Raw genomic sequence first — 227226 nt, forward strand, 5'->3', positions numbered from 1 at the left:
ATCACGATCGAGGCCGACCGCTACTTCCACATCACAGGCCTATCCCCGACAGAAATCGAAGACAGTATCAACACGGCTGTAGAGATGGCCCGCGACCACTCGATGACAGAAGGATGGCAGGGCATTCTCGTCACCCGCCACGGACCTGATATGTACACAGTGAACCTCAGCGCTGATGTTCCCTACGGAGTAACTGTGGAACGGGACCTGCCGCAAGAARTCCCGAGCAGGTGCCGGACGGCTGAGAGCTCACCGCAGCCGTGCCGGCAGTAGACTGAAAATCAGCGAGCGGACTGCCGTGATACCAGGTCGCCGGCCGGTACGCTCCGGCAGCGCGCGTCGTCCGACGGAGAGGACCTCAGCGATGGAACCGACCTATGTGATGGCCGAGAGCGCCCCGGCGCCCGTGGGCCCCTACTCCCAAGCGTGCGGTATACCGAATGGTCTGCTGTTCCTTTCGGGGCAGACGCCCATCGATCCGGCGACCGGGCAGCTGGTCGGCGGTGGCATCGAGGAGCATACCGCACGCGTCTTCGACAACCTTGGCCTCGTCCTCGAGGCGGCCGGCAGCAGCTGGCGCGATGTCGTCAAAGTCAACGTCTTCCTCGTCGACATGGACGACTTCGCAGCGATGAACGCCGTGTACGCGAGGTACTTCGACGGCCAGTACCCCGCGCGCACGACGGTCGCCGTCGCCGGGCTCCCGCTCAGGGCGCGCGTCGAGATCGAACTGCAGGCGATGCGCCGCGTGGGGTGATCCAAACGCACGACCACCTCGATTCGCTCACTCCCGAGATCATCGACACAGCCAGAGAAGCCCTACTCATCGGCAACTAAGGCCTGCGAATTTACTGCCAAATAGCGCTGCGATCCACAAAATAACCGTGTGAATCGCGGAGCTATTTGGCGTTGTTTTGGCKGCGTTTTTGGCGTGCCTCTGGTGCACTCGCCGCGGCGTGCTGCCGGTCCGCGCGAGGGTGTTGTKGAATTCAGGCGGGCTAGTGCTTGGACAAGCGTGGACGGGAGCGCTCGATGATGCTGGTGGTCGCGGCAATTGCTGTGAGGGCTGTCGCCAGCAGAAGYGGTGCCCAGACCGTTTGTGCGATGGTTGCACCCGCGACGGCTGTYCCGGCTGATCCTGCWGCGATCTTGAGTGCGCCTACCCAGATGAAGAYTTGGCCGCGGGCCTCGATGGGTGCGTATTCGCTTCGCGCGGCGAGTGTTGCCGCGAAGAACGTCGCGTTGGCGATCCCTGCCAGGCCGAAGGCAATGAGGGATGTGGGRAGYGTCGGAGTRAGCATCACSAGTATCAGCGTTGCCGCGACGAGTGCGGCGAGGGAGCTCATGAGAGGGTCTGCGTCGCGGCGAAGGGGCCGGAGCATGAGCGCTGCTGATCCGAGGAGATTCCCTATCCCRTAKGCYGCGACCAGTGTTCCGGCGGCYGMGGCSCCGCCGAACGCGGGAGCWGTKGCAACGGCGTAGATCGGTAGCGCGGCGACAGAGAATGCGACGGTCACGGTGAGTCCGAGTGTGCGGCGCAGCGGACCACGTGCCCAGATGAGGCGCAGTGTTCGWCCGGGKGAYGGCACCTCAACGGCCTTGTCGGGCGGCTCTTGCTTGGGGAGTGCGAGGACGGCTCCAGCACCAACGACGGCGGCTCCGGCCAGGACCAGTGTCGCGGTGAGTGCGTCGGATGCGGCCGCGATCCATGCCACTGCTGCCGGGCCGAGGGTGCCGCTGATCCCGTAGCTTGCGACGTCCCAGCTTTGTGCTCTGCGTTGGCTGCGCTGCCCGGGGCCGGCGATAGAGGGCAGGCGGCTGCTGATCCCGCCGGTGAGCATCGGCCCGAAGATGCCCGAGGCAAAGAGCAGCATGGCTGGCCAGATCGCCCAGGCGACGGGCAGGAGCAGTGCAGCAGCACCGAGCAGCACCCCGTGGATGACGGCGGAGCACGCGATCACTTTGCGTCCGTCACGTGCTGTATCGAGGCGTCGTGCGATGAACGGGCCGAGCAGGTGGGGTGCGGTGATTGATGCTCCCAGGAGCCCGGCCAGCCAGCCCGGCATCCCGCAGGCGTGGGCGAGCAGCACAATGGCGACCACTGCGCCCCCGTCTGCGCTGCGAACCAGGGTTGCGGCGAAGACGTAGCGGGCCAGCGCACCGATCCGGCGGTCCTCCCTGCAGGGAACGCCGAGGCCAGCGCTACGGGTTAAGCCCGAGCTCATCGACAATCCTGCCAACACGGGCACGCTGCTTCGCGGTCAATCCTTGGAGGGGAAGAGGCAGGCACGATTGCGATGCCAGTCCCAGCTGTTCCGCTATTGCCGCAACAACCCGGATACTCCCGCCAAACTCGGCAAATAACTGCCACAACGGTGCCAGCCGTTCGGACTCCGCGAACGCATTGGAGGCCCGCCCTTCCAGGGCGGCCTGGGTGATCCGCATCGCCGGGGCGGGCAAAGTGCCGCCAATGACGGAGTACCAGGCATCGCACCCGGCAGCCAGTCCGGCGGCGGCCTTGGCGTCACCGGAAACTCCGATGGTCACGTGCGCAGGGACGGCCGCCCGGATTTCCTGCACCCGCGCGTGCGCCTGCTCCGGATCGGCCGGCACGCCGGGGATTTTGATGGAAGCGATTCCGGTCAGTTCCGCGATGCGTCCGTACAGTTCGGTCGTGAAGGTGAAGTGGGTGGTGCCCGGATTGTCATAGACGATGACGGGCAGCGACGAGTTCGCGGTGACGGTTTGGAAGAGTTCGAACACGTCATCGTCGGTGAGGGGTTGATAGGTCATGGGAGCCAGCAGGAGCCCGGAAGCTCCCGCCTGTTCTGCCCTTTCAGCGTTCGCGAGGACGTGGGAGGTCCGCAAGGCCCCGACACCAATGAACACGGGTGTTTCGTCGGCGTGCTCGACAGCAAGACGGGCCACACGGCTTCGTTCCTCACTGCTCAGATACGCGTAGGAGCCGGTGGATCCGAGCGCGGTAATGGAGTCAACCTTCGCCTCCGAGAGCCGTTCGATCAGACGAACGAAGGCATGCTCGTCAACAGCATCATCTGCCAGAGGGGTCAGGGGGAAGGCACTCAAGCCGGTGAACATGGGTATAACTCCTTTGTTTGAATAACGGGGAAGCAAAGTCTGAGCCACCTGCCGCGGCTGGGCGGGCTGAGCTGCGGGTCACCTGTCAGCAGGTATTTCCCGCGCAGCGACAGTTCTGGCGGACGCGCCTAGTTGGAGGACTGCGGCCTACTTCGGTCCTTGGCTGATGAGGTCAGGGTCGGTGCGGGCGGCGGCGGGCTCGCGGGTGTGCGGTTGCCGTCGGCCACCGCGTTGCGCGGCGGCCCCGGCGAGGACGACGAGCGTGATGCCCCCGAATTGGGTGAGCGAGGGCTGCTGGTGCAGCACGAGCAGCCCGAGGAGCACCCCGATTGCCGGTTCGAGGGCCATCAGGGTACCGAACGCGGTGGGCGTCATCCGGCGCAGGGCGAGCATCTCAAGCGCCATTGGCAGCACCGGCATCAGGACGGCCAGTCCGAAAGCGACAGAGAGGACACCGAGGTTGAGATGTCCGGCGGACTGTGGGATGCCGACGACCGCTGCCGTGGCAGCTGCGACGGGAACGGTGAGTGAAAGCGCACCGATGCCCGTGAAGCGGTCGCCGATCCGTTGTGTAAGCACGATGTAGACGGCCCACCCGACGGCCGCGAGCCCTGCCAACCCGATACCGGCGAGGTTGATCTCACCAGCCCAAGGTTCGGTCAGAAGGACGACGCCCAGCAGCGCCAGGGCTGGCCAGATAAGCGCCCGTGCGCTGTGGCTGCGCACCGCGGCGACAGTCAGTGGACCGAGGAACTCGATCGCGACGGCGGTGCCGAGCGGGATACGTTCGATGGAGGCGAGAAACGCGATGGTCATCAGTCCGGTGGCGACACCCAGCCCCAGAAGCACGGGGACGTCGGGGCGGCGTAGCGCGCGCAATGGAGGGCGGGCAACGGCCAGGAAGACGAGCGCCCCCACACTGAGTCTGAGCCAGGCAGTTCCGGCCGGCCCCACCGCCGCGATCAGATCCACTGACAGTGCCGAACTCAGCTGGACTGAGAGCATGGCCGCCACGGCCAGCCCCCACGGCGGAACGGGGATATTCTTGGGGACGCGCCGGCTCACGGCTGGCCCCTTCGGGCCTGCCGGTCACCGATCGCTCGTATCCGGGAGTGGACGAGCATGTCAGTCTCCTTCGTTGGCTGGCGTGCCCGCGGCTATCAGGCGGCGGGCAACGCCGACGTCTGGACCCAGTAGGGTCAGCCGGGCGATCAGGTCCTCGGCTGCGGCGTGGAGCGCCTCATCGGTCATGGGTTCGAGCGCGTCGAGGATGAACAGCGCGGAGGTGGTCTCCTCGCCGAGCTGAGTGCGGCGTGCCTGGCGCCAGTTCCAGCGCCGGCAGGTCACTCCGCCGTCGTCGCACCACACCACCTCGCCGGGTTCCGGGTGCTCGATCACCGCGGCGCCGTCGGCGGCGGTATCAAAGGCTTCCGTGCCGGTGGCGCGAACCAGCCGCGGCGCACCGCTGTAGCGGGTCAGATCCTCCCCACCCAGCGGGACCTGGTGGAGCACCGAAACGGCGTTATAGAGGTCAGTGAGACGGTTCACCCGGGGCAACCCGAACATCGCCCGGCGCAGGAGCGCCTCCAGGCTGTTGCGCGTGCGGTTCGGTTTGGCGCCGAAGCCCTGATAAGCCTCGCGCCACGCAGCCACGTGCGGGAGCTGCTCAACCGGCCGGCCGTTGAGCAACTCGCGGGCTGCGGATTCCGCCGCCTGGAGCATCTCCTCACCGGCCTGGTCACTCGGGCCAGGGACGAGTCCGTCAACGGCCAGCAACAAGGCCCGGTAGTCGGGCCGCAGCGCGAACACGGCGGCGTCAACCCGGCCGCCGTCAAGGAATTCCTGAAGCATGCCCGACTCAAGCATCGGACGCCTCCGGCCGGTGACCTGTCCCCACTCCCGGCTCGAAGACAGCCAGGGAGAACCTCGCCGGCTCCGTGCCCGGATTGGCGTAAGAGTGTGCCACGTCGCCCGGGAACGTCACCGCATCGCCCTCATCGAGGGTGAGTAATTGACCTGCGACCTCCACCGTGACCGTGCCCTGCTGGACCTGCAAAAGCTCCTTGGTGCCCGACGTGTGGGCCTCGCTCACATGACGGTCGCCGGGACCCAGCGTCCAATCCCACAGTTCAACCACGTCCGGCGGTTCGGTGCCGGCCACCAACACCCCGTGGCCGCCGGACTCACCGCTCCACAAAGCAGCGCCCTCACCACTGCGCGTGACCTTCACCGGCTTCGGGCGAGGTGGCTCGACCATCGCCGGCAGCCCCACACCCAGCGCGTCGCTGATCCTCAGCAGAGTTCCCACGCTGGGATTCGCGGCACCCTGCTCCACATTGACGACCATCCTGCGGCTTACCCCTGCAGACTCCGCCAGCTGATCAAGCGTCCAGCCCCGCGACTGCCTCTCCTGCTTAACTCGGGCGCCGATTGCCAGCGCCAAGCTCGTTGTACTTTCATCCATAAGTGCATCATACTGCACTTTCAGTGCACTGAATGACTGCCCGTCGTTAGGCCGCCGTCAACGAGTGGCCAAAAGACCCTCTTGAGCTTCGACGGCGCACCTCATGCCGCCAATCAGGACCAAGCCGTGCAGGACTCTCGTAGACGATCTCCAGTGAGAAACACGACAATGACCGCATCCGCTGCTGTCTTGGAAAACAACAGTTTTTCGAGACTAGGCGCCGATGCCCCCAGCGCTAAGCCGGGTCGGCTGATTCCTAATCTCCTCATGGGGAGTGGGTCCGCAACGCTCTGAACTGGCCAATTTGCGGTGTGAACAAAATTACACACTTTGGGCTTCGGATCGGGTCGTACCGGTTCCGGACTGGGCCGGATTGGCGATGTTTGCGGGGGAGTGGCGGAAATTCAAGGGCTGGAAGCCGGTTCGAGTCCCACCTCGGGCACGTGTTTTCCCTGTTCAGGGGCTTGTGGTCCTCTGAATGTGTACCAATCTCCTTTTATGGGCCCCTGCGGGGGCCCATTTTTGTTGGTGGCGGCTGGTCTGGCGGTTCCTTCTCTTGGCTTGGACAGCGGTGTGGCTGCGTACTCCTTCATGGCCGGGAGCGCTTGGAACTGCATGACCTGCTGCGTCTTGGGGCCATTCGGGCCTCCCTTCTTGCTGTTTGTGTCGGGCGTGGTTGGCCTTGTACCTGTTCATCTCCTGGAGTTGTGGTGACGGCATGACCTGAGGGAAGTTTCTGGGAGATTTTCTGGTCCTCGATTCGTTCCTTTTCTTGGCCGGAGAGAGGTGGGCGGGCGTTTGTCCGGCAAAGGTTGTGTGGACCGTGTCCACGCCAATGTAACGTGATGCCGTAGAACACCGGTCAACCTCCTGCCCTGGTCCAGGCGAGAGCCGGAAAGGAGAAGCGATGAACACCCCTCCATACCTGCGCTGGGACGAATCAGGCCAGCAGCAGCTCCTCGCCCGGGCTGAAGCGCTGCTCCAGCGGCGACGACGGTGCCTGCTCGGAATAGCCGGGGCGCCCGGTGCCGGAAAATCCACCATCTCCGTATGGCTGCTGGAGCACCTGCTCACCAACCATCCCGGGCAGGTCGCCCTGGTCCCCATGGACGGATATCACCTGGCGCAGTCGCTGCTCGAGTCCCGCGGGCTGGAGCACCGCAAGGGCGCTCCGGACACCTTCGACGGTGCCGGGTACGTCGCGTTGCTCCGCCGGCTAGGCTCAGAGACCTCGCGGGAGATCTTCGCACCGGTGTTCCGCCGTGAAGTCAACGACGCGATCGCCGGGGCCCTCGCCGTCCCGCCGGAAACACGCCTGATCATCACCGAGGGCAACTACCTGCTTCTTGACGAGGCCCCATGGAACGAGGTCGCAGCCCTCCTGGATGAAACCTGGTTCGTGGAACTCGAACAGGGCGAACGCCTGCGCCGGCTCACCGCCCGGCACCTGAAGTTCGACAAGGACGCCGCCGTCGCGGAATGGCGCGCAACCGGGAATGACGAACGCAATGCCCGCCTGGTAGCACCAGGAAGCCAACGCAGCACACTCGTCATCGAACACACACCCGCGACCGTCTCGGCGCCCGGCCGCGAGTAAGCGGCCAGAAACCCAGCCGCGGCTTCAGCGGGACTGCGGCGTTACTCACTGCCTGGAACACAAAATGCCCCCGAGTTTCTTTGATGAGTGCCCACCCTAACGTGCCTTCGTAGCCCCTTCTGAGCGGCGGCTTGTCATTGTCACGGCTATCGGCGGCGTAGGCAGACTCACAGACTGCGGTAGTGACAGACTTCCGGTGTTGTGAACGCATTCCTCCCGTCTTGCGAAATGCAGGCAAGCCCCAGTTCTGTGCACGGGGTTGGTGCTGGTGTTTTGGGTTTTGCTGTCAGGGCCGACGGGGGATTGGACGGTTTATTGAATACGCAACATCTGCCACGGACGCGGCTGTCCCGTCCTCGTCTGATTAGGAGGCCGTCGCGTTGGCCGGTGGTGAATTATCCAGGCCCAGCCAGGCCAGGGCTGCGGCGACGAGGGCTTCGGTCCCGGTCTGCAGGGTCGGCTGGAGGACGGGTAGGAACATCGGCGAGTGGTTGGCCGGAACGTCCTCCAGCACCCGGCCGTCCCGTACGGCAGCCCTGTAGGTCTTCGGGTCCGTTCCGCCGATGCCCCAGTAGGTGTAGGGGATGTTGCCGGTCCGCGGAATATCGCTAAAGTCCTCGCTGGCGGTCTGGAGCTCGAGGCTGCCGGCCCGGTCGCCGAAGTAGGTGCTGAAGGCCCCGGCTACCCGAGCGGTTGTTGCCTCGTCGTTGACGGTGAGCGGAAAACTGTCGAAGGTTTCGAAGTCCGGTTCTTTGGGGGAGCCGCTGGCGGCGCACTCGGCTTGGACGGCACGTCGGACAGAGTCGAGAATCCGCTGCCGGGTGGCGTCGGTGTAGGTGCGCAGGTTCAGTTCCATGACCGCCTGGTCGGGGATGATGTTGCTCTTGGTTCCGGCGTGAAGGCTCCCGACGGTGAGGACGGCAGGTTCGGTGGGCGGGGTTTCGCGGGAAATGATTGCCTGCAGGCGAAGGACGATCATGGCGGCCAGCACGACAGGATCAATAGTGTTCTGCGGCATTGAGCCGTGGCCGCCGCGGCCGTGGACTGTAATGCGGAGGCTGTCGGCGCTGGATAAGACCGGACCGGACCGGGTGGCGACGTGGCCCGAGACTCCGGGCAGCACGTGCTGGGCGAGTGCGACGTCGGGCGGGGGGATGCGATCAAGGAGAGCGTCGGCGAGCATGCCGCGGGCGCCGTCGCCGGTTTCCTCGGCTGGCTGGAACATGGCAACGAGCGTGCCTCGCCACTTGTCCTGGTGCTCGGCGAGCAGTCTGGAGGCGCCCAGCAGGCATGCGACGTGAACGTCGTGTCCGCAGGCGTGCATGACGGGCACACGGTCCCCGCCCTGGTCCTGGGCTGTGATGGTGCTTGCGTAGTCTGCGCCGGTCCGTTCCTGCAGGGGCAGCGCGTCCATGTCGGCCCGGAGTAAAACTGTTGGCCCGTTGCCGTTTTGCAGCACCGCAGTGACTCCTGTTCCCCCGATACCGGTCTCCGTTTGGAAGCCGTAGGAACTCATGCTCCGCGCCACGTTGGCGGCGGTGCGGTGTTCTTGGTGTGAGAGCTCAGGGTTTTGGTGGAGGTCCTTGTAGAAGTCCTCCTGTTCCGGGCGGATTGACTCGTAGTGTTGCAATATCTGTTCGGTCGCGGCCACAAGGTCTCCTTTCGTCCGGCTCGAGCGTCCTGCCCTGCCCCCAACCTACGCCGGGCCGGTCCCACCTGCTAGGTCTTGCCCGGTCGCGCGCCGTGCCGGGACCGGGCAGCGTGTGGAACCCGCCACCGCAAGTGCAGGGAGAGCACCCGCAGGGTGAGACCACGGCCGCGACGCAGAGTTCCGTCACGGCGTTGAACAGGCTCAGCTGCCACAGGGCTGTGATCAGGGCAACTCCCAGTAGGGCCGGGACGGCGTAGACGTCCCGGGGGTTGAAGAGCTGCGGGTCCCGGTTGGCGACGACGTCACGCAGCAACCCCCCGCCGACCCCGGTGGTGACGCCCAGCAGGGCGGCCGAAACGGGGTTCATGCCCGCGTCCAGGGCCGTGACTGCTCCGGTGGTACAGAACAGTGCCAGGCCGCCGGCGTCAAAGACCAGCAGTGTCCGCGGGAACCGCTGGACACGGCGTGCGAAAAAGTAGACCAGCAGTGCAGCGGCCACCGGCGGAACCAGGTACACCGGCTGGGTGAAAGGCGTCGGGGTAACGCCGATGATCAGGTCCCGCACCACGCCGCCGCCGAGCCCGGTCAGCGACCCCAGCAAGAGCGAGCCCACTATGTCAAAGGCCCGCCGCGCGGCCAGCAGGCCCACCGGCGCTTTCTTAGGGAGCGCTTTCGCGCCCTGAGCGGCGGCTCCGTCTTTGGCCATCAGTCTCCTCGCTCCCGAAGTTGACCTAAAGCGGTTGGAATTTCGTATGCCCGAGTACAGACCAAATTGGTGGAAGCTTACATAAGATCCGCTATCAGCTCCCGCCCTGCAGAGTGGCCCATGGCCGATAGCGGAGGTGCCATCCAGGCGCCGTGATGCTGGACTCCTTGGCTGCTTCGGGGGAATAGCGGGGGCTGCGGCGGTCTTGTTCTAACCGGGGCATCGACAACCGGCTGCCTCGTGAAAGGACCTCATTGCCCACTCCCTTTATCCCGTTCACCATGCGCGCTACTGTCCGCGACGACCACAAGCGCTCATTCCGTACGGACATAGAACGTCTTACCGGCGGTCATCGCGGGTGGGCGCCGCTGGATGTCGTCAAATCCACCGACACCCAGGCGCTGCTGCGAGGAGCGATCGCTCAAAGCGTTCACACCGCTACGGACGCGAGCCTCGCCCGCTACCTCCAGGATCGCTTTGTCGCTGATAACGATATTTATTTGGATCTCACCGTCTGCATCGGACGCTAGCAGACGCCCACGCAAGCCCCGGACCACGCTGGTCCGGGGCGTTTCCATGTGATCGAAGGGCAGCCGGGCACGTACCGTCGCGCCCCTTGAAGGCATCGTGGCCAATTAGTGCAACGCTCTGGACCATGCAGCGGCAGCGCTGAATGACGTGGCGTCCCCGGCTGTGATGCGGGTGTGAGGCAGGGAAGGTGTTCCAACCAGTGAAAGTCCAGGTGGGACTGCAAGGTGGGACATCCTAGGGTTGAAATTCCTCTACTCCCGCAGACCGGGTAGTCAATGCCAGCAACGGACGGAGCCCCATTGGTTGACATTGCAGTCGAGCAGGTTCGGCAAGTAACATCTCCCGCAGCCATCACACCGGTTATTCCGGGTTTCCACCCTGACCCCACAATCTGTCGGGTCGGCTTCGACTATTTCCTGGCAACGTCGAGCTTTGAGTACTTCCCCGGAGCGCCGATCTTCCACAGCCGGGACCTCGTAACTTGGGATCAGATCGGGAACATCCTCACCCGGCGGAGCCAGTTCGCTGTTGGGGACGGGCGTCCTTCAGGCGGGATCTTCGGCTCAACGCTCAGGCATCACAACGGTGAATTCTGGTTCGTCACCACGAACATGAGCGACTTCGGTGGCGGTCATTTGCTGTTGCGGTCCAAGGACGCTGCCGGCCCGTGGAGCGACCCAGTACAGATACCGGGAACGCTGGGCATCGACCCGGATATCGCGTGGGACAGCGACGGAAGTTGTTACCTCACCTGGGTGGGGTTCGGCCCCGGCGAGAATGAGTCCGGTATCGTCCAGGCGCGGCTGGATCCCGACGCTGGCCGCCTCTTGGAATCTCCCAGGAAGGTGTGGCAGGGAACAGGGTTGGCCTACCCGGAGGGGCCGCACCTGTATGAGGCGGGCGGCTGCTGGTATCTGGTTTTGGCCGAAGGCGGCACGGAACGCGGTCATGCCGTCTCTGTCAGCCGTGGCAGCAGGCCCGCAGGTCCTTTCGAACCGCATCCGAACAACCCCATCCTCAGTCATCGCAGCATGGCGGCGCCCGTCCAGAGTGTCGGCCACGCGGACCTGGTCGAAACGGTCGATGGTGATTGGGCCGCGGTCTACCTCGGTGTTCGTCCCCGAGGCGTTGTTCCTGGCTTTCACGTCCTGGGTCGAGAAACTTATGTTGCGGGTATCTCCTGGGACCAGGGTTGGCCGCGGTTCGATGAGGACCGTTATCAGGTTCCCGTCGTCGGGTCTTCGTTTATTGACGATTTCTCTTCAGACAGCCTTCACCCGCGGTGGATTTCACCCGGCCAGGACCCGGCTTCGTTTACGGCCGAAACCCCCGAAGGTCTCCTTATCAGGCAGAGCCAGACTGGCAACGTTCCCATCTTGGCAACCAGGGTCCTCGGACACGTTTGGGATGCACGCGCGTCAGTTCTACTCTCGGGTGACGAGGCGGTCAGGTTCCTCCTGAGGATGGACGACTTCCATTGGTATGGCATCGAAGCCTCCGGACGCCAAATCCGGGTCGTGGCCCAGATCGGACCCCTTCAACAGGTGGTAGCGACAGCGGAAATCGACCCAGCCCCTGGACCATTTCAGCTGGAAATCGCATGCAACGACTCACCCTTGGCGGGCCAACCGGGCATAAATACTGGGCCGGACGAAGTCACATTGGGCTTTCGAGAGCACGGCGAGCTGACGACGCTCGCGCGGATGGATGGCCGGTATCTGTCCACAGAGGTCGCCGGCGGGTTCACCGGCCGCGTTGTCGGACTGGCGGCAACCAGCGGCAGCATTATCATCGAACGGTTCGAATACAACCATCACGATTAGCGCCGCTCGAGTTCGTCCATCCCTGAGAGTCTCCGGCCCCATTTAAGGCACGATTGCGCTCTCCCAGCCAGTGCGACCGCCGGCGGTTCTCCAGGATCAGTGGCAGAAGGGCCGCAGGGGAAGCGGCAACGGCGGCGGCCTGCGAGGCTTCCTCGGCCTCCCCGTATCCCCAGAGTGCGAATATTGTGGGGATTCCGTGTATAGCTGCTCCCGCGACGTCGTAGCTTCGGTCTCCGACCATTGCGGGACTGGAGATGTCTACGCCTTTGGAATGGAGCCGAAGCAGCAATTCGGTGATGACGTCTGCCTTGCTCGCTCTTCCCTCGCTATCTGACGCTCCGCATACGGTGATGAAGTGGCAATCAATTCCGAACATTCGTGCCAGTCTTATTGCTTGATCTTCAACCTTGGATGTGGCTACGGCCATCGGAATGCCGGCCGAATGTAGGCATTCGAGTAGATCGATGATCCCTTCGTAGGGGCTGGACTGTTCGGCGCCATGATCGGCGTACGCTTTGCGATAATGTTGGAGGGCCTTTTGGGCCGTCTTTTCGTCCAGTTGTGAGACTGATCTGAAGGACTCGATCATGGGCGGACCAACGAATCGGCGCAGTATGTCCATGCTGGGGACCGGCGCGCCCACAGCTGCCAATGCCTGTGCAGCACTTGTTGTAACGCCCGGTGCTGAATCCAGGAGCGTGCCGTCCATGTCGAACAAGATGCAGCTAATGCCAGTGAGAGACGGCCGGGCTTGATGAAGTGTCATTTTTTCGAGGCTTTCGGTCTTGAAGTTGTTTCCGTTCCGGTTGAGTCCGGGGGATTATTGCTGTGAAGGGCAGGCATGGATCGAGTGAGTCTTGATCAGATTGATCAGAGGATTCTTGCGGAGCTTACGAAGAACGCTCGCATGAGCCATGCAGAGCTGGCGACCAAAGTCCTCCTTTCGAGGAACGCTGTGCGCCAGCGGATCGAGCGGATGGAACGGCAAGGGTATATCCAGGGGTACACGATTGTTGCCGGCCCTCCGGGCCAGGGCCCGGTGTCCGCCTTCCTGATGGTTTACAGGAAGGACCGGGTGCGGGGGGCGGACGTCATCTCCGTGTTGCGGTCGATTCCCGAGGTGGTTCTGTGCGATGTCGTGAGCGGTGACTTTGATCTTCTGGTGAGGGTCGAGGCCCGGTCGCTGGAGAGGGTTCAGGAGATCTGGGAGCAGATCGCTGCTATTCCCGGAGTCACGGACACGGTGACGGCCATGACGCTTTCCAGTTTCATCAGGCGGGGCGCCGGAGGTGCCCGCGCCACGGAGTGAAAGTGATCAGACTCCGGTCATGTTTGGATTTCTGACAGGCAGCACGGCGGAGTCCAGCAGTGACCGAGCTGCGTCCCGATCCAAAGGTTCTTTCTGGTGACGATGTCCAGAATGGTTGATCCGTCCTGGAAGGCTTTCTTGGTGCGCAGTTTTGTGCCGGCTGCTCGGAGGAACTGGAGGGGCGCAGGCCCTCGGCGGCGCCCCTCCAGTTCGATCAGTTCTTGATGCAGATGACTTTGGGCTGGGTCATCTCCTCATACGCGAAATGGACGCCCTCCCTGCCCATGCTCCCGTACTTAGCCCCGCCGAATGGCATGCCGTCGAACCGGTAATCAGAGGAATCATTGATCATGACGCCGCCTGCTTCGAGCTGGCGGGCCGCATCCATGGCCCTGGCCAGGGAGTCGGTGAATATGCCCGCATGAAGACTGAACTCGATGGCATTGGCGACGTCGATGGCCTCTTCGAAGGTGTTGAATTTACGAAGCATGACCACAGGGCCGAAAACCTCTTCCCTCCAAAGGCTGCTGTCCGCCGGGACGGCTTCCAGGACGGTCGGCTGAAGCACATTGCCGTCCGTGACGTTGCCTGAGAGCAGGACGGCGCCGGCGCCGAGGGCCAGGTCCAGTTTGGACTGGAGCTCCTGCAATGCTGTGGGGCTGATCATGGGTCCGACATCCGTCTGTTCATCCGATGGATCTCCGGCAACCAACCGCGCCGTTGCCTCCAGGAAGCGCTGGCGGAACGCGCCGTACACGGGGGCGGCCACGAGGATCCGCTGCACCCCCACGCAGTTCTGGCCGGCGGCCCAAAACGCTCCGGAGACGCAGGATTCCACGGCTTTCTCGATGTGGGCATCGTCCAGGACGATCACGGGTGCGTTTCCGCCGAGATCCATGGAAAGCTTCTTCAGGCCTGCCGTGCGGGCGATACTCTCCCCAGTGGAGAACCCCCCGGTGAAGGACACCATTCGTACGTCCCGGGACCGAATGATTTTTTCGGCCACTTCCCGGTCGCCGTGAACAATCGTGAGGGCTTCCGGCGGGAGGCCGGAGCTCACGAGGGCGTCCGTGAGCAGCTGGGCTGACAGGGGAGTCAGCGCAGAGGGTTTGAGGATCACGGCGTTTCCTCCGGCGATTGCCGGGCCGATCTTGTGTGCCACCAGGTTGAGGGGGTCGTTGAAAGGAGTGATCGCGGCAATGATGCCCAGTGGTTCGCGGGAGTACCATCCTGTGCGGTCCTCTGAGCCCTCGTAGGAGTCAAAGGGTATGACTTCACCGGCGTTCCGGCGTGCTTCGGCAGCCGAGAGGCGGAGCGTGTTGACCGCGCGCAGTACTTCCTTCCGCGCCTGGCGGATCGTTTTACCGGCCTCGGACACAATTGTTTGCGCGAACTCCTCGTTGCGCTGCTCGATCTCCGTTGCGGCGCCGTCCAGTATCTTCCCGCGTGCGTTGCGGGACAGAGCCCGTGCCTTCCGGGCGCCGACGCGGGCCGTTTCGATCACGGCATTGCCGGCGGTGGCTTCGGTCAGCGAAACCGCGCCGACCACTCTGCCGTCGTAGGGGCTCATCACGTCGCGGAACTGCGGCAGCGCCGTTTCCGTCGAGCACAGCGTTGATTCAGACATTTGCGGCTACTTCCTTGCTGGCTGCGTGCATTGCGATGATGTCAGAGAGCAGGGCGTAGGCGGTCTCCACACGGCCGGCTCCCGGTCCGGAGACGGTTACGGGGCCCAGAAGGTCGGTGTCGAAGGACACGGCATTGGTTGCGCCGGAAACTCCGGCCAGCCCATGGCCGAGGGGGAGCGCTACGGGGGAGACGCCTGCGGTCACTGACCCGTCCGGGTTCCGCCGCGCTGAACCCACGAGCTTCCAGCGGCGTCCCTCGCGGGTTGCTTTCTGCATATTCTCCGGCGTCACTGTCGAAATCCCCTCCCGCTGAACGTCCTTTAGTTCGATGCCTGCGTCGAGCAGCTCGTTGGCGAGGATCAGTACCTTGAGCTGAACGTCGTATCCCTCGATGTCGGCTGCGGGATTGGCTTCGGCGTAGCCGAGTTCCTTTGCCTCGCTGATGGCCTCTTCGAAGTCCAGTCCGGATTCCATCCGCCCGAGCACATAGTTGCTGGTGCCGTTGAGGATGCCTTCGAACCCGTTCAGCTTCAGCCCCGCGAACATTTTCTTGGCCAGGCGGATGACTGGAGTGCCGCTCATGACGGCACCCTCGAATTCGAAGTGCACGCCGTTCTGTTCGGCCAGGGCGGTCAGTTCGGCGCCGCGGAGGGCAACCGGGCCCTTGTTCGTCGTGCAAACGCTCTTGCCGGATTCGAGGGCCCAGCGTACGTGCGAAACTGCTGGCTCGCCGTCGTCGGGATTCGTGAACGTGGCCTCGCAGATGATGTCGGCGGTGCAGTCACGGATAACTAATTCGTTATTGGTGTCCGCGGACCCGCCATGGGCGGCGAAAGTTTCGCTTCCACCGTCCAAATTGAGTGCGATGCCGAGGTCGATCCCCTCGGGCTGGACCAGCGAGCCGAGACGCAGGTCGGTGATGGCCACGACACGCAGGCCGAAGCCCAGCTCGGAACGAAGTGTGTCACCGCGTGTTGCGACCAGTTCGGCCAGCGTCCTGTTGACGCCCCCGAAGCCGATCAGCGCAATGTCATAGGTGGTCATGGTGCTCCTTAAGTCAGATACATCGGTCCTCCAATGCTCACCGCATTCCATGTCCGTCAGTGCATGTCATTGTGACCGAACAGCCGGGCGAACTGACCATCTGTGTGCCGATTCGGCAGCAGCGCCGCGAGGTAACTTAGGTGCAACATAAGCATGTTGAAATGTTTTTAATGACCCAAAAGCCGTTTTCGTGTTACTTTCATCACTACCGCCACTGCACAGCCCGAGGCGCCCTGCCCCCAAGCCGGGGCGATGTGCGCATCTTTCGCATCAGACCTATCCACTCACCTGGGAGAAACCATGGAACCGTCATCACCTGTCCAGCTAGACACACAGCCCACGTTTCCCCCGTCGACCGACACTGGGCTCCGGCGGTCCATGGGGGCACGCCATCTGGTCATGATCGCCATGGGCGGGGTGATCGGCTCAGGGCTGTTCCTGAGCTCGGGCTACACCATTTCCCAGGCCGGACCGCTCGGCGCGGTCATCGCCTATCTGGTCGGCGCCTTCGTTGTGTACCTGGTTATGGCCTGCCTCGGCGAGCTTGCCATCGCGTATCCGGTCTCAGGCGCCTTCCACATTTACGCGGCGAGGTCGATCGGGCCGGCCACAGGGTTCGCCACGGCCTGGCTGTACTGGCTCTGCTGGGCAGTGGCCATCGGATCGGAGTTCACTGCCTCCGGTCTCCTCATGCAGCGCTGGTTCCCGGATGTTGACGTCTGGGTCTGGTGCGTCATCTTCGCCTCGATCCTCTTCGGATTCAATGCAGTTTCCTCGAAGTTTTTCGGCGAGTCCGAGTTCTGGTTTGCCATCGTCAAAGTCGGCGCCATCGTGGTCCTCATCGTTCTTGGTGGCGCGGCGTTGTTCGGCATCCACCCGCTCAGTGAGGGAGGCAGCCACCCGTTCATGTTTGAGAATTTCAACACCTCCAGCGGTCTCTTCCCCAACGGTTTCAGCGGCGTCCTAGTCACTGCACTTGCAGTGTTCTACGCCTTCTCCGGCTCTGAACTCATCGGTGTGGCAGCGGGGGAAACAGCTGACCCCGCCACCAGCATCCCCAAAGCGATGCGCAGCACAGTCATCCGCCTGCTGATCTTCTTCGTCGGGGCAATCGCTGTCATCGCAGCTACCATCCCTTTTGATCAGGTAGGCCTGGATGAAAGCCCGTTCGTGACTGTCTTCTCATCCATAGGCATTCCTTTTGCCGCCGACATCATGAACTTCGTCATCATCACCGCCCTCCTCTCCGCTGGAAACAGCGGCCTCTTCTCCTGCGCACGGATGCTCTACTCCCTTGCCGATGAGGGGCACGCCCCCCGGGCGCTGAAGAAACTGACCCGGGGCGGTATCCCCCTAATCGCGCTTTCAGTCAGCATGCTCGGAGGCCTTGCGTCGCTCATCAGCAGCGTCGTTGCGCCCGAAACGGTCTACCTGGCTCTCGTTTCAGTGGCAGGTTTCGCCGTCGTCGGGGTCTGGATGTCCATCACCGCCTCGCACTTTTTCCACCGGAGGTCCTTCGTCAGGAACGGCGGCGATGTCGCCGCCCTTGCCTACAAGGCCCCGCTGTTCCCGCTGGTGCCCATCCTGGCCTTTTCGCTCTGCGTAATTTCGCTCATCGGCATCGCTTATGACCCCAACCAAGTAGCAGCCCTCTATTTCGGAGTTACCTTTGTTGGCGCCTGCTACGCCTTCTTCTACTTCAAATACGGACGCAAGGCGCGCGCAAACCAACTGTCCTAATGCCGCCATCAACCATCGCCTACCCAGCTTCTCGGCCGGGGACTTTCGTCCCCGGCTTTCGAGTCAAACGTCCGGAACCTCCTGTCTATGATCGATAACCGGGCGCTCCTGTGCGCAGTGGTCAAGTCCCATGCATACGGACATGGAGCCGAAGAACTTGTTGCCGACCCGCAGAGCGCCTGGGAGATGCACAAGATCGCTGCCGAGGCCGGGACGGCGATCCGCATTCACCTCGATATCAACGCTTCCGGGATCAGCAGGCACAGCCTCGACGTCTCGTCCACGCTTGGGCGGGCATCTGCGGTAGGGATCGTGAGCCACCCTGGGCTCATACTGGCCGGGATCATGACTCATTTTCCCAAGGACGATACCGGCCATATCGAAACGGCTCTACTTCGTTTCCGCAGTCAGGCGTTGACGCTGCTCCAACTGACCGGAACGCGCCGGGAGGACGTGCTGCTCCACTGTGCCAACTCCTACGCCGCGCTGCACGTCCGCGGCTCGTGGCTGGACATGGTCCGTGCCGGGGCAGTCCTCTACGGCGATTCGGAACCTACAACAGGGCACTTCCAACGGTGTTTGGCCTTCAAAGCCCGGATCGCTTCCATTAATAGCTATGCAGCAGGTACCAAGGTCGGCTACGGGCTAACCCACACCTTGGACCGGGACTCAAGGCTGGCATCAGTGACAGCGGGTTACGGAGATGGTTACCGGCGGCCACTGGCCAGCCAAGGCAGCGTGCTTGTCCGCGGCCGACGCGCTGCCATAGTCGACATCGTTTCGATGAATTCCATGGTTGTCGACGTCACCGACGTGGCGGGAGTTTCCCCTGGAGACGAAGTCGTGCTGTTCGGGCGGCAGGGACGCGCAGAAATCGCTCCCGCAGAACTGGAAGCAGCGAATTCAGCGATACTCGCTGACTTCTACACTGTGTGGGCGCAAGGAAACCGCGTCCTGGTCAACAATGAAGACATGTGAGAATAGGCGTAGTCATCGGGCGGAAGGAGCACGGAGCATGGATTCTTCCTCGGAAGCGTCGTCCATGGCCCAAGGACTTCGAATAGTTCGGTTGGTCGCAGACCGGGAGAAGCGGGGCAGGCGGCTTCTCGGCGTTTCCCAGCTCGCATCCGAGCTGGATATGGAACAAAGCCGCGTCTCACGGCTGACGCAGGAATTGTGTGAGCTGGGACTGCTGGAGCGAGTCGAACGCGGTCCCTTCCGAACCGGTCCACGTTTTTTCAGCCTGGCCGCAGCGCTGAATACCGGCTGGGTCCGCGAATCAAAAACCGAACTTGAGGCCTTAGTGGCTTCTTTCGGCCTTAGATCCAGGGTTTCCGTCCGTGATGGCTTCCGGGTCGTTCTCCTGCGGACCTCCAGTAACGATGCGGTACCCGGCAGCTTCGTGAAACCCGGCATGGTGACGCCCGTGTGGTGTACCGGCTCCGGACGGGCCTTGCTGTGGGACGACCAACAGCCAGCCGTGGAAGTCCTTCTCCAGGATGTCAACTTTATCGGCGTAGGCGGTCCGGGGGCGGCCCATTCGCCGCAAGAAGTCACCGAACTGATGGACCGGGACAGGGCGCGGGGCTTCATTGTCGCGGAGGAAGAATTCGAGCACGGAATCTACGAACTGGCCGTTCCGGTCCGCAACGCTGAAGGATCGATTCTTGCCGCGCTCAGCGTCCTCGGCAGCCGGGCCGAGATCAAACCCAGCACCAATGACATTGCAATGGCCCTTACGGCAGCAGCCGAGCGGCTGGGGTCCTTTGAGGGCCGTCCCCGGGGCAACGCGGTCCGGAAGGGCCTTGCCAGCTAGAGCCGGTTCTGCGGCGCCGCGTGACCCAACGTTGACTCAAGCCACTTTCCCCAGGACACGAGAGCCGTGGCGCATAGCTCCAGGCGCGGCTCCAAGCGTGTCTTGGCGCCGACGACCTGAAGCGCTGCCACCACATCGCCCTTGAAGTCGCGAATCGGAACGGCCAGGGAGTAAAGTCCTGGTTCGGCTTCCTCGTCGACAATGGAGTACCCCCGTGCCCGCGCCCCGCGCAGTCGTGACAGGAAGTCCTCGACGTCAAGCGGTGTATTGGGGCCATGGCGCACGAAGGGAACGCCGGAGAAAATGGTTCGGACCTCGGCGTCCGAGGCTTCCCACAGCAGGGCCTGGCCGGCATCACTACAAAACGCCGGGTAGGGCCGGCCCAGCCACGAACCGACCATGTTGCTACTTGCCGGAACACGCTCACCGATGGTGACAGTACTGTTTCCGCTCATAACTCCAAGGAAGCATCCTTCGTTAGTTTCACCGGCCAAGCCTTCCAGGGCGGTTACGCCGTCGGTCTGCAGCCGTTGCTCTGTCAACAGCTGTGCGTCTGTCAGGAGCGACCAGTTCATCGTGTAGGACCGGTGGTCTCCGCGTGCCAGAAACCCCTCCTGCTCGGCGGTCCGCAGGCTGCGCGAAACCTGGCTGCGGTCCCTGCCCAGATCGGCTGCTATATCCGCGACCGTTCCGCCAGACAGGCCTTCTGCGTTGCGGGAGCCCACCGCGAGGACAGCCATGATTCCCCGGCCCATGCTGGACGTCTTAGACATGGACCCGATTCTAGTCACTGCACCAACGTGTCTTAGTGGATGGCGAAGACACGGGCTGGAAAGCCGCTGCCGTGCAAGGGTTTCGGCCAGCTTGCAATGAGGATCGCGCCGGCTTCTGGAAGTCCGTCCAGGTTCGCCATCAGCTCGATCTGCCACCGGTTCCGCGCCAGGACATAGGTCTCCAAGCTGAAATCCTGGCGGGACGTAGCCAGTCCCGGGTCTGTGTCTGTCTGCTCATGGCCGACTGCAGTTACCGACCGCTCCTCGATCAGGAAGGAGAGGACTTCCTGGGACCAGCCAGGCGTGTGGCTGGCCCCCTTATCGTCCCTGTTTGCCATGGCGTCGGTGTCGGGCCAACGATGGCTCCACCCTGTCCGCAACGCCACAAAGGCCCCGGGGGCGATGGCACCGTTGCGGCGCTCCCAGGCCTGGACGTCCTCCATCGTGGGAGTGGCGTCCGCATTTGCGGTGACCCGTGCGGTGATGTCGAGGATGGCCAGTGGAAGGACCATGTCCTCCACGGGAATCTGGTCCAAGGTCCGTCCCCCGCGGATGAAATGCGAGGGAGGGTCAACGTGCGTACCCCATTGGCCGATGATCGAATAGCGGTGAGCGGTGAAACCGTCGCCTTTCTCCAGGTCGAAGACCGCCTCCCTGATTTCGTCGGGGAAGGCCGGGAAATGCGGCTGGCCGGGGTGGAAGGCGTGCGTCAGATCGGTGAATGACCTGCCCGCCAGCAACGCCTGCAGACCGTCCCAAAGTCCGGCCGTGGTGGCTTCAATCATGATGTGGCCTCGCTCTCAAAGAGTGCGGGAAGGGCTGTGCTGGAGACGCTGACCGGGCCCGTCAGTTCGATGACCGGTACCTCCCAGGGATGGATATCCACGATGTGCTGCAGGAAGCGTTCCACGGCGGCGTCAGGGAGCGCCGCATCGAAATACGTCGTGAAGACCAAGGTAGGCGAAATTGTCCGCTGCCCCACCTGCCCCAACGTAGGGTTAGCGCCTTCAGTGCAGGTGAAACCCTCGAAGCCCAGGCCGGATTCAAATACATGCCTGTAGTTGCCAAAATCCCCTAAGTCAGGGGATTCCGACGAAGCCTGGAGCAGGGCCGCGATGCCGGCCTCATCTTTGAATGCTTCTGCGTCGCCCCTGGCGAGCCGCGAGAAAGTTTCCGAAGCTATGGGCCAATGCACGCGCAGCTTGCGGACTGATTTCATTGCAATTTTCAAGGGAGGCCTCTTCCTGGGCAGTTCGCAGATGGTGTCTGAAGGCTATGGTGGCATAGAGTGATGTGCATTACAAGCATGAACAAATGCTTATTACGCACACCATTGGAGGGGGGCGCGTTCTCTCGGCACATCCGCCAGACTCTGGGCGTGACTGAGCCGCGGAACACCGGTCAGCGCTAGCGGCTGCTGACCGTCATCTGCAAGCCACGGGCTGCACTGCGCCTTTTGGCACTGCACGCTGTGCTACCTTGCATTGCCGGGCCGCGAGGCGCCGCAACTGCCCGGCAGGAAAGAACAAACCGAAATGCTTGGAGCCGTGAACGATGCCCAGTAACACCTTGCTTTCCCGCACACTCGACGCCGGAGCGAACCTGACCGTGGACGGTGCACTCGCCACCGAGCTTGAAGCGCACGGCTGCGATCTGGAAGACCCTTTGTGGTCGGCTAAAGTCCTTCTGGAGCAACCGGAACTGGTCAAGCGCGTACACCACGATTACTTCCGCGCCGGAGCCGCTGTCGCCATCACGGCTAGCTATCAAGCCACACCCCTGGGATTTGCGCGCCGCGGCATCGGCGAGGAAGCGGCCTTGGAGCGGGTGGCATTGAGTGTGCGCCTGGCCGACGAGGCACGCCGCGAGTACCTGACGGAAAAACCGGATGCGGGCCCCCTGCTGGTTGCAGGATCGGTCGGGCCCTACGGCGCGTACCTTGCCGATGGATCGGAATACCGAGGCGACTATGTCCTCAGCCAAAACGAGTTTTTGGAGTTCCACCGGCCTCGAATCGCAGCGCTGGTGGCGGCCGGAGCGGACTTTCTTGCCTGTGAAACGCTGCCTTCATTGCCGGAGGCCGAGGCCCTGCTGGCACTCATGAAAGAGTTTGACGTCGAAGCCTGGCTCTCCTTCACGTTACGGGATGGCGGCCACCTCAGCGACGGTACGCCGCTGGCTCAGGCGGCAAAGCTCTTTTCGGCGGAGCCGCTCGTGGCGGCTATCGGCGTGAACTGCGTGCCGCTGGAGCTGGTCTCCCCATCGCTGGAGGCCCTGGGCAGAGCCACTGATACGCCCCTGATCGCATATCCGAATTCGGGCGAAAGCTATGACGCAGTCACCAAAACGTGGGGTCCGGCCGCGGCGAGAACTTCAGGCCCCGATACCAAACAGCCCGCAAGCCTTGCGGAGGGAACGCCAATCTGGCGTGAACTTGGTGCACGGCTCGTGGGTGGGTGCTGTCGAACGACCCCACAGGATATTGCCGCCGTGACGGCGCTGTCAGAAACTCACAAACCTGGATATCGACCGGTTGGTGCTGCTGGCGCAAAAAACCTCTGACGCGTCACGGACTTGGCCTATACGCAGTTAACCTAAGTGGCAATGTCCCCTATTGAGTAGCGATATATCGGGATCTGCGCAGCAGCACCGCCGTTCGCGGACACGGATCACGAAACGCGGCGCGCCGCCTCAGATAGGCGGCAACCATCTTATTTGGTGAACGGTCTTGTGTGACAACCGTCATTTGATTAGGTGGTTCAGGAACCCCCGTATTGGGCACCGGAATGAGCTTCGATTGCGATGTTGAGTTCTTCCAGGGTTGGGGGGTTTGCTCCCGGGCGCTGCACGGTGATGGCCGCTGCTGCAGCTGCGGTGTGTCCAAGCTGCTCCAAGACAGCTGGGGCGAAGCCTTCGGTTCCTCGGGTGAGAAAGCCCAGGATCAGGGCGGACATGTAGGAGTCCCCGGCGCCGATGGTGTCGGCAACTTTGGACTTCACGGCGGGAATGCTGATGTTAGCGGCGGGGGTGGTGAATTGTGAGCCGTCGGCGCCTTTGGTGATGACGGTAAGTCCGGCGCCCAGACCGAGGATGTGTGCTGCGGTTTCGTCCAGGCTTTTTTGGGGGTACAGCCAGCGGGCGTCTTCGTCGCTGAGTTTGACGACGTCGGTTAGGGGCACGAGCTCTTCGAAGGTGGCCAAAGCTTCCCTGTGGCTGCCGAGCAGCGCTGGACGGATATTCGGGTCATAGGTGACCATGCAGTGTGTGCGGGCTTGTTCGAGCAGGGATTTCACGGCGCCCGCGCCGGGATTAAGGAAAGTGGCGATGGATCCGGTGTGCAGGATTTTTGGGAAGAAGGCGGGGGCTGTCGGGGCAAGATCCCAGGAGATGTCGAAGTCGTACTTGGCGGAGCCGTCGGGTTCAAGGGTTGCTGTGGCCGATGCCGTTTTGGTGAGGGATTTTGATCCGGGCAGAAGTATGACGCCTGCGCTGCTGAGGTGGTTTTCGATGGAAATCCCACGCGCGTCCGAGGCGATGGCTGTGAGCAGACCTGTGGTGACGGCGAGGCGGCCAAGTCCGTAGGCGACGTTGGCCGGTGAGCCGCCGGGGTGTTCCACCGTGTCGTGCGACGTGGTGACCACGTCGATCAGCGCTTCGCCTATGACCATGACGTCGAGCATCTGGTGAGCGTCGTTCCGGGCTGTTGTGAGGTAATCCATGGTCTGTCTCTCGTGGGATGGTGATGATGGGAACTCCCGGTATGGATCCGCCCGCGGACCKGGGGGAGGTCCGCGGACGGAGAAGGGGCTCCGGTAGAGCGGGCGGGTACTAGCCGGACCTCAGGCGGTGGCTGCGCCGGTCATGATCGCCACTGCGTCGGTCATGGTGTGTGATTGCGGAGTGATGGTGGCAGCGCACTTGCCCAGGCGCTGGATGTGGATCCTATCCGCTACGTCAAAGACGTGGGGCATGTTGTGGCTGATCAAGATGACCGGCAGGCCGCGGTCGCGAAGGTCCCGGACCAGCTGGAGCACCTGGTTCGATTCCCGGACGCCAAGTGCCGCCGTCGGTTCATCCAGCACAACCACCTTTGAACCGAACGCTGCGGCGCGGGCCACGGCGACAGCCTGGCGCTGGCCGCCCGAGAGGTTCTCCACCGGCACTGTCACGTCCTGCAGGGTGGAGATGCCCAACCGGGTCAGCTCTTCCTTGGCCTTGGTGCGCATGCCTTTGGTGTCGAGCATCCGGAACACGCTTCCGAGGAGCCCCGCGCGCCTTTCCTCACGGCCCAGGAACAGGTTGGAGGCGACGTCCAGCGCCGGTGAGACCGCCAGGTTCTGGTACACGGTTTCGATGCCGTGGACCCTGGCGTCCTGCGGCCGCTTGAAGTGCACCTGCTGTCCCGATACAAAGAGTTCTCCTGTGTCGGGAACTTCGGCGCCGGTGAGGCACTTGATCAGGGTTGATTTGCCTGCACCGTTGTCGCCAATGATCGCCAGGACTTCGCCCGGGTACAGGTCCAGGCTGACGCCGTCCAGTCCCACGACACGGCCGAAAGTCTTGACGAGGTTCCGGGCCTGCAGGATGGGCTCGCGCGTGGCGACGTGGGAGGCTTCAAATTCAGTCATGGTCATGACTTGACCTTTCGGATCCACTGATCGACGGACACAGCAACAATGATGAGGACGCCCACGGCGAGCGTCTGGTAGAGCACGTCCAGCCCGGCGAGCGAGAGGCCGTTGCGGAAGACTCCGACGATCAGGGCGCCGAGGAGGGTTCCCCAGACGGAGCCGCGGCCGCCGAAGAGGCTGGTTCCGCCGATGACGACGGCTGTGATGGAGTCCAGGTTCAGGTCCACGCCGCCGTTGGGGCTGGCTGCGTTGGTGCGTCCGATCTGGATCCAGGCGCCGACGGCCAGGACGGCGCCGGCTGCGAGGTAGACGCTCATGAGGACACGGTTTACCGGGATGCCGGCCAGGCGGGCGGCTTCCTTGTCATCTCCGACGGCGTAGACGTGCCGGCCCCAGGCCGTCTTGCCCAGGATGAAGGCGACCGCGATGTAGAGCAGGAGCATCATGACGACGCCCGTGGAGATCCTGACCGGGCCCACCGGGAAGGTGGTTCCTGTCCAGGTCAGCAGGGGCGGCATGGCCGAGCCGCGCACTGTCGCTCCGTTGGAGTAGAGCAGTGTCAGGGCGATGAAGATGTTGAGCGTGCCCAGGGTGACGATGAACGGCGGGAGCCGGAACCTGGTGACCAGGAATCCGTTCAGGGCTCCGGCGGCGAGTCCGACCACCAGGCCTGCGAGCAGGGCGAGAGGCGCGGGTATTCCGTTGTTGACGGCGAGCTGGGCCATGACCATGGACGACAGGATCATCACGGCCCCGACGGAAAGGTCGATGCCTGCCGTAAGGATGATGAGGGTCTGGGCGATGGCCAGGGTGCCGACGACGGAGACCTGCTGGGTAATCAGGGAGAGGTTTTCAACCCGCAGGAACCTCTCATTGAGGAGGCTGAACACCACCACCGCGATGAGAAGCACGAGGGCGGGGCTGACGGCGGGGTAACGGTGGAGGATATTGCGTATCCGGCTAAGCGGTGTCTGGCGGTCGAGGAATTCCTCGGCCAGGTCGGCCTGCCCGGCGCTGGGCGGTCCGGCGGTCTGTTGCTGGGTCACGATTGGTCCTGATCTTCGGTGATGGTTGCTAGGGCGGAGCTAGCTCGGTAGATGAAGTGCGGGGAGGCCGATAGCGGACTCCGGCCTCCCCGTCCCCTTAGTGAAGCTGGGTGGGTTACTTTCCCCAGCAGATGTCGGAGGCCTCGGTGGTGGTGATGCTCTTGACGCCGTCGACCGGCTTGTCCGTGACAAGCTCGACGCCGGTGTTGTAGAAGTCAAGCCCCGGTGAGTTGGCCGGCTTCTGGCCGGTCTTGGCGAGGTCAACGATGGCCTTCACTCCCAGTTCGGCCATCTTGACCGGGTACTGCTGGGCCGTGGCACCGATGACTCCGGACTTGACGTTGTTGACGCCGGGGCATCCACCGTCCACCGAAACGACCAGAACGTCCTTTTCCTTGCCGGCAGACTTCAGGGCCTCGAAAGCGCCGGCCGCGGCGGGTTCGTTGATCGTGTAGACGACGTTGATGTTCGGGTTCTTGGACAGGAGGGTTTCCATGGCGGTGCGGCCGCCATCTTCGGCGCCCTGCGAGGCCTGGCTGCCGACGATCTCGTATTCGCCGCCCTTGCCGCCGGTGTACTTTCCGGTCTTGGCCTCGTCACCGTTCTTCTTCTTGTCCGCGGTGTCGATGCCGAGTCCCGTGAGGAAGCCCTGGTCCCGGTTGTAGTCCACGGAGACAACCTTGTCGTCAAAAAGATCGACGAGGGCAATGGTCGCTTTCTTCCCCTCCAGCTGGGCTGCGGTCCACTTGCCGATCAGCTCACCCGCGGCGAAGTTGTCGGTCGCGAACGTGATGTCGGCGGCGTCGGCCGGGTCCGGAGGTGTGTCCAGGGCGATGACGAACAGGCCGGCATCCTTGGCCTTCTTCAGGGCATCCACTACAGACGGGCCGTTGGGGGTGATCAGGATGCCCTTGTCGCCCTTGGAGATCGCGTTCTCGATGGCCTGGATCTGGGTGTCCTCGTCGCCGTCAGCCTTGCCGGCAGCCAGCTTCAGGTCCACGCCCTCGGCCGCGGCGGCCTTCTTCGCCCCGTCTTCCATGGCGACGAAGAACGGGTTGGTCGTGGTCTTAACGATCAGCGAGACGCCGACCTTTTCACCGGACGCGGTTCCCGTTGATGAGGCGGACGGGGAACTTCCACCACAGGCTGAAAGACTGAGCGCTCCCAGAGTCAGGACTGCTCCTGCAGCGAAGAGGCGGGTGGCCGTTGAACGGGGTGCTTTGGAACTCAACATTGAATCTCCTGATGTTTGAGGCCCTCACTGGCCTCGACAACGATGTCATGTACGATGTAATCAGCATCACACCAGAGAGTCAATAGATGCAACTTAGAAGGAGCGATATATTTGACAACGATGTCCGATCGTAGCCAGCCGACCCTTTCCGCCAGTCGTCCGACAATGCGCCACGTGGCTGCCCTTGCCGGCGTCGGAATAAAGACCGTCTCCCGCGTGATCAACGACGAACCTGGCGTGTCGTACGCCACCAGGGAAAAGGTGCTCAGCGCTTCACGGCAACTCAACTACCAGCTGGACATGGCCGCCGGCAGCCTGCGCCGCGCGGGCAGAAGGACGCTCTCGGTCGGGCTGTTGCTGCCGAGTGTTTCCAACCCGTTCAGCGGCGAGATCAACCGGGCCATAGAAGATGCTCTTGGGGCCAGGGGAATCGCGGTCTTTGCGGCGAGCCTGGATGATGACCCCCAGCGGGAGCAGGACATCGTGGCGGCATTTCTTGGGCGGCGTGTCGACGGGCTCATCCTCACGCCCATCGCCAGGAGCCAGGCGTATGTGATCCCGGAGCATTCCCGTGACCTGCCTTTGGTCTTCATTGACCGTGAACCGGTAGGAGTGGAAGCAGATGCCGTCGTGACCGACAACGCCGCAGGCTCCGCGAGGGCAGCTGCTCACCTGATCAGCCGCGGCCACACCAGGCTCGCCTATCTGGGGGACCGCACCGACATCCAGACCGCCCGGGAACGCCGGCGGGGGTTCATTGAGGAGATCGGCCGGCAGGGAATTCCCACTTCCACGATTCCCGTCCGTGAAAACCTGCACGATGAGGAATCGGCCAGATTGGCCGTGTTGGAACTTCTCACCGCTGCCGAACCACCGACGGCGATTTTCTCCAGCCAGAACCTCATCACTTTCGGCGCCATGCGCGCTCTGAGAGAGCTCGGGCTGAGCAAACGCGTGGCCTTAATCGGATTCGATGACTTCACGCTTGCCGACATGATGGATCCCGGCGTGACAGTCATCGCCCAGCACCCCGAGCGAATCGGGAAGCTGGCAGCAGAGCGGCTCCTGGCCAGGATCGATGGCGACCAGCAGCCCCCGCATACCTATGTTGTCCCGTCTGAGCTCATACAACGAGGTTCCGGTGAGCTGCGCCCTCCGGCCTGACAGGGGTGGCCTCCTGAACTATATTTCGAACCCATCGACCTGAAAGGGATCATGATGACCAAGACCCTGTATGCCGAGTTCACCGTCAAGCCCGGCAGCGAAGCCCGCGTTGCTGAAATGATGCTCGAACTGACCCGGCATGTGCGCCGTGAACCGGGCAACGAGCTGTTCCTTCCCTGCACCCGGGAAGAGAACCCCCGGGAGTACTTTGTCTTTGAGGTCTACCGCGATGAAGCCGCGTTCCAGGAACACATCGGCGCCGATTACGGCGCCAGATTCAACGAGGAACTGGCCCGCCATATCGAAGGCGACGCCTCGGAACTGACCTGGCTTCTGCCGCTGGAATAGCCCTCAGCCAAATCCAGCCGGTCCACGGTCGGTGGGAGCTGCTGCGTCCAGGACCCACGGAGACGGCTGAACGGAGCCGCCTGCCGGAAATAACCCTTCCAGCCCTACCGCTGGGAGGGAATTTTCTGCTGCCCGCCCATCGCCTCGCCCGGCTCAGCCGCGCGGCGGGCGGCCTCATTCCCGCGCCGCCAAAACCGTTGACTTGTCTGACGGACATCACTTAGTGTCCTTCGCACTGACAACGTTGTCTACCGACGACGCGCGCAACGAAGGGCGAATCGAACGAATGAAGAACACGACCACCCGCAGGACGCATGCCGTTTCTGCACTGACGCTCGCGGGACTGACGCTGGCCGCGGCACTGGCAGGTTCCCTGCCGGCGTCGGCCGCGACGGGCCCCGGGGACGAACCCTACCGGCCGGCCATTCACTACACGCCGGCAAAGAACTGGATGAACGACCCCAACGGGCTCGTCTTCTACAAGGGCGTCTACCACATGTACTACCAGCACAACCCCTCCGGTAACACCTGGGGGAACATGTCCTGGGGCCACGCCACATCGAAGGACCTTGTTCACTGGCAGGAGCAGCCGCTGGCGATCTCCACCGATGCAGAGCAGGACATCTTCTCCGGCAGCGTCGTTGTGGACAAGGACAACACGACCGGTTTCGGTACGAAAGAGAACCCACCGCTGATCGCGATCTTCACCAGCGCCTACAAGGACGCCTCGCCCCACCGCGGCCTGCAGGCGCAGTCCCTGGCCTACAGCCTCGATGACGGACAGACCTGGACCAAGTACTCCGGCAATCCTGTACTGAACCGAAACTCCGCCAACTTCCGTGACCCGAAGGTCTCCTGGTACAACAAACCCGGCGGCGGAGGCTACTGGCTCATGACCGCGGTCGAAGCCCAGGATCACAAGGTCGTCCTCTACAAGTCCGCCAATCTCAAGGACTGGACCGCCCTGAGTGAATTCGGACCAGCCAATGCCACCGGCGGGCAGTGGGAATGCCCCGACCTGTTTCCCCTCGCCGTGGACGGCGACCCGAAGAACGTCAAGTGGGTCATGGTGGTCAACATCAATCCCGGCGGCGTGGCCGGCGGCTCCGCCGGCCAGTACTTCGTGGGGAACTTCGACGGCACCACCTTCACCTCCGAAACCACCAAACCCGTGGCCACGCCCCCTCCCGGCGCGGTCCTGGCCGGATTCAACGACGGAACTTACAACGGCTGGACCGTCAACAACGAGCCAGGAAACTGGAAGAACGGCCCATTCGGCAGCACTCCGGCAAACGGAGCCGCTGGCCGACGCCGGCTGGACCGGGACCGGCGACCTCACCCCCAACTTCCAGCCCTCCACCAGCGGCGGGGACTTCTACCTCGGGGCCAAACGGATCAACACCTTCGAGACCGGCACCGCACCGGGCGATGACCGGCAGGGCACCCTGACATCACCGGAATTCCCCATCACCAAGAATTTCATGAGCATGCTGGTCGGCGGCGGCAACCGCTCCGCGGACTCCGGACAGATCCTGGCCGCCCAGTTGCTCGTCAACGGCAAGGTGGTCCGCTCCCTCGCAGGAGACAATTCCGGAATCCTGAACTGGAAAGGCTGGGATGTCGCCGAGTTCGCGGGACAGAATGCACAGTTGCGTGTAGTTGACCAGGCCACCGGCGGGTGGGGACACCTGACCCTTGACCACGTCATGCTGACTGACGGCCCGGCCGTTCCCCGGTCTGACGAGGAATCGGTAAACCTCGTGGTCAACGGACAAGTGGTCCGCACGGCCACCGGAAACGACAGTGAAAAGCTCGACTGGGCATCATGGAATGTCAAAGAATTCGTTGGCCAACAAGCACATATCAAAGTGGTCGACAATAACCGATTCGGTTGGGGCCACATTCTCGCGGACGAGTTCATGCTCTCCTCGAAACCGGCACAGTCGGCCCTGGAGACCTATGACTGGCTGGACTACGGACGCGACTACTACGCCTCCGTGTCCTTCGCCAACATGCCCGAAAACAAACGGGTCATGCTGGGCTGGATGAACAACTGGGACTACGCCAACAACATCCCCACCAACCCGTGGCGCAGCGCCATGGCCCTGCCGCGCGAAGTGAAATTGACCCAGACCCCGGAAGGGCCCCGGCTCACCCAAAGCGCCGTCAAGCAGGTCGACAAGCTGGCCCAAGAGCCAAGCTACTCAACCCCGAAGGGCATCCCGATCGAGGAGGGAACAACCCCGCTGCCCGCGGCCGCCTCCGGTCAGGTCCAACGAGTCGACATCACCTTCGCGCCGGGCACGGCCAAGAAATCCGGCATCACCGTGCTGGGCGATGGAGCCGCATCCACCGTCATCGGCTACGACGCCACGACCGGGAAGCTCTTCGTTGACCGCACTAACTCCGGCAACACCGCGTTCCACCCGGCCTTCGCTTCCATCGAGGACGCCCCCGTCACCCTGGACAAGAAGGGCTACGTCACCCTTCGGGTCTTCCTCGACCGCTCCTCAGTTGAGGTGTTCGCCCAGGATGGTCTGCGGACCATCACCGACCAGGTATTCCCCAACGCCGGAGCCGACAAGATGGCCCTCTTCGCAGAAGGCGGTACCGCCCAGCTCAAATCACTCACCGTGACACCGCTTGAAAAGGCAATGTTCCTGGCTGAAAAGAAGTGACCCAACCCGCCGCCTGACGGGCTCCCAAGGAGCCGGAACTGAAGGGATTGCGCCCCATATTGCACCGGGCTCAATCCCTTCAGTTCGTCCATACCCCGGCGGCCGAAACATCTCAGTGCTGACCTGGCTCCAGCCGGTCAGCTGACACAACAGAAGGCTGGGGGGCGCCAGTCCTCCCCGTAGGAGACCAATCTCCGAAGAATCTACGCGTGGTTTCTGGTAGCACGGCTACCGAAAGATTGCCGAGCGCCGCTGCAGCGCGCTGCTCACGCAGTTCGCGGACCAGATCACGGCGTTCGGCGAAGACGTGGTTGCGTGGCTGAACTCGCTCGGCGTCACGTCCAGAGAGCTCAACTCCATTGCCTCTGACTTCGACCCATCCAGGCTGGCCGACTTCGTGGGTGGCCTGATGGGCGGACTGGCCTGCATCAGCGCGGCTCTGGTCATCCTCCTCACGGTCGCGCTTCTGATGGGCATGGATGCCGGCTACATACCCGCGGTGCTGGCCCAGACCAGCAAGACCCACCCGCTGCTGGTCACCGGCCTGTCCGGCTACGCCGCCAACGTTCGTCGCTACATGGTCTGGACCACCTTGCTCGGCCTCCTGCAGGGCTTCATCGACTTCGTTGCACTGAACGTGCTCGGCGTGCCCGGTGCGTTCATCTGGGGGGTGCTGGCGTTCCTGTGCAGCTTCATTCCAAACGTCGGCTACTTCCTCGCGATCATCCCGCCGATCGTTTTCGGTGCGCTCGTCGGCGGGTTGCCCACGGTGATCGCGGTGATCGTCGTCTACGGGATCATCAATGCGGTCGTGCAATCGGTCATCCAGCCGAGGGTGGTCGGCGATGTCGTGTCACTCAGCCAGACCATCACCTTCTTCTCCGTACTCTTATGGGCCGTCATCCTCGGCCCGATCGGCGCCATCCTGGCGATCCCGCTTACGCTTCTCGTGCGTATGATGCTCGTCGACACGTACCCGCCGGCCGGCTGGGTGCGTCCGCTGCTCGGCGACCTCAGCGGGACCAAGAAACTCATCGCCGAGGAGGACGCCCAGATCAAGGGGGTAAAGAAGACTCGCTCCATTTCCGGTGACGCAGGCAGTACGGCTCCAACCTCAGGAACGACCTGATGACCGCAAGCATCGCCATGTCACCGGGGCTGTGCTACTCGCTTGATACGTTCGCCCAGGTAGGAGACGATCGTTGCACTCGCCGTGCCGATGATCGCGATTCCCCCGCCCATCAACACCACGGCCAGGATCCGGCCAGGCACTGCGGCCGGAGAGCAATCGCCCTAGCCGACGTGGCCACGGTCACACACGCCCACCAGATCGGACCTCCTAAGCTCCTGATCGTCGCATAAGGCGCGGTGCGTACTGCCGCCAGAACGCCGGAGACGACGCGCTCGCGAACAACAGCGACGGTTCGCTCGATGTGTACTTTGGCCCCGAACGATAGGAGATTCCACGAGGAACTGGATCGAGACAGTGCCGGGCCGGGGCTTCGATCCGATATCCCGCTGCTACAGCCCCCACCGCTCCGTTTTTCGACGGCACCTGGATCCTGCCAGACGTAGAGCCAGTCCGACAGGACGCCCCGGCAACCTTAGAGCGCCAGCTGGCGCGGCTAGCCGCCCCAGTGCAGTCTTCTCGGTGGGGTTGGAGCTGCCGCGGTCTCGCCTGAGCGGCTCCACAGCTGCCCGATCACGGTGAGGTGGGTGACGCGGCCGATGGTCACTGCGACGAGGAGCACGGACATCTGCACGAACAGCCACCCGATGTACGAGAAGGCGAGCCCGAGGACGCCGAATTGATCGGCGGAGGAGGCGAACACCCCCGGGAGAAACACGCGCCCCACCACCGTCGCCGCGGCGAATCCGAGTCCGGCGAGCACTGATCCCGGGAGGAGTGCCCGCAGGCTGACGCTCCGGTTGATCACGATCCAAGACGCGACCCACCACAGCGCGGACCAGATCGCCACCTCGATGATGAACTCGAGCACCGATAAGGCACCCGTGCCGCGCACGACGTAGCGGGTCATGACCACGAGGGCGAACCCGATGAGGATCGCAACAATCGTGACGACCCAGCGCCACGCGAAGCGGATGGGGGCCTTCGGTGTCTTCCAGATCCTGCGGAAGCACCGCTCGAGCGCGCGGGCGAAGGCGGACGCGGCGATGATGAGGAGCAGCGCGCCGATGACTTGCGTGAACGTCACCCCTTCGATCGTTTGGGGAATCGACTGCTTCACAAGTTCCGCGGTGTGATCATCGAGGCTGAGGTTCTCAGCGAAAAGCGCGTCCGCCTCGGGGTTCAGGCTCCCTCGCAACGAACTGGCGACGATGAGGACCGGCAGGATCGAGGTGAACGCCTGTGCGGCGAGCGTCATCGCTCGATCGAACAGCTCGAGGTCACGAATGTCACGGAGAGCACGCAGCACAAAACGTCCGGCCACCGAGCGCACGGTGGCCCGTATCAATCGGTTCACCGGCGGCTGAACCATCGGAATCACACATGCCCAGCGTCGACAGGCCGGAATGGTCCAGACACCCGATCCAGGCCGTCGCTGTGCGCGGCGATCTCGACGGTGGCGGTGCCGGCTCTCAGGACGACGATGATGGGATCAGAGCCGAGTCCCTTTACATCGCCGGGCGCGGCGGGCCGATGTTCGCCGATGCTGTCACTGGCGATGAGCTCGTTCCTGAAGAGGAATGGGGCCTTGGTCCAGACGAGGACGTCGCACACCCAACGACCATAGCCGCGCGCCCACTTCGGCCGGAACCCGTCGACCACGCAATTGGTGACGCGAATCGCACCGAGGAACACGCCCGGCTTGCGGTTGACCCACCGCCTCCGCCCCAACACGAAAGCGAGGAAAACCACGAGGACGATAAGGTCGACGCCGAAGATGACCAACAGCGCAATGACCATCAAGCACCTCCGAATTCGGGTTGATACACTTCACTCGCACCGTTCGCCGTTCGCAGCGGGCAACGCCGGACCCCACAGTCTCTGCCCCCAAGCATCCCGGACCACCCGACGCCGTCGCATCATGCGAACCGCGGGATGTTCGCCGCCGACACCTCGAGGGAGGCGGCCATTTCCCTCATACGCCGCTTCAAACCGGGCCGCCCTTCGAAACCTGGCAGTCCGGGCCCGGAATCGTGAGGCGGTTCAGGGAGGACTCGGGCATGTTTCCGTGGCATTGGACGGCTGCGGTGTTTGAAGAGTGGTGGAGGACCTGGGGTCCGTGCGCCGGAGGGCCAGTGCGAAGCGGATCTGTAGGCGTCAATGAACACCCGTGCCCTCACTGCGGCATCGGCGCGTGTTCGCAACTGCCCTGCGCTCTCGCTCACCATGTGATCAACGGTTCCGGAGCCTCGATTAATGCTGGCCTTTCTCGGCTAAAACGGGCTTTCGGTTCGGCCGAGGGCAGACTGGGCATCCGTCAAGGGCGCAAGTTTCGTGAGGACATCCGGGGAGCAAAGTCCTACGATTCAGCCATGACGCAACAAACCTGGCAAAAGCGTTCCGAGAGGCCCCTGGTCGGTGCGGCCTTCCTGTTCCTGGCGGCCTACTCCATCCTGATCATTGTCGAACCGCCCTCTCCCTATGCAGAGGCCCTGACACTCGTCATCTGGTTAACGTGGGCCGCTTTTGGTATCGACTACCTCATCAAGCTGCTCCTGGCGCCGCAGCCGGGCCCGTGGTTCGTCCGGCACCCCATGGACCTGCTCATGGTGATACTTCCGGTAGCGCGGCCGTTGCGGCTCCTGCGCCCCTTCTCGCTGCGTCAAGTCATGGACCGTGCCCCGGGCACTGCCATCAGAACGCGCGTCATGGCCTACGTCATTGCGTCCGCTCTCCTGCTGATCTACACGGTGGCTTTGAGCGTCCTCAGTTTCGAAAGGGGTGCCCCGAACGCGAATATCACCACTATGGGTGACGCTTTGTGGTGGGCTGTTGTCACCATCGCAACGGTTGGTTATGGCGACTATTACCCCGTCACAGTGGCTGGCCGGTGGGCGGCGGCGGCTTTGATGGTCGGCGGCATTGCAGCCCTGGGCATGGTCACCGCGGCGGTGTCGTCCTGGCTGGTTGAAAGTGTGACTGCAGCAACCGCTGCGCGGACCAAGGCGGGCGAACCCTCCAGGAGCGAGGAGTTTGCCCTCCTCACCGCCCAGATCAAGGCGCTTCAGGACCAGCTGGCCCTGCGCCTGGACGAACCCGGCAGCGGCCCGGTCGAAGGCAAAGCACCCAGGGATCCAAGATAATCGACCAACGCGGGCGATAAATGCAGCATCTTGCCGCCCCCAATCTCTGTAGCGGCAGGTGTCCACGCCGAGGCCGCCGGCGGCAAGATGGCGTTGACGGGCTGGCCCACGGAACGACCGGCCCGCTCCGGTCTCCTGACGCTCGGCGACTTCGCCGACGACCTTGAGCGGGGCACTGCTGCGGTATGACCGGGTGGGGTTGCCGGGGAATTACTTGTCGGTCACGTTCGGTAGTGCTCGAATGCTCCCGATAAGGGAACCTGCCTTTTAAGTCATCGGCACGGCGGGAACTCCCTGGTCCCAGAGAGTTCCCGCCGTGCGGATGGTGTTTATGGTGCGGGTTCGTCCCTGTCAGTCCTGGCGGACCTTGCTGGGGTCGACGTTCCGGGCGGCGAAGATGAGCAGGCCGGAAGCCAGGATGGGGAGGACGCCCCACCACAGGGTGGCGTTGATCCAGCCGGCGCCGGCGGCGAGGGTGGCGGTGATCAGCAGGCCGCCGATGATCGCTCCGACCTGGCCGGAGGCGTTGATGATGGAGCTTCCCGTTGCCCGGGTGTGGACGGGGAAGCTTTCGCCGGTGAAGAACAGCAGGGCGGAGAAGGGGCCGATGAGGAAGAACAGCCCGGCGCTGTACAGCCCGATGATGAGTGGGAAGTTCCCGTTCGGTGCCTGAAGCATGGTGAAGAAGGAGACGGCACACAGGATCCAGCCGATCCCGATCGCGTTGCGGCGCCCGATCCGGTCGCCGAGCCAGCCGTGGAACAGGTAGCCGGCGAAGGCCGTGGCATTGGAGATGATGAGTACCAGCAGCGCGTTGTCGAACTCGATGTTCTTGCCGTCCGGTGCGGTAAGCAGCGACGTGCCGAGGATCGCGAATGCAAGGACGCCGAGCCAGTTCAGGAGGAAGGCTCCGCCGATCGTCAGGGTGGACCGCAGCGACTCCCCACGGAAGACCGAGACGAGCGGACTGGCCTTCTCCGAGACGTCGATTCCGTATTTCTCCCCGAGCTGCTGCGCCTCTTCCATCCTGCCGTCCTTGATCATCTTGTCGATCTGGTGACGGTGGGCGAATTGGGGGCTCTCCTTGAGCCAGCGTCCGGCGATGACGATGAAGACGGCGGGGATGGCGGCCACGGCGAAGCAGAGCGCCCACCCGCCGATGGGGAACAGCAGGTAGACGGACCCGGCAGCCAGGACGGAGCCGACCGGCCAGCCGGACTGGACGAGTGAGTAGATGAGACCGCGGCGGCGGGCCTTGGCGGGATCGCTGTTGTGGGCAAACATCTCGTTGAGGTAGGCCGCGTTGATGGCCTGTTCGGCGTAGCCGAGGCCGGCCAGTGAACGCACGAGGACTAAGAAGACGAGTCCCAGGCCGGCCGCGATGCCCACAACCCAGCCGACAGTGGCGGTCAGCAGTGAGGCGACGGCGGCACCGACGACGGCGATCAGGATGCCCTTGCGGCGGCCGATCCGGTCGACGATCGGGCCGATCCCGAAGGCCACGAGTGCAGTGCCAGCGGTCACCCAGGTATTGATCCCCGTGGACTGGGCCGCGCTCAAGCCGAGGTCTGCGGCCAGCACCGGCAGCAGGTTGCCGAACAGGACGAAGTCATAGACGGCGAAGGTCCAGGCGAAGAAGCAAATCCAGGTGGCCAGCCGGACGTCCTTGGGCGTGACATCAGACTCGACAAATTGAAAGGTTGGGGCAGTGGTCATAACGGTTCCTAATTCACGGGGATGGTGGGATGTGATCAGTAGGGAACGAAGGGGGCGGCCTGGAGACCAGCGTCAATAACTGGCTCCAGGCCGCCCCTTTTACTGCGTTTACAGGCTTAGGTTGCGGAACTGAGCTCGGCGACCAAAACCTCGCGGCGTTCGGCGGTTGACCTCAGATCGACCGTGAGTTGGCCGTTGACCTCCTTGATGACCACACCGTAGTCACGGGCGGCTGCCTCGGCGGTCGTGAAGCCGTCCAGCACGTCCTCGAGGACCTTCAGCGGGTCCCGCTTGTGCGGGTCGCCGAAGCCACCACCGCTGGGCACGGTGATCTGCAGGGAGTCACCGGCCAGCAGTTGACGTCCGGTGACCTTGGACGGCCAGGACTCCTCGCCTGCCCGGCCGACGTTCTTCACGAGCGAGCCGTTGAGGCCGTCATGGCCGCCGAAGGCTCCCCATGGAACGTCCGACTCGTGGCGTTCACCCTCGCAGGTGATCGCGGTGTCGGTCAGGAAGGTGTTCTCCCGGACGATGCCGATGCCGCCGCGGAATTCACCGGCGGCCGCCGGCTCGGAGCGCAGTTCGTAGCGGTCGGTGCGCATCGGGAACCGCCACTCGAGCTCCTCGATCGGGTTGTTGCGGGTGTTGGCGATGAGGTTGTCTACGGAGTCCGGCCCGTCGCTGGTTGCGCGGGCGCCGTAGGAGCCCTCGTTGACCTCGAGGTAGACCCAGTACTCGCCCTGTTTCTCGTCCCATCCTGAGTAGGAGATGAAGTGGATGTGGGCGGAGTTGCCGGCGGTGACGCGCTCGGGGATGACGGGGGCGAGGGCCCGCAGGGCCAGGTCGACGGCCCGCTGTACCTGGGAGAACCGCGAGAAGGTTGCGGCCGGGTACGTGGGGTTGAAGATGGTGCCCTCCGGGGCGATGACCTTCAGCGGCTTGAGCATGCCCTCGTTTTGGGGCACGAACACGGGAAAGGCGACCTCGTCCAGGAATATCATCCGGGTGATGAACGTGAATGCCGAGACGGTGGTGCCCTCGAAAGCGCAGTTATAAGCGGTGGGCACCTGTTCGGAGGATCCGGTGAGGTCGTAGGTGATCTCGTCACCCTCGATGATCACCTTCACGACGATCGGTAGCTTCTTGCCGTAGTTGCGGCCGTCGTCGTCCAGGTAGCCGACCTCGGTCTCGTAGACGCCGTCGGGGATCTTGGCGATCTCCTGGCGCAGCATCCGCTCCGAGTAGTCGATCCAGCTCTGGCCGGCTTCGCGGACCGCGCCGAAGCCGTACCGCTCGATGAGGGCGATGTAGCGGGACTTGGCCAGCTCGCAGGCGGCGATCATCGCCTGGAAGTCGCCCTCGTTGGAGGTGGGTGTCCGGGTGTTGTTGAGGATGTGCCGGATCAGCGATTCCTGGCGGACGCCCTTCTCGGAAATCTTCACCGCCCGGAAGATGGTGCCTTCGGACTGGATGTCCTGGATGTCCACCATCAGTCCGGAGTACGCACCGCCGTTGTCGATCAGCTGGCCCGAGGCGCCGGCGAAGCCGACGAGTTCCCCGTCGTGGAAGATCGGTTCGATGATCGCGACGTCGGGGGAGTGCGTGGCGCCGAGGTACGGATCGTTGTGCAGGATGATGTCACCGTCGTGGATGTCGTCGCCGAGGACCGAGATCACACCCTTGACGATCTTGGGCATCGAGCCCATGAACATTGGCGTGGAGTCGGACTCGGCCAGCACGTTGCCGTCCTTGTCGAAGAGCCCTGCACCGAGGTCCTCGGACTCACGGATGATCGAGGAGTAGGCCATGCGGAAGAGCACCGATGCCATTTCCTTGGCTGCGGAGTTCAGGGCGCCGCCGATCACGCGCATCAGGATCGGGGTGGCCAGTTTCTCGGCGCTCTGGGTGGCGGCCGGGCAGTCGATGACGAGGTTGCCGGCTGCATCCACCGCTCCGGAGAATCCCGGAGGAATAACTGTGGTGGAGTCGTACTGCTCGATGATGGCGGGGCCGGTGAAGGTGATTCCCACGCCCATCCTGTCGCGGTCGTAGAAGCCGGTGTCCAGGGTGACCGGCTTGCCATCCTGTTCGAAGGTCACCGGGCGGGTTTCCACCAGGGCGTCATCGAGGGAACCGGACTTGATCGCTTCCGGCGTGGGCAGGTCATCCATCAGGGCGCTGGCCTCCACGCGGATGTTGATGACTTCCACGGTGCCGTTCTTGAAGCGGTGCCCGTACTCCTCGAAGTGGGCGTCGTGGAAGGCTGCCTCGGCCTTTTCCAGCCAGGCCTGGTTAACCGGTCCGGCGGGCGCAGTGAAGCGGATCTCGTACCCCTGGCCCTCGTAGCGCGCGTCGGCGAGCCATTCGAGCTTGCGGCGTCCGGCTGGCACATCCTCGGCATCGAGTTGGGCGTTGGCCTCGCGCTCCAGTTGCTCATAGGAGCCCTGGATGGCGGCGGGGTCTGCGCTGGCGAACGTGAATCGCCTGGTGGCGACGAACTCATACTTCTCGTCGGTAGCCAGCAGGCCGGTCGCAGCCATGATGCCCGGGTGGGCCGGGATCAGCACCTTCGGGACCTCCAGCTCCGCGGCGATCTCGCAGGCGAACAGTGCGCCGGCGCCGCCTGCCGCGACGAGGGTGAAGTCACGCGGATCGTAGCCGCGGCGGACGGAGTTCTGCTCGATCGCCTGGGTCATGCCGAACTTCTGGATCTGCAGCGCGCCGAGGGCGGCCTGGTCCACGGACATGTTGAGTTTTTCCGCCAGACCTTCCATGGCCTTTCGGGCGCCATCGAGATCCAGATCCATGCCTGAGCCTGCCAGGACGCGGTCAGGGCGCATGCGCCCCAGCAGCATCTGGGCGTCAGTTGATGTCGGCTCCGTCCCGCCGCGGCCGTAGCAGACCGGGCCCGGGACGGCGCCGGCAGACTGCGGACCGACGCGGAAGACCCCGCCGGCGTCGACGTAGGCGATGGAGCCGCCGCCTGCGCCGATGGTGTCGATGTCCACCATCGGGACCATGGCCTGGTGGTCGCCGATCTTGGTGTCCAGCAGGTGGCGCATGCGCAGTTCACCCTGGTAGGCCACACCGATGTCCGCTGAGGTCCCCCCAATGTCCAGAGTGACCACGTTCTCGAAGCCGGACTGACGGCCGGCCCACATGCCGCCGATCAGGCCGCCGACCGGTCCGGACATCATCAGTGTGACGGGCCGCTTCGCGGCCTCCTTGATCGGGACCATACCGCCGGAGGACTGCATCAGCAGGATCTCCCGCTTGTAACCCAATCCTTCTGCCTGCTCCTGCAGGCGGTAGAGGTAACGGGAGACCCGGGGCCCGACATAGGCATTCAGCGCCGTGGTGGAAAACCGCTCATACTCCCGGTACAGGGGCACGATGTCACTGGAAAGGGACAGGTAGGCTTCGGGGAACTCCTCCACGACAATCTCCCCGATCCGCTGCTCATGGGCGGGATTCAGATAGGAGTGCAGCAGGCAGACGGCGATGGCCTCGACGCCGGCCGCCTTCAGCTCGCGTACGCGCTCACGGACCTCGTCCTCGTCCAGGGGAACCAAAACGTCGCCGTTCGGTGCGGTGATGCGCTCCTTGACGGTGAGCCGGTGACGGCGCTTGATCAGAGGCTTTGTCTGCCAGGGCAGATCCTGCTGAAGGGAGAAGTTATGCGGCTTCTTGTGCCGGGCGATGTGCAGGATGTCCCGGAAACCCTCGGTGGTGATCATCCCGACCTCCGCACCGGTGTGCGTCAGCGCGGTATTCGTGGCGACCGTGGTGCCGTGCACCAGCTGGTCGATCTCCGAAAGCGAGACCCCGGCCTTTTCGCAGAGCTTTATGATGCCGTTGATCACGGCCTCAGACGGGTCGTGCGGGGTGGAGGGAACCTTTTCCACAACGGCGATGCGCTGGTCGTCGTCCGAGAAATACAAGTCGGTGAATGTACCGCCGACGTCTACTCCGATGCGCTTCATAAGGGGGTCCTTTCGAAAGTTTGGTTCAGGACTGGGTTGAAGGGAAAGACGGGGGGCCTCTCGGCCGGGCCCGAATTCACCCGGGATTGGAGCTAGTCCGCTGGGCCGGGGGTCCGGTCCCGCAATCCGATGTGCCGTAGCTCACATCGTTGCTTAGAAAGCAATTTAGTTCCTTTGCGAACAACACGCAATGTTTTTGACGTTCATTTCTTGGGACTTCCCCTTTTGCGTCAGGGGACGTGCGCCTCCCTAAGAGTTGGAGAGCAGCTTGCGGAAGGATTCGGCAAGGCTCTGCCAAGCAGGGTGGGGAGCGGGCGCGGTCGGCTTTTGGACTGCTGAGAAAAAAGGGTTACATGTTGCAGAACTAGCGGCTACGGCACCCGGCCGGCCGTCATCCACATCGACATGGCCAACGCCTGGACCCGCCCGGGCCACCAGTTCTCCTCCTCGATGTGAACCTGCCGTCCGACATGGGCCTGGGGTCCCAAAAGATCCCGGTTGAGACCCTGGGCGATCGCCAAGGGCTTCCGCCCGATCATCGTCAAGGAGGCCGTGGGCGACCGCGTGCCAGGAGTCGTGGCGTGGAACCTGTTCGATATGGACTCCAAGTTCGGCGACGTGGAGCCGCTGGAGACTTGTCCTCCGACGAGAGGTTGGATGGGCACGCCGTACGATGGCTACGGTGACTGCGCGTAGCGCCTGGAGAGGGAGAACCCATGCTTGACCCACAAACAACCACTGACAAACCGCAAGGGGCGGCAGCATCGCTGCTCAACGGTCTTACCGTGCTCGAAGCCTTCTCCGTCGCCAAGCGTTCCCTCTTGGGCGTCACGGAGATCTCCGAGCTCGTTGGCCTGCACAAGAGCACGGTCTCCCGGATGCTTAGCGGCCTGGACGAAGCCGGCTACGTGCAGCGCGACGAGGAAACAGGGCGATACCGCCTCGGGCTCGGGATGATCGGCCTGGCCGGACCACTGCTGGCCGAGCTTAGCGTCCGCCGTGCCGCCCTGCCCCACCTCGAAGAACTCACACAGGCCACCGGCGAGACGGCCGCGATCGCCGTTTGGAACGGCAGCAACGCGATTGTCGTGGAACAAACGGCTTCCACCCACCAGGTCAAGCACAGCGCGGCGATCGGCACGCGCTACAACAAGTTCGCCAGTTCCTCAGTCCGCGTGTTCCTCGCCGAACTGCCGCCCGAGGAGACCGACCGCCTGCTTGCCGACCGTACGGTCCTGCGGGAGGGCTACCTCGGTCTCGAAGACCCGGCCCACGAACAGCTCGTCGGCGTACGTGACGACGGCTTCGCCGTCAACGACGGCGAGACCACTTACGAGGAATACGGCGTGTCCGCTCCTGTGCGGGACTACCGGGGCGAAGTCGTCGGCTGCATCACAGCCAGCGCGCCCCGATCCCGAGTGCAGTACATGCAGAGTCAGTCGATCCTGCGCGAAGCCGTGCTAGAGGCCGCGGCGCGGGTGTCTACACGGTTGGGCCACCTGCCGGGGAAACAGATCCAGGTCGCTGACGGCGCTGTTGGCTGATCCGAGCAGGAGCCGATGAGCCTGCGAGCCGTGATCCTCGGTGGTTTGCCAGAGCAGGGACCGACGGAGCCTCAAGCAGGGCCACCCCCTCGAAGTTGGCAGCTGCTCCCTCTCGGATGACCCTTTCCGAGTGCGACAGCGCGGTCAAGCGTCTCGATCTGAATGCGGTCGAAGACACGATGTTGCTGACGTTTCGCCTAGCCGCGTGGATGAATCACCCCGGAAGCGGGGCCGCCCAGCCCAAGCGGGTGGATACTTCCGAAGCAGCCTGTTGTACGGCTTGAACCAGAGCATCCTTGGTGGCGTGCTTTTGCACGCGGGAACGGGGGGCGGATGCAGTGATGCACCCAACCACCTTGCCCCGGTAATCCCGAACCGGAGCAGAGACCCCAAACTCCTCCTCCGTAGTCGAACCGTCGTTAATGGCGTATGCCTGACGGGCGACTTCCTGCAGGTGGGCGGTGTGGTCCAACGGCAAACCATCTCCGGCCGTGCGTAGTATCTGCCCGGATCCGATCAGTTCCGTCGCGAGAGCCGGCGCCAGGTCCGCCAGGAAAACCCGCACTGAAGAGCTCTCGAATTTGTTGTACCGGGTTCCGATGGTGGCAGTGTGTTTGACCAGATTCGGGCTGGCAACCTGCTCCACGACGATGGCCTCGTGACCATTCCAGACCGAGATAGCGCTGGTCTCTTGGGTGCTTTCGGTTAACTTCTCCAAATACGGAACCGCAGCACGGCGGACATCCAGATCCGCCAGCAAAGGGGCGGACAACGCGAGGAGGCCCAGCCCGAGCCGATACCGTCCCGTCTCCTCATCCCGCTGGACATATCCAGCTTCTGTTAGACCGCTAAGAATGCGTGAGACCGTGCTCTTGTGGAGGCCAACACGCTGAGCAACCTCAGTCACGCCAAGAACCGGACTTTGAACGGAAAAGGCTTCCAGGACAGCAAGACCGTTCAACAGTGACGCCGCAGCTCCTTGGACCTGCCCGTTGTCATGCCTCGGCCTGCCTGCCACCTTCATCCTTTCGCGCTACGTGACTATCCCGCCACTCTTTGGGGCCATCATATGCCGCAATCTGTACCCGCCTCACTTAGGTTGTCAGTTCCACACTGCGGACGTGAGATTAACGAACAGTAGGCCCGCCTTGGCGGGCGTTCAAAGTGTTCCGCTCAAACTACATCCGAGCTTCGGCAGGCTTCCCTGCTTTTGCCTTGTCCCGAAGGGATCGGCTGCTTTGCTAGCAACATAGTCACAACAGGAGCAACGCACGTAGGCCTACTTTGCGCTCTATCCACCCGGCATACCTGACCTGGCGGGCCGACGATGTTGCTCGTGGAGCAATGCGAGCCTCAATAGAGAAACCGGCGGATAGTGTCATCGCGTGGCACGAATGTTTCCGCCGGGAAAACTGCGGACGCCTCAGCCCGTGTTGCTGGGGTGGGCGGGCCGCGAACCGGACCCTCGCCGGGCTGCCGGAGTGACGCACTCGCCGATGCTCGCCCTATCGAGAAGTTGGTCCGCTGGAGATGCAGACTCCGGGCACCTCTGGTGGTGCGCCGGTTCGTGCGCTACAGTATCCAGTACAGCAACCACGTTGCTAGCTTAGAAACACAAAAGCCGAGAGAGTGGAGAGAACCATGACAACAGAGACAGCGACGTCCAACGACATCGAAGCCCGTCTTGCAGCAGTGCTGGAGGAGGCGTTCGAAGCAGGCACGGGCATCTACAACGAGCGAGGCTTCAAGCGTCGGATCGGCTACGGCAACCGCCCCGCCGTCATCCACATCGACCTCGCGAACGCTTGGACCCGTCCGGGTCACCCGTTCAGCTGCCCGGGCATGGAGGAGATCATCCCGAACGTCCAGCGGATCAACGAGGCCGCGCGCGCCAAGGGCGTCCCGGTCTTCTACACCACGAACGTGTATCGCAACCGCGATGCCACCTCCGGGACGAACGACATGGGTCTGTGGTACTCGAAGATCCCCACGGAGACCCTTCCGGCGGGTTCCTACTGGGCGCAGATCGACGACCGCATTGCGCCCGCGCCCGGCGAGGTCGTGATCGAGAAGAATCGCGCCTCGGCGTTCCCGGGGACGAACCTCGAGCTCTTCCTGACCTCCAACCGCATCGACACCCTGATCGTGACCGGTGCGACCGCGGCCGGGTGCGTGCGCCACACCGTCGAGGACGCGATCGCCAAGGGCTTCCGCCCGATCATCCCCCGGGAGACCATCGGCGACCGCGTCCCGGGCGTCGTGCAGTGGAACCTCTACGACATCGACAACAAGTTCGGTGACGTGGAGTCCACGGATTCGGTGGTGGATTACCTGAACCGCCTCCCGCAGTTCGAGGACACGGTCCCGAAGACCCTCTCGGATCCCCAGCCCGAGGTGGCGACCCCCGCGGATCCGGCCTGAGCCGCACCGCACTCTCGGAGCCCCGCGGCCCGGCATCCCCGGGCCGACCCGACGACAGCCGGCACCCCTCAGCGGGGCTGAAGGCGGGTCAGCCGATCCGCTGGGCCAGGGGCACGATAATCCCACCGGACCGCGCACATGGGTGATACGCCATCGGTGATACCGAGATAATCGCAACGTCGTAGATGCGGCGTGAGGTCATTCTCCGGTGTTCATCGTCTCGATCCATCCGGACGGATGGAGCCGACGCGGATTCTCAACACAATCACCTGGACCGCTTGGGCAAGTCCGGCCTCCACGAACCTTAAACCGTCAGCGCGTGCCGGCCGCATGGACGGCCGCGGCTGGCTGGCCCTGCCGTGACTGGCTCCACGCCATCCAGCCACCCGATGCAGCCATGAGCAAGGCACCGGCCGGTTGCGTCGGAAGGCTGCTGCCCGTGGTCGCCTGCCCCAGCACGACGCCGAGGAGGTAGAACAGTACGGCGCCGGCAATCCATAGGGCCCCGGCCCAGCGGGGGAGCGTGCGGGACTGCCAGACCGCGACTCCAAGCAAGACGTTGCCAAGGAACGCGAGCACGATCCCGAGCAGGAACGAGACCGTCATGGCGGATGGAAACTCCAGAAGCATGACGTCCCGGTTCCTTTCCAGATACGCCTTCCCGATCGCGGGAGTGGCGAAAGTGGAGAGGACGGCGGGGACCATTAGCAAGGCAGTTCCCGCGACGGTGATGACTGTTGCTGCCAGTGCCAGGCGGCCGACGCGGCTGTTGGCCAGGCAGCAGCCCAGCGCGAACACCCCGAAGATCGCGAGGATGGTGCCTCCGTAGCTGCCGAGCAAGTGGCTTGACTGATACGAGCCCGAGCTGACGAACCGCGCCCAGGCGTCTGGATCCTTTTGCTGGTCCGGCTGAGGCTCAAGCGTGGCCCAGGCGGTGATCAGGCCGTAAAGAGGTAACGTCCACAACCCCGCCCGGATCCAGTGGGTGATGTTCTGTGCGTTCATGGACCGCTTCCTTCCTCGACCATGAGCCCGCCGCCTGCCCGGAAACGGGGCGACGCCTGCCCCAGCGTAGTTCCGGGGCCGCGTCCCGGGCTAGGGTGCGTTGATTCACGGGAAGGTCCGCGGAACTGCAAAGCTGCGGTGCATCCCGGTCTGGGCGCGCACTGAGCCGAGAGCAGATGGCCGACTGGCGGGGACTCTACCCACTCCTTCGAATCGGGCAGCGAATCGTGCCTGCACGGTATCTTCGCGCGCTCCGTTGACCGTAGGCTCCATCCGTGTAGATCGCGCCCCGACTTCCTAGTCGTTTAGATCGAAGTCGAGGTCAAGGTCCCGTGGTGTTCTAAGTCGCCGCCAGATTGAAGCGACTCGGGCGGTGGGCAGGGTTGATGCAATGGGCATCCGTTCCACGGCGGTCAGTTGTTTCAGGGCGAGCCCGGTCAGCACCGCGATGTCTCTGATGGGTACCTGGAATGTTCGGAACGGACCCAGTGGGGGAGCCTGTCGAGTGCACCGGGCGGGGTACATCCGGGAGGTCCGCCAGCTGGGGTGTCTGGTCCACGACTTCCCATAAGCGCCTTTCGCTGTCAGGTTCACTTCGTTGGACCCCGGACGTAATCGATGATCTCCCGGAACAGCGGTCCAACTGTCGCGATTGTCCAACCTGTACGGGGCAGTTTTTCGGACGGGGTATGCGCGATTCCAGGGTTCCCGTATCTGTATTGGATTTCTCGCAGCGCCAGTGCGGGCGGATGTTGCCGCGGCGGGAGACCGGCTGATGCGTCGCAGTGCGTCACATTGTGGCGCTACGGCGGATACCATCGGAGGGTGAAGGCATACCGCCGGCGCAAGAGACGAGCCTTTCTGCATCGGCGTGCGTCCCCGGCAGCCAAACGCCGGAAGGCCGCCGCCAGGCGCCAGCCGGCCGCCAAGGGGCTGTCGCAGGGGGAGGTGGCTACGCGGGTCGAGCGCGGGCTTACCAACCGCGTGCCGGACACCACTAGCCGGAGCCTGTGGCAGATATTCCGGGCCAACGTCTTCACGCTCTTCAACGCAATCGTCGGCACGAGCTTCCTGCTGCTGTTGTTCCTGGGGCAATGGCGGGATGCCCTGTTCGGCCTCGCCGCTGTCAGCAATGCCGTGATCGGCGTCGTCGAGGAATACAGGGCGAAAAAGTCCTTGGACCGGCTGGCTGTCCTCAACGCCCCGCTCGCGCGGGTCTTGCGCGAGGGTCAGATCCACGACATCGCCACGGCCGACGTCGTAAAAGATGACCTCCTGGTGTTGCGGGCCGGGGATCAGGTCACTGCCGACGCTGCCGTACTGGAGTCGTCCGGCCTCGAGGTGGACGAATCGCTTCTCACGGGCGAAGCAGACCCGGTGGGTAAGGATGCTGGGACGGAAGTACTCTCCGGATCGATCGTCGTGGCCGGCCACGGCAACGCCCAGGTTGTCCGGGTCGGAGCGGCGTCGTTCGCGAGCCGGCTGACGGCAGATGCGCGACGCTTCTCACTGGTGAACTCCGAGATCCGCAACAGCCTCAACCGTGTAATGCGCTGGATCGCCTGGATCCTGCTGCCCGTTGCCCTCATCGTGCTCAGCGGCGAGATCCAGGCGCGCGGCGGCTGGCAGACCGCCATTTCCACCGGTGCCTGGACCCCCGCTCTCGTGGGACTTATTGCCAGCATGATCGCGATCGTCCCGCTGGGACTAGTGCTGCTGACGAGCGTGGCCTTCGCCGTGGGCGGACTCCGGCTGGCTAAACACAACGTACTGATCCAGGAACTCGCCGCTGTCGAGGGACTGGCACGCGTAGACGTACTGTGCATGGACAAGACCGGAACCCTCACAGAAGGAGGACTGGTCTTCGACGCGGTTCACCCGCTGGCGCCGCAACCGGGATGGGAACAGGCCCTCGCATGGTTTGGCGCCGAACCCGAGGCAAACGCCACGGCACGCTGCCTGAGCACGGCCTTTGAGGATGATGGCGGCCTTCAACCCGTCCGGACCGTGCCGTTCTCCTCCGCCCGGAAGTGGAGCGGAGTCAGCTTCAACGGGAGCGCCCGCGGTGCGCGCACCTGGATTCTCGGAGCACCGGAAATGATGCTTGTGCAGGGCGACGACGCAGCCGCACGTCTGAAGCCGTCGATCTCGGCGCCCGACGGCGTAGTACCGCGCCAGAGCGACGTCTTGCGCCAGGCTGGCGAACTGGCCGCATCAGGGCTGCGGACCCTGCTCCTGGCCGGCGCGGATCAGTTGCCAGCCAATGGGAAGGTGGAGCAGTTGCCGGGGTCGCTCCACCCTGTGGCGCTGCTGACCTTCCGGGAACAGCCGCGCTCCGATGCCCGGGAGACCCTCAAGTTCTTCCGGACCGAAGGGGTCGGGTTGAAGATCATTTCCGGCGACGATCCCCGCACCGTTGCCGCCATTGCCCGCAGGGTTGGCCTGGAGGTCACGGAGGGCTTCGACGCACGCTCACTGCCGGAGGACCCGCTGCATCTGGAGGAGGTGATGGAATCAAACATGGTGTTTGGCCGAGTGACGCCGGCCCAGAAGAGGGCAATGGTCGAGGCGCTCCAGCGCCGGGGACATACTGTGGCCATGACCGGCGACGGCGTCAACGACGCCCTCGCGCTCAAGACGGCCGACCTTGGGATCGCGATGGACTCCGCGGCGCCCGCCACCAAGGCAGTCGCGCGCCTGGTATTGCTCGACGGCCGCTTCGACCGGCTTCCCGGAGTCCTCGCTGAGGGCCGGCAGGTCATCGCCAATATTGAGCGGGTCTCCAGCCTCTTCCTGAGCAAAACGGTCTATGCGACCGCCATCGCGGTGACCTTCGGGCTCCTGCAGTGGACGTTTCCGTTTCTTCCCCGCCAGCTATCCTTCACGGACGGCCTGACGATCGGAATCCCGGCCTTCTTCTTGGCGCTCATGCCGAACCCGCGCCGCTATCAGCCCGGATTCCTGCGCCGGTCCCTATGGTTCTCCGTCCCTGCCGGACTGATCGTCACGGCTTCCCTGCTCACACTGAACGCATTCGCGCCGCTGGCCGTCACGGCCACGTCCGAACAAGTCAGCAGCGCCTCTGTGCTGACGCTGTCCATGGTCGGACTGTGGATACTATCGGCTGTGTCGCGCCCCCTCAACGCAGCGCGCCTGGCCGTGGTGTTGGCCATGAGCGCCTCCCTGCTGGTCTCGCTCAACCTCCCGCTCGTGCAGGAATTCTTCCTGCTTTCCCGGCCACCCGGCGGGTTGTTGCTCGCGGCCGTGGCGTGCGGGGCCGCCGGGGGCCTCGGAGTCGAGGTCCTGGCGCGGGTCCACGCCCGGGCCTTCCCGCAACAAGGTCCGGTGGTGAAGAGCGGTTAAATGGGCTCATCAATTATTAGCGTTTTGTCCTCAACCGAAGGGGCTGGAAGCCCTGCAAACGTAGGTGTGGTCCAGACATCTTTTGCTGGGGAACCATGGGAGCCCCAGCGACCCAGACTGGCCTGTTCAATCCGGGCACTTGGAGGGCCTATATTTCCAGGGTTAAGGGGGAATTGGGCGCCGCGTTCACAGGCGGGGGCGGTGGTGCAGGAGGGTTGCACACAGCACCGATGAGAGGAATATCTCAGGAGGCATTCCTCGGCCAGGGCTTCGGGGTGATCTCTGAAATCGATGTCCGCTCAACCTTCGAGACCAAGCTCGGGGAGGAGAACGGACAGGCCTTGGGCGGCTACCTCATCCTGGGCGTCTGCAATCCCGCCCTGGCCCAACGCGCGCTTGGGGAGGGCTCGTTCCCGTTTGTCCGGCCAAGAGGGGTGTGCACGTTGTCCACACCGGAGTGCGTTTCCTGCCGTTGCTGCCTTGTGGCTCGCACCTTGCCTGCTTCCCACGAGACGGGCAGGAAGACCCCTCCGGAAACCCGGGGATCTTCCTGCCTCAAGTCACGCAACTTCAGGTTAGGGGTTTGCTGGGTGCAGCGGGCCCATCCGCGGCGTCAATGTTGGTGAAATTGGCCCCTTTTGATGATTGAGAAATTGAGCGGTCGCAAGACCGCGGCAACTGACCCGCGGTCTTCCCGATGCTCAGTCGATCAACCACTTCTCACGCAGGCAGTGGTGTCACACCGTGGGGGCGATGTTCTGGTTCAACCGGAATAGATTGGTGGGGTCGTATTCGTTTTTCAGTTCCACGAGCCGCCGGTATGTATCCGCCGGGTACGACGCCCGGACGAGCGCCGTATTCGCTTCACCTGTGAAATTCACGTAGGCCGTCACATCCGGACCGAACGCGGACGTCACGCCCCGGGCCCATTCGACGACATCCGCGAAGCCTTCCGCCGTCGGCGTGCGCGCAACAACATTGACAATGAATTCCTGGTCGCGGAGTGCGAAGGCCGTTGCTTCGGCAGGAACCCGGCCGACCGCGCCGCCAAGGTGGTGCAGGTGAATCTGCGTCATGGCGCTGGGCAATGCCGCAAACGAGTCCAGCAGCACGCGTACGGACGCGTCGTCCGCGGCGCGCAGAAATGCCGAGCGGAAATAGTTGTGCACGCCCCGCGGGTACAGCGGATCGAGCGCCTGCTGCCACCCCGCGTACGGGTTGGCCGCGAACACATCGGCGATGACCGTGCCCAATGACCGGAAGGGCGCGGTGGCGGCCTCGCCGGCATCGAGATCGCCGGACCAGCACCCTCCCACAGCGATGACCGGCTTGCCGTGCACTGATTCTGGCAGGAACGGGACCGGTGGCGCCATGGTCATGTTGACCAGCGTGGTCAGCTCATCGGGGGCCGCCGCGCAGGCCGCCCGATAGCCGCGCAACACCTGCTCCGCCTCTTCTGCGGGGTAGAAAACCAGGCCGGAAAGGACGATGGGCCCCACTTCGTGCAATTGATACTCGAAGGACGTCACCACACCGAAATTGCCGCCGCCGCCGCGCAGCCCCCAGAACAAATCGGGGTGCTCATCGGCACTGGCGTGAATAAACTGCCCGTCAGCAGTGACGACGTCGGCGCCGACCAGGTTGTCGCTGGCCAGCCCGTGCTTGCGCACGAGCCAGCCGATGCCGCCGCCGGTGGTGAAGCCGGCTATGCCGGTCGAGGACACCAGGCCACCGGTCACGGCTAGCCCGAATTGCTGGGTCTCTGCATCCAAGTCCTTCCAGGTACACCCTGCCTGTGCCGCCACGCGGCGGCGGGCAGGGTCCACCTGGACCCCCTTCATCAGCGAAAGGTCCAGCACGATACCGTCGTCGACGGTGGAAAACCCGGGGATCGAATGGCCACCGCCGCGAACCGACAACGGCAACCCCTCGCTGCGCGCGAGATCGACCGTGCGGATCACATCTGCCACACCCGCACAGCGTGCGATGAGCGTCGGGCGCCGGTCGTGGGCCCCGTTCCAGATGCGTCGTTCGTGGTCGTAGTCAGCGTCCCCTGGCCGGACGACCGTGCCGCGCAGCCCGGCGGCGAACTCGGCGATGGTGGCCTCGCCGATGCGGGTCGGCCTAGTCTGCGTCGTTGTCACGATGCGTTCCTCCTGATTGCTGTTTGTTTGTCAGATCCATTTGTCAGATCCAGGAATCACGCTAGTGAACCGTACTCAACGAGCACTCAACGCCGTCTCAACATCATCATCCGAGTCCCGCCTACGCAGTGCGGCCAGCCGCTGACCGGCGATGAGGCATCTCGTCCGGTCGAAAATCGCCCCAGCCCTGTCAATTTCGCGGGCCGCCCGATGCGGGTCGCCGAGCTCGTTGGAAAGCTCTGCCACCATCAACCGTTGCCAGCCCGTGTGTCGCCGCCATGGGGCGACCTTTTCCGCTGCCTGCCTGTACATTTCCCGCGCTGCCCGGACCTCCCCGGAGATCAGTTCGGCGGCACCGAGAATGGTCAGCGTGGCGCCCATCCCCACCTGATCTCCCGCTGACTCGAACCCTGAAAGGCAACGCCGAGCGTCCGTCAGGCCGCGGTCGATATCACCACCCATGGCGCGGAGCAGGGCGATATTAATCTCGGTCAGCAGCTCGCCGCGTCGGTCGCCCAAGCCGAGCCGAAGCTCCCGCGCCAAGGAAAGAGCCTCATCGGCCGCGCTGTGGTCGCCACAGTCGCGCAGAATGCAGCCAAGTTGGTGAAGTGTTTGCGCCCTCGCCAGGTCATCTCCTAACTCGGCGAAATGTTCGGCTGCATCCGTGATGACGGATATCGCAGACGGCGTGTCTCGCGAAAGCCTGGCCGCGTAGCCGATCGCGGACAGGACGTAGCCTTTGGCTTGGATAACGCCAACCCGCCGGCCCAACAGCAGGGTCTCCTCGACGCAGGGGACCAACCGACCGGCGACCGGGACCAGTTGCAGGCTGGGAGTGATCACCGGCAGGAAGGGTGGGGTGCTGGTCTCAGACTGTGCGAGTTCGCTCAGGCAGGTGTTTAGGTGACGGGCGGCGAGTGGTCCGTCCTCCCGGGACAACGCGCACTGGCCGAGCAGCCAACTGCTGGCAGCGCAATGTTCGGGTCTGCCACCCTCGAATGCCTCGGTGTGCACGTCGGCTGCCAGCTGTTCGGCCTCCTCCAAGTCGAAAGTGCTCCAGGCGAGCGAGGTCTCAATGAGCCGGGCCATCGCCACCTCGTCGGGGTTGCCGATCTCCCGCATGATTGCCAGGGCCTCCGCGCCGAGCGCCCGATGCCGGTCGCCGCGGCCCTGCCGGCTGTCCAGCCCGGTCAGGCCGATCAGAGCAGCCGCGCGAGGCCGGGTCGAGTCGGGGGCCACCGCCAAGGCACGCTCCACCCAACGTGCTCCCTCGACCGCGTGACCGCGGAGGAACCAGAACCGCCACAGGCTGGCCGCGAGCCGGAGCGCGGTCTCGGGCTCGTGGGCGCATGACCAGCGCAACGCAGCGCGCAGGTTGTCGTGCTCGCGGTCGAGCAACTTCGGCTGTTCGATGACCACCCCGGTGGCCCGTTCGGGATTGTGGGATTCGGCGACGGCAAGGAAGTAGGCGCAATGCGCAGCCGCCAGTTGAGCCGCCTCACCTGCATGATGGAGATTCTCTTGGCCAAACTGGCGGACCGTCTCCAATTGCCGGTATCGGGTCCCGGCGCCCCTCCTTTCGGTGACCACCAAAGACTTGTCCACCAGCTTGGCCAACAGGTCGAGCAGTTCGATCTGCTGGAGGGGCGCGTCAGCGCAGACTGCTACCACAGCGTCGAGGGTGAAACCACCCGCGAACACAGACAGCCGGCGCAGCAGAACCTGTTCCGGTTTGGTGAGCAGTTCGTGGCTCCATTCCAAGGTGCCACGCAGCGTCTGGTGCCGCGTGACGCCGCTGGTTCCGCCGCCGAGCATGGACAAAGCATCGCCCAATCCCTGGACGATCTCGGAGGGTTCGAGTACGGCGGTTCTGGCCGCGGCCAATTCCAGGGCCAGCGGCATCCCGTCGAGCCGTCGGCACAACTCTGTCACCCCCTGCGCGTTGTCGGCGTCGAGCGCGAAACCCGGCCGGACCTGCGCTGCACGCTCAACGAAAAGCCGGACAGAGGGCAGACGGCCCAGCACGGCCAGGTCGGGAGCTTCGGTCCGCAGGGGCGAGGGCAGGGGCAATGACGGCACCCGGTAGGTGTACTCCCCGTCGGCATGGAGTGGCTCCCGGCTGGTTGCGAGCACTCTAACCCCAGGGGATCCGTCCAGTAGCGCGACGACGAGATGCGCACATGCCGCGAGCAGGTGTTCGCAGTTGTCCAGCACGAGGAGCAGCGAGCGTCGCCGCAGTTGGTCGACCAGCGCTTGCACGCGGCTTGGTGCCGCGCCGGAATCCAACCCGAGGACCTCGGCTACGGCATCGGCCACCAGCAGCGACTCCCCAACGGCCGCGAGGTCGACGAACCAGACTCCGTCCACGTACTCAGGACGAACTCTCTTCGCGGCCTCCAATGCCAGTCTGGTTTTGCCGCTGCCGCCAGCCCCGGTGAGGGTGAGCAGGCGAGCATGGCCCATCAGCCGCTGGACGTCAACGAGCTCACGCTCGCGCCCGATGAAGCTTGTCAACGGGGATGGCAGATAACCGATGGCATCGTCTTTGCCGGTCACGCCGGCGGGCCGGTGGAGGCGTTCCTCGGGCGGCGAGCCGGTCAACAGCTCGCGAAACAGTCCCACCGTCCGGGTGTCCGGGTCGGTCCCGAACGCGTCGAGGAGTTCGTCGACCAGCCGCTCATATCGTGCCAATGCTTCCGACCGCCGGCCCATCCCAGCCAGCACCACCATCTGCGCGCGCACGGCTCCCTCGTGGACGGGATCGGATTCGAGCGCATGGGTGAGGATGACCAACGCTTCCTCCGGTGCGCGCTGCGCCACCGTGGACGCCAGTTTCACCAGTACCTCGAGATGGATTTCCTGGAGCTCATCGCGGCGTGTCGTCAGCCAATCCGCATCCGGCAGCTCCGGCACAAGATCACCACTGTACAAGTCGGCCGCATCGCGCAGGCTTGCCTCGACGCCTGCAGCCAACGCTGCCACGGCCGAACGCTTGAACTGCAGGACATCGACATCGACCGGGCCAGTGTCATCCAGCACGACCACTTCACCGCGGATGACGAGGAGCCCGTCGCTGCCGGCTCCAGCGCTAGCGAGTGCACGGCGAGCGACGTACAGGGTCTGATGCAGATTCCGTGCGGCGGCCACCGGCTCCATGTCAGGCCACAGACGGTCCAGTACCTGCTCGCGACGGCCACGCTGACCACGCGCCAGCGCCAGCATTGCCACCACGGCCTTTGCCTTCTGCAGCCGCCAGTGGTTGTTCTCGACGGCGTTCCCGTTGACGTACACGATGAACGAGCCGAGAAGCTGGATGCGCAACCCGCTTTGGGTAGGCTTCATGGTTCTTCAGTATCCGCTCGCCAACCGGCGTTGTCGAACAACGAAATTTCCCACACGCGCCCTGCCTTGGCTCACTCTGTGAGCGGCCCATCAGTAGCAAGCAAACCACCAGAACCACAGCAGCCAATCGCCCCCGTCCGGCTCGATTCCGACAACCACCGCCGCCGGCACACTGCCGTGGGAAGTCGCCAAAAACCTCGGCGTCTCTGTACCTACCCTCTACCGGTGCATCCCGGCAACGGATGCGGGCAAGGTTCTGAGTTGCTGAAGTTCGCGGAGAATCTCCAACTGCTGGCAGTTAATGTCCATCAGGAGATCGATCTCTTCCTTGGACTTCAGGTTCGTAGTGTAGTCATGCTGGGCCATGGCCCCGGCGATGGCATCCTGGCGTTTGGCGGCGATGAGCAGAATTGCTCCTTGCAGACCGGCCAGCATGGACAGAAAGAGGTTAAGAAGTATGTAGGGGTACGGATCCCAGGCATGGGTCGCCAGCGCCCAGGTGTTTATGGCGGCCCAGACCAGCATGAAGGCGATGAAACCTCCCACGAAAGGCCAGCTCCCCATCCCGTTTCGCATGAGGTCCGCGGCCTGCTGCCCGCGGGTGAGGGAAGCCTTGTGCTTGTCGTGCCAGGTGTTCGGTTCTCCGGTCATCCTCCACCCTAACCAGACCTGGCGGCTGGGACGTGCTTCTCCGTTGGTCTGCGCCATGAGTCCTAACCCTCCGGTGCCTTCGGATCTCCCGGCACCTGCCTGGCGCCGCGATTGCGGCACCGTGATCTAAGCCCGGCATGCTGCACGATCTTTCGGTCCTGAAACTGCGAGCTTGGTTAGGGGAGAGGACATGAGATTCCGGCCTTAAAGACACGGCGGACGACGGCGGGAGGTCCCGCCGTCGTCAGCGCTGTCCGGCCAGGAGGCGGGGTCCGTTTTTCCAGGGGCGAGACCGTAGAAGGGCGTGAAACGACCCCTGGCTCCGGGGGAAATGTTGGAACGGACGATCGAAGCGCTCTCCAGCGCTGCCAAATGGTATCTGACTGCGCCTCGCGAGGACGCGATACCGTCGCTGATGTCAGCTACTTTGCTTGCCCCATGGTTTGCCAGGTAGTCGATGATTTGTGATTTGATCGGTGCGTTTCTCGCTCTTTTCGTCCGCTCAATGCGGTGCGCGTCCATCGGGCTCTGGACTTCAAAGTCGGCTGTCATTGGCGATGGCCTTTCATCCGGTGTGAGGGTAGGTTCGCTGGTTGAAAATTGGTTAGCCGAGCGGGATCCGGTCAGTGCCTCGAAACGAGCTCAGGCTCCCTGCTGTCTTCAGTGACTTCCGCGTCTTGGGAGGCTTCCGCGCGTGACGCTTCGAGGAGGGACGTGGACTTGTCGTGGTTCCGGCCGATCACCGCCGTGGCGATGGCATTTCCCAGGATGTTGGTGGCGGTGCGCCCCATGTCCAGGAGCTGGTCGATCACCAGCAGGACACCAATTCCGGCGGCGGGGATGCCGAAGGCAGGGACCACGGCGGCTACGACGACGAGTGACCCGCGTGGCACGCCGGCCATGCCCTTGCTGCTGAGCAGGAGCATTGCGGTCATCGCGATCTGCTGGCCAAGGTCCATGTCGATGCCGTAGGCGTTGATCAGGAAGACCGACGCGAAGGTCATGTACATCATGGAACCGTCCACGTTGAACGAGTAACCCAGGGGCAGCACGAAACCGGTGGTGCGCTTTTCGATGCCGAACTTGGTCAGGCCTTCAATGAGCTTGGGCAGGGCGGCTTCACTGCTGGAGGTGGCGAACGCGATGACCATGGGTTCGCGCACTATCCGGACCAGGCGGAAGGCGGCCCGTCCGAGGAAGGCGACGGCGACGCCGACCATGATGACCCACAGGGCCGAGAGAGACACATAGAACCCGCCGATGAACGACGCGTAGGTGGCAAACGCATCGAGACCTTGGGAGGTGAAGGCCGCTGCGATGCCGGCGAAAACGCCGACGGGCGCCGCCAGCATCACATACCCGGTGACCTTCAGCATGACGCCCATCAGTTCGTCGATGGCATCGGCGATGGAGGAGCGGCCCTTCTTCCGAAGGTTCAGCAGGGCGATGCCGAAGAGGGCGCCGAATACGAGGATCTGAAGGGGGTTGTTTTCGGTCAGTGCGGCGAAGACGCTCGTGGGGATGATGTGGGTGATGAACGCCTGGTAATCGAGGGGCTTCGTTTCCATCCCCGCGTCGCCTCCTGGCATCAGGTGGAGCCCGTTACCGACGTTGAGTACATGGGCCGTGATGAAGCCAAACGCGCCCACCAGGACGGAGGCGGACAGGAACCAGATCATTGAGCGGCCAAAGAGCTTGCCCACGCCGGCGGATTTGGCCGCTCCTGCGATGCCGGAGACGAGGGTGGCGAAGATCAGCGGGGCAATGATCATTTTGATGAGGTTCAGGAACATGTGCGTCACGGTGTCGAGGACCGCCACGACGGATTCGCGTGTGTCCACCGGCAGCAGCCCGTGGAAGAGCAGACCGCTGAGGATTCCGAACAGGAGCGCTGCCAGGATCCACATCGTTGATTTGTTTTTCATAGTCAGTCCTTGGGTAGAGGCCGGGTTGGTGGCCCGGTGCTGGAACGGTCCTCGTCATCGAGTTCCGTTTTCTCTGTAGTCGATCGGGTTTTTGGGCACGACGGCGTGCCCCTTGCTCCCTGGTCGGGCGGGGTCGTCGGTCTGGGGGTGGGCCCACTACCGCAGGGTTCCCTAACCGAGCTTGCGAGGTTAGGGAGCGGTTGGGGATTATTTGGTGAGGTTGGCCAGGCGGTGCGGGCTGAGGAGCTCGGTGAGCTGCTCGTCGGTGAGCAGGCCGTGTTCGAGTACTAGTTCCGCGACGCCTTTGCCGGTGGCGAGGGCTTCCTGGGCGATGGCCGTGGCCGTGGCGTAGCCGAGTTGCGGGTTCAGGGCGGTGACGAGGCCGATGGATTGTTCGACGGTGAGGCGAAGGTGTTCGGTGTTGGCGGTGATGCCCCGGACGCAGCGGGCCGTGAGGGTGCGGCAGGCGGCTTCCAGGTGGGAGATGCTCTTGTGGAGGCTGTGGACGATGATGGGTTCGAAGGCGTTGAGCTGGAGCTGGCCGGCCTCGGCGGCCATGGTGATGGTGACGTCGTTGCCGATCACCTCGTAGGCGACCTGGCTGACCACTTCCGGGATGACCGGGTTGATCTTGCCGGGCATGATCGAGGAGCCGGACTGCACCGCGGGGAGGTTGATCTCGCCGAAGCCGGCGCGCGGGCCSGAGGAGAGCAGCCGGAGGTCGTTGCAGATYTTGGARAGTTTCACGGCGACCCGCTTSAGCACGCCGGAGAGGTGCACGAAGGCGCCGACGTCCTGGGTGGCCTCGATCAGGTCCACGGCCGTGATCAGCGGCAGGCCGGTGATTTCGGCCAGGTGCCGGCAGGCGGCYTCGGCGTACCCGGCGGGGGCGTTYAGGCCGGTGCCGATCGCGGTGGCGCCGAGGTTGATTTCGTGGATCAGCAGGTCGGCTTCGGCCAGGCGGAGCCGGTCCTCGCCGATCGTGACGGCGTAGGTGCCGAAYTCCTGGCCGAGGGTCATGGGGACGGCGTCCTGGAGCTGGGTGCGGCCCATCTTGACCACGGTGCGGAACTCGAGGGCCTTTGCGGCGAAGGCGTCTTCGAGCTCGGTGAGGGCCTGGAGCAGTTCCCGGGCCGCGAAGATCGTGCCGAGCTTGACCGCGGTGGGGTAGACGTCGTTGGTGGACTGGCTGAGGTTGACGTGGTCGTTGGGGTGCAGCCGGGCGTAGTCGCCCTTCGGGTGYCCGAGGATTTCCAGGGCCCGGTTGGCGATGACCTCGTTGGCGTTCATGTTCGAGGAGGTCCCGGCGCCGCCCTGGATGACGTCGACGACGAATTGCTCGCTGAGCTTGCCGTTCATGACCTCGGTGCAGGCGTCCCCGATGGCGGCGGCACGCCCGGCGTCGAGCAGTCCGAGCTCGTGGTTGGTGCGGGCCGCGGCGAGCTTCACGGCGGCCAGCCCGCGGACCAGGTGCATGTTCGAGGACAGCGGCTGGCCCGTGATGGGGAAGTTCTCCACGGCCCGGAGGGTGTGGACGCCCCAGTAGGCGCCGGCGGGAACGTCCCGGTCACCCAGGAGATCGTGTTCGGAGCGGGTGTCCGGGGCGGTATGTGCGGTGGTCATGGGGTCCTCACAGGGCTTCGTTGACGGGTTTGGACGGTAAAAATCTGGGGTCGGGGCAGGACTGAGTGACGCCGCAGCCGGCACGGTGGGCATGGTTGTTCCAGGACAAAGAGGCCGCGCGGGGCTTGCGGCGACTGCAGCAGGGGAGGGTGGGTGAATCCGGGGTTTAGGATTTAGCGCGTATGGCCGGACCTGGAGTTTCCGCTTCCGGGGACGATGGTGCCCAGGGCGCATTCGACCCCGTGCAAATGCAGCCTCATGGCCTGGGATGCTTCCTCGGCTGATCCATTCTCGATGGCAGCGAAAATGCGGGCGTGTTCCTGACCCGATTCCTTGCGCCGGTCAGCCACGAGGTTAAGGGTGTTTGATTGGTTGGCCATGGCGTCGCAGATGTCTGACAGGAATGATTCGAACACGCCATTGCCGCTGCACCGGGCGATGGTCACGTGGAACTCGGTGTTCAAAAGCACCCACTGCTGGAGATCGTCTTCCTCGGACATTTCCCGGAGGATTTCCCGAAGGGCCTCCAGGTCTTCGCTGCTGCGGCGTTGGGCGGCGAGGCCCGCGGCCGGCACTTCCACGTGGGGGCGGGCTTCCACGAGGGCGCTGGCCGAATATTTGCCGAGTTTGAGGTCCTGGGCCACCTTGTCAGCGATGACGAAGGTGCCCTTACCCGTGTGGGTGGCCGTGAGTCCCAATGCGGTGCAGGAACGCAGCGCCTCCCTGACCATTGTGCGGCTCACGCCGTACTGTTTGGCCAGCGATGCCTCCGAGTCCAGGCGGGTGCCGACAGGAATCTTGCCGCCTTCGATTGCGCTGCGGAGGGATGCGAAGACCGCTTCGGCCGCGCCGACGCGCACCACTCGATCTTGTGCAGCTGTCCAGCTGTCCAACAGGTCCATATGAAGACTATGGCACCTGTCACACGCACCGTCAAGGAAGTTCCGAATATGTCGTGAGGGTAAGGGCCTCAGGTGCTCTCGCCAAGGGTTGCGGATGCCGCCCCTGATGCTAGCCCGCGAGAATCGTGCTCGAAGTCGAGTTCGGAGTGGAATTCCAACGCCACGACGACGGATCCAAACCGAGAATGCCCGACCTTCTATCTCTGGACGTGCTATCTCTGGACGTGAACCACGTGGCGGAAGTGATCACGACCACTCAGTGTGCCGAAATTTTGGTCGTGCAGAATGGGACCGGCACAGCCAAAAGACCGTGGCCATAGCCCCGTTCAGCCCAGCGATAAACACATCGCCGGCGGCTGCCTGCCGATGGCCAGGTCAACGCCGACCAGCACCAGTGAACCCGCGGCGACCGCGGAAGAGATCACGGCCAGCACCAGCAGAACCATCCAAGGGAGGACCGCGGCTCGGGCCTGTGCCCGGGCGCTGGCAGGAGCCGGCTCCGCGTTACCCATATCCTCAACCGAGTCATCAGGAACGTGATCTGGGAATATCCGTCAGGTAGCTTGCAGGCGCCGGGACCGCCTGGGCTGGGCCGTGGTGTTCGAGGCCGTGGGTGTGTCCCACGGCCTCGAGCACCACGGCGGCCAGGCTCTGTGTGCTCATCATGATCTCGCGCTGCCGGCGTGCACCTGTGCCGGCGCTCAGGATCCGGGCCGCTTCCGCGGATACTTGCTCCTCGTCCCCGCTGTCGGCCAGGGCTGGCCGGATATGGGAGAGGAGGACCTGGACCGCTTCTCCAGCCGGGCATGGAATGTTCAGCAGGGGGTGCAGGAGGGTGTCGTCGACGCCTGATTGACTTGCCTTCCACGCCGCCAGGCGCAGTTGCCCGGCGGACAGCTGGGGCTCAGAAATCCCGGAGCGCCATTCCTGGGCGGCCCGTTCAACGAGTCCCCGCACCAGCGCGGCAATCGCGGCCGCGTGTGAGGCCTCCATGCAGACGTCGGCAATGCGTACCTCCACAGTCGGGTGATTCCGGGAAAGGCGCGCGTCGAAGTACACCATGCCTTCATCGAGGAGTACGCCCGTAGTCAGCAGGGATTGCACGTACCGGTGGTATTCCCGTTCTGATCCGAACCTTTCGCAGGGCCCGGCGGTCGGCCAGCGGCTCCAAGCCTGGTAACGGAAGCTTGCGTATCCGGTGTCGGCACCCTGCCAGAAAGGGGAGTTCGCGCTCAGCGCCAGCAGCACGGGCGCAACCAACGCCGGATCCGGTCCAGGACTGCCACCCCTTCCTCACCGTCGTTGACACCGACATGAACATGGAAGCCGCAGGTGAGTTGCTCCCGGAGCGTCACCCCGAACCGCGTTGCCATGTTCAGGAAACGGGGCTGCGCTACGAGGGTAGGAGTGGCCGGCATGGGACTGGTAGCCACGGCGACAGCTCGTGCGCCCACCGAACGGGCCGCCTCGTCGGCAAGCCGCCGGCCCTCGCGGATGCCCGCAATTACTTCCTGCAGCGTGGAACAGACCGGGCCAACGGCCTCGAGCTGCTCTTGCTGGACCTCCAAAGCCAAGGATGGGCCGCCACTGGTTTCAGGGCGCTGCGGGGCCTTGGCCAAGCACGCCTCCGCGGCGGGTACGGGCTGCCCCGTCGTGGCATCGACGAGCAGGAATTCCTCCTCGACGCCGAACGTCCTTGGAACCTCGCCGCCAGAACGGTTGGGTGGTCTCGTCATTGAAGAATTCAAGGCAGCTCCTAACAGGAAGGCCTCCAGCCCTGCCACTGCAAGGCGGCTGCCAATGAAGCTATACAGCCCTCCTCCGCAAGCCATGATCACCGGCCCGCTCGCGCTGCTGATCCCCAGAATATCCCCAACAACAACATGCCGGAAGGAAAAGCCCCTAAGACGGTCATCCAGACGCACGTGGCACCATCGCCCATACCTTCCGGGGAACGGGACGCGTAACGACGGCCGGGATCTGCTGCTGCCCAATGTCGGTACGAGATCCCGCGGTCGGCGCCCGGTTGGCGGCGGGGCGCCGGGGGATTCCGGGTGCTAGCAGTACGTATCACCTTCCCCGGATGAGGCCCACGCCCGTGTTTCGGGCAGACAATGGTCGGACTTACGTGCGGCAGGGTTCCCTGCCGCATTCCATTTCGGAAAGGGGCCTCCAGTGTCCAGACCACACCCGATCCTTGCCGGATCGATCGCAGCCGGGGCAGCCATCGCACTGCTCACGGGCTGCGGCACGTCCAGCCCCGGCACCAGTGTCAGCAGCGCCAGAGCGGAGAAGAACGTTTCGCAGGCATGCGCTGCTGCCAGTGCCTTCGCCGGATCCCTGACAAATTTCAAACAGACACTCAAACCCGGTGCCACGATAGAACAGATCAAATCGGCACGGGAACAGATCGCGAAGACCTACGACGACCTGGTCAAGGCCAGCCAGGACGTAGCCAAGGACGAAATGGACGCAGTTAAGACGGCCGAAAACAAGTTCGACGCAGCCGTCAGAGCCGTCCCGGATGATGCCACCCTTACTCAGGCGGCCGCCTCCCTGCGGGACGACGCCGCCAACGTCCAGGCCGCCGTCAGTGACCTCCAGACGGCGACTAAATGCTGACCTCAAGGCCCCTCCGGGCAGGTCTGCAGCTAGCCTCAGTCCTGCCCGGCTGCATTCCCGCCCCACACCGCTCCTACAGAAAGCAGGGAAGTTGACATGAGTTTCTGGGAAAACTTTTGGGATATTTTCTGGTGGTTCTTCCTCGTATACGCGTTCATCGCCTTCCTCTGGGCGTTGTTCGCCGTCATCGGCGACTTGTTCCGCGACGACACGCTGAGCGGCTGGTGGAAAGCCGTCTGGATCCTCTTCCTGGTCTTCGTGCCCTTGTTGGGTGTGCTGGTCTACGTGATTGCCCGCGGTAAGGGCATGACGGAGCGGTCCATGGCACGGGCCCAGGAGAACCGGGAGGCCTCGGATGCTTACATCCGCAGCGTCGCTGCACCGAGTCCGAGCGACGAGATCTCCAAAGCCACGGCTCTTCGGGACTCCGGAACAATCAGCGCGGATGAATTCGAAAGAATCAAGACCAAGGCTCTGGTCTGAGAGCGCCATCGACCCAGCACCGCTTGGCAGCAGATGCAATGACCATGGACGAGGTGGTGTCTTAGTCCTCGACCAGGGTGCGGTGTCCTTCCGCGCAACCGCCAGACTGTCGCTCCATGCCATTGGGCGGCACGGTGGCCGGTTGCCAGCCGTCGGGGGCGTTCCCGCAGGCGGTTCGGACCGGCCGAGGCTGCGAGGCATAACCCGATCAGTGGACTCTCTGGCTGCCCACAGGAAGCCGGGCTACTATCCGGCTGTCACTCCGTTTAGAAAAGGAGAACCCCTTGTCTGAAGAATCAGTAGGGAGCGTCGTGCTGGTGATGCACGATCTGCCGGCCGCGGAGGGCTGCGGTGTCATGGCCGTCCAGAACGCGGCGCTGTCCCTTGCCGGCGCTATCGGCCGTGGAGCCTGCCGATGCCTGGCTGGTCGCGTCGGCGGTCCGGTCCCGCGGCCAATGCCTTGGGTTGCGGGCTGATGTCTACAGACCAGGTGCCCACAACCCGGCGCCCTCTCGGCCAGGGTCACAGCATGGCCAGGCACTCGGTCGGGGCCGAGACACTGATCAAAGCCCGAAGCTCCACCGTCTGGGACGTCATCACCGATGCACGGAACTTCACCGTCTGGGAATCCGGCATCACGCACATCAGGGGCGAGTTGCGCAACGGTGGCACCATCAGAATCCGAACCCACACCGGAGGGGAGCGCACCTTCCGGCTGCGCGTGCAGCAGATGCCCGGCGAGGTGATGACCTGGACCCAGGGCTTGCCTCTGGGCCTGCTCACCGGGGTGCGCACCTTCACGCTTGAACCGGTGGGCGGCATGACGCACCTGCTCGTAAGAGAAGAGTTCACTGGCCCGCTTTGCGGGCTGCTGCTCCGGGAGTTTGCGTCCGACACGCAGCAGGCTTTCACCGATTACGTTAGCGCGGTCAGGAAACGCGCCGAAATCCTCGGCCGACACGTTCGAACCACGGGATGATGAGCGCCATCGGAGAAGCGCGCAGTGTCCAAGAGCGCCCGACGCTGCCCGAGCGTGCTCTGGGCCATACTCCCCGACGGACCTCTAGTGGCGGTCTGAGGTTACGACACCGGTTGTCTGCAGAACACCTTCAGAAAAGCCACGGATCCACCCCCGCGGGCCCTTGTTGGGTCGGCACTATCGGTTTACTGTGGGGCCTGTCGGGCAGTGTGCGCATGGATGCACGCTGGATGGGGACCGGACGGGATCATCCAGCACGCCTTCGGTGCCCTAAAAGCGAAGGAACGTAATGGCGATGATGGCTGAACCGGAAATCCACCCGCCGCCCCCTTTGGCCGGCCGGGGCGTCTATCTGCTGGACGACCACGAGGTCGTGAGACGGGGCCTGCGCCATCTACTGGAGTCCGATGGTCTCAGCATCGCCGGAGAATCAGGATCCGCGCGCCGGGCGTTCCGGCGAATCCCTGCCCTCCGCCCGGAGCTGGTCATCCTTGACGATGATCTCCCCGACGGTTCAGGTGCCGACGTGTGCCGGGCCATCGCTGCGGCGGACCCGACCATCCGGTGCCTCCTGATGACCGGAGATGCCAACGAAGCCGTGCTGATCGACTCGATTCTGGCCGGCGCATGGGGGTGCCTGTCCAAACAGGACGGCAGCTGCGAACAGCTCAGGCTCATCCGCCGTGCCCTGGCCGGGCACACCGCGTACAGCGGCCGGTTCCGGACCGCGCTCGTTACCCCGCTCGTCGGGCCCGCAACCCAGTCCCTGGATAGGAGACTCCTGACCCTTACGAGACAGGAAATGAATACCGCCATCCGACTAGGGAGAGGGCTGACCAACCGCCAGATCAGCCAGGAAATGTCGCTGGCGGAAAAGACCGTGAAGAATCTGACCTCAACCATTCTGAGGAAACTCGGCATGGCGAGCAGGACGCAGGCCGCCGTGTTCATCACCAGGGCGCTGAATTCTTCTGACGACCCTGCCGACGGCGGATACCGGTTTAGCCCATCCCCGGCTCTGATCGCGGAGGTCACGGCAGCGCTGCTGACCTGCACCAGCGAGTCCTGCACCGTGCCGCCCACAGACGAAGTGCGGGCAAGGGACGTCCGGCGGCTTACCGACGCACTCATGGCGACCCGGGCCGATCGGATGGGACCCCACCTGCTGCCCGGCCGGACTTAAGAATCCGGAATGCCGCGAACCGCGCTCCCGGTGAGAGGCTGCGCATTCAGTACAGTAGCGGTGGCCGTTCTTCTGCCGATCCACGACCTCAGGCAATCGGTGGACACCGGGCGTTAGTGCGAGCACTTGATTGTGTCAGCGAGACAGCAGTACGCCGACCTGGGTCCGGATGTCCTGAACAATCTCGTCGATGCTCAATGCGGCGTTCACGGTCGCTGCCATGCTGAGGAACATGATGGCGCTGACGATGCGGGCCGTCGTAGCGGCATCCTGCGCACGAGGCAGCTCCTGCCTGCCCAGGACGGCAGCGATGGCCTCCTCGGTCTGCGCGACGATGGAGAGGGCCTCAGCGTGACGGGGCTCCGCGGGATCACCGAAGACCATTTCCCGCAGGTACGTGCGTCCGTTGTCGACCTGGACGCGGTTGCATTCCACGATCGGCCGTACGATTGCCAGCACCGCATCGAGGATATCCGGGGTGGTTTCGGCATCAGCCCGACCTTGCTGAAGCGCTTCGGCGTAGTGTGCGTTCTGCACGAGGAGGAGGAGTTCGCCTTTGGTCTTCGCGTAAAGGAACAGGGTCCCGGTGCCGATGTCCGCCTTGTCGGCGATCTGCTGGGTCGTGACATCCTCGATGCCGTGCTCGGCCAGCAGTTCGCTTGCCGCGGCCGTGATGCGGTCCAGCTTCTGCTGCTTGTTCCGCTCGCGCCGTCCGACCGGCTGGGAGGCGAGAGACATGGTGATGGATCCTCCGGAATAGATTCTGACTGCACTCAGTTATGAGTGTAGTCACTACTGTGTGGGTTCGAATGTTCCTTCGTTCATTCTCCCACGCAAGGGCCGAACCCCGGTGTTCCGCCCCTGCAGAGTGGTGGCGCTATTACCCGCGACGCAAAGGACCGCACATATGACTTCCTCCCTCTGGCAACCCTTCACCCTCGGCAATGTGGAGCTGCCGCACCGGCTCGCGCTGGCCCCGCTGACCCGGAGCCGCGCAAACCCGGACGGCACCCCCGGGGAACTGGCCGCCGAGTACTACGGCCAACGCGCCTCACTCGGGCTGATCATCACCGAGGGCACACAGCCGTCCGAGGACGGCCAGGGCTACCTGAACACCCCCGGCATCTACACTCCCGAACACATCGAGGGATGGCGAAGGATCGCCGACACGGTGCATGCAGGCGGCGGAGCCCTGTTCATCCAACTGATGCACGTCGGCCGGATGTCGCACCCGGATAACACCCCGCACCACCGTCAGCCCGTTGGCCCATCGGCGATCTCGGCCGAGCAGGACATGTTCACTCCAACGGGCCCGCAGAAGACGCCGGTGCCGCGTGAGCTGACTGCCGAAGACATCCAGGCCACCATCGCCGGGTTCCGCCACGCCGCAGCCTCCGCTATCGCAGCGGGAGCGGACGGCGTGGAGATCCACAGCGCAAACGGGTACCTGCTCCACCAGTTCCTCTCGCCCAACTCGAATCACCGCACGGACGAATACGGCGGATCCGTGGAGAACCGGTCCCGGTTCGTCGTCGCGGTCGCCCGCGCGGTGGCCGAGGAGATCGGGGCAGACCGGACCGGCATCCGCATCTCACCGGCGTTCCCGCTGGGCGGAATCAACGAAGGGGATCCCGCCGACGTCCGGACACAGTACCGCCACCTGGTCGGCGAACTCGCCACACTGGACCTTGCGTACCTGCACGTACACCACCTCGGTGACGACGAACTGCTGCGGTCCTTCCGCGACGCGTGGCCCGCAGCCATCCTCGTCGTCCGCTATGGGCGCGACCGTGAGCAGATTGCCGACGACATCGACGCCGGGCTCGCGGACATCGCGCCGCTGGGCCGCTTCGCCCTGGCGAACCCCGACATTGTTGAGCGACTGCGCACTGGTGCGCCACTGAATGAGGTGGACCCGGCAACCTTGTATGGCGGCGGCGCGGCCGGGTACACCGACTATCCGGCCCTGGCACACGCCTAATCGTCTGCCGCGGGCCGTCCGCCGCCGACCTTACATACCCCGTACCGATCAGAAAGAAGAAACAGCCATGCCCTCACTTAACGGAGCAGTCGTCCTCATCACCGGAGCCAACGGCGGAATCGGCACGCAGTTCGTGCACGAAGCCCTCGCCAGGGGAGCTGCAAAGGTTTATGCGTCCGCCCGCACCCCCCGCACTTGGAACGACGAGCGCATCGTTCCGCTCGCCCTGGACGTCACCGACTCCGCCTCCATCCAGGCAGCGGTCGAGGCGGCACCGGATGTGACCGTGCTGATCAACAACGCCGGCGCGTCGGTCTCCAGTGCCGGGATCCTCACCCACACGGACGAGGAGATCCGCAGGAATGTCGAGACGAACTTCCTCGGGCCTCTCTTCGTCGCCCGCGCGTTCGCTCCGGTCCTGTCGGTGAAGGACGGAGCGATGATCATCGACATGCACTCGGCCCTGAGCTGGTACGCCGTCGCCGGCATTTACAGCGCCACCAAAGCCGCCCTCTGGTCCGCGACCAACTCCCTCCGCCTCGAACTCGCTCCCGCCGGCGTGCACGTCGTCGGCGTCCACGTCGCATACGTCGACACCGCGATGGCCGCGCACGCCACCGGCCCGAAGCTCGACCCGGCCGTGCTGGTGCGCACCGTGTTCGACGCCACCGAGGCAGGGGAGTACGAGGTCCTCGCCGACGGCACGTCTGTCCAGCTCAAGGCCGGACTCAGCGCACCCCTCGAAGCGGTCTACCCGCAGTTGGTGGACACAGACGCATAAGGGAACAACCGGTGCCACCGCGKTCACCAAAAGTGAGCGCGGTGGCACCGATGCTCTCACCCGAATCGATCGCCTGGTGCCTTGGCCTTCACGTCACATGCCGGGATAGTCACGCTAATGGCTGTGCCCGCCCGKATTCACGGGCGGGCCCAGCCCCGGATCCCTTGATGCGCCGGTGCAGGTCCCCGGACAGGACCGACGGCACCATGCGGTCGTTGTCGCCGTTGGCGATGAGGGTGGGATGGGTGAGCCCTGACAGGTCCGACGGCGCGGAGCGGCCGAACTTCCGGATTGCCTTCAGTTGAGTCTGGAAGGCTTTGGTGCTGATCGGATTGTCGCGGTCGACAGTGCGCTCCTGAAGGCGCTTGATGAACGCCTTCGCGGCCAGCTTGCCGGTCGCGTTGCGGTTAAAGAACAGGAACTCCTTCGGGTCCGAGCGCGTCAGGGTCGCACGGAGGACGTCCCAGTAGGTGGTGCCGACGACCTTGTCGATGTCCTTGCCGCCCCGCGGCCCGGTACCAGCCAGCACGAGCTTGCGGACGAGGTCGGGATGCTTGAGGACCAGGTCCTGGGCGATCATGCCGCCCAGTGAGAAGGAGAAGACGTCGACCTGGTCGAACCCGAGGGCCTTGATGAAGATGTAGGCGTCGTCGGCCATCGCCTCGACGCTGTCGGGAACCTGCCCGGTGGAGGCGCCGACACCGCGCTGGTCGAAGGTGATGACGTGGCGGTTCTGCGCGATGGGCTCGATGATGCGCGGGTCCCAGTTGTCCAGGGTCGCGGCAAGGTGCACGAAGAACACGACGGGGATGCCGGTCTTGGGCCCCAGCTCGCGGTAGGCGTAGGTAACGCCACCTGAAGTGATGGAGCGTGTGGCGGCCTTCGCGTACGAGGTGGCGACGGAGCCGTTCGGGGTGTCAAAGCTGCTCATGCTGGTAGTCCTCCTAAGTGGTCTGTGAGGTGAATGGCTGCCGGCGGCTCAGGAGGGAAGGGTGACGACGGCTTTGCCGCGGAGGCCGCCCTTGGCCAGCGACTCGAGCGCCTGTGGGGTCCGGGCGAACTCGAAGACCCGTCCAACGACCGGGCGCAGCACGCCGTCGTCAACCAGGGCGGTGATCTGGCGCAACTGGTCGCCGCTGGCACGCATGAAGAGGAACTCGTAGCTGACGCCGAGCTTCTTCGCCTGCCGCCGGATCCTGCTGCTGAGCCCCGCGATGGCAAGGCGCAGCACAGGGTTGAGGTCGGCTTTACGCGCGAACGCCGGGTCCGGCGGACCGGCGATTCCGATCGCCTTCCCGCCGGGCTTGAGGATGCGCAGTGACTTCACGAGGTTCTCCCCGCCGAGGCTGTCGAGCACCAGATCGTAGCCGGCGAGGAGCTGTTCGAAGTCCTGCGTACGGTAGTCGATCACAGTGTCCGCGCCGAGGTCGCGCACAAAGTCGGCGTTGGCGGCGCTGGCGGTGGTCGCGACGGCCGCCCCGAGGTGCTTGGCGAGTTGGATCGCGATCGACCCGACCCCGCCGGCCCCGGCGTGAATGAGGACTTTCTGCCCCGGACGTACGTTGCCTTGCTCAACGAGGGCCTGCCACGCCGTAAGTGCAACCAGCGGTAGTGAGCCGGCCTCCTCCATGCTGATCGATGCGGGTTTCAGTGCCAGGTCGGTCTCGGTGATGGCGATGCGCTCGGCGAACGTGCCGATGCGGTCTTTGTCGGGTCGGGCGTAGACCTCGTCACCGGGTTTGAAGCCGCGCACCTTCGCCCCGCCACGGATGACTGTGCCGGCGACATCGTTGCCAAGGATCAGCTGGAGCTTGTAAGGGAGGATCTGCTTGAACTCACCCAGACGGATCTTTTCGTCCAATTGGTTGAGGCCAGCTGCCTGGACCTGGACCAGCACATCGCGCTCGCCGACGGTCGGCTCGGGGACGTCTGCTGCGCGCAGCGGCTCCTTGTACTTGGTGACGACAAATGCCCTCATGGCGTGCTGCTCCTCTAGGACGAACGGTGTGGTTAAAAATGAGCTTACTCAATTTTGAGTTGACTCAGAAATACTGTCAAGTGAACCGTGAGGTGCGCGCGTTCATTTGAATGTTCCCAAAACGTGGGATAGGAGGTTTCGGGTGAGCATCACACGGGCCGTCAACTCCCGTGCGCGGTGTAAGGTGACGTCGTGCTCGCGATGAAGCTGACGGTGCAGATAGGCTGGATCTGCCTCGCGATCGTTAGCTTGGCCATCCTCGTCTTTGGTGTCGTGGTCGCGGTCGTTCCGACGGGTGGGGACGCCGCCTTGTATCGTGCGGACGGTCTCGCCTCGACCGGACTCGGCCTTTTCGGGACCCTGATCGTGCTTGTGCCGTATCGGCGCATCGAGCGGTGGGCGTGGTGCGCGCTCTGGTTCTACCCCGTTTTCTGGTTGGCCCACCTGCTTGGAAACCTCCCACCCGGTACGGATCACCTCCACCAGGTCGTCTATATTGCCCTCTCGTTGATCGGGCTCGTACTGCCTGTTCGCGTCTTCTTCCCGCCGCGTCGCAACCCGGCCGCCCCCTGAGTTCTTCCGTATCGTTACCGATCACTCTCCTAGGATGTGAAGGCACCCTTGGCTTCCGGGAGGAATCGTTCGAAGGGCAAGGTGGTTTTCGGTGACTCTTATCCGCGGATGCACCCATGTGCCACCGTTCGGCTCGACGGTTCGCCGAATACTTTGCACATGGGCGAATTGCTCGCCTGGTCAAGGAACCAACGAAACCGGGTTCAGTTTCGATGTTGGCCTTGCGCAGTCAGGAGTAACCTGTTATACGTCACCAGCAATGGTGCTGGTGTTGACCAAGGAGTCGTGCCATGAGTGTCGAGTCAAGCTCCGCGGCGGGGACCGTCCCGGCGGGAGGTGGTCGCAGGGCTGTAAATCCCGTACCAGCCCAAGACGCAGTTGTGTCTCCACAGGGGAGCGCCAGCCCACCCTTTGCCGATCCGGCAGCTTTAGGTCTGGGCGCTTTCGCGATGACCACGTTTGTCCTCAGTGTCATCAATGCCGGCCTGATCCCCAAAGCAGTCGAACCCGTTGTCCTGGGACTGGCACTGTTCTACGGCGGCATGGCGCAGTTCGCCGCCGGAATCTGGGAATTTGCCAACCGCAACGTTTTCGGTGCGACGGCGTTCTGCTCGTACGGAGCCTTCTGGCTGTCCTTCTGGTTCCTGAGCCAGTTCAGCGCGGGCAGTCTTCCGGCAGCGGACGCCGGCAAAGCTGTCGGCCTCTATCTTCTGGGCTGGGCAATCTTTACCGCCTACATGACCGTTTCAGCTTGGCGCGTCAGCATGGGTGTCTTTGCCGTTTTTGTCTTCTTGACCCTGACCTTCATTGCGCTGTTTCTCGGCGCCTTCTTCGGGGCAGCCGGGCTGTCGATGCTGGGCGGCTGGCTTGGCATCGTGACGGCGCTGATTGCCTGGTACTGCTCCCTCGCGGTGGTCGCCAACTCCACCTACAAACGGACTGTGCTTCCGGTGGGACGACGGTGACAGGCCATGGCAGCAGACCCAACAGAATCGGATGAGACCCTCGCAAGCCTGTTGCACGAGCAGCGGCGCTTTCCTCCGGACGCCGGCTTCGCGGCGCAGGCCAACGCGACGTCGTCGGACTATGACGAAGCCGCCGGCGACAGGCTGGCGTTTTGGGCGCGGCAGGCGGAGCGGCTGGACTGGTCCAAAAAATGGAGTGAGGTCCTGGACTGGTCAAATCCGCCATTCGCCAAATGGTTCGTCGGGGGCAGGCTCAACGCTGCGTACAACTGCCTTGACCGGCATGTAGCTGCCGGACGCGGAGACAAGGTCGCCTACTACTTTGAAGGAGAAGCCGGGGACACCCGTGCCATCACCTATGCCCAGCTCACCCACATGGTCTGCCAGGCAGCGAACACGCTGACCGATCTGGGCGTCAAGCCGGGAGACCGGGTTGCCATTTACATGCCGATGATCCCGGAAACCGTCGTGGCGATGCTGGCCTGCGCACGAATTGGAGCACCGCACACCGTTGTGTTCGGCGGGTTCTCCGCGGACGCGCTCCGGACGCGGATCCACGACTGCGACGCGCGCATCGTCATAACCACCGACGGCGCTTACCGCCGCGGCAAGGCCAACGGGTTGAAGCCCGCCGTCGACGAGGCCCTGCTGGAGTGCCCGGACGTTCGCAACGTCCTGGTGGTCCGCCGTACAGGCCAGGAGGTCGACTGGACACCGGGCCGTGATATTTGGTGGCACGAATCGGTTGAGCTGGCTTCCCCCGAACACGTGGCCGAGACCTTCGACGCCGAACATCCCCTCTACGTGATGTACACCTCCGGCACCACGGGCAAGCCCAAGGGCATCCTGCACACCACAGGCGGCTACCTCACAGCATGCGCCTACACCCACTGGGCGGTGTTCGACCTAAAGGCCGAGACCGATATTTTCTGGACAGCCGCCGACATCGGCTGGGTCACCGGGCACAGCTACATCGTGTACGGTCCCTTGGCCAACGGTGCCACCTCCGTGCTGTACGAGGGCACGCCGGATACCCCACACCAGGGCCGCTGGTGGGAAATCATCGACAAGTACAAAGTCTCGATTCTCTACTGTGCCCCGACCGCCATCCGTACGTTCATGAAATGGGGCGCCGAGATACCGGCCAAGTACAGTCTCAGGAGTTTGCGCGTAATCGGCACCGTGGGCGAACCGATCAACCCGGCGGCATACATCTGGTACCGCGAGAACATCGGGCACAACCAAACGCCCGTTGTGGACACTTGGTGGCAGACCGAGACCGGAGCCATCCTGATCAGTCCGCTCCCGGGAGTCACAGCGGGCAAACCGGGAGCCGCCATGAGAGCACTGCCCGGGGTCGTGGCCGACGTCGTCAATGACGCGGGCGCGCCGATTGCTAACGGCTCCGGCGGCTATCTGGTACTCAGGGAACCCTGGCCATCCATGTTGCGCACCATCTGGGGTGACAACGACCGGTACGTGGAGACGTATTGGTCACGGTTCCCGGGCCTCTACTTTGCGGGGGACGGCGCGAAGAGGGACGAGGACGGGGATATTTGGCTTCTCGGCCGGGTGGACGACGTGATGAACGTGGCCGGACACCGGCTCTCGACGACGGAGATCGAATCCGCGCTCGTCGCCCATCCGAAGGTGGCCGAAGCCGCCGTTGTCGGCGCCCTTGACGAGACCACCGGGCAGGCCATCGTCGCCTTCGTCATCCTGCGCAGCGATGCGGGCGACGGGGGACCGGAGGTCGTGCAGGAGCTGCGCGAACATGTAGCCAAGGAAATCGGCAAAATCGCCCGGCCCCGGCAGATCATGGTGGTAGCCGAGCTGCCTAAAACCCGGTCCGGCAAGATCATGCGACGGCTCCTCAAAGATGTGGCGCAGGACAGGCCCATCGGGGATGTCACCACGCTGGCGGACTCGTCAGTTATGGAGCTGATCAAGGCGGGCATGCCGGGCGGCGCCGGCGGGCTGCATTAGTTGGCAGTTTCCCAGCAGGGATCAGCTAGTCCTTGTCTCCGTCGATCGCCTCGGCCGGGAGTGGGCTGCGGCCTTGATGGCTGCCGGGCCGTTCGTCACCCACCCGACGGATCAACTGACCAACATGTTTGACGCCCTCGCCGGGGCGGACATCCCGGAGATGGCCGGCGTGCCGGGTTCCTGCGGGCTACCGCGGCCAGAGAAAGAATTGCCTAACGCGCCAACCGGCGCCCGGGACAGACACTTAATATTGGTGAGCCTTGGCGATCTTCGGGTCTACCGCGTCTGGGTTCCCTTGTGGAGAGCCGGGCTGTAGGCGATGTAGCCCTCGCGGAGCCGGACTGATTTCGGGCCGATTTGGCTGATATCTGCCCACAGAACGAGAAACGATCCGCGATGCCGCCAGAGTCGGCGAACCTCCACCACGTCACGACGTCTCTACGTTCGGGTCCGGGAGGGTGCCCTTCAGCTTCGGCCCATTTCCTTGGAGGGATCCTCGTCACCCTCTAATGGGTCAGCGCGGAGCACGTCCGGGTCCGGGCCGGGCAGGCCTGCCGGGCCCGGCACGTCCCGCGGAACCTCACGGACCGCACTGTCTGCATCCGAAACCTCGGGGTCGCCGGTTTTCGCCTCGCCGCCGGGGGCTGCGTTTTCGTCCGGTAGCTGCTGCTCGTCTTCGCTACGGCGGAGTGTCTCCTTGGCATCGTCCATGGCGTTGGACCCCTCGCTGATGGACGAATGAACCCGGATGTCCTCGTCGGGTGCGCCCGGCTCGGGCACATGCGCGTCATCGGTCGACCTGGAGGTCCCGGCCAGGTCCTCCATGGCGTTTTCCGCGGCTTTTTTGATGCTGTCACCAATTCCCATCGCTTTGCTCCTCACATCGCTTGACTGTTTCGGATTCCCCGCCCTTGACGGTTCCAGAATTATCAGCATGCTTACAAATAGTCCAGAGACGCCACACGAGGGAAAGGAAACAATCATGAGTACGTATCATCCCGAGAGTGACCCGGCCAACCCGGATCCGCTTCAGGAGGCGGATTACGGGGAACATGCAGCGCATCCGGACACGGGGGGTGATCCGGCCGTCGAGCCGGCTGCCTCGGCCAACCCGGATCCGCTCAGCGGAAAGATCACCGGGCTGGAGCCCGGCGGGGGAGTGCCTCCGGGAGAGACGCCCCCGGCCGAGGACCAGATGAGCCGGGACCAGGGCCACGACGAATAGGGGCCCGCTTGGTCATGGGGTGGTGCTGCCCCCGTTGACGTTGAGGGTTGCGCCCCCGACGAAGCTGGATTCCGTGGAAGCCAGGAACGAGTAAGCCGGTGCCAGTTCCGCGGGCTGGCCGGCGCGGCCCAGCGGCGTGTCCTTGCCGAACTCGGGCAAAGCCTCCTTCGGCTGGCCGCTGCCGACCTGCAGTGGCGTCCGGATCGGCCCGGGCGCCACGGCCTTGACCCGAATGCCCTTGGGGACCAGCCGTTGGGCGAGCCCCTTTGTGAAGATGTTGATGCTGGCTTGGGTAGTGGCGTCGTCCACGAGTGTTACGACCGCCGGTCCAGCATTTCCAGCATGTGTGCCGACGTCGACGTCGTCGGCCGGAGCCTTGGCGGCATCCGCGCGCGGGCCTTGGAAGGTCGACGGAACATGCTCAGGCCGTCGCGGGGTAGCTGGCCAGGATGTAGTCTCTTGCGGCCTGTCCCGTAATCCGCCGATGGCTGTTGCGCAGATCGACGCCACAGCGCTGCATGGCTGACCGGAAGGTGACATCCTCCACGGGGGTGATGTTATGAAGCAGGCACCAACTTGTGTACAGGCCGTAGAGACAATCTGGCCCTAAGGGATGGTGCGTTTCGTCGGGGATGGTGGCTTCAAGGAGGAATCTTTCGAAGTGCGAGGTGGCCATGAGGGGCTCTTCTCCGCGGGTGCATTCTTATGCCGCCGTTCGGCTACAGCGGCTCTCTTTGCGGCCGTGCACCCGACGGCAAAGGGTCCCAACCCGGAAGGCCTGTCTAGGACTGTTCCGAATCTAACGGAGTTCCGGCGGCCCTGTCCAGAGCACGGGCCAAGCCCGATTCGACGAAACTCCGCGCGTCGGCGAGGTGAAAAGCGTTAAGGACTTTGGGGGGGTGGTCGGCGAGGCAGCCACGGAAAGGGCCGGCACAAATTGACCTGCGTGCCAAAAGTTGGAATGGCAATTATGCGATGGTTCTTGCTTAGGTCTCTGGAGGTGGGGTATCGCAATACTGGCTGCAGAAAGGCTCCGTCCCTCTTGAGGAAGGAGCCATTCCTGTCTCCCGGTACGAGCGCGGAGGAACAGGGCGCGTCGATCATCGAACAGCTGTCTTTCGTGGAGGGCCTGTTGCTGGTCGGGGGCTACTGACCAAGGAGGGAGACGGCGTGGGCGATGACGAGTGCGAGCAGCACGAACCCTCCGAAGGCCTCCACGCCCATCAGGGATTTTGCCCTTGGCGAAAGGGGCATCGTGTCGGTGGGGCTGAAAGCCATCGAGTTGGAAAGCGAAAAGTAGACGTAGTCGACAAAGGAAGCCGTCCAGTCCGTCTTCACGGAGGACCGGGCGGCAACTTCCTTCACTGCGTCGTGGTCTTCGTCCTGGGGGAACCGGAAGTCTGCCAGGGGCAGCTCATGGCGCGGGGCGTGGCGCCGGATGACTGGACCGCCCCGGTCAAGTTCCCAGTAGACCAAGGCGAAGGCGATGACGTTTGTAACCCAAACCTGGAGAGCCGCGAGCAGCAGCGTCGGCCCGTTGCTGTTGCCGGAGTTCGTCAGGAGAATGACGAGTTGGACGAGTGCTGCCTCGTTGGCCACGACAAGCAACAGGGCCTGGCCGACAGAAAGGTACCTAGACCAGCGGGTTTCACGGACCAGCCTGCGTGGATTCAGGAAAATAAGCGGAATCAGCAGCGCCAGGCCGACGACGACAACGGAGTAGCGTACTGCCGGCAGGAACGTTGTGGGCAGCGTGGCGTAAAGCGCCAAGGCGATGAGAAGGCCGATGACGGCGGGCCAACGGTGTTCCGCTCGGGCCCGCCGTTCGTTGTGGGTGGTCATGGTCAGGAGTGTAGGTCCTGACCCGGGTCGGGAGCCGCAGAGTCAAGTTATGGTCCGCCCGGCGTGTCAGGCCAACGATAGATCCACCGCCGTGGCCTGCGGCGGCCGACGGGCGTCGGGAGCGCGCCGCTGCCGTCGGTCCAGGATGGACCCGTCCTGCCACGGCCAACGCACCAGGTGGGCGGGCGCCGCGGGACCAAAGCCGCTGCTATTGCACCCGCCCCGATTGTGTTCAGGCCGTTTGAAAACCGTCCTCACGCGTCAAAGTGCGTCCGGACCCTCGGGTCCTGTGAGACTGAAGCGACCACTGATGCGGCGATGTCCCGGAGTTTGACGTTCCGGGTGTTGGAAGCGATCCTCAGTATCTTCATGGCCGTGTCCTGGCTGCACCGGTTTTGCGCCATGATGGCGCCGCACGCCAGGTCGATGGTGGTCCGGGATTCCATAGCAGCAATGAGGTTGGTTTTCGCCTCGGCCAGCTGGCTGATCCGCACGGCCAGGCGAAGTGCTTTGGACACATGATGGGAATATGTTTCAACCGTGCTGATGTCCTCACCGGTGAATCCATGGGAGCGGGTGGAGTAGAGGTTAAGGCCCGCTTCCGCCTCGCCCTCAAGGATCAGCGGTATGGAGAGGCTGGATCCCACTCCGGCCTTCAGCGCGGCCGCGGTGTAGGTGGGCCAGCGGTATTCGTTTGTCAGATCAGGCACATGCACGACGACCTGCTGGCGGATCGCTGACAGGCAGGGCCCATCGCCAGAACTGTATTGAGTTTCATCCAGCCGGATGGCGCGTTCTTCGCTGCCGGCCACGGTCACTGGCTTCTTTCGCTGGATCAGCCTGATGCTGCAGAAGGCGATGGCGGGGTCGGCCAAGGTGACGGCGGAGAACTCGGCGAGTTCATCCAGCATCTCCTTCACGCCCTCAGTTTTCAGGACAAGATCCTGCAAGTGGTCGACGAGGAGATCCGGGAACAACAGATGTGGATCATCGGCCATGGGCACATTCCTCAATCGGCCCTGACAACGACCCTTGACAGGGGGCACCGGAGGACGGCAAATCAGCACGACCGGCAGTCCTTCGAGTATGCTCCGCTTCTGCTGCGATAACCAGTAGGTCCCGTCCCACCCGCCTCGGGTCGCGGATGAGGCGAGTCCAGCGCGGAGAGCGGCATCGTCATCGCTGCATCCAATGGTGCCGTGCAGCAGGCGGGACTGGATGAACTCACGCAGTTGTGCGCTTGCCTGGTCATTGACGATCGCACCACGGAGCATCGTCATCAGTGGTTGGGAATCGGTGACGGGGCCCTCCCAAGCGTCGAGGTAGGCGCGGACGACGCGCTCCCCGCGATGCTCGTCCGGGCCCCCGAAAGCCGTGATGAACCGTTCAAGGGCGAGGCTGGGACGTACATCACGGCCGCGAACAGCTCGTCTTTGGAGCGGAAGAACTGCATCACCGGGGACACGTCCACGCCGGCATCGGCGGCGACACGCCGGATCGTCGTCGCGACGAAACCGTCAGTGGCGAACCGGGCCGTGGCAGCGTCGAGCACCGCGGACGCGTTGTGCTGGTCGTCGGAGGGACCGGGGTGATCGGCGGCGCAGTGGTCGACCGTCTTCGTGCGGAGGGTGCCGTTGCGGTGGTTGCGTCGCGCAGCGGGAGCGGGGTTTCGTCCTGGATGCCCGCGACGATGCATCCGTCTCCGAGGGGGTCTCCACGCTGCTCGAACAACATGGTCGCCTGGACGGCGTCGTCGTCGCGGAGGGGCCAAGCGCGCAGACCCTCGATCCAGCGCGCAATTCTGACCCGAGGGAGGTGCTTGAAGCCCATGGATGCCAAGGTGCTCGGTTTTCTCAGAGTCGCGAACGCCGCGCTGGCGGTCATGACCGAGTCGGGCTATGGGCGCATCATCGGGGTCTCCGGTCAAAATGCTTTCGTCACCGGGAATGTGACGGGGGCGGTGCGAAATGCGGCGCTCATCATCACAGCGAAGAACCTTGCCGACTGCGTCGCCGGCACGGGTGTCACGGTCAACACCGTAAGTCCCGGCATCGTCCGCGAGGACGCCGCTGCCGAAGTGGAGATCGGCACGGGGGGAGAGGTCCGGCCCTCCGACGTTGCTGCTTTGATCGCTTTCCTCGTGTCTCCGATCGCTGGAGCCATCTCTGGGGAGTCGATCGCCGTTGGCCACCGTGTACGCGGCGTCACCTCCATGTGATTGTCCGAACCCGCGGGCGAAGACATGCCGCGTTCGATGACTGGATGTCGCTAAGGCGTTCGTTCCCGTTCGGGGCCACCGCCTCCCGCGCGCGGTGTGCGGGACATGCGAGGCAGCCGCAGCTGCTACCCGGGAACTGCACCCTGGTACAGGGTGAACTGGTTGGCCTGCTCCATGAACGCGTGGCCGACAATCGGCCCGTCGACCGAGCCGGTACGGACCCACATCGCGGATTCAACAAAGCTGTATGGATTGTTCCCGTAGGGCGGGTAGCCCCAAGGCATCTCGTAGTTGTCGAAGACGCTCGTGAGGTACCAGATCCCGAAGGTGCTGGTCAGTCGTACCTGAGTGGCGATGTTGCGCCCGCTCACCGGAGATTTCCAGGTCTTCAACGCTTTCCACTCCGCATTGTTCCCCACATGAAAGGTAAGGCTGCCCTGCGGTGTGCCGTTGGGCGTCCCAAACGAGTTGCGGCCGATCTCCAGAATCGGTTGGAGCGGAGCCGATCCGTTGGGCGCGCCGTACCACTGGCGCCAGGTGAAGACGGTGCCATCGTTGAACGTCAGCGCCCCCCAGGTATACGCAGTCGTCCACACCTGCTGCCCGGAGTTGAAGTTCCCCCACTGGTGCTCAAACCAGATCGTGCCGGTGAGATGGCGGGTCTTACCGCCGATGGTGACGGTGCCCTTACTCTTCGAAATCGGACCGGTGTAATAGTAGGACAGCGCGTACATGGTGGCGGGATCCAGGTTCTGCCCGTTCCAGGGGATGTTCTGGTTCTCAAAGCCGCCCAGCCCGACCGGCATGTAGCCGTACGGTGACTGGGCCGTGTTCTCCATGTCCATGGCGATGGGCGAGTCCCCGTTGTTTGCGGCGACACCCGTGAACTGGAAGCGCCACGTGTCCGGCTCGGCACGGTACACCGTGGTGAATTCCACGTTCTCGCCCTTGGCGCTGTACTGGAAGTCGTCCGGCGAGGTCGAGTCCGGCGGCTGTGTCGCGTGCAATGAGCCAACAGCGGTCGGCTGGTGCGCCCAGATCAACTCCTGCTTGGCGAAGTCCCCGAACGAGAAGCTGACGCCTTGCTGCCACAGCGAGGGCCCTCCGGGCGCACTCGGGTTGTTCGTGAGGTTATAGAAAATGCCGAACTTTTCCCCGGTGTCGTCATCGGTGAAGAAGCCGGTCCAGTAGTGCCACTCCTGGAAATGGCCGGTGTCGAAGATTCCGCCCGTGTGCCATTTGTGGTCCTGCGGCAAGAGGTACAGGGCATGGCCGCTGACTTCCTGGAACGGGCCAGCCTCCCCGGGGGCTGCCGCGCTGGCCCGAGGGGCGGCACCGGCCCCCAACAGACCCGCCGTGGCGGCCATCGCCAGACCCGATCCCAAGACCCTGCGGCGGTCAATTCCTGGTCCTGACGCGCGGGCGACGTCCGCACGTTCACCTCCGCCCTCGATCACCGGGCGATGGTTCTGCTCTTTACTCTCATACATGGCTAAACCTCCTGGTGGACCCCCACGGTCTTCGTCGTCTGCGGTCGACAAATCGAGGATCCGTCGCGGGTCTGCGGCGCTGGTTGGCCGGTTCGAACGCCGCGCATCAAACGCTCCGTACGAGAGAATGGCTGATCCGGCCCTCCGGTTCGAGCCTTTCCCGCGGAGGTTGGTGCGGCCACTGAGGGGTGGCCGCCGTTCACCATTCCGTACCGGCTTGGGATTGTGGTCAACGTCGGGGTCGCACTTAGGAATCCAAGCCTCAATCCTGCCTGGTGCGGCCGGGACCGGTGCGGCCACGCTCGCAACCGTCACGTGAGGGTTCGCCCCGACCACCATCAATCCAGTAATACTTGCGGCGACGAGCGGGCCAGCGCTTCGTGATTCACGTCGACCTCGGCTTCGCCACGCTTCCACTTGGCAATCTGCCGGGAAACCGTCAGTTCGAAGTCTGCTCGGATCCCTTCGTCCAGCATTACCCCGGATGATCTCGCAGGGCAAGACCCGCAAATTCAGAGTGGACCAGTCCGAGGACCAGACAGAGGCTCCGAGTCCGACGTCGAGGGCGTTAAGCCATTGCAACAGCCTCATCAACCGTGCTGTAACGGACGATCGGCAGGGCAGGGCCGAACTGCTCCTCGGCCACCAGGAGGTTGTTGTCGTCGATGTCGGCTATGAGCGTGGTGGGGTAGAAGTAGCCGGGCTGGTCGGTGTCCGGGTTGCCGCCGAGCAGGACACGGGCCCTGGAAGCCTTAGCCGCTTCCACCAGGTTGTCGACGACGTCGTACTGTCTGCTGCGCGGGAGGCCGGCAGCGTGTTCGGAGTCAGCCGACGCGGCGGTAACGGATGTGGGTGGCCAGCGGTGAGTGAAGCACCTCGGCGGGCTCGAAGCCGAAGGATTCAACGCCGTCGAAAATACGCTCGCCCGAACCGAGCAGGACCGGTGCGATGTCGAGGGTGAGCTCGTCGATGACGCCGGCGATCAGTGCCTGTCGGACGGTCGAAGCCCCACCGGCGATGTCCACGCCTTTGTCGCCGGCGGCTCGGCGCGCTGCTGAGTAGGCCCCGTCGAAGCCCTCGGTGACAAAGTGGAAGGTCGTCCCGCCCTCCAGCTGGATCGGGTCGTGTCCGTGGTGGGTCAGCACGAATACCGGCGCGTGGTACGGCGGTTCGGCTCCCCACCACCCGGTCCATTCCTCATCCCAGTCCCCGCGGATCGGGCCGAACATGTTTCGACCCATCACATATGCGCCGCGCGGGCGCATGAGCCACTCGTTCGCGACCTTGTCGGCATCGTTGGCGCGCGGGTCGCCGATGTGCCAGCCGTGCAGTTCCAGCCCCCGCTTGCCCAGGGGGTTCTCGCGGCTCTGGTCCGGCCCGGCGACGAAGCCGTCCAGCGAGATCGACATGTGGCAGGTGGTGTCCGGCATCGCGAACCTCCTGAGTGATTGCGACCTGCGTGCGGTCGTGTGGGGGATTCTGGGGATCGTAGCAGGTGATGGCTTCCTCGACCACCGTCTCCGGCGAATGGTCGCCTCGTTCAGCTGGAGGAGGCAGGCCGGTCGGGGCGGGCCAAGTCGGCCTGGATCGTGCGGATGATCGAGGCGAGGATTCCGGATGCGAGAAGTCCTGGCCCCAGCGGACCGGCGGAATTCGCGCCCAGCGGTGGCAGGCGCCGGAGCGCGGACCGGGCTTCGGCACTCATGTGCTCGAGTTGCCAGTGGATCTCGTCGTCGATCGTCTGGGGTCGATCGGGCGCCGCGAGTCCGGCCGCTTTCGCGGCATACGCCGCTGCCCCCAGGGCGTGCGCTCCCATGTGGGCGACGGCGGCGGCTTGCGTGGCGGACCGGGCGGCAGCCACCGCAGCAGGGCTGGTAACCTCGCCTGCGGCACGGCCGGCCACAAACCGCCGGCGGATCTCGTCGGCGGCACCGAGCTCACCGCGAGCGAAGGCCCGGGCCCGGGAGATGGCGTCGCGGGGGCGACCATCTGCAGGAGCCTCGGCCTCAAATAAAGCCACCACCCGCTCAGCGCAGTCTGCGGCCCAGCCCGCGACGACGCGGCGCTCGGGCTCACTTAGCGTCTGCGGAGAAGCCATATCAGCACCATACACACGCCTTGCAGGCCGGTCGGCTTACGGGCATTGCGATGCACGCGAATCTCGGTCTCGATACTTGGGCATGTCTGGATTCCCGGCCGGAACCCTGGACATGACTTGGGTGGGCCGGAGCCGCCCCGGAACGCAATGCAGCCTGTTCCGGCTGGAGGCCTCTACCGGGTGGGGTCGCAGTCTGGGTTCCAAGCCCAGGGATTTCGCGCCGGGCGCCAGGGTAGTGGGGCTCGGTTATCTCCGAGCCCGCTCACTCAGGCCATCGCTCGCGGGGGTCCCGTCACCATCACCGTCGGGATCTATGAGGCCATTGGTCTGATCGAAAGGCTTCTCGGTGGGTCGGTCAACGACCGTGTCATTCGCCGCCCTGCTCGTGCCCTGGGCGGATCCCTCACCCGGGAAGACGCTTCCGGTGGTTCCTGTGGGCGGCACGGTTGAGGCTGCAGTGTCATTCCTGGGCGCCGATTCGCCGGCTGCTTCGTTTTGGCCGGTTGCTGCCGCAGCGACACCCGCGGCGGCCGCAGCAGCTAGTCCGGCCCCGGCAATCACCTTGCCGGATACGCCCGCTTTGCCGCTGTCCCCCCGCGAGCCGGCCGCCGCGTCGATGCCCGGAGTATCGGTCGAGGCCCCCTCGCTGACAGTTCCCCGCCAGGCTCCGGTGGCGTAGCCCTCGTCCTCGATAAAGGTTTTGAACCGGTTGAGGTCCGCCTCGGCCTGCTTGGCCACAACATCAAGTTTGTCGCCAACCTTTTCCACGATGCCTTCGGGCTCGTAGTCGAGGGTCAGCATGACCGACGTTTGGCCGCCGCCGACATCTTCAAACATCACCACACCGGCATTGGTTGCGCCCTCTGTGGCTGCCCAGGCCACCTTTTGGTCAGGTATCTGCTCGAGGATTTTGGCCTGCCACTGCCGCCGTACCCCGGCGATTTCCGCAACCCACTCCAGGCGGTCGTCGCTAAGTTGTTTTACGCTCTTCACCGCACCCATGAAATGCGGGAAGTCTTCGAACTGGGTCCACTGGTTGTAGGCCACGCTCACGGGAACGTTGACCAGGACACGCTTTTCGACTCGAGTGCTCACGTTATCTCCTTCGGTTTCGTCCACACTTGCTGAGAGCGAATTGATCAGCATGCTTATTATATTCGCTGTTGTTCGCAACTGCCAGAGGCTCCGGTAGAGACCACCCAGAACGGGCTTTCCCATGAGCTTCTGCCAAACGCAAGGCGTCCCGGAGTTTCAGCCGGATTTCCGAGCGCCGAGCTGGTCACCTGCGGGGGCGTTGCGGCACTGGCATCCGCCTGGACCGGCATGAAAGCCATGCCGCCAGCAAAGAGGAACGAGACCACGGTGGCGCGCACGATTTTCGCCATTGCATTTTGTCTCTGTTGCATGATGTCTCCCTTTTGCGATTGAGAGAATATTCAGTTTTAGCCGGCGGGTCCGGGGGCGTCGGGCTGCGTGGACCGTTACCGCGGCGCGAGCGGGGGCGAAGTCTCCCGGCCTTTGCCGGACCCCAGGCCGTCCAGCATTTCGGTCAATGACTCGAGCGAGGACCGTCGTGGGGTCCATCCCAGGAGGTCGTGCGCCCGCGCGGTATCCATGACGGGTGCGCCGGACGCCATGTCAATCCACCCGCCGTCGGTCGCTTGCAGCCGCAAGCGCCAACTAACCTCGACGACGGCGCGCAGTACCGGAAGCGGTAACGGCATCACCCGGCGAGCATTGAAAACCCACCCCAGCGCATTGGGATCCAGGACGGGTTCGGCCGCGATGTTGAAGGCACCGCGAGCCCGCCTCTGCAGCACGCGCCAGTAGGCGTCCGCGACGTCGGCGGCGTGCACCGCCTGGAAAACCAGCTCCTGCGGAATGGGCACCACGGGCAGCCGCGGCCTACGGGGAACGAGCCGTGCCAGGACACTGCCAAGAAAATAGCGGCCCACCTCGCTCCCGGCCTCTGCGCTGAACGTCAGCGCGGGTCGGAGCCGTGCCACGACGACGTCGGGGTTCTCCTTTGCGAAGCCGTCCAAGAGCTTCTCTTGCGCAGCCTTGTCCTCGCTGTAATGGGAGCCCTGGATGCCGCCGGCCGGCCAGCTCTCCTTGGTCCTCGGGGATTTGGGAGCGGGGGAGTAGGCGCCCACTGACGATGCGCACACGACCTGCCCGGTTCCGGCGGTACGGGCTGCCGCAAGGACCTGGGCAGTCCCCGCCACGTTGGTCCGGCGAAGGAGCTCCCGATCATGATTGGGCTGGATCAGCCACGCCAAGTGGACCAGGGCGTCGGCCCCGGCAAGGGCCGTCTCCAAGGCGGACTGGGCACTGGGGGTCCCGAGATCAATCGAATGCCATTTCACATCGCGGTACGGGGCCGCGTCCTTCTCGGGTTCACGGCGGGCAACACCAACGAGCTCAAGACTGGCGTCCTCCTCGGCGCGGGCTTCCTGGAGGCGCTGCAAGAGTGCCGTACCGACGTGTCCCGTGGCTCCGGTTATGACAATGCGCATGCGTTCTCCTCAGTGTGATTTGAGGGGGATAACTCACCCTTGCTCTGGAGAGCAGGGCCTGAGTACAACCGTGTTGCAGCCATCTTGTTTCTTCTGGAACTTCTCATAGAGTTCTGCCGCCTCTTCCAGTGACTCCCAGCGGATCACGGTCGGCTTCCACCGGGGGGAGCAGATCGTCGGTCCACCTGCGCACATTGCTGGGCCGCTCCACCTGCTGAGGGAACTCGTGGATACCACCCACCCAGTCGTCCTAGGGGCCGGGACCATCGGGGGCCATTTTTCTCCTCCTTATTGAGGCGTCGCCGACGTACCCTCGAGGAGTCGGACCCGTGCGCCGGGCATACCTATCAACGCTGCCGATGCCTTGTCGTCTGTCTCCAGGTCGAGGTGGACAAGCCGGTCCTGGCGGCGCTTGGCTACGACTGCGAAGTTGGCGCCGGCCAGGCATAGGACGTGCCCCTGAAGGACATCGCGGAGCCTGCACTTAACTGTGCCTGCGGCGTCTTCCGTTTTGGTCATCTACTCCTAAACCTCCCGTTTGGACGCGAGTGCGTGCCCCGTGTTGGGCAGAACCCGAATTGGTGGCCCTTTCCGTCGACGTCGAACCCGATCGTCACAAGTATTTAATCAGCATGCTTAGTAGTTCGCAAGGCGAAAAGGGAGCGCCGACTTCGGTCCAAGAAAGGGGCAGCCGGGTGCTGGAGTGAATGCCGCAAGCTGTGTTCTTCGGCGGCGGAGCCGAGCCTCGACACGCTGGGTGGGAAGGCCTAGCGTGGGGTCATGAGTGAGGTTCCTGAAAATGATGCGCCCGCACCGACGAAACGCGAATCTACTGAAGCCGACGGCGCTGGCATCGATGGTGAGGCGTTCTCTCCGGTGGTCGATCCGGACCATGCCCCGGCACCGACGCCCCGGGGCGGCGAGGCGGCCACAGGTGGAGAGCCGATCGTACCCGGCGCAATGAGTGTCGGCGGAAGCGGTGGAGGCCGTCACATCGCAAGGGACCCGAGGGAGGATCAAGGTACTGTCGCGGGTCCCGCGCCGGGACCTGAGGTGTCCCCGCAGCCCTGACGTGGAGGAATTCCTGACAGGGCTGGCAACGATGGCCGCAAGGCAGGTCTCCACCTCGCGAACGGAGAGCTGTGCGGCGCCGCCACGGGCCGGAGGGAACACCCCGCCGCGGTAGCCAGCAGCGATCCGCGTAGGTGAGCGGCCCAGCTGGGCCGGCGCAAGCAGAGGGGATCAGGCCGCGGACACGTCGACCAGGACCTTCCCGACGAAGCCTTGTTCTACGGCGTCGTGCGCTGCCGCGGTTTCCTCGAGTCGAAAGCGGGTGAGGGGCAGTCCGTGTTCATCGCCGACCCGCAATGCCCCCGCTTTCAGGGCCTCGGCGACGGCGGCAACGGCCGCCGCCTTCTGCTGCTCCGTCACGGTGTACGTGAGGATGAACTGGAATCGGACGTTCTTGCCCATGCTCTCGCGAATGGGAATGGCCAAGGATTCGCCGGGGTTGGCAGCATAAATGGAAATGGTTCCCCCCGGCTTCACCACCTTGAGGTCATTGCCGATGTTCGCCGGAGCATTGACGTCGACGATCGTATCAACGCCGCCAGGGGCTGCCTCATGCACGGCCCGCGGGACGTCGGCAGTGCGGTAGTTGATCACACTGTGCGCGCCGGCCCGGCGGGCAAGTTCACCTTTCCGCTCCCCGCTCACGGTCGCGATGACGGTTGCCCCGGCCCAGCGGGCGAGCTGAATGGCCGCGTGGCCCACCGCACCCGCGCCACCGGTGACCAGCACCACCCGCCCTTCCAGGGCGCCCGGCGAAAGCCTGGCCGGCCCGTCCTGGCTGGCGGTCAGTGCACGATGTGCCGTCAGTGCCGGGATCCCCAGGGATGCGCCCGTGTCGAAGGATTCCATGTCTGGAAGGGCAACCGCCTGCGCGGCCGGCACCGTCACGTACTCCTGGGCTGTGCCCTCGGTGCCGCCCCAGGCGACGTCCCAGAGCCAAACACGATCGCCGACGGACAGCCCCGGCACGCCGGATCCAAGCTCGTCGATAACGCCGGCACCATCTTGGTTGGGCACTTTTGGTGCCGCCAGCCTGCTTCCGCTCCCGCCGCCGGCCCTGGACTTCCAGTCGGTGGGATTGACGCCGGAGACCACCACCCGGACTCTGACCTGGCCCGGTCCGGGTGCCGGCAGTGGCCTGTCCTGAAGGGTCATCACGGACGAGGGTCCTGTCTTTTCGTACACGATGGCCTTCACTGTTACTCCGCTTCTTCGGCTTTCATAGGGGGACGGGATGGGTGCGCCGTAAGAACCCGGGGTCCTCCTGTCGCCATGATGGCTCGGATACCTCTGACGTCTATTGCGGCGCTTGATCCCACGCTAACGCAAAAGGGGAAATGGACTGATCAGGTCAAATGGTCGAAGTCGCCGCGCGCCCAAGCAGCGTGCCGTTGTGCGGAATCGTGCAGAATGGCCTTGGCGCCGGACGCGATTACATTGTTGAAGTTGCCATAGATTCGGTCGAACTTGAGCTCTCCCAGTTGTGCGGCGATTCGCACCGCCACCGCGCCGGATAACGGCACGTGGTTCGGGTAGCTGCGCATGAAGGCGATGGAGCGACGGTCTGGATTCGGATACACGCTGTCACCGGTCAGCAGAACTCCTTTGCCGCCGGCTCCTGCAGCCCAGTGCACCACCGCGCTGCCCGGGAAATGGCCCCCGGTCTGGTGCAGGGTCAACCCTTCTGCGATGGTTTGACTGCCGGACCAGTATTCGATGATCGGATCATTGCGCCCCAGCCATAGCCGGTCTGCGTCGGCCACGAGTACGGGGACGCCGCCGAGCCGATGCGACCATTCGACCTGCACGCCGAACATGTGCGGATGGCTGGCAGCGATCGCCAGGACCGGGCCCCGCTCGAGCACTGCCTTCACAGCTCTGTCGTCGACATATCCGACCGGATCCCACAACAGCGAACCCTCGTGTGTCGCCACAAGCTGGGCGGTCTGGCCGATCCCGACTCTTGGCTCCGTCCGGATCCCGACAAGGCCCGGCTCGTTCTCCTTCAACACCGTTTGCTGGCCCTCCTGCGCCAGCCCGTCCAGTGTGAGCCACTTTTGTCCGTCATCGGGCACATACTGCCGCTCATCGGCGCAGATCGGGCAAACCCCCGGGGCAGGTTCGTCGTGTTCCACGGCGCAAGTTGCGCAGATCAGCATGGTGGGTCCCTTCTAAGGCCTTGTGTCCTGCTCCTCTTGCCCACCGTAAGCGTGCCCGACGTCGTCGGGAAGCCTATGCCGCTATCAACCGCCCGCGATGGCAGCCGCAAAATGAATCCCGCAATCCGAGTGTGCGTCGAATTGGGTGTCAGCAGCGTCGAGGCGTATTCAACGCACCGACGGGGACAACAGGGCGGCTATGACGTTCACCGCATACCAGCCCAATGCCCCAAGTGCTCCCAGAACGGCAACGGAAACCACCCAAAATAGGGCAGAGAGTTTCCTTCTCGGTTTCTCATCCATAACAACCACCCCGCAATCAATTGGGATACTCTCGGACCGAATCTTGCCTGAACCCCCTTGCGGAAAGCTTGGAATCGGGACGAGGCCTCTGGCCCGCAGTTGGCCCGGGGCAGAAGTCACGCCAACCCTTGCAGCCACCACGAGGCACGCTTAGGATGGCGGGGCCGGGACGGCCTGGACGGCGATGGACGTATCCTGCCGTTGACGGACAGTGAGCCCTTTGGAGGTCCGACGTGAGTGAGCGGGATGACTTCATGGCCTGGGTTGGGTCGCGTCTCAAGGACGCCGAGACCGCCCTGCATAACGGCGACGCCGGGCCGCGGTTCGCCATCTGGTCCCGAAGGGAGCCCGTTACCGTGCTCGGCGCGTGGACGTCCGGCAGCGGTCCCGAGGACGTGGGGCGCATCTTCCATCAGCTGGAAGCATCCTTCTCGTATTGCACGTCATACACGCACGAGGTGATTGCTGCCGACGTGATCGGGGACATGGCCTACACCGTTGGGTACGAGCATACGAGCACCTCGGTAAACGGAGAGCCGAGGGACTACACACTGCGCGTGACCCAGGTCTACCGGCGCGAGGGTGGCGAATGGAAGGTCGCCCATCGCCACGCAGACACCCTGGCGCAGCCGGACAAGCCTCAGGACGCCTGAGCCCCGTCCTTGGTGTCAGGAGCCGGTGTCAGGACGGTGTTCAGGAGCCGGCGGTCAGGATCCAGGGCGCCCCGGCCACTCTTTGCCCGCCCAGGGGTCGTGGTCGGCGATGAGCTCCTCCTGCGGCGGACGCTCATTTTCCGGGACGTGCTGCAAGTTCACCCGGACCCGGTACCAGAGCGAACTCGATCCCCGCATTCCGTCGACGAGTACGTCGGCGGGATGCAGGGCTGACAAGAGGTCCGCATGCCGGGTCTTCCATTCCTCGAGCGCCGCGAGCGCCTCGGGCTTGGTCTTGGTCCGTGCCACCTCGATGAGCGGCATTACCGATTGCCGGCGGCCCAGGCCGTCGCTGCCGCGCGGCGGCTTTTCGGCGGGGCCGAGCCCGGCAGCCAGACTGATGAGCCTGTCGAGCGTCCCTACCGCGTCGTCGATCCCGGCGTGGGGGTCGCCCATCGCCGCGAAGCGCTCAAGCACAGTGGGCACCGTGAATTGTTCCGGCCGGGTGGAGGTAACCTCGTCCCAATTGAGCGGAGTCGAGACCCGGGCATCGGGCAGGGGCCGGATCGAGTACGCCGATGCCACGGTGCGGTCCTTGGCGTTCTGGTTGAAGTCGACGAACACACTCTCGCCGCGCTCCTCCTTCCACCACCGCGCGGTGGCGAGGCCCGGAGCGCGGTTCTCGACCTCGCGGGCGAGGGTCTCGGCGGCGAGCCGCACGTCGCGGTACGACCACTGGGGCGCGATGCGCACGAGGATATGGAGTCCCCGCGAACCGCTCGTCTTCGGCCACCCCACCAGTCCGACGTCGTCGAGCACCTCCCGCGCGACATAGGCGACGTCGACGATCTGCGCCCAGTCGACCCCCGGCATCGGGTCGAGGTCAACCCGGAGCTCGTCCGGGTGCTCGAGGTCCTCGGCACGCACGGGGTGCGGGTTGAGGTCCAGGCATCCAAGATTCACGACCCACGCCAAGCCCGCGGCATCCCTGATGACGGCCTCTTCGGCTGATGTTCCGGACGCGTAGTGCAGCGTTGCCGTGTCGATAAAGTCGGGGTGGTTTTCAGGCACGCGCTTTTGAAAGAACGGCTCGGCGCCGATCCCCTTCGGGAAACGCTTGAGCACCATGGGCCGGCCGCCTGCGCCGCGCAGTGCGCCGTCGGCGACGGTGAGGTAGTAACGGACCAGGTCGAGCTTGGTCAGCCCGGGTTCGGGGAACACCACCTTGTCCGGACTCGAGATGCGAACCTCGTTGCCGGCAATGTTGAGGATCTCGGCGGGGGTCTTCGACGAGTTCATTCCGCCACGCTAGTTCCGGACGGCTGCGCTTGGGAATAGCATTCCGGCATGGACGCCAAGTTATTCGCCCTCGCTGCGGGCGGAACCTCAGTGATCGAGCCCGAAGACACCCAATGGGGCGCCCGGCGCTGCCGGGTGCTCGATCCCCAGGGACAGGAATGGAGCGCCGGCACCTACCAGCCCGGAATCGCCTCGTGATACGTCCTTGCTTGCCCACCCGGGCAGGCGCTCTAAGTGCCCTCCTCGCTGCCGGCGTCGAAGGGCTTGCCCGCGGCCGGCGGCTCGCCCGCCGCGAGTCGGTCCGACTCCCGGGCCCCAACCGCGGACTGGGCGCCACCGGATCCGGCTTCGGCGGGTGAGGGTCCCGGCGGTACAGTTCCGGATGTCTCTGCGGAGTCCGTCACGGTCCGCTGCCCCTCGGTCATGGCGGGGTCGTTGAACACCTGCTCCACAGGCGCCTCGCCTGTCTTGGCCCGTTCCGGATGCGAGTGATCCCCCTGCGCCTTGGTGCCCGCCTCCGCGATGTCGACCGCTTCGCGCACATCTGCACCGCTGCGGGAGTCATCGCTCTGGGCCGCGGCACCCGACGAGGCGTTCCGGGCCTGCGGTTCAGCGTCGTGGCCACCGTGCGCCTCGGTCATCGGCTTTTCGCCAGGCGTACCTGTTCCGGCCTTGCGCAGCGGATCTACAGTACCGTCCGCACCGTAGTCACCTTCGGTGTACTGGCCGATTTCCGACCCGGCCGTGCGTCCCGGAACCGTACCAGCGCCACCGTAGTCGGCTGCCACGTAGCGCCCGGATTCCTTGGCTCGGTCTCCCAAGGGTTCGGGCAGGCCGCCCTCCCTGCCGCCCGCACCGTAATCACCTTGGACGTATTGGCCCTCCTCGTCCTCGGCGTGCCGGCCTCTCTGCACGCCAGCCTTACCGTACGCTCCTTCGACGTACCGGCCCCGGAGCTCCTTGTCTTCTGGTTTCTCGTCCGCGGGCGCCTGATCCGCGGGCAATTCGGAGTCGCTGCGGTCTGTCATGATACTGCCCTCCAGAGACGAATCCATGCGTCTAATCCGGCGCAATTCAAGTCTAGTCAGGGCCACTGCACCACGACAGAGGGTAGCGGCCGCCGGCCGCCCGCCTTGGGTGGCCGGGGGTGTCAGGTGTGGGCGGCGGGAGCGGTGGTGCTTCGAACGACGAGGCGCGGGGCCAGCACTTCGGTACGTGGCGGGAGGGAGGGGTCGGCGATGCGGGCAAGGAGAAACTCCGCAGCGCGGATGCCTACGTCCCGGCTGACGGGGTCGACGGTGGTCAGGGAGACGTGGCGGATCCCGGCGAGATAGGTGTTGTCGTATCCGACCAGTGAGAGTTGTGCCGGCACGCTGATGCCGTGCTCGTCCGCGGCCGAGAGCGCACCGACGGCGAGGACGTCGTTGGCGGCAAAGACCGCTGAGGGGGGCAGGCCGCCGTCGATAAGGCGGCTCATTGCCTCAAAGCCGGAATGTTCGCTCAAGTCTGTTGGTATCACTCGGATGTAGTTCTGCAAGCCGTGGCGGGTCATGGTGTCCCGGTAAGCGTCGGCCCGCACGGTAGCGGACCCGGTGGGAGCGGTGAGGAAGGCAATGTCGCTGTGGCCGAGACCAATCAGGTGTTCGACGGCCATCCGGGCGCCGGCGGCGTCGTCGTTGCTGACGCGGTCCGCTGCCGGGAGGTCGAAGGCGCGGGTGCCGGCGACGACGGCTGGCGTGAGCAGTGTGGCGCGGGTGAGGTCTTCATCGGCGGAGAAGTCTCCGGCGATGACGAGGCCGTCGACGCGCAATTCCAAGAAGGCGGACACCGGGCTTTCCCCTGGGCGGGCCAGATAGCGGGGATCGCCGAGGACCATCCGAAGGTTCTGCTCCCGGAAGATGTTCTGCATGCCGTCGAGCAGCTCCACGAACCAGGGATTGGAGAGGTCGTCCAGCAGCACTCCTACTGTTTGCGTCCGTCCGCTGGCGAGCGAGCGGGCCGCATTGCTGGGCCGGTAGTCGAGTGCGGCTATGGCGGTGGCAACAGCTTCTCTTCTTTGTTCACTCACCTTGGGTGAACCCCTCAGCACCAGGGAAACGAGTGCGCGAGAAACGCCGGCCTCGCGCGCCACATCCTCAATGGTGGCGCGTTTGGCCGCTCCATGCTGGTTCATTTCGCTCCTGGACAAATGGCCTCCTGCCGGCAAGCGTATCGCGGGAAACACAGCGGTTCCGGCCGCCGCCCCATGGGCAACCGCACCGGTTCCACTGCGTGACGCCGGCCGCATGTCTGTCCCGTGGGGGAGGCCCGGCGGCAATGGCTGCGGACGATCGATTCTCAGAGAGATACCGCCTTCTCGCCCGGTACCGTGGGAGGCACGATGATTGGAATGCCTCCGGTGCGGAAGTGCACCTCCAGCTCTTCCAGGGATTGCCCCTTCGTCTCCGGCACGAATTTCGCCACGAAGATCAGGGAAACAATGTTCACCAGCACGAACACGGTGAACGTGCCGGTTGAGCCCAGGGCGACGACCAGGATCGGGAACAGGAAGGAGATCGCCGCGTTCACGGTCCAGAGTGCGAACACCGCAATGCCCATCGCGAAGCCGCGGATGGCCAGCGGGAAGATCTCGGAGAGCAGTAGCCACACGCACGTGCCGATGAAGCACTGCACGAAGGCCACGAACAGCATCATCGCCGCCAGAATGGTGTAACTGACGAGGTCCGACTGGGGGAGCGTGAAGACGACGGCGAGGAGTGCCTGCGAAGCCACGACCCCGGAGAAGCCGATGACCAGCATGCGGCGGCGCCCGACGAAGCCCAGGAGCCAGATGCCCAGGACGGTCATCAGCACCGACGTCACACCGACGGCGATGGTTGCCACGAGCGATGCGCTCACGCCGAGGCCGCTGCGCTCGAGGATGGTGGGGGCGTAGTAGTTCACGGTATTGATGCCCGTTGCCTGCTGGGCTGCGGCGAGCCCAATGCCGACCCAGAGGAGCCGGCGCATCCAGGGATTGTTCTTCAGATCGCGCCAGGCGCTGGAGCGCTCGTTCCGGGCGGTATTCGCGGACTCAACGATTTCTTTGTACTCGAAATCGGCTTCCTCAGGGCTGCGGCTGAGGTTGAGGATGCGGCGGCTGTCGTCGAGCCTGTCGCGGATAGCGAACCAGCGCGGCGATTCGGGCAGGGCGAGCATGCCGATCAGGAGTGCGATGGCGGGGATGGAGGCAATGCCAAGCATGATGCGCCAGACCTCGGAGTCGTGGATGACGGCGTCGAGGAGTGCGTTGATGGCAAAAGCGAGCATCTGGCCGGTCACGATCATCAGTTCGTTGATGGTGACCATGCGTCCGCGCAGGTGTGCAGGCGCCATTTCTGCAAGGTAGAGGGGGCACGTCACGGCGGCGGCGCCGACGCCAAGGCCGAGAATGACGCGGGCCGCCACCATGAACCCGACGGTCGGCGCGATGGCGCAGCCTATCGCTCCGAGGAGGAAGAGCAGCGCACAGACGAGCAGCGTGCCGCGCCGCCCGAGCTTATCGGCGAGCCTGCCGCCGCTCAGCGCGCCCACCGCGGCACCAGGGAAGAGCAGTGCGCTGACGACGGTGGCCTCTTCTACGGGGCTCATGTTCAGGGAGTCCTGCATGTAGAGCAGCGCACCGGAGATCACGCCGGTGTCGTAGCCGAACAGGAGTCCGCCGAGTGTGGAGATGACAGTGAGACGGGCGAGATATCCGCGATGTTTCGAGCCCGACGCGGGCGAGCTTGCTGTGTGCAACGACATTGTTGACTTCCTCGATTCGGCCGACCTGAAGGGCGGACTTTGAATTCGGAGCGTTCTCCGGGAGTGCGCTGGATCACGTGCTTTCTACGTTAGAGCGCTCTAACGCGACAGTCAAGAGTTTGTCTTGACATGCGCTCAAACGGTCGACGGGTGTCCTGGAGGCAGCCGGTTGGGGCAAGTCCGTGCGGGCGCGGCGGCAGGGAGGATGCCGGAAGCCTGGTGCGTGGCGCCGGGGTGGAGCGGGCATTTCTTCAGGCTATTACCTATGAAGCGATTTGTTACTATGTCAGGACAAATCTAGGGAAGGGCGATGAGTCTTATGCGAATCGATGTCAACACAATGGAAGCCGGCACATGACCGGGAACTCCTCACTCCCGGTGTCCCGGGTCCCGGATTCCCGAACCGCACCACCACTCCGCTGGGGGATCATGGGTCCCGGCTGGATTGCGGAGCGCTTTACGGAATCCGTCCAGGCGCACACCTCGCAGATTATCGCCGCAATCGCGTCCCGCTCGCTGGACCGTTCCGAAGCCTTTGCTGGACGGCACGGCATCACCGCTGCCTTCGGCAGCTATGAGGAGCTGGCCGCCGCCGACGTCGACATCGTCTACGTGGCCACGCCGCACAACTTCCACTACGAGGCCGCCCTCATGGCGCTCGACGCCGGCAAGCACGTTCTGGTCGAAAAGCCGATAGGCATCAACCGCGCGCAGGCGGCCGGCATCGCCAGCCGGGCCGCCGACGCCGGCCTGTTCGCCGCCGAAGCCATGTGGACATTTTTCCTGCCCAAGTTCGACGTCATCCGACAAGTGCTCGACTCCGGAATGCTCGGGGAACTTACTACGGTCTTCGCCGAATACGGTGAGCACTTTGACCCCAGCCACCGGATCTTTGACCCGGCTCTGGCGGGCGGCCCGTTGCTGGACCTGGGGACCTATCCGCTCTCGCTCATCACGTCCGTCCTGGGCGAACCGGACCGCCTCCTGGCACTCGGTGAACCGCACGAATCCGGAGTCAATGCCCAGCTGTCGGCCGTCATGTCCTTTGCCGGCGGACGCCAGGCCATGATTAACACCCAATTGCACAACTTCACGCCGACGTCCGCCACCATTGTGGGCACCGAGGCTTCACTGTCAATTGACGGGCCCTTCAACATGCCAGGCAACTTCAGCGTCCACTTCCCGGACGGTACCCGGCTGGCCTACGAGGAGCCGGCCGGAGCGCACTTCGAGGGCCTGCACTTCGAGGCTGCCGCCGTCGCCCGCGCCATTGCGGCGGGGCGGCTGGAGGTTCCGCAGCGGCCGCTCGCCGAATCCATCCGGACCATGGCCGTCGCCGACGCCGTCAGGAACCAGCTCGGCATCGTGTTCCCCGGCGAAGCCATTGGAAGCCGCTGATCCAGGCCCTCCTTATCAGTGCTCGGATGCCTTCGCGGCCTTGATGGCGGCCTTGGCAGCCTGCTTGCTGGCGCGCACTCTTTTCAGCGACTCGGGGTCCACGATGTCGGCGACGGAAAGAAATGCGCTCTCCTGGCCATAGGGGCCGGCGGCCTCACGCCAGCCTGGCGCCTGCAGGCCGCACTGCTTGCCGAGCAGTGCAAGGAAGATCTTGGCCTTTTGCTCCCCGAAGCCGGGCAAGCCTTTCAACCTGCGCAGCACTTCCGCACCGTCCGGGCCGTCCTGGTTCCAGATGGCAGTTGCGTCCCCATTCCAATCGCCTTGGACGGTCGCGGCGAGGTCCTGGACGCGGCCGGCCATGGAGCTGGGGAAGCGGTGGATGGATGGACGCTCCTTGAAGATCTCAACGAAGCCGGCCGGGTCGTATTCGGCGATTGCGGCAGGGGCCATGGACCCGATGCGCGTCCGGATCTTTTCGGGTCCGGCAAACGCAGACTCCATGGTCACCTGCTGGTCAAGCAGCATGCCAACGAGGAGTGCGAACGCGTCATTGCTGAGCAGTTGGTCGGCGGCGGGGTCGCCCGTGATGTGCAGTTCCATGCGCCCATCCTGCCACCAGCTCCGCGCCACGTCATGGCACCGGCCCGAATCTGCTCCGCCGCGACCAGCGGCATTGCTGACGCTGTGGCCGGTATCCTTGAAAGATGAGTGGCACAGCGCATTCAACCGTCACATTTGATGGCCGCTTCGCCCGGGAGTTCCAGGAGATGGCCATTCCCTGGCGCGCGGAGGAGGCGCCCGAGCCGCACCTTTTGGTGCTCAACGAGCACCTCGGCACTGAGCTGGGCCTCGATCCGGCCTTCCTCCGGAGTCCGGAGGGTCTGCGCCTGTTGACCGGCAACGCCGTCCCTGCCGATGCCAGTCCGGTGGCGCAGGCCTACGCCGGCCACCAGTTTGGCTGGTACGCCCCCCGCCTCGGCGACGGGCGCGCGCTCCTGCTGGGCGAGATCGGGCACGCGGACGGGCAGCTCCGCGACGTCCACCTCAAGGGATCAGGACGCACGCCGTTTGCCCGCAACGGGGACGGCCAGGCGGTGGTCGGTCCCATGCTGCGCGAATACATCGTGAGCGAGTCGATGCACGCGCTGCACATCCCCACGACCCGTTCCCTCGCCGTCGTCGCGACGGGACGTTCGGTGCAGCGCGAAACGCTCCTGCCGGGCGCCATTCTGACCCGGGTAGCCAGCAGCCACCTGCGCGTGGGCAGCTTCCAGTACGCCCGGTCCACGGGCGACATCGGCCTCCTTCGCCGCCTCGCCGACTACGCCCTGACCCGTCACCACCCCGCCGCCGCGGAGGCCGGGAACCGCTATCTAGCACTCTTCCAAGCGGTCATATCCGCCCAGGCTTCGCTGGTGGCCCAGTGGATGCTCGTCGGATTCGTTCACGGGGTCATGAACACCGACAACATGACGATTTCGGGCGAAACGATCGACTACGGGCCGTGTGCCTTCATGGAAGGCTTCGACCCGGCCGCCGTCTATAGTTCGATCGACGAGAGCGGGCGCTACGCCTACCGCAACCAGCCGGTGGTGGCGGAGTGGAATCTTGCCCGGCTCGCTGAGTCGCTTCTGCCCCTGCTCCATGATGACGAGGAGCAGGCGGTGGAGCTCGCGGTGGGAGCCCTCGGCGAGTTCCGCAGGCAGTACAGTGACGCCTGGTCGGCAGGCATGAAGGCCAAGCTGGGGTTCCGTGACGGGCTCGATGACGACGTGGCCTCGGCTCTCGTGGATGAAGTTGTGGCCTTAATGCAGGAGTCACGGGCCGACTACACCTCGTTTTTCCGGCACCTCGGCAAAGCCGCCCGCGGCCGTGCCGAAGCCGCGCGGGCCCAGGTCCTGGACACCGCAGCCTTCGATGCCTGGGTAGGGCGCTGGCGTGCCTTGGCGCCGGATGCTGACGCCATGGACCGGGTCAACCCGGTCTACATCCCGCGGAACCACCTGGTGGAGGAGGCCCTGGCGGCCGCTACCGGCGGAAACCTGGATCCGCTGGCACGGCTGCTGGACGCAGTCGCCGCACCTTTCGACGAGCGGTCCGGCCTCGAGCGCTACGCCGCTGCCGCCCCGGAAAGCTTTGGCCCGTACCGAACCTTCTGCGGAACCTGAGGGGAGCTGATCATGGATACCGAATTCGCCGAGGTCATCGATCATGACGTCACCACCATCACCTGCGTTTGCGGCAATACCGTCAGCAGCGAGGGATTGATTCAGGCCAACTCAGAGGGAATGCCCGTACACATTGGCGGAAACGTTCCCGTGCCCGCGGGGCTGGCTACCTGGCCTGAGGACGAGGATCTCTACACCCTGTGCTCCTCTTGCGGCCGCGTTTACCATGACGCCGTCATCGAGGAGACTGGGACCGCGCCCGTTGCTTTCCGGATTGATGTCACCGCTGGGCCGGTTGCCGAGGCGATCCGTGTCCACTGGGACCTCAACACGTAGCCACCTTCGGGGAAACTTCCGTTTCCCGGTCTTTCCCGGACCGGGTACCGTGCCGGGCAAGCCGTCGACCCTCTAACCCTCGTGGCTCGTCGGGATGTCCTGGGCGGCTGCCCATTCGCCCACGTCCCGGCGTTCAATGGCCGCGGCCATCAGATCCGGGAACAGGTCGGGCGTGCAGGCGAAGGCCGGGACGCCAATTCCGGCAAGTGCCCTGGCATGGTCTGAGTCGAACGACGGATGGCCGCTGTCGCTTAACGCCAGGAGCGCGATCATGGTCGTCCCCGACCCGACGATCGTGGCCGCCCGTTGCAGCATCTCTTCCGCAATGCCGCCTTCGTAGAGGTCGCTGATGAGCACCAGAATCGTCTCGGTGGGCCGGGTGATCTGGTCCTGGCAGTATGCCAGGGCCCGGTTGATGTCCGTGCCGCCGCCGAGTTGCACACCAAAGAGCACATCAACCGGATCGTCCAACTCGTCCGTCAGGTCGACAACCTCCGTGTCGAAGACCACCAGGCGGGTCCGCACCGACCGCAGCGAGCTGAGCACCGCCCCGAACACGCTGGAGTAGACCACGGACTCGGCCATCGACCCGGACTGGTCGATACACAGGATGATTTCACGCTGGACCTCGGTGCTGCGCCGGGTGTGCCCGACCAGACGCTCGGGCACGATCGTCCGGTATGCGGGCTGGTAGTGCCTAAGATTTGCGGCGATAGTTCTGTTCCAGTCAATGTCCCGATGCCGGGTCCGTCGTGTCCGTGCCGCCCGGTTCAATGCTCCGGAGAGCGCCTGTATCGTCTTGGAGCGCAGACGGTCCTCAAGCTCGTTCGTCACCTGACGGATGACTGTCCTGGCGGTCTCGCGTGACTGCTCGGGGATGACACGGCCGAGGCCGACGAGCGTGCTCACCAGCCCGACGTCGGGCTGCACGGTTCGCAGCATCTCCGGCTCGAGGAGCAATTGCCGAAGGCCGAGCCGGTCCATGGCGTCGGCCTGCATCACCTGGACCACCGTGGACGGGAAATAGCCCCGGATGTCGCCGAGCCAGCGGGCAACGCGAGGGCTGGACGCGCCCAGACCCCCGCGGCCCTTCTTTTCTTCGGCTCCGTACAAGTCCTCCAGGGCCCGGTCGCGCCGGGCGTCAGCGGTGGAGAGGACGACGCTGTGTCCCTCCGCTGTGGTGACGCCGTCGGCCTCATGGCCGCCGAGCACAAGGCGCCAGCGGCCCAACCGGCCGCGGTCGTCGGTATCTGCGTCGGTCACGCGATCGCCTCCCATCCGAGGTACCTGGCCATCGTCCGGACCGCGGGGCCCGCGGCGGTCAGGTCCAGGTCGGTCTGGCTGACGATGCCCACTTTGTCGCCAATGCGGCTGACTTGCTCTCCGATCTCGCGCCGCTCCGGCCGGCTGAATGCTGAAAATGTCCTGCGCAGGAGCGGCAGGACGTCGTCGAAGATGGCGTCGTCCACCCCGGCGACCCAGTCGTCCACGATCTGCAGGAGCCGCCGATCATGAATCAGCAGTGTTGCGTCTCCGGAGATGAGGCCGTCCAGCCAAGCGGCGGCTTGCCGTGAGGGAGTGGCGATCGAGAGCCGCCGGCTCAGCGTCGCCGCGACGTCGTTCCCGTCGACCAGGCCTGCGTCCAGAAGGAGCCTCGTGGCCCGACCTGCCACCGAGCCGTGGATGCCGTCCGAGCCTGCGACGGCGGCAAGCGCCCGGTGCCAGTCGTCCGGTGGCAGGTCGGGCAGCAAAATGAGGCCTTGTTGGGCCGAATCGACGGCGCGTCGCATGGTGTCGGCGGCCTCGTCGTCCAGCCCGGCGCAGGCAGTGGGCAGCCCCACGCACGCCCGCACAACCGTCGTGTCAAGAATCTTCCGTACGCCCGTGACGTTCACGCCGCGCACGTTGCCGTACCGGCAGGTCCGGGCAAGGGGGGCGATGGTTTCCAGCAGCGGCGCGACGTCTTGTTGCAAGGCGGTGCGCTCGGCAAGGACCGACACCACGCCGCCGATGCCGTCCGGCAGGTCAGCGAGCAGGCAGCTTGCGAGCAGTTCGCTGAGCGCCGTCAGGCTGCCTGCGTCCTGGGCGCGTTCGGCCACGCAGTTCGCGGCAGCGGAGGCGACCGTAGTGCCGTAGCGGCTGGCTTCCACCACGGCCACCGTTAGCTCCGGCTCCCAGTTCAGTGTCCACACCTCCTTGAACGTGCCCGTCGTCCGGCCGGATTCGCTCTGTGTGCCCCAATGCACTCCAAGCAGCGCCAGCCGGTGCAGCAGAACCGAGCGGGCCAGCTGGTTTGGCTTGCGCAGGTCAAGGGTAAGGACCTCTTCCATGGCGCTCGGTTTCCACCGGAGCTTGCGTTGAGTGGCTGCCAGATCGGCGGCCAGGGGGACTGTGGGCGCAGACTCCGGTACATTCCCCAGCTCGAGCCCAACGGTGAGTTCACGGTGGACCAGGGCCAGCGGCAGAGGTGAACCGTCGCACAAAACTGCCTGCGCGGCGTCGTCCAGTTCGGACAGTCCCGGGCTGGGCCGTCCACGGACGGCGGCAAGGGCATTCGCCATTCGGCTGGCGTCCACTACAGAGGCAGTCGATGCGTCGAGGTGTTCACGGCGCAGTGCATGGGCTACCCGGACGAGCCAGGTAGTGGACACGTCCGTGCCGGGCTCCTGCGCCATCCAGTGTGTGAAGAGGTGCTGGTACCAGCCGGGCGCAGTGACACCGGCCCCATAGCCGCTGCGCAAGCTGAGCCGGTCCGAGGTCCATGGCACCCAAGTCACCGCGACCTTGGCCTTGGGCAGCCCGGCCAGCACCTTGTTGTCGGCAGAGACCGGGGGAAAGCCTGAGGGCACGAGGGCAGGCGCATGGTACGCACCACACACCACGGCGATCCGCCCATGCCCTTCGCGAATGGCGGCACGCAGCAGGCGGCGCATCGCCGCTTCCCGACGGTTGTTCTCCATAACGTCGGGATGGCTGCTGGGCCTGTCGTCGGCCGCCCGGATCTCCGCGATGGCCTCGGTCAACGCCGCGAACCGCTCGACGGGGTCTGTATTCGGTTGCTCGATGGCGTCCTCCCACCACCGCTCCGGATCGGTGTAGCCGGCGGCGCCGGCCAGCATCCCAATCGCATCGGGGCGGTACGGCTGCTGCATCGGGGCGGGAGGTTCGGCGCCATCCACGGGGGGATCGCCGTCGTCGATGGCTGTTGTTGGCCCGTCCGGCGCGGGAGCCATGCGGAGGGCGAAGGTGTGCGCCGCGGGCAGGTCGATCGCCCGCACCTGGGTGCCGGTGGAAAGCGCCCAGCCAAACGCCACCCACTCCGGCGAGAAGCTCGCCATCGGGTAAAAGGAAGCGAGCCGAGGCTCATCGGCTGCGTAGATCAGCCCGGCGATGGGCGGCGTCATCTGCGGATCGGACAGCAGCGGAATCACCTGGTCAAGTTCCGGGGGACCTTCAACCAGCACCAGATCCGGCCGGAGGGATGCCAGCGCCTCGGCGACCGAATGCGCCGAACCGGGGCCGTGATGCCGGATCCCCAGGACGTAGACGTCTGTCATCGGTCAGTTCGATGATTCGAGGTCGCGGCAGGCCCGGTACAGGTCCTTCCACTCCGGCCTGTTCCGGACGACGGTTTCCAGGTACTCCTGCCAGATCACACGGTCCTGGACGGGGTCTTTGACCACTGCGCCCACCAGGCTGGCCGCCACATCCGGGGCCCGGACGGTGCCGTCACCGAAGTGGGCGGCGAGGGAGAGCCCGTTCGTCATCACCGAGATGGCCTCTGCCGTCGACAGGGTCGCTGAGGGCGATTTGATTGTTGTGCGCTGGTCCTGCGTTACTCCGGCGCGCAGTTCCCGCATGACGGTGACCACCCGCCGGACTTCGGAGAGAGCTCCCAGATCAGCCGGAAGCTCCAGGGCAGTGCCCAGGCTGCGGACGCGGGTGGTGACGATCTCGATCTCCTGCTCGATGCTGTCCGGGAGCGGCAGCACCACGGTGTTGAAGCGGCGGCGCAATGCCGACGACAGATCGTTGACGCCCTTGTCTCGGTTGTTGGCCGTCGCGATGATGTTGAAGCCCTTGCGGGCCTGGACCTCTGCATTGAGTTCGGGGATCGGCAGGGTCTTCTCGCTGAGGATCGTGATCAGCGAGTCCTGCACGTCGGACGGGATCCTGGTCAGTTCCTCCACCCGTACCAGGCTCCCTGCCTCCATCGCGCGCATCACCGGTCCCGGGACCAGGGCCGCCCGGGACGGGCCGTCCGAGAGCAGCCGGGCATAGTTCCAGCCGTACCGCAGTGCCTCTTCCGGCGTGCCTGCGGTGCCCTGCACCACGAGGGTAGAGGCTCCCGAAATGGCCGCGGCCAGGTGCTCTCCCAGCCAGGTTTTCGCGGTGCCCGGCAGGCCAAGCAACAGCAGCGCGCGGTCTGTGGCAAGCGATGCGACGGCGATTTCGACCAGCCGCGCGGAACCCAGGTATTTTGGTGTGATCTGTACGCCGTTCGGCAGGGTGCCCCCGAGGATATAGGTGGTCACCGCCCACGGAGACAGCTGCCAACTGGGCGGCCGGTGCCGGTCGTCAACAGCCGTCAACGCGCTGAGCTCCTCAGCGTAGGCGTTTTCGGCATGGGCGCGGAGGACATCGGGGGCGGTCGGGGCGTCGTTCATTGAAAAGCCTCCGTCAGGGATTGTCGGAATGATTGGTATTGAACGGCATCACGAAGCACGCGGCGCCGGGCGGCGTCTGCGTCTGGATGCTCAAGCAGGCGCCGGGCTTGTTCGGCGGCCTCGGGCGGCAGCGCCGCAGGCAGGGTGTCGGCGAGCATGGTTGCCAGCTGGCCGCCGTTCTTGGCGTTGATCTGCTCAAGCACGGCTTCAGCCAGGGGGCGTCCCCATGGTCTTGGCATGTCGCGCAGCGGTTGAACGAGTGTCCAGGGGTTTGCCGTGCCGCCGCGCAGGTGCCGGACGAGCGTGTCCTCGCGCTCGGCGGCGGGCAGGCAATTCAGCAGCCGCAGGTCCGTGCGGACGTCGAGCAGCGCACGCACCCAGTCAAGGTCGGCCCGCAGCGCAGCGGTGGTGACGATCGTTTCGAGGGCGCGGGGTTCGCCCTTCAGCAGCGCCACGCTCGCCGCTGGCGTACGGCCGGCCGCCGTCGTCCAAACATCGAGGGGGGCACCCCTGATGATGGCGTCGAGCCGGCCCAGCCGGTCGGGTTCACCACTGCGTGGGGCCGGCGCGATCCCGTCGCGCAGTCCTGCCGCGTCCGGCTCAGGCGGGAGGTCGATCTCGAATTGCTTGCGCAACAATCCTTTGAAGCGAAGCAGCGGCCGCAGCCTGGCAGCCATGCGGACCGCGCGGGCGCTCTCAGGGAGCCGGTCCAGTAGGGCGGCGGCTACCTCCCGCACGCTCTTTGCGGTGTCGTCAAGGGCCCGCTCCAGCAACTCCTCGTCATCTGCCCGCAGGTTCGCGGCCAGGGTGGCCAGATGGGCGGCGCGCTCCCGGGCACCGAGCGTATCCCAATGCGTGACCAGCAGCTCGCGGGCGGCGGCCGGATTACTACGGCGACGCCGTTCCAGTTCCGTCGTGGCGTCAGCACTGTTCAACTCTGCCCAGTCGGTCGTCATCGCCGGACGCGGATCGGCGCCCCCGGCCGTTAGGTCCTGAAGCCAGCGGCCCCGGGTTCCGATCGCAGGATGTAAATGCTCCGCCACGCTGGATTTTGCCTCTGCCAACATCAGCAGGCTGGGCAGCAGCCGGTGCGGAACACGCCGTCCGGAAGCCTCGGCAAGCAGCAGCCAATCGACCACCAGCAGGCTTCGGAGTTCCAGCCCGACGGGCGGCTGGGTGAGCAGCAGGTCCAGCAGGCGGCAGGCCTCGCCCGGGGCCTCGGGCGCATCGTCCGGTGGGGCCGGACGAGGGACATCTGGAGCGTCCATAGAAGTGGAAGGCCGGGCAGCGCGGGTGACTGCATCGGCCATGGCTGCTTGGTCCAGCAGTGACTCCTCGCCGGAGACGCCATCCGGCGGGCGGACACCCAATTCCACAGGCGGAAACGGGGCCGGGTGGCGCGCGGTGCCAACGAGTGCCGCCGTTTGAAGCTCGGCCAGCCAAGTCATGGGGTTACCACCGCTCCACCGACGACTGCGGACAGAGGCCGGAAGCGGCCCTCCTCCAGTTCGCCGAACAGGTCCACAGGGTGGCCGCCGGTCAGGGCCAACAGGGAATCCAGGGGCGCGTCGACCAGGGGGAGTGCGTTGCCGGATCCGTCCCGGAGCCAGCCGTAATTGCCAGGGCAGATGCGCACCCCGCTCAACAGGACCGGGTGACGCTCACACCACGGGGAGAGTGCCACCGCCGCCGATTCAATTTCCAACGCTTGCGCAATGTTCCCACCCTCGCCGAGGCTGGCCGCCAGTCCTTGCGGGGCTACGGGCCCGGTGAACATTGCCCGCCGGGGCCCGGAGCCGGGATACCGCGCGACGGTGACATCCAGCATCGCACCCGCGAGCTGAGGCGTCGCCAGAGCGTCACTGTGGGCAGCAAAATCGAGTACCACGATGATCGTTCCGTCGGGGGCGCGAAGCCAGGTCCGCTGTTGCTGGAGCCGGCCGTCGTCGCTGCGGTGAGTGCCAAGCACCAGCCACGGACCGTGCAGCGCTTCGGTGCCCTCAACTTCGGCGGTGGGCACCGCCCAGCCGACGGCCACCCGGAGATCGGCGAGCTCGTCGGGAGTCAGGGTGTCCCGTTTGCGCCACGCCTTGGTCAGCGCCCACCAGCGCCCGGCCCGCAGAAGCAGGTGAACGCCCCAGTCGGTCCGTGCGTGCACATCTGATCCCATCGCCCGCACCTGGGCGGCTAAACCCGGAAGCTGGGCATCGACAAGGCGCCCCGCCACGCCGTCCCACCATGAATACGGCTGGGTGCGGGCCGACGCCAGGCCGGTCCGCACCAGGTCCGTCAGCCACCGGGCAAAGTCGTCAATCCCCGCATCCATCAATGCCAGCCGGTCGGCCAGTCGCTTGGCCTGTGCCGCCGGATCCACAACCGGCTCGGACTGGCGCCGCTCGCGCACGGCGGTCCGCTCTGCCCGCTGGGAGGCCCACTCCTGCGCGAAGGCGGCTGTCTCCGCGGCGGCGTCGGCCGCCTCGCCCCGCGTCCACATAAGCAGCAGCGCCAGGGCATGCTTGCAAGGGAACTTCCGGCTCGGGCAGGAGCATCGATAGGCAGGAGCGGCGACATCAATGCTCACTTGGTAGGGAGTCTTTCCGCTGCCTTGGCATTTGCCCCAGACCAGGACGTCGTTGCTCCCCGTGTCGGACCAGGGGCCGGGATGTGCCAGCTTGCGGGCGGCCGTCAGCGACGATGGGTCGGGCGCGGCGCTGATCACCCGCTCCTCGCTCCAACGCCCCATGAAGCACATTGTGCCCGATGTCACAGATACCGCAAGGGAGGCAGAACGGTGTGGCGGCGGCGCACCACGCCGGTAAACGGTCAGTGACGCCCTACACGGTGTCCGGCCGCTGATCTCCCTTGTGGCTCCGCAGATTCTCCTGCACCTTGCCGAACAAATCCTTGATGGTCGTCTCCGTATTGGTGAGCATGTCCGGCTGGACGTAGACCTGTTGGGCGGGAGGCAGGCTGTAGTGGGAGGCCAGGCCACCCGCGCTGTCCACCCCCGCCAGCGCGATGGTCACACCACCCTCTTTGCGCGCAATGGCGCCAATCCGGCCGAAGACCACTGTAAATTCGTCCGGCTGGAAGCTCACGGTCAGTCCGACATGTGTCCGGTTAAGGTCACTTGCCGTGACGGCCTTCTCGTTCCCGGTCCCTGCATAGTTCATGTCGATCTCCCGGATAGCTGGTGGCGTTGTAAGCGAGCAGTCTACGTCCGGGACCGGAGACGGGGTAGGGACCCGCCGGCTGCCCGATACCGGACCGGTCCCGGCGTGGGGGAGAATGCGTTCATGACCAAAGACGATCTCCGGCCTGTCTACTTCCTTTCGGACAGCACCGGCATCACCGCGGAAACGCTCGGCAACACCTTGCTGACGCAGTTCCCCGCGAACCACTTTGACCGCATAACGGTCCCCTTCATCACCACGGTCGAACAGGCCAGGACGGTGGTCGGGACGATCGACAAACTGGCCGCCGCGGGCCTGCAGCCGATCGTCTTTTCCACCGCGGTAAGCAGCGATATCCGCCAGGTCCTGGGTACGTGCCAGGGAATCATCGTGGATCTCATCGGGGCACATGTCGGACAGCTGGAGCAGGCCCTCGGTTCGCCGGCCAGCGGCGAACCCGGCAGGGCCCATGGCCTGGGCAATGCGGAGCGGTATCAATCCCGGATGGCCGCCGTCGAATACGCCATGGAACACGACGACGGCCAAAGCCTGCGGGCGCTCGAAAAGGCCCAAGTCATCCTGGTGGCGCCGTCCCGCTGCGGAAAAACGCCCACCACCATGTACCTGGCCCTACAGCACGGCATTTTCGCCGCCAACTTCCCGCTGGTGGACGAAGACTTTGAACGCGAAGGGCTCCCCAAGCCGCTGAGGCCTTTCGTTGAGAAGTGTTTCGGGCTCTCCTCCAACCCCCTGCGCCTGAGCCAGATCCGCACCGAACGGCGCCGGGGTTCACCCTACGCGTCGCTGCGGCAGTGCGGCTTCGAGCTGCGCAGCGCCGAGCAGCTGTACGTCTCCCATAGGATTCCGTACCTGAATTCGGCCACGGTGTCCGTCGAGGAAATGGCGGCAACCATCCTGCAGCGGATGAACCTCAAGCATTAGGGAAAAGTTTCACAAACTTAGTGTGGCGCACGTCATGTGGAAAGTGCGCTGGAGACCTGTCACTGTGGACAGGACTTGCGCCCATCAACCGGCCATCGCCGCAAGCGGGGCGGCGCACTTGCATGCCATCATCTGCAAAGGAGCAGTAACTATGACGACAGACATCCTGTGGTTCTCAGAACTCGGACTCAAGGACCTGGACCGGGTGGGCGGAAAGAACGCCTCCCTCGGTGAGATGGTGCAGAACCTGACCTCCGCCGGCGTCCAGGTTCCCGACGGCTTCGCCACCACCGCGGATGCCTACCGCAACTTCCTGGCGGATTCGGGCCTTGACCAGAAGATCGCCGACCGGCTGGTCGGCCTGGACACCGATGACGTCACCGCCCTGGCAGCCGCCGGGCAGGAGATCCGGGCCCTCATGCGCAAGACGCCCTTCCTGCCTGACTTCGAAGCGCAGATCCGGAACTCCTACCAGCAGCTGGTGGACAAGCACGGCGGGTCTGAGGACCTGTCCTGGGCCGTCCGTTCCAGCGCCACGGCCGAAGACCTCCCCGATGCCTCCTTCGCCGGGCAGCAGGAAACCTTCCTGAACGTCCGCGGCATCGAGAACATCCTGCTCGCCATCAAGGACGTGTTCGCGTCCCTCTACAACGATCGGGCGATCGCCTACCGGGTGCACCACAAGTTCGAGCACGCCGAGGTGGCGCTCTCGGCCGGCATCCAGCGCATGGTGCGCTCCGACGTCGGCGCCTCCGGCGTCATGTTCACCATGGACACGGAGTCCGGGTTCCAGGACGCCGTGTTCGTCACGTCCTCCTACGGCCTCGGCGAGGCCGTCGTCCAGGGCGCCGTCAACCCCGACGAGTTCTACGTGTACAAGCCCGCGCTGCAGGCCGGCCGGCCCGCCATCCTCAAGCGAGGACTGGGCGAGAAGGCCCTGCAGATGACCTACACGAGCAGCCGCGAAATCGGCCGCACCATCGACTTCGTGCCGGTTGAGGCGTCCCTGCGGAACCGCTTCAGCCTCACTGACGACGACGTCGAGCAGCTCGCCCGGCACGCCGTCGCCATCGAGAACCACTACGGCCGCCCCATGGACATCGAATGGGGCAAGGACGGGATCGACGGCGGCCTGTACATCCTGCAGGCGCGCCCGGAGACCGTGCAGTCCCGCCGGGCCTCCGGCAGCCTGAGCCGGTTCCGGCTCAACGGGACCGGCCGGGTGCTGGTCGAGGGCCGCGCCATTGGCCAGCGCATCGGCGCCGGCAGCGTCCGCATCCTCACCGCGATCGACCAGATGGCCGCCTTCAAAACCGGTGATGTCCTCGTCGCCGACATGACCGACCCGGACTGGGAACCGATCATGAAGCGTGCCTCCGCCATCGTGACCAACCGCGGCGGGCGCACATGCCACGCGGCCATCATTGCCCGCGAACTGGGGATTCCCGCCGTCGTCGGGACCGGGGACGCCACCGACGCGCTCTCCGACGGACTCGACGTGACCGTATCCTGCGCCGACGGTGAAACCGGCGTGATCTACGAAGGACTCCTGGACTTCAGCGTCGAGGAAACCGAGATCACCCAGCTGCCCGAGGCCCCCGTCAAGGTCATGATGAACGTCGGCACCCCGGAGCAGGCTTTCACGTTCGCGCAACTGCCCAACCACGGAGTGGGCCTGGCCCGGCTCGAATTCATCATCAACCGCCAGATCGGCATCCACCCCAAGGCACTGCTGAACCTCGACGAGCAGCCGGCGGACGTCGCCGCGGAAATCCGTGAGCGCATCGCCGCGTACGAGAGCCCGCGCGACTACTACATCAAGCGTCTGGCCGAGGGCGTGTCCACCATCGCGGCGGCCTTCGCGCCGGAACCTGTGATTGTGCGCATGTCCGACTTCAAGTCCAACGAGTACGCCAACCTGATCGGCGGACCCGCCTACGAGCCGCACGAAGAGAACCCGATGATCGGCTTCCGCGGCGCCTCACGCTACCTCGAGCCGTCCTTCCGGGACTGCTTCGACCTCGAGTGTGAGGCCCTGTCCTTTGTCCGCAACGAAATGGGCCTGACCAACGTCAAGCTGATGATCCCGTTCGTGCGGACCCTGGATGAGGCCCGCGGCGTTATTGAACTGCTGGGGGAGAACGGCCTCACCCGCGGCGAGAACGGCCTCGAGGTGATCATGATGTGCGAGATCCCATCCAACGCGCTGCTCGCCGACGAGTTCCTGGACTACTTCGACGGGTTCTCCATCGGCTCCAACGATATGACCCAGCTGGCCCTGGGCCTGGACCGGGACTCCGCGATTGTCTCGGGCGGCTTCGATGAACGCGATCCGGCCGTCAAGAAGCTCCTGAGCATGGCCATCGCGGCCTGCAAGGCGCGCGGCAAATATGTCGGCATCTGCGGCCAGGGTCCGAGCGACCACGCGGACTTCGCCGAGTGGCTGGTCGCGGAAGGCATCGATTCGGTCTCCTTGAACCCCGACACCGTGGTGGACACCTGGCTGCGCCTTGCCGGCTCCACAGCCGGCCCGGCCGTCGAGGCAGGCGTCGGCGCCGGGGCGAACTGACGGCCGCGGCGCCCAAGTAAAGACAGGCCGGACACCCGCCGGGCAGCACGGACTGAGAATTCCAGACTGTGCTGCCCGGGCGGCCGTTCAGGCGTTGGATGCCAAGTTTTAGCGCGCTACAACGAGCGCCTGCGGGGCTGCCTGCTTCATCCGGGTCTGCAACCAGCGCAGCTGGACGGCTGTTTCGCCGTCGCAGCGGGACACGACGTCAAGGAGTTCCCGGTCGCGGAGCGCCGAGCCGGCCTGTTTGACCATGGCCCAGGTGACATCGACGAGGCTCGCCAGGAGATAGAGGTCCTGGAGGTCGCGCAGCAGGCCCACCGGACCCTGCCGCGTTGCGGACAGCCCTTCGGCATGGATCCGTTCGGGCTCGTTATCTGAGCGGTCCTCGCCGTAGCGCTGAACGACGGGGAGCAGCAGCCGGCTGTGCTCCTCACACTGCGTTGCCAGCGTATGGCACAGGAAGTGCACGTCGGGCTCGGCGGCGTGGCCGGCTGCCACTTGGCGGAAAGACTCCGCGAGGGCCTGTTCGGCCTTACGGAGCATTCCCAGATAGATTTTCAGGTTCATGGCGTTCCTCCCTGCGGGCCGCGCCGGACCGCATCGGGAAAGCGGGGCGGAGAGCCGCCGACCCGTTCTGTGGCTTCGGCGTCTTTGCCTCCAGCGGTCGGCCGTATGGATCGTGGCCCAGCGGCAGCAGCCGGGCGCGATGCCGTCGTGGTGGGTGCCGGGGCGGGACCGGTGGCGTCACTGATCTTCTCGACACTCACGGCGGCATTCTTGAAGACGGGCTGTTTGGACACGGGATCCCACTCCGTGATCGTGAGTTCATTGGCAGCCGTCGGGTGTTCTGCGGGGGCACCGTCCTGGTCCCAATAGCCATAGTGAAACGGTGCGAAGACGGTGCCGTTTCGGATGTCGCTGACGCGGGCAGGGACCTCGATCCGGCCCCGCCGCGACGTCACCTTGACGAGGTCGCCTTCCCGGATTCCCAGCCGGCCGGCGTCGTCCGGGCTGATTTCCACCCACGCGGTTGGGGCCGCGCTTGTCAGTACCCGGGATCTTCCGGTTTTGGTCCTCGTGTGGAAGTGGTAGGCGGTCCGGCCGGTCGTATACCGGAACGGGTAGCGGCCGTCGGGCTCCTCATGCGGGGGACGGTAGTCCGCCGCTTTCAGGATGGCGCGCCCGCCCGGCGCCTGGGCTCGGAATGCTTCCGGACCGGCGGTGGCGCCGGTGAGGAGATCGTGGCCGTAGCTTTCGCAGTAGTCAGGGTCGGTGGGGAAGATGCCATCCTCGTAGAGCCGTTCCCTGCCCTCCGGATTCGCGGTGTTGCACGGCCACGGGATGCCGCTGCCGCCGCGGAGCCTGTCATAGGTGATGCCGGTATAGTCGCAGGGCCGGCCGCGGGAACATTCCTTCCACGCCTCGAAGGCCTCCTCAGGGCCCGCCCACGGCAACAGGGGTTCCCCGCGTAACGTGGTGAAGCCCATGCGGCGGGCGTAATCGAGGAAAATGTCCAGGTCGCTGCGTGCCTCCCCGGGCGGCTCCACGGCCTTGTCCGAGAGGTGGACGGTCCGGTTGGCGTTCGTGAAGGTACCGGTCTTTTCGCCCCACCCGGCGGCGGGAAGCACGACATCGGCGAGCTGCGCCGTCTCTGTGAGGTACAGATCCTGGACCACGAGGAACAGCCCGGGCTTGGCCAGGATGTTCCGGATCCTAGGGAGTTCGGGCATGGACACGGCTGGGTTGGTTGCCGAAATCCAGAGGAATTCGATCGAGCCCTGTTCGGCGTAGCGGAAGATCTGCATGGCGTGGGTCGGGGGAGCCCAGTGCGGGATGGTCAGCGGGTCCACGTCCCACAGCGCCGCGAGTTCCGCGATGTGGTTCGCGTTTTCCCAGTTCCGGAAGCCGGGGAGATCGCCGTCTGCCCCGCATTCGCGGTTGTTCTGGGCCGTTGGCTGGCCGTTCATCTGCAGAATCCCGCACCCTGGCCGGCCCAGCAGCCCCCGCAGCAGGTGGAGGTTGTTGACCTGGCACGACGCCGCGGTGGCCTGGGCGGACTGGTAGAAACCCTGAAGGACAGTGGAGAGCACCCGCGATGAGGTGCCGAAGATCCTCGCAGCTTCCCTGATGCCGGCGGCGTCCACATCGCAGACCGCTGCGGCCGCTTCAGCCGTCCATGGCTCGACCGCGGCCCTGAGTTCGTCCAGGCCGAGAGTATGCGCCTGCACGTACTCCCGGTCGGCCCAGCCGTTGGCCAGGACTTCACGGACCAGTGCGTTCATCAGGGCGAGATTGGTACCGGGCCGGACAGCCAGATGAACGTCCGCGTACTTGGCAACCTCGGTGTCGCGGGGGTCGACGCAGACGAGCCTGGGCCGGTCCGGTCCCGCAATGCGGTCACGCACACGCGACCACAGCACGGTCTGCGTTTCGGCCATGTTGTGCCCGTAAAGAAAGATCGCGTCGCAGCTGTCGATGTCCGCATAGGTTCCGGGCTGGCCATCCGCCCCGAAAGACTCCTTCAACGCTGCAGCCGCCGTCGCCGTGCAAAGGCGGGTATTGCCGTCCATGTGGGGAGTGCCAATCCCAGCCTTGCCGAGGACGGCAAGGGCGTAGTATTCCTCGAGGAACAGCTGGCCGCTGGTGTAGAAACCATGGCTGAGGGGTCCCCGTTCCTCCAGCAGCTGCCGGCCCCGCTGGGTGATCCGGTCCATCGCGGTATCCCAGTCGCATTCGATGAGCCGGCCGTTCTCGCGGATCAAAGGCCGTGTGAGCCGGTCTTTCCCGGACATCCCCTGCCAGCTTGCAAAGAGGCCCTTGGGCCCAAGCCGGCCATGGTTGACCAGATCCCCTGCGCGGCCACGGATCCCGACCATGGCGCCGTCCTTTACGGCGATGTCGCACGCGCAGCCGTTGCTGCACAGCACGCAGGCAGATTGAACCCACCGGTCCACGTCGCCCTCGGTGACGGTCGCATCCAGAGCCTGGTCCACCCGCACCGGCCACAGGCCGTCCTTCGGATAGGGGGTTCGTGTGCCCCAAATCTCGGCAATCCGGTCAACCACTCTCATCCTCCTGTTCAGCTGCCCCGCACGTTAGGAGCGGTACCCCTGCAGTCGCCGGACCCGGCACAGCCGGCCGCCCCGGCTGGTGGCGAGACCACGCGGCCATTGAGGTGCGGGTCCCCTTGTAGAAACATCGACCCGAGCACCAGATTTATCAGCATGCTTGGCAGCAGTCCAGTGTTTTCCGAAGAGCCCCGTCCTGGCATCCCACTGCTGTGTTTCGCGCCTCGGGGGTTCCGAGAAGGGACTCGAGAAGGAAGGGGCATTGAATTATAAGTAGACTTATGTTTTCCTGCTTCTAAGTCCTGCCACGGGCTAGACCAGAATCCATGTTCAAAGGGACCACTGACATGGCTGACTCCAGGAAAATTCCGGCTCCGCACGGGCAAATCCGCCAGGCTTTCGAGAACCGGCTTGTCCTTGATTACTTGGATCTCGCTGAGTCCCTGGCGGCACGCTTCGCCGGCCGGGGCCACGAGCGGGAAGACCTGATCCAGGTGGCCTATCTGGGACTCGTCAAGGCGGCTAGGGCGTTCGACGAATCCAGAGGCACCACCTTCCCGGGTTTTGCCGCCCCCACCATCACCGGGGAATTGAAACGCTATCTGCGCGACCGCTGCTGGGTCGTCCGGCCCCCGCGGCGCATACAGCTCCTCCGTGCCGAACTCCTGCGCACTGAGCCGGCCCTGGCGCAGACCCTCGGCCGCACCCCCACTCCTGCGGAGCTGGCGCGGGAACTTGGTGTAACGGTCGAGTCCGTCCTGGAGGCAGCGGCAGCTGTTTCCAGCATGCGCCCCGATTCGCTCGATAGTTCCGACGGCCGCGGTGACGCACCGCCGGCCGCGGAAGAACCGGCGGTGCAGGAGCCGGGATTTGAGCGGCTTGAGGAGGTGATGTGCCTGACCCGGGTCATCGCCGAGCTCTCCGCCCCGGAGAGGGCGCTCTTGTACCGGCGCTATTTTTGCGGGGAGAGCCAAACGGAGTTGGGCAGGAGATTTGGAGTGTCGCAGATGCAAATCTCGCGCCGGCTCTCACGGGTGCTCGTGCAACTGCAGCGGCGGCTCACGGAAACGGAATCTCAGAGCAACCCCAGCCCACGGACCGCTTCGAGCACATCGTGAACAGAGACACCCAAAAGCGCAGGATCCGGGTCCCCGGCAAAGGGGTCGCCGCGCCGCAGTTCGGCTTTGGTCAAGGTGATGTGCGGCCCCGGCGGGGGGCCCCATTCCGCCGGCGTGGCTGGCCCGAAGAGCACAACGGAGGGCCGCCGGTAGGCCGACGCGAGGTGGGCCGCACCCGTGTCAGCCGAGATGACCAGGCGGGCGCCGGCAATCAGAGCCGCGAATTCCCCCAGCGGTTGGCGGCCTGCAAGGACGGCATCGGCCCGGAACCGGGCCCCGCTGGCAACTTCCGAGGCGCGGCCCCGCTCCGCGGCGCTGCCTGTGAAGAGCACGCTGTGCCCGGCGTCCCGCAGGAGTCCAGCAACCTCGGCGAACCGTCCGGCAGGCCACAACCGGCTGCCGTAGGCAGCGCCCACATGGACCACTGTGGCCCCCGGCTGCGGCGTCGGGACGGCCGGGGCGGCCAGGCGCAGATCCTCGGCGTCGGCGTCGATTCCATGCCATTGCAGTAGCCGCGTCCAGCGTTCGCGCTGGTGGATGCCCTCCACCCAAGCCGGCCCGGAACCAGCACCGGCGCCCGCTTCGTGGGCGATCACCCGGTTGGCCAGGAGCGCTTCAATCCGGGATTGGCTCTCGGGGCCGCGGCCGTGGAGGTTTACCGCAACGTCCACGCTCCCGGGTTTCAGTGCCAGTGGCTCATTTAGCCCTTCCGCCGTCAACAGTTCAAAACCCCCGACCAGCTCTACCGCCTCGCCGAGCCAGCTCGGTGCCGCGTACAGCCGGCGGTGGTTGGGGTACGCGCGGCTCAGGGCGTGCAGAGCCGGGACGGCAACCAGCAGATCGCCGAGCTGCAGCGCCCGTAGGACCAGCAGTACCGGCCTTCCATCTTCTCGAAATCCGCCCATCGTGGCCGCCCTTCCGAGTTCGCCTGATTTCGGATTTTAGTCCGGAGATGGACCCGCCGGGCGTTTAGCTGGACTGATATCGGGGAACAAGGCACTTATGGGACCTTTTGCCCGACCACCGCTGAGGGCCGTACTGTTCGATCGGGACGGCACCCTGATCCGTGACGTGCCATACAATGGCGATCCCAAGTTGGTGGAACCGATGCCTCACGCCAGGGACGTGCTGCAAACCCTTCGGTCCATGGGAATTGCCGTAGGCGTCGTGAGCAACCAATCGGGGATAGGCCGCGGGATCCTGACCACGGAGCAGGTTGCAGCGGTCAATCTTCGGGTTGAGCAGCTCCTGGGACGATTCGATGTCTGGGAACTGTGTCCGCACCGGCCCCAGGACGGCTGCTACTGCCGGAAGCCGGCACCCTTCATGATTTGCGGGGCGTGCCGCCGGTTGGGAATCACTACCGCCGAGGCCGCGTACATTGGCGACATTGGAGCTGACGTTGAGGCGGCCCGCGCGGCGGGTGCCCGCGGCGTCATGGTCCCCACGCCCCTGACACGACCGGCGGAAGTTGACGCTGCTCCAGAGGTCGCTGTGGATCTTCGTTCCGCGTTGTGCCTTTTGATGAAGGCACCGTCCGGACGGGCCGCCTCGTGAGCCGCGTCCTGGTGGCTCGGCTGGACGGGGTCGGCGATGTCCTGCTGGCGGGGCCAGCGATCCGCGCAGTCGCGCACGGACGGCATCCGGATGGCGGGGCGCCGAACGATGTCATCCTGTTATGTGGCCCCCAAGGAGAACCAGCTGCGTCCCTCCTGCCTGGCGTGTCCGAGGTCTACAGCTGGAGTTGCCCGTGGATCGTGAAGCCTGCTCCACGAGTAGCTGGGCCCCATCTGGAAGCCCTGACATCGTTCGTGAGGGACTCCAGGGTCACCGAGGCCGTCATTTTGACTTCCTTCCATCAGTCTCCCTTGCCGCTGGCCTTGTTGCTGCGGCTTGCCGGAGTCGGACGGATCACGGGAGCTTCAGTGGATTATGCCGGCACTCTGATGGACGTTCGGCTCAGGCCCGGTGAGGATTTTCCCGAAGACCAGCCTGAAGCCGAACGTGCGCTCGGCATCGCCCAGGCAGCCGGCTTTACCTTGCCCCGCGGAGATTCCGGGAAGCTCCGGGTGCAGGATTATCCCGATGTCCGGGATCTGGTGGGGGAGGAGCCCTATGTCGTGGTCCACCCCGGGGCGTCCGCCTCCGCACGGGCGTGGCCCCCGTTGCATCACGCCGCGGCCGTAGAACTGCTCGAAGGGGCAGGACACCGGGTAGTGGTGACAGGAGGGCCCGGAGAAACGGGCCTGACGGCAACAGTCGCCGGCCCATCCGCCTTGGACCTGGGCGGCCGCACGGACCTGAGGGCCCTAGCCGGTGTGCTTGCCGGAGCCGAAGCCCTGGTTACCGGAAACACAGGGCCCGCTCACCTCGCCGCCGCTCTGGGTACACCGGTGGCATGCCTGTTCTCGCCCGTGGTGCCCGCGATCCGATGGGCCCCCTACGGCGCGCCCCTGGAGATCCTCGGCGACCAGAACGCACCTTGCAAACTCAGCCGTGCCACTGAGTGCCCGGTCCCGGGCCATCCTTGCCTGTCGACTGTGGCTCCCGAACAGCTCGTGGATGCAGTGGAACGACTGATCGGCGGCGTGTCCTCGCTATCCACCCGCCGAAAGGTGCGTCACCCATGAGAATCCTGCTCTGGCACGTACATGGATCCTGGACGGACGCGTTCGTCCGCGGCGCCCATGAGTACCTCCTGCCGGTCCTGCCCGAACGGGGGCCATGGGGTATGGGCCGGGCAGGCCGGCCCTGGCCGACCTCTGTCCGCGAAGTCCGGCTCGACGACCTTGATGCCGACAGTGTGGATGCTGTGGTGCTGCAACGGCCGGAGGAACTGGGCGAGGTGACCCGCGTCTTGGGCCGACGGCCCGGGAAAGATCTGCCGGCAGCCTATGTAGAGCACAACACACCCAAGGGGAACGTGCCGAATTCGGTGCATCCGCTGGCAGACCAGCAGTTCATCCCCATAGTCCACGTCACGCATTTCAATGAACTGTTCTGGGATAACGGCGCCGCGCCCACGCTCGTGATTGAGCACGGCATCCCTGATCCCGGGCATACCTACACCGGGGAGATTCCGGAGCTGGCAGCCGTCATCAACGAGCCCGTCCGGCGGTGGCGGGTGACCGGCTCGGACCTCCTGGACCGCTTTACTGCGGCGGCGCCCTTGCGGGTATTTGGCATGGGCGCCAACGGGTTGCGGGCCGCCGTCGCGTTGCCGCCCCAAAGGCTCACGATCTGCGGAGATCTGCCCACGCCCGAGCTGCACCGGGAAATGTCCCGTTGCCGCGTCTACCTCCACCCCTTCCGCTGGACCTCTCTTGGCCTGGCACTTCTCGAGGCCATGCACCTCGGCATGCCCGCAGTAGCGCTGGCGACGACAGAGGCGATACGCGCACTGCCGCCGGAAGCGGGAGCGATCTCAACCGACGTCGACGAACTCGTGCGCACCGCGAGGGTGCTCATCGAGGACCCGCAGGAAGCAAGACGGCGTGGTGACATTGCCCGCGAGGTGGCCCTGGACCGGTATGGCCTCCAGGCCTTCCTCGCTGCCTGGGATGTCCTGCTGGGGGATGTGACCGACCCGCGCTTCCGCACCGGCCGGCTCCTTAGTCCAACTCAAGAAGGGAAGAACCAGTGAAAGTTTCAATGGTTTCCGAGCACGCCAGCCCCCTGGCCGCCCTCGGCGGAGTTGATGCAGGTGGGCAGAACGTCCACGTGGCGGCCCTGTCGGCCGCCCTGGCGAGGCGCGGCCACAACGTCACGGTGTACACCAGGCGGGACTCAGCGGACCTGCCGGGCAGGGTCCGGATCTCCCCGCGGCTGGAAGTGGTCCACGTCCAGGCCGGCCCATCAATTCCGGTACCCAAGGACGAACTCCTTCCCTTCATGGGGGAACTGGCGAACGGATTGGCACGCGATTGGGAGCGGCGCCCACCTGATCTGGTGCACGGGCACTTCTGGATGTCCGGCGTGGCAGCACTTGACGCGGCGCGGCGCAAGCCGGGCGGCAGCGCCCACCTCCCGGTGCTCCAGACCTTCCACGCCCTCGGCACAGTCAAACGCCGCCATCAGGGCCGAGCGGACACCAGCCCCGTTGAGAGGCAATGGCTGGAGCCGTCTGTCGGCCAAGGTGCCGACCGGATCATCGCCACGTGCTCCGACGAAGCCTTCGAGCTCAAAGCGATGGGGATTCCTCCGGAGAAGATCTCGATAGCCCCATGCGGGGTCGATCTGGATCTCTTTACCGGTTCCGGACCCGCCGACAAACGCAACAGGACCCACCGAATCCTGTCTGTCGGACGTCTTGTGCCCCGAAAGGGCGTCGACGTGGTCATCCGGGCACTGCCGCTGCTGATGGACGCCGGATTTGCCGACGTCGAACTCCTGATCGTTGGCGGCGGAGGCGATGCCACAGCGACTGAGTCAGACGCCGAAGCCCGCCGCCTGCTGGCCATCGCTGCGGAACTCGGTGTCCGGGAGCACGTCATCTTCCGTGGACAAGTGCCCCGGGAGGCCATGCCGGAGATCTTCCGCAGCGCAGACGCCGTCGCGTGTACGCCGTGGTACGAACCGTTCGGCATCGTGCCCCTCGAAGCCATGGCTTGCGGCGTCCCGGTGGTCGCCTCGGCCGTGGGCGGCCTCAGGGACACCGTAGTGGACGGCGGCACTGGCCTGCACGTTCCGCCTTTGGACCCCGGGGCCACCGCTGCTGCGCTCGCCCGGCTGCTGTCCGATAAGGGGCTGCGGGAGGAGCTGGGCCGCGCAGGCCAGCAGCGCGCACGGGCCCGCTACAGCTGGGACCGGGTGGCGGCCGAGACTGAGAAGGCCTATCTGCAGACCCTCACCGGAAACGCTACGGCCCGGCGGCTGGGCGCCGCCGGCCAAGTGCACGCCGCGGAAGGAGCAGTGCTGTGACTATCGAGCCGCCGCTTACGCAGGCACAAATCACATCCCGATCGGTCCCGTGGGCCGGCCTGGTGTCGTCAGCGGTTCATGGTGGCGAAAGCGCGGACACCAAGACTCGTCCTGACTCGGTCGCAGCAGTCCAGGCGCACCTGGGATGTGTGTTGCCGTCCCTGGAATCGTTACTGAGCCAGTCCCCGACACTGGCTGCCTGGGGCGAGGAACTTGCCCGGCGGCTGCTGGGCGGAAACCGCCTGCTTGCCGCCGGGAACGGCGGTTCCGCGGCGGAGGCCCAGCATCTCACGGCCGAGCTGGTGGGACGTTTCGACGCCGAAAGGGCGCCGTTCTCCGCCATTTCGCTGCACGCCGAGACCTCCGCGGTGACAGCCATCGCCAATGATTACGGCTTCGAGGAGCTGTACGCCCGGCAAGTGCGGGCGCACGGCCGCCCCCGGGACATCCTGATGCTGCTGTCTACAAGCGGAAAAAGCCCCAACCTCCTCCGCGCGGCCGAGGCTGCCGCCCGGGTGGGCGTCACGACGTGGGCTATGACCGGCCGGGGGCCGAACCCCCTGTCGCTCAGTTGCGATGAAGCGATTGCCATCGACGGGCCCGCAGCCAACGTCCAGGAGTGCCATCTGATCGCCTTGCACGCAATGTGTCGGGCGTTCGACGCCGAGATCCATCGACTGGACCGGCACGACCAGCAGCAACGGGGCAGGCGATGACGATCGCGGTGGTGGGTGACGTGCTGCTCGACGTTGACCTTGACGGTTCGGCGACCCGGCTCTGCCCGGACGGGCCGGTGCCCGTCGTGGACGTCGCGGCCGTCAGAGCGAGAGCCGGGGGTGCCGGGCTCGTGGCCCGGATGCTGAGCAATGACGGCCACCAGGTGTGCCTCGTGACCGCACTCGGCCGGGACGAACCAGGCCATCGGCTTCTGGAACAGCTGAGCGGCATCACCGTGGTCGCCGGCCCGTCAGGAGCGCCGACCCCGGTCAAGACCCGCCTTCGGGCAGGAGGGCACCCGGTGGCCCGGTTTGACGAAGGTTGCCAGTGCCGGCCCCTGCCGGAAGTGACGCCAGACATGCTCCAGGCACTGGAGGGAGCCGGGGCCGTGGTCGTGGCGGACTACGGCCGCGGCCTGACATCGAACCGTGCCCTGCGCACTGCACTCGAACGCCTCGCCCGGGACATCCCCGTCATCTGGGATCCGCACCCGGCCGGAGCCGATCCTGTTCCAGGGGTCGCCGTCGTGACACCAAACCACTCCGAGGCCTCCAACATCGCGGCCGCCCTGAGGGCCAGGGAGTCGGCGGCTCCGTTCCCGGAGGCAGGGACGGACTCGATGGCGGGGACCGGTGAACTCGCGGGCAAGCTGTTGCGGCATTGGCGCAGCAGGGCCGTCCTCGTCACACAGGGCGGACAGGGAGCGACCCTCGTACGGGAGTCGTCACCCGCGCCTGTTCAGCTCCCGGCGCCGCGGACCGCTGTGGCTGATGCTTGCGGTGCGGGCGACAAGCTCGCGGCCAGTCTGGCGGTCCACCTTATGGCCGGAGGGGGGCTCGAAGATTCCTGCCGTCGAGCGGTCAGCGAGGCCTCTTCATTCCTGGCTACAGGCGGCGTTGCCGCCCTGGCGTCGGCGCCTCCGCCACTTCCCTTCCCGGTACAGGAAACTGACCCGCTGGACTGGGTCCGCAGGGTGCGGCAAAACGGTGGAACCGTGGTTGCGACCGGCGGGTGCTTCGACATCCTGCACGCCGGACACGCCCGCACCCTCGCAGCAGCCAGAGCCCTGGGCGACTGCCTCGTCGTCTGCCTGAACTCAGATGCCTCGGCCCGCCGCATCAAGGGGGCAAGCCGTCCCATCATGGGCGAACACGACAGGTCCGAGCTGCTGCTTTCCCTCGAAAGCGTGGACGCCGTAGTGGTGTTTGACGAGGACACCCCGGAACGGTGCCTTGAACGGCTGCGCCCGGACATCTGGGTGAAGGGCGGTGACTACGACGCAGAACAACTGCCCGAGTCCGCCTTGGTGGAGAGCTGGGGAGGCCGGTGCCTTACCGTTCCCTACCACCCTGCCCGCTCCACGACCCTGCTCGCCGCGGCGCTCGCCCGCGTGGGCTGACCCAGCGGCAAATGGTCAGATCATCTGAATCCAATTCCCGTGAATCCAAACCGGCCAGGTATTGGCCGCTAATGAAAGGAACACCATGAAAAGGTTTAGCCCACCTGCCCCATCCACGCCCGGCAGGGTCGTGGTGAGCGGAGGGGGATCAGGACTTGGTGCCGCCGTCGTCAACGCCGTGCTCGACGCCGGCGGGACGCCGTTCGTCCTCGACCGCGATGTCCGGAACGTGTCCGCGGCGAAGGCCCTCGAAGTCGATGTTGCTGACCGGGCAGCGGTGACGGCCGCCATTGCGCAGGCCGCGGAGGCCCTGGGAGGATTGGACGCGGTGGTGACAGCGGCAGGAATTGACCGGTGCGGAAAGCTCGAGGACGTCCCGGCAGACGACTGGGAACAGGTCATCTTCGTCAATCTCCTCGGTACAGTCTCGGTGGTGCGGGCGGCCCTGCCGTACCTGAAATCCTCCCGCGGCCGGGTTGTCACGGTGGCCTCGACGTTGGGGTTGCGGGCGCTGCCGGAGGCTTCGGCATACTGCGCGTCCAAGTTCGGCGTCATCGGATTCAGCCAGGCGCTTGCCGCGGAGACGGGTGCAGAGATCGGCGTGACCACGCTGATCCCGGGCGGGATGAATACCCGCTTCTTCGACGACCGGGCCGAGAAGTACAAGCCCCAGGACGGTTCGCGCCTGAACGATCCGGCCAGGGTGGCGCAGGCCGTGATGTTTGCACTTTCCCAGCCTCCGGGTTGTGAAGTCCGCGAGTTGCTCATCTGCCATGCGCAAGAGGAGTCCTGGCCGTGAACCACCGCACGTCCGCGTAAACATCCGCCGGACTGATTCCCGCCAGGAGGGAGGTATCGTGCTCGCAGCGCGGCGCCGTCCATCCCACCTGGGTGAGGTCGGCGCCGCATTGTGGGCACCGCGTCACCCATGACAGATGGATGCGGTGCAGGCTTCGGCCCAGCGGCCCTGCGTTGATCAGGTTGCCAACCCAGTACAAGCCCACCGTCGGCGTCCCCAGGGCCTGGGCCAGATGACGGGGGCCGCTGTCATTGCCCAGCAACACAGCACAGCTGTCCAACAACGCCGCCAAGGCGCCCAGGCTGAGTGTGCCGGCCAGTGAGATGACCCGGTCTGAGCCGGCCGCCGTCACGACCCCGTCAGCGAGTTGCCGTTCGTCCGCGGTGCCCACTACCACCACACGGCAGCCATCGGCGGCGCAGGCCGCCGCCACCTCGCCGAACCTCTCCGCCGGCCAGCGCCGGCGGGGATCCATGGCGCCGGGATGGACAGCCACAACAGGGGTTGCCGGGCTGTCGCGGAGGCGATCAAGGAATTCCTTGACCTTGGACAGGTGCTGGTCCTGTGGCCGCAGCCTGGCTTCCAGGTCAACCGGGGGAGCGCCGGCCAGTCCCGCCACCTCCAGCCCCCGAAGCGGCTCGTGCTGGTAATAGGCGTAGGGGACGCTACGCTCCAGTGGCGCAGCGTCGGCCGTCCGCGTTCCCACGGTGTGGCGGGCCCCCAAGCGCAGGAGGAACGGATTGGAGTAGCGGCCGCCGCCATGGAGCTGAACTGCGAGATCGAACTCCTCGTCCCGCATGGAGGCCAGGAAGGCGTCGATCGCTGCGGGGTCTTGCCTGCCGGGCCTCAAGCCTTCAACGATGGGCAGCACCCGGACGTCTCTGACCGGCCCCAGGGTGCCGCCCAGCAGTTCAGTGTGGACGGGGGTCCCCAGCATCGTGACACTTGCCCCGGGGTACGCCGCGACGAGCGCCGACACTGCCGGCAGGGCAAACAGCAGATCACCCAGCCCGCCGCCCCGCAGGACCGCGATCCGCGAGACCTTCGGAAATTTTTTCAGCACCGGCCCGACGCCCCAGCCCGCTATGTCAGCTCCGCCGAATTCCGCCCTGAGGTCCGCCACCACCCGTCCTGTCCTGTCCGTCCGGTGCACATGTGTGGGGCCACCATAAGTCCCGGACGCAACCTTTGGCTACATTTCGCCCCGCAAGCAATCGTCCGGTTTCCGCGGACCGGCACTGGATGTTCGGGAACGTGAAACTGTCCGTGGCTGCAGGGTGTAGATGCCCCGGCACGAGGGTATGGGTCTACGTAAGAGTGATCTCCCGCCCGGACCGTGACCGGGCAGTTTGCATTCAAACCACAGGGCCGCCGGAAAGGAACAACATGCCAGCGATCGTGCAGATCAGACTTTGCGGGGTGAAGCCGTGACCCGCCCGCGCCCGCAGGATGGCGACGAGCGCCGGGGCGGCCTCTCGGACCAGCGCGGCCTGACCGGCTGGCTGCCCCGACGGCTGGCGGCGGCTGAGCCTTCCATCACCGTCATCGGCGATGTGATGCTCGACGGCTGGTGGTCGGGATCCATTGACCGGCTCTGTCGTGAGGCGCCGGCCCCGGTCGTGGAAGTCGGCCAGCGGAAATTCTCTCCGGGCGGCGCCGCCAACACCGCCATGAACCTGACCGCCCTCGGGGCCAAGGTACGACTGGCAGGGCTAACGGGGCGCGATGATGCCTCGGCCGAGCTGCTCCGCCAATTAGGGGACAGTGGCGTGGACGCCACCTACGTGGACCAGGTGGCCGGTCTGACCACAACCACCAAAATCCGGATCAGCAGCGGCGGCCAAATTCTGCTCCGGCTCGACGAAGTCGCAGGTGAGACCCCGGCGGAGGCCTTGAGCCGACTGGCACAATGTATCCCTCAATTGCTGCAAGACCAGGACGCAGTGGTCCTGTGTGACTACGGAGCCGGGGCGCTCAGCGGAGCGGTACGGAGCGCCCTGTTTGACGTGCTGCCGGGACGCTCGGATCTTCTGCTGGTCGTGGACGCGCATCAGCCACGCGCCTGGGCCGGACTGAAACCGGACCTGGCCACCCCGAACGCCCTGGAAGCTGCCGCCATGCTCGGCGTTAAGCTCACCGCCGGACCCGAGCGGGCGGCCGCCGTCGTCGATCACCGCTACGAGCTGCTGGAGGCGGCCGGCGCGGAGGCGGTCGTTGTGACGCTGGATCGCGAAGGGACGGTTCTGTTGCCCAAATCCGGGGAAGTCCACCGGACCTGGGCACGTCCCGTCCAGGAGGCGCAAGCATCCGGCGCAGGCGACACTTTCGTTGCCGCGCTGACAGTTGCCCGGGCGGCGTCACTGCCGCTGACCACCAGCGTTGATCTTGCCCAGGCCGCCGCCGACGTTGCGGTGCACCGTCCGGGAACTTCGGTGTGCAGTACTGAGGATCTCAGCCGTCACCTTGAGGGGTTCACCGGTGCCGCCCTCGACGCCGACGAGCTCGCCCGGCAAGTGCGCCGGCACCGTGAGGAGGGACGCCGCGTGGTTCTCACCAACGGGTGCTTCGACGTCCTGCACCGCGGCCACACCCGTTACCTCAATCAAGCCAAACAGTTGGGCGATGTCCTGGTGGTGGCTCTGAACAGCGACGAATCCGTCAGCCGGTTGAAAGGGCCCGGACGACCCATTAACACCATCACAGACCGTGCCGCTGTGATTGCCGCCCTTAGCTGCGTGGACTATGTCACAGTTTTCGACACTCCCACGCCCATTCCCCTGCTCAAGAGGATCCGTCCGGAGATCTACGCAAAGGGCGGCGACTACAGCCCCGAAATGCTGGCAGAAACCTCCGTCGTGGAGCGCTATGGCGGCCGGGTGGCGATCCTGGACTACGTTCCTGAACAGTCCACCACTGCGGTGGTGGACCGGATCCGCAGCTTCGACGGCACACCCCGCAGCAAATCCCCCGACCATGCCGGGGACACAGCCGGTCCGCAGACGACCATCAGTCCGATCACAGAGGGGAAATTGCGATGAAGAAGAGCGCCGATTCCGAAGATACAGCTGCCAGCCATTCCTTGTCCGCATACTTGCACAGCCATCTGACCGCCGCCAGCGCGGGGGAGCGTCTCTTCGAGCAGGCCGCCAAGTCCTGGCGGGACACGTCCCATGCCGGCGAAGTCGGCAGGCTCGCAGCCGAGGTGAGTGAAGACAAACGGGCGCTGGAAGAAATCTGCGAACAACTTCATTCGAGCATGCCTGCCTACAAGAAGCCCGTTGCCTGGGCCGGGGCGCAGGTTGCCGCCCTCGATCCGCTCAACCCGCTGCATTCCATCGAGGGAGCCAAAGGGCAACTCGAGCTTGAGTCGCTGATCTCAGCCGTCACCGGAAAACTGCTGCTCTGGAAGACACTCCGGGTGCTGTCACGTGAAGACAAGCGCATCGACCCGGACCGCATGGAACAGCTAAGCAACCGCGCGGCGGCCCAAATTCGGGCCCTGGAGACATTGCTGCTGGACACTTGCCGGACCAGACTCGCGCCTGCCGCGAAGCCGTGAGCATTCCGGAACCGTGAGCATCCAAAGCGCCGGCAGCACCTGGGCTGTGATCCGCCCACGCGATGCCCAGCATCTCGCGCTGCAAACCCTGGGTGCTTAAACTTTTAGTATCGTCGCTGGCGACCGGCCCGCGGCGGAACCATCGGAGGACCATCATGGGAGCGGGAGACAAGATCCAGAACGCCGCCGAGAATCTCGGTGGCAAGAGCAAAGAAGCGGCCGGCAAAGCTACCAACGACCCGGCGCTGGAAGCCAAAGGCAAAGGGGACCAAGTCAAAGCTGACCTGAAGCAGGCCGGCGAAAAGGTCAAGGACGCCTTCAAGAAGTAATGATTCCGGGAACGACGCGAGCGCACGGCGGGCGCACTTGTGACCTGCTTCCGCAAGTTGGAGTGGGTTCGAGGCCTGCGCCCGCCGGGAGGTGTGCCGGATCAGGCCAGGTTGGGCGCGCTGGCCAGAATGTAATCCGTAGCGGCCGGTCCGGTCATAGTCAGGCGGTTGTCCGCAGGATTGATCCGGTGTTCCTTCAGTGCCGCCCAGAGGGACCGGGCGGGCTGTGGCCGGTCCTGGTTTATCAGGCACCAACTCGTGTAGAGGCCGTAGAGCTCCTCCTTCCCCAATCCGGTGTCGGACTCGCGGCCAGCTTCGAGAGCTTCGCTAAGGAACCGGTCAAAGTGGGTGGTGGTCATGTCAGTTCCTTTCCTGCAGTTGCTCGTGGACGGCCCCTCGGCTTCAGCTTGGCTGACTTCGTTGTTCCGGATCCGGCCTGGGATGTGGTGAGAATTCTGCCCGGTGGGCGACGCCCCCGCCTGGGCTGGGCGCCGTCGCTCAATTCCCTGCTTGGCTGACTGCTTTCCTGACGGCGTCAGTGTGGAGGCAGCCAGGCGCTGATCTCGCGGGCCTGGTCACTGCTGGTCTCGATCTGGATCCGGCGGGGTTTTGCCTTTGCGGCGATGGGGATCCGTAGCAACAGCACGCCCGCGTCGTAGCTGGCCTTCACCGCCTCGGCGTCCAGGGCATCGCCGAGGACGATCTGGCGGCTGAAAACGCCGCGGGGACGCTCGGACGCAATTAGTTCCGTGGTGTCGTCTGTCAGATTCTTCCGTTCGGCGCGGACCGTCAGGACGTTGCGTTCGACGTCGATCTCCACCGAGTCGACGTCCACCCCGGGCAGATCGAATGCGACGATAAATTCCTCTCCGGCTTGCCAAGCGTCCATGAGCATCGCGGCGGGCCTGGCCGCCGTGCCGAGGACCTGCTGGGTGAGCCGGTCGAGCTCGCGAAACGGGTCGGTGCGCATCAGCATGGCTATCTCACTCCCTACAGATCGTGTATGACGTTGCCCAGCCAGATTATCTATTCTGGCTGCGATAGATTTTTTATAACACCGGTGCCACACTGGTGCAAGAGGTTAATTCACAGGTCTTAGGAGGATCCTATGGGGCCGGACACCGGCGGGGCCGCGGGCGTCTATGCCATCTCTGTGGCGGCCGAACTCGTGGGGATGGGACAGCAGAATTTGCGTCTCTACGAACGCAAGGGGCTGTTGCAGCCGGGCCGGACCGACGGCGGTACCCGCCTGTACAGCGAACAGGATTTGGTAGCGCTTCGCAGGATCAGCGCGCTCCTTCAGGACGGGCTCAACCTTGCCGGGATCCGGGTCGTCCTCGAGCTGGAGGCGGCCAACCGGCACTTGGAACGCGAACTCGCCGCAGCCAAACGACGAAGTAATCCCTGAGCCGGGCCGCCACGTCACAACTCAGCGGACCACGCTGTGTTCAATTCGCCGCTGGCTGACTTGGGCCCTGGGTGGGCAGTCCGCGCCGGGAGGCTCCGGGCGCCTTGAGGCCAGGCGTGCCGTAATCAGGCGCTCAGCTTTCCAATCGCGCTGCTTTCAAGGTTTTCCAACAGGTGCCGCGGATTGTCGTAGACCTCTGCGGCACCGGCCTCCCGCAGCTCGGCTTCGCTGATTCCGCCACAGGTCAGGGCAATGGCGGGAACTCCGATTGCCGCCGCCGCCAACACGTCCCAGACGGCGTCGCCAACAAATACGACGTCCGCCGGGCTGAGCCCAAGCTTGTCCAGGCACGCCAGCAGAATGTCGGGAGCGGGCTTGCTCTCGGCGGCGTCGTTGGAACTGGTCCACGCATCGATGGACGTGCCGGCGTCCAGGAGGCGCCGGGCGATGTCCAGGTCGCGCTCCTGCGCTGATGACGCCAAACCCACGGCCAGCCCGGCGCCGGAGCATGCGGCCAGGAGGTCCCGGGCAGAGTCGAAGGGGCGCAGGGAAGGCCAAAACGTGGCGAACACGGCGCCGTGCGAGGACTTGAGGTCTTCCTGCATGTCCTTGGTGCACCCGGGGACCAAGTGTTCGATGAGCTTGTCGCCGCCCATGCCGACGCAGCGGTGGATAGCCGAGATCTGGACGTCCAGCCCCTCCCGCCGGAACGCCTGCCACCAGGCAAGGGCGTGGAAATAGCTGGAGTCAATCAAGGTCCCGTCGACGTCGAAAAGGACGCCGCGTTTCTTTTCGGATTTTAAACCTGGCACCATTGCTACTCCACCTTTAGTTGAGGGCCGCATGTGCCTGACCAGGCAACGGCTCGGCCCATATCGGATCTTTCCTGACCGGGGTCCGAAGGACCTCTCAAAGACTCATAGTAAGACTACTTAATAGAGGAGTTGAGCGCCCGGCCGGGCCCCCGCTCGCTAGGCTATGTCCATGGACGGGAGCGAGATATGACGCAGCGAACCTACCCTCAGGGCGTACCGTGTTGGATCGACACCGAGCAGCCCGACGTCGAGGCGGCCGCCGAGTTCTATGCCGGCCTCTTTGGCTGGACGTTCGAGGACGCCGTGCCGGCGGGCGCGCCGGGCCGATACTTGATAGCCAAGCTCGATGGCCAGGACGTCGCCGGGATGGCGGACGCCCGTGGTGCCGCGGCATGGAATACCTACATATCCGTCGAGGACGCGGATACCGCAGTGCAGCGTCTGGTCGCAGCCGGCGCTACGGTGCGGTCGGCAGCCGCAGACGCTGGAGAAGGCGGCCGCAGTGCTGCGTTGACCGATCCAGGGGGCGTCGGGTTCCGCATTTGGCAAGCCAGGCGACGCTTGGGGGCACAGGTGGCCAATGCGCCGGGGTCCTGGAATTTCAGCGACCTCCACACGCCTAACCCCGGCGCGGCCATCAAGTTCTATGAGGACGTGTTTGGCTGGCAAGTCGACGACCTCGGCTTCGGGATCATGGTCCGCAGGCCCGGTTACGGTGATCACCTTGAGGCGACAATCGATCCGGGCATCAGGGCGAGGCAGTCAGCCCTGGCCCCTCCACTTGGCTTCGAGGATGCGATCGCCTGGATCGCGACCACGGCCCCCGACGAACTGCCGCAGTGGCACGTCTCGTTCACCGTTGCCGACCGGGACCGGACGGTGGTTGATGCGAAGCGGCTCGGCGCCCAAGTCCTTAGCCAAAGCGAGACCGAGTGGACGCGCACGGCACTGATCCGGGACCCCCAGGGAGCGGAGTTTACCGCCAGCCAGTTCACGCCCCCGTCGCCATGAGCGCTCCTTCAATGGAGGCGCCGGGTCAGAGAGCGCCGGGTCACGAGGGGCTGGCACACGTGGCGTCGGGTCTGGCGCGAACTTTCACTCGGTTGGCCCGGCAAGGAGCTTTCTGATCTCGGCGAGCTTTGCCTCAGACTCTTCGAGGCTCAGGCGGAGCCCCTCGACCGTTGCGGCACTCGTATCAGCCGCATCGACGGGCGGCGCGGAAGCCTTCTTGGGAGCCAGGAAGAAGTTGGCCAGATAGCCGGTGAATGTGCCGAAGATGCCGACACCGACGACGATGATGCCTGTCCCGATCATGCGGCCCGCATCGGTGACCGGATATTGGTCACCGTATCCGACGGTCGAGATCGTGACGATCGTGTACCAGAGGGAGTCCGAGGCGGTCGTGATGTTGGCCCCTGGGGCGTACTGCTCGACGCCGAGCATCGTGAGGCTTCCGAATTCCAGCACGAAAATGCCCATGAGCAGCAGTATGTACAGGGAGCTGCCGGCCCGATCTTTGATCAGCGCTCGGCCGACCGTCTGGATGCCGACATCGCGAAGCAGCCGGTACACCCGGGCAAGCCGGAAAACGCGCAGGATCTTGAACTGCGCCAAAGGCACACTGGCCAACAGGTCGGCCCAGCCGAAGTGCTTGAAGAAATAGGCGCCCGCCGATGGTGCGGTGAAGATCCGGTAGAGGAAGTCGGCGACGAAGATAACGCTGAACAGGGCGTTCATCGCCTTCAGTACGGTGTCGAGCGACTCGTCCTGCGCGGCGTACAAGAGTACGAGATTGACGATCGACAGGATCGAAAGGATACCGATGAAGATTTCGTATCCGATGCTCTTCAGTTCATTGCGTTCCTTGCTCATGTGAGGATTCTGGCACGCGGGCGGCGATGTAGCTGACACTTTTTGCCCAGGTTGCTGGCGCGTACAAAAGGGATCTGCGTGGAGTTCTGTACGGTGTCGCGGGCCGCAGAGCTTTCACGGCAGGTACGCGAAGGTCGCACAGCGGGAATCTATTGACACCCCGGTGTGATGACTGCCATATTTTCAAAGTACGCGCTATGTGAATCGTGTTGTGTAATACGCAATTCGACGGCAGGTGGGGGACGTGCCCTCACCGTCAAAGCACAGGACCAGAGCTTGGGGGAACGGGCAGACGATTTCGGGCCGCAACGGCTGGGCCAGATTGGCATCGCGTGTCCGTCGCCAAGAGTCCCGCAAAAGAGTCCCTCGCGGACTCAGGAAAGGAACACAGGAACTATGGTTCACAAAGTAAAGGCGGTCATCGCCAAGGAAAAGAATGCCCCTGTTTCGGTCGAGAACATCCTCGTGCCGGATCCCGGACCCGGTGAGGCGCTTGTGGACATACTGACCTGCGGCGTCTGCCACACTGATCTCCACTATAAGCAGGGCGGAATCACCGATGATTTCCCCATCCTGCTGGGCCATGAGGCCACCGGCGTGGTCAGCGCCGTGGGACCGGATGTCACCGAGGTCGCTCCCGGGGACCGCGTGATCCTGAACTGGCGCGCGGTGTGCGGCGAGTGCCGTGCCTGTGCCAAGGGCCAGCCGCAGTACTGCTTCAACACCCACAATGCAACGCAAAAGATGACTCTGGAGGACGGCACCGAGCTGACGGCCGCGCTGGGCATCGGGGCCTTCGCCGAGAAGACGCTCGTCGCGGCCGGGCAGTGCACCAAGGTTGACGAGGACGCCGATCCCGCAGCTGTCGGGCTGCTCGGCTGCGGTGTGATGGCCGGCATCGGCGCCGCCATCAACACCGGTGAGGTCAAGCGCGGCGAATCCGTCGCCGTCATCGGCTGCGGCGGCGTGGGCATCGCCGCGATCGCCGGCGCGAAGCTGGCCGGCGCGACGACGATCATCGCGGTGGATATCGACGCCAACAAAGTGGAAATGGCCAAGTCCCTCGGCGCCACCCACGGCGTGGACTCGAGCAGGGAAGACCCGATAGAAGCCATCCGGGCGCTGACCGGCGGCAACGGTGCCGACGTCGTGATCGAGGCGGTGGGACGCCCCGAAACGTACAAGCAGGCGTTCTACGCCCGGGACCTCGCCGGCCGCGTAGTGCTGGTGGGCGTGCCGACACCGGACATGTTGCTCGAGTTGCCGCTGCTGGATGTCTTTGGCCGCGGCGGGTCGCTGAAATCCTCCTGGTACGGAGACTGCCTGCCGTCCCGCGACTTCCCGATGCTGGTCCAGCACTACAAGCTCGGCAATCTGGACCTGGACGCCTTCGTCACCGAACGCATCACCATCGACCAAGTGGAAGAGGCCTTCGGCAAGATGCACGAGGGCAAGGTCCTGCGCTCCGTGGTTGAAATCCGGCCGGCCGCCGATCTCGCGGCCGTGGCGGAGCCCGCATGAGCGTCACCATCGAGAGCCTGGTGACGTCGGGGACGTTTTCGCTCGACGGCGGCACCTGGGACGTGGACAACAACGTCTGGATCGTCGGCGACCGCGAAGAATGCGTGATCATCGATTCCCCGCACGACGCAGCCGCAATCATCGACCAGGTCCGCGGCCGGAAGGTCCTTGCCATCCTGCTCACCCATGCGCACAACGACCACATCGGCGCGGCCCGCGAGGTCGCAGCGGCGGTGAATGCCCCCATCCACCTGCACCCCGATGACCTGATGCTCTGGGAAAAGGTTTATCCCGACGTCAAGCCGGACCGTGATCTTGCCGATGGCGAGGTCTTCCGCGTGGGAGGCGCGACACTGAGGGCCATCCACACCCCCGGCCACTCACCCGGATCCACCTGCTTCCTGCTGGCGGGGGAGGGAACGGTGTTCACCGGCGACACTCTGTTTAACGGGGGCCCAGGGGCGACCGGCAGGTCCTACAGCGACTACCCGACCATCCTCTCCTCGATCCGGGAACGGCTGCTGACGCTCCCTCCCGAAACCGTGGTCCGCACCGGGCATGGCGACAGCACCACAATCGGGGCGGAGCGGGAGACGCTGACCAAGGTGAAGCTGTGAAATTAGGCAGGCAGCCGGCTCCCGTCGCGGACATTAACGAGGACGAGCTGGAAGTCCACACACCGAAGAAGCAAGCAGCCGGTGTCAAGGCAGTGATGGTGGCGCTGGAGCGCGCCGTGGCCCAGGCCGGAGTATCCCGGACGGCCCACTCGCTGCTGCGGCTGAACCAGCGCGGCGGGTTCGACTGCCCGGGCTGCGCGTGGCCGGAATCGGATAAGAAGCGCAAAACGGCCGAGTTCTGCGAGAACGGCGCCAAGGCGGTGGCGGAGGAGAACACCCTGCGCACGGTCGGGGCGGAGTTCTGGGCCCGGCATTCCATCGCCGAACTGGCTGGGAAGACGGAATACTGGCTGGGCAACCAGGGCCGGCTCAGTGAGCCCGTGGTCATCCGGGAAGGAGACGCGCATTATTCGCCGATCTCCTGGGCCGAAGCGTTCGGTCTGATCGGGGAGCACATCCGCGCTTCAAGCCCTGACCGCTGCGTTTTATACACCTCCGGGCGCACGGCCAACGAGACTGCGTTCATGTACCAGCTGTTCGCCCGGGCCCTGGGCACCAACAACCTGCCGGACTGCTCAAACATGTGCCACGAGTCCTCGGGCTCGGCGCTGAATCCGACCATCGGGATCGGCAAGGGCACCGTGTCCCTGGACGATATCCACGACGCGGAACTGATTTTTGTGGTCGGGCAGAATCCCGGCACCAACCATCCCCGGATGCTCTCAGCGCTCAAGGAATGCAAGGACAACGGCGGCAAGGTGGTGGCGGTGAACCCGCTGCCCGAGGCCGGGCTGTTCAACTTCAAGGACCCGCAGACCGTCTCCGGTGTGCTCGGCAACGGCACACCTTTGGCCAACGAGTACCTGCAGATCAAGGTGGGCGGGGACCTGGCTTTGTTCCAGGCCTTGGGCCACCTGCTCTTGGAGGAGGAAGATCGGGCACCCGGCACCGTCGTCGACCGGACTTTCGTCGAGGCGCAGACGGACGGCTTCGACGCCTACCGCGACGCCCGCCGGGAGCTGGACTGGGAAGAGACCGAGACAGCCACCGGCCTGGCCCGGACGCAGATCGAGGACGTCGCCGGAATGCTGATCCGGTCCAAGGCCACCATCTTCTGCTGGGCCCTCGGCGTCACGCAGCAGCCGCACTCCGTGGACACCATCAAGGAAATGGTCAACGTCCTGCTCCTGCAGGGCAACTTCGGCAAACCCGGCGCCGGGGCCTGCCCGGTCCGCGGGCACTCCAACGTCCAGGGCGACCGGACCATGGGCATCTGGGAGAAGCCCAAGGAATGGCTGCTCGAAGCCCTGGACAAGGAATTCGGGATCACGTCTCCGCGCGGCCACGGCTACGACGCCGTCGAGGCCATGGAGGCCTTTGAGCGGAACGAGGTGGATGTGTTTGTGTCCATGGGCGGCAACTTCTCCCTCGCCTGCTCCGACACCGAAACCCTCGAAGCCGGGATGCAGCGGATCGGACTGACCGTCCACATCTCCACCAAACCCAACCGCTCCCACATCGTGCACGGGCGCACCTCGCTCATCCTTCCCACCCTGGGCCGGACAGACAGGGACGACAAGCACCCGGGCGGCGCCCAGTTCCTCTCCGTGGAGGATTCCATGTCCGTGGTCCACTCCACGCAGGGCCGGCTGAAGCCGGTCTCCGAGCACCTGCTCGCGGAGCCGGTGATCATCGCCCGGATGGCTGACGCCACGCTCGGCGAGGACCATCCGGTCAACTGGAAGGCCATGGCCGGGGACTACGACGTGGTCCGGGACCACATCTCCCGCGTCATCCCGGGCTTCCAGGACTTCAACGCCCGGATCCGGACCAGGAACGGCTTCGTACTGCCCAACCCGCCGCGGGACTCCCGGTCCTTCAAGACAGACATCGGCCGCGGACGGTTCACCGTCAGCCCGCTGGAGTACCTGACCCCGCCCCAGGGCCACCTGGTCCTCCAGACCATCCGCAGCCACGACCAGTACAACACCACGTTCTACGGCGTAGATGACAGGTACCGCGGGATCTCGGACGGACGCAGGGTGATCCTGGTGCACCCTGAGGACCTGGCGGAGCTCGGTTTCCAGGACCGGGACCTGGTGGACGTGGTGAGCACGTTCCGGGGTCACGACCGGCAGGCGGACAAGTTCCGGCTCGTGGCCTACCCGACGGCCAAGGGCTGCGCTGCGGCGTATTTCCCCGAGGCCAACGCCCTGGTCCACAAGGAGAACGTGGCACGGGAATCCAACACCCCGGGCTTCAAGGCGATGTTCGTCCGCTTCGTGCCGCACCCTGTGGAGCGCCTCGAGCCGGCTGCCGCGCTTGGGGCGGCCACGGCGAGCTAGCCACTGCGACGGAGCGGCCCCGCTTCCTGGTTGGGATCCAGCCCGGGAGGCGGGGCCATTCCGTTGCGCCTCTCTTGCTCCACGTGGCAGATAACGGCAGTGTCCGACGCCGGGACTGCCGTTAAATGCCAGCTGGCGGCAGGAGGGCGGACTCCATTGTCTGTTCGCGCGAACGGCCCGCCAGCCTCGGGATTTCCCCAGACCGGCGGGCCGGATCGCGTCAGCCGCGCAGCCGCTCCATGCCGGGATCGAAGAGCGGCTCGGCCGTGACAGTCGCCGCGATGCGCCCGCCGAAGTACTCCACCTCTACGGCGTCGCCCTCGGTCACCGAGGCAGGCAGCCAGGCATAGGCGAGGGGCTTGCGGACCGAGTAGCCGTAGGCGGCGCTGGTGACATAGCCGGCGGCCTCGCCGTTGACGTACACCGGTTCCTTGCCCAGCACCACGGATGTGCCGTCGTCCACGGTCAGGCACCGCAGCGCCCTGGTGGCCGGCAGTTCCCTGAAGGCGGCCAGGGCGTCGCAGCCCACGAAGCCCTCTTTGTCCTTGGCGATCGAGAATCCCAGGCCGGCCTCGTAGGGGTGGTGCTGGGAGGTCATGTCCGTGCCCCACAACCGGTAGCCCTTCTCGAGCCGCATGCTGTTGAACGCTCCACGCCCGGCCGCGATGATGCCGTGCTCCTTTCCTGCATCGAAGAGGAGGTCCCACAGCTTCAGCCCGTACTCGGCGGTGGTGTATAGCTCCCAGCCAAGCTCGCCTACATAGGAGAGCCGCATGGCGGTGACGGGGATGCCGCCCACCGAGATGTCCTTGGTGCGGAAGTACTTCAGGCCCTCGTTGCTGAGGTCGTCCGTGCTGAGCTTGCCGATCACTTCACGTGCCAGCGGCCCCCAGAGCCCGATGCAGCACGTGCTGCCGGTGATGTCGGAAACGTGCACCCACCGGGCTGGATCCGCCGCCGACTGCTTCCTGGCCTCGACACGGAGGTAGTCGAAGTCCACGTTGCTGTTCACGCCGAGCTGGAACTGCTCCTCAGCGAGCCGGGCGACCGTCACGTCGCTGCGGATGCCGCCGTCGTCCGCCAGCAGGAGGCAGTACGTCACGGCACCCGGCTTCTTTGCGATGTTGCCGGTGCTCAGCCGCTGCAGCAGTGGCAGCGCCCCGGGCCCCGTGACCGCCAGCCGCTTCAGCGGCGTCATGTCATAAAGCCCGACGGCGGTACGCGTCTTCCACGCTTCGGCCGCCGAGATGGGGGAGTGGAACATCGCGGACCACTCGTCCCGCTCGGGTGCCTGCCATTGCACCGGCAGTTCGTCGAGCAGGCCGCGGTTGGCCTCGAACCAATGCGGGCGCTCCCAGCCAGCGGACTCCAGGAAGAACGCCCCGAGCTCCTTCTGACGGATGTTAAACGGGCTGACGCGCAGGTCCCGCGGGGATTCCTTCGGCTGCAGCGGGTGCAGGACGTCGTAGATTTCCACGAAGTTCTGCTGGGACGTTTCGCTGACATACTGGTCGCTGGTCTGGACCTTCTCGAAGCGCGTGAGCTCGCAGCCGTGCAGGTCGGTGCGGGACTGGCCCTCGATGAGCAACTCCGCCATGGCCCTGGCGACGCCGGCTGAGTGGGTGACCCAGACTGCCTCGGCAACGAAGAAGCCGTCGACGTCGGGGGACTCGCCCAGCAGAGGGCCGCCGTCGGGAGTGAATGAGAAGATGCCGTTGAACCCGTCCTCGATCCGGGCCCCGCGCAGGGCCGGAAGGAGGTCCTGGCTGTCCTCCCAGGCGGGCAGGAAGTCTTCCATGGTGAAGTCCAGGCGCGAGGGCATCCGGTGATCGGACATCTCCTCCGCGCCAACGCGGGGAAGCCGTTCCATGTCCACCGGCATCGGACGGTGCGCGTAGCTGCCGATGCCGATCCGGTCGCCGTGCTCGCGGTAGTAGAGGTCCTTGTCCTGGAAGCGCAGGATGGGCAGTCGGGCCCCGTTGGGAAGTTCGTTCCGGCCCTTCAGCTCCGGAAGTGGCGTGGTCTTCACGTACTGGTGCGCCAGCGGCAGCAGCGGCACCTTCAAGCCAACCATCTTGCCGAGCTCGCGGCCCCAAAACCCGGCGCAGGACACCACAATGTCCGCCGGGATCACGCCGTCGGCCGTTTCGACGCCGGTGACCTTGCCCGAGGTCTGTTGGATGCCTGTCACGGTGGTGGAGCCGAGGTAGGTCACGCCGGCTTGGCGGGTGCGGCTGATCAGCAGCTGGACGGCGCGGGCGGCGGAGGCCAGGCCGTCCGTCGGGACGTGAAGGCCGCCGAGGACCTGGTTGCCGTTCGCCAGCGCCCCGGTGGTCAGCAGCGGGTAGTGCTTCCCGCACTCGTCGGGGTCGATGATCCGGCCTTCGATGCCCCAAGAGGTGGCGTACCCCAGCTTGCGCTTGAGGTCCTGCAGCCGCACCTCGGTGGTGGCAAGCTCAAGCCCGCCGAGCTGGTTGAAGCAAGACACTCCGTCGGCGCTGAGGGAGAGCAGCTTGTCCACCGTGTAGCTGGCGAATTCCGTCATGGTCTTGGACGGGTTGGTCTGGAAGACCAGGCCGGGGGCGTGCGAGGTGGAACCGCCGGCCAGTTCCAGCGGACCCTGCTCGACGACCGTGAGGTTGTTCCAGCCGCGGCTGGCGAGTTCGTCCGCGAGGTTGGTGCCGACGATGCCGGCGCCGATGATGACGACGCGTGGTGATGCGCTCATAAGTTGTTCTCCTGGTTCGCGTTAGCGGAATACGACGGTGCGGGTGTTGTTGAGCAGGACGCGGTGCTGGCAATGCCACTTCACAGCCCGGGACAGGGCCTGTGATTCGGCGTCCCGGCCGACCGTCACCAGGGCGTCCGCATCCAGGCTGTGGTCCACCCGGAAGACCTCCTGCTCGATGATGGGTCCCTCATCCAGGTCGGGCGTCACGTAGTGCGCCGTGGCCCCGATGAGCTTCACGCCGCGGTCATAAGCCTGGTGGTACGGCTTCGCGCCCTTGAAGCCCGGCAGGAAGGAATGGTGGATGTTGATGGCCCGGCCGCGCAGGTTTGTGCACAGATCATTGGACAGCACCTGCATATACCGCGCCAGTACCACCAAATCGGCGTCATACCCGGCCACGAGTTCCAGCAGCCGCGCCTCGGCTTCCGGTTTGGTGCCGGGGGTCACCGGAACATGGATGAACGGGAGCCCGGCGTTTTCGGCCATAGCGCGAAGGTCCTCATGGTTGGAAACCACGACGGCGATCTCCGCACCCAGGCTGCCCGCGCGCCACCGGTAGATCAGGTCGTTCAGGCAGTGGCCGAATTTGGAGACCATGACCAGGAGGCGCTGCGGCCGGCCGTCGTGGAAGGTGAAGTTCATGCCAAATTCGGCGGCCGTTGCCGCGAAGCCGGCCGTGAGCCTCTCCGCGATGGAAACCCGGTCGTTGAGCCCGTCGAAACCGGGATCTGGACGGGTTCCGTCACCGGTGTCCGTGCGCCCGCCGGTGAAGGCGGTGCGCAGAAACAGGTTCCCGCTGACGTGGTCATCGAACTGCTGATGCTCCACGATGTCGAAACCGCGGTCGGCCAGGAAGGCGGTGACGGCCCGGACGATGCCGGGCCTTTCGGGGCAGGCCAGGGTGAGGACGAACTCAGGCGTGCGGGTTTTGGGCGACGAGGGCTTAGCAGCGGCCTCGGCCGTTGCGGCTGGAATGCCGCCGGTGGGGCGGCCATCAAGAATTGTGGTCACGATTTCCTCCTACTTCGTGGCGACAGCGTCGGGAGAGGCGCCGGATTTGGCGTCGCTGTCTGTGGCATCGCCGGGGCAGCGGGTGGCTGAGGAACAGCGTCCGTCGCACTCATGCTTGGTCACGAGATCAAACTGGACGCCTCCGTGCTGTTCCACGCCGGTGCGGATGGCACGTTCGACGACGGTCGTGGCGAGCCTCTGTCGCAAGGCCAGCGGATCGCGGCGCAGGTCACGGGCCAGTGCGACGCACAGCAGCAGCATGACCAGAACGAAAGGCAGGGCGGCCACGATCGTGATGCGCTGCAGGCCGGATAGCGCTTCGGATGGTTCATCGCCGCCGGCCAGGAGCATCACGGCTGCCACTCCGCCGGTCAGCAGGCCCCAGAAGATCACCAGTCCGCGGCGAGGTTCGCTGGCTCCGTTGGAGCTCAGCGAGGCCATGATGATGGAGGCTGAGTCTGCTCCGGTGATGAAGAAGATTGCCACGAGGACCATGGCCAGGACGATGACGGCGGTGGTTGCCCAGGCAGGCATGTTCAGGTTCTTGACCAGGTCGAAGAGGGCACCGTCGAAGGATATGGAGGGTGCGCCGTCGACCATTTTCACGAGGCCGTCAGCGGGGTTCTCCGTCTTGTCGGCCTGCTGCTGGATGCTGAAGGCAGTGCCGCCGAAGATGCCGAACCAGATCACGCTGACAATGCTCGGAACCAGCAGTACTCCGGTGACGAACTGCCGGATGGTGCGTCCCCGGCTGATGCGGGCGATGAACATTCCAACGAACGGCGTCCAGGACAGCCACCAGGCCCAGTAGAAGATCGTCCAGCTGGACATCCAGCTCCGCAATGCCTCGTCTCCCACGGCTTCCGTCCGGGAAGACATTTCGGCCAGGTCCCTGGCATAGTCACCGATCGCGGCTGGAATCAGGTTGAGGATGAAGAGCGTGGGGCCGGCAACAAAGACGATGAGTGCCAGGACGACGGCCAGGACCATGTTGATGTTGGACAGCCATTGGATGCCGCGGCTGATGCCGGATACCGCGGAGGCCACGAAGCAGGTGGTCAGGATAGCCACGATCACCACGAGCACCGGGGTGCCGATCTCCCCGACCCAGCCGTTGGACGTCAGGCCGCTGCCGATCTGGAGGGCGCCAAGGCCCAACGACGCTGCGGTACCGAACAGCGTGGCGAAGATTGCCAGGATGTTGATGAACTTGCCGACGGGCCCTTCGACCATCCGTATGCCAAAAAGCGAGGTGAAGGCCGCAGAGATGAGTTGCTTGCGCCCCAAGCGGTAGCTGCCGTAGGCCATGGCGATGCCAACAACCGCGTACATTGCCCAGGGGTGCAGGGTCCAGTGGAAGATGGACGTGGCCATGGCGGTCTGGATGGCTGCGGGGGTCCGTCCGTCCACGGTTCCGGGCGGCGGTGAGATGTAGTGGTACAGGGGTTCAGCCACGCCGTAGAACATGAGCCCGATGCCCATGCCTGCGGCAAACATCATGGCTATCCAGGAGATGGTGCGGAATTCGGGTTTTTCCCCGTCTTTGCCCAGCGGGATGTTGCCGAACTTACCGACGGCGAGCCACAGCACGAAGACCACGAAGAGAGAAGCCAAGACCATGAAGAGCCAGCCGGTGTACTCCATGACCCAGTCGAGAACGCCCTGCGACGTGGCAGAAAGGCTGTCCCTTCCGAGGAAACCCCACATCACGAAGGCGACGGCGCATGCGCCCGTGATCCCGAATGTGACCTTGTCGAGGGTCAGCTTGCGGTTCCGACGTTCCGTCACGGCCCGCTCGGTCTTGCCCTGACGCAGTTCCTGCAGGAGCTGATCATAGTTTTCGGTATCCGGGACGAGTGCGGGAGGGAGGGGATCCGGGGCAGTTGGCTCCGCTTCCAAAGGTGTTGAAGGTGTGAGGACTGCCGCCTGCCCGGCGGGGGTGGTGACGTTGACGTCGGTGTCCACACCGATGTCACTGTTCAAGTTCGTGTCGCTGTTCAAGCCAATGTCACTGTTCAATGCCATGAGGGATTCCTCTGTTCGGATTCATGGGCTGGGGCTAGATGTGGCCGTCCACTGTCAGGCCTGGGGGGAGGTTGGGAACCTCATTGGATTCGGTGATCATGATGTCGCCGTCGATCACTGTGACTTCGTGGGAGCGGACCGGCAGCTTGGCCGGCGGGGCGTCGACGCTTCCCGTACGCAGGTTGAACCTGGATGCGTGGAGCGGGCATTCGACCCAGCAGTCCTCCACCCAGCCGTCCGCCAGGGAAGCATCCTGGTGGGTGCATGTGTCGTCAATGGCAAAGAGTTCGCCTTCCTCGGTGTGGAAGACGGCGATGGGCGGTGAGGTGTTCAGCCGCAGCGCTTCCCCGGGCGCCAGTTCGCTGAGCGGGCATGCCTTGTGCATGGAGGGACCTCTTCTTCGGTCGGGATCCGTGGCTGTGCAACTGCCGCTGGTCGTGTTCCGTAGTGAACAACAGCAATCGCAATAAGCAACAGAGTGCGGTAGGTCACAATGCTTGTCAAGGTATTACCTCTCTGTTTCGCGCCAGGGTCCCTTTGGCGGAGGGACCCTTGACAGTGGGCGTGGCATGAATCACGCTGTTGCATATAGCGATTGTTGTTGCGTAAGAAGCAATTGAAGGGACGTCGAAATGCAGACGCTTGCGATTGTGGGAGCTTCCCTGGCGGGTCTTTCCGCCGCCCGGGCGGCCCGCGCCCAAGGCTTTACCGGCCGGCTGGTCATTATTGGCGACGAGCCGCACCGGCCGTACGACCGGCCGCCGCTGTCCAAGGACTTCCTGCTCGGCGCCATCACAGCGGAGGACCTTTTCCTGGAGTCCGACGCCGACGAGCTGCAGGCCGAATGGCTGCTCGGAGCCGGAGCCGCGTCCCTGGATGCCTCTTCGCGAACCATCCTCCTGACGGACGGCCGCAGCGTGACAGCGGACGGAATTGTCATTGCCACCGGCGCGAAGGCACGGCAGCTGCCTATCTTGGCGGGGCTGAGCAATGTGTTCACGTTGCGCACCCTGGCGGACGCACAGAGTCTTGCCCCCGAGCTGGTGCCCGGGAGCAGGATGGCTGTGATCGGGGCCGGATTCATCGGCGCCGAGGTGGCCTCCGCTGCCGCGTCGCGCGGCATGGAAGTCACGATGATCGACACCAAGGCCGTCCCGTTCGCCGCCCAGCTCGGTACGGAGATGGGCGGCGTGGTGGCCGGGCTCCATGCCGCCAACGGCGTGGAGCTCATTTCCTCAGCAGTCATAGAGGACTTCTACAGCGGCGAAGGCAACGTCACCGGGCTCCGGCTGGCCGGTGGACGCTATGTGGCCGCCGACGTCGTGGTGGTTGGCATTGGAGCCGAGCCGAACACCGGCTGGCTGGAGGGCTCCGGCGTGGAACTCCGCGGCGGTGTGTTGTGCGATGCCATGGGCCGCACCGGTGTCCCCGGGATCGTGGCCGTGGGCGACTGCGCCTCCTGGTTCGACCATGCAGCCGGCACACACCGCCGGGTGGAGCACTGGACCGGCGCCCTGGAGCGTGCGGCCCTGGCCGTTGAGGCGCTGCTGGACTCTGATGCCCCACCGAAGCCGGCAAAGCCTCACTATTTCTGGTCCGACCAGTACGGCGTCAAGTTGCAGTTCGCCGGCCACTGCGCCGGCTATGACCGGGTGGAGATCGAAGTCGGCGACGTCCTGACGCATAGCTGTCTTGCCGTGTACTACCGGGGGGATGTTCCGGTGGCGGTTCTCGGGATGAACCAGCCGCGGCTGTTCACGAAGTGGCGGCGCCTGCTCGCTGCACCCGCCCGGCCACTGGGCTCGCCCAGCGGGCAGGCTGCCTGTGCGGACGCCTCCGCGCTGGTGGCCCTGGTGGGGGCTGCCGCCGTGTCCTGACAACCGTGCCTGAAACCTGACCCAAGAATCCCGTCCCAACAAGTTCCAGCTTTCGTTGTTCGTTTTGTTCGTTAGGAGGACAAATTGTCTGTTGAGGTAAGCGCTCCGAGTCTGATCCCCACCCTGCCCGGTTACACGTACGTGGATGAAGCCGTATTCCGGGCGGAGCAGGAGCGGATCTTCGAGCAGATGTGGTTCTGCGCCGTCCGGTCCGCGGACCTGGACAAGGCGGGTGCCTGGAGGACGGTCCAGGTGGGGCGGGAGAGCGTGTTGATCAGCCGGACCCGCAAGGGCGGAATCCGTGCCTTCTACAACATCTGCCGGCACCGGGGCGTCAAGCTGTGCATGGAAGAGCAGGGCGAAGCCGCCCGCTCGTTCCAGTGCCCGTACCACGCCTGGACCTATGACTTCGAAGGCAAACTCATCGCGGCCCCCAACCTGACCAAGATGCCGGACATCGACCGGGACGAGTACGGCCTGGTGAAGGTCCATATCCGCGAATACCTGGGCTACGTCTGGGTGTGCCTGGCTGACGAGCCGCCGTCATTCGAAGAGGAAGTGATGGGTGCCATCGAGGAACGGCTCGGCGACCTCAAGGCGATCGAAGGCTACGACGTGGCCAACCTCAGCCTGGGCCGCCGGATCCGCTATGACGTGAAGGCGAACTGGAAGCTCATCATCGAGAACTTCATGGAGTGCTACCACTGCGCCACGATCCACCCCGAACTCACCGAGGTGCTGCCGGAATTCGCTGACGGCCTGGCTGCGCAGTACTTCGTGGGCCATGGCGCCGAGTTCGGCGAGGACGTCAAGGGTTTCACCATCGACGGCTCGGAAGGGCTGGACCTGATTCCGGGGGTGGGGGAGGACCAGGACCGCCGGTACTACGCCATCACCATCAAGCCCACAGTGTTCGTGAACCTGGTCCCGGACCACGTGATCATCCACCGCATGTTCCCTATGGCCGCGGACCACACGATCGTGGAGTGCGACTGGCTCTACGTGCCCAGCGTCGTGGAGAGCGGCAAGGACGTCAGCGCGTCCGTGGAGCTGTTCCACCGCGTCAACCAGCAGGACTTCGACGCCTGCGAGCGGTGCCAGCCGGCCATGGGATCGAAGGTCTATGCCAAGGGCGGCGTGCTGGTGCCCAGCGAGCACCACATCGGCGCCTTCCACGACTGGGTGCAGGAGAAGGTGGGGGACATCGTGGCCGGTTCCTGAGCCGAACCCGGCCGAATCTCAGCTGGTGGTTGGGCTTGCTCCAGCAAGCCCACATGGTTGTACACCGGCACGGACATCGAGTTGAGCCCAATTTCGAACTCCTCCCGGACCACTCCGTAGCCGTCACGGGCGACGTCGATCAGCTGGCTTTCGAGCTTGTTCCTGTTGGTGATGGTCCGCGGCGTCCGGGCCGGAAGCCCGGTCTCCTTCAGGACACGGTCCCGCTCGTCCGCGGACAGTGCAGCGAGCAGCACCTTTCCACTGGAGGTCGCGTGGAGCGGCGTCAGGCTGCCCACCCAGTCGTAGGTGGCCAAGGTCGACGGGCCCATGGCCTGGTCCACGTTGACGGCGTAGTTGGAGCGCAGGACGGCCAGGTTCACCGTCTCCTTGAACTCCTCTGCCAGGCTTTCGAGTACGGGCCGGGCCTCGCGGACCAGGCTGAGCCGCCCGGGGATGGAGCTTGCCAGCCTCAGGATGCCGAAGCCCAGCTGGTACTTTCCGCGCTCGCTGTTCTGGTGGACCATTTCCCGGCTCACCAGCGAACCCAGCAGCCGGGAGACTGTGGACTTGTGGATGCCCATCTCGTCGGCGATTTCGCTCACGCCCGCGTGGCCGTCCCGCGCCAGGATTTCCAGGACCATAAGCGCCCGGTCCACTGACTGGACACCACCGTGCTGGCCCGACTCCGCATCGGCGTCGGACTCGGGGTCATTTTTGGAAGCCATGATCCATACTCTCAAGTAGTTTCTGCGGCTTGCTTACCCGCCACAAGGCCGCCTGTAGCGTCCTCTCGGTTAGTTCCACAGTTTCGATCCTATGCCGTGAGGTGTGATGAGGCCGACATTGGGTAGGGACCCGCGCCAAGGAAGCCCAGCGACGCCCGGATCCGCTCACGACTGCGCCCTTCAGGAGTAGGGTTTGGCTTGGCAGACGAAGGGGTCGGCAGACGAAGGGGTCCACATGAGCTACAAATATCGAACCGTCCGGGTTCGCGGCACTGACCTGGTTGGAACCATCGCGCGCAAACACGGGGGCGCGCCTGAGATCTACGAAACCTCGAAGGACCCGAGCACCTCGGTTGTCCCGGTGTTCTTCCAGGCAACGGGTGAGGTCCGATTCTTCGACAGGTCAATGCTGGAGGACGTCGTGACGCCGGCCAGCTAGCAGCGGTGTTGCACCGCTGCTGCAAACGGAAAAGTCGCCTTGGCGACCGTTCCGGCAGGACGACCCGCGCCCCTTTATTCGAAGCGCGGGGCCGGCCGGGAGGGCCCTTTGCGTGGGTGTCCGCATGGCGTTGACACTGCTCAGGGCCGCGAGGAGGATTTGTTTTGGGGGGCCTCTTCGAAAGGAGCCCTAAATGCCGTGGCATGTCGAAGGTACCTATTTTGAGAACTGCAACTGCGACATGGTCTGCCCGTGTACGGCGACAGGACAGACGGCACCGGCGGACAATGACCGCTGCAACGTGGCCTTGGCCTTCCACGTGGAAACCGGCGAAGTCAACGGTGTCGACGTCGGCGGTCTGACAGTCTGCGTCGTGGCCGATACCCCGGCCCTGATGAGTGAGGGGGGCTGGAAGGTCGGTCTCCTGATGGACGCCGCCGCCTCCGCCGAGCAGGCCGAAGCGCTCGGTGCAGTCTTCGGCGGCCAGCTCGGCGGACCGATGGAGGGCCTCGCTCCCTTGATCGGTGAAATGGCGGGCGTGGAGTCCCAGGAAATGGCCTACGCCGACGACGGGCGTATCCACCAGGTGCGTATAGGCAGCGCCGTTGACATGGTGGTCGAGGACTTCATGAATCCATTTGATTCCACAGGGCGGGGAGTGAAACTTAGTGGGGTCGGATTCCCGGCCGACACTCTGGCAGCCGGCACATCCAGCACCGCCCGCGTCGACGTGTTCGGGATGACCTGGGATAACGCCGGGAAGAACTCCTTCTCGGCCCCCTTCGCCTGGTCCGCTTAGGTGCCGGGCAGCAGCCGCCTGACAGCCGGCCACCATGCCGGAGAGTTGGCGCTGATCGGGTGCGCCGCACTGGCCTGGTACCTGACTTTCCTAGGCCTTTCCGACATGTCCACAGGCCCGGGAACGATGGGATTGAGGCTCTGGGGTTTCCTGGCGGTGTGGACGCTAATGATGGCAGCCATGATGTTGCCGGCACTGGCGCCCCTGACTTCGATGTATCTCAGATCCATCCGCGCCGTGCGCAGCAGCCGGGTCAGGGCCATCCGGACAACGGCCCTGGTAGGCGGCTACCTTCTGACATGGATCGGATTCGGCGTCGTGGCCTACGCGGCCGCGGCCCTGTCTGCGCTACTGGCTGAGAACGCGGCGGACATCGTACCCTGGGTGGGTGCCGGCGTCCTCGTGGCGGCCGGAGCCTACCAGCTGACCCCGCTGAAGGACTTCTGCCTCAGGCACTGCCGGTCGCCCATAGCCTTCCTGCTGCACGTATCCGGGTACAAGGGCCGCTTGCGGGACGTCCGCGTCGGCATGTATCACGGCGTGTACTGCGTCGGCTGCTGTTGGGGGCTCATGCTGGTGCTGATTGCCGTGGGCGTGATGAACCTGGCGTGGATGGCCGTGCTCACGGTAGTTATCTTCCTGGAGAAGACATGGAAATACGGGCCCGCCTTCAGCCGGATAACTGGTGTCTCGCTGATCGTTTTCGCGCTCTTCGTCCCGGCGCACCCGGAGCTGCTGCCCGGGCTCTATATGCCCGCGCCCATGTAAGGGACGCTGACCACCGTCTTCGAATAGGAGTCCGGGGATCGACGTCGGCACGGGGTTCCGCGCCGTCTTCGCTTCTACGGCGTGCCCCCGTGGGCGGGTCGGCGCGAAAACAGCGTGCTGACCAGCCGGACCCCAAAGCCTTCATCCAGCGGCGAGCCGCTCAGGAAGAACCGGTAGTAGATCGGCCCCAGCAGGAGGTCTGTGAGCATCTCGGCGTCGACGTCCGGGCTCAGGTCTCCTCGGGAGATGCCCCGTTCCACCAAATGCAGCACTGGCGGTCGGACACCGGGAGGTCCAAGCTTTAACCATTCGACGCGGGCCACGTGTGGGCGTCCCGGCTTCCGGGGATGGCACGGCGAGGGTGACTGCACGGCGAGGGTGACGGCACGGCGGGTGCGAGGAGAGTGACGATGGTTGACACGGCAGCGCAGACTCTTCGGGCCGGGGCGCGCAACGACCTTGTGACGCAACTGCTGGGCATCTGGCTCCTCCTGGCTGTGTTCCTGGACGGCTGGGCCCACTTGCACGTTCCCGGGCTGGAAACCTTCTTCACCCCCTGGCACGCGGCACTCTATTCGGGCCTCATGGCCACCGCCGCGTGGACGGCAAGCGTGATCTGGAGGAACCGCCAGCCCGGGCGGCCATTGAACCGGTCGGTGCCGGCCGGCTACCGGGGGCACGGTTATCGGACTGGTCCTGTTCGCCCTCGCGGGTGTCCTGGATCTGGCCTGGCACGAGATCCTGGGCATCGAAGTCTCCCTCGATGCGCTGGTGAGCCCCACCCACCTGCTGCTGGGGTTCAGCCTCTTCCTTATCCTCGGCACCGGTATCCGCAGTGCACGGGCCGCCGGCGGCGCAGAGGCCTTCAACTGGACGCCGCCTGCACTGTTGTCGCTCGCCCTCATGACGGGCCTGGGAGCCTTCTTCCTCATTTACTGCTCGGCGTTCGTCCGGACCCCGCCGGCCGTCCCGTATCTACAGACGCCGATCGGGAGCCCCGGGCACACCCAGGCGGAGCTGCCCCCGGCCCTCGGACTGGCCAGCTATTTGGTGACCACAGCGCTGATTATCGCGCCCTTCCTCTACACCTTCTCCGGAGCCCGGAGGCCTCCTTTCGGTATTGCCACCATCCTGGTCGCCGTGGTGGCGTGGCTGCCGCTGGCCATGTCGGGGCTGCGCCCGGCCGCGGTCGCCGGTGCGGCCGGAGCCACGATCATCGCGGCAGCGTCGGATCTGCTGCTTGCCCGACGGTCGGGCCCGTGGCTGAGGCGCAGGTTGCCGGCGGTCACCGCCGTGCTGGCGGCACTCATCTGGACCGGGCAACTGGCTGGGATCGCCCTCGGGGCATCGATTCAATGGCCAGTGTCGATGTGGCTGGGAGCCGTCGTGCTGAGTGCCGGACTGGCAGCGGCCCTCGCCTTCCTCAGCTCGTTGAACACCAGGAGCGTCCCGGGGCCGGCGGCGCCACGATGACCGTCAAATCCCCACTGTTCCCGGTGCCCGGAGTGGGCTAATTTGGGGATATAGGGGAGCGCCCGGTGCCCGGTTCGTTGACGGCGGAGGCACCTGGCTTCGCCATCGAGTAAGGAATCCGACCGTGGCCTACAACGTGGCCCAAAAGCTCATCGCATCCCATCTGGTGGCCGGGGAGATGATTCCCGGCCGTGAGATTGGCCTGCATATCGATCAGACCCTCACCCAGGACGCGACCGGGACGCTGGTCATGCTTGAACTGGAGGCCATCGGGCTCGACCGGGCACAAACTGAAGTGTCCGTGCAGTACGTGGACCACAACTTGTTGCAGGCCGACAGCAGGAACGCTGAGGACCATGATTTTCTCCGCTCGGCCTGCCGCCGGTTTGGTCTGTGGTTCTCGAAGGCCGGAAACGGCGTGTCCCATCCGACCCACATGCAGCGGTTTGGCCGTCCGGGCACGACCATGGTCGGTTCCGACAGTCACACCCCGGCCGCTGGGTCGCTGGGGATGCTGGCAATCGGGGTCGGCGGCACCGAGGTAGCCCTGGCCATCGCGGGCGAGCCGCTCTACCTGAAGATGCCGGAGATCTGGGGCGTGCGGCTTACCGGCAAGCTGCCACCGTGGACCAGTGCCAAGGACGTCATTCTTGAAATGCTTCGCCGGCACGGCGTGAAGGGCGGCAAGGACCGGATCATCGAGTACTACGGTCCCGGCCTCGCCACGCTGAGCGCGATGGACCGGCACGTGATTGCCAATATGGGCGCCGAACTCGGTGCGACGAGCACGGTCTTCCCGGCCGACGACCAGGTCCGGGCCTTCCTGCGCACCGAACAGCGCGAGGACGATTTCACCGAACTCCTCGCCGATTCCGGGGCCACCTACGACGTGACCGACGAGATCGACCTGGCCACGATCGAGCCGCTCATCGCCCTGCCCAGCTCGCCCGGCAACGTCGTTCCGGTGCGGGAGGTCACTGGCAGGCCGGTGGCGCAGGTCGTGATTGGGTCCTCAGCGAACCCGGGCCTGCGCGACTTCGCCATTGTCGCCGCCATCACGAAGGGACGGCAGTGCCACCCGGGACTGTCCTTCGACGTCAACCCTAGTTCCCGGCAGATCCTCCAGGACCTCACCAGGATGGGGGCCACGTTTGATCTGATACGCGCCGGAGCCCGGCTGCACCAGACCGGATGCATGGGCTGCATCGGGATGGGACAGGCCCCCGCGAACGGAAGCAACAGCCTGCGCACAATGCCCCGCAACTTTCCCGGCCGTTCGGGCACGAAGGAGGACTCGGTCTACCTGTGCTCACCGGAGACGGCCGCGGCTGCTGCGCTCACGGGAATTATCACCGACCCGCGGGACCTGACGGAGCTTTTCGACCTTGAGTACCCCGAGATCGAACTTCCCGCGGTGTCGAGCGTGAACGTGGCAATGCTCGAGGAGCCGTTGGCGCCGGAGAACGCCGGCAAAGTAGCACTGGTCAAGGGCGAAAACATCTCCTCGCTTCCGGTCTTCGGCCCACTCGCCGACCGCATCGAGGCACCAGTGGCCTTGGTGGTGGGCAACGATGTCTCGACGGACGAGATTCTGCCAGCCGGAGCCCGCGTTCTGCCCTACCGCAGCAACATCCCCAAACTCGCCGAATTCACCTTCGACCAGCTCGACCCCTCCTATGCCGCCCGCGCCGCCCGTACCCGCGACTCCACTGGGCACATCCTGGTCGGCGGCACGAACTACGGCCAGGGATCCTCTCGGGAACACGCGGCTATCACCCCGCGCTTCCTCGGGCTGCGCGCAGTGGTGGCCGTCTCGTTCGCGCGGATCCACTGGCAGAACCTGGCCAATTTCGGCGTCCTTGCAGTCGAGTTCACAAATGCGGCCGATCATGACCGCATCGAACAGGACGATGTGCTCGCGCTGACAGGGATACACGACGCCCTGCTCACAGGCAAGGAGATCCTCGTGGAGAACCGGACCCGCGGCGAGGTCTACCCTGTGCGGCACAGCCTCTCCAGCCGTCAGGTGGACATGCTCCTGGCAGGTGGCCTCATCCCGTGGCTGCGCGAACGGAGAGCGCGGGAATGAGCTGCCGATCACCGCTGACGAGGATGGGTGTGCCGCGGTGAGCGGATGGCCGAGGCCGGACGATCCCTCCGGCGAAATCAGCCTTGTACTCGACCAGCGCAGCACCCTGGATCCGAAGGCTGACCTGCGCGACGGGTTGTCCGCGGTCGCCCGGCAGGGTTCCCACCTTTGGGTCGCCAATGACGAGACGACCAGCCTCGAACGGCTCACCCTGGAGGCCGGCGACCAGGCCCGCACCCACCGCAGCTTCGATCTCACCCACCTCCTTGAGCTGCCCGGGGACAGGGGTGAGATGGACATCGAGGGCCTCGATGTCGAGGATGACACGCTGTGGCTGCTTGGATCGCACAGCTCGGCCCGCAAACAGGTCAAGAACAACGCCACGCCCGCAGAAGCGCGGGATTCCCTGGCGACAGTGGAGGTCAGCCAGCGCCGTCGGGTGTTGGCCCGGCTTTCGACTAAGGACCTCCTCGATCCGGGCGGCGGCCGGACGGGGCAGCAGCAGCGCCCCGCCGTGCTGGGCCTCGGCCGGGGCACGGACCTGGTGGATCTGCTGGCCGATGACCCACATCTTGGTAGCTTCATCCAGTCCTCGACGACCGGTCGCCCGATCCCGGGCAAGGACAACGGCATTGACTGCGAGGGCCTCGCCGTAGCGGGCGACCGGGTGTTCATCGGTCTGCGCGGGCCGGTGCTGCGTGGGTGGGCGATGATCATAGAGCTCCAGGTTGGTGACGGGCCCGGCTTGGAGCCGCAGCCGATCGGTCCCGGGAATCGTCGCTACCGCAAGCACTTCCTTCGCCTGCATGGTTTGGGCGTGCGGGATCTGTGCCGGCACGGACAGGACCTGCTCGTCCTGGCAGGACCCACCATGGAACTCGACGGGCGCGCGGCCGTGTTTCGCTGGCGGGGCGCGCTGACGTCGCAGGCCGAGGCCGTCTTGCCGAAAGACGACCTGCATTGCGAATTTGACGCGCCGTTCGGCGAGGACGAGGACCATGCCGAGGGGATCACCGTTCTCGACGACGATCGGTCGGTCTTGGTGTTGTATGGGACGCCGTCGGGCAAGCGCAAGACCGGACGCCACGCGATCAAAGCCGACGTCTTCCGCCTCAGCACCTAGGAACCGGCGCCGCCACGGTCCCCGGGAGGTGTTCCTACTGCTGCCGGCCCACTTTTCCCAGCCAGGCCCGCAGGAGAGGAACGACGACGTCACTGTGCATCGCACCCAGGTGATCGAGTGCGGGGAGTACTTGCACATCCCACCCGGCCTCGATGAGCTCGCGCTCATGGGCTGCCAGCGGTTCGCCGATCCGCACCGTCACGTCCCCCCAGCGGGGTCCGTAAGCGATGTGATCGGCGGCGCCCGCGAACGCCAGCCGGGGCAGATCCGGCGCCAGGCCAATAGTTGAATCGTCGAAGTCCTGGAGCGCTTCGTAAAGCGTGAGGAACTGGCGGGTCTGTGTCTCGTTGGTCTGTATCGTGGCGGCATCCCAGTCGCCGGGTTCGACCGGGAGGTTCACCTCCGGCGATTGTTCCGGGGCCCTGGCAGCCGCCGAGTGGGCCGCCCGCGTCACCGCCAACATGCTCCTGTACGGGCCGTCGCGCGGCGGGAATCCTCCCATGATGAGCGCCCAGAGCCGGTTTGTGCGGATCGCCAACTGCAAACCGCACAGGCCCAGCCACGAGTAGCCGTAGTATCCGAAGGTCTCGGCGCGTGCCGCATCAGCGATAGCCAGCAAGTCGGCGGTGACGTTCTCCGGGGTGAGGGTATCGGGCGCCGGGTGCGCCATCCGGTGCCCCTCGTAGTCGGCCGCGATTACCCGATAGGACTGCGCGAGGCCCGACACCAGATTGGGCCCGAGGTCCGGGTCCGCGCCCCACTCCCGCATCGTCTGGGCTTCCGGCCCGGACCGCGGCTTCACATTGGCAGGGATGAGGAGCGCCCGGCCGTCACCGCTCACCAGGACGGGTATTGCCGTGCCGTCGTGCAAAAGGGCCTCAACCATCTCGGACACCGGGATCCTCCTTATGGCTACAGCTCCGGTGGACAAAGTCTGCCACCGGTGCGTTCGCTTCGGAACGCCCCGGAGCCATGGTGTTCCGGCCCTGCTCTGGCGCACACCGGCGCAGGGGGGCCAGAATGGGGTCGTGCTCACCCCTGATCGAACCCAGAGGAAGGACTTTCATGACGCTCTATCAGCCTGAACCGGTCGAAATTTCAACACGGATGCGGCCGGGGGAGTGGACCGAGGAAAGCCTGGAGATGCTGGTCGCGTCATACCGCGAGCAGCTCTCGCGCATGGGGGCGACCGCCTCCGAGATCGACGTCGCGATCGACCGCGACGACGGAGGCGGCGTCAGCGTGGTGGCGTCGTGGCTTAAGCCTGACGTCGCGCAGGAGATGACGGAGGTGAAGGACGACACCGGACTCGTGGCGATGGACCCCGACGCCGGGTCAGTGCGGCCGGCGCGCGACGACTCCGCGCCCCGATAGTACTTCGGGACCCGCTTGCGCTCCGGCAGGGTGGTGTTCCCGAAGCAGCCCTTCGATCAGAGTGGAGCTTTCATGGCACCGCAGATTTCCGGCAAAATCGATAAGAAACTGTTTGGGCTCTACCTCTCGGACCACCTCGCGGGGGCCACGGCGGGGCAGGGTCGCATCGAGCGAATGGCGCGCGACTTTACGGACACTCCCTTCCGCACAGAACTTGAAGCGCTCGCCACCCAGATCCGGGAGGAGCGGGAGTACCTGAACGGACTAGTGGGGGATTTTGGCCTGCCACGGCGAACTCCCCGGAGGGCGGGGGCGTGGGTCGCGGAGCGTGCCGGCCGGCTCAAGCTCAACGGGCGGGTGGTGCGCCGCTCGCCGCTGACGCTGGTGTTGGAGTCTGAGGTCATGCGGTCAGCGGTGATGGGAAAGCTGGGGCTGTGGCAGACGCTGCGGGACCTCTCCGGCGATCTGGGACTGGACGGTGCCAGGTTTGACGGCCTGGCCACCACGGCTCGCCACCAGATCGCCACCCTGGACAGGGTCCATGAGTACGCCCGCCGGCGGTCGTTCTACACGAACCAGGGCAGCTGAGCAGACCGGGCATCGTCGGCTCGACCTTTCGCGTCGTGCCCTGCGCCCGGTGGGCACTGGCGCGCGCCGGCAGCGGAGACGAGAATGGGCTCGTGCTCCCTCCTCGCCCCGGCGGGGACGGCGACGCGATGAACGCCGCCGCCCGAAAGATTCAGCGCATCTATCTGACGTTGACGCTGGGCAATACCCTTGCGGCCTCGTTCATCTGGGGGATCAACACCCTCTTCCTGCTCGACGCCGGACTCAGCAACTTCGAGGCGTTTGCCGCGAATGCCTTCTTCACGGCCGGCATGGTCCTGTTCGAGGTGCCCACCGGGGTGGTTGCCGACGGTTGGGGCCGGCGCGTCTCGTTCCTGCTCGGAACCGTGACCCTCGCCGTCTCGACCTACTTCTACTACCTGCTCTGGCAGTTCTCCGCCCCGTTCTGGTGGTGGGCGGTAGTGTCGGTCCTGCTCGGCCTGGGCTTCACCTTCTTCTCCGGAGCGGTCGAGGCCTGGCTCGTCGATGCACTGCGCTTCTCGGGGTTCGAGGGCGGGATGGAAGCGGTGCTCGGGCGGGGCCAGATGGTCGCCGGAGTCGCGATGCTCGCCGGCTCTGTTGCCGGCGGCGTGATCGCGCAGGCCACCAATCTGGGCGTGCCGTTCCTGATGCGCGTGGGAGTGCTGCTGGCCATGTTCGCGGTGGCGTTTGGGCTCATGCGCGACGTCGGGTTCACCCCCGAACGCTCGACCCATCCCCTCCAGGCGACCCGGGCTGTACTCGCCGCCTCGATCGAGAACGGCTTGAAGAATCCGCCCGTTCGTTACGTGATGCTGGCCGCGCCGTTCACCGCCGGCGTCGCGATCTATGTGTTTTACGCCCTGCAGCCGTACCTGCTCGAGCTTTATGGGGACCCCCACGCGTATTCCGTCGCGGGCCTGGCGGCGGCCATCGTGGCCGCGGCGCAGGTGCTCGGCGGCTGGATGGCTCCGCGCATCCGGCGCCTTGTCCGCCGGCGCACCACCGTGTTGATCCTGAGCAGCGTCATGGACACGGTGATCCTGGTGGTGCTCGGGTTGACCCACGTGTTCTGGGTGGCCCTGGTGCTGTTGGCGCTCTGGGCAGTGGTGTCATCGGCGGGCATACCGGTGCGGCAGGCGTACCTGAACGACATGATCGCCTCGAAGCAGCGCGCCACAGTGCTCAGCTTCGATTCACTCATGGGCTCAAGCGGTGGCGTGGTGGTCCAGCCGCTGCTCGGCCGGGCGGCAGATGTGTACGGCTACGCGGCGTCGCTGGCGATCGGCGGCGTGATCGAGTTGATCGCGGTGCCGTTCCTGCTGGCGAGCCGCCGGCAACGCCACCAGGCCGATCAGTCCAACGCCCCGACCAGCACCAACACCGGATCCCAGCCGGCGTAAGAGGCCAGCCGGAATAACACTTCGGCCTCGCTCCTTACTTGGCGGGGCCTTCGGGGCCTACAGTGGGCGTGTAGAACCGTCGACAGGAGCGCCTCAGTGATTACCCTGCAGATCGAACACCAGGTCCGGGATTTTGACATGTGGCGGAGGGCTTTCGACAGCGATCCGCTGGACCGCGCCGCGTCGGGCGTGCGGTCATTCCGGATCTCGCGCCCGCTTGACCAGCAGGATTACGTGATGCTGGAGATGGACTTCGATACGCAGGCGGCGGCGGTGGACTTCCTGGGCCGGCTGCAGAACGATACGTGGAAAACGGGTGTGACGGCGCCGGCGCTGGTCGGCGAGCCATCGACCAGAATCATCGAAACGGTCGCCATCGAGAACGTGGCGGCCGCTGACCGCGGCCTTCGGTAGAACGTCTGCGCCGACACGGGGATCAGACGCGGGGATCACAAGACGCTCACGTCATGCGTTTCGCTGTTGCCCCTGCTGTCCCTGGACGGGGTCCTGCGCGCTCCGCGGAGACACCGTGAGGGTGGCGACGCGTTCCAGCCTCGGATGCAGGTGGTCGCCGTCGTCCACCACCCCGGTCTGCCACCACAATTTCAGCCCTTCCGGCACGACTTCCAGGTAGGCCAAGTTGTTTTGGAACCAGGGCCCCCGGATGCCGGACCAGTGGAACGGCGGGTCCGGCACCTTGGCCGAGCGCGCGACCAAGGCGCCTACCGGGGTGGCCAGGCCGTAGGACATGACGGCCGCGAAAGACCTCATCAGGCGGGGCAACGGGTTGCGGATGGGGGAGCAGACGGCCTGCAGGATCCGGCTGCCCGAGGCACGCTCCACCTCCGCCACATAAGAGTAGTGGACGTCCCCGGAGAGGAAGGTGATTGTTTCCGGTGCCGGGCCGCGCTTGCCGTCGGCCACTTCGCTGGCCATGGCCGCCAGTTCCCTGAAGCTGTTTTGGAATGCGCCCCAGTGTTCCAGGTCCAGCGCCTGGCGCAGCTTCTCGCCGGCCCAAGCGGCACGGTTTCCCCACGCACCTTCAGAGACGGCCTCATTCCACGACTCGACGTAGTGCAGGCCCATCGGCAACAGGAAAGGCAGGGATGTCGCCACGAGCAGGTGGCGGAAGCCGCCTTGCATCCGGTCGTTCAGCCAGGCCATTTCCACCGCGTCAACCAGCGCCCGGTCGTCCGGCGTCAGGTCCCGGGCTGCGCGGGAGTCAACCACGATCAGCCGGGTGTCGCCGAAGTCGCGGCAATAGCTCCACCGGTAGGATTTCGGGTCCCGATCAGCCCGCTCCGCGAAGCTGTCCAGCTCGGCGCCCACATCGAGCTCATCCCCGCCGGTGTGCCCGATGATCCGCTGCCACACGGCATCCTCCGCCCGTTCCTGCGGTGACAGGTTCCCCAGATGCTGGTAGACCCAGTACGAGGCCAGTCCCGCGACGATCCGCCCATGCCACCACGAGGTCGCCTCCATCTCCTTCTTCCAGCTCAGCGAGGTGTTCCAGTCGTCGCGGATGTCGTGGTCATCGAAGATCATGGCGCTGGGCAGGGTGGACAGCAGCCATCGGTTCGCGGGGTCTGACCAGGCCAGAAAGTACAGGTGGGCGTATTCCTCGTAGTCCTTGAGCTCTTCGCCGGGGGGTGCCTTGATGTCGCGCCGGCCGCGGATGAACTCCTGCATCTGTTCGCTGGTCAGGTCGGCATAGACCTGGTCTCCGAGGAAGGCCAGCAGATCCGGCCACGGCAGGTCTCCGCCGGAGGCCATCTTCAGCGCATAGGCGCGCAGGGAGTCGACGCCATGGGTCCGGTTGCCGGATGCATCGTGCGGGACGCTGGTCCTGCAGGAGCCGTAGGCCATCCGCAGCGGCTTGCCGGTGGCCAATGTGGCGATCATTGACGGCGGAAACCCGGATGAGGGGTCGGGCCAGACCTGTGTTCCGTTGATATCGAGGGCGTACGGCGTCACCGTGCCGGGCTCCAGCCCGTCCAATTCCACCAGCGCGTAGTGGTGGCCGTGAACTGCGAATGTGCGGGCCTCCCAGCCCCGGCCGCCGGCACGGATGGAAACCCGGGCAGCGGTTTGGGTCTCCACCCAGACACTCGCCGACGTCTCATCCACGTACCGCACCATAGGGCCGAGCACCAGGGAAGGGGTGGTCATGAATCAGTTGTACCCGCTCCGGCCGGCTGCGGCCATGGCGTCAGGACAGTCCAAGCGCAACGCAGGCAGCGTCAATGCCCCTGAGGCGGTTCTTTGGGTGTCTCTCCGAGGGCCGGGGTGCTGCCGGAATCGCCCGGTCCCTGGGCGAGCTGGTCATGGAGCCTGCTGATCTGGGCCACGAGGCGGGCACGTTCCTCGCTGCCGATGCCTTCGTCCGACCGCTTCCGCAGATTGGTTGCTGCCGTCACACTTTCAACGAGCCAGGAGGACACCACCGCCGTGACCATGCTCAGGACTGCAAACCCGCCGACCATCAGCGTGGCCGCAGCCCACCGGCCCGGAACGGTTACGGGGTAGTAGTCGCCATAGCCGATCGTTGTGATGGTGACAATTGCCCACCACAACGAGTCGCCCATTGAGGTGATATTCGCGTTCGGTGCGCCCTTTTCGAAATTGAAGACGCTCAGGGCGACCGTGTAAAGCAGGAGGATCGCGGAGACAATGACGTAGGCCAGGACGCGGGTCCTGATGGCGGTGCCCGGGGCCCGTTCCATGACCCGGCGCAAGGTGAACGGACGCAGGAGCCGCAACGGCCGCGCAACGGGGAGCACCACCATGAGCAGGTCCAAGGGGTGGCGGACGAACCACCGGCCCCGATGGGGCGCCAGGAGCAACTTCACAATGTAGTCGGCGCCGAAGGCGACCCACGTTGACCCCACGACGATTTCGAGAAGGTCGGCGTAGGGCTGCGGCGGTTCGGCAATGACGAGGATGGAGTAGGCCGCCAGAAAAACAAAAGCCGCACCGACGAGGGGCCACTCGGAATACTTTTGCCAGGTTTCTTGCCTCATGGCTGAATGCTAGGACTTTGTCCCGCGGATGTCCTTACGAAATTGCCACACTGTCCCAAGCCCGCCACCAGCTGACAGCGAGGCACCCGCGTACCGCTGACAACCGTCGCCGGCAGCGGTACATTGGCCTTCTGAGGTGGCAGACCGAGGCTGGGCACGGCAGACCACATGGCCAGAACCTGCGGAGGCGGACAGCCATGGCGGCAAATCAGGACAAAGACAGCGCTAACCAGGGCCACGCCCATCACCGCGTCATCCCCAACGTGCTGGGAACAGTAGAGCAAAGCGTCGTGCAGCGGATTGAGGATTTTAATGATCCGCGCCAGGAATGGCGGCGCCTGTTCTCTGAGTTGTACGGCACGTTCCTGCTCGTGGTCGTCGCGGCCGGCGGCGGTATGATGGGCCAGGCGTTCCCCGGTGTCATCAGCCGCACGGCGGCAGTGGTGGCTCCGGGCCTGATGGTCATGGGCATCATCTTGTTCATGGGCAAGATCTCGGGCGCGCATCTGAACCCTGCGGTCAGCATTGCGTTCGCGCTCCGCGGTGATTTCCCGTGGCGCCGGGTGCCGGGCTACATCGTCGTTCAGCTCATTGGCGCGACGCTCGCCTGTCTGCTGCTGCAGGGCGTGATCGGCGTCTCCGCCACCTACGGTTCAAACTATCCGGCGGCTGGTTATACGGCCGGCGCCGCGTTCCTGATGGAGGCACTGCTGACGATGGTGCTGGTCAGCGTCATCCTGGGAACCGCCTCCGGGGCCCAGAACGTCGGGCTGTTTGGGGCGTTCGGGGTCGGCGCGTACATCGCCTTGGCAGGCCTGTGGGGCAGCCCCATCTCCGGCACGTCGATGAATCCGGCACGAACGTTCGGGCCGGATCTCGCCAGCGGAAATTTCAGCGACTACTGGGTGTATGTCGCCGGGCCGCTGGTCGGCGCGGCCGCCGCCGTCGGTATCGCATTCATCCTGCGCGGAGCGGGCGGCGGGAGGTCGGGCTCGGGAGCCGCGCAGGGTGCCCTCTTCACCGAGGCCGCCGAGGAAGAGAAGCCGTAGCGGGCCGTGAACGTGATCTCGCAGAAGGAGGGCGCCGTGAGAAGGTCCGCGCCGTCTCATCCGCTGGATCCGCTGGGCGAGGACGAGTTCCGTGCAGCTGCGTCCTTGCTCGCGAGCGCGCAGGGCGTCACGTTTCCGGCGTGGCGGCTTGCCGCAATCGAGCTGATCGAACCGGAAAAGGCTGCCGTCGTAGCCTTCGAAGCCGATGCCGACGCGCCGGCTCCGGAGCGGATCGTCGGCGTGAACTGCTTCGAACGGTCCTCCAACAAGACCTACCAGGCGCGGCTGTCGCTGACTCACGGGGTTGTCCTCTCCTTCACCCATATCCCTGGCGTTCAGGCGAACATGACCGTCGACGAGTGGGAAGAAGCTGACGGAGCGCTGCGCAGCCACCCGCAGGTGATCGCTGCGCTTGCCAAGCGCGGCATCACTGATCTGTCCCTGGTCTTCATGGACGTGTGGACCTATGGCCTGTCAATGATCCGGGAGGAGTACCAGGGGCGCCGGATCGGCTGGTCCGATACGTGGGTCCGTGCCCGTGCGGGCGCCAACCCCTATGCGGGGCCGGTCAACGGGTTCCACTGCGTCATTGACCTGGCTTCCATGGAACTGCTGGACATCGAGGACACTTTTGTGGTGGACCGTCCCGAGATCATGGGCGAATATGTCCCGGCGCTGATCCCGGACCGGCTCCGCGACGCAAGCACCCGCGAACCGCTCAAGCCGCTGGACATTGTCCAGCCCGAAGGCGTTTCCTTTCAGATGGACGGCAACAGGATCAGCTGGCAGAACTGGTCCATGCGCGTCGGGTTCAACTACCGCGAGGGGCTGACGCTGCACCGGGTCAGCTATCGTGACGGCGGCCGCGAACGGCCGATCGCGAACCGCCTGTCCTTCGCCGAAATGGCCGTTCCCTACCGGGATCCCAGCGATGACCACTACCGGCGCACCGCGTTCGACGTCGGCGAATGGGGTCTGGGATTCATGACGACCTCGCTGGAACTGGGCTGCGACTGCCTCGGGAAATCCGGTATTTGGATGCGGTCATGCACAATTCTGCGGGGGAGCCCTACACCATCAGGAACGCCATCTGCATCCACGAAGAGGATGGGGCGGTGTTATGGAAGCACATCGATCACGACGGCGGCATGGAAGTGCGCCGGATACGTCGACTGGTGATTTCTTTCCATGTCACCGTGGCCAACTATGAATACCTGGTGTACTGGCGCTTCTACCAGGACGGGAACATTGAGTGTGAGGTGAGGGCCACCGGCATCATGGTGGTCAGCCATTTCGGCGAGGGCCAGCAGCATCCGAGCGGAACGCTGGTGGACAACCGCACCTACGCACCCTTCCACCAGCACTTCCTCGTGGCCCGGCTCGACCTGGACATCGACGGCACCGCAAATACCGTTTACCGTTCGGAAACCGCGATGGTCCCGATGGGTCCGGGCAATCCGTACGGGCTCGCCTTGCATCAGAACAAGACCCCCATCACGACCGAGGGGCACGACGACTACTCCTGGGAGACCCAGCGGGCCTGGACGGTGGCGAACGACAACTCGGTCAACGGGCTCGGGACCCCGGTGTCGTACAAGCTGGTGCCCGGCGCAGCTTTCCCGTCGTTCTTTGACCCGGCATCTCCGGTTTTCCAGCGTGCGGAGGTCATCGGGCACACGGTATGGGTGACGCCCAACGATGCCGCGGAACGCTGGCCGGCCGGCGAGTTCGTGAACCAAGGCACAGGCGGGCTGGGAATGCCCGAATGGGTGCGGCAGGGGCGGTCCGTGGAAAACACCGACGTCGTCCTTTGGTACGTCTTTGGCATTCACCACATCCCGCGGCCGGAGGAGTGGCCGGTTATGCCGGTGGACACTGTCGCGTTCTGGCTTAAGCCGGCCGGCTTCTTCGACCGGAACCCGGCGCTGGACGTTTAGGCGGCCCGGGCCAGGGCGTGCCGCCAGAGGCACGTCACTGAAGTAGATTTGTCGGAGTCGAGGCAGCATTTTGGGACCAAAGAACAGGGGATACGTGTGAGCAGGCTGGACGGAAGATCGGACGGAACCGATGCGGACTTCGCGGCAACGCGCCTCACGGAGCCGGCGTATCCGCAACTGCGGCTCAACAGCGCTGCCCTCGAGAACAACATCCGGGTCATGGCGGCGTGGTGCCGGGATCGGGGCGTGGAACTCGCACCGCACGTCAAGACAACGATGTCGGCACCGATCATCGAGCGGCAGTTGGCGGCCGGCGCCGTCGGCGTCACTGTCGCCACCGTGGATCAAGTCGCCTCGGCACTGCGCTGGGGTCATCAGCGCGTCCTCGTCGCCAACGAGATCGTCGACAGGTCCGGACTAACGCGTGTCCGTGCCTGGCTGGAGGAAGATCCCGCCCGGGAAATCCGCTGCTTCGTCGATTCGGCAGCAGGGGTGAAGGTGGCTGCCGAGATCTTCGACGGCGCGGCGGCCGACCTGGAGGTGCTGATCGACGTCGGAACCCCCGGCGGGCGCACCGGCATCCGCAGCCTGTCCGAGGGTCTGCGCCTGGCCGGGCTGGTCCGTGTCACGCCGGGACTGAGGCTGGTGGGTGTTGCCGGGTATGAAGGCGTCGTGCCCAACAGCCGCGCTGAGGATACGGTCACTGCAGTTGACCGGCACTGCCGGCTGGTGCGGGACGTCTATCTGGAAGCGGCGGAGTTCTTTGAAACCGCCACTCCCATCTACTCCATGGGTGGGTCGGCGTTCCCTGACCGCGTGGTTGAGTTCCTTCCCGACCGCGGCCAGGTGCCCGGAACGCGAATTCTTCTCCGATCGGGCTGCTACGTCACCCACGACCACGGCACCTATGCCGCCGTCAGCCCCGTTCCGGGACTCATTCCGGCGCTCTCCGTTCGCGCGATCGTCCTGTCCACGCCCGAAGCCGGGTTGGCCGTCGTCGGCGCCGGCAAACGGGACCTTCCCTACGACGCCGGACTGCCCAGCGTCCTCTCGGTCCGGACCGCGGACGGAGCCCTCAAGCCCGCTACAACCGCAGCGGTGCGCAATCTCTTCGACCATCATGCGGTGCTCACCGGGGTGTCCGGAGTGGATGTCACCGACACGGTGGATTTCGGGATTTCCCATCCTTGTTCCGCGTTTGACCGCTGGCCCGACTACGTCCTCACCGACGCCGACGGGCAGGAGACGGACGTTTGGCAGACCGACTTCCGCCGGTCGTCCCTGGCCCCAGGCTACGCCCCGTCCTGACGCTCAATCCTTGAGCTGCCTGGTCAGCACTTCGAATTCCTCCACGCCCAGGATCTGCATGTGCTGCTCTGCGCTGGTCTCCGTGCGGATCTTGGCTGCGGCCTCTTGGCTGCCGGCGAGGGCCTGCTCGTCCGCCCACAGCGTGATTGACAATGATTTGCTGTCCTTCCCCAGCAGGTAGTAGATGCCCAGGCATCCCGGCAGCTGGAGCACCCGGTTGACGGTGTCCTCCGACGGTGCCCCGGAGCTGTCCGGGCTTGGCTGATACGTGCTGACGCGAGCGAACATGTGCATCCTCCTAGTTCCAGGTTCGACGGTTGGATCGCCTGCCGCCCCAACCGTTGAACCGGGAGCTGGATCCTTGCGATGTCGCGCCCTGGTGGCGGGCGGCCTGGTCTCCTCCCACCAGTAAGGACCCGCGGGCGCAGAAGCACAAGGCTCCTGTGCCGGTCTATCCGCCCTAGTCCGCCGGCCGCTGCTCAGCCGCCGGCGCCGATGGCCGCACGGGCGTTCCTCTTGAGCTCGGCGAGTTCCTTGCGCGCCACAAGGGCTTCGTCCAGGCTGATTGCCACGAACCTGGTGGATGTGCCGGGGGCGGCCCGGGCCACCAGATCCATGTCGGCGCTGATGACCGTCCCCACCATGGCGTAACCGCCACCGGAGACGGCATCGCGGTGCAGGATGATCGGTTGGGTGCCGCCGGGAATCTGGATGGACCCGACAGCGTATCCGGCATCAACAATGTTGGACGGGTCGGAACCGGCGCCGAATGGCTGTTCCCGCTCTTTCCACTGCACTCCGGGACCCGAGTACCGCAATCCCATCCGGTCCGCCACCGGAGTCACCTTCCACTCGCCGTTGAGCAGGTTGTCCAGTCCCTCGTCGGTGAGGCGGTGGTCATAGAGGCCCAGGACGATCCTGACCGTCTGCTCCTTGGAGAAGGCGGGACGGAATTCTTCCGGAACAGTATCGGCGTCGGGCACGGCTCCGCCGTCCAGCGGGCTACCGACTGGAACCTGGTCGCCGGCCTCCAGCTTGCGGCCGTGGAATCCGCCGATTGCGCCCAGACTGTAGGTGGACCGGCTCCCGAGCACGGAGGGGACATCGATGCCGCCCCGGACCGCGATGTAATACCGCGTGCCGCCCTGGATGACGCCGAAGCTGAGTTCGTCGCCAGCCTTCAGCTGCAGCCGGGCCCACTGGGGCCGGGCTTCGCCGTTGACCTTGACTTCAACCGGTGCCCCAGTGACGGCGATAAGGGCATCCTGGTCGGTGGACAGTACAGGGCCCAGGTAAGTGCATTCCAGGACGGCTTCCTTGGCAGTGTTGCCCACCAGGGCATTGCCGAGTTCGGCAGAGTATTGGTCCAGGGAACCGCTCTGCGGGATGCCGACGTTGTAGTGGCCGGTGCGTCCCTGGTCCTGGACCGTGGTGGCCAGCCCGGGGTTCCTGATGTCAAACGCCATTGAGGGCCTCCATGAGTTCCTGGTTGTAGCCTGCGGGGTTCGCCAGCGCCCTGGACAGATCAAATGTCACGGGCACCTGCCGGTAGTGGAACGTTCCGGCGGAGATCTCAGACTGGATGGTGTTGTATTCGGCCTCGGTGACGGGCTTGAACTTCACGATGTCGCCCGGCTTGAAGAACACCATGAAGTCCTTGAAATCGGCCAGGGACTGGGCCGGATCGAAGATGGGGGCGGCAGCGACCCCGAACATCTGGTAGCCGCCGGCACCCCGCACGGAGTAAATGCAGCCGAAGCAGCCGCCGTGGCCCACGGTCAGTTTGGGGGTGTCGGTGCGGGGACTCAAATACTTGGGCACTTCGAGTTGTTTCTCCCGCTCCACCAGTTGGAAGAGGAACGGCAGGCCGGCGACGAAGCCAACCATGGAGACAAGCCACGGTTGCTCATGGTGGCGCTGGATGAATTCGGCGGCATCCTTGAGGTTGTTGACCTTGGCTGCGTAGTCAATGTCGGTGCCGCCGGGCTCCTGATGGAATCCTTCGCGGAATCGCTCCGCCACCTCCGCCGTGAACGGGTCTTCGTACCAGACCGGGACCTCGACGATCCGGGTTTCCAGCGAATGGTCGTGATGGTGCGCCAGATCCCCTTCAATGGCCCGGACGGTCTCTTCCAGGGTCGACGGCGGCAGGACATCGGGATCGAACCTCACCAGCAGCGAGGCGTTGGCGGGACAGACGTCCACGATGCCGGGCAGCTGCATGGCCGAAAGTTTCGCTGCTATCGACATCACCCTGAAGTTGGCCGCCAGGCTCATGGACTCCGCGACCTCAACGAACAGGAATTCGTCTCCGCCCCAGGTGTAGCGGGCCTCCATCACGGCGGGTTCCGGGCTGCTGCTCATTGTGCCTCCATCAGATCGGGGACGGTTTCAAGGAATTTGGAGTGGTGGGTGACGGCTACGAATTCGGGCCGGCTCAGCAGTTTCTTGTGCACCGGGATGGTGGTCTTGACCCCTTCGATGTGGGTTTCATCCAGGGCCGACAGCATCGCCTCAATGGCCGCTTCGCGCGTGTCCGCATGCACAATCAGCTTGGCCAGCAGGGAGTCGTAGTACGGAGTGACCGTGGAACCGGCCTCCACCCCGGTGTCTACCCTGATGCCTGCGCCCGCGGGCCAGTCCATGGCGGTGATGAGGCCAGGGCTGGGGAAGAAGTGGTGGTCGGGGTCCTCCGCATTGACGCGGCATTCGATGGCGTGGCCATTGAATGCGATGTCGTCCTGGCGGAGGGACATCGCCCCGGTGAACGCGATCTGCAGTTGTTCGCGGATCAGATCGACGCCCGTGATTTGCTCCGTAATCGGGTGCTCAACCTGGATGCGGGTGTTCATTTCGATGAACGCCGCTTCATGGTTGACCGGGTCATAGAGGAATTCCACCGTTCCGGCGCCGCTGTAGCCGCACTCGCGGGCGAGTTCCACGGAGGAATCCCAGATCCTCTGGCGGACGTGGTCGGGGAGGTCCGGCGCCGGTGCTTCTTCAATGACCTTCTGGGAGCGCCGCTGCATGGAGCAGTCGCGGTCGCCGAGATGGATGAAGTTTGTTCCATCGCAGAGGACCTGTACCTCCACGTGACGGGCATGCTGCACAAAGCGTTCCAGGTAAACGGTGGGATCGCCGAAGACAGCAGCCGCTTCGCCGCGCGTCTGCTCAATGGATTCCAGAAGCTTGCCTTCGCTGTGCACAAAGCGGATGCCCCGGCCGCCGCCGCCGGCGGAGGCCTTAATCATGAGCGGGTAGCCGATGCCGCGGGCGATTTCTACGGCGTCGGCCGCCGGATCGAGGGGGCCGTCCGAGCCACGGAGCACGGGGACGCCAGCCTTCCGGGCCGATTCCCTCGCCAAGGACTTATTGCCCATCATCGCGATGGCGTCCGCACGCGGCCCCACCCAGATCAGGCCAGCATCAGCGACCTTCCGGGCGAAGGCCGCATTCTCGGAGAGGAACCCGTAGCCCGGATGGACGGCATCGCAGGCGTTGTCCACGGCCGCGGCGACGATGGCGTCCTGGTTCAGGTAGCTGGCGGTGGCAGGCGCCGGACCCACCACGACGACGTGGTCAGCGGACCGGGCAGCCAAGGACTCGACGTCGGCTTCGCTGGCAACCACGAATGTTTCGATGCCCATTTCACGGGCGGTCCGGGCAATGCGCACGGCGATCTCGCCGCGGTTGGCGATGAGCAGTTTCTTCATGGCTATCCTTCCCGGACGACGACGATTGCGTCGCCTGGGTTGACCATGTCGCCCTCGTTGACCTCAAACGACTCCAGGGTGCCGGCCACATCGGACTGGATTTCGGTGAACTGTTTCATGATTTCGATAATGCCGAGGGTCTGTCCGACCTCGATGGCGTCGCCTTCATTGGCGAAAGGCGGCTTGCCGGGGCCGGGCTTGCGGTAGAAGACGCCGGGGAGCGGGGAAATGATGGTTGCCACGGGATGCTCTCTTTCAGGTGGTTTGGATAGATCGGTTCAGCCAAGGACCGCACGCACTGCTGTGGCCACTGCGACAGAATTGGGTGCGTCGGAGTGGACGCAGATGCTTTGGAACTGGATGTCCAGTTCGGTGCCGTCAACAGCGAGGACTGGCTTGCCCGCCAGCGCCCTGCTGACACGCTCGGCCGCGGCGTCGGGATCGGTGGGCGCCGGGCGGCGCTGGATCAGCAGCTCACCGCCCGGGCCGTAGTTGAGGTCAACATAGAGTTCGGGCACGAAGTCCACCCCCATGGCCCGGCACACGCTTTCGTGGGCGGTCCCTGCGAGCCCGAAAAACGGAACGCCGAACTGCAAGGCTGTGCCGGCCGCGGCTTGCATTAGTTCCTCGTCGCCGGCCAGCATGCCGTAGAGGGCGCCGTGCGGCTTGATGTGGTTCAGTTTCAGCCCGTGCTTTGCGAGGAACGCTGTCAGGGCCCCGGTCTGGTACAGGATGATCGACTCTACCTCCGCCGGGGTGAGCACCATTCGGCGGCGTCCAAACCCCACAAAGTCCGGCAGGCCGGGGTGCGCTCCGACTGCCACGCCGTGCTCTGCAGCCAACGCCACGGTCCGTTCCATGACGTCGGGATCGCCGGCATGATACCCACAGGCCACGTTGGCGACGTCGATGATGCGCATGAGTTCTTCGTCATTGCCGTACTCGTGAAGGCCGAGGCCTTCGCCCAAATCGGAGTTCAAGAGCACCCGCCCTGAAGTGTGGGGAGAGGCCTCGGGAGAGGTGTCGGGGGTCACATTGGTTTGCATGAATGCAACGCTACTCAGCAATTCACGCGCCCGATATTGTGCAGGTCGCTGAATCTGCAGGCATGACTTATGGTTGTTGCACTGTCCGGCGGGGCGTCCCGCCATAGTTGGAGGGCCCGTGCGAATTTCAGACTTAGCCGACAACGCCGATCTCAACATCCGACTCCGTGTTGCCGGCGGCGAAGGCCGCCTGGCCCGGCCCATCACTTGGTGCGCCCCCACCGAACACATGGACCCCACGCCCTTCCTTAGCGTGAACGCCTTGGTGCTGACCAACGGCATGGGCCTGAACGTCAAGGACTTCCGGACCTGGGACGCCTACGTGGAACGGCTGGTTTCCGTCCCCGTCTCCGGTCTGGCGTTCGGCTTGGGCGCGGCCCACAGCGAGCTGCCGGCCGGCCTGCTCCGTGCCTGCGAGGTGCACGGCCTGCCATTGTTGGAGCTCGCGCCGCAGGTGCCCTTTGTGCTGGTCATGCGGCACGTGGAGCGGGTCATCGCTGCCGAGCGCTATGAGGAGTTGCGGAAGGGGTGGGAACTGGCGGACCAATGCACCCGGTTGGCGGCCGACGGACATTCCTTGGCGGAGGTGCTGGCGAGGGTGGCGGACGCCATTAATGCGAGGGTGGCCGTGATCGACCAGAATGCCTTCGAACTCGTCTCGGCGGGCGCGGCTCACGGAGGGACCGCGCGGACCGCGCTGCGCCTGCCCAGCGGTGAATCCGAGCAGTTCAGGCTTGCCATCGAGGGGATCGGGAGCAACATTGTGCTGCAGCCCATCCTGGGCCCCGTGGCCGCCGTCATCGCTATGCAACTTAGCTATACCCTCGGTTCCCATTCGCCCCTGCATTCCCGGGAAGCCGCACGCTTTATGGAAGCCCTATATGAAGACCGCGGCGAGCCGTCCGTGCCGCTGCGCCGCTACGCCCTCGAATCCGGGTTCGATCCTGACACGGACTGGGGTGCGGTGCTCATCGGCACCTCAGAAGAGGTGGCCCCCGCAAAGTTGCGCGCCATCGCATGGCGCGCCCGGGTGGGACTTCAGGCCGGGTTCGGCACGGTGAGGTTCATGGAAGAAGCAGGGCTCACGACTCTCTTGCTGCAGCAGGGGCACGCGCAGGCCGACCTGCTGGATGCCGCCCGGGCGTTCTTTACGGACGTCCCGGAACTATCCGTTATTGTCTCGGAATCCGCGGGCCTCAGTGAACTGCCGCTCGCGCTTCAGCTTGCCCGCCGTCACCTGGGACAGCCCGGCGTGCACCAGGCGCCAACGGCCGATCTCGCCGGCATTGTGCAGGGATTGCCCAGCCCGGGGCTGGTGGCAATGTGCCAGCGGCTGCTGGCTCCCTTGGCCTCCGACGGCGGCAGTTCGCTGCGGGAGACCTTCGACGCGTACCTGCGCCACAGCGGGAACTCCGCGAAGATCTGCGACGAGCTCTTTATTCATCGGAATACGCTCAGCTACCGGCTGCGGAAAATCGAGGAGCTGCTGAAACTGGATCTGTCCGATGGCGAAGTCCGCGCCACGTGCATGCTCGCTCTCGGGATTGTTGCGTCCGCCCGCTAAGGCGAATGTGCAGCTTGCACGAAAAGCAGTCTCAATCTTGGGAGTAATGCCAATGTGACACTGTGAGACGGATCACTAATCTCAACTCATGGGCTCCTCAACTCATGGGTTTGGAGCCCCACGGTTGGGCTATTGATTGGCGGACGGCGCGGGCCCGTATGGCCTCCCGCTTCCACCCGCTGATTCGACTGACTGGAGGATTCACTTGCAGTGTCACACCGGGGTCCTGAAGGCGCTGCTTTCCCGCACGCACAGTACCGGCTTCAGTCTGATGGATTCGACCTCCCGGCCGTCCAGGACGCCCTTAAGGAGCTGTACCGCAGTCCGCCCGATATCCAGCATGGGCGAGCGGACTGAAGAGAGCGGGATGGGCAGTTCCGCGGCCAGCGAGGTGTCATTGAAGCCAACCACCGCCACGTCGCGGCCGACGCCGAGGCCATGGGAACGCAGGGCTCCCATGGCGCCGATGGCCGCGAAGTCGTTGACGGCGAACAGTGCAGTCGGGTGGGAGTTGCCGTGAGCCAGGATGGTCTCGGCCGCTTCCCGTCCTCCGCCGGTATCGAATCGGGACCACACAACGGCGTCAGGGGGAATCTTCCCGCCCAGCGCACGCCAGCGGTCCACGAAACCGGCCGTCCGGTCGACGGCCGTGCTGGCATAGGGCTCGCCGGCGATCACGGCGACGTCCCGGTGCCCCATGCCCCACAGGTGGTCGGCCACAAGCTCGCCGCCAAGGACGTCGTCGCAGGTGGCCGACGGGAAGCCCGGGACGTGCCGGTTCATGAGCACGAACGGCACTTTCCGGGAGGCGAGCTCCCGCAACAGGCCGCTGTCCAAGTGTGCATCGCCGATGATCAGCCCGTCCACGCGTCGGGCCAGCATGGACTCCGTTTTGCGGCGCTGCTCCTCGGGCTCATCGCGCGAGTTCATGACAAACGTGGAATAGCCGAGCTCCGCCGCGGCTTCGTCGATCCCCTCGTACATAATCGCCAGAACGAGGTCCGAAAGCCGGGGAACTATCACGCCCATGAGATGCGTGCGCCGCGTCCGCAGGCCGGCGGCCTGCGGGTCGGGGGAGTAGCCGCGCTTCCGAGCGAGCTCACGCACGCGTTCGGCGGTAGCTACGGAGGCTGCCCCGCGCGCCACCTCGGAGCCCGAGTGCAGGATCCTGGATACGGTCGAGGGGTGGATGCCGAGCTCGCTCGCGAGATCCTTCAGCGTGATGGTGCGGCCACCGGCCGTGCTCTCTTCCATTCAGTCCCCTGCCTCAGCTCAAAAGGTCGTCATCACCAAGGGTGCCTGATAATGCCCGGATCTTTGGTCCAGGCACTCTTGACGTGTCGCACCTCACATTCTATAGTCAATCAAACGGCGTACCCAATCGATTGGGTAGACGGAATCCCGGGAGCCGGCGGCGAAGTATTTACCCCCCTGAAACTTCCGGGAGCATCTGCAGGAAACATGGCAGGGATAACTTTTAGCCAACAACCCAATCGATTGGGTAAGCACTCGGAAACAGTTGCAGAACAAACGGAGTGGACATGACCGTCACAGATTTAGTTGGCCCCCACGTGGTCCTGCTGGCCACGGGAGGAACGATTTCTTCGCGCGCGTCCGAGGCCGGCGGAGCCGCGGTGGCATCCGACACGGGGGAGCAGGTGTTTGCCAGCATGGGAGTGCCAGCGGCCCATCCGGTCCGCGTGATCGACGTTTTCCGGAAAGGCTCGTACCTGCTGACAGTCGACGACATGATCGCCATCTGCGCCACGATCCGGGAAGTATTGGCCGATCCGCAGGTTCTGGGCGTCGTGGTCACCCACGGGACGGACACGATGGAGGAAACGGCCTATCTCGTTGACCTCACCCACGATGATCCCCGCCCGGTGGTATTCACCGGAGCGCAGCAGGCTGCCGACGCCGACTCCCCTGACGGTCCTGGCAATCTGTCCCGCGCGATCGCCGTCGCCGGTTCTCCGCGGGCGCGGGGAACCGGTGTGCTGCTGGCGTTTGCCGGGACTATCTTCCCTGCGGCCGGCGTCCGCAAGCGCCACACGACCAGCCTCGACGCCTTCGCCAACCCGGACTTCGGAATCGTGGGATCGGTGTCCGACTCTGGCGAGGTCGAAATCCAGGCGGTACGGCCCGGATCTTCCCCGTTGCCCCTGCCGGGCGCGGACGCCGGTTCGCCGCGCGTGGACCTCGTTGCTGCCCACCCCGGAGCTGACGCCACCCTCCTGCGGGCCGCTCGGCAGGCCGGGGCCGCAGGGATCGTGCTCCAAGGGACGGGAACGGGCAACGCAAACCGCGTGCTGTGCCAGGAAGTCGCCGACGCCACCGCGGCCGGCGTCGTGGTGGTGACGAGCACCCGCGTGGAAGCCGGTGCCGTAGTGCCTCGATACGGCGACGGCGGCGGCGAGGATCTGCGCGCTGCCGGGGCCATCCCCGCCGGGCTGCTCAGGCCATCCCAGTCGCTGGTCCTGCTGAGCCTTCTGCTCAGGCTCGGCACTCCCGCAGCCGGGATCGCGGAGACCTTCGCCCTGCGGGGCACGCTCCCAGACTAGTTCATCCCGCCCAAAGCCAGGCCTCACCAACAAACCACAGCCCAAAGACAAACCTCAACAAGAAGCCAAACCTCAACAAAAGCGCAGTGAAAGGTTGATCTCATGACTAAGGACATCCAAGTCGCGTTCGGCGTGGACGTGGACGCAGTTGCCGGAATGCTCGGCTCCTACGGGGGCGAGGACTCGCCCTGCGATATCTCCCGCGGCTTGTTCAGCGGCGAGGTCGGCGGCCCGCGCCTCATCCGGCTTTTCGAGAAGTACAGCCTGCCCGCCACCTGGTTCGTGCCGGGCCACTCGATCGAGACCTTCCCGGACCTGACGCGGATGATCGTCGACGCCGGGCACGAAATCGGCGTGCACGGGTACTCGCATGAAAACCCCATCGCCATGACCCGCGAGCAGGAGACGGCCATCCTGGACCGGTCAATCGAACTCATCGAGAAAGTCTCCGGCCGACGGCCCACGGGCTACGTTGCTCCCTGGTGGGAATTTTCCCCGGTCACCAACGAGATCCTGCTCGAACGCGGGATCAAATACGACCACTCCCTGATGCACAAGGACTTCGAGCCCTACTACGTCCGGGTCGGCGACAGCTGGAAGAAGATCGACTACACCAAGGCTGCCGAAACCTGGATGGAGCCGCTGGTCAGGGGCACGGAAACCGACCTCGTCGAGATCCCGGCCAACTGGTACCTGGACGACCTGCCTCCCATGATGTTCATCAAAGCGGCCCCGAACTCCCACGGATTCGTCAGTCCCCGGGACATCGAACAAATGTGGCGCGACCAGTTCGACTGGGTGTACCGGGAAATGGATCAGGCCGTCTTCACCATGACCATCCATCCGGATGTCTCGGGCCGCCCCCAAGTGCTGCTCATGCTTGAGCGCCTCATCGAACACATCAATTCCCACGAAGGCGTCAGCTGGCTGAAGTTCGACCAGATAGCGGACTCCTTCCTCGCACGCAGCCCCCGAAAGGAAAACCAGTAATGACCATCCAGCAGCCCGCCGTCGATCTGACACAACCCGGACCGGACGAAAAACGCCGCTTCCCGGTTTTCTCCAAGCACCACACAACCGTCGCCACCGTCTTGGCGCTCTGTGCCTGGACGGTCGCCGTATTCGACTTCGGACTTTTCGGCACCCTCCTGCCGGCCATGCAGCAGGAGTTCGGCTGGACCGCCACCGAAGCGTACGCAATCAACACCTGGATCGCCGTCGGCACCGCGATCGTCTGCTTCGGAATCGGCCCGGTCATTGACCGGCTCGGCCGCCGCAAGGGCATGATGACCACGATCGGCGGGACCGCCATTGTCTCTGGCCTGACGGCCCTGATTCCGACCGGGATCCCGTTCCTCAGCAACGGCCTGCTGGTGCTGGTCCGTTCCTTCGGCGGGCTCGGGTTCTCGGAGCAGGCCGTCAACGCCACCTACATGAACGAGGTCTACCAGGTCACCGAAGTCGCGGATAAGCGCAAGCGCCCCGGCTTCCACTACTCCTTCATCCAGGGTGGCTGGCCGCTGGGCTTCCTGCTTGCCAGCGCCCTCGCCCTCGTCTTCCTCCCGTCCCTCGGCTGGCGTGCCCTATACCTGATGGCGACCGTTCCGGCCGCGATCATCGTGTGGGTCATCGCCAAGAAGCTGAAGGAGACGCCGCAGTTCGAACTGCACCACAAACTGACCCAACTCGAGAAGAGCGGCAAGACCGAGGAAGCCCATTCCCTGGCCCACGCCTTCGGCGTCGAGCACTCCTCCGCAGCCCCGCTCAAGCGCATCTGGGAGCCGCACCTGCGCCGGAATACGATCGTCCTGTCGCTGGCCTGGATCTTCAACTTCTTCGGCATCCTTATTTTCAGCATTCTCGGCAGTTCTGTTCTGAAGAACGCCAAGGGTGTGGAACTTTCTGACGCCTTCTGGATGCTGATCGTCATCAACGGGCTGGCGTACTTCGGCTATGTCTTCCATGGGTGGCTCGGTGACAAGATCGGCCGCAAGCGGACCATCATCGGAGGCTGGATTATCTCCGGCATCTCCTTCGCCATCATGCTCAGCCCCCTTGCCACGGACCCCTTCATGATCATCGTCACCTACGGCGCCGGACTGTTCTTCCTGGTCGGACCGTACGCCGCGATCCAGTACTTCATGGCGGAGTGCTACCCCGTCAGCTGCCGTGCCACCGGCACAGCCTTTATCGGCGCAATGAGCCAGCCCGGCACGATTCTCGGTGGTTTCCTGTTCACGCTAGCGGCCGCCAGCGTAGGAACCGGTGCTGCAGCCTTGTGGGTCGGCGCGGCCGGAACCCTTTTCTCCGGCCTGCTGATGATCGCCGCGAAGCCGCCGGTCGAAGCCCTGCTCGAGGACCACCCCCATGACGCCTGAGAACAGGGTGGCCGCGATCACCGGAGCGGCCAGCGGCATAGGACGGGCCCTCGCGGTCCACTACGCCCACCGCGGCGTGCATTCTGTCATCGGAACCTTTCCCGGCGACCCGCACGACCCGGAGGAAACCCTTCGGATGGTGAAGGACGCCGGCGGCCAGGGGGTCATCCACGAAGTGGACGTCCGCAGTACCCCGTCTGTCGATGCCTTCGCCGAACGCGCCGTCGACGAGTACGGCCGCCTGGACTACGCCGTGGCCAACGCCGGAATCCTGCGCAACTCACCGCTGGAGGAGATGACCGATCAGCGCTGGCACGACATGCTCGACGTCGACCTTACCGGCGTGTTGCGGACCTTGCGCGCCGGGTCCGCGAAGATGACCAACGGCGGAGCGATGGTTGCCGTATCCTCCATTGCCGGCGGCGTCTACGGCTGGGAGGAACATGCCCACTACGCAGCCGCCAAGGCCGGCGTGCTCGGCCTGATCCGCAGTGTGGCCGCCGAGTTGGGGCCGCGCGGCATCCGCGCCAACGCCGTTATCCCCGGACTGATCGAAACTCCCCAGTCCCTGGATCCGGTGAATTCCCTCGGGCCCGAGGGCCTGCAGCGCGCCGGTTTGGAAATCCCCTGGGGCCGGGTCGGACGTCCCCAGGAGGTTGCCAGCGTGATCGGCTTCCTGACCTCCGATGACGCTGTCTACGTCACGGGCCAGTCCCTGATTGTTGACGGCGGCCTCACCATCAAGATGCGTGCCTGAAAAGCCTCGGAAGGACAAGAATGAACAACCCTGACGCCTCCCGGAAAACGGAGGGCCGCGCCGTTGTGGTCACCGGCGGAGCCAGCGGCATCGGCAAGGCCATCGCCGAGGCCTTCACCGCCAACGGCGACAGAGTCGCCGTCCTGGACCGGTCGGGCGCGGCGGGAAGCATCGCCGTCGACGTCTCAGACGAGGCGAGCGTGAAGGCGGCCTTTGCCGCCGCACGCTCCCAGCTCGGAAGCATCGACATTCTCGTGAACAGCGCCGGCCTGCTGACGGAATCGCCGTTGGAAGACATGACGCTTGCCATGTGGAACGAGACGATTGCCGTGGACCTGACCGGTGTCTTCCTCTGCTGCCGGGAGGTGGTGGGGGAGATGCGGCAGCAGAAGTGGGGCCGGATTATCAACATCGCCTCCCAGCTGGCTATCAAGGGCGGCACCGGGCTCAGCCACTACAGCGCCGCCAAAGCCGGAGTCGTGGGGCTGACCAAGGCCCTGGCCCTGGAAACGGCCGCCGACAACGTGCTGGTCAACAACATTGCCCCGGGCCCCATCGAGACGCCCTTGGTTGACGGCATCTCGGAGGAATGGAAAGCGGCGAAGCGTGCCGGGCTGCCGCTGCTGCGCTTCGGGCTGGCGGACGAGGTGGCGCCAACGGCGCTGCTTTTGGCCAGCGATCCCGGCGGCAACTTGTACGTGGGGCAGACACTCGGACCCAATTCCGGCGACGTCATGCCCTAGGAGGGAGACCTATATGTGCGGTGCCTGTGGACGAAATGTGGTGAGCGATCCTGTCCTGGGTTCGATCAGAACGCTGCGGCAGCACCTGATTGTCGCCCAAACGATTAATGGTGCCAGCCAATCCTGGCCAGGAGCCCCGAAAGTGGCCGCGACCAGCGGCGGCTGGCTGGTCTCGGGGCCGACGGGAGCCACGGTGGCCGTATCAACCGTGCAGGCGCTGTGGTCGGCTGTCCTGCTGGGCAGGCCGGGGCTGCAGCGGCAGGATCTGCGTGCCGCCGGGGACCTGGGAGCGGGTGAACCGGGAGCCGGTGAACTGGGCACGGGGGCGCTGGGGGCCGGGGAACCGGACCCGGGGGAGTTGGCGCGCCGGGTGATGAACCTCGGCCACGAGATGGCACAGGATTCCGCTACGGAAACGGACACGTGACACGCCACAGGTCAGGCGCTACGGGGATCCCCGTAGCGCCTGGCTGAGTTTGTGCTTCGCCTCGATCCTCGTGATGAGAAGCTCGACGCCGACGATCGCGCGCAACTGGCCGGCAATGTAGCGCTCCGGGGCATCCTCGACAGTCCAGGGCTGCTCGGAGCCGGCCTCGTTGTGGTTGCTCAGCCGCCTCACATGGCTGGCGAGCCAGGCGGGATCGTCGTGGATGACCAGGGTGCCGTACACGTGGGCCGTGGAGTAGTTCCAAGTGGGAACCACGCGTCCGTGCTCCGCCTTGGACGCATACCACCGCGGCGAGATGTAGGCGTCCGCGCCCTGGATAATGGCGAGCGATTCGCCGAGGGCGGGTTCAGACCATTGGGGGTTGTTGCGGGCCAGATGCGCGTGCAGGGCACCGTGCTCACCGGCCGAGGGGTCGAAGACGAAGGGCAGCAGCGTGGCAAGCATGCCCTTCGCGGTTGCGGTGACCAGGTTGGCCGCGGACGGTCGCGTGAGCAGATGCCGGACTGCATCGGGGCCGGCGGCGAAATGTGCGGGGATGTACACGGAACTTCCATTCGGATTGCGGATCGGGTCTGGGCTGGGCGGCTTCGGGGGCGGGGCGTGTGATCAGATCAGCCGGATTGTTTCACTGTCACGGTGTCCTTCGCGTTGTTCCCCGGGCTGTCCTGGGGGCTGTCCAGCACGCCCGCATTGCTTCCCGCCGCCCTGGCCGCACGTGGCCGGGAGCGGACGGCCAGGCCGGCGCAGAGGATGACCGCCGTGCCGCCGATGATGGTCGCCCAGGTCAAGTCTTCGCCCAGTATGAGCCCGGCCCAGCAGATGCTCAAGACCGGCTGGACGAGTTGGATCTGGCTGACCTGCGCCATGGGTCCGATGGCCAGGCCGCGGTACCAGGCGAAGAAGCCGAAAAACATGCTCACGACGCCCAGGTATGCGAAGGCCGCCCACTGCACGGGAGTAGCGGAGGGAGGCTGGCTGGCCATAGAAAAGGCCGCGATGCCGGCCATGAGCGGCGAGGACAGAACGAGGGCCCAGGAGACGGTCTGCCACGAGCCGAGTTCGCGGGCCATCAGGCCGCCTTCGGCGTAGCCGATTGCCGCCGAGAGGACGGCGCCGAACAGCAGCAGGTCGGCCAATTGCAGTTGCCCGATGCCGCCGGACTGCGCAGAGGCGAAACCAATCGCCGCCACTGCGCCCGCGCCGGTGATCATCCAGAAAGACCTGGGCGGCCGTTCGTGGCCGCGGATCACCGCCATCGTTGCGGTCGCCGCGGGGAGTAGCGCAATAACAACCGCGCCGTGGCTGGCGGGAACCGAGGTGAGGGCGAAGGAGGTCAGCAGCGGGAATCCGACCACCACGCCGCCGGCGACCACCGCAATACGCGCCCACTGGGCGCCCCGGGGCAGGCGCTGCCGGGTCAAAGTGAGGGCGAACGCGGCGAGAACGGTCGCAACAACAGCCCGGCCCGATCCGATGAACAACGGAGACAACCCCGCAACCGCCACCCGGGTGAACGGCAGTGTGAAGGAAAATGCGGCGACGCCGACGAACCCCCACCACAGTCCGGCTGCCGGCCGGGACGATAACGGTTGTTTGATTCCTTGAGTAGCGCTACTATTGTCTTTCATGTCTTACGATAGCACCACGCGGATGGCGGCGCGGCTCCGGGAATGGATTGCGGCCGCCGCGCCGGGCGCCCGGCTGCCTTCCACGCGTTCCCTGGTCGCCGAGTACCAGGCCAGCCCCGTGACCGTGCAAAAGGTCCTGCGGACCCTCTCCGCGCAGGGCCTGATCGAGAGCCGCCCCGGCGTCGGGACGTTCGTGCGGGCCGTTCGAACAGCGCGGCCGGCGGACTACGGCTGGCAGACGACGGCGCTGGGATCGCCCCGGGCGCCGCTCCGCCCCGTCTCCACTGCGATGCGCAGCGCCTCAAACGACGTCATCGCTTTCCATTCAGGCTATCCGGACCGGGAACTGCTGCCCGAGCGGCTGGTCAGGGCAGCTCTGACCCGGGCTGCCCGGGGTGAGGCTGCCCTGTCACGTCCGCCTGCCGCGGGCCTGCCCGACCTGCAATCCTGGTTCGCGCACGAGCTCCGGGGTGCTACCGGGGCCGGCGTCGCCCCGCCAACGCCGCGCGACGTGATCGTACTCCCGGGGAGCCAGTGCGGGCTCAGTTCCGTGTTCCGGGCGCTGGTCGGCAGCGGGCAGCCGCTGCTGGTGGAATCCCCGACATACTGGGGGGCGCTCCAGGCCGCGGCGCAGTCCGGTGTCCGGGTTGTTCCGGTACCCAGCGGTCCCGAAGGCCCGGACCCCGAGGACCTGGCCCGCGCCTTTGACGAGACCGGCGCGCGGCTGTTCTACGCGCAGCCGAACTATGCGAATCCCACCGGGGCGCAATGGCCCGCCCGCCTGCGCGAGCAGGTGCTCGACTTGGTGCGCGAACACGGTGCTTTCCTGGTGGAGGATGACTGGGCCCATGATTTCGGCATCACCACGGATTCCGTGCCCGTTGCCAGCCTCGACGATTCCGGCCATGTCGTTTATCTCCGTTCGCTGACCAAGAGCGTGTCCCCGGCCATACGCATTGCCGCGGTGATCGCCCGCGGCCCGGCACGTGATCGCATCCTGGCCGACCGGGGCGCCGAGTCCATGTATGTCAGCGGCGTTCTCCAGGCGGCCGCCCTCGACGTCGTCACGCAGCCGGGATGGCAGACACACCTGCGCGAACTGCGGCTGCAGCTCCAGTCCCGCCGTGATCTCATGCTCAGCAGCCTGCGGGAACTTGCCCCGCTGGCCCACGTGGAGCACGTGCCCACGGGCGGGCTCAACCTCTGGGTCCGCCTTCCCGACGGGACCGACGTCGACCAGTTCGTAGGGGACTGCGAGGCCGCGGGGGTCATCATCGCGGCCGGTACCGAGTGGTTCCCGGCCGAACCGGCCGGACCGTTCATCCGGCTGAACTTCGCCGGACCCAATCCGGGCGCTTTCCGGGAAGGTGCGCGGATCCTCGGCCAGGTGCTCGAACGCACCGCCGGGCGGTAGGCCGCCGCCGCGCTACGCCGGCGTGAGCAGCGCCTCAGGTGCCGTGAGCGTCACGAGGCCCTGCACGGAGCGGGCGAGCCCGGCGTTGAGCGTCACAAAGGCGTCTGCCTGAAGCCGGGCCAGGGCCACGTATTCGGCGTCGAGGGTGTCATCCAAGCCAAGTTCCTCGGCGAGGCTCCACGCGGTGCGTTGCAGGACGCGGTCGCCGAGGAGCCGGATGCGAAGGCCCCGGATGTAGTCGAGCTGACGATTGGCATCGGCCCGCGTCACGTCGCCGCGCCGGACTGACTGGTACAGGAGCGAGAGCACCTGCGAGCGGAGGAGCGTCGGCGCCACCAGCTGGTGATCGTCTGAAACCGCCGGCCTTTCGAGGGCAAGATGAAGGGCAACGTCCGGGCCAATCACGAATCGGGTCATGGTTACTGGATCCTTCCTGGGTACAGCGGCGGTCATCCCGCCTCGCGGGGCGCGAACATGATGACGGCGACCCCGAACAGGCAGATCACCGAACCCAGGACGTCCCACCGGTCGGGCCGGAAGCCGTCGAAGATCATGCCCCAGGCCAGTGAACCGGCCACGAACACGCCGCCGTACGCGGCGAGGATACGCCCGAAGTGTGCGTCCGGCTGCAACGTCGCGGCAAAGCCGTAGATGCCCAGCGCCACGACACCCAGCCCGGCCCACCACCAGGCCCGGCCCTCACGGACGGACTGCCAGACGAGCCAGGCCCCACCTATTTCGGCAACGGCGGCGAGGACGAACAACAGGATGGTTTTCGGGATAGTCACGCCCTCATGATGGCACCGGCTGGTTGCCTATCCGGGCCGGTGCGCGCCGACGCGCCCGCCCGGCCGTCATGCGGGGTCATCGCTTGCATCACCGGCCACCCGGGCCTATAACTTTAAGGTTCAAGTAAACTTGGCCGGAAAGGCTGTGCCGCTCGAAGCCGACTGGCTTGACGGCTCCGCCCCCGCCGACGTCAGCACCTGTTGCCCCATACCTGAGGACCCGAGATGACCCTTGCGCCAGAAGCCACTGCAACGCCGAGGGCCGCAGCACCTTCGGCCGCCGTGCGCAGCCGCGTCGTCGTGCCGCTGCGCTTCCCCGACGGGTTCGAAGCCGTTGCCGACGTGCTGAGTTTCAGCGGGCTCACCGACGGCAAGGAGCACCTGCTGCTGGCCCTCGGCGAGTGGGAGGCTGCACTGCAGGGCGCGGCGCAAGGCGGTGCCGGACCGCTGGTGCGGCTGCACAGCGAGTGCCTTACCGGGGACGTATTCGGGAGCCAGAGGTGCAATTGTGGCCCGCAGCTGCGGGAGGCCGTGGAGCGGATTGCCGCCGAGGGAGGCTTCCTGCTCTACCTCCGCCAGGAAGGCCGCGGCATCGGCCTGTATTCGAAGCTTGACGCCTACGCACTGCAGGATGGCGGCCTTGACACCTACGCCGCGAATCTGGCCCTGGGCCACGGCGAAGACGAGCGGGACTACACGGCGGCGGCCCAGATGCTGGAGGCAATGAGTGCCAGCACGCTGCGGCTGCTCAGCAACAACCCGGACAATGCAGCCCAGCTGACCGGCCTCGGCCTCGAAGTGTCCGGGCAGGTCGCCACCGGCGTCCATGCCTCGGCGGCCAATCTTCGGTACCTGGCCGCAAAACGCGACCATACCGGCCACACGCTCGTGCTCCCGTCCGACGCCGGACCCGTCGCCGGTGCGCCCGGCGCTGCCCCTGGCGGTGCCCCCGGCGCTGCCCCTGGCGACGTCGGGGCTGCGTCCCGGGCCGGGGCGGCGGCCGTCCCGACCCATGACGACATGCTCGCCCGGGTCCAGGGGCTCGTGCCCGGCCTGCGCGAGCGGGCCGCGGAAACCGAGGAGCTCCGAAAGTGCCCGGAGGCTACTCCATCTCGGGCCGGTGGACCTTTGCCTCCGGGGTCATGCATGCCCGGTGGGCGCTGCTCGCCGCGCAGCACGGCGACGTGCGCCTGCAGTGCCTGGTGCCGCTGGCCGACGTCGAGCTCCTCGACGTGTGGCAGACGGCCGGCCTGCGGGGTACCGGGAGCAACGACATTCGGGCGGGGGACCTGTTCGTCCCGGAGCATCGGACTCTGGACTGGGAACTCCTGGGCGCGGAAACCAATCCGGGGAGCCTGCTCCATGCGGATCCGCTGATCCACACCCCCATGGGCGCGCTGCTGAACATGGTGGCCCCGGCCGCTGCCCTGGGGTCTGCCGAATACGCGCTCGACCTGTTCCGCGAGCTGATCATGGTCCGGAAGGTCAAGCACGCCGTGGAGAACCGCCAGGCGGACTCCCTGCTCGCGCAAGTCCGGTATGCGCACGCCTTCGGGCTGGAGGCCACCGCGCGGCTGCACTGGCAGGAGGCGGTCCGGGTGGTCTCTGCCGCCCATGCGCGCGGGCCTTCGACCACGACGGAGCCGGACCGCGGGCAGTACCGGCTGTCCCTCGCCCTGAGCGGCGAGGCGTCGGCCGAGGCGGTTCGGGTGATCATGCTGGGATCCGGCGGGAGTGTGCACCGGCTGTCGCATCCGCTCCAGCGGATCCAGCGCGACGTCAATGTCCTGATGAACCATGCGGCGCTGACGAGGGATCCGGTTCTCGAGCAGGCGGGCCGGGGCCTCCTGGGTCTTGGGTTCAGTGTGCCCTCGTTCTAGTTGGAAGCTTGAAGCTTCAATCAAAATGAATTAGGATGATCCCATGACTCAGACCACTGACCGCCCCCCGGTTCTCTTCCTCAGCCATGGCGCACCGCCGCTGGCCGACGACTCCACGTGGACCCGCGAACTCCACGACTGGTCCGGCACCTTCGGCAAGCCCCGGGACATCCTCATGGTCTCCGCCCACTGGGAAAACGCCCCCGTGACGCTCAGTGCAACCGGGCGGGATCCGGGCCTGGTCTACGACTTCGGCGGCTTCCCGCAGAAGTACTACGAGGTGGCCTATGACGCCCCGCAGGCACCCGAGTTGGCTGCCGAAGTCGAGAAGCTCGTCGCCGGCCACGGCCACCACGTGGAGCGCGATGAAAGCCGCGGGCTGGACCATGGCGCCTACGTTCCGCTGAAGGAGATGTACCCCGACGCCGACGTGCCGGTCGTGCAGATGTCCATGCCGACGCTTGATCCGCAGGGGTTGTTCGACCTCGGCATGTCGCTGGGGCCCTTGCGGGAGCGGGGCACGCTGATTGTCGGATCGGGATTCACGACGCACAACCTGCGCTGGTTCAATCCCGCCGGGGGACCGGACTCCGCCCCTCCCGCGGCCTCCAGCGAATTCGACCACTGGGCCGAGGAGGCCATGGCCCGCGGCGATGTCGACTCCATCCTCGACTTCCTGAACAAGGCGCCCGCCGCCCGGGAAGCGCACCCCCGCAGCGAGCACTGGGCTCCGCTCTATGTTGCCCTCGGGGCTGCGTACGGCTCGGGAGACATCCAGGCCAGGACAGCAATCGACGGGTTCTGGTTCGGGTTGTCCAAGCGGTCGTGGACCCTGACGTAGCAGTCGCACAACGTAACACGGGGAATGAACCGGACCAGGGTCCGGTTATGCCCGCCAGCGCCGGATCGCCGGCGAACCAGAACGTGACGTGGCTTGACCACTGATGAGGAGTGCAACATGACGATTGCAGTAACGGGTGCGACAGGACAGCTGGGCAGACTGGTCCTCGATGACCTGCTCACCAGCCAGGAACCGGATTCGCTGGTGGCCATCGTGCGCGACGCCGCGAAAGCCGCGGAGCTGGGTGCACGTGGCGTCCAGGTGCGCGTCGCGGACTACTCCGATCCCGCGGCTCTCGAGGCCGCGCTCACGGGAGTTGACAGGCTCCTGCTGGTCTCCGGAAGCGAGGTGGGTTCCCGGGTGGCGCAGCACGGCAACGTCATCGACGCGGCCAGGGCCGCCGGCGTCGGGTTCATCGCCTACACATCCGTCCTGGCCGCGGACACCACCGAACTGATCCTGGCGCCCGAGCACAAGGCAACAGAGGAGCTCATCCGCGCGTCGGGACTCGACAACACCATCCTGCGCAACGGCTGGTACACCGAAAACTACGCCCAGACCGTGGCAACGGCCAAGCAGACGGGCGCCGTCGTGGCCGCTGCCGGTGACGGCCGGGTGGCCAGCGCGACGCGGGCTGACTACGCCGCGGCGGCCGCGGCGGTGCTCAGCTCCACCGGGCACGAGGGCCGCACGTACGAACTCTCCGGCGACTACGCCTGGGACTTCAAGGAACTGGCGACGGCGATCACCCGGATCACGGGCCGGGAAGTTGTCTACCAGCCCGTCTCCGCCCCGGAACTGGTTGAGGTCCTGACCGCGGCCGGCCTCGACGCGGGCACCGCGGGATTCCTCGCCGCCCTGGACGCGGACACCGAGGCGGGCCTGCTGGCCACCGTCACTGGCGAGCTGTCCCGGCTGATCGGTCGGCCGACGACGCCGCTGTTGCAGGCTCTGACGTCGGCGGCCGCGAGCTAATCCGCACTGCCCAAGGAGGCAGCGAGACCGGGAGGCCGGGAGTGGGCATAATGAAGGCGTGGATTCCCGCTGCGCCCGCAGGGCATAGACACCCTGCGGGTGCGCGCCTCGACTGACAGGACCCATGGAAACTCCCGGTGATTTTCAGCAGGCCGGGGCCGGTGAATGGTCGGACGGCCCGCTGGTTCTCGGTGTGCCGTGGGAATTCGACGAGCGCCTGGTACGGGCCGCCGCCGGGCTCGCCGCGATCATGGGAGTGCACCTGATTTGCGCGTTCGTGGACCCGGCGAGCTACCTCACCGAGTGGGAGCCCGCCGGAGTCCTGGATGGCACCTCACTTGATCCTGCCCCGAATGCCGAAGCCGAATACCCGGCCTCACAGCTGCTCAGCTGCCTTGAGGGCATTCTCGGTCCTCCCGGCGGGGCATGGTCCTTCCGGGTGCTGAACGGCGAAGTTGCCCACGCCCTGGACCGGCTGGCGCAGAGCGCGGACGCGGCTGCGCTGATTGTCGGCGGGCAGCGGCCTGGGCGGATTGCCCAGATGGGCCGGCTCCTGGAGGGCTCGGTCAGCGTTTCCCTGACCCGTCTGCAGGGCAGGCCAGTACTGGTCGTTCCGCACGCGGGTCAGTGACGCACGCGCCGGCCGTGCGTTCCGTCCACCGACGGCGGGCCAACAGCGGGCCAGCACCGCGCCAACAAACCTGAGGCCGGCGGGGCGGGTTCATCCGTTCCGGGTGACGGCCCCGGGCCGCCGCGGCCATAGCGTTGGAGTACCGCCGGTGTGCGAGCGCCCGGGATGCGAAAGATTGCTGGAGCACAAGGGGCTGACGCTGACGGCGGAACTGCACGAGCCGTCAACGCCAGCGAATCGAAGTGAGTGATGGTAGACCCGAACAAGCCAGCAGCCGTCACGTCAGAGGCGCGGGCGCTCTTCGTCGGCAGCGCCGCCTTCCTCGTCCTGGGCGGCATCGCTTTTCTGCTGATCGGGCGGGAACCGGTGCCGTTGTCCGGACGGGGTTCAGTCGGTGACATTGCCTCGATCGGCACGGCAGTGTTGGGCGCCGGGGCGGTGGTGGCCGGTTGCCTGCAACGTCGTCCGGCTGTGGCACCGGAGGCCCGCGGGGGAGGCCGGATCCGCACGTCCATCGATATCGCCGCACTCGCGCTGGCGCACGCCTGCATCTTCCTGCTCGGCTGGCTGGCGCTCTTTTCGCTGTTCCAGCAGGCGTTCATCGGTGCGGTCGTCTACCCGTTCGCGGCCGCTGTCCTGGTCGGGACCACAGGAGCCATCAGCGCCTATATCGCCTACCTGTCCGCGCTCAGCATGACCGCCTACCGGCTCGCGGCCCTCCTCGCCGGCTTCCTGGTCACCGGCCTGCTCACGAGCATGCTCACCGCACAGGATCCACTGTGGTGGCAGGAGAACCTCAGTGCCCTCGGCATGAGCTCCGACGTCTCCGGAGTGGCGTTCAACTTCACCCTGATCGTCGCCGGCGTGGTCATCTCCACGCTGGCGGGATATGCGACGGCGACCCTCGCGGCGACCGCGAAGTCCCCGTCCGCGCTGCATCGGGTGAGGCTGCTCGAAGGCGGGATCGCCCTGATCGGAGTCTTCCTCGCCTGCGTGGGATTGTTCCCCGTCGATGAGCGCTTCGGGCTCCACACCCTGGTCGCGTCCGGCATGGTGGTGGTCTTCGCGTCCCTTATTGTCCGCATCCGCACGCTGGTTCCGTCCGTCTCGGCCACCTTCGCTGCGCTTGGGTGGCTATTCCTGGCGGTCATCGTCGTCGCCGCGGTGCTGTGGTTCCCGGTGGGCTACTACAACCTGACCGCGGTGGAGCTGATCGCCGCGTCGCTGATCTTCGCCTGGCTCATCATCCTGATCCGTAACCTCGCAGCCGTCGATGCCGACCAGCTTGAGGCGAACCTGCCGGCCCGGCCGCTGCCATCGCCGGCTGAGCCTGCGAACAGGCCAGTTTCCGCAACAGACAGCGCAGTGCCCGACCCGTAAGTGCCGCGGGGCCTGCCGACGACGGAAGTGCCGACGCAGGGAGTGCCGTCGGGAAGGGCCGCTTCAAGGCTCGCCTACGAGTGCGTCGGTTCTTCGACCAGCGCTGTGGCGATGCTGTCGGCGTCCTCGAGCGCGGACAGGAAGCGTTCGGCGTCCAGGGCCGCGGCGCAGCCGGTGCCGGCGGCGGTGATGGCCTGGCGGTAGCGGTGGTCCACGGCGTCGCCGCAGGCGAAGACGCCAGTCAGGTTGGTGACCGTCGTAGGGGAGTCGACCTGGATGTAGCCGTCGGCATCGAGGTCTATCTGGCCGGCCAAAAGCTCGGTCCGGGGCACGTGCCCGATCGCGACGAAGATGCCCGTGGCGGCCTGCTGCCGGGTGTCGCCGGTGCGGGTGTCGGTCAGGGTCACTCCGGTGACCTTGCCGTTGCCGTGGATCGCGGTGACGGCGGAGTTCCAGGCGAACCTGATCTTGGGGTTGTCCTTGGCCCGCTGGGCCATGATCCGGGAGGCGCGCAGTTCGCCCTTGCGGACCACCACGGTCACCGATTTGCCGAAGCGGGTCAGGAACGTGGCCTCCTCCATCGCCGAGTCGCCGCCGCCGACCACGATGATGTCCTGGTCGCGGAAGAAGAAGCCGTCGCAAGTGGCGCACCAGGACAGTCCGTGGCCGCTGAACTTCTTCTCCTCCGGCAGGCCCAGTTCCTTATACGCTGAGCCCGTGGCGAGGATGACGGCGGGCGCTTCATGTCTCGCCCCGGCGGCGGTGACCACACGCTTCAGGTGCCCGGCGAGCCGCACCTCGGTGACGTCGTCGAACACCACCTGCGCGCCAAACTTTTCGGCCTGCTGCTGCAGGCCGTCCATCAGTTCGGGGCCCTGGATGCCGCCCGGGAAACCGGGGAAGTTTTCCACCTCGGTGGTGTTCATCAGAGCGCCCCCGGCAGTGACCGCACCGGCGATGACGAGCGGCTTGAGCCCGGCCCGGGCGGCGTAGATCGCCGCGGTGTACCCCGCGGGACCGGACCCGATGATGATCAGCTTCTCGGTTGTCTTGATTGCGGCGCTCACGGTCGGGCTCCTTCGGTGACGGTTGCCGGCATGTGCTGATCATCCCGCCCGGTGGGGCGCTTATCAACGCCCCCGGGGTTGATCCGGAGTTCAGACACCCGGGAACGCTGCGCGGGAGCTGCCCGGGCGGCTAGGCGGAGGCCAGCGTCTGCGTCAGGATGGTGCCGCCAACCCCGACCAGGACCGCGCCTGAACCCCCGACAACGATCCGGCCGGTCCGGGGCCGGGCGAGGACTCCGGTCACTTTCTTGAGCGCGCTGAGCAGCAGCACGTACCAGGCCAACGCGATCAGCAGGAAGATGCCCGCCATCAATGCGTGCTGGGCGAGGGGCGGCAACGGGGCGACAGTGAACTGCGGGAACAGCGACAAGTAGAAGACGGCGACTTTCGGGTTGAGCAAGTTGCTCACCATTCCTTGCACGAAAGGCGAGCTCCCGCCGCGTTGGCGTTCTGCTGCCGGTGCCGGGGGTTGGCTGGGTTTGGGTGTTCTGGCGAACGCCTCAGCGAAGGCGCGCAGGCCCAGGTAGAGCAGGTAGGCGGCCCCGGCAATTCTGATCCCGGTCCCGACGACTTCCGAGGCCCCCAGCAGCGCCGTGACACCGAGCACCGCCAGCACGGCAAGGATCGTGTTGCCAACCATGATGCCGGCGGCGGCTGTGGTTGCCGCCCGTGTGCCGCGGGGCGCATTCCTGAGGACAAGTGCAAAGTCAGGTCCGGGCACCACCACTACGACCAGGCAGGTCAGCACGAAGGCTGCCAGTTGTTCCAGCATCGGGGATTTCCTCCGGGCGTCAGTCTGTGGCGGTGGGTGGTGAATTTCTGTCCGGGAACGAAACCCGGGCAGCCTTCTACGTTAGGCCAATACGGGCACACTGGAGCGCAGCCCCGCTCGTCGCCGGCGGAAGGGGGCAGCAACCTCACCCGCTGGGCATGATTCGGTCTCGAGGCCGGACCGCTAGCTTTGCATCAGCATCGCATTGCGGTGGGCGCTGATGGGATGTGCCTGCAGGACCATGCTCATGCGTGAACTGCCCGGTCTGCTCCAGAGGAGGCAACATGTCCGGTTGTGTGGTGGACCCGAGCGAGCCAACGAGTGTGGGAGGCGGACCGCGATGAACCCTCCGAAGGACGCCGGGACCCCGCCGGTGCAGTTCAACCAAAGGCTGGCGCTGCTGCTGGCCATGGCGATGTTCGTGCTGGTTGTCGACACGTCGATCATGAACGTATCGATCTCCGCCGTGGTGGACGACATAGGCGCGACCGTCAGCGGACTCCAGTCGACAATCGCCCTCGAGGCGCTGGTATCCGCGGCCTTTATCCTGATCGGCGGCAAGATTGGCGACCTGATCGGGCGCAAGCGCGCCTACGTCATTGGGCTTTCCTGCTACGCCGTCGGCGCCGTGGCGATGACGCTCGCCCAGACTCTCCTCCCGGTGATCATCTGCTGGGCCCTGATCGGCGGCCTTGGCGCCTCGCTGCTCCTTCCCGCCATGCAGTCGCTCATCCACGGAAATTTCGAGGGAGATGCCCAGCACCGGGTCTACGCCCTGGTCGGCGCGTCGGCCGCGATCGCCGCCGCCGTCGGTCCTCTGCTCGGGGGCTTCCTCACCACGTTCCTGTCCTGGCGCGTCGCCTTTCTGCTCGAGGCCCTCATCATCGCGGTCGTCCTGTCCGGAATCAAGCTCGTCAAAGACGTGCCGTACACCGGGCCCCGGGAACTGGATATCTTCGGATCACTTCTGTCCATCGTCGGCATGGGCGGCGTCGTGCTCGGAATCCTGGTCTGGCAGGAAGGCGGCGAGGCAGTGGGCGCACTCCTGGCCGTGGGTGCCGTCGGACTGGGCGGCCTGGTCTACTGGCTCCTTCAGCGCAAACGCCGCAACAAGCCGACGCTGCTGGACCCGGACCTGTTCCAAGCAAAAGCCTTCCGCTTTGGTGCCACGGGACAAATGCTCCAGCAGATCGCTCTGGGTGGCACCATGATCGTGCTGCCCATCTACCTTCAGATGGTGCTCGGATACAACGCGATGCAGTCAGGCCTGTCCATCGCCCCGCTCTCGCTGACCATGTTCGCTGTCGCCATGATCGTCGGGAAGAGGTCCGGGAGGCGGCGCCCGGCCAGCCTCATACGTTGGGGCTTTCTGTTTCTGATCGCGGGTTTGCTGGTGCTGGTCCCAATCGTGCCGCGAGCTGACTCCGGCTGGTGGCTGCTGATCCCGCTGATCATTTCAGGCTTTGGCCTGGGGCTGCTGGTATCCCAGCTCAACAACTACACCTTGTCCCCGATTTCGGACGAGCGGGTCAGCGAGGCCGCCAGCGTGAACTCGGCCGCGGGATCGTTCGGCTTGTCCTTCGGACTTGCGTTCGCCGGCGGCATCATGCTGGCATCGCTCTCGACCATCTTCATCGGCTTGTCCGATGCCAGCACGGTCCTCCCGCCCGACGACAAGCAGCAGGTCGCGACGGTACTGGAAGACGACGCCCAGGTGATGAGCGACGCGCAACTCCAGGAACAGATCGCCGGCCAGCCGGAGGACATCCAGAACGAAATCATCCGCATCAACACGGAGGCACGGCCCCTGGCCCTCCAGATTGCACTGTTCGTCCCGATCCTTGCCGGCCTTGCCGGGCTGGGTACTTCGTTCCGCATGATTCGGATCCCTGACCCCAAGCCCGCCGGCACCGGCGAGGGGAGCGTCCTGGGCTGAAGTCCACAGCGGCGAGCGTCCAGGTGCACCCCTGACAGCGAAGTTCCCCGGGATCCGTCGAGGCGCGTGGTTTCGGGGTAGTCCGATCAGAGCTGGAGAAGGCTGTAGCCCACGAGGAAGATCCCAATCGTCAGCGTCGCGATCGCTGCGATCCTGCGGCCATTGCGCTGCAGCCAATTGAACAGGGCGGTCAAAGGCACTTGGGCCCGTTCGGGGGAGCGCAGCCACACAGCGACCGGAATGATGACGGCTGACTGGACCACGGCGGCGTAGGCGAGGACAAGCAGGCTGCTTGGCAGCGGCGGCAGTTCCTGGACACCGATCACGGCACCGGCGGTGACGGCCAGCAGGAGTGCCTTCGGGCGAAGGTTAAAGCCAAGGCCCAGGACGACGAATTCCCAGGGCCGGGCCGAGCGGAACCGCGACTTCATCTTGCCAAGCATGGCGTTGTCCCGGCCGCCCTTGCTCACGAGGAGGTACACGGCGTACGCAACCAGAAGCGCGCCGATCACAATGGCGAACTGTGCCACCCATTCGTCCTTACGCAGGCGCGGCGGTTTGACGGGCAGGAATTGCAGCCCGACCGCCGCCAGGCCCACGACCACGATCGAACCCGCGAGGCTGCCGATCAGGAAGGGAAGGGCGCCGCGGCGCGGACTTGGCGAGAGCAGAATCATGATCGTCACGCTGACAGGCACTGTGCTGAGAGCCCCGGCCAGGGCGAAGAGAGCCAGGCTGCTGAGAGTGCTCAGCATGCTCCCCTCACCTTCCCCCGGCAGCACCCCGACGGCATGTCATGCCTTCGGCCCGCTTCCGGTGTCCGGGCGGCCCGTCTTCAGTCGTCCGCGGCGTGCCCGGATCGCCTTGTCTTCTTCCTTGATGAGCAGTTCGAGGTCCTTATTGTCGCCCGTCAACGGCCGCCACCATGAAAGTGTCGGGTCGGAATCGAGCAGGATGGTTCGGAACAAGAGCGTCAGGGGAACGGCGAGGACGGCGCCCACAGGACCCAGGACCACTGCCCAGAAGAGGACGGAGAAGAAGGTCAACGTCTCACTCAGCGACACCGCGTTGCCCACGTATTTCGGCTGGATGATCGACTGGATGATGCTGTTGATTCCGCCATAGATGATGATGACTGCCACGAAGGTCGGCCAGCCCCCGGTGAGATAGCCGAAGAACAACGGTGGGATGATGGCGATGAAATACCCGATGTTGGGGATGAAGCTGCAGATGAAAGACAGCAGCCCCCAGAGCAGGGCGCCGGGGATCTGCAGGATGACCAGAACCAGCCAGTTGAACAACCCCTGCGCGATTCCGAGGACTGTGGTGGCGACCATGTAGCGGCGTACACCGGTTCCGAAGCCGTTGAGCGCTGAAACCAGTGCCGGCCGGTGATAGTTCAGGTGAATCAAGAGCGCCGGCACGCGCGAGCCGTCAATCGCCATAAGAATGAGCATGGTCAGGATGATCACGAGGCTGGTCACCAGGCTTGCGACGTTTCCCAGGAGGCCGCCGAGGAACCCGACGATGCGGCCCGGCGTAAACCCGTTCAGGACTGCCTGGGTTTGCTCCGGGCCAAATCCTACAGATTCCAGCATCGCGGAGATCCTTGCGCCGAACTCGGCCATTTGGGGGGCGTATTGCGGCAGCAACGCGGAGAACTGGGCGAGTGAGGCAATCAGGACTGCGGCGAAGGCGGTCAGCAATCCGAAGACAGCCGCGATGGTGGTCCCGGTGGCGATGCCCCGGGAAATTCCCCGTGCCTGCATCCAGCGGCGCAGCGGATGGACACAAAGCGTCAGCACGAAGGCAAAAAAGACGGGGGTGACTATTCCCTGGATCGCGCCGAGGCCGAACGCTGCAATCGTCGCGCTGGCCAGGGCGAGCAGGATTATTACGGTGCGGGGGAGGGCCGAACGATTGGATTCCGATGGTTCCGGCTCCATGAGCCCTCCTTGGTTCAGCCTAGCCATATCTTAGAAGCCTCATGGCCTCATGAATAGCGAGTTGGCCAGGCCTGCTCCTCGCGCCTCAACCCGGAGTCAGACGACGATCTTGCTCTTGATCTGGGCAAACTCCTCTGCACTGATGGTTCCCGCGTCCATGAGTGCTTTGGCTTTCGCGATCTCCTCGGTGGGGCTGGCCGTGGCGACACTGCGGATGTAGGCATCGGTTTCCTGCTGGGATTTACGGGCCCGCGCCATTGACCGCTCCGCCATGCCCTTGCCCCGGGCAATCATGTATGCCAGCACGGTCAGGAACGGTATGAAGACCAGAAGGACGATCCAGACGGCTTTCCACCAGCCACTGAGTTCGTCGTCGCGGAAGAGGTCGCCGATCACCATGAACACTGCATACAGGAAGGCGATAATCGCATAGAAGATGAACAACCACCAGAGAATATCCCAAAAGTTCTCGAAGAAATTCATTTTGGCTTCCCTACTTTCGCTTGGTGCGGCGTCGCCTACGAACGCAGCCTTGGATGGGAATGGGTTTCACCGCGGATATCCCGGAAGACCCGGGCTAGCACTTGGCGTCATTCGAGAGATCGCTGATGGCGGCCTGCACGTTCGCGGCTTCGTCCTTGAGCGAGTTGGCCGCCTGCGTCAGGGTGGCGTCGTCGGGAACGGAGTTCACAGCGGAGGTGAACTTCTGTTGGGCAGCTTTAACGGCATCCACCCGATCTTTGGCCGCGTCGCTGGCCGCGTTGACCAGATCGTCGTAGCTCTTCCGCACCTGATCACGGGCCGCCTGGATCTGGCCGATCGTGGCGCCTGGCTTGAGGGAGTCCTTGAAATTCGTCAGGGCTGTTGAAAAGCCAGTGGCCGCAGCGCAAACCGGTGAAACGCTCGCCGTCGGGCTCGCGCTGGGGCTGTTGCTGGGTCCCGAGGTGGCGCAGCCGGCGAGCAGCGCAACTGCCGCCCCGAGCGCAGACATTCGCGCGAGGACTGGTTTTGGTGTCGACATTGGACTCGCCTCTCCATGGGCTTTCGCCTGGCAGCCCAATCACTGGCAGGTACCACCAGTGTTGGGTGAGGGGCCCGCTTGCGCGTCACCCGCCGCGGGTGATCCTTTCACGCCGCTCCCCATGCCAGGCACGCCGCTGACCAGCGGGGACGCGACGCCGGAACTATCGAACACGGGTGGGACCCCATTGCCTCCCACCCCGCGGCCCGAATCACCCCGGGGTGATGATGTGCCCGCTCCGTCGCCGTGATGGACTGCAGTCCACAACTGAGGGAGGATGCCATGTGTCGTTGGCTAGCGTATTCGGGTTCGCCGGTGCAACTGGAGGAGCTGTTGTACAAACCGACCAACTCGCTCGTGATGCAGAGCAAGCACGCTCGAATGGGCGTTGAAACCACCAACGGGGACGGCTTCGGCGTGGGCTGGTACGGATCCGCGCCGTATCCCGGGTTGTTCCACAGCACGGAGCCCGCGTGGAATGACCGCAACCTCCGCGAGTTGTCGGCCCAGGCGTCGGCCGGCCGGGTCTTCGCGCACATTCGGGCCTCGACCGGATCGGCGGTCCAACAGACCAACTGCCATCCATTCCGCCACGGCAGCTGGCTGTGGATGCACAACGGACTCATCCGGGAGTTCCCGACGGTGAAGCGCGACTTGGCCATGGCCGTTGAGCCATCGCTCTTTCCGCTGATCGAGGGAGCCACGGACTCAGAGCTCTTCTTCTTCCTCGCCCTGACCTTCGGGCTGGAGCAGGACCCGAGGGCGGCCGTAGCTGCCGCGGTTGGACTGATTGAAGACGTCGGCCGGCGCCACGGGATCGAGCAGCCAATCCAGATGACAGTGGCCACGACCGACGGCGACACCACCTGGGCGTTCCGCTACTCGAGTGAACGGCAGTCCCGGTCGCTGTTCCACAGCACCGACGTCGCGACCCTTCGCGTCCAGTACCCGGAGAACCCGTTGCTTCATGACCTGGCGGACAACGCGCGCCTGGTCGTCTCCGAACCGCTGGGGGATCTCCGCGGGGCGTGGCGGGAAGTACCCGAGGCCACCTGCGTGGTGGTGCACGGCGCCGGCGAGGACCTGTTCCCGTTCACGCCGACCGCCCCCTAGTGCCGGCGGCGGTGCCCCCCTCAGCGTCTGCGACGGGTGCCGCTGCCGTGCAGCACCGGCTGGTGCGGCGCTAACCGGTGGTCCGGTCCCGCCGCCGGCCCTTCACGCGCCGGTTCCTCCGGCGTCGGGCGCCCGGGGGATGGGAGTCGTGGGATACGTGTCATCGGGAGGGCCGCCCGCCGTGACCGGCTCACCGGTTGGCTCGGTGCCGGACTCGACACTGGACTCACCGCCGGGCTCGATGCCCGGCTCGCCTCCGGGTTCGGCGCCCGGCACGCCGGCTACGGCCGGCCGGCACAGCAGTTCGACCACGAGAATGACCAGCACGGCCAGGACGGCCGTCCAGATGGCGACGGCCGCCGTCGGGTCCTGCCAGAAGATCAGCACCAGCACAGCGATGCCGACGACGGTGGCTTCGATGATCCGCCGGTAGCGGGCCAACCAGAGCTGCCATGGCTTGGCCTGGCCGCCGCCGATCTTGCCGGTGATGTAGTCGCCCGCAGTCGCCAGGCCGTGCCGGACATACTCCGCGGGACGCGAGTGGCCCCCCAGAAATGCTGCCAGGGCGATCAGCAGTCCGACGACGAAGACAAGGCGCAGGCTGGTGCGCAGCGGTACCAAGAGCGCCTCGACCAGGCTTTCTGCCGCCGCTGGGGAGACAGCACTCGTCGGAATCGAGTTCAGGACGTAGCTTCGCCCGATCACAAGGGACAGCGCCAGCACCGCCATCGACACCGCCACGGCCAACCCCACGCCGCTCGTCGTGCTCCGTCTCCGGCCCCGGGGGGCAACTGCAATGGCGCCCACGGCGCTGAGCACCGTCAGCCACGCCAGTATTGGGCCGAGCCGGTCCAGGGTCCGGATGGTTTCCGTGGCACGGACCAGTTCAGGCGACTGGAACAGGGCGATCTGCGCGTCAACTTCCGGGATCCTCGAGGCGATATCCACCCCTTGCTGGACAAGGAGAGTCTTGACCCGGGCGATGATCTCTTTCGTGGAAATCGACACCGTGCCGTTCTCATCAATACTGACCGTGCCTCCCGTACTTCCCGTGGCAAGGTTGACCAGCCCCTGGTGCGCGACCCGGTTCACCTGGATCCAAAGGTCCTGGAACTGCGGTGTCGCAACGAATCTGGCAACGGCGGTATGGATGAGCGTTTTGGTCTGCTCCGCAAGCATCGGGGCCAGCCCGGTGAGCACGGCCGCCACGCGGGGCGCCGTTTTAGCGAGCTCGTTCAGGGCATCGCGCGTGATGGTCTGGAAATCCACGGCGTCGGTGATCTGTTGGGTGACCTTGTCGGCGATTTCGGCCTGGATCGCAGGGTCCGAGGCCAACGGTGCGACGGTGGCGACGTAGCGATCGGTGTCGATGACTTCGCTGCGCAGGTAAAGGGCCGGAACTGTCGCGAAGGCCAACAGGCCAGTGATAACCACCAGCACGATTGCCACAATGCGCCGGGCCAGCCCCGTATGCCGCACGGCCGGCCTGGGCGGGGCCTTGCGGGCAGTGTCCCGTTCCTGCTGGAGACGGGCAACTTCTGCCCGTAACCGCAGAATTTCTTCCTGTTCCGGGCTAGCGGGGCCAGCGGGCTGATCGTTCAGCGACATGAGGGGATCCGCCTTAGCTTGTGTTCCGCGGCTGGGCATTTCACGGCTATTTTCATTGTTCACTCGGCGTGCCGGTCCAGCCCCACCCACACAGGGTGATCTGTCACGCCGGGGAAGGGCCGGCCACGGCCGTCCCTACGGGCTGGAGGCCGCGCGTCGGACGTGCAGAGTGGCGCACCGAATCCCGGCACTGCCCGCGAAATTTCAGCCGGCCGGCCCGCTGTCATCCGTTTTGGGTGATGACGGCGGCGGATTCAGGATTCGCCGCCCAGACGCCGCCCGGCCGCGAAGAACGCGACTTTTGCGATCAATAGGAGTGCACCTAAATCGGCAATCATTTGGACGGACACGACACCCCTCGCCAGCTGGCTTACCGGCGTAATATCCCCGAACCCGACGGTGGCAAACGTGGAAGTGGTGAAGTAAAGGGCATCGGTTCGGCTCAGGGGCTCGCTAAACGCCGCCGCAGATGTGATCGACATTGATGTGTAAAGGAGCGCGAAGAGACACAAAAACATCAACAGGGTTTCGGCGACAGCCGCGGCCGCCCGAACCCTCGGAATATGCGCCACGAGTATCAGCCGCAATTGAATTGCCAAGACTGCGAAAAAGACCAGCACGACACCCGCCAGGCGGATCCAGGCGGCCGCGGGATCGGCGTCATTGAATCCCCCGACGGGAATAAAGAAATACAGGGCGAGGACCACAACCGAAAATGCGATGAGACGTGCAATCGCGAAAATAATGACCCGCCTGCGGTCGGCCTTGTCGAGGTCATGAAGGAAAATCGGGTCTGTCGGGCTGCCGTGCTTCATAGGCATGACTGATGATACAGCCGGGCACCCAATTCGTGCCGTGCCGCAATCGGGTCGTCCTAATCGCCGTATTGTCGCGCTATGGAGCGGCGCACAAGGGGTCTTTGCGCCCTGTTGGTGCCCTTTTGCCCCCACCTAGCATGTGGAATGTGAGAGATAGGCTAGAAGCCGAATGGGTACCGGGCCCACAGTTCAAGATCCGCCCGCCTGTGCGCGGTCTCGGAGCGCTGGAGCGTCCACGTCTGGAAAGCGCCCTGTCCGCGGCCGCAGATTCGCACCGCCTGACCCTCGTTGCGGCCCCGGCCGGCTACGGCAAGTCCACGTTCCTGGGTGATTGGGTCCGCAAGTGCGCTCTGCCGTGCGCATGGCTGTCACTTGACCGGTTCGACACGCAGCCCGCGCGGCTGTTTCACGGTGTCGTTGGGGCGATCCAGTCCGCGGCGAGCAAACTGCCGTTGCCCGGAACCGACGCCCTCCTGGCTCTTGACCCGAGCCTTGCCCATGACCGGGCGGCTTCCTACGACCTTCTCCTCGGGGCACTCGAGCACCTCACCGAACCGATTGTCCTGGTGATCGATGACGTCCATTTGGCCGGACCTGGGCTGGCGAACGGAATCGTCGGGGTGCTCGCAGCATCGGCACCCCCCTCACTGCGGCTGGTCCTCTCGGGACGCGGCCATACGTCCATCCAGCTCGAAAGATTCCGGTACGGCGAGGGACTGGGTGAACTTCGCGCCGCCGAACTGGCCTTCACGCGGGAGGAAGTTGCCCAGTTCGCCAGTGCGCTGGGGCAGGATCAAACGTTCGACGCCGGGTCGCTCTGGAAGATGACTGCCGGCTGGCCTGTGGCAGTCCACGCCAGCCTGGTCACGTTGGCGCAGGCGCGCAACGTGCCGCTCGCAACGCCAGGCTCCGCGCCGATGCACGTCCCGCTCGCCGACTACGTCGCAGAAGAGATCCTCGACCAGATCGAACCGTCGCTGGCCGAATTCATTCTCAGGGCCACTACCAGCGACTGGCTCGGCCGCCGGCTCGCCGTCGAACTCGAAGGCCGTCCCCGCGGCGGCGTGCTGCTTGAGGAATGCCTCCGTAACGGGCTCTTCATCGAGGAGCACGAATACCGTGCGGGCGAATCGATGTTCCGGTGGCATTCCCTCTTCGCGGCGCAGTGCCGGCGCATCCTGCAGCGGCGCGACCCTCTGCTCGCCGAGCGTCTGCACCGCGTGGCGGCGAGGTACTACCAGGACGTCGACGTCGTCGAGGGCGTCGCCCAGGCGCTGCAAGGAAGCGCACCCCGGCAAGCCGTGATTTCCCTCGGCGCCCATTGGCTCGAATTCCTGCTCGGAAACGACGTGCAGACCCTTGAACGGCTGTGCCTGGATCTCCCCGCACCGTGGGGCGAGGATCCGGAGATCCTGATGATCCGTTCGGTCTGCCGTGCCCTTTCCGGCGACGGCACCGCCGCAGCCGAGCTCACCGACCGGGCGCTGTCGCGGACCTTCGCGCTGGACGCAATTCGACGCCGGAGACTGGAGAGTTACCGGGCGCTCTACGAGCCGTTGCCTGCCGACGGCCGCCTGGACCCGCACACCGAGACGGACGACGGCCAGTCGACGACGGACATTTCAGGCGATGGGCGCTCCAGCTCCTTCTCGACAGGACTCTTCCTGCTGGCCCAGGCAGAGTTCCGGCTGCACCGCACCGGCGAACTTGCGACGGCGCTACTCCAGGCAACGGCGGCCACCGGCAACCCGGAACAGCTGGAAGCCGTGGAAATCTGCGCCCAGGCCGAGCTCGCGTTGGCTCACGCCATCGCCGGTAACCTCGCGAGCGCCGACGAACTTGGCACGGCGGCGTTGGAACGGGGAGAGGCGCTGGGTTGGAATTCGCGGCAACGGATGGCTCCGGCCTGGCTGGCCCGGGGCATCGCGTGCTACTGGAATGATGATCTGAAGGCTGCGCGGACCTGTCTTACCAAAGCACAGCGATTGGGCAGCGAGCTGTTACCGACGGGTCCGCTCAGCGCCATCTATCGGGTCCTGGTTGATTGCGCCGCCGGCGACCTGCCCCGCCTGGCCGACTCCGGTGCGGCGCTGGAGTCCTTTCACGGGCGGGGACGGTACGCCGTGTCATGGAATGCCCTGGAGACCATCGCGGTGGCGAAAATTGCCGAAGCCAGGGGCGACCGGGACGGAGCTTTGCGGACCGTCCAACCACTGGGTGCCGGGGGGCACGGCGCATTGGCGGATACGCTGCTGGCGGAGTTGCTGCGTCGCGAAGGTGACACCGCCGCTTCGCAACGCTGTGCCGAGTCACTGGCCGAACGCCGCGGCAGCTCATATATCGACACCTGCCTGAGCCTGACCGAGGCGATCATGGCCCATGGAGCCGGAGATGCCGCGGCGGCACACGAGCGGATTGAACATGCTGTCCTCCGTGCCGAGCCTGAAACCGTCCTGCGTCCTTTCGCCGAACGGAGAGAGGAATTGGCGGATCTGCTCGTGGAGCACGCTGTATGGGGCACAGCGCACGAGTCGTTCATCGCAGCGCTGATGGCACGCGAGGCACAGGGTGAGACCCGCCTTCGTGCGCAGTCCTACTGGAACCTGACCGAGCGCGAACGCGAAGTCCTTTCCTACATGCGCTCCATCATGACCGCTGCTGAAATTGCCGAGGCGTTGTACATTTCCGTGAACACGGTCAAGACCCACGAACGGTCCATTTACCGCAAACTCGGGGCGGTAAGCAGGCGCGACGCGCTCAAGACGGCCGCCAAGCGTGGCATCGTCTGAACCCCGCGGCAGCCTTGATGGCCTTCGCGGTGAGGCACCGGTCCCGGATGGGGTCAGAGGCCCCTAGCCGCCGCAAACCGGCAGTGAAAGTCTGGAACCATGAAAAAAGTTGATCCCTTTGTGATCGTGATCGGATTTGACGGCTCGAAGCAATCACATGAGGCCCTGGCGTGGGGTGTTGAAGAGGCCGGGTACCGCAATGCGGAGCTCCGGGTCCTGACCGTCTGGAACAAGGCGCCAATGGCGTGGTATCCGGCGATGCTGGAAACGGCGGCAGGCGAAATCGTGGCGGAGGACTCACCGGAGCAGCAGGCTGAAGCGCTGGGCGCCGAGGCGGCGAAATCCGCAGTGGGTGTCAATGTCGTGACGCGGTCCATCAAAAACGACTCAGCGGCCTCGGCAATACTTGAGGCCGCACGGGAAGCCGACCTGGTGATCGTCGGCTCCCGCGGCCACGGCGGTTTCGCCGGGCTGCACATCGGATCGGTCTCCGCCCAGGTGGCCAGCCACTCTCCGTGCCCTGTCCTGGTGATCCGGCCGAAGGCTTCCTGAGCGTCCGATGCCAGCGAGCCGGGAGGGCTACCATCGGCGTATGACCGTCCTGGACTGGCTGATGGATTCAGATCCTTCCCTTCGGTGGCAGGTGTTGCAGGATCTCAGCAACGCCGCGCCCGAGGCCGTTACCGCAGAGCGCGCGCGGGTAGCGACCGAAGGCTGGGGTGCCCGCCTGCTGGCATTGCGGGACGAGGACGGCCAATGGGCGCATGGCGCATATTTCCCCGCCCAGGGCGACCGCCCCGACGGCGGCTGTGCCGAGAGCGGCCGTGCCGAGGGCGACGGTCCCGAGGGCGGCGGTGCGGATGATGCCGGCGGTGACACAGGTTGGGACCGCGTCCCCCAGCCGTGGACCGCCACAACGTACAGCTTGCTCCTGCTGCGTGACTTCGGGATCGACCCGCGAAGTGAGCAGATGCGCCAGACCATAGCGCTGGTCAGGGACAACTGCCGCTGGGAGGAGGGCGGCCAGCCGTATTTCCAAGGCGAGGTGGAGCCGTGCATCAACGGAATGACAGTGGCGCTCGGCGCGTACTTTGATCAGGACGTCGACGGCGTCGTCTCCCGGCTCGTCAGCGGGCAACTGGGCGACGGCGGGTGGAACTGTTGGGCGGAGTCCGGCGCCGTGGTGTCCTCGGCCGCCACGACGATCAACGTCCTCGAGGGCCTCCTGGCCCACGAACGGGTCACGGGCGGCTCGGCGCAGTCCGTGGACGCGCGGCGCCGGGGCGAGGAGTATCTGCTGGAGCGGGGCCTGTTCCGACGCAAGAGCACCGGCGCGGTCATAGACCCGGCTTGGCTGACGTTCTCCTTTCCGACCCGCTGGCACTACGACGTGCTCCGTGCCCTGGAGTACTTCCGTTCGACGGGAGAGCCTCCGGACCCGCGCGTGGCCGAAGCCGTGGAGGTGCTCCGGTCAAAGGAGCAGCCCGACGGGACCTGGTTGCTCGAAAACACGCATCCCGGGATCGTCCATTTCCCGGTTGATGACGGTGACGGCCGGTCCAGCCGGTGGAACACCCTCCGCGCGTTGCGTGTACTCGACTGGTACGGGCGCGCCGTTTGAAGTGGCGTGCGGTTTACCTGCTGCTAGGGCAGAACCTTGTAGAGGTCGATCACCGTCTCTTCGGGCGGAGCGGCGAAGCCGCCCTCAATACCCGCCTGCATCCGGGGCAGGAGGATCGTGTCCCGGAATTTTTCCCAGCTTTCTTTCGATTCGTGGACTGCCATGACCGTCCAGCCACCCTCGGATGCCCCGCCGGCGTGGAAGATCTGACCCTCGGGCAGGAGCCCCGCGCCCGGATGGACGGCTGCAAGCGACGCCTCGTATTGTTCCTTGGTGCCTCCCGGGAAGAAGTGCACGATTCCGTAGGGCGTGGTGGCCATAACAACTCCTAGGCTGGTTTGGACGGGACAAGGCCAGTCCTAGACGCCGCCACCGGGCGTGTCAAGGGCTCGCGGAAGCAGGCGGGGGGCCGGGGAGCCCCATGCCCCGCAGGTTCAACATGATGAGCCTTGATCCCAACGCCGCGGCGGCCTTTCCACTGGTTGGCAGGGCCGGTGGTTGGCAGGTCCGCGGTCAGCCGTCCGACAGAGTCCGGACGTCCTCGGCCAGGGCAGCCCGGTAGCCAAGGTTTCGTGAGACTGCCCTCGCGGTGGCCATCACCGCCGGAGCCAGGACGTTGGGCGGGGTGGTCCCGTCCGGTACCACGATCGACAGTGCGGCCACCACCGTGCCCTGGGCATCAAAGACGGGCGCCGCCACGGAAACAGTCAGCGACGGCGCGGACCGGCGGATCATGGCAATCCCCGTCCGGTGGACGTCGGACAGGGTGCGCCGCAGCTGGCCCTCCGGCATGGGAGCCACGCCCGGTTCAGTTTCCGCGGGTTCCCTGAGGATCTTTTCCTGGAATGCCGCGTCCGAGCCGGCCATCAGGACCAGGCCGACGGCCGTGGAGCGCAGGGGGAGCCGGCCGCCCACCCGGTAGGCGACTTCCGTGGCCTGCTTGGAGGAAAGCCGTTCGATCAGGACGGCCTGGTCTTTATCCCGCACGGCCAACAACACGTGATGGCGCGTCACCTCGAAGAGATCCTCAAGGTAGGGCAACGCGATTTCGCGGATCCCGTGGCCCCTCGGGGAGAGGGACGCTATTTCCCACAGCCGGACGCCCACAACGTAGCGTCCGTCGTCGAGCCGTTCCAGAGCGCCCCAGGCGACCAGCCGGGCAATGAGGCGCAACGCCGTCGGGGCGGGCATTTGCGCAAAACGGGCCATCTCTGACAGGGTCAGCGCCCGGCGGCGGTCCGTGAAGACGGCGAGCAGGCTCAGGGCCCGGTCTATCACCGGTTCGCCCTGTTTGGGCCGCTTGCCGCGCGCGGGAGCGGGGGTTCCGGGCCCGGCGCTGTCCGGATCCCTTTCCTGGGCTGCTGTCATTTCAAACCGTTCCTAGTTCGTCGCCAGTGACCCCCACCACAATAGTGTTTCGCCCAATGAAACTCCTAGCCGGTACTCCATGGCTGCGGCACTGTTGGGGTGGGGCGTCGACTGCGCCGGCGCTGGTTCAAACGGACGCAGTCACCCGCGTCCCGGCAAGGCTGCCGAGGAACTTGGCACTCTCCTTCGGGGTCCGTTCCTGCGTGGCCCGGTCCACCGCGATGAGTCCAAACTTCGGACCGTAGCCAAAGATCCACTCGAAGTTGTCGAAGGCTGTCCAGGCGATGTAGCCGCGGACATCGATGCCGTCGGCCAGGCAGGACGCCACGCCGGCGACCGCCGTGCGGAGGTAGGCCAGTCGCTGAGAGTCGTCGTCGGTCGCCAGGCCGTTCTCCGTGACGATGACAGGGATGCCGGCGACGCTGGCTGCCTCCCGAATGGTCGCTTCGAGGGCCTCGGGGTAAATTTCCTCGCCCATCTGGTTCGTCGCGGCTCCCTCGGGGGCCGGCATCACCCCGTCCGGACCGAAGACCGTCCGGCCGTACGTCTGGATCCCCACGAAGTCGTCGTCGCGGGACGCCACGAGGAAGCGTTCGTTGACCTCTCGACGGATCCTGTCCGCCCGGTCCTGGCCGCCTTCGGCTGCCTGGATGTCGGTGTTGGCCAGGGTCCACCCGACCGGGAGCTCCGGCCGGATCGCCTTGATGGCGGCCCGGCCCTGCCGGTGTGCAGCAAGCTTGATGTCGAAGCCAGCCTCGGAGACCGTGAACTGGAAGGGTGCCACGCGGCTTGCGTCGATCCCGAGCCGGTCTGCCGCGGCCGCCCACAGCGGCACCTCTGCCCTGCGTTCGGGGGCCTCGCCGCCCAGGCCAAGTTCCTTGAGGAGCCACGGGAGGTTGGGCTCGTTGAGGGTGCAGGCGACGCCGATGAGATCGCCGAGGTGCCTCATGGCCCGGTCGCAGTAGCGGGCGAACCGTTCGGGGGTCTGCGGGTCCTCCCAGCCGCCGGCCGCCAGGAGCCACCTGGGTGACGTGAAGTGATGGAAGGTGACTACCGGGATGAGCCCGTGCTCATGGCAGGCCTCCAGCACGCGGCGGTAATGGTTGAGTTCCGCCACCGAGAAGTAGCCTTCCTCGGGCTCGATGCGGGCCCACTCCAAGGAGAAGCGGTAACTCGTGAACCCCAGGTCGGCGATCAGGGCAATGTCCTCGCGGTACCGGTGGTAGTGGTCGACGGCGTCCCCGGACGGTTCGGCGAAGATCGTTCCGGGGAGCCTCTCCAGGAACCAGCAGTCACTGTTGACATTGTTTCCCTCGACCTGGTGGGCTGCCGTGGCGAGGCCCCACAGGAAATCGTGCGGGAAGGCAAAAGAGTCGGTCATCTGGTTCCTTTCGATCTGAGCGCCAAGCGACTGTGCATGGGCTGACTGTCCATCCTCCGCGGTCAATGCCAGGGGAGGGCGGCCGTTTTCATTGGTTGAAAGACTCATCGCTGGTCCCGCGGACATTGCGCGTCCATTCGAGACCCGTCCGGAGTGACCCTCACCACAATACTTTTCCAATCAATGACATTCTCGTGTTTCCGTTTGAGGCGTCGCCGTGATCCTTGAGTGAGCCGGTCGCCGAGACCCATCTGACGAGAGGGGCACCGGCGCAACGGCCCGGAAGCTGGTCACGGACGATCGGTATACAGGCCGCCAGGCTCCCCACGGATGTTGACCCCCGTTTGCTGAGAAAGAATGCGAAGGCGCACTACATGAAACTTCTGAACTCCACCGCACGACGGAGCGCGGCCGTTCTGGCCGGGGCGCTTCTCATGAGTTCGCTCACCGCCTGTGGCGGCGGGACCCAGGCGGCAACCGCCGTCAACAAAGACACATTGACCATCGCCGTCGACAGCGACAGCGCTTCCTTCGGCTTCGATCCGCTGCGTGTCGCCGACGCGCAGCGGCAGTTTTTTGAAGGCCTCTACGAAAACCTCATGACCCTGCAACCGGACGGTTCCGTTGGACCGGGCTTGGCCAAGGAGTTCAGCTACAGCGCGGACAACACGGTCCTTACGCTGACCCTCAAGGAAGGCGTCATCTTCACGGACGGCGCTACCCTGGATGCGGCTCTGGTGAAGGCAAACCTGGACCGCCGCAGCGACCCCGCACTCAGCGCCTACTCCGCAATCGCCAAGGGCGGAGCCCAGGAAATCACTTCGGTGAGTGTTGTCAGTCCCACGCAGGTGGCCATCAAGTTCGCCAAGCCGCAGCCAGGGTTCGAAAAGAACCTCGCCTCCACCATGGGCATGGTTGTCGGCAAGAGCGGTGTTGCCGATACGGCCAGCCTCGCCAAAACCCCGGACGGCTCCGGTCCCTACACGCTCGACCCCTCCACGGTTAAGGGCAACAAGTACGTCATGGTGAAGAACGGCAAGAATGCCGACGCCGCAAACTACGCCTACCAGAAGATCACCTTCAGCGTCATCCAGGATCCCCAGGCGCGCGCCAACGCTCTCGTCTCCGGCCAGGCCGATGTCGCCATGCTCACTTCCCCCACAGTGGACTTCGCAAAGTCCAAGGGCCTCGGCGTGTCCCAGATCGGTGGAACGCTGCACACCATGGTTTCCTTCGACAAGACCGGAAAGACCGCTCCAGCCTTCGCCAGCGAGAAAGTCCGTCAGGCGTTCCAGTTCGCCATCAACCGCCAGTCACTGGTGGATGCACTGCACAAGGGTGACATCGCGGCCTGGAATGCACTTCCCAAGGATTCCGCGGGCTTCACCCATGAGCTGAACACCAAGTTCGCCTACGACCCGGCGAAGGCCAAGAGCCTGCTGGCCGAGGCCGGCTACGCCAACGGCTTCGAGTTCACCATTGTTGGCAGCGCTGAAACCCAGACGGACCTGCAGGCCGTCCAGAAGGATCTGGCCGCCGTCGGAATCAAGATGAACATTAAGATGGCGTCCTCCACCGATGAAGCCTTCGCGGCAGTCGCGACCACGCCCCTCGGCTACGCCGCACTCGGCTGGGACAACCCGGTGGGGCTGATGTACGGGGTGGTCCTGAACGGTTTCACCAATGTGCAGAAGGCCTCCGATGAGCAGTTGACTGCGGCTACGGGCGAAGCCGCGGCCGCGAAGGACGACGCCGCCAAGAAGACCGCCCTCACCAAGCTCAACACCCGCCTGGTGGAATCCGGCTGGATGATCCCGCTCTATGAGTCACTCACCAACCAGGGTTACAACACCAAGAAGGTTCAGCAGGTGAAGTTCGCAGGTTCGAACGCCTACCCGCTTCTCTCGTCCTACGCACCGGCTAGCTGATCACCGAACCTGCCGGACGGCCACCCCGACTCTGGAACGGGCAGCCGTCCGGCAGGTCCTGACCGATGGAGGTCACCATGGCACTATTCATCACCAAGCGTCTGCTGATGGCGCTGGCCACCGTGCTGGTGGTCGCGGTACTGGCATTCCTGCTGGTGCACGCGATGCCCGGCAGCCCCGGCGCTGTGTCGCTCGGCGCCGGTGCCTCCCAAGAAGCGATTGACGAGGTCAACGGGCGGCTCGGCTGGAACGATCCTCTCCTCGCCCAGTTCTTCCGCTGGCTCGGCGACGCCGTCCAGGGCAACCTCGGCACGTCCCTGATCGATGGCCGCTCGGTTAGCGCGGACCTGGGCAACAGGCTTCCGGTGACGGCATCACTCGCGGCTGGCGCCACCGTCCTGAGCGCGATCCTCGGGATCGGCCTGGGCGTGAGCGCGGCGGTCCGCGGTGGCCTGGTGGACCGGATCGTGGGCGGGATCTGCGGCCTGGCCGTGGCCCTGCCTGCCTTCTGGATCGGCATCATCTTTGTGTACCTGTTCGCCGTGCAGTCCTCGGTCTTTCCCGCCACCGGCTACGTGCCGTTCGAAGTCTCACCGCAGGACTGGGGCATGTCCCTGGCCCTTCCTGTCATCACGCTTGCCGTAGGCGGCGGGGCCTTCATCGCCCGCCAGACCAGGGCCTCGATGCTTGAGGCGTTGCAGCAGGAGCACATCCGGACGCTGCGTGCCACGGCCACACCGACCTGGAAAATCCTCTACATCCACGCCCTGCGCTACGCCAGCCTCCCCATCGTGGCCGGCATCGCGCTGCAGTTCATCGGCCTGTTCGGCGGCTCCGTCATCGCGGAGCAGCTCTTCGCCATGCCCGGCCTGGGCCAGGCCGTCCAGACCTCCGTCAGCACCCACGACGCTCCCGCCGTCCAGGGCGTGGTGGTCATCGCCACCGTCGTGGTGGTGGCCGTGAATCTCGTGCTGGAACTCGCCACCAAGTTCCTCGACCCGAAGTTGCGTGCCTCATGATCCCCAACGTCGCCCCCGCTCCTGCCGACAGTGCGCCAGCCACGGCTGCCGCAGCTGTGCAGCCCAAGTCCGGCCAGCGGGCCGCCTTCAGCAAAATTTCCGCAAGCCGGCTCTTCGCCTCGCCCGGCGGCGTGGCCGGCGTCGTATGGCTGGCAGCCCTGGTGGTTGCCTCGCTGACTGCCCAGTGGTGGCTACCCTACAAAACGGAGGACCAGGACTTCACCGCTGTCCTGTCCGGTCCCACCGCCGCGCACTGGCTCGGCACCGACGAACTCGGCCGGGACCTCCTCAGCCGCATCTTCGCTGCCGCCGCAGGCACCCTGGGAACCTCACTGATCACGGTGATTGTCGGCGTCGTGCTCGGAACCGCCCTGGCCATGGTGGCCGCCGGCAGAGGCCAGACGGAAGGAGGGATCAGCCGCGTCACCGAGGTCATGATGTCGCTGCCCGGCACCGTCATCATCCTAGCAGTTATCGGTGCCGTGGGAACCAACATCCCGCTGATCATGGCCATCTTGGGCGTCCTCATTTCCGCCGGCATCTACCGCGTCATGCTGGGCCAGGCCAAGTCGCTCCAGTCCCAGCTGTACGTGGACGCGGCCAAGGTGGACGGCGTCAGCACCCTGGGGATCAGCCTCCGCCACGTTTTGCCCGGACTGACCAACACCATCGTGGTCCAGTCCGCCCTCATCTTCGCTGTCGGCATGCTGATCCAGGCCGGCCTGGCGTTCATCGGCTTCGGCCCGCCCATCCCGCAACCCAGCTGGGGCGGCATGATCCAGGGCGCTTCCCAGCACGTCTACGACGCCCCGTGGCTGATGGTTCCCACCGGTGCGGTCCTTGCCCTGACCGTCCTGGCCGCCAACGCGATCGGCAGCGCCCTGGGGAAGGCGCCGAACACTGGCGTCTCGCACCTGCCGTCGGCAGCGGCGCGCGGCCAGCGTTCTGTTGCAGCGGGCGCCGCGGCCTCGGTGGCCGAGGCGGGAGCCATCCCGGCCAAAGGCCACCTGAGCGTCCGCGGACTCTCTGTAGGGGTCGACGGCGGGACTCCGCTGGTCACGGACGTCTCGTTCGACGTCGGGCCGGGAACCGTGTTGGGCCTGGTGGGGGAATCCGGCTGCGGCAAGACCATGACCGCGCTATCGCTGCTGGGCCTGCTGCCCGCCGGGGTCTCCGCCACCGGCGGCCAGATCCTGTGGAATGGCAAGAACCTGGCCGCCGCCACGGAGCGCGAGATGGAAGGCATCCGCGGCCGGGACATCGCCCTGATCTCGCAGGAACCCATGCGGGCCCTGGATCCCATGTTCACCGTGGGCTACCAGCTCACCGCGGCCATCCGCCGGCTGCGGAAGGTGGGCAAGGCCGAGGCACATGCCGAAGCCCTCAGCTTGCTCGAAAAGGTGGGCATTGTGGACGCCAAACGCATCCTCAAGACCTACCCGCACCAGATCAGCGGCGGCATGGCCCAGCGCGTCGCCATCGCCCTGGCACTGTCCGGCCGGCCCAGGCTGCTGGTGGCCGACGAACCCACCACAGCGCTGGACGTCACCGTGCAGGCCGAAATCCTCTCGCTGCTGCGCTCCCTGGTGAAGGACACCGGGATGTCCGTGGTGATGGTCACCCACGACCTCGGCGTCGTGGCGGACATCTGCGACAACGTCGCCGTGATGTACGCCGGCCAGGTGGTGGAAAGCGGCCGGACCGCCAATATTCTCGACAACCCCCGCCACCCTTACACCTTGGCGCTTCTGGCCGCCGACCCGCACGCCAACACCGCGGCGGACATGCCTGAACGGCTGGCCACCATCAGCGGCCAGGTTCCGCAGCCAAAGGACTGGCCCACGGGCTGCCGCTTCATGGCGCGCTGCCAGTTCGCCGGCTCCGCGTGCGCCGCCCCGGTGCCGCTGCTGCCTTCCGGCTCCGAAGACGGAGTGGTCCGCTGCGTCAAGGCGGACGAACTGGCGGTGGAGGGCCTGGAATGGCTTGCCACCGAAGTGCCCACTCACCGAGTACTGAAAATCGTCGAAAAGGACCTGGCATGAGCATCGAGACGGCAGAACGGCAGGACACGGCGCCAGTTGCGCCGGAGCAGCCCATGCTGGAGGTCAAGGACCTGCTGGTCCGGTACGGCCGCGGCCGGAAAGCTGCAGCAGCCCCGGCAGCGGTGGACGGCGTCAGCTTCTCCATCCGTCCCGGCGAGACCGTAGGCCTGGTGGGGGAATCCGGCTCCGGAAAATCCACCATCGGCAAGGCGATCCTTGGCCTCCAGAAGAGCGCCGGCGGCACCATCAGCTACCAGGGCAAGGACATCACCTATGCCGGTGCTGCAGAGCGCCGCGCCCTCGGCGGTGAACTGCGGGCGGTCTTCCAGGACCCCAACTCCTCGCTGAACCCGCGCCAGAGCATCGGTGCTTCGCTGGCGGAGCCGCTGCGGATCCGCGGGGTTACGGCCGCAGTGGCGCGCGAAAAAGCCGAAGCCATGCTCGAACGCGTGGGGCTGCCCCGTGAGGCCGTGGACCGCTACCCCAGCCAGTTCTCCGGCGGCCAGCGCCAGCGGATCGCCGTCGCCCGTGCCCTGATCTGCGAACCGAAGCTCGTGGTGTGCGATGAGGCGGTCAGTGCCCTGGATCTCTCCACCCAGGCCCAGGTGCTCAACCTCCTGGCCGACCTCCGCGACGAGCTTGGCCTGAGCTACCTGTTCATCGCCCACGACATCTCGGTGGTCCAGTTCCTGGCGCAGCGCGTTGTGGTCCTCTACCGCGGCCAGGTGATGGAAAGCGGGCCGGCGGCAGCCGTCACGGAGTCGCCCAAGCATCCGTTCACCCAGGCCCTCGTGGCTGCTTCGCCCGTGCCGAGGCCCGCGGAACAGGCCGAGCGGAGGATGCTGCGCGAATCCCTTGGCGTCCGCACGGCCGCTGCAGTGGCGGGGTCGCCGGGAGGCTGTCCCTTCAGCCAGCGGTGCCCGCTCGCCACAGAACTCTGCACCGCCGAGCGTCCGGCCCTTCGGCGGGTGGGCGCCGCCGACGTCGCCTGCCACTACGCCTGACCCCGCGCAGCCCAGCGTCAGGTCCGCCTCAAACAAGTTGAGCCCAACTTCAGGGAGCTTCCCCGCATGAACCACCCCACGCACCTTCGGACGGACCACCTCAGCGAATCCTTCGGGATCACCAATACGCTGTCTGGATTCAGCTGGACGCCGCCGCAGGGCACGGTCCGGCAGGTTGCCTACCAGCTGGCAGCCAGCAATGGCTGGGACACCGGCCGGGTGGACGGCGGCACGCACGGCTTCGTGCCGTACGGCGGCCCCGCCCTCGGCTCCCGGGACCGCTTCGACTGGACGGTCCGGACCTGGAACGTGGCCTCTGACGGCACCGAAGTTCTGTCCGCCTGGTCCGAGCCGATGGCCGTGGAACTGGGCCTGCTGCACCCGGAGGATTGGACCGCGCAGTGGATCGGCCCCGACGAACCGGCGGTTCCGGACCCGGGGGAGCGTCCCGGACATGCTCTGTCAAAAACCTTCACGCTGGACGCAGCCCCCGCAAAGTCGCGCTGCTACGCCACAGCCCACGGCATCTACGAGCTCTTCATCAACGGCGTGCGCGTGGGGGACCAACAGCTCACACCGGGCTCGACGAGTTACCACAGCACGCTCCAGGTCCAGGCCTTTGATATCGCCCGCATGCTCCGGCCCGGTACCAACACCGTCCGGGCCGTCCTCACCGACGGCTGGTACCGCGGCACGTTCGGGTACACACGCGACGCCGACATGCACGGACCGCAGACGGCCTTCCTGGCTCAGCTGGAGCTGGAGTCCGGCGGACAACGGACAGTCGTCGGCACCGACGGCTCGTGGGACGTTTCCGCGACGGAGATCGTCAGCGCCGATCTCATGGCCGGCCAGCGAGTAGATTTCCGCCGCGGCCACGGGGCAACCGGGCACGCAGTCCTCCGCGACGGCAGCTTCACCACCCTCACCGGCCCCGTGGCGCCCCCCACGCGCATCGTGGAAGAACTCAGCCCGGTATCCATCACGCGACTGGCCAACGGCAACCAGATCGTGGACCTGGGCCAGAACATCAACGGCTGGATCCGCCTGAGCCGGCTTGGCGCCCCAGGGAAGACTGTCACGATGGTGTACGGCGAAGCCCTGGGCGCTGACGGCGACGTCACCCAGGAACACCTCCGTCCCCACGATTTCCGCAATCCGGGGCAGTTCCTCGGCGCCGGACAGGTGGATTCCGTGGTGGCATCTGGCGCCCCGGGCGAGGTCTTCGAGCCGCGCCACACCACCCATGGCTTCCAGTACGTCGCCGTGCAGGGCCTGGACGCAGACCTGGAACCGGCGGACATCGTGGGCTGCATGGTCCAGACCCAGCTGGAACGCCTGGGGACTTTCAACTGCAGCGACGACCGGCTCAACAGGCTGCACGACATTGTGGAGTGGAGCTTCCGCGGCAACGCTTGTGAAGTTCCCACCGACTGCCCACAGCGGGAAAAGGCAGGCTGGACCGGCGACTGGCAGCTGTTTGTACCCACCGCCGCCTACCTCTTCGACGTGGCAGGTTTTACGGCGAAGTGGCTCAGGGACGTGAGGACCGATCAGTGGGACAACGGAGTGGTGGTCAACATCTCTCCCTCGCCGGGACCGGAGGTAACCAGTGCCGAATTCATGGCCTTTATGAATGGGTCCTCAGGGTGGGGGGATGCGGTGGTCATGGTGCCTTGGGAGATCCATCTCGCCACCGGTGACACCGGCATCCTGGAACAGAACTGGGAGGCGATGGAACGCTGGCTCGGCTTCATCCGCAGCGCCGCGGAGGGCAACCGGCACCCGGCCAGGGCAGAGGCCCACGCCATGCCGGCCCCGCATGAGCAGTATCTCTGGGACACCGGCTTCCATTTCGGGGAATGGATGGAACCGGGTGGCCCGGCGCCGGACCTATTCGCCTCTCGGTCTGCCGACAACGGCATCGTGGCCACCGCCTACTACCGGCACTCCTCCGCCATCATGGCCAGGATTGCCGCCGTCCTGGGCAAGGGGGACAAAGCCCGGGAACTTGGGGAGCTCTCCGGTAACGTCCGCCGTGCGTGGCAGCGGGAATACCTGCGGGCCGACGGAACAGTCGACGGTGGCACGCAGGCCAACTGCGTGCGCGCGCTGGCCTTTGACCTGGTTCCGGACGGCGGCCGGCCGGCGGTGGTCAAGCAGTTGGTCACGCTCGTTCGCGACGCCGGCACGCACCTGGGCACCGGCTTCCTGGCCACCCCCTACCTGCTGCCTGTGCTCGCCGATAACGGACAGCCGGACCTCGCCTATGAACTGCTCATGCAGGACTCCGAACCCTCCTGGCTGGTGATGGTGGACCGCGGTGCCACCACCATGTGGGAAGCCTGGGACGGAAGAGGCGCGGACGGAACAACGCGCCAGTCGCTGAACCACTACAGCAAGGGCGCCGTGATCTCGTTCCTGCACCGCTACACGGCGGGCCTGCGCCAGGCACCCGGGAACGCGGCCTACAAACGGATCATCATCGAGCCCCGCCCCGGCGCCGGGATCACCTCCGCGGCCACGTCGCACCGGGGCCCGCAGGGCCCCATCGAGGTCAGCTGGGCAATTGACGACGGCGAGATCACCCTCATTGCGACCGTCCCGCCCGGCACCACAGCGGAAGTCCGCCTCACCGGCCGGCCGAACGCCGTCGTCGGGCCCGGAACCCATACCTTCACCGCCCCTGCCGGCGGCAATGACCACCAGCCCCAACTTGCAAGGAGTGCATCATGACCCCGGACGCAGCCACAGCCACGGAAACCACCCCCGTCGAAACAGGTCAGGCGGCACCGGCCGGGCTGCCGGCCCCGGCCTTCCCGGCGTTCCTGCCCCCGGGCGCGGCCGAAGTCGTGTCGGAAAACTCTGCCGTCCACCGCGAAGTCAGCTACGCGATCGCTATCGGCTTCCGCCGGCTCGCCATGGATATCTGGCTGCCCCGCAACGCTGCCGGGACGCCGGTGCCGCTGGTTGTCTGGATCCACGGCGGCGCGTTCCAGCTGGGAGACCGCCGCGAGCTGCCGCCTACCTTCGCCCCGGACTCAGTGTTCCGCCTGCTGAACGAAGCCGGCATCGCGTGCGCCACCGTGGACTACCGCCATGCCCTGGAGGCGCCGTTCCCGGCGCAGCTGCACGACCTCAAGGCCGCCGTCCGGTACCTCCGCGAACACGCAGACATGTTGGGGATCGACGCCGGACGGATCGGCGCGTGGGGCGAGTCGGCCGGCGGGCATCTTGCCGCCTTGCTGGGACTGACTGGCGCCAGGAAGGACCTCGAGGGTGGCCTCGGAGTCCAAGGGCACTCCAGCGCCGTGAGCGCCGTCATCGACTTCTACGGGGTGTCCTCGCTGCCGGACATGCCGGCCATGAACATTCCCCCGGGCATGATGACCGGGCCGTTGAGCGCGGCGGTGCCGGACGGCATGACCCTCGAGCCCGGCCCCATGCTGGTGGGCGGCACCGCCGACGCCGCCCTGCTGGCCGCAGCGAGTCCGCTGGGCTACGTCACCGCGGACGCGCCGCCGTTCCTGCTGGTCCACGGCGACAGCGACGGCCTGGTTCCGCTCTCCCAAAGCCAACTGCTCGCCGCCGCGCTCGATGACGCGAACGTCCGCAACGAACTCATCACCATCCGGGGCGGTGACCACTGCTTTTTCGGCGCCGAAGGCCAGCTGGACCGGATCCTCGGCTCAGCGGTGGCATATTTCGCCCACGAGCTTTAGCGACAAGCTCAATTTCCGGCGGTAGCATTCCGCTATGCCTATCGCACGCTTCCCAGGTCTCGTCATTGATTGCCCCGACGCCGCGGTCCTCGCGGGTTTTTACGGCGCCCTGCTGGGCTGGCAGGTGAAGGTCGACGGTGACTGGGCCGAAATCCGCCCTGACGACGGCAGCAACTGCATTTCGTTCCAGCAGGTGGACGGCTACCGTGCCCCGGAATGGCCTGGCCAGGAAGTGCCACAGCAAATGCACCTGGACCTGATGGTGCAGGACCTGGATGAAGGCGAAAAGGTCGCCGTCGAGCTGGGGGCCACCAAGGCCGACTCGCAGCCGGGCACCAGCTTCCGGGTATTCCTCGACCCGGCCAGCCACCCCTTCTGCCTCTGCGTGGACTAAACAACTCGCCACGCCCGGTTGGCGTCGGCAGCCGCCGGGTAGGCCCAACAAGGCACTCCATGCACAGGGTTTCCAGTCAATGAAACTTCGCTAGCGGGCGCATTGCCGTTCCCGGGACGCTGGGGAAAGCCCTAGAGCTTCCTCCAACTGATGAATCGAGCCGACGTTGACTCCCAACACCCTTCGTTTCCCGTCCCAGGACCACGCCCGCGCGGGGACCGCCGTTCCCTCCGCCGTCCGATTCGAACACCACGAGGAGCCCTTCGGCATCGGCGAAGACCGCCCCAGGCTCTCCTGGCAGGTCACCACCGACCGGACCGGGTGGGTCCAGGCCGCCTACGAACTCCAGCTCGGCCCCGATGAGGCCGGCCTGACAAGCTACGGCCGCACCGAGACCAGGGAGCAGCTCCTGCAGCCCTGGCCCGCACCGCCGCTGGAGAGCCGCCAGCGCGTCGCCGTCCGCGTCCGTGTCTGGGGCAACGGCGGCGGCGCGCCCTCCGAATGGAGCCCCGTTGCCTACGTAGAGGCGGGATTACTGAACGCGTCCGATTGGCAGGCAGCCATGATCCGCCCGGCCTGGGACGAGGCCAGCGACGCCAACGAGCCGGCAGCGCGCCTGAGCCGGACGTTCGAAGTGGCCGGGCCCGTGGCGTCCGCCCGGCTCTACGCCAGCGCCCACGGCGTCTACGTGGCGCACATCAACGGCCGCCGCGTGGGCCGGGACATCCTGACCCCGGGCTGGACCAGCTACCACCACCGCCTGCGCTACCAGAGCTACGACGTCACTGAGTATCTCCGGCCAGGCACGAACGTGATCGGCCTTGAGTTCGCGGACGGCTGGTGGCGCGGCAATCTGGGCTTCCAGGAGAAGCGCAACACGTACGGCAACCGCACCGCCGTGATCGCCCAGCTGGAAATGACCGACGGCGGCGGGGCAGTGAGCGTGATTGGCTCGGATGCGTCGTGGCTGGCGGGGCGGGGGCCGGTGCTGTCGGCAGACCTGTACGACGGCGAAACGTTCGATGCGCGGCTCCGGAGCCGTGGCTGGGCTGAGACCGGAGCGGAGACCGGCGCGGGCCCCGACTTGCTGCAGCCCGCCGTCGTAGTTGACGGCTTCGATCCTGCAGTCCTGGTCGCACCCGACGGCCCGCCCGTCCGGGCCACCGACGAGTTGCCGGTCAAAGCCGTGCTGGGAACGCCGTCCGGAAAGACCATTCTGGACTTTGGCCAGAACCTGGTGGGCCGGGTGCGTTTCAATGTGAGCGGTGCGGCCGGCACCGAGGTGGTGCTGCGGCACGCCGAGGTTCTGGAGCACGGCGAACTCGGAGTCAGGCCGCTGCGCGTCGCCAAGCAGACCGACCGCTACATCGTGCGAGGCGATTCGGGCGGCGAGAGCTGGGAGCCGGAGTTCACCATCCACGGGTTCCGCTACGTGGAGGTGAGCGGCTGGCCAGGTGTTGTGGATCCGGACGCGTTCACCGCCGTCGTGATCCACTCGGACCTGCGGCGAACGGGCACGTTCGAATGCTCCGATCCGATGCTGAACCAGCTCCACTCGAACGTGGTGTGGGGGATGCGGGGGAACTTTGTCGACGTGCCCACGGACTGCCCGCAGCGCAACGAGCGCCTCGGCTGGACCGGCGACTTCCAGATCTTCGCCGCCACCGCGTCCTTCCTGTACCGGATCCCCGGCTTCACCACGTCCTGGCTCAAGGACCTCGCCGCAGAGCAGGGGACTGACGGGCCGCCGCCGCTGGTGGTCCCGGAAGTGGTGGCCGAAAAGCCGCCATTCCCGGACCGCCCGGTGATGGCCGCGTGGGGTGATGCAGCCGTGCTTGTTCCCTGGGTGCTGTACCAGCGGACGGGGGACCTCGAGTACCTCCGCCGGCAGCTGCCGGGAATGATCGCCTGGCTGGAAGCCGCGGCCCAGGCCGCCGGCCCGGAGCTGCGCTTTGAGCACGGCTTCCAGTTCGGCGACTGGCTGGACCCGGCCGCACCGCCGGACTCGCCCGGCGACGCCCGCACCCCCTGGCAGCTCGTGGCACAGGCCTACCTGGCTTACTCGGGGTCGGTGGCGGGCGAGGCTGCCGGACTGCTGGGCCACGACACGGAATCGGAACGGTTGCGCGAGCTGTCCGCCCGGTCCCGGGCGGTGTTCCGGGAACGCTACCTTAATGACGAAGGCCGGCTCCGGCCGTCCACGCAGACGGCCTACGCGGTGGCACTGCGCTTCGGACTCCTCGAACCGGCCGAACACCCTGCCGCGGCCGCCCGGTTGGCCGACATCGTGGAAGCCGACGGCTACCGCATCGCCACCGGGTTCGTGGGAACTCCGCTGGTCTGCGACGCGCTCAGCGATGAAGGCCACACGACGGCGGCATACCGCCTGCTCCTCCAGACCGAGTGCCCGTCATGGCTGTACCCCGTGACAATGGGCGCCACCACTATTTGGGAACGCTGGGACTCCATGCTCCCGGACGGCAGCATCAATGAGGGCGAAATGACTTCTTTCAACCATTACGCCCTGGGTGCCGTGGCCGATTGGATGCACCGCACTGTGGCCGGCTTGGCACCAGCTGAACCCGGGTATCGGAAACTCGCCATCCGGCCTAGGCCCGGCGGGGGGCTGGCGTGGGCCGCTGCCCGGCACGAGACCCCTTACGGCGAGGCTGTGGTCCGGTGGGAGCTGGACGGCGACGTGTTCTTGCTGTCCGTGTCGGTCCCGGCCGGCTGCACCGCCGCGGTGTACCTGCCCGACGGCGGGACCACCGGCGTCGAGGTCGGTTCCGGGACGCATTCGTTCAGCTGTGCAGTTCCTGAAGCCGCAACCGAGGGCGCCCGCGAGCCGGTGTTTCAGCCATGAGCCTGGATGTGGAGCTGGCCGGCCTCATGCACCACGTGGCTGAAGCCGGCTCCTTCGCCGATCTCCTCGCCGATCCTGCCGGGATGCAGCGGCTGGCGGCGTTCAGCGGCGCGGATCTGCCCTACACGGCCCCTGCCGTACCGATCCGCTCGGTGGAGGCGCCGGGGCCCAACGGACCCGTGCCCATCCGGATCTACGGCCCCGGCATCCTTCGGCTGGACGGTGACCGGGGTTCCGCGGCGGGGAATGCGTCCGGGGCCGCCCTGCCCGGCCTGGTGTGGCTGCATGGCGGCGGGTTCGCCGGAGGGACGCTGGACATGCGGGAGGCCGACCAGGTCGCCCGGGAACTAGCTGACCGGACCGGCGGCCTGGTGTTCTCCGTCGACTACCGGCTGGCCGGCGACGGCGTCCACTTCCCGGTCCCGCACGAAGACGCGCTCGCGGCGTGGATCTGGGCGGCAGCCCACGCCGAGGGCCTTGGCGTGGCCCCGGGAAACCTGTGCCTTGGCGGGGCCAGCGCCGGCGGGAACCTCGCCGTCGGCGCCGCCATGTATCTCAAGGACGCCGGACTCGCACTGCCCGCCAAGCTGCTGCTGGCGTACCCGTTCCTGCACGCCGCGCTTCCCCCTCTGAAGCCGACCGCGGTGTCCGACGGCAGGGTGCTTTCCAGCCTGCCGCGGATCCTGCGCTTCACCGAGGACGACTGCCAGGCAATGGTGGAGAACTACATCGGCGGCCCCGCCGGGATGGCGTCCTCGTATGCCCTGCCCGGCCGTGCCGATCCTTCGGGGCTCCCCCCGGTGGCGGTCATCGCCTGCGAATACGATGACCTGCGTCCGTCGGCTGAGCTCTTCCGGGAATCGCTCCGCGCGGCCGGCGTCCAGGTGTCCTTCCGGCTGGAAGCGGGGGTGACGCACGGGTACCTCAACCACTCGGCGGCGCTGGGGATCGTGCAGCAGGGGCTGGCATTCCTTGCGGCGGAACTGGCCTCGGCAAAGCCCTTTCAATGATTGAAATCCGCGGTTTGCGCCGGTCCGGTGATCCGACAGTCTTAGGGGAGACGCCGGGCATCACGGAACCCGTGCACAAGCCAAGCGGCGCAGGAAAACGGATGGAGTCGACGATGACGGAAGGTCGCGTGCTGAGCGGCATCGAATTCGCCCGCGCGGGTGACGACGGTTCCCGCCCGCTGTTGCTGGACCTCTACCTTCCCGGTCCTGAGGGCGGGGCGGCTCCCCGGCCGGCGGTGGTCCATTTCCACGGGGGCGGCTGGCGCATGGGGGAGCGGTCTTCCCTGGGCCCGGTCCTGGACGGATTCGGCAACAGCGCCTTCCAAACGTTCACTGACACAGGATTCGTGGTGGCATCGGCGGACTACCGGCTTAGCCAAGAGGCGCATTTCCCGGCCCAGCTGCACGACGCGAAAGCCGCCGTCCGCTGGCTGCGGAACCATGCCGCCGACTACAACGTGGACCCGGAGCGGATCTACGCGTGGGGCGACTCCGCGGGCGGCCATCTCGCCAGCCTGGTGGGTCTCACCACCAATGCCGACGGCGTCAATGCCGGCGATGCCGTCGCCGCGGTGGCAGCCTGGTACCCGCCCACGGACCTGGGCAGGATGGCCGAACAGAGCCTGCCGGGCGCCGTTGCCAGGGCCAACGATCCCGGATCCAGGGAGGAACTCCTTGTCGGTGCTGTACTGGCCGACGAGCCGGCGAAGGCGTCTGCGGCGAGCCCCATCAGCTACGCCAGCCGTTCGGCACCGCCGTTCTTCCTGGCCCACGGAACCGCCGACCGCTTCGTTCCGCCCGCCCAGTCGACGTCCCTAGCGGCGGCGCTGGAAGCCGCCGGAACCGACGTCGAACTGCTCCTGATCGAGGACGCGGACCACATGTGGGTACTGCCCGATCACAGCCCGGCCGCCGCGGAGAAGGCCATGGACGCCACCGTCGACTTCTTCCTCCGCCAGGCCCACGTCCCCTGACAGAGCCCTCCCCGCGAAGCCAGTGCGGGCCCCGGTCTGACCCGGGCAGCTTTGCCCTGCCAATTTTCCACGATCACCAGTTCCCTCACCCGCCCGTCCGGGCGGAACCTGAAAGGCCCTCCACATGCAGTACATCGGCATCACCCACGACGGCGCGGCCTGGGTTGCGGCCCTGGCCGACAGCCGGGTCTACCCGCTGGCTCCGGTCCAGGATTTCTGGGCGGATGCCGCCGGCTGGCAGGAAAAGTCCCTGTCCCTGACGGCCGGCGGCGCGTCGCTGACCCGGGCGGACGTCACCGAAGTCCCACTGGTCCCGCCCACCGCCCGCGTGATCTGCGTGGGATTGAACTACCGCGCCCACGCCGCCGAGGGTTCCTTCTCCGTGCCCGAGTACCCCACGCTGTTCGGCCGGTGGACCGCGTCCCTGTCGGTCGGCAACGTCCCCGCGCCGGTGCCCGCCGGCGAGGCCGGACTGGACTGGGAAGGCGAAGTCGCCGCCTACGTGGGCCGGCGGGTCGAATCCGCGGACGAAGCCACCGCCGCGGAAGCCGTCTTCGGCTACTCCACCTTCAACGACCTCACCGCGCGGCGGGCCCAAAAGCTCACCGCCCAGTGGACCCTGGGCAAGAACGGCGACTTCAGCGGCCCCCTCGGCCCGCTGGTCAGCCGCGACGAGGCCGGGGACCTTCGCGAGGGATTGCAGGTCCGGACCCGGGTCAACGGCACCGAGGTCCAGAACGGCAACACCCGGGACATGATCTTCTCCGTCCCGGCCATCATCGCCCTGATCAGCCAGACGATGACCCTGCATCCCGGTGACGTCATCGCCACGGGAACCCCGGAAGGGGTCGGCTACGTCCGGACCCCGCCGTGGCTCCTGCAGCCCGGCGACACGGTCGAAGTGGAAATCGACACCCTGGGAACGCTCACCACGCCCGTCGGCGGGCCGTCACTGCGGGCCCGGGCCTGATGACCGCCGTCAACAACGCGGCCCTCGGCGACCTCCCGGACCGGGTGCCGGTGCTGATCGCCGGCGGAGGACCCAGCGGGCTCTTCCTGGCCCTGGACCTCGCGCACCGCGGCATCCGCAGCCTCGTCATCGAGCCGAGGACCACCATTGACCAGGACCGGCCGCGCGCCAAGACCACGAACGCCCGCACCATGACGCACCTGCGCCGCCTCGGGCTTGCCGACAAACTCCGCGACGCCGCGCCGCTGCCGGTCGCCTACGCCCAGGACGTCATCTTCTGCTCCGCCCTCACCGGCCACGAAGTCACCCGGTTCCGCCAGGCCTTCCAGCTCGTCCCGGGCCGGTATGGCCCCCAGCCGGAATGCGGGCAGCAGGTCCCGCAGCCCGTCATGGAGGCCGTGCTCCGGGAGGCCGCCGCCGAATCCCCGCTCATCACGCTGCTGACCGGCCTGAGCGTGGAAGACCTGGACATCAACCAGGGCGGCGGCACGCCGGGCCCAGGCCGGCCGCGCTTCGGCTCGCGCGTGGCGGTGTCCGACGCAACCGGGCGGCGCAAGGCCGTGGACTGCAACTTCGTAGCCGCGGCCGACGGCGGGTCCTCCACCGTGCGCCGCCGGCTGAACATCCGCCTCGCCGGGGGCTCCGCCGAGCTCTCCAACATCAGTGTCCTGTTCCGTTCCGACACCCTCGCCGCCGCGATCACCCTGGACCCGGCCGTCCAGTACTGGGTCCTGGGACCCGAGGTTTCGGGCATGGTGGGGCCGCTGGACCTCGGCAGCACCTGGTGGGCCATCATCCAGGGCGTGGACGGCAGCGGATCACCCGACGCCGGACACCTGGTCCGTTCGCTCGTCGGGGCCGACGTCGACGTCGAGGTCATCGCCACCGACCCCTGGACGGCGCGCATGCTGCTCGCCCCGGGATACGGGCACGACGGCGTGTTCCTGATCGGGGACGCGGCGCACCTGAATCCGCCCTGGGGCGGGCACGGGTTCAACACGTGCATCGGCGACGCCGCCAACCTGGCCTGGAAGATCGCCGCCGCCTTGGAGGGCTGGGCCGGCCCGGCCCTGCCCGGCAGCTATGAGCTGGAGCGCCGGCCCGTCGCGGCCCGGACCATCCGCGACGCCGCCGCCAACGGCAAGTCGCTGGCCTACCACTTCGCGGACCCGGCCCTGGGCCGGGCTGATGCGGACGGCGAGGCAGCCCGGCGGGTCGCCAAGGATGCGCTGGCCGTCAAACAAAGCGAGTTCGACTCGCTGGGACTGGTGCTGGGCTACACGTACGGCTCCTCGCCTCTGGTGGTCCCGGACGGCCTGTCCGTCCCCGCCGAGGACCCCGTCAGCTACGTCCCCTCCGCCAGCCCGGGATCGCTGCTGCCACACGCCTGGCTCGACGCGACAACGTCGCTCTACGACCTGCTGGGCAGCGGCTTCACCCTCCTGGTGGACCGCGACAGCCTGGGCGGCGCGGCCGCCGGGCAGGCCTACGCGGCGGTCCTGGCCGCCGCCGCGATCCACAAAATCCCGCTGTCCGTCGTCGACGTCGGACCCGACCAGGACGGAACCCCGATGACCACGCACTGGCAGGCCGCCGCGGTGCTGGTCCGCCCGGACCAGCACGTCGCCTGGCGGGGGACCGACCCCGTGGGGGCCGCCGCGGCCATTGGCGTGGCCGCCGGCTGGCCGCTGGCAACACCATCCGAAGACCCCGACAGGAGAACACGTGTCCGTGCCGTCCTTCCGTGACTATCTCTACCCGCCCGACCACCCGCGGGTGGCGCAGATCCGTGGCCTGGATGCCCGCGGCTATGCCGAGGCGGCAAAGACCGATCCCTTCGCGGGTCCCATGATCCAAGGCTGGGCCGCCCAATACCCCGAGCCTTTCACCGGGGTGACCAGCGACGGGGTCCGCCGGGACGGGCTGTACCCCCTCGAGACGGCGCCGGCGGGGGAGGAGGCGCCGGGGGGCCCCGAATGGCAGAGCTGGGCCAACCCGGAATTCCTGCAACATGACACGGGCCTGCGCCTGGACGAGCTGGACCCGGACGTGCGCGAACAGATCCTGGCCGTCGTGGCGGCGAGCCTGAGTCCGGCCGGCTACGGGCTGGTCCGTAACCTGATGCGGATCAATGGATTCCTGGGCGACCTGGTGGAGCTGCCGGAGCTGATGAACGAGTTAAGCTACAACTTCGCCCTCTACGGTGACCCGTCGGAGACGTCCCCGTGGGGCTGGCAACTCTTCGGCCACCACGTGGCGCTCAACGCCCTGGTGGCCGGGACCCAGCTGGTGGTCTCGCCGGTGTTCCTCGGCGCCGAACCGGACGTCATCGACGCCGGCCCGCACCAGGGCGTGGCCGTTTTCAAGGAGCGGATCGCCTTGGCGCGGCGCCTCATGCAAGCCCTGCCCGGGCCGCTGCGGGACGAGGCCACGCTTTTCGAGGACATGCAGGACCCGGCCATGCCGGAGGGCAGGCTGCACCCCGGGGACGAACGTCACCTGGCCGGCTGCTTCCAGGACAACCGCGTGATTCCCTACGAGGGAATCCCGGTCAGCGCGATGCCCGCCGCGGCACGCGCGATCCTGGACCAGCTCGTGGCAGACTTCATCGCGTTCCTCCCCGACGGGCCGCGGACCGTCCGCCTGCGGGAAATCGCGGCCCACTGGGACGAAACCTGGTTCTGCTGGATCGGCGGATGGGAGGCGCAGGACGCCTTCTACTTCCGCCTGCAGAGCCCCGTGCTGGTCATGGAACTGGACCACCACACAGGCGTCTTCCTCAGCAATGACACCCCGGCCCCGTTCCACATGCACACGGTGCTGCGCACCCCGAACGGCAACGACTACGGGCGCGAGCTGGTGCGCCAGGCTCTGAACGGACACGCGTCATGAACCGCTGACAAGCCGTCCACCGACGCGAATGGCCCGGAACCCTCCGCGGGGGTTCCGGGCCATTCGTGTGGGACCTGCAGCCGGACCGGAAAACCGGGCCAGATGCCCAGGTCCGCCTAGATGTCCAGCGCAGCCCTGCGCTGCGGCGGGGGACCCACCACGGTCAGGTCCATCTCGGCCTGGGCCCGGCCGAAGCCCTCCATGTCCATGTAGGGCTCGCCGCCCTCGGTGTACATGTAATCCTCCGTGGGCTTGTTGAAGTACTCGAAGAAGCCGTTGAAGACCGACGGCGTCAGGAACCCGACCATCTGGGTGTTGTGGGAATCGAAGGCGAAGGAGTGGATGGTCCCGGCCGGGGCGTGGAGGAAGTCGCCCTTGGTGAGCAGCACTTCGCGGCCGTTGGCGTAGATCCACATCCGGCCCTCGGTGCAGAGGAAGTTTTCCGTGTGCTGCTCGTGGAAGTGCAGCGGAATGTAGGGGGACTTGGCGCCCTTGGTGTGGACGGCGAAGTAGTTCGCTCCCGTGTTCGCCGGCCGGGACAGGTACGTGAACATGGTCTGGTAGCTGACCATCCGCTCGCCCTCGCCCGCACTGAGGAAGTACGGGCTCTGAGCCGCCGGCAGCCCGGCGTCCTGCCGGAAAGACGGTGCCACCCGTTCGACGTCGGGGAACGTGATGCCGAATTCGGCGCCCACCGCCGCGCACTCCTGCAGGCTGGGCTTCCGGCCCGGGGTGACAGGTGGGACGTGCGAATCGATGGGTGTGCCGACGCGTTCGTAGTAGGCCTCGGCGCCGCCCGGTGTCATCCAGTTCAGGAACCGGGTGTAGTGGCTTGCCATCCGGTACGCGTGCGGGGTTCCCGGCGGGATCACCACGGAATCCCCGGGAGTCAGGATGCGGCTTTCGCCCGGCAGCCAGACGTGCAGGATGCCGTCGAAGACGTACAGCGTTTTGTGTTCCACCGCGTGGCTCACAAACGGTGATTCGGCCCCCATGCCGCCGGAGATGTAGGCGGCGCTGAAAATGCCGCCAGTGTCTGCCGCCCGGGCGATCACCGTGACCAGCTGGCCGGCGATCTCATAGCGGGCGCCTTCGCCCGACGCCATGTAGTACGGGACGGCGTCGCCCGGCAGCACATTCGCCAACGGGAGCTCTTTGTTCATTTCCTCAACGCTGAGGGACATCGCATCCTTCTTTCCTGTCTGTGGAGCGCGGGCTGCCCCCAAGACTGCCCCTGATTCTCCGCCGCGGCGACCTCCATTTCCAATGGATGAAACACTTCTGTCCGTCGCTCCGGGCTGTTGGGCGCCGGGAAGCCGTTGGCGGCGGCCGGCGGGCGGTCAGGGGTAGGCGCCCGCGGCCATTCGCCGATACGGTCCAAAGTCCCTGTTTTGGTGTCAGTACTCCCGGCTAGTCTTGCGTGAGGCGCATGGCGGTCCGTAATGCGAGCCGGTGCGCCTCCAGCCAAGAACAATGGGGGGTACGTTGTCCAACGATTCAGTCATGACCTGGCTTCCCGGCGACGCAGGCCGCACCGCGGCAGCCGAGCCTTCAGAGCGGAGCGAGGCCGTCGGCCCCTCCTGGGACCGCGTCATCCCGCAAGGATCTCCCGGCGTCAGCCGCGGTGACTACTGCCGCGACCATTGGCCGCCCCTGTAGGGGTACCGCTGAGGCGGCAGTGTTCCTGCCCGCGGAGGACCCAGACGGCGGTTTCCCGCGCACGGCTGTTGGCTTCTATTTACCTGGGATTTACGTGACTTGCCTTGTGGGCGTTCCACGGCCGCAGCGAGACTTTAATGACGGGCTGACATCATCCGTTCAGCCTCAGGGACAAACCAATCCAGCGGGCAGCAGCGACGCTTTCCCCTTCACCCCGTGGCAATGATGCCCGGACGGGGAGCCCGCGAACCGGGAGGATCGTCATGGCCGGCACATTTGAACTCTTCGTTGACGCTGATGCCTGCTTCAGGTTTCGGCTCAGGGCACCGGACGGGGCAGTACTGGCCGTGTCAAAGGGCTTCGCGGACAAGCCGGCAGCGGTTGCCGGCATCACCGCGGTGCGCGAGTATGCCGGCATGGGGCTGATCAGTGATCTGTGCCCGGAGCCGCCGGCAAGTCCGGCGGCACCGCGGCCGAGAAGCACTCCGGCGCCGGTGCCCGGCGTCGACCGGCGGGTGCACGACAACGACCTCCGGATCCGCGCCCGGGCCCTCCGCCGCCCGGCGCACGGGCCGGGCGCGGTAGGCGTCGGCTGATCCGGCAGGGCGCACGGCTACCCGGCCGCGGCAGACCGGCCCACGCGGACGTTGGGTGGCCAGGGGCGCCGCTACGGGTCCATTCCGGCGTGCACCGGAACGAACTCGATCTTGTTCGCTGGCTGGACCGTTTTCTTGGGGGCCCGCGAGAACCCCTTGGCATCCAGGTGGTTCTGCGCCCGGTACTCCGCCAGGGCCTCGTCGTAGATCCCGTTGAGGCGGTGCCCGGAATAGACGTGTTCTGAGCCGTCCGTGAACGTGATGCTGATGAGCGACTTTTCCGGGAAGTGCCGGTTCATGCGGATGAACCCCTCGGCGTCTTGCTTGAGATTGATCATGTGGTTCCCACTTTCGTGATCGAGTTGATCCAGTCTCCCGCCTTCGCTGTGACTAAACCAACCGGCCACGGCCAGCCGGCTGCCTCCATCGGTTCAGGCCACCCTGCTCGATCGGGATGGGGGCGTACCCCTATTCGGGGGCATACGCGTCCACCGCCTGCTGCAGCACCGGGCTGAAGCGGTCCCAGGAATCGGCCGGCGTGGCCACAACCAGGACGCTGCTTCCCCGGGTTCCTGCAACGAGGCAGGCTATTTCACGGTAATTGTGGGCACCGATCCGCGTTACATAGGTGTCTTCCACGCAGGAACCGGTGCCTCCCCGGAACCCCATTCCGGCGCGGTACTGCAGCCGGCTCGCGGATGCGGCGTTCTCGCCTCTGAGATGGGCCAGCCGGAATTCGGGCCAATTGGCCAGCGACTCGTCGCCCTGTTGCGGCGTGGCATTGAGATAGATATGGAGGTCCCCGTCGGGTGCGGTGACGGTCGCGGACACGCTGCCGGGGTCGCCCGGCACGGGAGCGGCATCAGGTGGGATGGCCAGCACGGCTGTCGTGTCCGGAAGCTCCAGCGGCTGCCATCCTGCCGGGGCCGGTCCGGGACGGAACCACGCGAACGGGGTGGGGCCGGAGGCAGGCGCCGCCGTCTGGTTCCCGGCCGGACTGCCGCACGCGCCGAGGGCCAAGGCCGCTAGCGCCGCCGGCACCCCGAACAGGAGCCCCCTGCCGGGGCCCGGCCCAAGCGCCCCGTGGCTGCTACTTGTTGCCGTCACCGTCGTCCGGTCCTCCGTTGTTGTCGGCATCATGATCGTTTCCGGCAGGCACCCGGGCGGGCGGCGGAACCATGGGCCGCGGCGCCGGTGGAGCGACGCGCCGCGGGGCGGGCGCCGGCGGCCGGATCATGGGCGCCGGGGCGGGCGGCGCAATGTACCGTGGCGGGGCCGGCGCAACGGGCGGGGCAACATACCGTGGCGGCGCCGGCGCAACGGGCGCGGCAACGGTCGACGGCGGAGCCGCGTTGCTGGCGGGGTCCTTGGGCGACGGTGAGGGGTTCCCCGTCGCAGGAACTGACGGGACTGTGTAGGGGGCCGGTGCCGGCGTCGCTGTGTGCCCGCCGAAGCAGGCCCCCAGCAGCAGGATGGCGCCCAACGCCGCGGCGGCAGTCGCCGGGCGAAGAATCCTCATTGTGCTCTCCTTAGGGATGGCCGGCCAGGGGCGGCCGGACCTGTCCCTACAACGGTTCCGGCAGCCTGCAGGTTCAACACGGGCTGCGGCCATTGACCGCGCCGGGCGCAAGTGAACTGTTTGCCGCCCGGCGTCGTCCTACCTCCAAGGAGGCGGAAATGTCCGATCAGGAGGCCGAGTTACTGCGATCGCTGCAGGAGGCTTACGGCCCGGCGCTATGGCGGTTCGTCATGGGAATGAGGCGTGACAGCGCCCTGGCGGACGACGTCGTGCAGGAGACGCTGATCCGCGCGTGGAAGCACCCGGCGATTCTGCAGCGCCCGGAGCCGGCGGTGCGGGCCTGGCTTTACACGGTCGCCCGCAATCTCGTCATCGATGACCGGCGCAGCGCCCGCCGCCGGCACGAAACGGCAACCGACCAGCTGCCAGAGATTCCGGAGGCGGACCGGGTCGACAGGATCCTGGACGGGTGGCTTGTCTCGGATGCGCTCGCCGGGCTGTCCGCCGAGCACCGGGCCGTCGTCATTCATTCGTACTATTTGCGGGAGACGACCGCCGAGATCGCGCAAAATCTTCAACTGGCCGAGGGAACAGTGAAGTCGCGCCTGCATTACGCGCTGAGGGCGATGCGGCTGGCCCTGCAGGAGGGAGGCGTGACGCCATGAACCGGAACGGAACCGATGAGTACCGGCGCTGGGATGCCGCGTACGTGCTGGGATCCCTCGTCTCCTCTGAGCGGCACGAGTTCGAGGAGCACCTGTCCGGCTGCGCTGGCTGCAGGGCCGCCGTCGCCGAACTTGCCGGACTGCCGTCGCTGCTGGCAGCACTCTCACCCGAGGAAGCCCAGTCCCTCGGGCGGACTGACGGCGAACGGCGGACACCGACGTTGCAGCCCGGACTGGCGCGCAAGGTCCAGCGCGGCCGCCGGCGCACCCGCCTGGCTGTCGCCGGGATCATGCTGGGCGCCGCTGCCGCCGCGGGCGCGGTTTACGTTGAGGTCACGGCCTCCCCGCCCCCGGCTGCCCAGATCCAGGCCGCATCCGCGACGGCCCTGAACTTCACCCCGGTCGCCGACAGTGCCATGGTGGCCACCGGATCCCTGACCACGCAGCCGTGGGGAACGCAGATCGACTGGCAGTGCACGTACACGCCGTCCCCGGCCGACTATGCTCTGCCGGGCGGTCTCCGCGCGCCGGAGGAGTACGGATTGGTGGTTCTCGACTCCCGCGGCGCCACCACCCAGGTGGCCACCTGGACAGCAACGCCGGGGACAGTGGCGACACCGACGGCCACCACAGTTGTCCCGAGAGCCGATATCCGCAGCATTGAAATCCGTGCCGTCGCGAGCGGCAAGACGCTCCTGGCCGCGCACCCGTAGCGCCGGCACACCCGCGTGCACGAACGGGGCCGCACCCGTGCCCGCGCCGGCGGGGCGCCGGCGGGTGGATCAGCGGCGCGGCGCCGGATGGATGGCCAGGACTCCATTGCAGGGACAATGGAGGCGTGACTTCCGCGAACACACCCCTGGACCCAGCCTGCGCGAAGGGGCTCTTCGACCTCGACGCCATCGGGGCTGGCCTGGCTTTTGCGGAATCGCTGGGAGCCCTCGCGGCGGCATTGCACGCCGGTGGTGCGGGGGCGTCCGCGGTGGTGCAGGCGCCTCCCGGCACAGGCAAAACGACGCTGGTGCCGCCGCTGCTCGCCAACATCGCCGCCGGCGGGAGGGGCCGGCGCCCGCGGATCGTGGTCACCCAGCCGCGCCGCGTCGCTGCCCGTGCGGCCGCCCGGCGCCTGGCCGCCCTGGACGGCACCCGGCTCGGCGACCGCGTGGGCTACACGGTCCGCGGGGAACGCCAGACCGGCCCCGGTACTGTGATCGAGTTCGTTACCCCCGGCATCCTGCTTCGCCGCCTCCTCGCGGACCCGGGGCTCGAGGGCACGGACGCCGTGATCCTCGATGAGGTCCACGAACGCGGGCTGGAGACCGACCTCCTCGTTGGCATGCTCGCCGAAGTCCGCCAGTTGCGCGGCGACCTCGCCCTGATCGCCATGTCGGCCACCCTCGATGCCCCCCGCTTCGCCGCCTTGATCGGAGACACGCTGATCGGTGAGGCGGCGGACGGAAACGACGACGGCGGCGGCCCGGCACCGGTCATTGACTGTCCGTCCGTGCTCTTTTCGCTGGACGTGGAATGGGCCCCCGCGTCGGCGCCGCGGCTGGATGAGCGGGGCGTGGCCCGGGCCTTCCTGGACCATGTGGCCGACACGGCAGCGGCCGGGCATGCGGCCGCGCTGGCTGGCGGACGGGACGTGGACGCCCTGGTGTTCGTTCCCGGCGCGTGGGAGGTTTCCTACGTGGCGGGGGGGGGGGGGGGGGGGGGGGGGGGGGGGGGGGGGGGGGGGACTGTTCCGGGCGTCCGGCTGGTCATCGATTCCGGGCTGTCCCGCGAGCCGCGGCGCGACGCCGGCCGCGGAATGTCCGGCCTCGTGACGGTGTCCTGCTCCCGGGCGTCCGCGGACCAGCGTGCCGGCCGTGCCGCACGCCAGGGCCCGGGCACGGTGATCCGCTGCTATGACCAGAGGGCCTTTGGTGCCGCGCCGGCGCACCCGACGCCGGAGATCGCGGCAGCTGACCTGACCGGCGCCGCCCTGGTCCTGGCCTGCTGGGGAGCCCCCGGCGGCCGGGGACTTGCGCTGCCGGACACGCCGCCCCGGGCCGCGATGGACGAGGCCGTCGAAGTGCTGCGGGAACTCGGCGCCGTCACCGCGGACGGTCACGCAACCGAGGTGGGCAAGACCCTGGCCCGGGTCCCGACTGACCCCCGCCTTGCCCGCGCCCTGCTGGACGGCGCCGCGACGGTGGGCTACCGCACGGCGGCCGAGGCCGTCGCCCTGGTGTCGGGGGACCAGCGCGCACCGGGCGCAGACCTCACCAGACTGCTTGCCGCGCTGCGGACGGGCCGCGATCCCGGATCCCGGCGCTGGTCGGAGGACGTCCGGCGGATGGAGTCAATCGCCCGGCAGGAATCCACCGGTGGCGGGCACCAGAAGCCATCCCGCGCCGCGCCGGTTGCGTCTGCTGGGGCCGTTGGTGCCGCGGAGGCCGTCGGGTTTGTCGTCGCCCTGGCCTTTCCGGACCGGGTGGCGCGCCGCGTTCCGGGCCAGGGGCCGGCACAATACCTGCTGACCTCCGGAACCCGGGCCGGGTTGCCGGCCGGCAGCGCCCTGTCCGGGCACGAATGGCTGGGAGTGGCCGAAGTGTCCCGCGCACAAGGGCGCGATGCCGCGGGGACCGGTGCCGTCATCCGCTCTGCGGCGCCGCTGACGGCGGACACCGCAGAGGCCGCCGCCGGCAACCTCCTGAGCGACACGCTGCAGGCGCG

The 227226-nt window shown here is 65.7% G+C and carries 208 protein-coding genes and 7 pseudogenes (1 of these 215 only partly in view); 106 read left to right on the forward strand and 109 right to left on the reverse strand.

What is annotated here, in order from left to right; genetic code table 11:
- Both AC1D0A_RS00900 and AC1D0A_RS00905 read left to right on the forward strand, forming a co-directional pair.
- Positions 1 to 273, forward strand: a 273-nt coding sequence (locus AC1D0A_RS00900; RefSeq protein ID WP_476944980.1) for a hypothetical protein, incomplete at its 5' end; no start/stop codon positions are given.
- Between the two features lie 91 nt (positions 274 to 364).
- Positions 365 to 757 carry a RidA family protein gene (locus AC1D0A_RS00905; RefSeq protein ID WP_476944981.1) on the forward strand — a complete coding sequence of 131 codons (393 nt, stop codon included), beginning with the start codon at positions 365 to 367 and terminating at the stop codon, positions 755 to 757.
- A gap of 241 nt (positions 758 to 998) precedes the next feature.
- Here the strand turns inward: AC1D0A_RS00905 and AC1D0A_RS00910 are convergent, their stop codons facing one another.
- The 5 genes from AC1D0A_RS00910 to AC1D0A_RS00930 form a co-directional block, all read right to left on the reverse strand.
- Positions 999 to 2225, reverse strand: coding sequence for an MFS transporter (locus AC1D0A_RS00910; RefSeq protein ID WP_476944982.1), 1227 nt, complete (start codon positions 2223 to 2225; stop codon positions 999 to 1001).
- Positions 2203 to 3099, reverse strand: a complete 897-nt coding sequence (locus AC1D0A_RS00915) for a dihydrodipicolinate synthase family protein (RefSeq protein WP_243178465.1) — start codon at positions 3097 to 3099, stop codon at positions 2203 to 2205. Before AC1D0A_RS00915 ends, AC1D0A_RS00910 begins: the two co-directional genes overlap by 23 nt.
- A 147-nt stretch (positions 3100 to 3246) precedes the next feature.
- Positions 3247 to 4164 carry an EamA family transporter gene (locus tag AC1D0A_RS00920; RefSeq protein WP_476944983.1) on the reverse strand — a complete coding sequence of 306 codons (918 nt, stop codon included), beginning with the start codon at positions 4162 to 4164 and terminating at the stop codon, positions 3247 to 3249.
- 60 nt (positions 4165 to 4224) lie between these two features.
- On the reverse strand, positions 4225 to 4965 hold the full coding sequence (locus AC1D0A_RS00925; RefSeq protein WP_476944984.1) for a B3/B4 domain-containing protein: 741 nt from the start codon (positions 4963 to 4965) through the stop codon (positions 4225 to 4227).
- Complete coding sequence (locus tag AC1D0A_RS00930; RefSeq protein ID WP_476944985.1) at positions 4958 to 5563, reverse strand: helix-turn-helix domain-containing protein; 606 nt, start codon at positions 5561 to 5563, stop codon at positions 4958 to 4960. Before AC1D0A_RS00930 ends, AC1D0A_RS00925 begins: the two co-directional genes overlap by 8 nt.
- 907 nt (positions 5564 to 6470) lie before the next feature.
- Between AC1D0A_RS00930 and AC1D0A_RS00935 the strand changes: the two genes are divergently transcribed.
- Positions 6471 to 7160 (forward strand): nucleoside/nucleotide kinase family protein, encoded by a 690-nt coding sequence (locus AC1D0A_RS00935; protein ID WP_476944986.1) that lies wholly within the window; start codon positions 6471 to 6473, stop codon positions 7158 to 7160.
- 364 nt (positions 7161 to 7524) lie between these two features.
- Here the strand turns inward: AC1D0A_RS00935 and AC1D0A_RS00940 are convergent, their stop codons facing one another.
- On the reverse strand, positions 7525 to 8811 hold the full coding sequence (locus AC1D0A_RS00940) for an amidohydrolase (RefSeq protein ID WP_476944987.1): 1287 nt from the start codon (positions 8809 to 8811) through the stop codon (positions 7525 to 7527).
- Positions 8723 to 9517 carry a trimeric intracellular cation channel family protein gene (locus AC1D0A_RS00945; protein WP_476944988.1) on the reverse strand — a complete coding sequence of 265 codons (795 nt, stop codon included), beginning with the start codon at positions 9515 to 9517 and terminating at the stop codon, positions 8723 to 8725. Before AC1D0A_RS00945 ends, AC1D0A_RS00940 begins: the two co-directional genes overlap by 89 nt.
- Before the next feature lie 254 nt (positions 9518 to 9771).
- On the opposite strand from AC1D0A_RS00945, the gene AC1D0A_RS00950 reads away from it, so the two are divergent.
- Both AC1D0A_RS00950 and AC1D0A_RS00955 read left to right on the forward strand, forming a co-directional pair.
- Positions 9772 to 10047: a hypothetical protein gene (locus tag AC1D0A_RS00950; protein ID WP_028277917.1), complete on the forward strand. Its 276-nt coding sequence runs from the start codon at positions 9772 to 9774 to the stop codon at positions 10045 to 10047.
- A 300-nt stretch (positions 10048 to 10347) separates the two neighbouring features.
- On the forward strand, positions 10348 to 11871 hold the full coding sequence (locus tag AC1D0A_RS00955; RefSeq protein ID WP_476944989.1) for a glycoside hydrolase family 43 protein: 1524 nt from the start codon (positions 10348 to 10350) through the stop codon (positions 11869 to 11871).
- Here the strand turns inward: AC1D0A_RS00955 and AC1D0A_RS00960 are convergent.
- Complete coding sequence (locus AC1D0A_RS00960; RefSeq protein ID WP_476944990.1) at positions 11837 to 12637, reverse strand: HAD hydrolase-like protein; 801 nt, start codon at positions 12635 to 12637, stop codon at positions 11837 to 11839. The genes AC1D0A_RS00955 and AC1D0A_RS00960 overlap by 35 nt on opposite strands.
- Before the next feature lie 75 nt (positions 12638 to 12712).
- Between AC1D0A_RS00960 and AC1D0A_RS00965 the strand changes: the two genes are divergently transcribed.
- Entirely contained in the window at positions 12713 to 13180 is a 468-nt protein-coding gene (locus tag AC1D0A_RS00965; protein ID WP_028277919.1) for an Lrp/AsnC family transcriptional regulator, read from the forward strand.
- A 214-nt stretch (positions 13181 to 13394) separates the two neighbouring features.
- Here the strand turns inward: AC1D0A_RS00965 and AC1D0A_RS00970 are convergent, their stop codons facing one another.
- A complete protein-coding gene (locus tag AC1D0A_RS00970; RefSeq protein WP_476944991.1) occupies positions 13395 to 14807 on the reverse strand; it encodes an aldehyde dehydrogenase family protein in 1413 nt (470 codons plus the stop codon).
- Positions 14800 to 15852: a homoserine dehydrogenase gene (locus tag AC1D0A_RS00975; RefSeq protein ID WP_476944992.1), complete on the reverse strand. Its 1053-nt coding sequence runs from the start codon at positions 15850 to 15852 to the stop codon at positions 14800 to 14802. Before AC1D0A_RS00975 ends, AC1D0A_RS00970 begins: the two co-directional genes overlap by 8 nt.
- A gap of 300 nt (positions 15853 to 16152) precedes the next feature.
- On the opposite strand from AC1D0A_RS00975, the gene AC1D0A_RS00980 reads away from it, so the two are divergent.
- The 3 genes from AC1D0A_RS00980 to AC1D0A_RS00990 all read left to right on the forward strand — a co-directional run bounded on the left by AC1D0A_RS00980 (position 16153) and on the right by AC1D0A_RS00990 (position 19408).
- Positions 16153 to 17592: an amino acid permease gene (locus AC1D0A_RS00980; RefSeq protein ID WP_243178444.1), complete on the forward strand. Its 1440-nt coding sequence runs from the start codon at positions 16153 to 16155 to the stop codon at positions 17590 to 17592.
- An 87-nt stretch (positions 17593 to 17679) separates the two neighbouring features.
- Positions 17680 to 18570, forward strand: a complete 891-nt coding sequence (locus tag AC1D0A_RS00985; protein ID WP_476944993.1) for an alanine racemase C-terminal domain-containing protein — start codon at positions 17680 to 17682, stop codon at positions 18568 to 18570.
- A 37-nt stretch (positions 18571 to 18607) separates the two neighbouring features.
- Positions 18608 to 19408 (forward strand): IclR family transcriptional regulator, encoded by an 801-nt coding sequence (locus tag AC1D0A_RS00990; RefSeq protein WP_476944994.1) that lies wholly within the window; start codon positions 18608 to 18610, stop codon positions 19406 to 19408.
- On the opposite strand, the gene AC1D0A_RS00995 is transcribed toward AC1D0A_RS00990, so the two are convergent.
- From AC1D0A_RS00995 to AC1D0A_RS01005, 3 genes are read right to left on the reverse strand one after another with little or no spacing between them, the layout of a single operon-like run.
- Complete coding sequence (locus AC1D0A_RS00995; protein WP_476858244.1) at positions 19405 to 20181, reverse strand: IclR family transcriptional regulator; 777 nt, start codon at positions 20179 to 20181, stop codon at positions 19405 to 19407. The two genes, AC1D0A_RS00990 and AC1D0A_RS00995, sit on opposite strands and share 4 nt — an antisense overlap.
- 32 nt (positions 20182 to 20213) lie before the next feature.
- Positions 20214 to 20966: a cyclase family protein gene (locus AC1D0A_RS01000; RefSeq protein ID WP_476944995.1), complete on the reverse strand. Its 753-nt coding sequence runs from the start codon at positions 20964 to 20966 to the stop codon at positions 20214 to 20216.
- A complete protein-coding gene (locus AC1D0A_RS01005; RefSeq protein ID WP_476944996.1) occupies positions 20963 to 21412 on the reverse strand; it encodes a hypothetical protein in 450 nt (149 codons plus the stop codon). Before AC1D0A_RS01005 ends, AC1D0A_RS01000 begins: the two co-directional genes overlap by 4 nt.
- Positions 21413 to 21735: 323 nt before the next feature.
- On the opposite strand from AC1D0A_RS01005, the gene mmuM reads away from it, so the two are divergent.
- Positions 21736 to 22743, forward strand: coding sequence for a homocysteine S-methyltransferase (gene mmuM, locus AC1D0A_RS01010; RefSeq protein WP_476944997.1), 1008 nt, complete (start codon positions 21736 to 21738; stop codon positions 22741 to 22743).
- Between the two features lie 197 nt (positions 22744 to 22940).
- On the opposite strand, the gene AC1D0A_RS01015 is transcribed toward mmuM, so the two are convergent.
- The 4 genes from AC1D0A_RS01015 to AC1D0A_RS01030 all read right to left on the reverse strand — a co-directional run bounded on the left by AC1D0A_RS01015 (position 22941) and on the right by AC1D0A_RS01030 (position 27092).
- Positions 22941 to 23900, reverse strand: a complete 960-nt coding sequence (locus AC1D0A_RS01015; RefSeq protein WP_476944998.1) for a carbohydrate kinase family protein — start codon at positions 23898 to 23900, stop codon at positions 22941 to 22943.
- Positions 23901 to 24020: 120 nt separating this feature from the next.
- The gene (locus tag AC1D0A_RS01020; RefSeq protein ID WP_028275203.1) at positions 24021 to 24815 is read right to left on the reverse strand and encodes an ATP-binding cassette domain-containing protein; all 795 of its coding nucleotides are present in this window, start codon (positions 24813 to 24815) and stop codon (positions 24021 to 24023) included.
- Positions 24812 to 25858: an ABC transporter permease gene (locus tag AC1D0A_RS01025; RefSeq protein ID WP_028275204.1), complete on the reverse strand. Its 1047-nt coding sequence runs from the start codon at positions 25856 to 25858 to the stop codon at positions 24812 to 24814. Before AC1D0A_RS01025 ends, AC1D0A_RS01020 begins: the two co-directional genes overlap by 4 nt.
- Positions 25859 to 25973: 115 nt before the next feature.
- Positions 25974 to 27092: a substrate-binding domain-containing protein gene (locus AC1D0A_RS01030; protein ID WP_028275205.1), complete on the reverse strand. Its 1119-nt coding sequence runs from the start codon at positions 27090 to 27092 to the stop codon at positions 25974 to 25976.
- Positions 27093 to 27257: 165 nt separating this feature from the next.
- Between AC1D0A_RS01030 and AC1D0A_RS01035 the strand changes: the two genes are divergently transcribed.
- The 4 genes and pseudogenes from AC1D0A_RS01035 (at position 27258) to AC1D0A_RS01050 (ending at position 32411) form a co-directional block, all read left to right on the forward strand.
- Entirely contained in the window at positions 27258 to 28256 is a 999-nt protein-coding gene (locus AC1D0A_RS01035; RefSeq protein ID WP_476945238.1) for a LacI family DNA-binding transcriptional regulator, read from the forward strand.
- 54 nt (positions 28257 to 28310) lie between these two features.
- Positions 28311 to 28604, forward strand: a complete 294-nt coding sequence (locus AC1D0A_RS01040) for a putative quinol monooxygenase (protein WP_028275207.1) — start codon at positions 28311 to 28313, stop codon at positions 28602 to 28604.
- A gap of 451 nt (positions 28605 to 29055) precedes the next feature.
- Positions 29056 to 31282: pseudogene (locus tag AC1D0A_RS01045) on the forward strand (GH32 C-terminal domain-containing protein).
- Between the two features lie 262 nt (positions 31283 to 31544).
- The gene (locus AC1D0A_RS01050) at positions 31545 to 32411 is read left to right on the forward strand and encodes an AI-2E family transporter (protein ID WP_476945239.1); all 867 of its coding nucleotides are present in this window, start codon (positions 31545 to 31547) and stop codon (positions 32409 to 32411) included.
- A gap of 496 nt (positions 32412 to 32907) precedes the next feature.
- Here AC1D0A_RS01050 and AC1D0A_RS01055 read toward each other — a convergent pair whose 3' ends face one another.
- Entirely contained in the window at positions 32908 to 33768 is an 861-nt protein-coding gene (locus tag AC1D0A_RS01055; protein ID WP_476944999.1) for a YhjD/YihY/BrkB family envelope integrity protein, read from the reverse strand.
- A gap of 20 nt (positions 33769 to 33788) precedes the next feature.
- Entirely contained in the window at positions 33789 to 34211 is a 423-nt protein-coding gene (locus AC1D0A_RS01060; RefSeq protein WP_476945000.1) for a hypothetical protein, read from the reverse strand.
- Between the two features lie 572 nt (positions 34212 to 34783).
- Here AC1D0A_RS01060 and AC1D0A_RS01065 point away from each other — a divergent pair.
- Complete coding sequence (locus AC1D0A_RS01065) at positions 34784 to 35554, forward strand: potassium channel family protein (RefSeq protein ID WP_476945001.1); 771 nt, start codon at positions 34784 to 34786, stop codon at positions 35552 to 35554.
- A 141-nt stretch (positions 35555 to 35695) separates the two neighbouring features.
- Here the strand turns inward: AC1D0A_RS01065 and AC1D0A_RS01070 are convergent.
- From AC1D0A_RS01070 to AC1D0A_RS01080, 3 genes and pseudogenes are all read right to left on the reverse strand, one after another.
- Positions 35696 to 35785: pseudogene (locus AC1D0A_RS01070) on the reverse strand (NAD(+)--rifampin ADP-ribosyltransferase); the annotation flags it as partial.
- Positions 35786 to 35905: 120 nt separating this feature from the next.
- On the reverse strand, positions 35906 to 37270 hold the full coding sequence (locus tag AC1D0A_RS01075; protein WP_476945002.1) for an MFS transporter: 1365 nt from the start codon (positions 37268 to 37270) through the stop codon (positions 35906 to 35908).
- Between the two features lie 116 nt (positions 37271 to 37386).
- On the reverse strand, positions 37387 to 41253 hold the full coding sequence (locus AC1D0A_RS01080; RefSeq protein WP_476945003.1) for a hydantoinase B/oxoprolinase family protein: 3867 nt from the start codon (positions 41251 to 41253) through the stop codon (positions 37387 to 37389).
- A gap of 498 nt (positions 41254 to 41751) precedes the next feature.
- On the opposite strand from AC1D0A_RS01080, the gene AC1D0A_RS01085 reads away from it, so the two are divergent.
- Positions 41752 to 41949 carry a hypothetical protein gene (locus AC1D0A_RS01085; protein WP_476945004.1) on the forward strand — a complete coding sequence of 66 codons (198 nt, stop codon included), beginning with the start codon at positions 41752 to 41754 and terminating at the stop codon, positions 41947 to 41949.
- A gap of 20 nt (positions 41950 to 41969) precedes the next feature.
- Positions 41970 to 42797 carry an IclR family transcriptional regulator gene (locus tag AC1D0A_RS01090; protein WP_028278268.1) on the forward strand — a complete coding sequence of 276 codons (828 nt, stop codon included), beginning with the start codon at positions 41970 to 41972 and terminating at the stop codon, positions 42795 to 42797.
- 214 nt (positions 42798 to 43011) lie between these two features.
- On the opposite strand, the gene AC1D0A_RS01095 is transcribed toward AC1D0A_RS01090, so the two are convergent.
- The gene (locus tag AC1D0A_RS01095) at positions 43012 to 43758 is read right to left on the reverse strand and encodes an IclR family transcriptional regulator (protein ID WP_243177952.1); all 747 of its coding nucleotides are present in this window, start codon (positions 43756 to 43758) and stop codon (positions 43012 to 43014) included.
- A 680-nt stretch (positions 43759 to 44438) separates the two neighbouring features.
- On the opposite strand from AC1D0A_RS01095, the gene AC1D0A_RS01100 reads away from it, so the two are divergent.
- Positions 44439 to 45218 (forward strand): N-carbamoylsarcosine amidohydrolase, encoded by a 780-nt coding sequence (locus AC1D0A_RS01100; RefSeq protein WP_476945005.1) that lies wholly within the window; start codon positions 44439 to 44441, stop codon positions 45216 to 45218.
- A gap of 312 nt (positions 45219 to 45530) precedes the next feature.
- On the opposite strand, the gene AC1D0A_RS01105 is transcribed toward AC1D0A_RS01100, so the two are convergent.
- A complete protein-coding gene (locus AC1D0A_RS01105; protein WP_243177950.1) occupies positions 45531 to 46223 on the reverse strand; it encodes a DUF4386 family protein in 693 nt (230 codons plus the stop codon).
- A 948-nt stretch (positions 46224 to 47171) separates the two neighbouring features.
- Between AC1D0A_RS01105 and AC1D0A_RS01110 the strand changes: the two genes are divergently transcribed.
- Positions 47172 to 49586, forward strand: coding sequence for an HAD-IC family P-type ATPase (locus AC1D0A_RS01110; protein WP_476945006.1), 2415 nt, complete (start codon positions 47172 to 47174; stop codon positions 49584 to 49586).
- Positions 49587 to 50323: 737 nt separating this feature from the next.
- Here AC1D0A_RS01110 and AC1D0A_RS01115 read toward each other — a convergent pair.
- The 10 genes from AC1D0A_RS01115 to AC1D0A_RS01160 form a co-directional block, all read right to left on the reverse strand.
- Positions 50324 to 51730, reverse strand: a complete 1407-nt coding sequence (locus tag AC1D0A_RS01115) for an FAD-binding oxidoreductase (RefSeq protein ID WP_476945007.1) — start codon at positions 51728 to 51730, stop codon at positions 50324 to 50326.
- A 75-nt stretch (positions 51731 to 51805) separates the two neighbouring features.
- A complete protein-coding gene (locus AC1D0A_RS01120) occupies positions 51806 to 55072 on the reverse strand; it encodes a BTAD domain-containing putative transcriptional regulator (RefSeq protein ID WP_476945008.1) in 3267 nt (1088 codons plus the stop codon).
- Between the two features lie 219 nt (positions 55073 to 55291).
- Positions 55292 to 55780, reverse strand: coding sequence for a DUF1003 domain-containing protein (locus AC1D0A_RS01125; RefSeq protein WP_476945009.1), 489 nt, complete (start codon positions 55778 to 55780; stop codon positions 55292 to 55294).
- Between the two features lie 147 nt (positions 55781 to 55927).
- The gene (locus AC1D0A_RS01130) at positions 55928 to 56275 is read right to left on the reverse strand and encodes a winged helix-turn-helix domain-containing protein (RefSeq protein ID WP_476945010.1); all 348 of its coding nucleotides are present in this window, start codon (positions 56273 to 56275) and stop codon (positions 55928 to 55930) included.
- Positions 56276 to 56346: 71 nt separating this feature from the next.
- Complete coding sequence (locus tag AC1D0A_RS01135; protein ID WP_243177946.1) at positions 56347 to 57648, reverse strand: dicarboxylate/amino acid:cation symporter; 1302 nt, start codon at positions 57646 to 57648, stop codon at positions 56347 to 56349.
- Between the two features lie 207 nt (positions 57649 to 57855).
- A complete protein-coding gene (locus tag AC1D0A_RS01140; RefSeq protein ID WP_459384575.1) occupies positions 57856 to 59271 on the reverse strand; it encodes an aspartate ammonia-lyase in 1416 nt (471 codons plus the stop codon).
- Between the two features lie 173 nt (positions 59272 to 59444).
- Positions 59445 to 60173, reverse strand: a complete 729-nt coding sequence (locus AC1D0A_RS01145) for a FadR/GntR family transcriptional regulator (RefSeq protein WP_043436112.1) — start codon at positions 60171 to 60173, stop codon at positions 59445 to 59447.
- A 326-nt stretch (positions 60174 to 60499) separates the two neighbouring features.
- Positions 60500 to 60685 carry a hypothetical protein gene (locus AC1D0A_RS01150; protein WP_476945011.1) on the reverse strand — a complete coding sequence of 62 codons (186 nt, stop codon included), beginning with the start codon at positions 60683 to 60685 and terminating at the stop codon, positions 60500 to 60502.
- 16 nt (positions 60686 to 60701) lie between these two features.
- Positions 60702 to 61421, reverse strand: coding sequence for a glutamate-cysteine ligase family protein (locus tag AC1D0A_RS01155; RefSeq protein ID WP_476945240.1), 720 nt, complete (start codon positions 61419 to 61421; stop codon positions 60702 to 60704).
- Positions 61406 to 61909 carry a glutamate-cysteine ligase family protein gene (locus AC1D0A_RS01160; protein ID WP_476945012.1) on the reverse strand — a complete coding sequence of 168 codons (504 nt, stop codon included), beginning with the start codon at positions 61907 to 61909 and terminating at the stop codon, positions 61406 to 61408. The genes AC1D0A_RS01155 and AC1D0A_RS01160 overlap by 16 nt, the downstream gene beginning before the upstream one ends.
- A gap of 439 nt (positions 61910 to 62348) precedes the next feature.
- Between AC1D0A_RS01160 and AC1D0A_RS01165 the strand changes: the two genes are divergently transcribed.
- The 5 genes from AC1D0A_RS01165 (at position 62349) to AC1D0A_RS01185 (ending at position 65440) form a co-directional block, all read left to right on the forward strand.
- Entirely contained in the window at positions 62349 to 62795 is a 447-nt protein-coding gene (locus AC1D0A_RS01165; protein WP_459384578.1) for a hypothetical protein, read from the forward strand.
- Positions 62796 to 62891: 96 nt separating this feature from the next.
- Positions 62892 to 63278: an SHOCT domain-containing protein gene (locus AC1D0A_RS01170; RefSeq protein WP_028276897.1), complete on the forward strand. Its 387-nt coding sequence runs from the start codon at positions 62892 to 62894 to the stop codon at positions 63276 to 63278.
- A gap of 284 nt (positions 63279 to 63562) precedes the next feature.
- Positions 63563 to 63754, forward strand: coding sequence for a hypothetical protein (locus AC1D0A_RS01175; protein ID WP_476945013.1), 192 nt, complete (start codon positions 63563 to 63565; stop codon positions 63752 to 63754).
- A gap of 53 nt (positions 63755 to 63807) precedes the next feature.
- Positions 63808 to 64257: an SRPBCC family protein gene (locus AC1D0A_RS01180; RefSeq protein ID WP_459384580.1), complete on the forward strand. Its 450-nt coding sequence runs from the start codon at positions 63808 to 63810 to the stop codon at positions 64255 to 64257.
- 289 nt (positions 64258 to 64546) lie between these two features.
- The gene (locus AC1D0A_RS01185) at positions 64547 to 65440 is read left to right on the forward strand and encodes a response regulator (RefSeq protein ID WP_459384581.1); all 894 of its coding nucleotides are present in this window, start codon (positions 64547 to 64549) and stop codon (positions 65438 to 65440) included.
- 135 nt (positions 65441 to 65575) lie between these two features.
- Here the strand turns inward: AC1D0A_RS01185 and AC1D0A_RS01190 are convergent, their stop codons facing one another.
- Complete coding sequence (locus AC1D0A_RS01190) at positions 65576 to 66178, reverse strand: TetR/AcrR family transcriptional regulator (RefSeq protein WP_028276654.1); 603 nt, start codon at positions 66176 to 66178, stop codon at positions 65576 to 65578.
- Between the two features lie 169 nt (positions 66179 to 66347).
- On the opposite strand from AC1D0A_RS01190, the gene AC1D0A_RS01195 reads away from it, so the two are divergent.
- Entirely contained in the window at positions 66348 to 67421 is a 1074-nt protein-coding gene (locus tag AC1D0A_RS01195) for an alkene reductase (protein ID WP_459384582.1), read from the forward strand.
- A gap of 67 nt (positions 67422 to 67488) precedes the next feature.
- Positions 67489 to 68202 carry an SDR family oxidoreductase gene (locus AC1D0A_RS01200; protein WP_028276652.1) on the forward strand — a complete coding sequence of 238 codons (714 nt, stop codon included), beginning with the start codon at positions 67489 to 67491 and terminating at the stop codon, positions 68200 to 68202.
- A 109-nt stretch (positions 68203 to 68311) separates the two neighbouring features.
- On the opposite strand, the gene AC1D0A_RS01205 is transcribed toward AC1D0A_RS01200, so the two are convergent.
- The gene (locus AC1D0A_RS01205; RefSeq protein WP_476945014.1) at positions 68312 to 69133 is read right to left on the reverse strand and encodes an alpha/beta fold hydrolase; all 822 of its coding nucleotides are present in this window, start codon (positions 69131 to 69133) and stop codon (positions 68312 to 68314) included.
- Between the two features lie 48 nt (positions 69134 to 69181).
- Complete coding sequence (locus AC1D0A_RS01210) at positions 69182 to 70180, reverse strand: NADP-dependent oxidoreductase (RefSeq protein WP_476945015.1); 999 nt, start codon at positions 70178 to 70180, stop codon at positions 69182 to 69184.
- A 192-nt stretch (positions 70181 to 70372) separates the two neighbouring features.
- On the opposite strand from AC1D0A_RS01210, the gene AC1D0A_RS01215 reads away from it, so the two are divergent.
- The 3 genes from AC1D0A_RS01215 (at position 70373) to acs (ending at position 73704) form a co-directional block, all read left to right on the forward strand.
- Positions 70373 to 70753 (forward strand): hypothetical protein, encoded by a 381-nt coding sequence (locus AC1D0A_RS01215; RefSeq protein WP_476945016.1) that lies wholly within the window; start codon positions 70373 to 70375, stop codon positions 70751 to 70753.
- A 380-nt stretch (positions 70754 to 71133) separates the two neighbouring features.
- Positions 71134 to 71718, forward strand: a complete 585-nt coding sequence (locus AC1D0A_RS01220; protein ID WP_308197218.1) for an acetate uptake transporter — start codon at positions 71134 to 71136, stop codon at positions 71716 to 71718.
- Between the two features lie 6 nt (positions 71719 to 71724).
- Entirely contained in the window at positions 71725 to 73704 is a 1980-nt protein-coding gene (gene acs, locus AC1D0A_RS01225; protein ID WP_243177932.1) for an acetate--CoA ligase, read from the forward strand.
- 465 nt (positions 73705 to 74169) lie between these two features.
- On the opposite strand, the gene AC1D0A_RS01230 is transcribed toward acs, so the two are convergent.
- The gene (locus AC1D0A_RS01230) at positions 74170 to 74571 is read right to left on the reverse strand and encodes a hypothetical protein (RefSeq protein WP_243177931.1); all 402 of its coding nucleotides are present in this window, start codon (positions 74569 to 74571) and stop codon (positions 74170 to 74172) included.
- 115 nt (positions 74572 to 74686) lie between these two features.
- Here AC1D0A_RS01230 and AC1D0A_RS01235 point away from each other — a divergent pair, with 115 nt between their 5' ends.
- Complete coding sequence (locus tag AC1D0A_RS01235) at positions 74687 to 74929, forward strand: DUF6480 family protein (protein ID WP_243177930.1); 243 nt, start codon at positions 74687 to 74689, stop codon at positions 74927 to 74929.
- Positions 74930 to 74941: 12 nt separating this feature from the next.
- On the opposite strand, the pseudogene AC1D0A_RS01240 reads toward AC1D0A_RS01235, so the two are convergent.
- From AC1D0A_RS01240 to AC1D0A_RS01260, 5 genes and pseudogenes are all read right to left on the reverse strand, one after another.
- A pseudogene (locus AC1D0A_RS01240) lies at positions 74942 to 75247 on the reverse strand (SDR family oxidoreductase); the annotation flags it as partial.
- Between the two features lie 103 nt (positions 75248 to 75350).
- The gene (locus tag AC1D0A_RS01245; protein ID WP_243177929.1) at positions 75351 to 75605 is read right to left on the reverse strand and encodes a hypothetical protein; all 255 of its coding nucleotides are present in this window, start codon (positions 75603 to 75605) and stop codon (positions 75351 to 75353) included.
- Positions 75606 to 76075: 470 nt separating this feature from the next.
- Positions 76076 to 76771 (reverse strand): hypothetical protein, encoded by a 696-nt coding sequence (locus AC1D0A_RS01250; protein ID WP_476945017.1) that lies wholly within the window; start codon positions 76769 to 76771, stop codon positions 76076 to 76078.
- A gap of 254 nt (positions 76772 to 77025) precedes the next feature.
- A complete protein-coding gene (locus tag AC1D0A_RS01255) occupies positions 77026 to 78150 on the reverse strand; it encodes a GAF domain-containing protein (RefSeq protein WP_476945241.1) in 1125 nt (374 codons plus the stop codon).
- Complete coding sequence (locus tag AC1D0A_RS01260; RefSeq protein ID WP_476945018.1) at positions 78051 to 78467, reverse strand: TetR/AcrR family transcriptional regulator; 417 nt, start codon at positions 78465 to 78467, stop codon at positions 78051 to 78053. The genes AC1D0A_RS01255 and AC1D0A_RS01260 overlap by 100 nt, the downstream gene beginning before the upstream one ends.
- Positions 78468 to 78590: 123 nt before the next feature.
- Here AC1D0A_RS01260 and AC1D0A_RS01265 point away from each other — a divergent pair, with 123 nt between their 5' ends.
- Entirely contained in the window at positions 78591 to 78989 is a 399-nt protein-coding gene (locus tag AC1D0A_RS01265; protein ID WP_476945019.1) for an SDR family oxidoreductase, read from the forward strand.
- Positions 78990 to 79114: 125 nt separating this feature from the next.
- Here the strand turns inward: AC1D0A_RS01265 and AC1D0A_RS01270 are convergent, their stop codons facing one another.
- The 12 genes and pseudogenes from AC1D0A_RS01270 to AC1D0A_RS01325 form a co-directional block, all read right to left on the reverse strand.
- Complete coding sequence (locus AC1D0A_RS01270; protein ID WP_476945242.1) at positions 79115 to 80479, reverse strand: lipocalin-like domain-containing protein; 1365 nt, start codon at positions 80477 to 80479, stop codon at positions 79115 to 79117.
- Between the two features lie 338 nt (positions 80480 to 80817).
- Positions 80818 to 80955 carry a hypothetical protein gene (locus AC1D0A_RS01275; protein WP_476945252.1) on the reverse strand — a complete coding sequence of 46 codons (138 nt, stop codon included), beginning with the start codon at positions 80953 to 80955 and terminating at the stop codon, positions 80818 to 80820.
- Between the two features lie 49 nt (positions 80956 to 81004).
- A pseudogene (locus AC1D0A_RS01280) lies at positions 81005 to 81284 on the reverse strand (aldehyde dehydrogenase family protein); the annotation flags it as partial.
- Between the two features lie 19 nt (positions 81285 to 81303).
- A complete protein-coding gene (locus tag AC1D0A_RS01285; RefSeq protein WP_243177925.1) occupies positions 81304 to 81909 on the reverse strand; it encodes a dihydrofolate reductase family protein in 606 nt (201 codons plus the stop codon).
- A gap of 110 nt (positions 81910 to 82019) precedes the next feature.
- Positions 82020 to 82577 carry a putative immunity protein gene (locus AC1D0A_RS01290; protein ID WP_243177924.1) on the reverse strand — a complete coding sequence of 186 codons (558 nt, stop codon included), beginning with the start codon at positions 82575 to 82577 and terminating at the stop codon, positions 82020 to 82022.
- Positions 82578 to 82823: 246 nt separating this feature from the next.
- Entirely contained in the window at positions 82824 to 83672 is an 849-nt protein-coding gene (locus AC1D0A_RS01295; protein WP_476945020.1) for an SRPBCC family protein, read from the reverse strand.
- A gap of 56 nt (positions 83673 to 83728) precedes the next feature.
- Positions 83729 to 83983, reverse strand: coding sequence for a hypothetical protein (locus tag AC1D0A_RS01300; protein ID WP_476945021.1), 255 nt, complete (start codon positions 83981 to 83983; stop codon positions 83729 to 83731).
- Between the two features lie 75 nt (positions 83984 to 84058).
- The gene (locus tag AC1D0A_RS01305) at positions 84059 to 85093 is read right to left on the reverse strand and encodes an NAD-dependent epimerase/dehydratase family protein (RefSeq protein WP_476945022.1); all 1035 of its coding nucleotides are present in this window, start codon (positions 85091 to 85093) and stop codon (positions 84059 to 84061) included.
- Positions 85094 to 85126: 33 nt separating this feature from the next.
- Positions 85127 to 85289, reverse strand: a pseudogene (locus AC1D0A_RS01310) (glutathione-dependent formaldehyde dehydrogenase); the annotation flags it as partial.
- Positions 85290 to 85381: 92 nt separating this feature from the next.
- On the reverse strand, positions 85382 to 85612 hold the full coding sequence (locus AC1D0A_RS01315; protein ID WP_476945023.1) for a hypothetical protein: 231 nt from the start codon (positions 85610 to 85612) through the stop codon (positions 85382 to 85384).
- Between the two features lie 723 nt (positions 85613 to 86335).
- Positions 86336 to 87361 carry an NADPH:quinone reductase gene (locus AC1D0A_RS01320; protein ID WP_476945024.1) on the reverse strand — a complete coding sequence of 342 codons (1026 nt, stop codon included), beginning with the start codon at positions 87359 to 87361 and terminating at the stop codon, positions 86336 to 86338.
- 149 nt (positions 87362 to 87510) lie between these two features.
- Complete coding sequence (locus AC1D0A_RS01325) at positions 87511 to 88323, reverse strand: MBL fold metallo-hydrolase (RefSeq protein ID WP_243177918.1); 813 nt, start codon at positions 88321 to 88323, stop codon at positions 87511 to 87513.
- Between the two features lie 536 nt (positions 88324 to 88859).
- Here AC1D0A_RS01325 and AC1D0A_RS01330 point away from each other — a divergent pair.
- Positions 88860 to 89279 carry a nuclear transport factor 2 family protein gene (locus tag AC1D0A_RS01330; RefSeq protein ID WP_243177917.1) on the forward strand — a complete coding sequence of 140 codons (420 nt, stop codon included), beginning with the start codon at positions 88860 to 88862 and terminating at the stop codon, positions 89277 to 89279.
- 54 nt (positions 89280 to 89333) lie between these two features.
- Here the strand turns inward: AC1D0A_RS01330 and ligD are convergent, their stop codons facing one another.
- Positions 89334 to 90578, reverse strand: coding sequence for a non-homologous end-joining DNA ligase (ligD, locus tag AC1D0A_RS01335; RefSeq protein WP_476945025.1), 1245 nt, complete (start codon positions 90576 to 90578; stop codon positions 89334 to 89336).
- Positions 90579 to 90626: 48 nt separating this feature from the next.
- On the opposite strand from ligD, the gene AC1D0A_RS01340 reads away from it, so the two are divergent.
- Positions 90627 to 90776 (forward strand): VOC family protein, encoded by a 150-nt coding sequence (locus tag AC1D0A_RS01340; protein WP_243177915.1) that lies wholly within the window; start codon positions 90627 to 90629, stop codon positions 90774 to 90776.
- 32 nt (positions 90777 to 90808) lie between these two features.
- On the opposite strand, the gene AC1D0A_RS01345 is transcribed toward AC1D0A_RS01340, so the two are convergent.
- From AC1D0A_RS01345 to AC1D0A_RS01355, 3 genes are all read right to left on the reverse strand, one after another.
- Positions 90809 to 91606, reverse strand: a complete 798-nt coding sequence (locus AC1D0A_RS01345; RefSeq protein WP_476945026.1) for a hypothetical protein — start codon at positions 91604 to 91606, stop codon at positions 90809 to 90811.
- A gap of 122 nt (positions 91607 to 91728) precedes the next feature.
- Positions 91729 to 92751 (reverse strand): LacI family DNA-binding transcriptional regulator, encoded by a 1023-nt coding sequence (locus AC1D0A_RS01350; RefSeq protein WP_243177913.1) that lies wholly within the window; start codon positions 92749 to 92751, stop codon positions 91729 to 91731.
- Between the two features lie 164 nt (positions 92752 to 92915).
- A complete protein-coding gene (locus tag AC1D0A_RS01355) occupies positions 92916 to 94364 on the reverse strand; it encodes a sugar porter family MFS transporter (RefSeq protein ID WP_243177912.1) in 1449 nt (482 codons plus the stop codon).
- 354 nt (positions 94365 to 94718) lie between these two features.
- On the opposite strand from AC1D0A_RS01355, the gene AC1D0A_RS01360 reads away from it, so the two are divergent.
- The gene (locus AC1D0A_RS01360; protein ID WP_476945027.1) at positions 94719 to 95762 is read left to right on the forward strand and encodes a Gfo/Idh/MocA family protein; all 1044 of its coding nucleotides are present in this window, start codon (positions 94719 to 94721) and stop codon (positions 95760 to 95762) included.
- A 15-nt stretch (positions 95763 to 95777) separates the two neighbouring features.
- Here AC1D0A_RS01360 and AC1D0A_RS01365 read toward each other — a convergent pair whose 3' ends face one another.
- Positions 95778 to 96362, reverse strand: a complete 585-nt coding sequence (locus tag AC1D0A_RS01365; RefSeq protein WP_476945028.1) for an HhH-GPD-type base excision DNA repair protein — start codon at positions 96360 to 96362, stop codon at positions 95778 to 95780.
- 104 nt (positions 96363 to 96466) lie between these two features.
- On the opposite strand from AC1D0A_RS01365, the gene AC1D0A_RS01370 reads away from it, so the two are divergent.
- Complete coding sequence (locus tag AC1D0A_RS01370; RefSeq protein WP_028276624.1) at positions 96467 to 97930, forward strand: protein adenylyltransferase SelO; 1464 nt, start codon at positions 96467 to 96469, stop codon at positions 97928 to 97930.
- 12 nt (positions 97931 to 97942) lie between these two features.
- A complete protein-coding gene (locus AC1D0A_RS01375) occupies positions 97943 to 98266 on the forward strand; it encodes a hypothetical protein (protein ID WP_028276623.1) in 324 nt (107 codons plus the stop codon).
- A 72-nt stretch (positions 98267 to 98338) separates the two neighbouring features.
- Here AC1D0A_RS01375 and AC1D0A_RS01380 read toward each other — a convergent pair whose 3' ends face one another.
- From AC1D0A_RS01380 to AC1D0A_RS01405, 6 genes are all read right to left on the reverse strand, one after another.
- Complete coding sequence (locus tag AC1D0A_RS01380; RefSeq protein ID WP_476945029.1) at positions 98339 to 99529, reverse strand: VWA domain-containing protein; 1191 nt, start codon at positions 99527 to 99529, stop codon at positions 98339 to 98341.
- Positions 99526 to 101823, reverse strand: coding sequence for a DUF5682 family protein (locus AC1D0A_RS01385; RefSeq protein ID WP_476945030.1), 2298 nt, complete (start codon positions 101821 to 101823; stop codon positions 99526 to 99528). Before AC1D0A_RS01385 ends, AC1D0A_RS01380 begins: the two co-directional genes overlap by 4 nt.
- A 3-nt stretch (positions 101824 to 101826) precedes the next feature.
- Positions 101827 to 102933: an ATP-binding protein gene (locus AC1D0A_RS01390; RefSeq protein ID WP_028276622.1), complete on the reverse strand. Its 1107-nt coding sequence runs from the start codon at positions 102931 to 102933 to the stop codon at positions 101827 to 101829.
- Positions 102930 to 104381, reverse strand: a complete 1452-nt coding sequence (locus AC1D0A_RS01395; RefSeq protein WP_476943943.1) for a DUF5691 domain-containing protein — start codon at positions 104379 to 104381, stop codon at positions 102930 to 102932. The genes AC1D0A_RS01390 and AC1D0A_RS01395 overlap by 4 nt, the downstream gene beginning before the upstream one ends.
- Complete coding sequence (locus tag AC1D0A_RS01400; RefSeq protein ID WP_243177906.1) at positions 104378 to 105676, reverse strand: SWIM zinc finger family protein; 1299 nt, start codon at positions 105674 to 105676, stop codon at positions 104378 to 104380. The genes AC1D0A_RS01395 and AC1D0A_RS01400 overlap by 4 nt, the downstream gene beginning before the upstream one ends.
- 91 nt (positions 105677 to 105767) lie before the next feature.
- Positions 105768 to 106106: a hypothetical protein gene (locus AC1D0A_RS01405; protein ID WP_243177905.1), complete on the reverse strand. Its 339-nt coding sequence runs from the start codon at positions 106104 to 106106 to the stop codon at positions 105768 to 105770.
- 123 nt (positions 106107 to 106229) lie between these two features.
- Between AC1D0A_RS01405 and AC1D0A_RS01410 the strand changes: the two genes are divergently transcribed.
- Positions 106230 to 107048, forward strand: coding sequence for a pyruvate, water dikinase regulatory protein (locus AC1D0A_RS01410; RefSeq protein ID WP_243177904.1), 819 nt, complete (start codon positions 106230 to 106232; stop codon positions 107046 to 107048).
- Positions 107049 to 107199: 151 nt separating this feature from the next.
- Positions 107200 to 109617 carry a phosphoenolpyruvate synthase gene (gene ppsA, locus AC1D0A_RS01415; RefSeq protein WP_476945031.1) on the forward strand — a complete coding sequence of 806 codons (2418 nt, stop codon included), beginning with the start codon at positions 107200 to 107202 and terminating at the stop codon, positions 109615 to 109617.
- A gap of 108 nt (positions 109618 to 109725) precedes the next feature.
- Here ppsA and AC1D0A_RS01420 read toward each other — a convergent pair whose 3' ends face one another.
- The gene (locus tag AC1D0A_RS01420; protein ID WP_476943946.1) at positions 109726 to 110187 is read right to left on the reverse strand and encodes a hypothetical protein; all 462 of its coding nucleotides are present in this window, start codon (positions 110185 to 110187) and stop codon (positions 109726 to 109728) included.
- Positions 110184 to 112691: a molybdopterin oxidoreductase family protein gene (locus AC1D0A_RS01425; protein WP_476945032.1), complete on the reverse strand. Its 2508-nt coding sequence runs from the start codon at positions 112689 to 112691 to the stop codon at positions 110184 to 110186. The genes AC1D0A_RS01420 and AC1D0A_RS01425 overlap by 4 nt, the downstream gene beginning before the upstream one ends.
- 344 nt (positions 112692 to 113035) lie before the next feature.
- Between AC1D0A_RS01425 and AC1D0A_RS01430 the strand changes: the two genes are divergently transcribed.
- A complete protein-coding gene (locus AC1D0A_RS01430; protein WP_243177900.1) occupies positions 113036 to 113806 on the forward strand; it encodes a sigma-70 family RNA polymerase sigma factor in 771 nt (256 codons plus the stop codon).
- Here the strand turns inward: AC1D0A_RS01430 and AC1D0A_RS01435 are convergent.
- Complete coding sequence (locus AC1D0A_RS01435; RefSeq protein ID WP_476945033.1) at positions 113764 to 114711, reverse strand: glycosyltransferase family 9 protein; 948 nt, start codon at positions 114709 to 114711, stop codon at positions 113764 to 113766. The two genes, AC1D0A_RS01430 and AC1D0A_RS01435, sit on opposite strands and share 43 nt — an antisense overlap.
- 97 nt (positions 114712 to 114808) lie before the next feature.
- On the opposite strand from AC1D0A_RS01435, the gene AC1D0A_RS01440 reads away from it, so the two are divergent.
- From AC1D0A_RS01440 to AC1D0A_RS01470, 7 genes are all read left to right on the forward strand, one after another.
- Positions 114809 to 115363 carry a D-glycero-alpha-D-manno-heptose-1,7-bisphosphate 7-phosphatase gene (locus tag AC1D0A_RS01440; RefSeq protein WP_476945034.1) on the forward strand — a complete coding sequence of 185 codons (555 nt, stop codon included), beginning with the start codon at positions 114809 to 114811 and terminating at the stop codon, positions 115361 to 115363.
- On the forward strand, positions 115360 to 116436 hold the full coding sequence (locus AC1D0A_RS01445) for a glycosyltransferase family 9 protein (RefSeq protein WP_243178001.1): 1077 nt from the start codon (positions 115360 to 115362) through the stop codon (positions 116434 to 116436). Before AC1D0A_RS01440 ends, AC1D0A_RS01445 begins: the two co-directional genes overlap by 4 nt.
- Entirely contained in the window at positions 116433 to 117449 is a 1017-nt protein-coding gene (locus AC1D0A_RS01450; protein WP_243177897.1) for a glycosyltransferase, read from the forward strand. The genes AC1D0A_RS01445 and AC1D0A_RS01450 overlap by 4 nt, the downstream gene beginning before the upstream one ends.
- On the forward strand, positions 117446 to 118726 hold the full coding sequence (locus AC1D0A_RS01455; protein WP_243177896.1) for a glycosyltransferase: 1281 nt from the start codon (positions 117446 to 117448) through the stop codon (positions 118724 to 118726). The genes AC1D0A_RS01450 and AC1D0A_RS01455 overlap by 4 nt, the downstream gene beginning before the upstream one ends.
- Before the next feature lie 62 nt (positions 118727 to 118788).
- Complete coding sequence (locus tag AC1D0A_RS01460; RefSeq protein ID WP_439954083.1) at positions 118789 to 119442, forward strand: D-sedoheptulose-7-phosphate isomerase; 654 nt, start codon at positions 118789 to 118791, stop codon at positions 119440 to 119442.
- The gene (locus AC1D0A_RS01465) at positions 119439 to 120842 is read left to right on the forward strand and encodes a PfkB family carbohydrate kinase (RefSeq protein ID WP_243177894.1); all 1404 of its coding nucleotides are present in this window, start codon (positions 119439 to 119441) and stop codon (positions 120840 to 120842) included. The genes AC1D0A_RS01460 and AC1D0A_RS01465 overlap by 4 nt, the downstream gene beginning before the upstream one ends.
- 85 nt (positions 120843 to 120927) lie before the next feature.
- Positions 120928 to 121641, forward strand: a complete 714-nt coding sequence (locus AC1D0A_RS01470; protein ID WP_243177893.1) for an SDR family oxidoreductase — start codon at positions 120928 to 120930, stop codon at positions 121639 to 121641.
- Here the strand turns inward: AC1D0A_RS01470 and AC1D0A_RS01475 are convergent.
- Positions 121607 to 122764: a glycosyltransferase family 9 protein gene (locus tag AC1D0A_RS01475; protein ID WP_476945035.1), complete on the reverse strand. Its 1158-nt coding sequence runs from the start codon at positions 122762 to 122764 to the stop codon at positions 121607 to 121609. The genes AC1D0A_RS01470 and AC1D0A_RS01475 overlap by 35 nt on opposite strands.
- 304 nt (positions 122765 to 123068) lie before the next feature.
- On the opposite strand from AC1D0A_RS01475, the gene rfaE2 reads away from it, so the two are divergent.
- From rfaE2 to AC1D0A_RS01490, 3 genes are all read left to right on the forward strand, one after another.
- Complete coding sequence (gene rfaE2 / locus AC1D0A_RS01480) at positions 123069 to 124679, forward strand: D-glycero-beta-D-manno-heptose 1-phosphate adenylyltransferase (RefSeq protein WP_476945036.1); 1611 nt, start codon at positions 123069 to 123071, stop codon at positions 124677 to 124679.
- Positions 124676 to 125200, forward strand: a complete 525-nt coding sequence (locus AC1D0A_RS01485; protein ID WP_243177890.1) for a hypothetical protein — start codon at positions 124676 to 124678, stop codon at positions 125198 to 125200. The genes rfaE2 and AC1D0A_RS01485 overlap by 4 nt, the downstream gene beginning before the upstream one ends.
- 155 nt (positions 125201 to 125355) lie before the next feature.
- Complete coding sequence (locus AC1D0A_RS01490; RefSeq protein WP_476945037.1) at positions 125356 to 125529, forward strand: CsbD family protein; 174 nt, start codon at positions 125356 to 125358, stop codon at positions 125527 to 125529.
- Positions 125530 to 125630: 101 nt separating this feature from the next.
- Here AC1D0A_RS01490 and AC1D0A_RS01495 read toward each other — a convergent pair whose 3' ends face one another.
- Positions 125631 to 125888 (reverse strand): hypothetical protein, encoded by a 258-nt coding sequence (locus tag AC1D0A_RS01495; RefSeq protein WP_476945038.1) that lies wholly within the window; start codon positions 125886 to 125888, stop codon positions 125631 to 125633.
- Between the two features lie 176 nt (positions 125889 to 126064).
- Positions 126065 to 126505, reverse strand: a complete 441-nt coding sequence (locus AC1D0A_RS01500) for an Hsp20/alpha crystallin family protein (protein WP_476945039.1) — start codon at positions 126503 to 126505, stop codon at positions 126065 to 126067.
- A 132-nt stretch (positions 126506 to 126637) separates the two neighbouring features.
- Between AC1D0A_RS01500 and AC1D0A_RS01505 the strand changes: the two genes are divergently transcribed.
- The gene (locus tag AC1D0A_RS01505; protein WP_243177888.1) at positions 126638 to 126937 is read left to right on the forward strand and encodes a MerR family transcriptional regulator; all 300 of its coding nucleotides are present in this window, start codon (positions 126638 to 126640) and stop codon (positions 126935 to 126937) included.
- 125 nt (positions 126938 to 127062) lie between these two features.
- On the opposite strand, the gene AC1D0A_RS01510 is transcribed toward AC1D0A_RS01505, so the two are convergent.
- Positions 127063 to 127752, reverse strand: a complete 690-nt coding sequence (locus AC1D0A_RS01510; protein WP_476945040.1) for an HAD family hydrolase — start codon at positions 127750 to 127752, stop codon at positions 127063 to 127065.
- A 186-nt stretch (positions 127753 to 127938) separates the two neighbouring features.
- Here AC1D0A_RS01510 and AC1D0A_RS01515 point away from each other — a divergent pair, with 186 nt between their 5' ends.
- A complete protein-coding gene (locus AC1D0A_RS01515; protein ID WP_476945041.1) occupies positions 127939 to 128763 on the forward strand; it encodes a VOC family protein in 825 nt (274 codons plus the stop codon).
- Between the two features lie 84 nt (positions 128764 to 128847).
- Here the strand turns inward: AC1D0A_RS01515 and AC1D0A_RS01520 are convergent, their stop codons facing one another.
- Positions 128848 to 129624, reverse strand: a complete 777-nt coding sequence (locus tag AC1D0A_RS01520; protein WP_476945042.1) for an ion transporter — start codon at positions 129622 to 129624, stop codon at positions 128848 to 128850.
- A gap of 396 nt (positions 129625 to 130020) precedes the next feature.
- On the opposite strand from AC1D0A_RS01520, the gene AC1D0A_RS01525 reads away from it, so the two are divergent.
- The 3 genes from AC1D0A_RS01525 to AC1D0A_RS01535 are packed head-to-tail and all read left to right on the forward strand — an operon-like array spanning position 130021 to position 134107.
- The gene (locus AC1D0A_RS01525) at positions 130021 to 131145 is read left to right on the forward strand and encodes an S-(hydroxymethyl)mycothiol dehydrogenase (protein WP_476945043.1); all 1125 of its coding nucleotides are present in this window, start codon (positions 130021 to 130023) and stop codon (positions 131143 to 131145) included.
- On the forward strand, positions 131142 to 131762 hold the full coding sequence (locus tag AC1D0A_RS01530; RefSeq protein ID WP_243177883.1) for an MBL fold metallo-hydrolase: 621 nt from the start codon (positions 131142 to 131144) through the stop codon (positions 131760 to 131762). Before AC1D0A_RS01525 ends, AC1D0A_RS01530 begins: the two co-directional genes overlap by 4 nt.
- Positions 131759 to 134107 carry an FdhF/YdeP family oxidoreductase gene (locus AC1D0A_RS01535; RefSeq protein ID WP_476945044.1) on the forward strand — a complete coding sequence of 783 codons (2349 nt, stop codon included), beginning with the start codon at positions 131759 to 131761 and terminating at the stop codon, positions 134105 to 134107. The genes AC1D0A_RS01530 and AC1D0A_RS01535 overlap by 4 nt, the downstream gene beginning before the upstream one ends.
- 220 nt (positions 134108 to 134327) lie before the next feature.
- Here the strand turns inward: AC1D0A_RS01535 and AC1D0A_RS01540 are convergent, their stop codons facing one another.
- Genes AC1D0A_RS01540 through AC1D0A_RS01555 form a run of 4 tightly spaced genes read right to left on the reverse strand, consistent with a single transcriptional unit; the run spans position 134328 to position 140259 of the window.
- Positions 134328 to 136835, reverse strand: a complete 2508-nt coding sequence (locus AC1D0A_RS01540; RefSeq protein WP_243177881.1) for a GcvT family protein — start codon at positions 136833 to 136835, stop codon at positions 134328 to 134330.
- Between the two features lie 21 nt (positions 136836 to 136856).
- Positions 136857 to 137849: a formyltetrahydrofolate deformylase gene (gene purU, locus AC1D0A_RS01545; protein WP_476945045.1), complete on the reverse strand. Its 993-nt coding sequence runs from the start codon at positions 137847 to 137849 to the stop codon at positions 136857 to 136859.
- Between the two features lie 9 nt (positions 137850 to 137858).
- On the reverse strand, positions 137859 to 139874 hold the full coding sequence (locus AC1D0A_RS01550) for a BCCT family transporter (protein ID WP_243177879.1): 2016 nt from the start codon (positions 139872 to 139874) through the stop codon (positions 137859 to 137861).
- Positions 139875 to 139908: 34 nt separating this feature from the next.
- Positions 139909 to 140259, reverse strand: a complete 351-nt coding sequence (locus AC1D0A_RS01555; protein ID WP_243177878.1) for a bifunctional 3-phenylpropionate/cinnamic acid dioxygenase ferredoxin subunit — start codon at positions 140257 to 140259, stop codon at positions 139909 to 139911.
- Between the two features lie 247 nt (positions 140260 to 140506).
- On the opposite strand from AC1D0A_RS01555, the gene AC1D0A_RS01560 reads away from it, so the two are divergent.
- Both AC1D0A_RS01560 and AC1D0A_RS01565 read left to right on the forward strand, forming a co-directional pair.
- Positions 140507 to 141751 carry an NAD(P)/FAD-dependent oxidoreductase gene (locus AC1D0A_RS01560; RefSeq protein ID WP_476944330.1) on the forward strand — a complete coding sequence of 415 codons (1245 nt, stop codon included), beginning with the start codon at positions 140507 to 140509 and terminating at the stop codon, positions 141749 to 141751.
- Positions 141752 to 141835: 84 nt separating this feature from the next.
- Complete coding sequence (locus tag AC1D0A_RS01565) at positions 141836 to 142972, forward strand: aromatic ring-hydroxylating oxygenase subunit alpha (RefSeq protein WP_243177876.1); 1137 nt, start codon at positions 141836 to 141838, stop codon at positions 142970 to 142972.
- On the opposite strand, the gene AC1D0A_RS01570 is transcribed toward AC1D0A_RS01565, so the two are convergent.
- The gene (locus AC1D0A_RS01570) at positions 142873 to 143697 is read right to left on the reverse strand and encodes an IclR family transcriptional regulator (RefSeq protein WP_476945046.1); all 825 of its coding nucleotides are present in this window, start codon (positions 143695 to 143697) and stop codon (positions 142873 to 142875) included. The genes AC1D0A_RS01565 and AC1D0A_RS01570 overlap by 100 nt on opposite strands.
- A gap of 235 nt (positions 143698 to 143932) precedes the next feature.
- Between AC1D0A_RS01570 and AC1D0A_RS01575 the strand changes: the two genes are divergently transcribed.
- From AC1D0A_RS01575 to AC1D0A_RS01585, 3 genes are all read left to right on the forward strand, one after another.
- On the forward strand, positions 143933 to 144136 hold the full coding sequence (locus AC1D0A_RS01575) for a hypothetical protein (RefSeq protein WP_043435465.1): 204 nt from the start codon (positions 143933 to 143935) through the stop codon (positions 144134 to 144136).
- A 193-nt stretch (positions 144137 to 144329) separates the two neighbouring features.
- A complete protein-coding gene (locus AC1D0A_RS01580; protein WP_476944270.1) occupies positions 144330 to 144935 on the forward strand; it encodes a DUF1326 domain-containing protein in 606 nt (201 codons plus the stop codon).
- Positions 144936 to 145061: 126 nt separating this feature from the next.
- Complete coding sequence (locus AC1D0A_RS01585) at positions 145062 to 145703, forward strand: DUF2182 domain-containing protein (protein WP_476945243.1); 642 nt, start codon at positions 145062 to 145064, stop codon at positions 145701 to 145703.
- 74 nt (positions 145704 to 145777) lie between these two features.
- Here the strand turns inward: AC1D0A_RS01585 and AC1D0A_RS01590 are convergent, their stop codons facing one another.
- Positions 145778 to 146452 carry a TetR-like C-terminal domain-containing protein gene (locus AC1D0A_RS01590; RefSeq protein ID WP_476945047.1) on the reverse strand — a complete coding sequence of 225 codons (675 nt, stop codon included), beginning with the start codon at positions 146450 to 146452 and terminating at the stop codon, positions 145778 to 145780.
- Positions 146453 to 146474: 22 nt separating this feature from the next.
- Between AC1D0A_RS01590 and AC1D0A_RS01595 the strand changes: the two genes are divergently transcribed.
- From AC1D0A_RS01595 to AC1D0A_RS01605, 3 genes are all read left to right on the forward strand, one after another.
- The gene (locus AC1D0A_RS01595; RefSeq protein WP_476945048.1) at positions 146475 to 147176 is read left to right on the forward strand and encodes a hypothetical protein; all 702 of its coding nucleotides are present in this window, start codon (positions 146475 to 146477) and stop codon (positions 147174 to 147176) included.
- A gap of 124 nt (positions 147177 to 147300) precedes the next feature.
- Entirely contained in the window at positions 147301 to 149265 is a 1965-nt protein-coding gene (locus tag AC1D0A_RS01600; protein WP_476945049.1) for an aconitate hydratase, read from the forward strand.
- A 37-nt stretch (positions 149266 to 149302) separates the two neighbouring features.
- Entirely contained in the window at positions 149303 to 150388 is a 1086-nt protein-coding gene (locus AC1D0A_RS01605) for a DUF3616 domain-containing protein (RefSeq protein WP_476945050.1), read from the forward strand.
- A 34-nt stretch (positions 150389 to 150422) separates the two neighbouring features.
- Here AC1D0A_RS01605 and AC1D0A_RS01610 read toward each other — a convergent pair whose 3' ends face one another.
- Positions 150423 to 151274 (reverse strand): alpha/beta hydrolase, encoded by an 852-nt coding sequence (locus AC1D0A_RS01610; RefSeq protein ID WP_476945244.1) that lies wholly within the window; start codon positions 151272 to 151274, stop codon positions 150423 to 150425.
- A gap of 257 nt (positions 151275 to 151531) precedes the next feature.
- Between AC1D0A_RS01610 and AC1D0A_RS01615 the strand changes: the two genes are divergently transcribed.
- The 4 genes from AC1D0A_RS01615 (at position 151532) to AC1D0A_RS01630 (ending at position 154164) form a co-directional block, all read left to right on the forward strand.
- Positions 151532 to 151762, forward strand: a complete 231-nt coding sequence (locus AC1D0A_RS01615) for a hypothetical protein (protein WP_476945051.1) — start codon at positions 151532 to 151534, stop codon at positions 151760 to 151762.
- A gap of 72 nt (positions 151763 to 151834) precedes the next feature.
- Positions 151835 to 152350, forward strand: coding sequence for a hypothetical protein (locus AC1D0A_RS01620; RefSeq protein WP_476945052.1), 516 nt, complete (start codon positions 151835 to 151837; stop codon positions 152348 to 152350).
- Positions 152351 to 152478: 128 nt separating this feature from the next.
- Positions 152479 to 153750, forward strand: a complete 1272-nt coding sequence (locus tag AC1D0A_RS01625; RefSeq protein WP_243177999.1) for an MFS transporter — start codon at positions 152479 to 152481, stop codon at positions 153748 to 153750.
- A gap of 96 nt (positions 153751 to 153846) precedes the next feature.
- Positions 153847 to 154164: a hypothetical protein gene (locus tag AC1D0A_RS01630; protein WP_243177866.1), complete on the forward strand. Its 318-nt coding sequence runs from the start codon at positions 153847 to 153849 to the stop codon at positions 154162 to 154164.
- Between the two features lie 51 nt (positions 154165 to 154215).
- Here the strand turns inward: AC1D0A_RS01630 and AC1D0A_RS01635 are convergent, their stop codons facing one another.
- Both AC1D0A_RS01635 and AC1D0A_RS01640 read right to left on the reverse strand, forming a co-directional pair.
- A complete protein-coding gene (locus AC1D0A_RS01635; RefSeq protein ID WP_476945053.1) occupies positions 154216 to 155919 on the reverse strand; it encodes an alkaline phosphatase D family protein in 1704 nt (567 codons plus the stop codon).
- A gap of 71 nt (positions 155920 to 155990) precedes the next feature.
- Positions 155991 to 156770: an ion transporter gene (locus AC1D0A_RS01640; RefSeq protein ID WP_243177864.1), complete on the reverse strand. Its 780-nt coding sequence runs from the start codon at positions 156768 to 156770 to the stop codon at positions 155991 to 155993.
- A 197-nt stretch (positions 156771 to 156967) separates the two neighbouring features.
- On the opposite strand from AC1D0A_RS01640, the gene AC1D0A_RS01645 reads away from it, so the two are divergent.
- From AC1D0A_RS01645 to AC1D0A_RS01655, 3 genes and pseudogenes are all read left to right on the forward strand, one after another.
- Complete coding sequence (locus AC1D0A_RS01645) at positions 156968 to 157819, forward strand: MIP/aquaporin family protein (RefSeq protein WP_243177863.1); 852 nt, start codon at positions 156968 to 156970, stop codon at positions 157817 to 157819.
- A gap of 36 nt (positions 157820 to 157855) precedes the next feature.
- Positions 157856 to 159756, forward strand: a pseudogene (locus AC1D0A_RS01650) (primary-amine oxidase).
- Positions 159757 to 159852: 96 nt separating this feature from the next.
- On the forward strand, positions 159853 to 161064 hold the full coding sequence (locus AC1D0A_RS01655) for an alanine racemase (protein ID WP_476944331.1): 1212 nt from the start codon (positions 159853 to 159855) through the stop codon (positions 161062 to 161064).
- Between the two features lie 3 nt (positions 161065 to 161067).
- Here the strand turns inward: AC1D0A_RS01655 and AC1D0A_RS01660 are convergent, their stop codons facing one another.
- The 6 genes from AC1D0A_RS01660 to pxpA all read right to left on the reverse strand — a co-directional run bounded on the left by AC1D0A_RS01660 (position 161068) and on the right by pxpA (position 165823).
- Positions 161068 to 161352 (reverse strand): hypothetical protein, encoded by a 285-nt coding sequence (locus tag AC1D0A_RS01660; RefSeq protein WP_243177860.1) that lies wholly within the window; start codon positions 161350 to 161352, stop codon positions 161068 to 161070.
- Between the two features lie 191 nt (positions 161353 to 161543).
- The gene (locus tag AC1D0A_RS01665) at positions 161544 to 162530 is read right to left on the reverse strand and encodes a 5-oxoprolinase subunit C family protein (protein ID WP_243177859.1); all 987 of its coding nucleotides are present in this window, start codon (positions 162528 to 162530) and stop codon (positions 161544 to 161546) included.
- Positions 162520 to 163428 (reverse strand): 5-oxoprolinase subunit B family protein, encoded by a 909-nt coding sequence (locus AC1D0A_RS01670; protein ID WP_243177858.1) that lies wholly within the window; start codon positions 163426 to 163428, stop codon positions 162520 to 162522. The genes AC1D0A_RS01665 and AC1D0A_RS01670 overlap by 11 nt, the downstream gene beginning before the upstream one ends.
- Complete coding sequence (locus AC1D0A_RS01675; RefSeq protein ID WP_476945054.1) at positions 163425 to 164777, reverse strand: acetyl-CoA carboxylase biotin carboxylase subunit; 1353 nt, start codon at positions 164775 to 164777, stop codon at positions 163425 to 163427. Before AC1D0A_RS01675 ends, AC1D0A_RS01670 begins: the two co-directional genes overlap by 4 nt.
- Before the next feature lie 2 nt (positions 164778 to 164779).
- Positions 164780 to 165019 carry an acetyl-CoA carboxylase gene (locus tag AC1D0A_RS01680; protein WP_243177856.1) on the reverse strand — a complete coding sequence of 80 codons (240 nt, stop codon included), beginning with the start codon at positions 165017 to 165019 and terminating at the stop codon, positions 164780 to 164782.
- A 36-nt stretch (positions 165020 to 165055) separates the two neighbouring features.
- A complete protein-coding gene (gene pxpA / locus AC1D0A_RS01685; RefSeq protein ID WP_476945055.1) occupies positions 165056 to 165823 on the reverse strand; it encodes a 5-oxoprolinase subunit PxpA in 768 nt (255 codons plus the stop codon).
- Between the two features lie 118 nt (positions 165824 to 165941).
- Between pxpA and AC1D0A_RS01690 the strand changes: the two genes are divergently transcribed.
- Positions 165942 to 167387 (forward strand): PucR family transcriptional regulator, encoded by a 1446-nt coding sequence (locus tag AC1D0A_RS01690; protein ID WP_243177854.1) that lies wholly within the window; start codon positions 165942 to 165944, stop codon positions 167385 to 167387.
- Positions 167388 to 167600: 213 nt separating this feature from the next.
- On the opposite strand, the gene AC1D0A_RS01695 is transcribed toward AC1D0A_RS01690, so the two are convergent.
- Entirely contained in the window at positions 167601 to 168641 is a 1041-nt protein-coding gene (locus tag AC1D0A_RS01695; protein ID WP_476945056.1) for a LacI family DNA-binding transcriptional regulator, read from the reverse strand.
- 287 nt (positions 168642 to 168928) lie between these two features.
- Here AC1D0A_RS01695 and AC1D0A_RS01700 point away from each other — a divergent pair, with 287 nt between their 5' ends.
- The 6 genes from AC1D0A_RS01700 (at position 168929) to AC1D0A_RS01725 (ending at position 174253) form a co-directional block, all read left to right on the forward strand.
- A complete protein-coding gene (locus AC1D0A_RS01700) occupies positions 168929 to 169948 on the forward strand; it encodes an asparaginase (RefSeq protein ID WP_476945057.1) in 1020 nt (339 codons plus the stop codon).
- A 102-nt stretch (positions 169949 to 170050) separates the two neighbouring features.
- Positions 170051 to 170938: a polysaccharide deacetylase family protein gene (locus AC1D0A_RS01705; RefSeq protein WP_277523964.1), complete on the forward strand. Its 888-nt coding sequence runs from the start codon at positions 170051 to 170053 to the stop codon at positions 170936 to 170938.
- Complete coding sequence (locus AC1D0A_RS01710; protein WP_243177850.1) at positions 170938 to 172326, forward strand: MFS transporter; 1389 nt, start codon at positions 170938 to 170940, stop codon at positions 172324 to 172326. Before AC1D0A_RS01705 ends, AC1D0A_RS01710 begins: the two co-directional genes overlap by 1 nt.
- Positions 172316 to 173083 carry an SDR family NAD(P)-dependent oxidoreductase gene (locus tag AC1D0A_RS01715; protein ID WP_243177849.1) on the forward strand — a complete coding sequence of 256 codons (768 nt, stop codon included), beginning with the start codon at positions 172316 to 172318 and terminating at the stop codon, positions 173081 to 173083. The genes AC1D0A_RS01710 and AC1D0A_RS01715 overlap by 11 nt, the downstream gene beginning before the upstream one ends.
- A gap of 20 nt (positions 173084 to 173103) precedes the next feature.
- The gene (locus AC1D0A_RS01720; RefSeq protein ID WP_476945058.1) at positions 173104 to 173826 is read left to right on the forward strand and encodes an SDR family NAD(P)-dependent oxidoreductase; all 723 of its coding nucleotides are present in this window, start codon (positions 173104 to 173106) and stop codon (positions 173824 to 173826) included.
- Positions 173827 to 173968: 142 nt separating this feature from the next.
- Positions 173969 to 174253, forward strand: a complete 285-nt coding sequence (locus tag AC1D0A_RS01725) for a hypothetical protein (protein ID WP_243177847.1) — start codon at positions 173969 to 173971, stop codon at positions 174251 to 174253.
- An 18-nt stretch (positions 174254 to 174271) separates the two neighbouring features.
- Here the strand turns inward: AC1D0A_RS01725 and AC1D0A_RS01730 are convergent, their stop codons facing one another.
- Complete coding sequence (locus AC1D0A_RS01730) at positions 174272 to 174817, reverse strand: FMN-binding negative transcriptional regulator (protein ID WP_476945059.1); 546 nt, start codon at positions 174815 to 174817, stop codon at positions 174272 to 174274.
- A 68-nt stretch (positions 174818 to 174885) separates the two neighbouring features.
- Entirely contained in the window at positions 174886 to 175902 is a 1017-nt protein-coding gene (locus AC1D0A_RS01735; RefSeq protein WP_476945060.1) for a DMT family transporter, read from the reverse strand.
- Here AC1D0A_RS01735 and AC1D0A_RS01740 point away from each other — a divergent pair.
- Positions 175901 to 177316 carry an aminotransferase-like domain-containing protein gene (locus AC1D0A_RS01740; RefSeq protein ID WP_476945061.1) on the forward strand — a complete coding sequence of 472 codons (1416 nt, stop codon included), beginning with the start codon at positions 175901 to 175903 and terminating at the stop codon, positions 177314 to 177316. The two genes, AC1D0A_RS01735 and AC1D0A_RS01740, sit on opposite strands and share 2 nt — an antisense overlap.
- Positions 177317 to 177328: 12 nt before the next feature.
- Here AC1D0A_RS01740 and AC1D0A_RS01745 read toward each other — a convergent pair whose 3' ends face one another.
- Both AC1D0A_RS01745 and AC1D0A_RS01750 read right to left on the reverse strand, forming a co-directional pair.
- Positions 177329 to 177733: a type II toxin-antitoxin system VapC family toxin gene (locus AC1D0A_RS01745; protein WP_476945062.1), complete on the reverse strand. Its 405-nt coding sequence runs from the start codon at positions 177731 to 177733 to the stop codon at positions 177329 to 177331.
- A gap of 32 nt (positions 177734 to 177765) precedes the next feature.
- Entirely contained in the window at positions 177766 to 178104 is a 339-nt protein-coding gene (locus tag AC1D0A_RS01750) for a YnfA family protein (protein ID WP_028276742.1), read from the reverse strand.
- A gap of 225 nt (positions 178105 to 178329) precedes the next feature.
- Between AC1D0A_RS01750 and ribA the strand changes: the two are divergent.
- The 6 genes and pseudogenes from ribA to AC1D0A_RS01780 form a co-directional block, all read left to right on the forward strand.
- Positions 178330 to 178935, forward strand: a pseudogene (gene ribA, locus AC1D0A_RS01755) (GTP cyclohydrolase II RibA); the annotation flags it as partial.
- Positions 178936 to 179195: 260 nt separating this feature from the next.
- On the forward strand, positions 179196 to 179984 hold the full coding sequence (locus tag AC1D0A_RS01760) for an acyl-CoA dehydrogenase family protein (protein WP_476944396.1): 789 nt from the start codon (positions 179196 to 179198) through the stop codon (positions 179982 to 179984).
- 43 nt (positions 179985 to 180027) lie between these two features.
- Complete coding sequence (locus AC1D0A_RS01765; protein ID WP_028276744.1) at positions 180028 to 180825, forward strand: dioxygenase family protein; 798 nt, start codon at positions 180028 to 180030, stop codon at positions 180823 to 180825.
- Between the two features lie 117 nt (positions 180826 to 180942).
- Entirely contained in the window at positions 180943 to 181800 is an 858-nt protein-coding gene (locus AC1D0A_RS01770; protein WP_476945063.1) for an SDR family oxidoreductase, read from the forward strand.
- Between the two features lie 124 nt (positions 181801 to 181924).
- Positions 181925 to 182431: a universal stress protein gene (locus AC1D0A_RS01775; protein ID WP_476945064.1), complete on the forward strand. Its 507-nt coding sequence runs from the start codon at positions 181925 to 181927 to the stop codon at positions 182429 to 182431.
- Positions 182432 to 182680: 249 nt separating this feature from the next.
- Positions 182681 to 183811 carry a hypothetical protein gene (locus tag AC1D0A_RS01780; RefSeq protein ID WP_476945065.1) on the forward strand — a complete coding sequence of 377 codons (1131 nt, stop codon included), beginning with the start codon at positions 182681 to 182683 and terminating at the stop codon, positions 183809 to 183811.
- 74 nt (positions 183812 to 183885) lie between these two features.
- Here AC1D0A_RS01780 and trxB read toward each other — a convergent pair whose 3' ends face one another.
- Together trxB and AC1D0A_RS01790 are read right to left on the reverse strand one after the other, a co-directional pair.
- Complete coding sequence (trxB, locus tag AC1D0A_RS01785) at positions 183886 to 184878, reverse strand: thioredoxin-disulfide reductase (RefSeq protein ID WP_476945066.1); 993 nt, start codon at positions 184876 to 184878, stop codon at positions 183886 to 183888.
- A gap of 130 nt (positions 184879 to 185008) precedes the next feature.
- Positions 185009 to 185650 carry a LysE family translocator gene (locus tag AC1D0A_RS01790; protein ID WP_043436044.1) on the reverse strand — a complete coding sequence of 214 codons (642 nt, stop codon included), beginning with the start codon at positions 185648 to 185650 and terminating at the stop codon, positions 185009 to 185011.
- Between the two features lie 340 nt (positions 185651 to 185990).
- Between AC1D0A_RS01790 and AC1D0A_RS01795 the strand changes: the two genes are divergently transcribed.
- Complete coding sequence (locus tag AC1D0A_RS01795) at positions 185991 to 187586, forward strand: MFS transporter (protein ID WP_243177836.1); 1596 nt, start codon at positions 185991 to 185993, stop codon at positions 187584 to 187586.
- A gap of 86 nt (positions 187587 to 187672) precedes the next feature.
- Here the strand turns inward: AC1D0A_RS01795 and AC1D0A_RS01800 are convergent, their stop codons facing one another.
- The 4 genes from AC1D0A_RS01800 to AC1D0A_RS01815 form a co-directional block, all read right to left on the reverse strand.
- Positions 187673 to 188341 carry a GAP family protein gene (locus tag AC1D0A_RS01800; RefSeq protein WP_243177835.1) on the reverse strand — a complete coding sequence of 223 codons (669 nt, stop codon included), beginning with the start codon at positions 188339 to 188341 and terminating at the stop codon, positions 187673 to 187675.
- A 39-nt stretch (positions 188342 to 188380) separates the two neighbouring features.
- Positions 188381 to 189532 carry an AI-2E family transporter gene (locus tag AC1D0A_RS01805; protein ID WP_243177834.1) on the reverse strand — a complete coding sequence of 384 codons (1152 nt, stop codon included), beginning with the start codon at positions 189530 to 189532 and terminating at the stop codon, positions 188381 to 188383.
- A 96-nt stretch (positions 189533 to 189628) separates the two neighbouring features.
- Positions 189629 to 190015 carry an SHOCT domain-containing protein gene (locus tag AC1D0A_RS01810; protein ID WP_230010772.1) on the reverse strand — a complete coding sequence of 129 codons (387 nt, stop codon included), beginning with the start codon at positions 190013 to 190015 and terminating at the stop codon, positions 189629 to 189631.
- A gap of 94 nt (positions 190016 to 190109) precedes the next feature.
- On the reverse strand, positions 190110 to 190553 hold the full coding sequence (locus AC1D0A_RS01815; protein WP_243177833.1) for a hypothetical protein: 444 nt from the start codon (positions 190551 to 190553) through the stop codon (positions 190110 to 190112).
- Positions 190554 to 190835: 282 nt separating this feature from the next.
- Between AC1D0A_RS01815 and AC1D0A_RS01820 the strand changes: the two genes are divergently transcribed.
- Positions 190836 to 191666 carry a class II glutamine amidotransferase gene (locus tag AC1D0A_RS01820; protein WP_028276753.1) on the forward strand — a complete coding sequence of 277 codons (831 nt, stop codon included), beginning with the start codon at positions 190836 to 190838 and terminating at the stop codon, positions 191664 to 191666.
- A gap of 102 nt (positions 191667 to 191768) precedes the next feature.
- Here AC1D0A_RS01820 and AC1D0A_RS01825 read toward each other — a convergent pair whose 3' ends face one another.
- Positions 191769 to 193274, reverse strand: coding sequence for a hypothetical protein (locus AC1D0A_RS01825; RefSeq protein ID WP_476944430.1), 1506 nt, complete (start codon positions 193272 to 193274; stop codon positions 191769 to 191771).
- A 254-nt stretch (positions 193275 to 193528) separates the two neighbouring features.
- Entirely contained in the window at positions 193529 to 194095 is a 567-nt protein-coding gene (locus AC1D0A_RS01830; RefSeq protein WP_223916964.1) for a potassium channel family protein, read from the reverse strand.
- Between the two features lie 143 nt (positions 194096 to 194238).
- Between AC1D0A_RS01830 and AC1D0A_RS01835 the strand changes: the two genes are divergently transcribed.
- From AC1D0A_RS01835 to AC1D0A_RS01845, 3 genes are all read left to right on the forward strand, one after another.
- On the forward strand, positions 194239 to 196881 hold the full coding sequence (locus tag AC1D0A_RS01835) for a helix-turn-helix transcriptional regulator (protein WP_476945067.1): 2643 nt from the start codon (positions 194239 to 194241) through the stop codon (positions 196879 to 196881).
- 99 nt (positions 196882 to 196980) lie between these two features.
- Positions 196981 to 197433, forward strand: a complete 453-nt coding sequence (locus tag AC1D0A_RS01840; RefSeq protein ID WP_476945068.1) for a universal stress protein — start codon at positions 196981 to 196983, stop codon at positions 197431 to 197433.
- Positions 197434 to 197473: 40 nt separating this feature from the next.
- Positions 197474 to 198502 (forward strand): prenyltransferase/squalene oxidase repeat-containing protein, encoded by a 1029-nt coding sequence (locus AC1D0A_RS01845; protein WP_476944627.1) that lies wholly within the window; start codon positions 197474 to 197476, stop codon positions 198500 to 198502.
- Positions 198503 to 198525: 23 nt separating this feature from the next.
- On the opposite strand, the gene AC1D0A_RS01850 is transcribed toward AC1D0A_RS01845, so the two are convergent.
- The 3 genes from AC1D0A_RS01850 to AC1D0A_RS01860 form a co-directional block, all read right to left on the reverse strand.
- Entirely contained in the window at positions 198526 to 198822 is a 297-nt protein-coding gene (locus tag AC1D0A_RS01850; RefSeq protein ID WP_243177827.1) for a hypothetical protein, read from the reverse strand.
- A gap of 193 nt (positions 198823 to 199015) precedes the next feature.
- A complete protein-coding gene (locus AC1D0A_RS01855; protein ID WP_243177826.1) occupies positions 199016 to 199870 on the reverse strand; it encodes an IclR family transcriptional regulator in 855 nt (284 codons plus the stop codon).
- Positions 199871 to 199997: 127 nt separating this feature from the next.
- A complete protein-coding gene (locus AC1D0A_RS01860; RefSeq protein ID WP_476945069.1) occupies positions 199998 to 201251 on the reverse strand; it encodes a glycoside hydrolase family 1 protein in 1254 nt (417 codons plus the stop codon).
- Between the two features lie 374 nt (positions 201252 to 201625).
- Between AC1D0A_RS01860 and AC1D0A_RS01865 the strand changes: the two genes are divergently transcribed.
- The 13 genes from AC1D0A_RS01865 (at position 201626) to AC1D0A_RS01925 (ending at position 220069) form a co-directional block, all read left to right on the forward strand.
- Positions 201626 to 203179: an ABC transporter substrate-binding protein gene (locus tag AC1D0A_RS01865; protein ID WP_243177824.1), complete on the forward strand. Its 1554-nt coding sequence runs from the start codon at positions 201626 to 201628 to the stop codon at positions 203177 to 203179.
- Between the two features lie 65 nt (positions 203180 to 203244).
- Positions 203245 to 204198 carry an ABC transporter permease gene (locus AC1D0A_RS01870; RefSeq protein ID WP_476945070.1) on the forward strand — a complete coding sequence of 318 codons (954 nt, stop codon included), beginning with the start codon at positions 203245 to 203247 and terminating at the stop codon, positions 204196 to 204198.
- On the forward strand, positions 204195 to 206240 hold the full coding sequence (locus AC1D0A_RS01875) for a dipeptide/oligopeptide/nickel ABC transporter permease/ATP-binding protein (protein WP_476945071.1): 2046 nt from the start codon (positions 204195 to 204197) through the stop codon (positions 206238 to 206240). The genes AC1D0A_RS01870 and AC1D0A_RS01875 overlap by 4 nt, the downstream gene beginning before the upstream one ends.
- Complete coding sequence (locus AC1D0A_RS01880; protein ID WP_243177821.1) at positions 206237 to 207244, forward strand: oligopeptide/dipeptide ABC transporter ATP-binding protein; 1008 nt, start codon at positions 206237 to 206239, stop codon at positions 207242 to 207244. Before AC1D0A_RS01875 ends, AC1D0A_RS01880 begins: the two co-directional genes overlap by 4 nt.
- A 66-nt stretch (positions 207245 to 207310) precedes the next feature.
- Positions 207311 to 209980, forward strand: a complete 2670-nt coding sequence (locus AC1D0A_RS01885; RefSeq protein ID WP_476945072.1) for an alpha-L-rhamnosidase — start codon at positions 207311 to 207313, stop codon at positions 209978 to 209980.
- Positions 209977 to 210966: an alpha/beta hydrolase fold domain-containing protein gene (locus AC1D0A_RS01890; protein ID WP_459384866.1), complete on the forward strand. Its 990-nt coding sequence runs from the start codon at positions 209977 to 209979 to the stop codon at positions 210964 to 210966. Before AC1D0A_RS01885 ends, AC1D0A_RS01890 begins: the two co-directional genes overlap by 4 nt.
- A gap of 34 nt (positions 210967 to 211000) precedes the next feature.
- On the forward strand, positions 211001 to 211360 hold the full coding sequence (locus tag AC1D0A_RS01895) for a VOC family protein (RefSeq protein ID WP_243177818.1): 360 nt from the start codon (positions 211001 to 211003) through the stop codon (positions 211358 to 211360).
- Positions 211361 to 211526: 166 nt separating this feature from the next.
- Positions 211527 to 214223 (forward strand): glycoside hydrolase family 78 protein, encoded by a 2697-nt coding sequence (locus AC1D0A_RS01900; protein WP_476944074.1) that lies wholly within the window; start codon positions 211527 to 211529, stop codon positions 214221 to 214223.
- A complete protein-coding gene (locus AC1D0A_RS01905) occupies positions 214220 to 215233 on the forward strand; it encodes an alpha/beta hydrolase fold domain-containing protein (RefSeq protein WP_476945073.1) in 1014 nt (337 codons plus the stop codon). The genes AC1D0A_RS01900 and AC1D0A_RS01905 overlap by 4 nt, the downstream gene beginning before the upstream one ends.
- A 113-nt stretch (positions 215234 to 215346) precedes the next feature.
- Entirely contained in the window at positions 215347 to 216207 is an 861-nt protein-coding gene (locus tag AC1D0A_RS01910) for an alpha/beta hydrolase fold domain-containing protein (protein WP_476945074.1), read from the forward strand.
- A 124-nt stretch (positions 216208 to 216331) separates the two neighbouring features.
- A complete protein-coding gene (locus AC1D0A_RS01915) occupies positions 216332 to 217177 on the forward strand; it encodes a fumarylacetoacetate hydrolase family protein (RefSeq protein WP_028276770.1) in 846 nt (281 codons plus the stop codon).
- Complete coding sequence (locus tag AC1D0A_RS01920; RefSeq protein ID WP_243177814.1) at positions 217177 to 218925, forward strand: FAD-dependent monooxygenase; 1749 nt, start codon at positions 217177 to 217179, stop codon at positions 218923 to 218925. Before AC1D0A_RS01915 ends, AC1D0A_RS01920 begins: the two co-directional genes overlap by 1 nt.
- The gene (locus tag AC1D0A_RS01925) at positions 218903 to 220069 is read left to right on the forward strand and encodes a DUF3500 domain-containing protein (RefSeq protein ID WP_476945075.1); all 1167 of its coding nucleotides are present in this window, start codon (positions 218903 to 218905) and stop codon (positions 220067 to 220069) included. The genes AC1D0A_RS01920 and AC1D0A_RS01925 overlap by 23 nt, the downstream gene beginning before the upstream one ends.
- 116 nt (positions 220070 to 220185) lie before the next feature.
- On the opposite strand, the gene AC1D0A_RS01930 is transcribed toward AC1D0A_RS01925, so the two are convergent.
- The gene (locus AC1D0A_RS01930; RefSeq protein ID WP_476945076.1) at positions 220186 to 221253 is read right to left on the reverse strand and encodes a quercetin 2,3-dioxygenase; all 1068 of its coding nucleotides are present in this window, start codon (positions 221251 to 221253) and stop codon (positions 220186 to 220188) included.
- A gap of 319 nt (positions 221254 to 221572) precedes the next feature.
- On the opposite strand from AC1D0A_RS01930, the gene AC1D0A_RS01935 reads away from it, so the two are divergent.
- Both AC1D0A_RS01935 and AC1D0A_RS01940 read left to right on the forward strand, forming a co-directional pair.
- Positions 221573 to 221728, forward strand: a complete 156-nt coding sequence (locus AC1D0A_RS01935; protein WP_243177811.1) for a hypothetical protein — start codon at positions 221573 to 221575, stop codon at positions 221726 to 221728.
- 263 nt (positions 221729 to 221991) lie between these two features.
- Positions 221992 to 222324, forward strand: coding sequence for a YegP family protein (locus AC1D0A_RS01940; protein ID WP_243177810.1), 333 nt, complete (start codon positions 221992 to 221994; stop codon positions 222322 to 222324).
- Between the two features lie 71 nt (positions 222325 to 222395).
- Here the strand turns inward: AC1D0A_RS01940 and AC1D0A_RS01945 are convergent, their stop codons facing one another.
- The 3 genes from AC1D0A_RS01945 to AC1D0A_RS01955 form a co-directional block, all read right to left on the reverse strand.
- The gene (locus AC1D0A_RS01945; protein ID WP_018772760.1) at positions 222396 to 222662 is read right to left on the reverse strand and encodes a hypothetical protein; all 267 of its coding nucleotides are present in this window, start codon (positions 222660 to 222662) and stop codon (positions 222396 to 222398) included.
- A 130-nt stretch (positions 222663 to 222792) separates the two neighbouring features.
- On the reverse strand, positions 222793 to 223431 hold the full coding sequence (locus AC1D0A_RS01950) for a hypothetical protein (RefSeq protein ID WP_476945077.1): 639 nt from the start codon (positions 223429 to 223431) through the stop codon (positions 222793 to 222795).
- Entirely contained in the window at positions 223415 to 223843 is a 429-nt protein-coding gene (locus AC1D0A_RS01955; RefSeq protein WP_476945078.1) for a hypothetical protein, read from the reverse strand. The genes AC1D0A_RS01950 and AC1D0A_RS01955 overlap by 17 nt, the downstream gene beginning before the upstream one ends.
- 158 nt (positions 223844 to 224001) lie before the next feature.
- Between AC1D0A_RS01955 and AC1D0A_RS01960 the strand changes: the two genes are divergently transcribed.
- The 3 genes from AC1D0A_RS01960 to AC1D0A_RS01970 all read left to right on the forward strand — a co-directional run.
- Positions 224002 to 224508 carry a sigma-70 family RNA polymerase sigma factor gene (locus tag AC1D0A_RS01960; protein WP_476945079.1) on the forward strand — a complete coding sequence of 169 codons (507 nt, stop codon included), beginning with the start codon at positions 224002 to 224004 and terminating at the stop codon, positions 224506 to 224508.
- Complete coding sequence (locus AC1D0A_RS01965; RefSeq protein ID WP_476944293.1) at positions 224505 to 225221, forward strand: anti-sigma factor family protein; 717 nt, start codon at positions 224505 to 224507, stop codon at positions 225219 to 225221. The genes AC1D0A_RS01960 and AC1D0A_RS01965 overlap by 4 nt, the downstream gene beginning before the upstream one ends.
- Before the next feature lie 125 nt (positions 225222 to 225346).
- Positions 225347 to 227226, forward strand: the 5' portion of a protein-coding gene (locus AC1D0A_RS01970) for an ATP-dependent RNA helicase (protein ID WP_476945080.1). It continues 709 nt past the right edge of the window; the window shows 1880 of its 2589 coding nt (coding positions 1–1880); it begins with the start codon at positions 225347 to 225349; its stop codon lies off the right edge, out of view.

This window comes from Arthrobacter sp. P1_D4 (assembly GCF_056406115.1).

Excerpts from the sequence above, each read along its gene's own strand:
- AC1D0A_RS00905 (WP_476944981.1), top strand. The coding sequence starts at position 365 with ATGGAACCGACCTATGTGATGGCCGAGAGCGCCCCGGCGCCCGTGGGC.
- AC1D0A_RS00915 (WP_243178465.1), bottom strand. The coding sequence starts at position 3,099 with ATGTTCACCGGCTTGAGTGCCTTCCCCCTGACCCCTCTGGCAGATGAT.
- AC1D0A_RS00925 (WP_476944984.1), bottom strand. The coding sequence starts at position 4,965 with ATGCTTGAGTCGGGCATGCTTCAGGAATTCCTTGACGGCGGCCGGGTT.
- AC1D0A_RS00930 (WP_476944985.1), bottom strand. The coding sequence starts at position 5,563 with ATGGATGAAAGTACAACGAGCTTGGCGCTGGCAATCGGCGCCCGAGTT.
- AC1D0A_RS00935 (WP_476944986.1), top strand. The coding sequence starts at position 6,471 with ATGAACACCCCTCCATACCTGCGCTGGGACGAATCAGGCCAGCAGCAG.
- AC1D0A_RS00945 (WP_476944988.1), bottom strand. The coding sequence starts at position 9,517 with ATGGCCAAAGACGGAGCCGCCGCTCAGGGCGCGAAAGCGCTCCCTAAG.
- AC1D0A_RS00960 (WP_476944990.1), bottom strand. The coding sequence starts at position 12,637 with ATGACACTTCATCAAGCCCGGCCGTCTCTCACTGGCATTAGCTGCATC.
- AC1D0A_RS00965 (WP_028277919.1), top strand. The coding sequence starts at position 12,713 with ATGGATCGAGTGAGTCTTGATCAGATTGATCAGAGGATTCTTGCGGAG.
- AC1D0A_RS00970 (WP_476944991.1), bottom strand. The coding sequence starts at position 14,807 with ATGTCTGAATCAACGCTGTGCTCGACGGAAACGGCGCTGCCGCAGTTC.
- AC1D0A_RS00975 (WP_476944992.1), bottom strand. The coding sequence starts at position 15,852 with ATGACCACCTATGACATTGCGCTGATCGGCTTCGGGGGCGTCAACAGG.
- AC1D0A_RS00980 (WP_243178444.1), top strand. The coding sequence starts at position 16,153 with ATGGAACCGTCATCACCTGTCCAGCTAGACACACAGCCCACGTTTCCC.
- AC1D0A_RS00985 (WP_476944993.1), top strand. The coding sequence starts at position 17,680 with ATGATCGATAACCGGGCGCTCCTGTGCGCAGTGGTCAAGTCCCATGCA.
- AC1D0A_RS00990 (WP_476944994.1), top strand. The coding sequence starts at position 18,608 with ATGGATTCTTCCTCGGAAGCGTCGTCCATGGCCCAAGGACTTCGAATA.
- AC1D0A_RS00995 (WP_476858244.1), bottom strand. The coding sequence starts at position 20,181 with ATGTCTAAGACGTCCAGCATGGGCCGGGGAATCATGGCTGTCCTCGCG.
- AC1D0A_RS01000 (WP_476944995.1), bottom strand. The coding sequence starts at position 20,966 with ATGATTGAAGCCACCACGGCCGGACTTTGGGACGGTCTGCAGGCGTTG.
- mmuM (WP_476944997.1), top strand. The coding sequence starts at position 21,736 with ATGCCCAGTAACACCTTGCTTTCCCGCACACTCGACGCCGGAGCGAAC.
- AC1D0A_RS01015 (WP_476944998.1), bottom strand. The coding sequence starts at position 23,900 with ATGGATTACCTCACAACAGCCCGGAACGACGCTCACCAGATGCTCGAC.
- AC1D0A_RS01020 (WP_028275203.1), bottom strand. The coding sequence starts at position 24,815 with ATGACCATGACTGAATTTGAAGCCTCCCACGTCGCCACGCGCGAGCCC.
- AC1D0A_RS01030 (WP_028275205.1), bottom strand. The coding sequence starts at position 27,092 with ATGTTGAGTTCCAAAGCACCCCGTTCAACGGCCACCCGCCTCTTCGCT.
- AC1D0A_RS01035 (WP_476945238.1), top strand. The coding sequence starts at position 27,258 with ATGCGCCACGTGGCTGCCCTTGCCGGCGTCGGAATAAAGACCGTCTCC.
- AC1D0A_RS01040 (WP_028275207.1), top strand. The coding sequence starts at position 28,311 with ATGACCAAGACCCTGTATGCCGAGTTCACCGTCAAGCCCGGCAGCGAA.
- AC1D0A_RS01060 (WP_476945000.1), bottom strand. The coding sequence starts at position 34,211 with ATGGTCATTGCGCTGTTGGTCATCTTCGGCGTCGACCTTATCGTCCTC.
- AC1D0A_RS01065 (WP_476945001.1), top strand. The coding sequence starts at position 34,784 with ATGACGCAACAAACCTGGCAAAAGCGTTCCGAGAGGCCCCTGGTCGGT.
- AC1D0A_RS01075 (WP_476945002.1), bottom strand. The coding sequence starts at position 37,270 with ATGACCACTGCCCCAACCTTTCAATTTGTCGAGTCTGATGTCACGCCC.
- AC1D0A_RS01080 (WP_476945003.1), bottom strand. The coding sequence starts at position 41,253 with ATGAAGCGCATCGGAGTAGACGTCGGCGGTACATTCACCGACTTGTAT.
- AC1D0A_RS01090 (WP_028278268.1), top strand. The coding sequence starts at position 41,970 with ATGCTTGACCCACAAACAACCACTGACAAACCGCAAGGGGCGGCAGCA.
- AC1D0A_RS01100 (WP_476945005.1), top strand. The coding sequence starts at position 44,439 with ATGACAACAGAGACAGCGACGTCCAACGACATCGAAGCCCGTCTTGCA.
- AC1D0A_RS01105 (WP_243177950.1), bottom strand. The coding sequence starts at position 46,223 with ATGAACGCACAGAACATCACCCACTGGATCCGGGCGGGGTTGTGGACG.
- AC1D0A_RS01120 (WP_476945008.1), bottom strand. The coding sequence starts at position 55,072 with ATGAAGCCTACCCAAAGCGGGTTGCGCATCCAGCTTCTCGGCTCGTTC.
- AC1D0A_RS01125 (WP_476945009.1), bottom strand. The coding sequence starts at position 55,780 with ATGGCGCAGACCAACGGAGAAGCACGTCCCAGCCGCCAGGTCTGGTTA.
- AC1D0A_RS01130 (WP_476945010.1), bottom strand. The coding sequence starts at position 56,275 with ATGACAGCCGACTTTGAAGTCCAGAGCCCGATGGACGCGCACCGCATT.
- AC1D0A_RS01135 (WP_243177946.1), bottom strand. The coding sequence starts at position 57,648 with ATGAAAAACAAATCAACGATGTGGATCCTGGCAGCGCTCCTGTTCGGA.
- AC1D0A_RS01145 (WP_043436112.1), bottom strand. The coding sequence starts at position 60,173 with ATGGACCTGTTGGACAGCTGGACAGCTGCACAAGATCGAGTGGTGCGC.
- AC1D0A_RS01150 (WP_476945011.1), bottom strand. The coding sequence starts at position 60,685 with ATGGGTAACGCGGAGCCGGCTCCTGCCAGCGCCCGGGCACAGGCCCGA.
- AC1D0A_RS01160 (WP_476945012.1), bottom strand. The coding sequence starts at position 61,909 with ATGACGAGACCACCCAACCGTTCTGGCGGCGAGGTTCCAAGGACGTTC.
- AC1D0A_RS01170 (WP_028276897.1), top strand. The coding sequence starts at position 62,892 with ATGAGTTTCTGGGAAAACTTTTGGGATATTTTCTGGTGGTTCTTCCTC.
- AC1D0A_RS01180 (WP_459384580.1), top strand. The coding sequence starts at position 63,808 with ATGGCCAGGCACTCGGTCGGGGCCGAGACACTGATCAAAGCCCGAAGC.
- AC1D0A_RS01185 (WP_459384581.1), top strand. The coding sequence starts at position 64,547 with ATGGCGATGATGGCTGAACCGGAAATCCACCCGCCGCCCCCTTTGGCC.
- AC1D0A_RS01190 (WP_028276654.1), bottom strand. The coding sequence starts at position 66,178 with ATGTCTCTCGCCTCCCAGCCGGTCGGACGGCGCGAGCGGAACAAGCAG.
- AC1D0A_RS01195 (WP_459384582.1), top strand. The coding sequence starts at position 66,348 with ATGACTTCCTCCCTCTGGCAACCCTTCACCCTCGGCAATGTGGAGCTG.
- AC1D0A_RS01200 (WP_028276652.1), top strand. The coding sequence starts at position 67,489 with ATGCCCTCACTTAACGGAGCAGTCGTCCTCATCACCGGAGCCAACGGC.
- AC1D0A_RS01210 (WP_476945015.1), bottom strand. The coding sequence starts at position 70,180 with ATGAGGGCATTTGTCGTCACCAAGTACAAGGAGCCGCTGCGCGCAGCA.
- acs (WP_243177932.1), top strand. The coding sequence starts at position 71,725 with ATGGCAGCAGACCCAACAGAATCGGATGAGACCCTCGCAAGCCTGTTG.
- AC1D0A_RS01230 (WP_243177931.1), bottom strand. The coding sequence starts at position 74,571 with ATGGGAATTGGTGACAGCATCAAAAAAGCCGCGGAAAACGCCATGGAG.
- AC1D0A_RS01235 (WP_243177930.1), top strand. The coding sequence starts at position 74,687 with ATGAGTACGTATCATCCCGAGAGTGACCCGGCCAACCCGGATCCGCTT.
- AC1D0A_RS01245 (WP_243177929.1), bottom strand. The coding sequence starts at position 75,605 with ATGGCCACCTCGCACTTCGAAAGATTCCTCCTTGAAGCCACCATCCCC.
- AC1D0A_RS01250 (WP_476945017.1), bottom strand. The coding sequence starts at position 76,771 with ATGACCACCCACAACGAACGGCGGGCCCGAGCGGAACACCGTTGGCCC.
- AC1D0A_RS01260 (WP_476945018.1), bottom strand. The coding sequence starts at position 78,467 with ATGCATCGTCGCGGGCATCCAGGACGAAACCCCGCTCCCGCTGCGCGA.
- AC1D0A_RS01270 (WP_476945242.1), bottom strand. The coding sequence starts at position 80,479 with ATGTATGAGAGTAAAGAGCAGAACCATCGCCCGGTGATCGAGGGCGGA.
- AC1D0A_RS01275 (WP_476945252.1), bottom strand. The coding sequence starts at position 80,955 with ATGCTGGACGAAGGGATCCGAGCAGACTTCGAACTGACGGTTTCCCGG.
- AC1D0A_RS01285 (WP_243177925.1), bottom strand. The coding sequence starts at position 81,909 with ATGCCGGACACCACCTGCCACATGTCGATCTCGCTGGACGGCTTCGTC.
- AC1D0A_RS01290 (WP_243177924.1), bottom strand. The coding sequence starts at position 82,577 with ATGGCTTCTCCGCAGACGCTAAGTGAGCCCGAGCGCCGCGTCGTCGCG.
- AC1D0A_RS01300 (WP_476945021.1), bottom strand. The coding sequence starts at position 83,983 with ATGCAACAGAGACAAAATGCAATGGCGAAAATCGTGCGCGCCACCGTG.
- AC1D0A_RS01305 (WP_476945022.1), bottom strand. The coding sequence starts at position 85,093 with ATGCGCATTGTCATAACCGGAGCCACGGGACACGTCGGTACGGCACTC.
- AC1D0A_RS01315 (WP_476945023.1), bottom strand. The coding sequence starts at position 85,612 with ATGACCAAAACGGAAGACGCCGCAGGCACAGTTAAGTGCAGGCTCCGC.
- AC1D0A_RS01325 (WP_243177918.1), bottom strand. The coding sequence starts at position 88,323 with ATGCTGATCTGCGCAACTTGCGCCGTGGAACACGACGAACCTGCCCCG.
- ligD (WP_476945025.1), bottom strand. The coding sequence starts at position 90,578 with ATGAACTCGTCGAAGACCCCCGCCGAGATCCTCAACATTGCCGGCAAC.
- AC1D0A_RS01340 (WP_243177915.1), top strand. The coding sequence starts at position 90,627 with ATGGACGCCAAGTTATTCGCCCTCGCTGCGGGCGGAACCTCAGTGATC.
- AC1D0A_RS01345 (WP_476945026.1), bottom strand. The coding sequence starts at position 91,606 with ATGACAGACCGCAGCGACTCCGAATTGCCCGCGGATCAGGCGCCCGCG.
- AC1D0A_RS01350 (WP_243177913.1), bottom strand. The coding sequence starts at position 92,751 with ATGAACCAGCATGGAGCGGCCAAACGCGCCACCATTGAGGATGTGGCG.
- AC1D0A_RS01355 (WP_243177912.1), bottom strand. The coding sequence starts at position 94,364 with ATGTCGTTGCACACAGCAAGCTCGCCCGCGTCGGGCTCGAAACATCGC.
- AC1D0A_RS01360 (WP_476945027.1), top strand. The coding sequence starts at position 94,719 with ATGACCGGGAACTCCTCACTCCCGGTGTCCCGGGTCCCGGATTCCCGA.
- AC1D0A_RS01365 (WP_476945028.1), bottom strand. The coding sequence starts at position 96,362 with ATGGAACTGCACATCACGGGCGACCCCGCCGCCGACCAACTGCTCAGC.
- AC1D0A_RS01370 (WP_028276624.1), top strand. The coding sequence starts at position 96,467 with ATGAGTGGCACAGCGCATTCAACCGTCACATTTGATGGCCGCTTCGCC.
- AC1D0A_RS01375 (WP_028276623.1), top strand. The coding sequence starts at position 97,943 with ATGGATACCGAATTCGCCGAGGTCATCGATCATGACGTCACCACCATC.
- AC1D0A_RS01385 (WP_476945030.1), bottom strand. The coding sequence starts at position 101,823 with ATGACAGACGTCTACGTCCTGGGGATCCGGCATCACGGCCCCGGTTCG.
- AC1D0A_RS01390 (WP_028276622.1), bottom strand. The coding sequence starts at position 102,933 with ATGAACGACGCCCCGACCGCCCCCGATGTCCTCCGCGCCCATGCCGAA.
- AC1D0A_RS01395 (WP_476943943.1), bottom strand. The coding sequence starts at position 104,381 with ATGACTTGGCTGGCCGAGCTTCAAACGGCGGCACTCGTTGGCACCGCG.
- AC1D0A_RS01400 (WP_243177906.1), bottom strand. The coding sequence starts at position 105,676 with ATGGGGCGTTGGAGCGAGGAGCGGGTGATCAGCGCCGCGCCCGACCCA.
- AC1D0A_RS01405 (WP_243177905.1), bottom strand. The coding sequence starts at position 106,106 with ATGAACTATGCAGGGACCGGGAACGAGAAGGCCGTCACGGCAAGTGAC.
- AC1D0A_RS01410 (WP_243177904.1), top strand. The coding sequence starts at position 106,230 with ATGACCAAAGACGATCTCCGGCCTGTCTACTTCCTTTCGGACAGCACC.
- ppsA (WP_476945031.1), top strand. The coding sequence starts at position 107,200 with ATGACGACAGACATCCTGTGGTTCTCAGAACTCGGACTCAAGGACCTG.
- AC1D0A_RS01420 (WP_476943946.1), bottom strand. The coding sequence starts at position 110,187 with ATGAACCTGAAAATCTATCTGGGAATGCTCCGTAAGGCCGAACAGGCC.
- AC1D0A_RS01425 (WP_476945032.1), bottom strand. The coding sequence starts at position 112,691 with ATGAGAGTGGTTGACCGGATTGCCGAGATTTGGGGCACACGAACCCCC.
- AC1D0A_RS01430 (WP_243177900.1), top strand. The coding sequence starts at position 113,036 with ATGGCTGACTCCAGGAAAATTCCGGCTCCGCACGGGCAAATCCGCCAG.
- AC1D0A_RS01435 (WP_476945033.1), bottom strand. The coding sequence starts at position 114,711 with ATGGGCGGATTTCGAGAAGATGGAAGGCCGGTACTGCTGGTCCTACGG.
- AC1D0A_RS01440 (WP_476945034.1), top strand. The coding sequence starts at position 114,809 with ATGGGACCTTTTGCCCGACCACCGCTGAGGGCCGTACTGTTCGATCGG.
- AC1D0A_RS01450 (WP_243177897.1), top strand. The coding sequence starts at position 116,433 with ATGAGAATCCTGCTCTGGCACGTACATGGATCCTGGACGGACGCGTTC.
- AC1D0A_RS01465 (WP_243177894.1), top strand. The coding sequence starts at position 119,439 with ATGACGATCGCGGTGGTGGGTGACGTGCTGCTCGACGTTGACCTTGAC.
- AC1D0A_RS01470 (WP_243177893.1), top strand. The coding sequence starts at position 120,928 with ATGAAAAGGTTTAGCCCACCTGCCCCATCCACGCCCGGCAGGGTCGTG.
- AC1D0A_RS01485 (WP_243177890.1), top strand. The coding sequence starts at position 124,676 with ATGAAGAAGAGCGCCGATTCCGAAGATACAGCTGCCAGCCATTCCTTG.
- AC1D0A_RS01490 (WP_476945037.1), top strand. The coding sequence starts at position 125,356 with ATGGGAGCGGGAGACAAGATCCAGAACGCCGCCGAGAATCTCGGTGGC.
- AC1D0A_RS01495 (WP_476945038.1), bottom strand. The coding sequence starts at position 125,888 with ATGACCACCACCCACTTTGACCGGTTCCTTAGCGAAGCTCTCGAAGCT.
- AC1D0A_RS01500 (WP_476945039.1), bottom strand. The coding sequence starts at position 126,505 with ATGCTGATGCGCACCGACCCGTTTCGCGAGCTCGACCGGCTCACCCAG.
- AC1D0A_RS01505 (WP_243177888.1), top strand. The coding sequence starts at position 126,638 with ATGGGGCCGGACACCGGCGGGGCCGCGGGCGTCTATGCCATCTCTGTG.
- AC1D0A_RS01510 (WP_476945040.1), bottom strand. The coding sequence starts at position 127,752 with ATGGTGCCAGGTTTAAAATCCGAAAAGAAACGCGGCGTCCTTTTCGAC.
- AC1D0A_RS01515 (WP_476945041.1), top strand. The coding sequence starts at position 127,939 with ATGACGCAGCGAACCTACCCTCAGGGCGTACCGTGTTGGATCGACACC.
- AC1D0A_RS01520 (WP_476945042.1), bottom strand. The coding sequence starts at position 129,624 with ATGAGCAAGGAACGCAATGAACTGAAGAGCATCGGATACGAAATCTTC.
- AC1D0A_RS01525 (WP_476945043.1), top strand. The coding sequence starts at position 130,021 with ATGGTTCACAAAGTAAAGGCGGTCATCGCCAAGGAAAAGAATGCCCCT.
- AC1D0A_RS01530 (WP_243177883.1), top strand. The coding sequence starts at position 131,142 with ATGAGCGTCACCATCGAGAGCCTGGTGACGTCGGGGACGTTTTCGCTC.
- AC1D0A_RS01540 (WP_243177881.1), bottom strand. The coding sequence starts at position 136,835 with ATGAGCGCATCACCACGCGTCGTCATCATCGGCGCCGGCATCGTCGGC.
- AC1D0A_RS01550 (WP_243177879.1), bottom strand. The coding sequence starts at position 139,874 with ATGGCATTGAACAGTGACATTGGCTTGAACAGCGACACGAACTTGAAC.
- AC1D0A_RS01555 (WP_243177878.1), bottom strand. The coding sequence starts at position 140,259 with ATGCACAAGGCATGCCCGCTCAGCGAACTGGCGCCCGGGGAAGCGCTG.
- AC1D0A_RS01560 (WP_476944330.1), top strand. The coding sequence starts at position 140,507 with ATGCAGACGCTTGCGATTGTGGGAGCTTCCCTGGCGGGTCTTTCCGCC.
- AC1D0A_RS01570 (WP_476945046.1), bottom strand. The coding sequence starts at position 143,697 with ATGGCTTCCAAAAATGACCCCGAGTCCGACGCCGATGCGGAGTCGGGC.
- AC1D0A_RS01575 (WP_043435465.1), top strand. The coding sequence starts at position 143,933 with ATGAGCTACAAATATCGAACCGTCCGGGTTCGCGGCACTGACCTGGTT.
- AC1D0A_RS01580 (WP_476944270.1), top strand. The coding sequence starts at position 144,330 with ATGCCGTGGCATGTCGAAGGTACCTATTTTGAGAACTGCAACTGCGAC.
- AC1D0A_RS01585 (WP_476945243.1), top strand. The coding sequence starts at position 145,062 with ATGGGATTGAGGCTCTGGGGTTTCCTGGCGGTGTGGACGCTAATGATG.
- AC1D0A_RS01590 (WP_476945047.1), bottom strand. The coding sequence starts at position 146,452 with ATGCCCAGGATCTCGTGCCAGGCCAGATCCAGGACACCCGCGAGGGCG.
- AC1D0A_RS01610 (WP_476945244.1), bottom strand. The coding sequence starts at position 151,274 with ATGGTTGAGGCCCTTTTGCACGACGGCACGGCAATACCCGTCCTGGTG.
- AC1D0A_RS01615 (WP_476945051.1), top strand. The coding sequence starts at position 151,532 with ATGCTGGTCGCGTCATACCGCGAGCAGCTCTCGCGCATGGGGGCGACC.
- AC1D0A_RS01620 (WP_476945052.1), top strand. The coding sequence starts at position 151,835 with ATGGCACCGCAGATTTCCGGCAAAATCGATAAGAAACTGTTTGGGCTC.
- AC1D0A_RS01625 (WP_243177999.1), top strand. The coding sequence starts at position 152,479 with ATGAACGCCGCCGCCCGAAAGATTCAGCGCATCTATCTGACGTTGACG.
- AC1D0A_RS01635 (WP_476945053.1), bottom strand. The coding sequence starts at position 155,919 with ATGACCACCCCTTCCCTGGTGCTCGGCCCTATGGTGCGGTACGTGGAT.
- AC1D0A_RS01640 (WP_243177864.1), bottom strand. The coding sequence starts at position 156,770 with ATGAGGCAAGAAACCTGGCAAAAGTATTCCGAGTGGCCCCTCGTCGGT.
- AC1D0A_RS01645 (WP_243177863.1), top strand. The coding sequence starts at position 156,968 with ATGGCGGCAAATCAGGACAAAGACAGCGCTAACCAGGGCCACGCCCAT.
- AC1D0A_RS01660 (WP_243177860.1), bottom strand. The coding sequence starts at position 161,352 with ATGTTCGCTCGCGTCAGCACGTATCAGCCAAGCCCGGACAGCTCCGGG.
- AC1D0A_RS01665 (WP_243177859.1), bottom strand. The coding sequence starts at position 162,530 with ATGGCGTTTGACATCAGGAACCCCGGGCTGGCCACCACGGTCCAGGAC.
- AC1D0A_RS01670 (WP_243177858.1), bottom strand. The coding sequence starts at position 163,428 with ATGAGCAGCAGCCCGGAACCCGCCGTGATGGAGGCCCGCTACACCTGG.
- AC1D0A_RS01675 (WP_476945054.1), bottom strand. The coding sequence starts at position 164,777 with ATGAAGAAACTGCTCATCGCCAACCGCGGCGAGATCGCCGTGCGCATT.
- pxpA (WP_476945055.1), bottom strand. The coding sequence starts at position 165,823 with ATGCAAACCAATGTGACCCCCGACACCTCTCCCGAGGCCTCTCCCCAC.
- AC1D0A_RS01695 (WP_476945056.1), bottom strand. The coding sequence starts at position 168,641 with ATGGAAGAGAGCACGGCCGGTGGCCGCACCATCACGCTGAAGGATCTC.
- AC1D0A_RS01700 (WP_476945057.1), top strand. The coding sequence starts at position 168,929 with ATGACCGTCACAGATTTAGTTGGCCCCCACGTGGTCCTGCTGGCCACG.
- AC1D0A_RS01705 (WP_277523964.1), top strand. The coding sequence starts at position 170,051 with ATGACTAAGGACATCCAAGTCGCGTTCGGCGTGGACGTGGACGCAGTT.
- AC1D0A_RS01710 (WP_243177850.1), top strand. The coding sequence starts at position 170,938 with ATGACCATCCAGCAGCCCGCCGTCGATCTGACACAACCCGGACCGGAC.
- AC1D0A_RS01715 (WP_243177849.1), top strand. The coding sequence starts at position 172,316 with ATGACGCCTGAGAACAGGGTGGCCGCGATCACCGGAGCGGCCAGCGGC.
- AC1D0A_RS01720 (WP_476945058.1), top strand. The coding sequence starts at position 173,104 with ATGAACAACCCTGACGCCTCCCGGAAAACGGAGGGCCGCGCCGTTGTG.
- AC1D0A_RS01740 (WP_476945061.1), top strand. The coding sequence starts at position 175,901 with ATGTCTTACGATAGCACCACGCGGATGGCGGCGCGGCTCCGGGAATGG.
- AC1D0A_RS01735 (WP_476945060.1), bottom strand. The coding sequence starts at position 175,902 with ATGAAAGACAATAGTAGCGCTACTCAAGGAATCAAACAACCGTTATCG.
- AC1D0A_RS01745 (WP_476945062.1), bottom strand. The coding sequence starts at position 177,733 with ATGACCCGATTCGTGATTGGCCCGGACGTTGCCCTTCATCTTGCCCTC.
- AC1D0A_RS01765 (WP_028276744.1), top strand. The coding sequence starts at position 180,028 with ATGACTCAGACCACTGACCGCCCCCCGGTTCTCTTCCTCAGCCATGGC.
- AC1D0A_RS01770 (WP_476945063.1), top strand. The coding sequence starts at position 180,943 with ATGACGATTGCAGTAACGGGTGCGACAGGACAGCTGGGCAGACTGGTC.
- AC1D0A_RS01775 (WP_476945064.1), top strand. The coding sequence starts at position 181,925 with ATGGAAACTCCCGGTGATTTTCAGCAGGCCGGGGCCGGTGAATGGTCG.
- AC1D0A_RS01780 (WP_476945065.1), top strand. The coding sequence starts at position 182,681 with ATGGTAGACCCGAACAAGCCAGCAGCCGTCACGTCAGAGGCGCGGGCG.
- AC1D0A_RS01790 (WP_043436044.1), bottom strand. The coding sequence starts at position 185,650 with ATGCTGGAACAACTGGCAGCCTTCGTGCTGACCTGCCTGGTCGTAGTG.
- AC1D0A_RS01795 (WP_243177836.1), top strand. The coding sequence starts at position 185,991 with ATGAACCCTCCGAAGGACGCCGGGACCCCGCCGGTGCAGTTCAACCAA.
- AC1D0A_RS01800 (WP_243177835.1), bottom strand. The coding sequence starts at position 188,341 with ATGCTGAGCACTCTCAGCAGCCTGGCTCTCTTCGCCCTGGCCGGGGCT.
- AC1D0A_RS01805 (WP_243177834.1), bottom strand. The coding sequence starts at position 189,532 with ATGGAGCCGGAACCATCGGAATCCAATCGTTCGGCCCTCCCCCGCACC.
- AC1D0A_RS01810 (WP_230010772.1), bottom strand. The coding sequence starts at position 190,015 with ATGAATTTCTTCGAGAACTTTTGGGATATTCTCTGGTGGTTGTTCATC.
- AC1D0A_RS01815 (WP_243177833.1), bottom strand. The coding sequence starts at position 190,553 with ATGTCGACACCAAAACCAGTCCTCGCGCGAATGTCTGCGCTCGGGGCG.
- AC1D0A_RS01820 (WP_028276753.1), top strand. The coding sequence starts at position 190,836 with ATGTGTCGTTGGCTAGCGTATTCGGGTTCGCCGGTGCAACTGGAGGAG.
- AC1D0A_RS01825 (WP_476944430.1), bottom strand. The coding sequence starts at position 193,274 with ATGTCGCTGAACGATCAGCCCGCTGGCCCCGCTAGCCCGGAACAGGAA.
- AC1D0A_RS01830 (WP_223916964.1), bottom strand. The coding sequence starts at position 194,095 with ATGCCTATGAAGCACGGCAGCCCGACAGACCCGATTTTCCTTCATGAC.
- AC1D0A_RS01840 (WP_476945068.1), top strand. The coding sequence starts at position 196,981 with ATGAAAAAAGTTGATCCCTTTGTGATCGTGATCGGATTTGACGGCTCG.
- AC1D0A_RS01845 (WP_476944627.1), top strand. The coding sequence starts at position 197,474 with ATGACCGTCCTGGACTGGCTGATGGATTCAGATCCTTCCCTTCGGTGG.
- AC1D0A_RS01850 (WP_243177827.1), bottom strand. The coding sequence starts at position 198,822 with ATGGCCACCACGCCCTACGGAATCGTGCACTTCTTCCCGGGAGGCACC.
- AC1D0A_RS01855 (WP_243177826.1), bottom strand. The coding sequence starts at position 199,870 with ATGACAGCAGCCCAGGAAAGGGATCCGGACAGCGCCGGGCCCGGAACC.
- AC1D0A_RS01860 (WP_476945069.1), bottom strand. The coding sequence starts at position 201,251 with ATGACCGACTCTTTTGCCTTCCCGCACGATTTCCTGTGGGGCCTCGCC.
- AC1D0A_RS01865 (WP_243177824.1), top strand. The coding sequence starts at position 201,626 with ATGAAACTTCTGAACTCCACCGCACGACGGAGCGCGGCCGTTCTGGCC.
- AC1D0A_RS01870 (WP_476945070.1), top strand. The coding sequence starts at position 203,245 with ATGGAGGTCACCATGGCACTATTCATCACCAAGCGTCTGCTGATGGCG.
- AC1D0A_RS01875 (WP_476945071.1), top strand. The coding sequence starts at position 204,195 with ATGATCCCCAACGTCGCCCCCGCTCCTGCCGACAGTGCGCCAGCCACG.
- AC1D0A_RS01880 (WP_243177821.1), top strand. The coding sequence starts at position 206,237 with ATGAGCATCGAGACGGCAGAACGGCAGGACACGGCGCCAGTTGCGCCG.
- AC1D0A_RS01885 (WP_476945072.1), top strand. The coding sequence starts at position 207,311 with ATGAACCACCCCACGCACCTTCGGACGGACCACCTCAGCGAATCCTTC.
- AC1D0A_RS01890 (WP_459384866.1), top strand. The coding sequence starts at position 209,977 with ATGACCCCGGACGCAGCCACAGCCACGGAAACCACCCCCGTCGAAACA.
- AC1D0A_RS01895 (WP_243177818.1), top strand. The coding sequence starts at position 211,001 with ATGCCTATCGCACGCTTCCCAGGTCTCGTCATTGATTGCCCCGACGCC.
- AC1D0A_RS01905 (WP_476945073.1), top strand. The coding sequence starts at position 214,220 with ATGAGCCTGGATGTGGAGCTGGCCGGCCTCATGCACCACGTGGCTGAA.
- AC1D0A_RS01910 (WP_476945074.1), top strand. The coding sequence starts at position 215,347 with ATGACGGAAGGTCGCGTGCTGAGCGGCATCGAATTCGCCCGCGCGGGT.
- AC1D0A_RS01915 (WP_028276770.1), top strand. The coding sequence starts at position 216,332 with ATGCAGTACATCGGCATCACCCACGACGGCGCGGCCTGGGTTGCGGCC.
- AC1D0A_RS01920 (WP_243177814.1), top strand. The coding sequence starts at position 217,177 with ATGACCGCCGTCAACAACGCGGCCCTCGGCGACCTCCCGGACCGGGTG.
- AC1D0A_RS01930 (WP_476945076.1), bottom strand. The coding sequence starts at position 221,253 with ATGTCCCTCAGCGTTGAGGAAATGAACAAAGAGCTCCCGTTGGCGAAT.
- AC1D0A_RS01935 (WP_243177811.1), top strand. The coding sequence starts at position 221,573 with ATGACCTGGCTTCCCGGCGACGCAGGCCGCACCGCGGCAGCCGAGCCT.
- AC1D0A_RS01940 (WP_243177810.1), top strand. The coding sequence starts at position 221,992 with ATGGCCGGCACATTTGAACTCTTCGTTGACGCTGATGCCTGCTTCAGG.
- AC1D0A_RS01945 (WP_018772760.1), bottom strand. The coding sequence starts at position 222,662 with ATGATCAATCTCAAGCAAGACGCCGAGGGGTTCATCCGCATGAACCGG.
- AC1D0A_RS01955 (WP_476945078.1), bottom strand. The coding sequence starts at position 223,843 with ATGAGGATTCTTCGCCCGGCGACTGCCGCCGCGGCGTTGGGCGCCATC.
- AC1D0A_RS01960 (WP_476945079.1), top strand. The coding sequence starts at position 224,002 with ATGTCCGATCAGGAGGCCGAGTTACTGCGATCGCTGCAGGAGGCTTAC.
- AC1D0A_RS01965 (WP_476944293.1), top strand. The coding sequence starts at position 224,505 with ATGAACCGGAACGGAACCGATGAGTACCGGCGCTGGGATGCCGCGTAC.